This is a genomic window from Priestia sp. LL-8 (assembly GCF_036227845.1).
GTDB classification, from domain to species: Bacteria; Bacillota; Bacilli; order Bacillales; family Bacillaceae_H; genus Priestia; species Priestia zanthoxyli.
In genome coordinates this window covers 2035089-2265774 of sequence record NZ_JAZAQH010000001.1, presented here as the reverse complement: position 1 = coordinate 2265774, position 230686 = coordinate 2035089, and the positions used below count along the sequence as shown (strand labels likewise).

Genomic DNA, 230686 nt, shown 5'->3' with positions numbered 1-230686 from the left:
CTCTCAAGCCCGCATTTTTGGCACCTATATAATTTTCATAGGATCTAGGGTCTACAAAAGTTCCGCCTTCTGTTAGCTTTATATACACCCCTTTTACTGAGGTGTTTTTTATTTCTTTCCAATTAATGATTCCTTGATGATGAGAAACGTCGAGAATAATAGGATTATTTGAGTGTCGCCTTTGCATAGTTTTCACCTCTTTTGCTAGCTTCCTTATGTATACGACGAATACTTTAAAACCCCTGTTTTTCCGGATCCTGATATTCTTTTATAACAATGTGTAAAACGTTGCTCATTTGAATGGCTAAATAAGCTTCGTGTTTTTTGTCATAATAACGATACCATCCTTGCGTATGAATAATAGATTCCTCAAGCTCTTTTACATTTTCTGATTCAACCAATGTACTGATTGATTTTTCATTTCCAAAATAAAACTTCACTTCGTACGTCACTTGAATTCCTCCTTTATAAATATGTAAATACCCTAATCTTATGTACTTGAATCTAGTATAAGGACGTGTAAAATTTCTTTTAATCCGCAGTTTCTTTTATATGTTTATTTAGAACAATGTTTATTTTATTAAAAAAAGAAGCCAAGCAGCTCGGAATGCTTGGCTTCTTTTTTTATTCTGATGGATGAATCATATTCGCAGGATTTACCCATCGCTCAAATTGTTCTTCTGTCAGGAGTCCTGTTTTGACCGCTGCTTCTTTTAATGTGGTTCCTTCTTGATGAGCCAGTTTGGCGATTTTAGCCGCGTTTTCATAACCTATGTGCGGATTTAATGCTGTTACAAGCATAAGAGAATTTTCTAGATTATGCTGAATTTTTTCTTTGTTGGGTTCAATTCCTACTGCGCATTTATCGTTAAAAGCCTGCATGGAATCTGTCAGCAGTCTGACTGATTGTAAAAAATTATAAATAATAACCGGCTTAAATACATTTAATTCAAAGTTTCCTTGACTAGCCGCAATGCCAATCGTCACGTCATTCCCAAGCACTTGTGCAGAAACCATTGTTAGAGCTTCACTTTGAGTTGGATTTACTTTTCCAGGCATAATAGAACTTCCTGGTTCGTTAGCAGGAATTGTAATTTCGCCTAGTCCGCTCCGAGGACCGCTTGCCAGCCAGCGTACGTCATTGGCGATTTTCATTAAGTCAGCTGCTAAGGCTTTGAGTGCACCGTGGGCATAAACCACTTGATCATGACTTGTTAATGCATGAAATTTATTAGGTGCTGAGATAAATGTTTTTCCAAGCGTGCTGCTGATTTCTTTCGCTACTTCAGCACCGAAGTCAGGATGTGCATTTATCCCCGTCCCAACAGCTGTACCGCCAATAGCTAATTCCTTCATATACTCTACGCTTTGTTTAATCATTTCTTCGTTCTTTTCGAGCATATGATGCCATCCGCTAATTTCTTGTCCTAGTGTTAGCGGTGTAGCATCCTGCAAATGGGTTCTTCCTATTTTAATAATATCTTTAAACTGCTCTTGCTTCGCAGCGAACGTTTCTTTTAATGTTTTTAGAGCAGGCAATAATTTATCTTCGACTTCTAGTACAGCTGCAATATGAAGAGCTGTAGGGAAAGTATCGTTAGAGCTTTGTGACATATTGACATCATCATTTGGATGGAGCGTTTCGTCGCCGTTTATTAGCTGGTTTCCACGGTGGGAAATCACTTCATTTACATTCATGTTTGATTGCGTTCCGCTTCCTGTCTGCCATACCACTAAAGGAAAATGTTCATTCCATTTCCCTTCAATAATTTCGTTAGCAGCTTGTACGATGGCTTCCGATTTCCCTGCTGATAGTTTGCCTAGTTTATGATTACTAATAGCCGCACTTTTCTTTAAAACCGCAAAAGCGCGTATTACTTCAATCGGCATTTTTTCAATTCCTATCGGAAAGTTTTCTTTACTTCTTTGCGTCTGCGCTCCCCATAGTTTATCTTCTGCCACTTTGATTTCTCCAATTGAATCTCTTTCGATACGATAGCTCATAGTTAGAACTCCTTTTCAATATTTTCTTTACCTATTAGTATTGATTATATGGATGAATTTCATGACATAATAACAATTATTCACTGTTGAAAATTCCCTTTTTTCTATTTTTTAAACGGGCTTAGCGTCTTTGATTATTTAGCTCATAGTTTATTTTGATTTTATGATACAAAAAAAGATCCGAAGAATACGCTCTTCAGATCTTTTTAATACGTCCAATTCTACTTATGAATCCATACAGCACCAGCTGAATTGTCTTTCGCTTCACCAATTACGTCTAATTTTAATCCGTTTTGAGGAAGCAAGCGGCCTGCATCTTTAATTCTTTCATCTAAATACGATTTTTTGTCGTTAAAGCTTGTAACGCCGTTTGATTCTTTAGATGAAATCGTTCCCCATGTTTTATGAGAATATGACCAAGCAGGTGATTTATCAAATGAGAACGCCGCGTCTGCAATTTGATATCGGCTTGAATTTGCTGTAGTGCTAATACCATTCACATTAAAGTAAAGAACTTTATGAGCATGTGAATCAACTACACCAAGGAATCCTTCACCTGGATGTTGTCCTACCCAGTTATCAAGATAGCTTTCATCTGCGTACCAAAGCAGCATGCCTGTATTATATTTTGCACCGCGCGCGAATTGAAGTGCTTTATCACTGCCTGCGTAGTTTCTCCACTCAAGGTAATAATAGTTATCTTTGTAGCTGATGCCGTTTGTCTTTTCAAATCCATCTAACGTTACTTTTGGAGCTCCTTCAGCATCGTCCGTAAATACCGTTTTTCCATCTACTACTAAACTAGCATTATCAAGGGCGAATCCTTGAAGAGCAAGTCCACCGTCCGTTACGTATTCAAATTGAAGCTTGATTTTTTTACCTTTAAACTGCGTCAAGTCATAGCTTTTATCTTCCCATTTTCCGTTAGATGTTTCAGCAGAACCATCTGCATTATTCGCTTTATCACCAATTGTATCTAACAGAACTTTTGAACCGTCAGGAAGAATCGCATTTACATATAAGTAATCGTATTCTGCCTCTACTTCATAGAATGCTTTGTAATTGAATTTAGCTGTTTTTGCTGCTGTTAAATCAAACTCTGGCGTAGTCATCGTCGTATGCAGATCGTCTCCGCGTTTACTGTAGTAATAGTTGCTTCCAAACTCAGGCTTAATCCCTTGAACAGCTTTTTTAGGTAAATTAATCTTCACAATACCTGGTCGTTTAGATTTTGTCACACTTTGATCAACCACGCTCACAGAGCCCGATTTTGTAATGTTTTTGCTGTCGATTTGTTGAATATTTGCCCAGTTTCCACCCATATTTGCTTGGAAAAATTCTTTATTTTGCGGGGAGAAACTTGTCGGTTCTGTTCCAGCTACTTCACCAGCCCAGCTCCCTCCGCTCATAATTGACCAAACGCCTACCGGCTCACCTTGACCCGTATACTGTGTATCATACTCATCCGGCAAACCTAAATCATGGCCAAATTCATGAGCAAAAACGCCAACTGCTCCGTCTTCTGGTTCAATTGTATAATCATAAGCAGCCATGTTTGTTCCAGGAACTTTATACACTTGTCCCAAAGTAGAGCGATGAGACCAGATAGCATCGTTTCCTAGTTTACCTCCACCTGCTTCTTGCCCAGTTCCAGCATGAATGACCATTAAGTGGTCCACTATGCCGTCAGGCTCATTTCGGTTGCCGTCTCCATCGATATCATATTGATCGAACTGATCATAATCTGAAAGATTAATGCCGCTTTTTGCTGCTGCAGCAAGCGCTTCTTTTACGAGGTTACGAGGCCCTTTAGATCCAGGCGCATTATCGTTTCCTCCCGCTGGATTATCTGCTCCGTATTCTTTTGCGTTTCCTGGTACAGTTAACCAGTCAGAAACCGTTCCATCTACTGTGTAACTACCTCCAGACTGTTCTTCATAATATTGTTTAAACGTTTTAATTTTCTTACCGTTAAATAGCGTAAAATCTTTCTTTCCAAACATTAATTGCTGATAGTGATTTCGGTTAAAATCTTTTGCATACATATAACCAGGTTCTTGAACGACATTGTTGTGCTTAAAGTCTGCGTATTCGACTAAAAGAACAAGAACTTTATCTTTTCTCACTTGTCCGTTATATTTGGCCTGAGCTGCAGGTTTAACATTTACCCCGTTCCCCGAATTGTTTCCTTGAGACTTAATGTTAGCAAATTCGCCTCGTTGAAACTTTTCTTTTTGTTTTGTTTGCATTTCTTTCGCTTTCAAATCAATTTTGCTAGCTTTATGTCCCTTCATGCTCTCTTTATGTGCATCTTTTTTGTTTATGTAAGAAGTAACGGCTTTCTTCACTTCTTGCGGTGTTGCACTTTGAGAAATGACTCCTTGGTTTTTCAGTGCGTTAGCCAATCTTTCTTCCGGTACTGTATTCATATCAATTGGTGAACTCGGAAGTTCCTCCGATTGTGCGGTTTTAGCTGAAGCAGTACTTCCGTTCATAAGTACTGGCCCCACTCCGCTTAATGTAACAGTTGTGGCAAGAAAAGATGTCCCCAAAATCTTTTTCCAGCTTTTCAAGTAAACCCCTCCATTTTAGAATTTTCAAACTATTAGCAAGATTTATTTTATATTCTAAAACTAGGAAGGTCAACTACATTTTACTATATTATTAAAATTTTTTGATTCTAGTAGATAATGTAAAATAGTTTTATAGTATGTAACTAGTTTTCTTTGCCTGACAATTAAAATGTCTGATAAACCCTTATTACATATGCAAATTCCATGCCAAATGGATAACCAAAACTAAAAATATACGAAGCGTATTTTTTAGGGAATTAGAACTATCTTTTCTGTATTACTATTATATGAAAACAAAAAATTCCCCATTATGGATACAGAAAGATAAAAAAATCACTTCTCAATAGACAAGAAGTGATAATCTCTGTATGCAAGTAAATTTAAGAATGTTCTTTTTGACGCTGCAGCAAGATATGATAGAGCGACATGCTCCAAATAGACATATTACGCGCTGCGATTTCATAAGGTTTTTCATCAATTTTAAACAAGAAATCCCCTTCATAACTCACGGATTTCCCTTGCTTTTCTAGCTCTTGTTTGACAGCTTCAATCCATTCTACTGCATTCGTATAATGTTTGTTCAAACGAACTTTAATAGTTTGATTCCTGTAATGAATAAAAGATGTAATTCCCCAAAAAATTAAGACAAGAAAAAGTACCATATACAGCAATTGCATGATAACGATCCCCTTCTTCCTTCATTTCATTATTTTCAATGAAGACTTAATTTAGATGAGTAAATATTACTATTCTCCTTTGCTATCGTCATCTCCTTTAAAAAAGTAAATTCCTTTTCCACGCAGGCGTATAAAATAAATCCATGTACGTGCTCCCTCATCTTTTTTACTAACGTTTTCTGTTAAAAAATGATAAGCTAGTAGAATGATAAATAGAAAGGGAGGGCGACGAGTTGTCAACTGAACAAGTGAAATTAGCAGCCGTTTTAGATGTTGAAACAACGGGATTAAGTGCGCAAACATGCGATATTATCGAATTAGCAATTGCTGTTGTTTCTTACGATTCTTCTACCGGAGAAATAATCGACATTGTAGAAGAATATGAAGAATTTAATATGCCTTCAACTCCCATTTTCCCGTATATTACAAACTTAACGGGAATTACAAATGAGATGGTCAAAAATAAAACATTAGACGATAAAAAAGTGGAATCGCTGTTAACTAGCGTTTCGGCTATCATCGCTCATAATGCTTCTTTCGATCGCAGTTTTCTTTTAAAACGGTATCCATCTTTATTTAACCAAAAATGGCACTGCTCTATGCGTGCTGTCAAATGGAAAGAGTACGGCTTTCCTAATAAAAAACTAACAACGCTTCTTGACCATCATGATATTGAGAGAGAGCACGCTCACAGAGCTATGGATGACGTGAAAGGAACCATTGACTTGCTAAGACAGCAAAATCCTAACGGAGAGCCCTATTTTTCTGAAGTATTAAAAAAAGCAATGAGCAAACCTAAAAAAACAGCGGCTTCCACTCGTTTTTAACTCAATAAAAAAAGCGCAGAAGCTGCGCTTTTTTTTATTTTTATTCGCATATTTCTTAAGTGTTGAGTTATATGTTTGAGGAGTATGATTGGAAACAGCGAGGCTGTAAACGCACCGGAAGAAAAAGAAACGTGCCTGCTTTTAAGCAAAAAAGCAGCGGAGAAACAAACTGAACAGCTGGTGTTTACACACATATACGAAATCAGCTGAATTTCTAATAATCTGGGGGATTTTAATTATACTTCTCTTACCTTTTGGTTTTGAAGATCGTGATGCGTTTGTTCTAGTTCACTTAAATTCAATTCGTACAAATGTCTCCCGTCTTCTGCTTTAAAATAACCTGATTCAATAATTTGATTCATTAAAAGATCTTTCTTTTGCTCAAATGCTTTTTCACATGTCATGTTATCATCTCCTTTTTTAGGTAAATATCTTTCATAGAAAAGACGTACACCGCTTGTGGCATACGTCTTGTTGCTTTTCACACTCGTTACCTATGTTTAAAAACAACGCAATCGTTACATTTTATCGAGAAGGCTGCTTATATCTTGCAGCCATATTGAACATTTTGTTGATGCACTACTTTTATACCCTTCATGATGTTCTTAAAACGCAATTGGAAAAAAAATTTCACAAAATTTGTTTTCCATCTACCGCCCCGCTTTCAAAATGCGGCTGTGCGGCGATTTTTTTCGTTGCTAAACTGACCACCATTAATACAACTAAATTAATAAATAAAGAAATAACGCCGACATTTGTATCTTTAATGATTTGTGGCAACGCAGGAAACAGCGTGCCAAGCGTTGTTTCAGTAATGGTTATATACATCACAGACGCAATGCCGGCAACAATACCAGCACACGCCCCATATTTAGTCACGATATTGTTTTTCATTAAACTAAAAATAAAAGCAGGAAACAGCTGCGTCACAATGCTGTAGCCCATTAGTAAAAGCGTTACAATCGTATTCCCTCCATGAAGTGTAAAATAGACTGAAACAAGCGCAATGACCGGTACGAAGCATTTAGCCAGCATCGAAATTTGTTTGCCCGTCGCTGAGGGAACAAGAACGCCATAAACGTTTTTAGACAGTGACGTAGAAGCTGCCATCAAAAGCATGGATCCAGGCACAAGCGCTGTTAATAAACCAGCTGCGCCAATAAAGCCGACAATCCACGGGTCAAATGTTTGAATGGAAAGACGAAGCAGTGACAAGTCCGCTTCTGCGCCTTGTAGTCCAGGTACCTGCATAAGAGCAGTAAACCCTACAAAAAAGACAAAAAGCAGCATTAACGTATAAATAGGACTTATAATAGAATTCTTTCGAAATACATTCTCGTTTTCAGCTGAATACGTTGCATTAAACGTATGCGGCCACATGTAAAATCCTAATACGGTCAGCATGACTGTAGAAATAAACCACGAAATACTTAGACCTGTCTTGGGAAGAGTAAGAAACGCTGGATTTGCTTGATGCACAGCCTCAAACATTGGCTGTAAACCTCCGTAGTAATGAAACGGCATATATATTCCTAAAAATAATACGACAATAAAAATCATAATATCTTTGACAATAGCCGTCCACGCAGAACCGTGTATGCCTGATATCATTAAGTAAACCGTTAATGATATGGCTCCAATCCAAATGGCTGCAGTTGAAGAAATAGAGCCATAAGAAGCTTCAGATACAATAATACCTAGGCCTTTGAATTGTAAAATAATATAAGGAACAATTGCCAGCACCCCTGCGCATGAAACAACGATGCCTAGAAACGGGCTTTTGTATTTTGAAACAAAAAAATCCGGCTGAGACATAAGCTTATGCTGCTTCGCATATCGCCATATTTGCGGACCGATCCAATACCCTAACACGTATGCTAAAGAAATATAGGCTAAAATATAAAACGCCGGCCCTCCTTTTCCATATGCCCAAGCGCTTCCTCCTAGAAACGTAAAAGTAGTATAGATTTCACCCGCCATCAAAAAGAAGACAAAAATGGTTCCAAAACCTCTCCCGCCTACGCTCCACTGTTCTAAATCCATTTTTTTGCCCCGCGTAGCTCGAATTCCAAGATAAATAGCTAAAAGTAAAAAACCAAAAATAATAATCAGTGCGATATTCATTATTTATCTCCTCCTTTAACAGCAGGATCAAGCTTGTACACAATACCCATAATAAAAGACGTAAGGATTACCCACATAACAATCCAAAAGAGAAAAAAAGGCATACCTAAAATAAACGGCGTCACTTTGTTAACAAGTGGCAATAAACCTAATATTCCTACAAACGGAAGCAGGCAAAGAAGATAAATGATTTTCATAGAACTCCTCCTTAATCACACGGCTTATCAGTGCTCACCTAAAACTTTAACTATCTCATTATGTACTTCTCTTATTCTGCTCCTTACACCTCCATTCTTGAGCTAAACGAGACGTTTGGCATAGAAAACCGCCGTTCGTTTGCTTCTTAGTATCTTCCATTTCTCTCCATGTGAAAAGGAGTTTGTAAGGCATGCTTACAAGATTTTGAATGCAGCAGAATATCATTTTGTATTTTCATATACAGAATATAGACAAACAAAAAAACGGAACTGAAAGCAAAGGTCTCAAACAGTTCCGTTTCGATCTAGCATTTCTATACTTTACTCTTCTTCTTTTTTCTTTACACCAAGCGAAGAGAGAGCTTGTTTTAAATGCCCAAACGTTTCAATTTTGTTAAAACTAATTCCTACATTAACAGCCGTCTGAGCCATGTCAGGACTCACTCCTGACATAATCGCATGGATGCCTAGCAGCTGCAAAATGTTAATCAAGTCAAAAAATTTGTGAGCGACATACGTATCTACATAATTTACACCCGATAAGTCAATGACTAGATGCCTTATATGTTTTTCTGCACATCTTTTTGGAACAACCTCGATAATAGAATCACCTTTGATTTCATCAATAAGCCCTACCAAAGGCAAGACCGCGATGTGATCTACAATTGGAATAACAGGAAAACTCGTTTCGTCGATTAGCTCTTGCTGAAGGCTTATTTTTTGCCTTGTGATTTTATAATACTGTTCGGAGAATTCATTAATGAGTTTATCAAATGTTGTATGATAAACTTCACTCCAAGACAGTATATCTTCTTTTGTAATAGATGAATGTATCAGGCTATATGTTTTGACATACGTCCAAATAATTTTTCTTGTTTTGCTTAGCGCTTCTACTACTTCGTAAATTGGCGTATCAAATTTAATTCTGCTGTTTACTACTTCCGTCGTCCATTTCATCATACGTTGTTTGAAAATCTCTTGATTATCAAGAAAGCCGCTCGCAATTGTTTCGATTGTATAAAGATGCTGTTCGCGCAGCTTTTTCTCAACTGAAGCATCTGCGTCCTTTGAGTAAATCGATCCTTTAATATTACTTCTTTGGCGCAGCCATTCTTCACTGATAGAGGCTGAATTCTCTAAAATATATTCAAAAAGACGTTGATTTTGTTCACTCACTACTTTTTAACCTCCGTTCACTTTCTCCTTCTGTCCAATTGCTTACAAAACCCACCTTATGATAAATTCGTGCTTCATATTTTTTCCTTGTCCATCTCTATCATACACGATAACCGCTCTGCATACTTATAGAGAATTAGATATAAACAAGCAGGTATTTGATTATCTACATAGATAAACTGCCGTGTATGATGCAACTATCGTTTATTTTTACATGAAAGGATGTTAATTGTATTGAAAAAATCAATTATTTTGCTGGGGATTCTCGCTACAAGTATTGGATTATCCGCTTGCTCAAACAATACAACAACTTCTTCTGCTACAAACTCTTCTGCACATTCAGGTCATGAACATCATAAAGCTGCAGTTGCTGATATTCGCGAAGAGACTCCAGGAGTAGATGTGTTACCACAGTTTTTGAAGAACCAGCCTAAAGACATGAAACTAGTTTATTTATCCGTTGCTAAAAATCGTGAACTACTTGAAAAAATCCCTTGCTACTGCGGGTGTGGTATGGAAGCGAATCACAAAAACAGCTATGACTGCTTTATTTTTAAAAACAAAAGAAATGGAGCAGTTGTCTGGGATGATCATGGAACAAAATGCGGATTGTGTATAGAAATTGCAGCTAAAGCTATGCTCGACTATAACCGAGGCAAATCAATAAAAGATATTCGCAAAGACATCGATGAAAAATATAAAGAAGGCTATGCACAACCCACTCCTACTCCTTCCTTGTAGCACATTAGCATTTTTTAAGTAAACATTGGTGACAGGTATATGTAAAAGTAGAAAGCATCAAAAAACACTCAAATAGCTATTTGAGTGTTTTTTATATACTATTCTTTCACAAACTCTTTTGTACTTCTTACTGTATCAATCGGACGCACGAGCTTCTCAATTTCTGCACGTTTTGGCTCTAAAAATGGAGGCAGTGATAATTTTTCTCCGAGCGTTTCGTAAGGTTCATCTCCCATAAATCCTGGTCCATCTGTCGCAAATTCAAATAAAATTTGCGGAGCCACTCTTGCATACAACGATTCAAAGAAGTGACGATTCACATAACCAGACGTATGGAAACCAAAGCTTGACATTCGGTTAATCCATTCTTCAAGAGCCTGTCGATTTTCTACGCGAAAAGCAACGTGATGAACCGTTCCAAAACCTTGCTGAGCCTGCGGAAGTTTTTCATTGTGTTCGACTACTACTTGCGCACCGTTTCCTCCTTCTCCTACTTCAAATAGGTGCAGATCTCCTTCTTGAGCAATCTCTTTAAATAAAAGGACTTTTTCCATCATTTCTTTAAAGTATTTAAACTCGGCAATACGAATAAAGATAGGACCAAGTCCCGTAATAGCGTATTGAAGAGGTACAGGGCCTTTTTGCCAAGGAGTGCCTGATTCAACTCCTTGATTTCCTTCATCGGAAATTAACTGATACTGCTGATCATCAAAATCAACAAACGAAAGCGTCTTTTTCCCAAATAGCTCTTGAATCCCCGTATGCTTTACTTCTAAGCGATCAAAGCGCTTTACCCAATAGTCTAAAGCCTCATCATTCGGAACGCGGAAAGATGTTTTTGAAATTTCATTTGTTCCGTGAAAACCTTTTGGGATGCCTGGAAAATCAAAAAAAGTCATGTCCGTTCCGGCGCTTCCTTTATCATCTGCGAAAAACAAATGATACGTTTGAATATCATCTTGATTGACCGTTTTTTTAACTAAACGCATACCTAACACATATGTGAAAAATTCATAATTCTTTTCTGCGCTACTTGTAATAGCCGTTACGTGGTGTATTCCTTTTAAGTAGTTCATTCTACATTCCTCCGGATAAATCGTCTAGTTTACCATTCGTCATTTATCTTTAATTTAAATATCTTTAATTAAAGATAATATACCATGATTAATTTTCCTTTGTCAATAAAGTATGGATGATCGTGGGAGAAAATTAAATTGATAACTACAGGCAGCTAACTTTTTTAATCTTTTTACATAAAAGGAATAGTAAGAAAAAATTCATCACATATACTATATAAATTTATATAAAAGGCAGGGATATGATGAAAGCACAGCGCATGGTAGATGACCAAAAAGGAACATACAACAAGGAAGTTCAAAAGCACTTTAAGCTAAAAGCAAGTGGAAAAACTTATATGCAATCCTCGATGCAATCACCTCCATCACCCCTAATTTATAAGAAAAATCTTAAATGTAAACATCAAAATAAAGCTCTACGCACATATGATAAAAGAGACGGTCTACTAAACGGCACACAAGAAAAACACATAAAATCAGAAAAAACTAGACTGCCTAAATATGAAAAATTTCTATTAAGCAAGCAACTTTCACAATCCGCAGCTCTTTACTCTCCTGCTGGGTTAGAAGAGCTGATACAAATGGCTAGTAGAGAGGAGTGAACGATTTGTGTTTGATGAAAAAGTAATCATTGATACAAACATTTGGGCTTCACATGCTCTTAACTATCCGGAAGTTGTCGAGTATATTAATGAACTTATTTCAAATAATACGGAATTTTTAATGCCTACCATTGTGGAAATGGAACTGCTCTCGCATTGGGAAGTAGAAACAAATCCTCAAGTCAAAGCAGTAAAAAACCATTATATTTACGATATGACAGATAAGATTGTAGACATTACAAGTGAAATTGCACAACTAGCAGCTCAAATTCGCAGAAAAGCTAAAATAGAATCAAATAAAAAAATTAAAGGCCCAGATGCGATGATTGCTGCATCTGCTTTTATACATAACGCAAAGCTGATTTCCAACAATAATAAAGACTTTGCTTGGATCACCTTTAATTTCAGCTACCAAGGTCAACAATTATCTTATGTAAATCCTATTAAAGACACGATTGCTTACGCTTCCTTTATTAAAAGCTTCGAACTGCCTACTTTGCCTCATACAGCAGATACCTTACAAAAAAATAAAAAAGACAACTAAGTTCTTTTTATTATTAAAATACTCCTTATCTCCCGTCGAATTTTCAAAGGGAAAATTTGATGGGTACATACTCCAATTCTTTCTATAATGAATACAGTAAAAAGCATAAAAACTTAGGCGGTGAAAAAAGTGAACTATCCATATTACCCGGAACAACCTTTAGAAGAGTATCAATATGGCTATGATTATTATTCAAATCCCCAGGAAACTGACGAAAGATTCCCTTATGGTTATTATCCATATCCTCGCCCACGTCCATTTTATCCTTACCCTTATCCTCGTCCTATTTATTACCACCCCCCTTACTTTTACCCTCGTCCTCGTCCGTTTTACCCACATCCAGTGTATTGGAGATAAAAAAAGAAGAGCTATCAGCTCTTCTTTTTTGTTTCTTGATATTTAAACATCTCTTCTTTAATAATGATCACAAACGCTTCATTTTGCTCAATTTCAAAAACAGTAATAGCTTTTTCGAGGTAGGCTATTCCTTCTTTAAGCTCACCAAGCTGACAGAGTGCTTCCCCAATTTGATAGTGCAGTTCTCCTAATAAATAAAGCGTCTCATGCTGAATACACAGCTCTAGTCCTGCTTGTGCATATTTAACCGACTTTTCATAACGTTCCATTTGCAAAAGCGCATGTGATAATCCATATAAAATTCGAATTTTGACAAGAGGATCTTTTAACTTAGGAAGCAAAGCAATATGCTGCAATCCTTCCATAAACGTACTGAACGCTTTTTTTAAATGACCTTCTTCTTCATAAATAATGGCAATACTATTTAAAATAGCAATCTCTTTTTCTGAATAAAACTGTTCGCTCGTACGCGTGAACGCAATGGCTTTTTCCAATTTACGAAGCGCTTGTTCAAATTTATTTCCAATATAATAATCACATATGGCTTCGTGCCATAGAAAAAATTGTGCGTGAAAAGGATCTTGAAACATAGGGTTATCTTTTTCTTTGTTCACCATATGTAACACGGTTTCATAATCGCGTTTTCGTATATAATGCCTAATGGTCGATTTAATTTCTTTTGAATAATCGTTGGGCGTTAGCTCTCCTGCTTCAAAGAAATAATTCATCGGAACCCCTAAGCGTTTCGATAAATGATAGAGAACTTCACTGCTTGCATGAATTTCACCTTGTTCAAATCGATGTAGCTCTTCTTCTGTACAAATTCCTTCTGATAACTCGACAGTTGTCATTTCCGCAATCTTTCGCAGATCTTGAATCAGCTGACCTACTTGTTTTTTATCATTCAAAAAATCACCTTACTTAATGTCAATAAATGTTTTTATCCTACTTTTCTACTATACTCTAAACAAAATGACTTTAAAAGAGATAATGGGCTATTTTTTGAAACTCTTGTCAATCTTTTCTCCCTATCAACACAGAAAAACAGCACATCAATGTGCTGTTTTTCTCAAGTTTATATGCTTTATGACACTATATATCCTTAAATAGAATCAAATACTTGACGCAGTTGAGCTGCGCTTTTATTAATTGCCTGCTGAGCGAGTGGCACAAATTCATGAAACCCTAAAAACCCGTGAATCATTGTTTCATAATTTTCATAGGTGACGGGAACACCGTGATTTTTTAATGCGTCCGCGTAGTCTTTTCCGCTATCTCTTAGAGGGTCGTACTGTGCTGTAATAATGGTAGCGCTTGGTAGACTCGATAAATCTTCTAGTAATACCGGAGCGTTATAGGGATGCTGTTCTTCTTCTTTATTATTTAAGTACTGAAGGCGAAACCAATCCATAAGACCTTTTGAAAGAAGATATCCTTCGGCATTTTCTTTCATAGAGGCAGGGTGCTGATTTTTAAATCCTACAGACGGATAAATAAGCAGCTGATGAACAATGGATGGACCTTGTCTTTCTTTGGCTAAAATGCTTACAACCGCAGCAAGGTTGCCACCGGCGCTATCTCCTCCAACGGCAATTTTGTTTGAATCGATATTTAATTGAGACGCGTGAGATGAAATCCACTCCAAGGCATCATACGCATCGTTTACTGCAGCGGGAAATTTATCCTCAGGAGCAAGGCGGTAATCAACAGACACTACAATACAGTTTGTTTCATTTGCATACGACCTGCATATGGAGTCATGAGTGTCCAGGCTTCCTAATACCCAGCCTCCTCCGTGATAATAAACAAGAGCGGGAAATAGCCCTGTCCCTTCAGGTTCATACACTCGTATAGTGAGCGTACGTTCATTTAATTGGATTTCTTCATTATATACTTTTTTAACTACTTCTTTAGAAGGAGTTAAAGACATCTTTTCCATTTCTCTCAGCTGCGGGGGTGTAACGTCCTCTAAAGAAGGACGGGGCATTTCATTATATTGATTTAGAAATATTTGAATATGCGGATCTAACGGCATTCTTCTTCTCTCTCCTTTCAAGGTAACTCTATATGTAATGATGAATGAAATTTCAGAAAAAATCCAATATATTGTCTTCTCAGCAGGCTTTTGTTTGTTTTAATTAAAAATGGGTATAACAATTAAATAAAGAGGATGATATTCGTATATATTTTATTCTCACCTATATAAATATAAATACGTACAAAGGAGGCACAATGATGATTATTGTTTATATAAGCTTAGCTGTTGTTTTGGCATCACTTGCGTATCTTATTTACGCAGGCGTATCATTTAATAAAAAAATCAAGCCAACTGTGAACTCTGTAAATGCCACTTCTCAACATCTTCAAAACGAAACTGATCATATTAAAGAAAAAACAAACCATTTAAAAGTAACACAAGCAGCGATTAAAACGGATATACAGTACAAGAAAGATTCGGTCAAATATACAGCCAACTCATTTAAACAGCTTGTTAATAGCTTTAAACGTTAAAAAAGGAAACCTCTATAAAGGTTTCCTTTTTTATTACATCGCCTGAGACGTATCTTTAGGAGGTGCAGCCGTTTTGTTTCGGTGATAAATAGCGTTAATCTCTCCTCCAATGACGAGAATTAACCCCGTTAAAAATAGCCAAAGCATCAGAACAATTACGCCTCCTAAGCTTCCGTAAGTAGCAGAATAATTGCCAAAGTTGCTTACGTAAAATGAGAACCCTAAAGATGTTAGCTGCCATAGCAGCGTAGCAGCGAGTGCTCCGGGCCATACGTGAGCAAAAGCAAACGTTTTGTTTGGCGCTAATCTGTATAATACGGATAAAACAAGTACCATAATGCCGACACCGACAATCCAGCGCAGAATATTTAAAACCACTGTTGTACCTGAAGGAAGAGAAAACCATTCGCTTATCCAATTTAATAAAACTCCTCCGAACACTGGTAAAAGAAGCGATACAACAATTGTTACAATTAATCCAATTGTTAAAAGAATGGACAAACCTCTTACTTTAATAAACGAGCGCTGTTCTTTCACATCGTAGGCTTGGTTCATCGCACGGATAAAGGCGTTCATACCGTTTGAAGCGGACCAAATGGTTCCTAAAATCCCTACAGTCAGTAACCCGCCGTTTGGTTGGTTTACAAATTGAGCTACGTTATCTTTAAAGATTGCAGCCGTTTCTCCCGGCATAACGCTTTGAAGGACATCGATTGCCTCTTCCGGTTTGATAGATAGATACGGAACAATCGATATCAGTAAAATAAGCATAGGGAATAATGATAGCATATAATAATAGGCTTGCTCAGCCGCTAGTCCCGTTGCTTGGTCTTCTTGAATTTCTTTACCAAGACTTTTTCCAAATGATAATAGCTTTTTCATGATAAACCTCTACTTTCTCTTTTTTTGTTCTTTTCCCATTTTATGCACTTTTCAACCTTGAAAGTGGAGAATTTCAAGCGAAATCTCAAATCAAACGACCAAGAGAAAGTAGAATAATGTTTTCTACAAAAAAAAGTTCCGGCTCAAAAGAGCCAGAACTTTTCATCAAAGTGTTTATGTAGAGCAGACTAGCGAATGTGTCCTTGTGAACCACTTAATTGTTGTTGCGCCATTGCAACAAGATGCTTCGTCATTTCTCCACCAACAGAACCATTTGCACGAGCCGTTTGCTCAGCGCCAAGCTGAACGTTAAGTCTTCCCGCGATTTCCGTTTTTAACTGATCAAGAAGCTGTTCAGCACCTTGAACTAAAATAGGATTACGATTTGCCATGTTTATCACTCCTTTCCTTCAACAGCTTATATAGGTTAATGTTCCTTTCACTTGAAATTTTATACAACATCCCTCAAAAAAAGATCCCTGGCTATCGCCGAGATCTTTTTTTCTTTTTAAGCTTTTTACACTCGTTCAAGAGGCATAGTGCAGCAGCGGAAAGAACCGCCGGACTTAATAATTTCAGATATATCAACTTCAATCACTTTATAGCCTCGTTTCCTTAACTCTTCATTCACTTCTGTATTCATTGGCAGGCTAATCACCCGTTGATTACCAATGGATAATACATTGGTTCCCATCGTAAACTGCTCTTCTTTTGTTACTTCAATTAAGTCATATTTCATGCGAAGTAAATTTAATTCTTTCTCGTGTAAAGCAGGTGAAAATACAAGCGCTTCTGTAGGTGATAAAATATTTAACACACAATCAAGATGAAGATAAGACCGATCAATAGGAATCGGAACAACCTCATACGCTGGAAGCAGCTCTTGGATATGCTCCACGCCTTCTTTACTTGTACGGTCGCTGAGCGCAATAAAAATAGCTTGTCCATCAATGAGCACATCTCCACCTTCAATGGGATGATCCGGTACCTGATGGAAAGGAATACCTTTCTGCTTCAGCCAATCGGCTAGCACTTGTTCTTCTCCACTTCGAATTTCGCTGCCCATTTTCGTGACAATAACGGTATCTCCAAGCGTATAGCCAATATCCCGCGTAAATACTTGTTCTGGAAATGGCTCTTGTGCAGATAGCCCGATGACTTCAACCCCTTCTTTTTGAAGGCATTCGACAAATTGACGGTGCTGCTTTGAAGCCAAGCTCTCATCAATGTTTTCATCCGCATAATGCTTTTGTGTTTCATTAATAATTTCTTCAATTTTCATATATGTAGGTGGGCAAACGACCACACGTTTTAATGTATCATACTCATTTTTACACCCATAACTATTGGTCATTTTAGCTGGCTGTTTCATTTGCATCTTTTTAAATCCCCCTTCGTGCATTTATGTACAGTGTTCCCTAAATCTCCTGAAACATAAACACGATTTTACTGAGGAAGGACCCCTGCTCGTCTATCTAAAAAGCTTTTTCAGGCAAGAAAAACAAAAAAACACAATACTTCTTCTAATTACAATAACTGTTAGTATAAAATAGTCTAGTAACTGTACAAAAAATTGGAGGTTAATATGAATAAAGTAGCGAACGCATTATATGCGGGCAGAAAAATTTTATTAATACTGTGGATCATCCTAATTGTCGGATTTGGCTTTTATGCGGCTAAGCTTCCTTCTGTGCTAGGAGGAAACGGATTTGAAATGAAAGGAATGTATAAGGATACCGAGCAGCTTTTAGTTAATAAATTTGATGTTAGCGAAGCTCAGGTCATCGTTTTGTTTAAAAAAAAAGACGGAGTTTCTGACTCGAAATTCCAGCAAACCATCGCTCAGTATATGCAAAAAGCAAAAGACAAATCAGACGCGTCGAAAGTTGACATACCAACGGCTTCTAACAAGATGATAAAAGGAAGCACAGCGTATGGAATTATCCACTTTAATCACGATGATGGAACGATGGATAAACGAGTGGAAAAGATCAGAACTCTTTCAGCTGATGAAAAAGAAGTTAGTGTAAAATTAACCGGTGGTCCTATTATTGAAAAAGATATGAATACAGCAAGCCAAGCTGATTTAGCAAAAGCGGAAGCAATCGGCATTCCTGTTGCTTTAGTTGTGCTTCTTCTAGCTTTTGGTGGCGTGGTAGCCGCTGCAATCCCTCTTATGATAGGAATTGTAACCGTCGTTACCACCATGGGCGTTGTCTATTTCTTTCATCCGTACACAGAGCTGTCCATCTTCATTTTAAACGTGATTCCAATGATTGGATTAGCTCTTAGTATTGACTTTGCCCTTTTATTTATTAATCGCTTTAAAGAAGAAATTCAAACAAAATCGGTAGAGCAAGCAATCAAAATCACCATTCAAACAGCGGGACGCTCAGTCATCTTCTCCGGATTATGCGTATTTATTGGATTAGCGGGAATGCTGTTTATCCAAGTCGATATTTTTCAAAACGTCGCTCTTGGAGGAATGGCTGTTGTTTTTATTGCTGTGTTTTCAGCTCTTACGCTGCTTCCTTCCATACTGGCTATATTAGGTACACGCATTAATCGTTTACGCATCTTAAAAGTCAGTGAACAAGGCGGTCAGTCTAGGTGGCGTTCATTCGCTACATTTGTCATGAAAAAGCCTGTAACTATGACAATTGTTTCTCTTATTATTCTGTTAGTAGCACTTATTCCCGTTCGAGACATGCATCTAGAAATACCGTCTTCAGAAGCGTTGCCAACAAAATACGAGTCCCGTCAAGCTTTTGACACGTATAACGATACGTTTATAAATAAAAACACGGCAGACGTTTATTTTGTGTTAGAAGCTAAGCAAGATATGCTGAAGGAAAAGCCTTTAACAAATGCCTTTACTTTTATAAAACAATTAAAAGAAGATTCGTTAGTTAAGCAAGTTGATTCTATTTCTACCACTTTAAACGTAAAATCCAGTGATCAGCTTCAAGCTATGCTGAACAACCCGCAGATAAGCGCGCAGACAAAGCCAGCTGTAGATTCGTTCATTAACGAACATTATATGCTCATAAAAGCTACGCTAGATACAGACCAAAATTCAGATCAGGCAAAAGATTTTGTTCGAAAATGGAAAGAGAAACGTTCACCTTTCACCGTTCATATTGGCGGCTATCCAAAATTCGAACAAGAAATATTTGATGAAATTTATGAAAAGGCGCCTTATGGCCTGGCTCTTGTTTTATTTTCAACCTATGTCATTTTAATGATTGCTTTTCGTTCCGTCCTGATTCCTTTAAAAGCTATCATTATGAATATTTTAAGCTTAACAGCTACGTTTGGTTTACTTGTATGGCTGTTTCAAAATGGACATTTAGGTCTTACCCAATCCAATATCGCTTTAGTGCTGCCAGTCTTTGTTTTCGGCCTTGTATTTGGGCTTAGCATGGACTACGAAGTCTTTTTGATTTCACGCATTCACGAAGTGTATCATCAAACCCGCGATAACAATGTAGCAACGGTAGAAGGCCTAGCTTCCACTAGTAAAATCATTACGAGCGCTGCTTTAATCATGATTGTCATTACAGGAGCCTTTGCTTTTACAGACGTAACGCCTGTTAAACAAATGGGCGTAGGAATTGCCTTAGCTATATTTATCGATGCAACGATTGTCAGAATGCTTCTTGTGCCTTCTCTTATGAAATTGCTTGGAGATGCTAACTGGTGGTTTTTCACTAAAAAAAGCGATAAGTCCAGTTCCAACGAACAGGTAAAATCATGATAAAAAAACCCGCTCAAGTGAGCGGGTTTTTCATTGAAGATTTCTTTATCGACTTAATTTAGCAAAAGCGATAATGCCTTCTTCATCGTCTAATTCCAGTTCTAGTCCTGCTGCGTATGGGTCTACGTTCATTTCCGTATCCAACCAATAGCGCAGCGCTTCAATAATGTTCAAAGTAATATGAACCTGCTTACGATCATGTACGTATGACTCTGCTGAAAAACCGTAGTCATCATCATACATTAGCTCAATCTCTACTTCTTGAGGCTGAACTTGTTTTTTTTCTGCGATATATAGGCACATCGCATTGATAATATCTTGTTCAGAAATTTTTATTGTCTCCAAGATTTCACTTCCTCATTTTTACGCTTGTTGCTACGTACGCTTTGGAATAACTTTACTACAAGAAGAATTAAAGCGACAATCACAAGCATATTTACCATAAAGCCTAAAATTGGGCCTAATGGTCCTAAGCTAGATAGTAAGCTTCCAAATAATAAGCCCGCGATTCCTCCCATTAAAAGACCTTTCATTAAGCCGCCGCGCTTTGAGCTAGCCGCTGTACTTTTAGATGATGAGTTTTTAGACGTATTGTTTTGCTTAACCGAATTACTGTTATTGTTTTTAAATAAGCTTGATTGGTTATTGCTTCCGCTGTCAAAAGAGCGCTTTCCTGATTTATACCCTTTTGCACTTGCTACGTTTGAACCGTCATGAATAAGTGATCCACCGACTGGTGAAAACACAACCGCTAATGCGATAAATGCGGCCAATAATTTTTTTACCATTGCTTTCCCTCCACTAAATGACTAACGTCACATATGTTTTTTCATATATGATTTCCATATATGTTCCTACGTTTCATCATACCAAAAGGTTTCACTTTTTTATATAAAAATGTATCAAGCTCCATTAAATGTTCACAGGATTAAACATTTAGACGTGTTTCATATGGATATAAGACCCTTTATGTACATATCAGTGAAATTTATAAAACTAACAAAGACCCTTCATCTTCGTTAACGCTTATTTTACACTTTGCCCAGCATATTACTTTCGCAGAGTTCTGTAGCAAGTCCCTCTTTTAAAAATGTCTTTATACGCTGCCTTCGCTCTTATTGGTAATAAAGGAGATATGAGTTTACATGACGAATACCATACAGGAAACAGCGCCTCAGTATAGTACAATGCATCGAAAAAGGGTTCTGAACACCTTTAACATTCCACGTTTGTAGTCGATTCGTAGTCAAATGTTATCTACTCCCGATTTCATAAATAAGAGCTTTCTCTTATATGAATATAGATAGAGTATAATCAAAAAGGAGAGATATGATGTTGAATGAACAACTCCCATTATCAACAGCAAATTTATCAGATGCAATGGAAGGTGCAAACCACTTAGACTTTTCCATTAAGCCATTGCAGCGTCATTACAAACTATTCGGACCGGCTCTTACCGTAGATACGCCTGCTGGCAATAATTACTCAGTGCTTGAAGCGATTCGACTAGCGGAGCCCGGAAGTGTGCTCGTTATTGATGGAAAAAGCTACTGTAACCGTGCCTTAGCAGGAGATTTCGTAGTAGCCATGGCGAAACTTGTTGGAATAAGCGGTATTGTACTAGATGGCGTTATACGAGATCAAGAAGACATTGAAAAGCTCGATTTTCCCGTATTTTGTAAGGGCTCTACGATCGCAGCAAGCAGCAAAAAAGAAAAAGGAAAAGTAAACGAGATCATTTCCTGCGGGGGCGTGAAGATCCGTCCTGGGGATTTTATCGCAGGTGACGACGGTGGAGTCATTGTCATTCCTAAGGAGGAAGTCGAAGAAGTACTAGCAAAAGGGCGGGAAAAGTGGCAAATAGATAAAGACCGAGAGAACGAAGTATTAATTAGCAAAGAAACGGTATATACGTATTTAGATAACGCCCTAAAATAAAAGACCTCCGCTTGGAGGTCTTTTATTTGTCATATTGTAAAAATTCTAATCGATTTCCAAACGGGTCGTGGACAAAAAAACGCTCTCTCCCTGCAATAGGCTCTTCTTCAGAAAGAACGCAGCCCGAATGTGCCAATTTACGTCTAAGCGTCTTGATATCTTCCACGACAAAAGCTGGATGCGCTTTTTTAGCAGGTATGTAGTCATCTTGAATACTGATATGCACTTCTTGAGTCCCACATTGAAACCATATGCCGCCTCTGTGCCTTAAATTTTCCGGCTTAAGAACAGTTTTCATTCCTAAAAGACTTTCATAAAAATTTCTTGCTTCTTGCTCGCATCCTTCTGGACCAAGAAGCTGAACATGATCAATTCCTAGAAACATCCACAAACCCCTTTCAAAAACGTCTTCCTAAAAGTTATTAATCAATGACTCTAGGATTATGAATAACCTGCAGCTCTTTTACAGCTTGCTTCATTTCGCTTTTGCAAATTGGACAAGTTGGCTGATCTCCGCTTTTAAAGTTATCTCGAACCCAACAATTACACGTATCTGATGTACATTCCCAAACTTTTGTTTCTTCAATAACAGCCGGCTCTAAATTTTTACGATTATACATACACATCGTCTCCTTTAAACAGTACTTTTTAAGTGGATAATAAATGAAGATTAACTTAGCGTGTAAATGTGGTAAATGGTGCAAGATAAAGTGATACTATACATCCGTAAATCAATCTTTGAGGAATAATACGGCGTCTTGAAAGACTAAAATAAAAATGAAGTTATAGCAAAGCAGATAGCAGTTGCTTTTCTTAAAACAACGGGATAGTCTGAAAAGAACAAAAATGAAGATCACAAAAATTATATATTTTACTATTATAACAGAGTTTATAATTTTTTACAAATCAGCTTCCATTTACTTTTTTTGCTTTTCATAAAAAAAAAGCGAGCACATGATTAGGCTCGCTTTTCATTTCTTATCGAGTTTGTCCGTTTCCACTCATAATATACTTAATTGTCGTAAGTGCAGGAAGTCCCATGGGACCGCGTGCATGAAGCTTTTGAGTGGAAATCCCAATTTCAGCTCCAAATCCTAAAGCTCCTCCGTCAGTAAAACGCGTAGATGCATTATGATACAGTGCGGCTGCATCCACTAAAGACATAAAGCGTGAAACGGCTTGTTCATCTTCTGAAATGATGGCTTCAGAGTGTTTTGTTCCATATGTTTCGATATGGTCAATCGCTTCATCCACACTCTCTACTACTTTCATCGCAATTGCTAAGCGCAAATACTCTTCAGCCCAGTCTTTTTCAGACGCTGGTTTTGCTCCAGGAATTTCACCCACTGTCGCTTTATCACCATATACTTCAATATTATGATCGTTGAATGCTTGAATCAATTCATCTTTATGAGAATCGAGCCAATTTTTGTGTACAAGAACCGTTTCTGCTGCATTACACACCGCTGGTCGATCTGTTTTTGCATTAATTAAAATCGGAATGGCCTTCTTAACATCAGCTTGTTCATCGATATAAATATGACAGTTTCCGACTCCCGTTTCTAACACGGGAACCGTTGCGTTATTGACGACCGCTTGAATCAATGAAGCCCCTCCGCGCGGAATCAGCACGTCAATATGCTCTTTCATTGTAAATAATTCTTGCGTAGCCGCACGATCTGTACTTGAAATAAACTGTACGGCTTCTTTAGGAATTGGCGTTTCATCAAGAGCTTTATGAATAATGTCCACGATAGCTTGGTTAGATGAAATAGCTGAAGAGCCGCCTTTTAACACAATAGCATTTCCAGATTTCAACGCTAGCCCTGTTGCATCTACCGTTACGTTTGGACGTGCTTCATAAATCATTCCGATAACGCCAAGAGGCACGCGTACTTGTTTTACATCTAGACCGTTATCCAATGTCCAGCTTGATAAAATATCCCCTGTTGGATCATCTAGCTCAGCAACTTCACGAAGGCCGTTTGCAAATTCTTTTACACGTTCCACTGAAAGAGCAAGGCGGTCCATAAGCGCTTCATCAAAACCTTTTTCTTTTCCGTTTTTTAAGTCTACTTCATTTGCTTTTAAAATATACTCCGTGTTGCTTTCAAGTGTAGAAGCAATCGTTAACAACGCATCGTTTTTTTGCTTTGTTGTTAGTAAACTTAATTGCTTAGCTGCTTTTTTTGCTAAAATAGCTTGTTCTTCTACTGAATACTTTTCATTTGTTTGTAACACCAAATCACTCCTGGATTCGTTTTAGTTTTGTTTGATTTTAAAGTGTGAGGCATAAGAGGTAAATGCAATCATGCAAAGAAAAGGAAGGGCTCCTTTTCTTTACAGCATGTTTGCTTACAAACCGACCGGTACTGGAATTTCTAAGTGACACACTAGACCTTCGCTGTCTACAATCGGTTGATCAATTGGCTCATTCAGTGCAAGTTCATCAGATGAATAATTTGTCACGCCCAGAGCCAGCTCATTTTCTTCTTTATCTAGAATACGTACAACTGCTCGTTCACTAAAGTGGCCTTTAATATATTTAACATGCTCGCGAAGTAAAGGCTCTTTATCTTCAATAATTGCACGTTTCGCGGCATCTTCGACTACTATTTCCCCTTCAGGACCAGAGTTAAACGCAATCCACTGCTTTTTCTGATTAAGGTTCGCAGAATCATCTTCAGATTCAAAATAAGTTCCTGTTGCATCTCCGTCAACCGCTTGTGTTAAAATGTTTGGCACGCCAGCTCTTCCTAAAAATGCTGGAATTCCTGACGCCATAGCGATTTTGAAAGCGTCAATTTTCGAGCGCATACCGCCTGTTCCAACTGAACTTCCTGAATCTCCTGCAGATTCTTCGATTTCTTGCGTGATTTCCCCTACGTGAGGGACTAATTTTGCATTTGGATCCTGGCGAGGGTCCGCGCTGTATAAGCCATCGATATCCGATAAAATAATAAGCAGGTCGGAATCCACTAGTCCAGCAACTTTAGCTGAAAGTGTATCATTATCGCCAAATTTTAATCGATTGATGGTTACCGTGTCGTTTTCATTGACAATTGGCACAATGCCGCGTTCTAACAGCACGTTGATTGTATTTCGTGCATTGTTGTAACGATTTTCGTCTGAAAAATCGTCTCTTGTAATTAAGATTTGAGAAGCAACGTATCCGTGTGATAGGAACAGTTCCGAATAAGCCTCCATTAACAGTCCTTGACCGATTGAGGCAGCTGCTTGTTTTTCAGGTAAAGAGCTAGGTCGCTCTAAGCAGCCGAGCTTTCGGTATCCTGCAGCTACAGCTCCTGATGAAACCAATAGCACTTCATGACCGCTGTCTTTTAAGTCTACGACTTGATCCACAAGGCGCTCGAGCTTCCTTCTGCTGATTTCACCGTGTGAACTTGTTAATGAACTACTTCCAATTTTAATTACAACCCGCTTCTTATTGTCGGGACTCATCAAATCACTCCTAGTGTGTTCTGTATGTTTTCTTGTTTATGATTATTTTTTTGTGGTGAGGAATTCACGAAGAAGATAAGTGACGAATTAATTAGTACTTGCCACTTTTTGTAGTTGAGCACTCATTTCTTTTGAACGCTTTGATGCTCCTTTAACTGCTTGCATCATTGCTTCTCCGCCGCCGTGTTTAGCTAAGGCGTCTAAACCAGCTGCTGTTGTACCGTTTGGAGACGTCACATTTTCACGAAGCTCCGTCGGCGTTTCATCTCTTTCCATCATCATTCTTGCTGCACCGTAAATGGTTTGGGCGCCAATTTCACGTGCTAGCTCAGGATCGAGACCTTCTTCTTTAGCTGCTTTTTCGATATGCTCCATAAGGAAATAAAAATAAGCGGGTCCACTTCCGGCAATTCCTGTGAAAATGTCCATTTGAGGCTCATCAATCACGTACACTTTTCCAATTGCAGAAAGCAGCTCTTTTGCTGTTAGCACAGCATCCATTGCAGCATATTGACCTGGAGATATAGCCGTTGCTGATTGCTGAATCATACTTGATGTATTCGGCATCACTCGAATGACCTGCTGTTCATCATGCAATAACTCTTCCATGTAAGAAGACGAAATCCCTGCAAGAACAGATAGGACAAGCTGGTCTTTGTTGATTTGAGGCTTTAATTCGTTTAATGCCTCTTCAGCGCCTTTTGGCTTCATCGCTAGAATAAAAACATCAATGTCATCTGTTTTCAGCTCGCTGCGCTTTACTGCTTTGATACCATATCTATTTTCAAGTTCGTGCAGTCGCGCGTCATTGCTGCGATTTGTTACGATAATATTTTCAGCAGGTAATTTCTTTGCATTGACCATACCAGAAATCATCGCTTCTGCCATTGATCCAGCACCTAAAAAAGCAACTTTTTGTTTTTGATCCATCAAATCTCCCCTGTCATTTGTTCGTATTTTTGTTCTCGTTTCTTTCAACGGTTCCTATAGTAACATGCTGAAAAAGAGTGTCAAGTTGGATTTAACCGTTTTTTTCCTCCTTGAGCGTATAACCTTATGCATATGTAAGCGTAAACAAAACTTTTTTAAATAATTTTTCACGAAAAAAAAACCGATTTTTTTTATAAAAATACGTTTATATAAAGAAAATCGGGGCATACTATATAGTTTGGCTCTAAAATTTTTTTACGAAAAATAGAGGAATTTTGAAAACGTTATTTGAACAATATAATAGGTTTGCTAAAATGAACCTATGTACCAGCATCTTGGTTTTTTTAGAAAAATTTACTTTTGATGTAAACCATGCTGTGCTGTCGACATTAAAATAGACAAAACGACATACAATCTACGAAGTGTCTAAACATTATTGGAGGTTCTATTATGAAGAACAACTCGTTTTCTACAGTTCCATCGTCTACAGAAGGAATAGAGAAACAGGATTTACACGTTGTGGGAATTGGCGCTTCTGCCGGAGGGTTGGAAGCTATTGAGCAGTTTTTCGCTAATATGCCTTCACCAAATGGAATGGCGTTTATTATCGTACAACACCTTTCCTCTAAATATAAAAGCTTTATGCCAGAACTTTTAGCAAAGAAAACAGGAATGAATATCGAACTGACACAAGACGGGATGACTTTACAAGAAGACACAATTTATTTAAATCCTCCCCATCATTATGTGACCGTTGTTGATCATACTCTTCACCTTCGTCCTTATGAAGAAAATGATCAGGTAAAGTATCCGATTGACGCCTTTTTTCATTCTCTTGCTGCTGCAAAAAAACATCGGTGCACAGCCATTATTTTATCGGGAAAAGGAAATGATGGAACAGGAGGAGCAAAAACGATACGAGAGTACGGAGGCACTGTACTTGTACAAGATGAAAGCACAGCGAAGTACAGAGATATGCCCCTAAGCGCTATTGATGCACACCTTGCTGATTATATCCTTTCTCCTGCTGATATGCCTGACCTTGTGCAAACGCATGTCAGCCAAACTGAATTTACATATAATGAAGAAACACTGCAATACATTTATTCATTAATAAAGAAAAAAACAGGCATCGACTTCTCTATGTATAAAAAAAACACGGTGCTGCGACGACTCGAAAAAAGAATGGCTTTACTCGACCCACCCTCTCAAACGATGGAAGAGTACCGGGACTATTTATGTAAAGAAGCCGAAGAAATCGTCGAACTGCAGCGAGACCTGCTGATTGGAGTGACGCAATTTCTTAGAGATAGAGAAGCCTTCTCTATTATCGAAGAACAAGTTATCCCTCAATTAGTAGAAAGAAAGATTCATAGTCAAGAAGATGAAATCCGCATCTGGGTAGCAGGTTGTTCTACCGGTCAAGAAGCATACACATTAGCTATTTTGCTTCATGACTATTTATCAACAATCAACCGTTATTTCGATGTCCGAATCTTTGCTACAGACATCGATCGTCATGCAATTAAAAGAGCAAGCCAAGGTATTTATGAAGAAGCGGAAGTTCATTCCTTCTCAGCATCTCAAATTAATGAATATTTTGAGCAAACAAAACACGGTGGTTATCAAGTCAAAAAAACAATCCGCAAAATGATTGTTTTTGCCCCGCATAATATAGGAAAAGACTCACCTTTTGTAAACGTTGATTTAATTAGCTGTCGAAACATGATGATTTATTTCCAAGCTGAACTGCAGCAGCGCATTCTGTCTCTTTTTCATTTTTCTTTGACAGAAGAAGGCGTACTTTTTTTAGGCCCTAGTGAAACAACAGGAAATTTGTCTGATTTGTTCCGCCCTATCAACAGTAAATGGAAAATATTTAAGCGTTCCGGACAGTCCAGCCGACAAATTACGGGGGCTTTTAATCTTTCGAAATCCAACTTGCATGAAGGTGATTTTTCTAGCGTGCCGCTGCCAAGTCAACTTTATAAGCCTCTTCCTTCGCTTAAATTAGATGAGATGTATCAGTCAATGATTGATCACTTTATGAGCCCTTGTCTTGTATTAAATGAATACAATGAAGTAATATTTTGTTCAAAAGAAGCGACTCAGCTTATTAACGTTCCTGTAGGTAAAATTAATTATACGATTTTCAAAATGGTTCCAGTTCACGTCTCTTTAGCCATTGGAGCAGCTATTAAACGTGTAAAAGAGCAAGGTATGAGCGTATGCTGTCAGCACATTGAGTTTGTCATAAACAACGTTCAGCGCCGTTTTAATATTACAATATCTGCTCTTCCAACAAATCACTCTCTTTACTTACTTATGTTTGATGAACAGACAGATGGTGCCATTATTGATAAAGAAGAGCCCTTATTTCTTAATCAAACAAGTTCTATTAGTGAACTTGTAGTAGATTTAGAGCAAGAGCTTCATTACACGCAGCAGCATTTGCAAACGACGATTGAAGAGCTGGAAACAGCAAATGAAGAGCTAAAGTCAACAAACGAAGAACTGATTGCTTCTAACGAAGAGCTGCAGTCTACAAATGAAGAATTGCAGTCTGTTAACGAAGAATTAATTAGTGTTAACAACCAGTACGAGCGCAAAATTGAAGAATTAACGGACTTAAACAACGATATTGATAATTTATTAATCAGTACAACTATTGCTACCATTTTCTTAGACGAGCAGCTGAATATTAAATTATTTACGCCGGAAACGAAAACGGTAATCAACGTTCTACATCAAGATATCGGAAGACCTTTCTTTCATATTTCGCATAACTTTAGGTATGACCATCTAATCGAGGATGCAATGCATGTTTTAAGAACAAATAACACCCTTCAAAAAGAAATTCAAAGCTACGATAACCAATGGTACAGCATGAAAATGATGCCTTATCGTACGAATGAGAATTTAATTAACGGTGTAGTTATTACGTTTATTAATATTACAGAAATTAAACGATCCAATGAGGAATTGGCTATTACATCATTTGCAGTAGCTCATAGCCCTACCGGCATTTTTATTACCGATCATCAAGGTAAAATTAAGTACATTAATCAAAAATTCATGGAGCAAAAGCATGCGCCGCAGGAAGTATTTGGGCTACACCTCTATGACTTATATACTAAAAAGCTAGGCGTTAAAAGATTCCCTAAAATTTGGAACGAAGTATATAGAGGAGAAAAATGGAACGGAGAAATTTCCTACGTTCAAGAAGACGGGGAAACCGTTTGGGAACAGTTAGCCTTAATGCCTGTTAAAAATGATCAGGATGAAATCATCCATTACATTGGGTTAAGTGAAGACATTTCACAGCGCAAACAGTCGGAAATGATGCTCAAAAATTCAGAGATGCTATCAGCACTCGGGCAACTGGCTGCTGGGATTGCCCATGAAATACGAAACCCTCTTACATCATTAAAGGGCTTTTTACAGCTTATGATGCAAGAAGAAACGTATAAAAAAGAATATATGGATGTCATGATGTCCGAGTTTAACCGCTTAGAACTGATTATTAGCGAACTGCTCATTCTAGCCAAACCCGAAGTCGTAAAATATGAAAATAAGCAGATAAATTTAATTCTTCAAGACGTATGTACACTACTGCATACACAGGCCATTCTTAAAAACATTACTATTTCAACGGATTTTGAAGAAAAATTACCTGTTGTTCATTGTATTGAAAAAGATATGAAACAAGTATTTATCAACATGGTGAAAAATTCTATTGAAGCGATGGATGACCCCGGGTCTATTCTAGTGGTATCTAAATTTGATCCAGATACAAATCAAGTAGTCATCCAAGTGATAGATGAAGGAAAAGGCATGCCGAAAGATCGATTAACACGAATTAGCGAGCCTTTCTATACAACAAAAGAAAAAGGAACAGGATTAGGATTGATGGTGAGTCACAAAATCATTAGTAATCATAAAGGAAGCATTTCGTATGATAGTGAAGAAGGAAAAGGAACAACGGTAGAAATTCGATTACCGCTTTCTTAATGTACTTTGTTCTTCTGTCTTAAACAGTCAAGCTCCCGATTAATTAAATCTTGAATGTCAAACAAATGTGTAGAGACCAATTCAATATATTCTCCTTTCCCTGCTTCAATTACGTCGGAGCGGATAATACTTAGGAGGTCTTGAATGGTTAGCACATTTGTTTTCATTTCTCGAAAATGACGCTGAAGATCAACTAGCTGCATTTTTTTCGCCGTTTCTACATCTGTTTCCCTGACTGAAAAATCTTGGTTTACTTGTGATGAGTCTTGCATAAGCACAGAGCGAAACTGTTGAAGGGTTGATTGAACACTCATCATATGCTCATGAATAGGATAGCAGAAAACCGCGTGCAGCGAATGATAGGCTTCAGGCTTAAAATGAAAATCAAAAAGAGCAACTGGGTTAGAAAAGGTGCGCATATTTACTTCGATTTGCACTTCTTCCTTTCCCTGGAGTGCTCTTTTTACTTTTTCTTGGCTGTCTTCATCAACTAAATCTAAAAAGTTCTGAACAGGCGGGAAATTTTTCGTGACGCTTGGTGTAAATTCAATTATTTCGTTGTCTTTATTGAGTAAAAACATTGGAACCGGAATGTGTTGAATCGGCAAACTGATCATATTTCTTCCCCCATTACTAACATTTTATCTTGCGTCGAACTTTCTTTATTGTTGATTAGAAGCCAGTCTTTAAAAGCTTGAATATGATTAATGAATATAGTTTTTGAAGATCCTGAAGCCGATAAATCATGCGTGCTGAGAAGCCTGCTGCCCACTAATACAAGAGGACTTTGCGCCATGCTTTCAATCTCAGCAATGTATTTTTGTAAATCCGGCAGCAAATGCACTTGTGAGACGGACAAACATACTACATCAGGATCCCATCTTTCAATGCTTTTTAGAGCAAACGGCAGCGGCAAGTTTGCTCCTAAGTTTTTAACTTCCCATCCCTGCTCTCTCATAAGTCCTGCAATCATTTTAATGCCTAAGTAATGCTCTTCTCCTTCAATGCAAAAAAGAAGTGCTCGATGGCGCTGAAGCAATTGATGCTGTGATAGCTGAAAGCGAGTTAACACATAGTCACAGGTTGCAGTAGCCAAATGCTCGTCCGCGACTGAAATTTTATTTTCTTGCCACCTTTTCCCTATCTCATACATTGCTTCTGTCAGAAACGTGTATACGTCAGTTGAAGAATGGCCTTCTTCTCTATATATAGCAATGAGCAGCCAGCTTTTTTGAACGTCTCCTTCTAGCAAACAATCAGCTAAAGCCGCTACATTACGAGAGTAAACGATAAGATCACGCCCTTTTCTTAAAGTTACAATAAATCTCTAGGCAAAACTTCATTTTTGCACGATAGACAACATGCGTAGACGCCTTTATTTTCATTATACTCTACGTTCATCGGCTGCTTGCATACTTTACATACAGCATGTACGTAGTTTAAATATTTCTCAACTAATAAACGTGTTGCCCCACTTGTTTTCCCGCAATAATAGCAAATAAACCTTACTTTTCCTTTTTTTGTTATCTCTACTTCTCGCATATGCTGACAAGATTCACAGCGATCCCAGCTGCGAAGGTAATTGCTCAAAGAATATTGTGGTTTATTTGTTTCTATATACATTTTTGTTTCTTGATTTCTTGTTTTATCTTCGGTAAAGTCAATTGACCGAATAAGCTGTTTAGCGCCTAGCTTTGACTCAATTCTAGCTGCCATAAACGCTTCATTTTTTCCGCCGTAAGGCATATTGATCCATATAGTGGATTCATCGATGATAAGCAGTGACATCGGAACAGCAGATGAAATGACATGAGCGCCCTCAATTCGAACTTCTTTTGGTTCACGAGTAAGAACGGTCACTTCACCTTTGAATGAATGTAACATATCCCTTATTTCTTGAGGGACAAGGGAAGCATAAGGAATACACAATAAAATCTGCTGCTGAGCTTGATATAAGTCTTTTTTTAACTGACTGCTGTTCGCTGGATGGTACCAAATCAATTTAGGATGCTGAATGACTTCTTTTAAAAATTGCTGAGGTTGGTATACTTTTTGATTTTCGTTAAAGTGGTTGACCAACTTCCATAACGCTCGCTCCTTTGATACACGCTGCTGGGCAAACGACTCGTCTGAAAGCATCATAAATTTTCCTTTTGAACGCGTCACCGCTACATTTACCAATCGGTCGCTATTTTCATTTGTTAAAAGTAAACCTGGTTTTGACTGCGGCTTTGTATCGACCGTATCAAAAATCATGATATCTCGTTCTGCGCCTTGAAATTTGTGTACGGTTGCTGCAATTATATCGCTAGCTGGTTCAATATCTTGAAGAAAGGCATTGATCAATTTAGCTTGAGACTTATAAGGAGTCACATAGCCAATAGTAGCCGAAGAAGCTTTGCGTGCCCGCAGCATCAAACTTACCGCCAAAACAGCCGTTATCACATTGTAGCGTGAGCCGGAAACGACATCTCGCATAGCGGAAGAATGCAACTGACCAATGTTAAGCATAAGCGCTGCTTCATGAGCAAACGGCCGGCTGCTTGCTACTACTTCTCGACTTTTTGTGACAGATGGATGATCCCCTACTCGATTGCTGTAAATATAGCGATTTGTAAAAGCCGAGATATCTTTATGCATTCTTCTTTGCTTCGTCAACATAAAAAGATGCGGGTGTATATCACCGCTTTCTACTTGCTCTACAAGACCCGTCTGCTCAAATAAATCTCGCTGCAGCCACTTCTTCACTTCAGCATGAGAAGATTGAGATACCGGGGGAAGCTGTTTAAAATCCCCGCATACGACAATTCGTTTTCCTAACGTAGCTGCAAAAGCAATTTGCGGTGCGTATGCCATGCTAATTTCGTCTACCACAACCATATCAAATTCACTTTGATAAAGTAATCGGTCAATAGCCGCTTTTGATAAAGTAGTGCCTACAATATACGCTTGATCAAACACATTTTTCTCCGCTTCAATCCACTTGTTACGAAGGGCGTTTAGCTTTTTGTTAACTTGCTGAAGCTGGTGAGCTCTATTGGGATACCTGCTTAAGTAAACTCGTTCTTCTTGTAGCTCCCGCATCTCCTGAGCTAAATCAGGATCATCTTCTCCAATGACTTCTTCTACTTTTATATTTTCTAAGCCGCTGCTTTTTGTTGCTCCGTATCGAATGAGTTTTCCTTTTTTCCAAGCTTCTTTCTTTTTTAACTGACGTGCAGTTTCTTGCAGCAAACCGTCCACCGCTGCATTACTGTGAGATAATAAAAGGATCCGCTTTGATTTCCGGTAATAGCTTGCCGCGATTTTGGACAGCGTATATGTTTTTCCTGTTCCAGGAGGCCCCCAAATATAAGTAGTACGGTTATAACGCGCTCGCAGCAATACTTCATGAAGAGTGTTCTTAGACGTATACTCCTTATGACGAACAGGACTATCGCCTCTCATAAGACGTTTGATTCTTACTATTTTTTGCTTGTAATCTTTTGCTTCCGTGAGTCTATCAATGAGAGCCTGCAATAATTCCCATGGTTCGTTATATATATCGAGTTCGTCTACTTCTTGTCCAATAAACGCATCTATTTTAAGGTACAAATCAAATCCTTCTGTTCCGATAACTTCTCCTTTACTTTCTTTATGCTGGTGGACGAGGCGCACCTGAGCTCCATCAAAAAGGTATAAATCGGCTGTGCGTTCAAACCGGTAAAGATACGCATCTCCCTGCTGCCCTAAGTACTCTCCTTTTCCTACCGTATACTTTTCTCCGCCGTGTTTCTTCATATAATTAATCTCAATTGAAAGTGCGCGCACCCATGCTTTTAAATATGAAGAGATAGAGCGTTTTTCCATAGATGTCTAACTCCCTTTTTATCCGTTCATTTCTAACTTGTCTATTCTATCACGTCATTTGAATATAGCATAGCTTCTTTCTTCTTCATTTTTATAAAAGGAGAACACCTTTTTCACTATTCTATTTCTACAGACAAATTAAGACTTTTTTCATCATAATCGTAAAAAAACTGCGTTTTTTCTATAACTTTAGACGTATTGTTACAAACTTGTAATATAAAACCCACCATTTTGTCATGAGTTTGTTACATATTGCTGATAGAATAAGAGACAACTATTGGAAATAAAGGAGAAATATTAGATGAAAAAACACATTTTTACATTAGGGGCTACAGCTTTAGTATCAATTGGAATTGCAGACGCAGCATCAGCTGACACAGACACGCATAAAGTAAAAGCTGGAGAAACGTTATTCAGCATCTCACAGCAGCATAATGTAACAGTTGAGGACTTAAAAAAGTGGAATGGTCTTTCTTCAACATTAATTTATGCAAACCAAACATTACAAATTGGATCTACATCTACTGACTCTTCATCTAGTTCAACTCCAACTACAACATCTTCAAATCATACATATACAGTAAAATCAGGTGATACGCTTTATCGTATCGCTAAAAACAACGGTACTTCTGTACAGCAGCTAAAAGAGTGGAATAACTTATCTAGTCATTTAATTTATGTGAATCAAGTCTTAAAAATAAACGGAACAGGAACTGTTTCATCATCACCTTCAGCACCTGTACAAGAAAAAACAAACGGAACGCAAGCATCCCCGGCTCCTAGCAACAGTAAAAGTTACAAAGTTCAGCCTGGAGATACAATGTGGAGCGTAGCACAGCGACACGGCATTTCAATTTCTCAATTAAAACAGTGGAATAACTTATCGTCTAATACGATTTACATTAATCAAGTGCTACAAGTAGGCGGACAAGCTGCAGCTCAGGCGAAACCATCAACGCCATCACCTGCTGCTCCTTCAACACCGTCAACTTCAACGCCGGCACCTGCTCCAGCGCAAGAAAGTAAGTCGGTTTCGAAAGAGATTACGGTTGAAGCAACAGCTTATACTGCTTACTGTGCGGGCTGCAGCGGAATCACTGCTACAGGCATCGACTTAAGGTCAAATCCTAATCAAAAAGTAATTGCAGTTGATCCTCGCGTGATTCCATTAGGTTCTCGCGTATACGTAGAAGGTTACGGAGAAGCAATTGCTGGAGATACTGGCGGTGCCATTAAAGGTACTCGCGTTGATTTATTTATGGCATCTCAGAGCTCAGCTTTAAATTGGGGACGCAAAACGGTAAAACTTCAAATTTTAGATTAATCACTAAAAGCAGAAGCGTGTTAGTCGCTTCTGCTTTTTAATTTTTTTTCAAACATAATCATATCGATAGCTTGCAAGCCATTCTCGTAAATCGGTGGAACGTACTGCAAAAAGAAATTCTTTTTGACACCCCTTTTATAAAAGCCTGCCTTTTTATAAAATGCTATGTTTTCAAGGCTGGAGTCCGCTGTTCCTACAATCATTTTAGAATATTGGTTACGTTCATACAGTACTTCTAACTTTTTAATGACTTTGCTGCCGATTCCTTTTCCTCTGTATGCTTCTTTTAAACCGATATTCTTTACTTCTACTGCCGATTCCTCTTCATCGGTGAGGCACTGCACAACTCCTACCTCCTTCTTTTTATACACAATGGTAAATAAGGAACCTTCATTTATATATGACTTCACTATTTTTTCGTCTTCATCCCCTATTAATAGCAGGTTTAAATAGGAAGCGCGCCGGTCTTTGTGGATTTCAATAAGGTCGATACTCATTTTCATCCTCCAAAAAATAAGTCAATAATATTGCTGCCTCTTGAAGATGATTTATTATATAGCTCTGAATACCCGCAGCTCGTGCAATATACCACTGTGAAGTGATTGTGCTGAACATCTAAGTATCTAGACAGTCCCGTTCCCGTTGTAGCAATTTCTTTTGTTTTTGCTTCTGTATGTCCACATTTTACACAACCGTTTTTCCCCATTGTCATACTCCTTTATAAATAAAATAATTTCTTATTTATATAAACGGATATAAAAGGAAAAAGTTTCATTTAATTGATAAATAAAGGAAAGGAAGAAACCGCATCTCCAACAGAAGATGCGGTTTCTTACTTTTAATATCGACTAATATCGACGGGATGAATGTACACTCGATTTCTATAACAGCAATTCTCTTTTCATAATTTCAACATTTTTTTGATGACATTGTGCCGTGAAATCAGATGGAAATGCCAATTTGTCGTTTAGCTTATCAAGCGCTTCTTTATTGTTTTCTTTCACTGCAGCTTGCAGTTCATCTAAATAAGAGCTGGCCATTTCCACTCGTCTTTGAATTTCAGCTCGGTGATGTGTCGTTTTTCCGTGTCCGGGAACTAGCGTTAGATTTTGGTGCTTAGCTAAAATGTGTCGCGCAGTAGCAAGCGTGTCGCGGTAATCGTTTACACTTTCATATATGTACGGATATTCAAAGTCCGATAAATAATCCCCTGCGATCCATATTGAATTATCGACAATCATAAATAGGCCATCGTTTGTATGACCTTTTGCAAAATAACAGGTAATGGATGTTTCGCCTAAAGTAATGTGCTGTTCATTTTCGGTTACCACAATATCCAGCTCCGGGAATATAATATCATGAGATCTTTTTATATAATAATCATGATCAAACTGCTTAATCATTTGAACTTTTTCTTCTTTGTCCGGATGATGTTCTAAAAATTTGCTGCCGATAAAGATGGCATTTAATTCTAAGAAAGCGCCATACCCAATGACGTGATCAAAATCTCCGTGAGTAAAAAACACATACAGCTTGCGATGATTTAAGATCTCTTGAACATGCTGTTTAATTTCATTAATTTCGTGAGGAAGCCATGTTGGATCAACAACAATCACACAGTCTTTTGTTTCAATCACTGCAGATGTTGTTTGAAATAGTGCGCTTTCAAAAACCGTCATTTGCTCCGTTTTATATTGAATCATGAGAACAGCTCCTTATTTTTTCTATCACCATTATTATAGCGGAAATAGAAGGATAAGGGCGCGTATGACGATTTATAAAACGAAACTATGCAAGATGTGATAAAATGCGGAACCAGCCAAACAATGAAATCCAAATAGGAATACTAAATAAGGTTCCCCAAAATAAACCTTTCAAAAAGTTCCCTTGATTCATTCTGATATTCCTCACCTTCATCGTATGTTGGTTATTAGTTTAGCTCAGCTTAATGAAATTTTAGTGAAAAATAAAAAAGAAGCAGTTGCTTCTTTTTTATTTATTATAAAATTGGTGATCATACTTAATTTTCGGCAGCTCGCGTACTTCCTGCGACATTCCTGTTCCGCACATCGGACAGTTATAATCAACCGTAACAAAATCTTCTCTCATCCACCCATTACATGATTCAGATTGACACGCATATACAGTCGTATCCATCATTTGATCTACTTCTTCTTCTACGGCTTTTTTTGCAAAATACATGTGCACAGCTCCCTTTTTTTCTTAGTATATGTAAAATTCCCATTTTTTATTTACAGCTTGATTACTTTTTCACCAGCGTTATTGGACACCACTATTTAATTGTGTATAATTAAATAAAAAGCAATAGACTGGAGGCAACATGAATGGAACAACTTTATAAGCAGCTGCAGTTAGAAAATCAGCTTTGTTTCTCAATTTACGCCACGTCTCGAGAAATTACAAAGGTGTACAAGCCGCTGCTCGATAAATTAGGAGTAACCTATCCGCAGTATTTAGCCCTTCTTGTTTTATGGGAACATGAAACACTCAGCGTGAAAAAAATGGGCGAACTTCTGTATTTGGATTCAGGCACCCTTACTCCTATGCTAAAAAGAATGCAGGATCAAGAATTAGTGATTCGTGAGCGTTCTCATGAAGATGAACGCGTTGTTTTTATTAGTTTAACCGAAAAAGGAAAAAAATTACGTGATAAAGCTTGTCATATTCCAGAAGAAGTTTTTAGTATGACAAATAAGTCACAGGGAGAATTAGAAAAGCTGAAAGAAACGCTGCAGGAGTTACTGCAATCACTGCATACGTACAATCAAAAATAGACCATATAAAATTGCACATAAAAAAACGCCTGGATATAATAAAAATCCAGGCGCTTTTTATTTACTCAGCCGTTGTATTTAACGTTACGCTAACATTTCCACGCGTTGCTTTAGAATACGGGCAGAATTGATGTGCATCTTCTACTAGCTTCTCAGCTACTTCTTGTGAAACGCCTTTAATATGAGCGTTTAACACCACGCCAATTTTGAAGCCATCATCAGTGTGGTCTTTTAGTAGACTTACTTCTGCAGTAATAGACGAATCAATGTCTTTTTTTTGTTTCTTAGCGATTAAATTTAGAGCACCGTCAAAACAAGCAGAATATCCTGCTGCAAACAGCTGCTCGGGATTTGTTCCTTCTTTTTTGTTATTTGGAGAAGGATTTACAAGGGTTAAATCAATAATACCATCATCTGATTTAACTCGACCATCTCGGCCTCCAACGGCTGTTGCTTTAGATGTAAATAGTACGTCTGACATAAGATCACCTCATAGATTATTTTATGTAATTTCATTGCAGACAATCAAAAAAGTCGCAATCAAATTCATTTTGTAATCACTTTGATTACCGTGATAGTAATGTACTTCCCCTTCTATAATGAGTGTAAACCTATTATTTTATACAAAAAAAAGAGAGTTACCTCTCTTCTTTTCCTCTTTGTTTTTTTAAACCGCTTTGAATAATGTTATCTCCATATTTTTCACGCAAACTTTCGACCGCTTTGTATAAAGGCTCTTTTTTTGCTTGCTCTCCGTATGTAAACAAATCCAACTGTTCTTCTTCTTGGAGTTGGTGACTCACTTGAAGAGCAGCTACGCCCAATAAACGAATCGGTTCTCCGTTCCAATGCTTTTGAAATAATACTGCACTGTAATGAAAAAGATCGTTTGGCTCGCTAATTGCTTTAGAGATAGTTTGGCTTCGAGTAATAGTTTTAAAATCACTATATCGTATCGTTAACTGAATCGTTTTGCTTACAACTTTTTTTGCTTTCATACGAGAACTTACTGAGTGCGATAGTTTATTTAAAATAGGCAGAACTTCATGTTCATCTACTGCATTTTGAGATAGCGTCGTAGAGTTTCCAATTGATTTAAACTGTGATTGGCGATCAGGGTTCACCTGTCGATCATCTTGGCCCCGCGCTCGGTCTCTCATCACTTCTCCTTTTACTCCGAGAGTTTGTTTAAGAAGACCGGGAGCGGCATTTGCTAGATCACCGATCGTCACCACCTTAATCGCATTTAGCTTTTCAGCTGTCTTCTTACCGATTCCGTGCATTTCCTCTACGGTTTTTGGCCAAAGAACTGTTTGGACATCTCTTTTTCGAAGAACGGTAATTCCTAGAGGTTTTTGCATATCACTTGCCGTTTTGGCTAAAAATTTATTCGGTGCGATTCCAATTGACACAGGAATTTGCAGCGTCTGTATTAAATGCTGCTGAATGGACTTTGCTATGTCAAGAGGAGAGCCTAATTCAGCACAGTTTGTAATATCCAAATAGCCTTCATCAATTGAAGCGGGCTCTAAAAGAGGTGAAATGGTTACTAAATAATCAAACATGTTTTTGGACACTTGGCGATATAATGGAAAATTAGGTTTTATAACAACCAGCTCGGGGCATTTTTTTTTCGCTTCCCAAAGAGGCATAGGCGCATACACTCCGCGTTTACGAGCAATATAGTTACAGGTTACAACAATTCCTCTTCGTTCTTTTGGATTGCCAGCAATAGCAAGAGGCTTATCTTTGAGCGTATGATCATGTGCGGTTTCAACAGATGCATAAAAAGCATTGGCATCAATATGAAGAATAACTTTGCCGTTTTTAGGGTACATCATTTTCATACTATCACCTCTTTCTGTATAATTAATCCCCGAAAGAAGAACGTACATTCTTATTTATTATAACTCTTTTTTCCTAAGTTGTGCGTACCTATACTTTATTTTTATTTTGAGCGAACACTGTGTGTCACTCTCTCGTATTCTAATGAAGAAAGGAGGAAGAAAATTTGATTGATCAGCTTATCGGAGCCATTAACCAATTAGGCTACGGATATTTCTTTTTTATCATTTTAGTCGGAGCCAACCTTACTCCGATTCCTGACCCAGTATATATTATGCTTGCAGGCAGTCAGGCTACGTCTCCATCCGTTCAGTATATTCCAGCTTTTATACTTACCTACAGCGGCATGATGCTTAGCTTGTATCTTAAATTTTTAATAGCCAGTCTGTTTTCAGCTCAGGCGCTTGCGCTATTAAAACGCCCGCGATGGGAAAAGAATGTGATGAAAGTTGAGCGAACGATTCAAGAATATGGATCTCACGCCATCATCGCAAGCTACTTTTTACCAGGAATGCGACATGTGATGCCTTTTTTTCTCGGAGCAAGCGGAATGAAGCATCGTCATTACATTAAAGTCTCATTTTCTTTCGGTTTCATTTGGACGCTGGCTTTATTTATTTTCGGTTCCTTTTTTAACACGACATCTTCTTATACTGATGTGATTGAGATCACTTTAGCTTTTTGTGCGATCAGTTTGATTATCTATGCCGTCCAAAGAAGAAAAATACGAAAAAAACAGCAGTAGTTTGTGTAAAGAAGTTCTTTTTCACAAACTGCTGCTGTTTCATTTATATTAAATGACTTCATTATATCCCTTCACAAAGTATTTGCGCGCGCGGTAAAGAGCTGATTTTAACGTAGTCATCTGCATATTTAATAACTCGGCAATTTCTTCATATTTAAATCCTAATCCATATTTTAACAGAAGTAAATTGCGATATTTAGGATTCAATTGATTTAAAATCGCCTGACATTCCGCCGCTTCTTCATTTCTGAGCACCTGCTGAATAGGCGTATACATAACGGGTTCTTCTTTGTAGGAAGACGTATAGCGGTCTTTCACCATTTTACGCCTTCCTAAATCACAGCGCTTATTTAATGCGACGCGAAACATCCAAGCTTTTATTTTTTCAGGATCGACCATTTCTTGTTTTTCTAAATATTTTAATGCTACTTCTTGCGTAATATCTTCAGCGTCTTGTCTATTCACGCCATTTTTTAATAAATAAGCCAGCACCTGATTTAAATAATCTTGTAATTCCTCGCCGCACATAATAAGTTCTCCCTTACTATTTTAGTTTTTCTTTTAGTTCGATTGGCAGTTCATTTTCATTCAACATATAAATCTGAGGAGTATCTACTTGATCTTTGTAATAAAAAGCAACAAGATAATCTCCCGTGTCTCGTAAGTTCGCATGTTGAAGAAGTGTTTCTACCTGCTGATTGTTTTTTACTTTAATTGCTTTCTCATCCTTCGTTAAAGATGTAAACTCTTCTTGAAGACGATAATCGATTTTAAGATGAGAAGAATTTTTAAACACTTCGGTTTTTTCTACATCCTTTGGCATCAGGCGAGCACGTTCATATAAATGCTCTTTCTTCAGCCATGCTTCTACTTCGCTATAAGACTTATCCCAAGAAGCAGTTTGTACGTACTGTCCTTTTCCATCCATAAACTCAATTGAAGCCCAGCTTTCTTTTGTGCTGTACATTTCATCAAACGTTTCGTTCATCATCGACTGTTTGACTACGTGTATAAGTTCTTGTACTTTATCTGGATTTGTAATGTTGATTGAATTTGACTTTCCTGGAACAGAAAAACTCACGCTTTTAATTTTATCCGTGTTTTTTGTTCGTAAAAGCGGATGGAAATTTTCTTTGTATTCTTTTGTTTCTGCAATTTCTTTATAAAAAGCTTTATAGTCTGAAAATGGAATAAAGTATTCTCGGACCATTTGTTTTCCATTTTTTAATTTATAAGCAAATACAGCTATTTTCCCGTTTCTGCTTTCTATTTCACTTTGTTTATCAGGATCCAGCTTCTTATCTTTAGATGCTGTAATTTGTTTTTGCAGCTGACGAACACTCTGAATCGTTTCTTTACTTGTATAATAATATGGAGCTTCATAATAGCCATTCATTCCATTTGCATAGTTTTCAGGTTTATCAGTCAATGGATATATATCTTCATCGAAATATACACTTTCAATCTCTGAAGCTGCTGGCACTTTAGTAGAATAGCCGAACACATCTAGATGAATGATAAAGCCCACAATAGCTGCAGCTATAACAAAGCCTAGATACCCTTTCCATTTCGTAAAGATACGCCACGTTTTATTTAAAATGATTTGAGCAACTGTATAGCCTATTAATGAACCAATAATATAGCCCACGACCATCCATGAAAATTCACCTTTCATGCTAATAAAGTAAAATCCGCCTAACATGAGTGAACAAGACGTTACTCCGTATACGAATACCGGTTTTAACCAGCTAACTGAAATGGTTTGCGTAGCAGCTTCTACTTTTCTTTTTTGGTAGGTGATTAAAGCAATGATGTAGAATAAGACAATGAGTCCAATATAGACAAATGCACTAGTAGAAAAGCTTTTATGAGCTACCATTTGCGCTACGTGTGAAAACGGAACAAGGCTGTCAACATTTTTGTTCACGTAATAGTCATACGCATAGCCGTACCAGTAAAACTTTACATTGGATATAGCTAAATAAGAGATTCCGCCGGGTAGAAGAAATAGAACATATAAAAAGATTCCTTGGAGGACAGACATTCCGGTGAACATTCCCGCTAAAACAGTTCCAGTCAGCACAAATAAATTAATTAAAATACTGTAACCGACCCAGCTTAGAACATCTCCTGTTGTATAAACATCCTCAACGGTTAAAACTCCTTTAACGGCAAAAGTAACGACTCCCGTAATTAAAATAGGAACAACTAAAACCAACGCGCCCAGAAGCATATTTTGATGAAACAGCGTAGAACGCTTAATTGGTAAACTATGAATATAGTCAGCCGCAATCTTCGTTTGTATATATCTAAATAGGAAAATACCAAGTAACACTGGTACAACAAACATAAACACAAATTCCAGCCCATCCAATACGTTAAATAGCGTATCTGGTTTTTCTATATAAGGCTCTACCTTTCCTGTGAAAGTAAAAATCAGTTGTAAAGGTAAAGCGAACAGCAGTACTAGCAAGTATACAAGCCCAATCCATCCCACGTTTCTCATAGATTGAATCCACATGCCGCGGTTAAACGATGATGTTTTCGATTGCATAACCCACATCCCCCATTTCATAAATAAAGATTTCTTCCAGCGTAAGTGGCAAGATGTCAAAAATTAAAGGCTTATACGATCGAACTTTGTTGACTAAGTGATTTTCTTTTCCTCGAACAATACAAAGCAAGACGCTTCCTCGTTTTTCTTGATATAAAATGTCTAGCGTATCATAAAGCGCTAGCGGCACATCTCCTTCAAATGCGACTTGAATTTTGTGCACGTCTGATTTTAAATCATCCAGCTCTTTTTCAATTAATAATTGACCGTGATGCAAGATACCTACATGATCACACAGATCTTCCACTTCTCGCAGGTTATGTGACGAAATTAAAATCGTCATTTCCCGTTCTGCCACGTCTTGAACAAGAAGGTTTTTAATTTTTTGACGCATTACCGCATCTAAACCGTCGAGCGGCTCATCTAAGATAAGTACATCAGGCATAGCAGACAGCGCTAACCAAAAACCTACTTGACGCTGCATTCCCTTGGACATTCTATGTACCTTTTTATGTAATTGAATTGGGAAAGCTTCTTTTAATTTTTGGAACCTCTCTTCGTTCCAAGTCGGATAGACGCTTCTATAAAAAGACGCTAATTGCTTAATCGTTGTTTGAGGGAAAAAATAAAGAGAATCTGGCATAAAAATAAGACGTTCTTTTAAACCAACGTTTTCGAATACTTCCTCGCCGTCTATGACAATCTTTCCGTGATCCTGCTTGTAAATACCCGCAATGATTTTTAATAGCGTTGTTTTTCCTGCCCCGTTGGAGCCAAGCAGTCCGTAAATAGATCCTTTTTTTATAGAAAGCGTGACGTCTCTTAGAGCTTCCATTTCTTCAAACTCTTTTTTTATCGCCTTCAGTTCAATCACTATCGCTTCCTCCTTTTACTGCTTTTTCAGCCTGTGAAATAAGTGATAGAATTTCATCTTTATCCATCCCTAAATACATAGCTTCTGCCAACAGCTTTACTAATTCTTCTTTCATCTTTTTCACCTTCTCGTTATTTAGTGTATCAACTTGAGGCGTTACAAAACTTCCTTTGCCTGGAACTGAATAAATATAGTTTTGATGTTCTAGTTCACGATACGCTTTTTGAATTGTATTTGGATTAATCGTTAATTCTTTTGCTAGCAGCCGAACAGATGGAAGCTTTTGATCGGCCTTAAAGACTTCATGGATAATAAGCTCTTTCAATTTATCTACTAATTGCTCGTATATCGGCTTACGACTACGAATATCTAAATCGAACATAGTCTGCCTCCCTTCATCTACCCAAAATCATGATGTGTGTACTAGGTGTATTAACTGTATTACTTATCGTATTACAGTTAATATTATAATATGTTTTTTGGAAAAAACAAGTACTTTTTTTACTTTTGTTACAAATAGATGACAAAAAAGTGTTTAATAGCTTTATAGATAAAATAAAAATAACTGTAAACAAATTGCGCAGGCTTCCTTCGTTATAAGCAAACATACTCCTTTAAGTCAGCACCTTGTTTTACTTTTCTTAACCAAGTGCCTCTAGTTATTACCATAATAATGTTTTATAATGTTTATAATTAATTTTTTTAATATAAAAGGAGCCATACTCTATGTACTATGATGCGTTAAAGACGTTTGTTTCTGTTGTAGAAGAGCAAAGCTTTACAAAAGCTGCGGAAAAATTAATGATTTCACAGCCAAGCGTAAGCGTACACATCAAAAATCTCGAAAAAGAATTTCAAACTTCCCTGTTCCTGCGTTCACCTAAAATGTTAAAAATCACACCCAGCGGCGAAATTTTATACGATCGTGCTAAACAAATGATTCAAATATATGAGCATACAAAACGAGATATTTACGAACATCATCACCGTGTCAAAGGAATGCTAACGATTGGCGCCAGTTTTACGATTGGCGAATATATTCTTCCTTCTTTTTTAGCAAAGCTTCGTGAACAATATCCTGATATTGATGTAGAAGTGACTATCGGTAATACAAAGGAAATTGCTCAGCTTGTTCGTCATTTCAAAGTAGATGTAGGGCTTATTGAAGGTCACACGGAAGAGTCCGACTTACATATTCAGTCCTTTATGGACGATGAACTTGCCATCGTTGCGTCAGTAGATCACCCTTTAGCTCAGCTTAAAAAAGTAGAAATTGATGATTTACAAAATCAGCGGTGGGTAGCGCGTGAAAAAGGTTCTGGAACAAGAGAATATTTAGATCACGTTCTAATGTCCAACGGTTTAAAAATGAAAAGCATGCTAACAATCAGCAGCAATCAAGGAATTAAAGAAGCGATTGTTCACAATTTAGGAATGTCTGTACTCTCGCTTTGTGCTATTAAAGAAGATGTAGAACAAAAGCACCTATCAATTCTCAATGTTAACACCGCTCCTTTTAAGCGCCGTTTTTCTTATATCTATCCTGCTAACAGCGCTCATAAAAAAGTAGCGGAGCTTTTTATTCAGCTTTTAAACTAAGAAAAAAGATTATGACATAACGAAATCAATCCAATCTAAAGACGAACAAACTGGCTAAAGGAGCTAGTACATAAAACTAGCGCTCACCATCAAAATAAAAAAATCCGAACGCGTTTGATTCTTAATCAAGAATCAAACGCGTTCGGATTTTCCTTCAGCTAAGATGCTCTTGCTCCAGCCTCTTTTTTAAGATAATAGCCATACATGTCTTTACATTCTTTTTTTAGTGAACATGCGTCTGCTGAGCCGGCATTTTTGATAAACGAACAGCTAAGAAAAAGGCTGTCGTAAGAAACACACCAATTAGAGCAATCACACCTTTCCAGCCGTACGCGCTCCAGCATAAGCCAGCCACAGTCCCTCCAATGCTTGATCCTGCATAGTAAAAAAACAAATACAAAGACGAAGCCTGCGCTTTGTCATGCGTTGCTCTTCTTCCTACCCAGCTGCTTGCGATGGAGTGACTTCCGAAAAAGCCAAACGTCAGCAGCAAAAGCCCGGTAATTTTTATCCATAAAATCGGATGCAGCGTAACGATTGAACCTATAAGCGTAACAGCAATCGTACATAACAGCACCTTTTTCCGACCGTATCGATCCGCCAGCGTCCCCATCCAGACTGAGCTGAATACTCCTACAAAGAAAATAACAAAAATGAAACTTACAAGCGTATGATTCCAAGAATACGGAGGAGCAGATAAAGCGTATCCAATATAATTGTATAAAGCTACGTTACTTCCAAGCAGTGCAAAACCAATAGCAAAAAGACAAAGCATCCCTCTATCTTGAAGATGACTGCGAAGAGAGCCGGTAAGCTGCCTAAGTTCAAATGACCGAGAAGTAAAGTTCTGTGAATCAGGCAAGTTCATAAAAAAAACAAATGTGGCCAATAAGCTGATTGCGCTTACAACATCAAGAGCTACCGACCAGTTAAAATACTCCGTGAGCACTCCTGTCATAAGTCTTCCCGCTACGCCTCCAAAGGCGTTTCCGCTTATATAAATCCCCATCGCTTTTCCTAAACTCCCGGGTTCAATTTCTTCTCCTAAGTAAGCCATGGCCACAGAAGGCAGCCCTGCTAACACGATTCCTTGAATAACGCGAAAAACTAACAGCGTTTCAAAGGTAGAGCTAAATGCTGTCATGATGCATAGCAATGACGCAAAAATTAACGATAGTCCCATCAATTTCTTTCGTCCCCACACTTCCGATAAAGAACCTAAAAAAAGCATACTAACAGCAAGCGTGATGGTTGTTAACGAAAGAGATAAACTCGCAAAAGCCGGGGATATTCCAAATTCTTTAGAAAACTCGGGTAAAATGGCCTGTGTACAATATAAAATCGAAAATGTGTTGAAGCCTGCTGCAAAAAGCGCAACATTTGTTTTGCGAAAAGCCGATGTCCCAATTACGGTATAGCTCACAGTTGGTCACTTCCTTTTTTCTCTAAAAAAAAGCATATCACGGTTTTTTAATTCTGTATAATTCATTATGTAAATCGTTTTCATGCATTTCAGTAATGAGTAAAATGTCAATAGAAATGGACAACAGCCTGAGTATTTTCAAACGACTGTATGCAAGACTGTTATGCTTTCTTGTTTTACACACATAAAAAAAGTCGAGCCAATTTTTCATGGCTCAACTTTTTTAATCCAATACATAAGATGCTAATACTTTTTGCACGTCGTAAATGCTTTTATCTTTACGAAATTCTTTTGAGATTGGCGCGCTAGAACCCGATACCCAAATATTTAATTCGGCATCTAAATCGAACGTTCCAGCCGTTTCTACGCTAAAATGTGTAATCGTTTTATAAGGAATGGAATGATAATCTGTTTTCTTTCCCGTCACTCCTTGCTTATCAACGATAATTAAACGTTTCGTCGTAAACACCATTAAATCGCGAATGACTTTATACGCTTGTTCCACTCGCTCGTTGGCAATTAAAATGTTTTGTAAATCTTTTTCAGTTCCTCTTATATCTGCTTCTGATGCATTTCCTAATAGTCCATCTAATATACCCATGCTTATCACTCCTTTCTATCTACACTACCGCATTTTGTTCTGTCTGGAAACCCAAAACGTTTTTTTAATGAATTAATTTACTTTCACGCGCTTTTTTTGTTAGTTTTGCACTCGTTTTACTAAGAGGCTTATGAAGAAAAATGCCAACGAGCAGCACGCCAAGCCAAATGCAAAGAAGAACCGTAACGTCTTTTCTTACAATATCCGCTAACATGCCTCCTACAACTTCTCTCATCATGCTTATTGCATACGTAAATGGTAAAAAAGGATTGATTGCTTGGAAAAAAGCAGGCACGACTTGAATCGGAAATGTACCGCCTGCAGCGGAAAGCTGAAGCACAAGCAAAACAATGGCCATTGCTTTTCCTGCATTGCCAAATATCGCAACAAGCGTATAGACAATCGTCATAAATACGAAGCTGCACAGCAAGCCTAAAAAGATAAAAGGCACTTTATCTACGACGTACGTTTTGATTAAAAATAAATCGCCTAGCGTCACAATAAAAGCTTGCACAAGAGCAATAGACAAAAACGTTAAAAGTCTTCCAAGATAGACTTCATAGCTTTTGAACCGCTCTTCATCGGCTACTTCTACGCTTAAAATTGAAACTAACAGCAAAGCCCCGACCCACAAGCAAAGCGTTGTATAAAACGGTGACATAGCCGATCCGTAGTTCGGAATAGGATAAAGTCTTTCTTCTTTTAAAAGAACCGGTTTAGCAAAAAAATCACTTTCTTTTTGTACATCATTTTTCAACAAATTAATAATATCTTCAATGTTTTCTTTTCGCTGAAATTCGCGTATTTTATCCGCTATATTGTGCACGTTTTGTTCAATTCGCGGAAAGTCTTTTGTTATTTTCGCAAGCTCCTGCTGTCCGAGCAAAATGCCACTCGCTGTTTTAGACAGCACGCTAGAAACATCCGGCATGCTTTTATTAGCTTCATCAAGCAGTGAGTTTGCCCTTGCTGTTTTATCTTTCGCTTCTTTGATTGCTTGTTCAACAGCCGGTACAATCGTAGAAGAATACGAATTCGTTAACGTATTTAATTTAGAAACAGCTTGGTCGGTACGAGAACTGAATTTCTCAAGCACACTTGGATCTGGAGCATCTCCATTTTTTGTTTGCTGCTGCAAGTCGTTTACATCCGACAGCTGCTGCTGTAAAAGCGTATGTACACTTTTTATTTGATTAATAACCGGTGAAAGGACGTTCCCTTGAGAAACCGCATTTAAATCCGTAAGAAGCGTAAGAATCTCTCCTATGTCAGCAATTTGTTTTGTTAACTGCACTTTTAGCTGTTCCGCTGCTGCGCTGACTTCAGCCGGTGCGATATCTTTTTCCATCAGCTGATTCTTCAATTCTTGCACTCCGAGAGCTCGTTGTTGAACACGATGCAGCGTTTCGTTGATCGTTGGCTCAGCGTTTTTTAAAATTTCATCGCTTTTAGTTAAAAAAGTGTTTAGCTGCTGAGTCATCTGTGCGCCGTCAGCTGTTAGTCTCTCTACTTCAGGAAGAGCGGCCTGAGCTTTTGATACAATAGCTCCAGCTTTTTGAGTGGTGTCATTCGCTTCATTAATTACTTTTTTGATTTCAGGAAGACGATTTTCAAGTTCAAAAATTCGTTGTTCAACTTGTTGAATGGTCGGTAAATCCCGTTGCAGGGTAATACCTAGTTCGTTAAAAACAGAAAAAATGGCTCCATTCGCTGTTTTGACGAATCTTTCACTGATCTGTTGTGTTAAGCTGCTGGCTCCTTTGCTTGTAATTTTAGGCGCCACGGCGTTTATTTTTTCGTTTACTTTGTAAAGAATGACCGGCTTTTCCAAACGATCTTGAAGAACGGTACCAAGCTTTTGTGAAAAATCTTTTGGAATAACAATACTTGCATAATAGTCACCGTGCTTTACTCCGTGATCAGCTTTTTCTTTAGAGACAAACGTCCATCCAAGCGTTTTATTTTTTTTTAACGTTGCAATAATATCTTTTCCCACGTTTACGTGCTGCCCTCTTATCGTAGAACCTTCATCTTCGCTCGTTACTGCAATGGCAATACCTTCAGTCCGCCCGTATGGATCCCAAGATGCTTTTATATTAAACCATGCGTAAAAAGACGGCAGAATCATAAGCGTCAGCACAATGATAATCATCGCCCAATTGGTGAAAATTCTTTTTAAATCCCGCGTATAAATATAAACAGTATTTTTCATATGTCCCACCCAGTTTTATTGTTACAAGTTAGCTTATCCATGTTCGAAGAAACATATTTCTGATACTATAGAAAAAGTTAGATATGGTTTTAGTAGAAAGGATGATGAACATGACAGAAAGACTTTATTATAGCAATCCCTACACAAAAACGTGGGAAACAGAAGTGACAGAGACGCGCGCTCTTTCAAATGGCTACGCTTTAACATTAAAACAAACTGCTTTTTATCCAGAAGGCGGCGGACAGCCTTCTGACTACGGTACTATTGCCGGAATCGACGTAAAAGATGTTTACGAAGAAAATGGAGAAGTATATCATCTCGTTGATACACTGCCTGCACAAACGAACGTCACGTGTGAAATTGACTGGAATCGCCGCTTTGATCATATGCAGCAGCATAGCGGACAGCACTTACTTTCAGCTCTATTAATCGATACATACGATATTCACACCGTTAGCTTTCATTTAGGAAGCGACGCTGTCTCTATTGATTTAAATGTACCTCAGTTATCTCATGAGCAGCTATTACACATTGAAAAAGTTGTAAACGACGCTATTTACAGCAACCGCCCCATTAAAACGTACGAAGTGAAAAAGGAAGACTTACATACTCTTGCGCTTCGCAAAGTGCCCGAGCTAGAAGACGAAGTGGTACGCATCGTAGAAATTGAAGGCATTGATGTTTCTGCCTGCTGCGGTACTCATGTGAACCAAATTGGAGAGCTGGGTCTCATTAAACTTACGAAAACAGAAAAGCAGCGCGGCAATACACGCCTCTTTTTTAAATGCGGTATGCGTGCATTAGCTGATTATCAGCAGTCTCAAGAAATCGTAGCAGAACTTAGCAACAAATTCAGTACAAGCCGTGAATTAGTTGTAGAACGCATTAAAAAATTGGAGACTGAACAAAAAGAGCTGCAAAAACAACTAGAAGAATTAAAAAATGAAAATGCTGCTTATTTAGCGAGTGAACTAGAAGCAAAAAAAGAAGGTTCATTTCTGTACCATCACTTTGAAAACCGTACATTAAAAGATGTGCAAGCTTTGACAAAGCAGCTGCTTCAAACGCCTGATACGACGCTTCTTTTTGCTTTTTCAAGTGATCAAAAAGTCTTACTGGCTCACAGCGGCAGTGTGGTAAAATGCGGAGAGCTTTATAAAGAGCTGCTTCCGCTTTACGATGGAAAAGGCGGCGGCGGACCAAAACAAGCTCAAGCCAGCTTCTCATCTTCTGAAAATATGAACGCATTTATTAGCGCAGTAAAAGAAAAAATAACTGAAGCATAACAAAAAAAAGCCTGTCTTTAAAAAGACAGGCTTTTTCCACTCAATTAGCTTACTAAATAGCCAATTAATAATCCAATTGATAAAGTAAATCCAAAAAACGTATTTGTTTGCGCGGTTGCTTTCATCGCAATAAGCTCTCCGCGTACAAATGCTTGTACGGCTTGAATTGGCTTAGGTGCACTAAGAAACACTAAGAAAATCCAAGGGCTAATATCGAAGAATACCACTAATGCAACGGTCCAAATATACGCAATGCCAAACAAAGCAGCTAAAAATCTGATCGCATTTTTAGAACCTAATAAAATAGCTAGCGTACGTCGTCCACCTTTTGTATCTTCTTCTATATCACGAATGTTGTTAGACAAATTAATCGCGCCTACTAAAATCGCAATCGGAAGTGATACAAAGATGCTTTCAGACGTTACGGTATTCGTTTGAATAAAAAATGAAATCAACACGAACATCGCGCCCATGCAAAGACCTGAAAATAATTCTCCAAACGGCGTATACGCAATCGGAAGCGGTCCGCCTGTATACAAATACCCAATCGCCATACCTACTAATCCAACTAAAGCAAGCCACCAGCTGCTGTTTGCACATATATATACGCCTAAAATAAGAGCAATTCCATAAGAAATCAGTGCTAAATTTAATACCGTTTTCGGCTTCATTCCGTGTCTGACGATGGCTCCTCCGATTCCTACGGAGTCTTCTGTGTCTAACCCGCGTTTAAAATCATAGTACTCGTTAAATAAGTTCGTCGCAATTTGAATCCACAAACATGAAAAAAGCATCGCAAGGAACATCCAAACGTTCACATGGCCATAAAACATAGCTAGAACTGTTCCAATTAAAACGGGTACAAACGATGCTGTTAGCGTATGAGGACGGGTTAATTGCCACAAAATTTTCCCTTTACTATACTGCTCGACTGCAGCTTTGTTTTCTTTGTTATGACTTGTCATCATCCTCTTCCCTTCTATTACGAACCGTATCTCTATTTAAAAGTGCTGCTTTTAACATAATGAATGATAGCAAACTTACTCTAAGACAATACACGTCCGCCCAACAAAAAAATCACGGAATCCTTTAAAATATAAGTTCCATCTTATATCATAATAATTTATTGCTCTTTTTACAAGATGACCGCTTATACATTTCCGCCTTTTTTCTACAAAAATCTGCTTTGGCGCAGAAATTCGCAGCAAAAAAATTAAAAGCCTGTATAAAAAATGAGATTGAGACATAAAGAAACGAATTCAATCTAAAGACGAATAAATGGGATACATGAGCTGAACTGCTTGTGACACCGCAGTTTATTTCCGTGCAAGACTTGACTTTCCTCAGGAGTCTTCGCCTTGCCCTCCAATCAACCGCTAGAAGCCTCTACATACATGAAACCTATGTTCACTATCACAATGAAAAGATCCGAGCGATTTATCGTTCGGATCTTCCTTCAACTAACATACGTTTATACAAGCCTCTTTTTTATCTCTATATCTTATTAATTAAAATCGTAGTCGTCCCCATGTCTTCTGCGAAATCTTTTATGAAAACACGAATCGCATATCGCATGATCATGATTCCAAGGAAGGTCTTTAGAACACGCACTGCATGTTCTTTTAAATTTTTTCATATCTTTTCTCAATACGTTATGGATTTTATCTGTAAGCTCTTCTCGGACACGCTCCCAGTAAATAGCTTCCGGTCTTCTATCCATTCGATATAGAAATAAAAGATGCAGGCCAATCGCTTTATAAGACAGCTCTAATTTTTCCAGTGAACCTTCTATTATCCTTGGTTCAGGTAACTCTTCTCTGTTAACAATCGCATTCATGCTAGCCACCCACTGCTTTTTCAAAGAGCTTTCTTTAGCTGAAAAAGGAAGCTGCAAGTAGCCATATAAATCAACAATTGGCATTTTCGCTTCAATCAGCGTGTCTTTCACTTCCTCATAAAGCTCACGTTCTTGTGCCAGGTTTGATTTTTGTGTACCTTTTGGATTTTTAAATTTAGCCCACATGTCAAAAAACGTTCCGAGGTCATGATGATATTCTTTAAATCTTCTTAGCATATCTGAAGTAGGCGCAATTGAAAATTTGCTGATTTGCTCGTCTGTTGAAAATAATAGTTCTCTCATTTGCTTTGCATCTTTAGCGAATGCAACTTCTCCAACATTGTAGAGCCCCTTCCTTCCAGCACGACCTGCAATCTGCTTTAACTCTTGAGAAGTCAGCAATCTCCTCTTTTGCCCGTCAAACTTCATGTTTTCTAAAAGCACAATTCGTCTAATTGGAAGATTTAATCCCATTCCAATCGCATCTGTAGACACAATGACATTTGTTTCTCTATGAATGAACTGCTCAATTTGTTTTCTTCTTGTTTCAGGCGGCATACTTCCATAAATCACGCTAACTTTATGACCATCTTTTTCTAGCTTAGCCGCTGTTTGGAGCACCTTTTTACGCGAGAAAACAATTAAAGCATCTGCGGGTTTCACTTGTTCAATTTTGAACTTTCGAAGATCTACTTTTAAAGGTATATCTCTTTCATACTCATAAATTTCTGAGATCACACCGTCTAACATCTCTTCTAACATACTTCGAATGCTTAAACTTCCGATCACATGAACTTGTTTGGCATTGGCTCGGGTGATGGCTTTATACCATGAAAACCCTCGGTCTCTGTCTTGAATCATTTGTGCTTCATCAATGACTGTTACATCGCCATGTTCTAATTCACTAAACATCTCTACGGTACCGGCCATGTGCTGAGCATCTTCAACAATCTTTTCTTCTTCACCTGTTTTTAATGAACAAGCAACTCCGTCTTTGTTCAGCTTTTCAAAAACTTCTAAAGCTAACAGGCGAAGCGGCGCTAAGTAACTACCCGAAGCAGCTTTTTTTAATGACTTTAATGCTGTATACGTTTTTCCTGTGTTTGTATCACCGAGATGAAGAATGTATTCCGTTTCTTTTCTTGGGTCCATTTCGTATTCGGCCCCAAAAATATAATTTAATTGTCGCTGTTCTTCTTCAATCAGCTTTTTCTTTTCTTCACGTTCACGTTCTTGTTGTAATCGTCTTTGTTCCAGCTGCTGTTGATATCTTTCTTGATGCTCTTCGATCGTTAAATTGTGATCTGAAACTTCTAGTACATCGGAAAGCTTTTCTTCTACAAGCATTCTTTTATATTCATAGACCAAATCCGATAAATCACTTCTAAGTGCTTTTATAATATCAATTCGTGTTACCGAAGCATTTGTATAAGATTTATATTCTTCTTTAAATGAAGCAGGAAGGTCATCCATAATCATAGTTGGAATGATTTCATAAATCTTATCGGTGATAAATACCTCGTATACATCCTCATACGTTTCAAACAAGATAATCGTTGAATATCTGTCTAATTCTGAGCTTACGTTCCCGGTGAGCTCTTGAAAAAAGTCATGAACCGTTTCATAATCATGACGTGTTAAATCACCGTTTTCTATTAATTCATCTTCAAGCTCAGTATGCGACGCATAGTTTTCAATATACTTTGAGTTTGTTTCAATGTCTTTTGATAGCTGATATGAAAGCTTTTCTCTTATATGTAGGTAATACAGCTCTTTGTTTGATTCCAAAATAGGAGCTGATTCTAAATTCAACTGTAATTGATACCTGGCTTTTCGATCATTAATACTTTGCTGTCTTTCTTTCTCTTTTCTTTCTTCTTCTTTTTTGGCAAATTCAACTCTTGCTTCTCCGTATAGAGATAGCCACTCTGCTTTATTGCCCTTTCCGTACTGCTTTTCTAACCAAGAAAAAGCATCAAATTCTATACCCTTTCTCGTTTCTTTAGCAAATAACTTATCGATAGCTTGAGGTTTATATCCTTTTATCTCAAAGCCTCTTTCTGTTAAATACGATTTTCTGTTTTTCTTAGATACAGAAGAAACAACTATTTTTCTCCACGCAGTCCCCCAGGCTTTTTTAATAAAAGAGTGCCTGTCTGTTAAATATGTCTCCAAATCCGGACATTCGTCTTGTTCACCTAATACGCTTTTTATATCCTGTAGCAATGTATGCTTAGTTTTTTCAATGGCCTTGCCTTGAATAGCCTCTAATTCGAGCATAAAATTCTCCTTCGGAAAGTTTTCCTACATTTATTATAGAAAAGACCCCTTATAGAATCAAATACATTGTTACCACTTTATTTGAAGCTAGATTAAGAACTTCTCTTTCCCATGCTTTTGCTTATTTCTCACCTATTTTCAAGACAAAAAGCTCCTTTAAACAGGAGCTTTTGATATTTTTTAGATAATTCAGTCTATTTAAAATATCTATCAAGCATTTCTGTCGATTCCCTTTGAGTAAGTGATGGAGAGCTGTGAAAGCTTGGTTAACGATACGTGTAAAACACCTGTAAATAAAAAAGCTAAGATTGTTGCGCCTGTGGCTAGCGGGTGAACGTACGTAAAATAATAGGCAAATACAGCCCCCACTACGTATGATACATACACATGAAGGTTAAATCCTTTTATATACCAGTATATTTTATTTTCCTTATCTAAAATAGCTGAAATGTCATAGTGTTTTCGGCGAATGATATAATAATCAACAAGAACAATCGCAATAATAGGAATAAATAAGACGCCGATCATAAGCAAAAAGCTTTGAAAATTTGTCATTAACCACTCTTTTAATAAAGAACCTAGGACTGTGACAACTCCCATCGTTAGTGCCGGTATCCAAAAGCGCTGCTTTGGAAAAATAGATAAATAAGACATTGTTGCGCTATACAGTACCATTACGTTGGTCGACAACACCGATAAAAAAATGACGATGGCTGCTACTAATCCTAACAGCGGGCTATATGCGCCGATTAAATTTACCGGGTCATACGTTTGCGTCATATTTCCGAGAATTGAAAAGCCGGAAACCGTTGCGCCTAATCCCATCGCAATCAAAGTCGCAACGTTATAGCCTAAATAAGTTCCCGCAATTCCCGTTTTTTCAGATTTACAGTTTCGGTTATAATCGCAAACAATAGGAATCCACGTAAAAGCTGTAGCTACTACAATATCAAAAGCTAACATTCCTGTAATACCAGGATTTTCGCTTGCTTTCATTTGAATTAATTTTGCTGCATCAAATTCGATAAACAAATAGCTAAACACAACGGTTGCTAAAATGACCATAAGCGTAGCTACTAATTTTTCCGTTGCTTCAATGCCTTTGTGTCCGTATATAGAAATAGCTACTACTAGTACTTGAGTAAGAATTGTAAATAGATTGATATTGCTGTAACCGGTCAAAAAGGTGACGGCATGATTTAAACTTAGCCCTGCCATGTAGGCTTGAATCCATGCCCATCCTATTAATGTAATAAGATTAACAGCAGCAGGAAGCATAGCTCCTCTTTGCCCAAAAGCTGGTCTCATCAAAACCATGGTTGGAAGACCGGTGCGAGTTCCGATATTCCCCATCAGCACGAGCGGTATAGCACCAACTAAAGAGCCAAGCACAATAATAAATAATGCCTTTAAAAAGGTCATATCGGGTACAAACAGCATTCCCGTAAAAACAGTCGTTACTACCACATTGGCTCCTATCCACATGGAAAATGTAGAGAAGAAGCCCATACTTCTTTTATTCATTGCAATCGGCTGCACATCATCATGGGCGAGACCACTTTTTGTTGTCATTGCTTTTCCACCTTTCACTTTTATTGATACCAATTGGCTCGAGCTAGCTTGGAATTTGTATTCACATGTTTTGTTTCAGTAAAAGCAGCTAATCCTGATGGACCTAGCTCTCGGCCAATGCCGCTTTCTTTAAAACCGCCCCAAGCCGTTTCAATATGAGGCGTATGGTAGCCGTTGATCCAAATCGTTCCCGCTTGAAGATGTTCAGCAACTCGCTCTGCTTTCGCTACATCATTCGTTAAAATTCCTGCAGCTAAACCAAATCTCGTGCCGTTGGCAAGTGCTAGGGCTTCTTCTTCACTTGAAAAAGATTGAACAGTAATGACCGGACCAAATATTTCTTCTTGTACGACTTTCATATGCTGCTTCACGTCAACGAGCACAGCCGGCTTTATATAGTTTCCACCTTCGCAGTCGATTAACGTTCCTCCCGTTAATAAATTCGCACCTTCTTTTTGACCTAGCTTTATAAAATCCCGTATTTTATTCAGATGCTCCTTGCTAATAACCGGACCCATCTCCGTTTCTTCTCTTAACGGATTACCAATTTTTATAGTAGCAACAGCCTCCGTAAGAGCAGAAAGAAATGGCTTATAAATAGATTCGTGTACGAGTATACGCGATGAAGCTACACACACTTGTCCTTGATTAAAAAACGAGCCAAACATTGTCCAGTCTACCGCAATATCAATTTCGCTATCTTCAAAAATAAGAAGCGGAGATTTCCCTCCCAGTTCAAGCGAAACTCTTTTCATTTCTTTTGCACACTGCTGATAAATACGTTTGCCTGTTTCTGATCCTCCTGTAAAAGAGACTTTGGCTACGTCATTGTGTTTAACTAGCGTACTTCCCACTTCACCGTCTCCCGTAAGTAAATTAAACACGCCTTCTGGTATACCAGCTTTTTTACATAGTGAAGCTAACTTTAAAAAAGAAAGCGGCGTTAATTCTGACGGCTTAAACACCACCGTATTTCCAGCTGCTAAGGCAGGAGCCAGCTTCCACATGCCCAGCAGCAAAGGAAAATTCCAAGGAACGATTAGCGCGCATACGCCAATAGGTTCTTGAATGATTTTACTGTTTGTGTCGTCAAACATGTTCTTTTTCCACGGCTGATTTTCTTCTATTAAATTTGCGTAATATTTTAAACAATTAATTGTATCTTCAATATCTAACTGCGCTTCTTTTATCGGTTTGCCTGTATTTAATGTTTCTGTTTCAGCGAATATACTCGCTTCATTTTCTAATAAATTTGCTAGTTTCGTAAGCACCTCTACACGCAGTGACTTATTTTTCTTCCATTCACTCTGTTCAAAAGCCTGCTTTGCTTTACCTACCGCTTCCTCTACTTGTTGAAGCGACGAATCAAACACTTCCGCTATGATTTTATTGGTCGCTGGGTTGATTATTTCTCTTTTAAATGGTCTTACTTGCTTCTTATCTATTTTTACATTTACTTGCCCGTTCATAGTCAAACGCTCCTTATAGAAAACTCTTATATAAAAGTGGGAAGATAATAGTACCTTCCCACTTTTAACGTCTTGTTTATATTCAGTCGCGTGCTTTCACTAACAGCGCTTCTTCTTCTTTTGCTTTTTTCCTTAACGCAATAAGCGTGATAAATTCATAGACAATATTAGCGGCCGCTGCTGCTGTAATTTGACCATGATCATAAGCTGGCAGTACTTCCACTAAATCAAAACCGACAAAGTCAATATTTGTTAAGCCTCGAACGAATTGAAGCGCATCGTCAATACTTGCACCTGAGACTTCAGGTGTTCCTGTTCCCGGTGCGTAAACTGGATCTAAAAAGTCAATGTCAAACGATAAAAATACGGGTCCTTCTCCTACACGCTCATGAATAATATCTAGCATTCTTTCAACGCCCAGTTTTTTATATTCATTTGTCGTATACAGAGCTAGACCTAAGTTCTTTGCATCTTCTAAATCTTCAATGCCGTACAGACCGCCTCGCATACCGATTTGAATCGAGCGCGATACGTCGATTAACCCTTCTTCAATTGCTCGTCTGAATACCGTACCGTGATTGTATTTTTGTTCAAAATAGCTATCCCACGTATCAGAATGAGCATCAAACTGTAAAAGTGCTACCGGTCCGTGTTTTTTTGCAATCGCACGAAGTTCACCAAGGGTCATCGAATGATCACCACCTAGTGAAATAGGAATAATACCTTCATTCACAACCGGTGCTAGCCCTTCTTCAATTTTTTTATATGTTTCTAAAATATATCCGGGAACAACTGACAAATCACCGTAGTCCACGCCTGAAATGTAATCAAAAATATTAATCTTTTGTTCTGGGTTATACGGGCGAAGCAAAATGGAGAAATCTCGAATAGCTTCCGGTCCAAAACGTGCTCCTGTTCGAAAAGATTGACCTGAATCAAATGGAATACCCGTTACAATAAAATCCATCTCTGAATTTACTTGTTCTACGTACGGAAGTCTCATAAATGTACGTGGTCCGCAAAAACGCGGAGATTCAAATGAATTTTTCGGCTGATATTTTGGCATGATTTATTCCTCCTAGTGGGTTTCATTCATTAGCGCCGCATCATTATTTTAGATACTGACGCTTTTTATTTAGATACTTTTTACTAATGCAAAATGCATGCCAATTTTTATCGCCTTATTCCGCGCAATTATGGACGATTTTTAATTCATAATAGAATCAAAACAAAAAAACTGATTCAGTATTGAATCAGTTAATTCATAATGAATTAAAATCTCATTATTTAATATTGTATTTTCTTAAACGTCTTACGACCGTAGGCTGGCTAATTCCTAATGTATTTGCCATTTCATACGTTGTTTGACACTGTCGATAAGCGCGAATCAACCAGTTTTTCTCCACTTCTGCAAGTGCTTGCTGAAGCGTCATTCCCTGGGAGGTTAACGTGTCAAGAGACTCCCATTCTTCTTTTTCACTGCTGCCATTTTCTGAATAAAACGGGAGGTCTTGAGGCGAGATACTGTTTTCATCCGTTGTTAGCACAAGGCGTTCAATTGTATTTTCAAGCTCGCGAACATTTCCAGGCCACTGATGTTCAAGAAGTAGATTTAATGCTTCTGCGTGAAAAAATTTCTTCATGTTATATTTTTCATTTTGTTTATGTAACACGTGATAAAGCAGTGACGCGATGTCTTCTTTTCGCTCGCGAAGCGGAGGAATGGTAATCGGAATAACGTGCAAGCGATAAAATAAATCTTCGCGAAACGTTCTTTTTTTGACCATTTCTTCAAGCGGCTGATTTGTTGCTACAATCAGCCTGAAGTTTACGTGTTTGGCTCGTTCACTTCCAATTTTAGTGACTGTTTTTTCTTGCAGCACTTTTAACAGCTTCACTTGCATATCAAGAGGAAGCTCTCCTATTTCATCTAAAAAAAGCGTACCGTTATGAGCTAATTCAAACTTTCCTATTTTCCCTTTTGTACTTGCACCTGTAAAAGAGCCTGCTTCGTATCCAAACATTTCAGATTCGAACAAACTAGCTGGAATGGCTCCGCAGTTAATTTCAACAAAAGGCTCTTCTTTTCGTTCACTTCCATAGTGTAAAGCACGGGCAAAAGCCGTTTTACCAACACCCGATTCACCTAGCAGCACAACCGTTGCATCGCTGTCTGCCACGCGATTAATAATCGACCATACCTTTTTCATCGATTCACTTCGTATGACCATCTCATTTGACTGCTGTTCACGAAGCTCTTCCACTTCTAGCTGATATGTTTTCATTTTCACTTCGAGCTGCTGGTAATCTTCTTTTAAGCGCTGAAGCTCTGTTAAATCATGGGAAAAGCTGATTACTCTTTTCATACACTGATGTTCATCATACACGGGAATACCGGTTGCCATTACAACTTTGCCCGTTTCTGTTTTTTGCATCAGCTGTACTTCTTTCTTTTTCTTTAACACTTCAATCGTAACGGAAGGTGAAAATATCCCGCGGTCTTGCAATTCATATACGGTTTGTCCCACTAACTCTGACACCTCATACCCGTATATATCGCAGCAGTTTTGACTCGCTCGTAAAATACACCCTTTTTCATCAGTGATGACGATATTGTCGTTAGAAGCATGCAAAATAGCTTCAAGCTCTCGTTCAATCATCTCAGTGCAGTACTCCTTTTCATTTAATCTGACTTTTCAAATATTTATTTCTTCTATTTTATCAGTAAACTCCCTTATTCAACACAAAAAGCTCCTTTAATAGGAGCTTTTGTCTAAGATATCTGCTTCATTTTTCGTTTGAATAACGCTACTTTAATCATAAAATAAGTAATGTTTTCAGGTAATTCTTCTTTGATTGGCTTTAACTTTTCATCACCTACTGACGAAGCGGCTTGTAAAATAAGCTGTTCGTCATCATCCGAAAGAAAAGGCGCCCAGTCAATTTCTTTTTCCTCTTCCGCACATTTAAACAAGTGATTTTCAATAGTAATACGGCTCAACTCACGTTCTTCAGCAATTTCATCTAACGATTTGCCTTGCTGAAATAGCTCATACGTCATTAAGTGAGAGCCTTCTTTTGATGAAGCTCTTGCTTTTTTCGGAGCAGGCGCTGACACTTCTCGCTTTCGATCTGGATGTTCTTCACAAAACTGTTTGATTTCAGAAGTGAATCGTTCTCCGTATCGCTCTTGTTTTTGTTCTCCCACTCCTTTTACAGTGGCGAACTGTTCAAGCGTTACCGGAAGTTTTGTACACATATCATGAAGAGTATCGTCTGAGAAAATAACAAAAGGAGGCACGCCGGCTTCGTCTGCCAGCTGCTTTCGAACGGAGCGCAAATGAGCAAACAGCTCGTCATCTTGGACAATTTGCTTCACTTCCATTTGTTCTTTTCTCATTACTTTTTCCGTTCCAAGAAGCACGCCTTTTCCTTTGGCCGCTACGGATAAAGTAGGAAATGACCCTTGTCCTACTAAAATAAACTGCTCTGAAATCAAATACTCAATAAAATCGCTCACTTCTTTAGCGGATCGATCGCTCATGACGCCGTACGTTTTCAGTTTATCAAAACCAAAATCCACTACTTTTTTATTTCGAGAACCCGTTAACACTTGAGCGATCATCATTTTACCAAAACGTTCGCCCATACGAATCATACAAGATAACACTTTTTGCGTATCAACCGTTACGTCTATTTCTACACGATCATCCGTACAGTTGCTGCAGCGCCCGCATTCATGCGCTTCACTTTCTCCAAAATAATGAAGAATATACGCTTGCAAGCAGCCTTCTGTATGACAGTAGTTCACCATATTTTGCAGCTTTTCAAGATCTTGAATCTGCTTTTTAGGATTCGACGTTGACTGTTCAATCAAAAAGCGCTGCACGCGAATATCTTGAGGTGAATAAAGCACAATACACTCACTTGGAAGTCCGTCACGACCAGCACGTCCTGCTTCTTGGTAATAGCTTTCCATATTTTTTGGAAGCTGATAGTGAAGAACGAAGCGAATATTCGATTTATCGATCCCCATTCCGAAGGCAGACGTGGCTATCATTACCTGAACGTCATCTTGAAGAAAGCGGTTCTGCTCTTCATCACGGCTGTTTGCGCTCATACCAGCATGGTATTTCGATACGTTAACTCCTGATTTTTGCAACCTAGCGTGAAGCTCTTCAACATCTTTACGCGTAGCGGCATAAATGATGCCTGCTTCTTGATCATTTTTACGGATATACTGATCGATATAGCTGATTCGATCCTGACCTTTCACCACGGCGAACGATAAATTTTCACGTTCAAACCCAGTCATCACCGTGTACTCTTCATTAATATGAAGAGCTCTGCAAATATCTTCACGCACTTGAGGCGTCGCAGTAGCCGTCAACCCCATCACAATCGGAGCGTTAGACAGCTTGGTAATTAGATCACTGATACGCAAATAACTCGGTCTGAAATCATGACCCCACTGTGAAATACAGTGCGCTTCATCTACCGCTACAAGCGGAATAGGAAGCATTTGAAGCTGTTCTAAAAATTGAGGTGACTCCAGTCGTTCCGGCGCTACATAAAGCAACTTATACTCGCCAAGTGCCACTTCTTCCAAGCGCTGCTGCACCTCCGTATGCGTCAGCGAGCTGTTAATATACGTGGCCGGAATACCAGCTGCGTTCAGCGTATCCACTTGGTCTTTCATCAAAGAAATCAACGGAGAAATAACCAGTGTCGTTCCTTCTAAAAGCAATGAAGGAATCTGATAACAAAGTGATTTCCCTCCTCCTGTCGGCATAATACAAGCTGTATTGTGCCCTTCTAAAACGTAACGAATCGACTCTTCCTGTCCTTTTCGAAATGAATCATAGCCAAAATAGGACTGTAAATGTGTTAAAGCCTGTTCAAACTGCAAAATAGCGTCCTCCTTTAAAATAAGTAGAAATAGTAGTTGAGGGATCCATTGGAAAGAATTGAGACGTAGAGTTTTATTTTATCAAATCTTATAGGAAGTTGCACAGAATTCGTTGATTTAAGGTTATAGCAAAAATGATAAGCGAAAAGCCCTCAATTTATAACTCTCTTTCCTATTACAAACAGTCTTTTTATGTATGTCAGGACTCCTTTCCTAAAAATCTTTCCCCATTCCATTCTTTTTTCCTGTATACTTAAGAATAGGAAAGAGGTGCTTATCACGAGACATCCTGTAGAAACGATTTATTATTTAGAAAATCCACAGCGTAATATTTCAACATATGCTTCGACAACACAGTTAACGGTTGAGTCTGTTGTGAAAGATGTGTTTGGTGTTGCTTGCGTAGCAGATATTAAAATTATGCTCCAATATAATAAAGAATTCCGCAAAAGTATTAGTCAATTACACAATGCAATGGACGATGATCTTACATTAGAAATGGTTTTTCGAGTTGCTTCAAAAGAAGATTTGCTTCGATTTAAAAAAAGTTTACTTGAAAGTAGTTTAGATGACGCAGAAACGTCAATAGACTGTCCATTCAGCGCAACCATTCAATTACAAGACGGTCGATATACATGGAACGAGTCTACTTCTGTTTATGAAAAACAAAAAGAACGTCTTTCATCTTAAATTTCTCTATTTTTATGTATGCAAAAAGCCTGGATCTTAGCTGTTTAAGATCTAGGCTTTTTTGGAGTTCGTTCTGTCCCTTGAGGGTAAAAGACTAAAAAGATAAGTGCGGAATTTTCATTTTTATAAAAATATTACTTTTACAATAACCTTTATAATGATATGTTTCTCCCACCCTGGTATCATAGTTATCATAGAAAAAACCATTTGCTTTGATTATAATCCGCGCTTGCTGTGACATTTCTATTTAAACGTCCAGTTTCACTGTAATTATTTTTTAAAAAAAGAATCGGACTGTTTACAATCTTTTATACTAATACTATTTTTTAAAAAAAGTTTTAAAAATACGCCCACGTCTTCTTTACCACTAGAGTGTTTATATTACATTCAGAAAGGTCATACTAACTATGCGAAAATTTTGTGACAGAATGGAGCATAGCAAATGAATGTAATGGAATCACTTCTTACGTACTTAAAATCCACACATAATGACGATTTTCCTCCTTTGCACATTGGTGAAGCAATGGGGTGCTGGCTTTATTTTACAGCTTTAGCAGAAGAAATCCCTGCGCTTGAAACATCTTTACATACTACAACTGATAAAGAATTAGTCAAACTTGTAAACGAATCAAAAGATTTGGCAGAATCTCAGTTGGATGCTCTTAAGCACTTTATGCTGAAAGAAGGACTCCCTCTTTCTGAAATCCCGGCTGCTAAGCCTGAATCGAACTCACAAGATATCCCTCTTGGTGCAAAAGCAACCGATACTGAAATTTCGAATTTGATTTCAGTAAAAGTAGCTTCAAATATCGTGATGTGCAGTACAAACATTAGCCAGGCCATTCGAGAAGATCTTGGAACGATGTGGCTCAAATTTCATACCGAAAAAGTATTGTTTGGCGTAAAGGTCAAAAAATTGATGCAAGAAAAAGGCTGGCTAAAGTACCCTCCTACTTATTATCCGCCAGGTGCTCCTCATAAATAACAAAGGTTTTTATCTTCCTTGTATGTTAGACTTTTTAACTCAATTTTATAAAATAGGTTTTATCACTTTCAATAACGTGTATACACAAAACAAGAAGACAAGTTAATTAAACTTCTCTTCATTACTAAGCGTATTGCAGAAAGCTGTCTATCATACAAGGAGGTTTTTTGAAATGGTAAATGTAAAAGTAGTTGAAAATGGGGTACAGGCAAAAGATACAATTGAACAATTTTTGCGTGAAGGATTTACAAAAGATGAAGTTTATTTACTTGCACACCATCAGGATCGCTCCGAGGATTTAACAGCCGCAACAAACACAAGCACTATCGGTCTTTCTGAGCAAGGTGTATTTGATTCAATTGCGAATGTATTTCGTTCTCGAGGAGACGAGCTTCGCGCCAAAATGCGTTCGCTAGGATTATCACAGCCAGAAGCTGAACGCTATGAAGAAGAATTAGATCACGGTAAAGTAATTGTCGTTGCATCAAAAGTTGCTTAATCTAAAAGCCCTACAGCAGGGCTTTTTTATTTTTGGCTTCTGCCTTCCTTACCCTTTCATTAAAAAATACTTTCCCTCCCCTCATTTATATAACAGAGATGAGCAGTCCATTTTTATTGACTCCCTTTTTTATATGCTATTTTAATTTGTTGATGAGGGATTAAAAAATGAAATAGATATGATTAAAGAAGTTGTTAAGACATATGATTATGGAGATAGAAGTTACTGCGAGGAGTGATATATTTGATTATAGGAATTGAATACACAAAACGTGTAAAAGACGGATTAGTCGTTAAAAATATTCCTTACAAAATACACGATAAACCTTGTGATGAAGGCTGCTGCAAAAATGATAAAACGATAGGCCTCAGAGATAAATTGAGGGTTAATTGGCTTTTAAATGTTTTTATGCCTAGCAAACATATAGCAGTATTTGATTATAAATATTGGTCAGAAGAACTAACTTCACTATGGAGAGAGCATCGAAGAAAAAATATATAATAATAAGATAAAAAAATCTCCTTGATAAGCAAGGAGATTTTTTTCTATTTACTGCACCTTCTAGCCCCAACGTATTTATCGCAATTTTAACAATCTTTATACCTTCAGATAGTGAACTAATTAATCTCGTTCAGGACTTAAAAACTGGCTCAATCTCAGATTGATTCACTAAAAAATTAATAATAAAAAAAGGAATCCCCCTTCCGGAAATACCGGCTAGCCGAACCCGGTCCATAAAAGTATCCCATTGGGAACAAAAACCGTTGATTCTAAAATCACTAACTTACTATCTGTAAAAATTGCCTCTATTATCGTAATATGCAGCACGAATGTGAGACAATCTATTAGAAACGATATTGGATTAATGTGGTTAAAATTCCACCTTATTATGATCCACTTGGAGCACCTCATATCTAATTGAGGTGTTTTAAGGTAAGCAACATAGATAACCTTACATCTAAAACATTTAACGAGGTGCTTGAACATGGATTTCCCGACAATTCATACAAACTTTTGGGACGCAGTCATTGGCGTTCCTGTCGTATTAATCGTCACACAGCTCATCAAATGGCTTTTTCATCCTAAAAAGCAGTATGTTCCGACCATTGCTTTAGCTGTGGGCGTTCTCTTTTCAGTATTTATCAGTCATCCTCATCATATTATTGCCGGATTGTTTATGGGATACTTTTATGGATACGCCGCAATTGGCAGTTATGCCGGCCTTAAAACAACGTGGAGAACCGTTAGAAGAGATACGTCTCCTTATTCATCAGACTAAAAACCAGCGAAGTATTCGCTGGTTTTTAGCTTTCACTACTTATTTCTTCTGCTCCTAGCTCTTTTGCTAAGTGAACAACTGATTGATTGATTTTCCATACGTAATAGATGTTGTGGAGCAGCTGCAGATGCTGTAAGTTTCTTGATTGAACGGACGTATCAAAATAATCTAAAGATTGTTCAATTTTTTGTCTTACATCTTCAAGCGTGTACACATACGTTCCTCTTTCTCCTCGCAGCGCTTTTTCAAGCTGAGTGAAGTTGCTGGCTACTTTCTCTTCCACTTCCTTGACTACGCCATGAAATTCTGCTTCTTTATAAAAAGCTTCGTTTCTAGTAGAAGATGCCACCAAATGCTTGGCGTAATAATTAATGGCGGTAAAAACGGTCAAAAATTGCTGAAGACGTGAACGGCCAACGAAGCCCTTGATAATAGGATCTGAATCGACATGAAGCTGTTTTAGCTTTTTTTCTAATTCCATTCCTTTATCAGCTAAATTGGCAAATGCATACTGATTCGTAAAACGATGCAAATAGGTGTGAACAAATTCTTTTAAAGCCACTACGTATTCTACTGAGGTGTCGGTTATTTTATCTCTTGTTTTTTTAGGAAACACAAGAGCAGACACGGCTAAGCCAATTCCAACTCCTACGACTGTATCTAACACGCGAGCCAGCAATAAGCTCTCTGAAACCCCGCCAAGAAGCATGTCATACATGAAGGCCAGCATCATCGTAATCCAAAAGCTCATAAACGAATACGTAATGGGAAAGAAATAAAAAGCCATAAACACACAGATAAAAAGCAGCATTACTTCAAGTATTCCCGGTGAGACAAAGCTTGCGACAACAAAGCCGATGGCTGCTCCTAAAAGCGTTCCTACGCTTCGCTGCACAGCTTTTACAAACGTACTTCCTATCGTTTCTGTACCAAGAAGCACTAAATAGCCTGCTAACAGTGCCCAATATTGGTGCGACGGAGATAGAAAAGAGCCAAATACTAGCGTCGCAACAGCAGTGATGACCGCTTGAATAGACTTTTTCGTAGACGGTTTTAGTCCTTTTTCTTCTTCTTTACTCTCATCGTCTTCTTTTTCTTCCGCTTCTTTTTGAGGCTGTTTTTCTTGTTTTACAATTGCTTGCTGCAGCTCATACGCTTCATCAATGACATGATTTGATATCGTTTCGATACGGCGTATTAAGTAAAGCCAGTCTTTATACCTTTCGTCTTGAGGTTCGAGTTCGCTTAATTTTTGGCGCAGCTCTTGCAAATGCTGAGCTGCATCCGTTAAGGAATGAGTAGGATTTTCATTTAATACCTCTGCTTCGCGAATCGATTCCACTAGCTTTAACAGCACCTGCTGAATATCAAAATGATTAAATGCCTTTAATTCACTGAGCTTTCGAATCGCCGGAGAATATGTCTGTAGCAGCATCACTGTATCAAATACATAAAGGCGCATTTGTTCAGCTGTTACGCCAGGCCATATGTCGTGAGGATCTGTATTTCCAAGCTCTTCTGATGCTACACGGGCATACTCTGCTAGTTTTTTAATATTGCGGTTGTATTGTTTAATTTGAGCCGGTTCAATTTGTTTCTTTTGAATTAACTCAATAATTAAATCAAGCACCAAATTCACTTGAATATGAAATGATTTCATTGAAGACCTTAGCACGTTGGCAGGCCGGTCTTTAAAGATAACAAAATTATAGATAAACGCACAGCAAGCTCCTACAATAACGCCAGCTAACAGCCACGGCAGCTGAGAAAATGTGACGTGTAAAATAGAAGCAAAATAAAATGACATAAAGGCTACCATCGACAGGGAAAAATAGCGAATACCAAATTTCTGTAAATAAAAAGACAAAAACACCAATAGAACGAGAAAAATATTTTCTGCTTGTCCATATTGTGATAGAAATGAACCAATTCCGAGGGAAACGGCGCTAGAAATTGCTACTAAGCCTGTTGTCACTTTTTTTGCTTTTGTTGTTTCATCATTTACAACCAATATACCCATCAGGCCGATTACGCCCGATAAAATAGCAGCGGTAATTTGGGAGCTTCCCGCTGCTTTTAATACAATCAGCATAATAACGACCGCTGTAATGACACTGATCGTAGCTTTAGAAGCTGTTTTGAGCCTTTTTCGTCCAGGATCTGCAGCGACTAAGCGGCTAAACCAATATGAAAAAATAAACACCCTCTCCTTTCGTGCTGTAAAGTTCTTTGTAGAAAGAGTAATATTATTACTTATACCCTTTTTAATTCTTTTCTATCGTATGTAAGTATGTTTTTCACTATAACATTGCAAACGGCTAAAGAACTAAACAAATGCTTAAAAACACATCTGTTTTCTGTCAGATGTGTTTTTAAAAAATAATGGCTCATTATAGTGTAAGTGAAGAAATTTCCCACCCGTTGGTTAACGGATTTCTTTTTAAAGTAAAGACCATCGTTGTCTTTTGAGCCCCTTTATCTTCGTAATAAATAAGACAATCTACGGCGATTTTCTCTTTTGTTTTATACTTTTTCGCATGAAATAAGTCCGTTTTATAATAAATGGTGGAGATCCTATGCAGTTTTGCCCATAGCTTATGCTCTTGCTTCACGCGCAAAACCGGCTGCATTAAGGCATCGTCATCTTGCTTTAATCCTGTTAAAAACATATTTACGACTTCTGCCGGCTCAGCTTTTAATGCATATTCATCAAGCTTTCCTCCTGCTTTTAATACCATTAACTGATGACCTGGATCTACATTTTGAGACTTGTGAGTCGTACTTCCTGCAAAATGAATGCAAAAATGACCAGGGAACCCATTGTCAAGCGCACCGGCTCCGTGAGGCATTCCGTTCATGGAAGCTGCAAGCATTTGGCCTTTAAACGGAATAAGAACAGCTCTTCGGTTCCAGCTCCATTTTCCATTATATAAGTGCTTCATTACTTTCGTATCTTGACGTGTAAGCGGCTGAACATCGGCATGGTGTGAGCCTGCTCTTCGCTGCACATAAAAGTAAAAACCGGTTTCTACATCAATAATTTTAAATTTTTTCCCCTTTGGCAGTAAGCTTTCTACACGTTTCCATTTTAATACTTTTCCTGTGTCACTTACCGGAAAGTACGTAAGGTTTTCTTCTGCTTTCATCTTTTGGGGATGCACAAAAAAACTAATAAGCATAAAGACTAAAATCATTAATTTTGTCATTGTCTACCCTCATTACCTTGTAGTTTCTCTATGTAATATGCGAAAGTACACATACAATTATAAATAGAAATTTTTACACGCTCGACTCATGGAAAATAATACAAAAAAGAGCTTGTGAATCCTATACATTAAACGGTTCATTTTATTCATACTAACAGGTGAAAGCGAGGTATATGATATGAATTTCACTTGGATGGTTGGACTTTTAATGCTCATTCAACCTCTTTCTACACAAGACCACCTATCTATTACTCATGACGGTAAACCAATTGAACAGATTGAACGGGACAAAGTGGCCGTGCCTCTTCTTCCTGTACCTATGGTTGATTATGATCGATACAATCTTCTTCTAAAAGAATTGGATAAAAAAACATATAGAGAGCCCATAAATGCCCGCATTGATAAAAGCGGACAAATTGTTCCTGAGCAAGCGGGTGTCAAACTATATCATAAAGATTTTGTGGAGAAATTTTATACTTATTTTTTTAACGGCGGTACGTCAACATTAGAAGTTCCGACGCTGCCTGTTCCGCCCCGCGTGGATAAGGAGCTGCTTGCAACGATTAGAATTAAGCAAATCGGTCATTATCATACGGTATTTAACCCTCATAATAAAAATCGTTCTCACAATATTTCTCTTGCGGCTGAATCACTAGACAGCAGCGTCATATTTCCCGGAGAAGTTTTCTCTTTTAACCAAACCGTTGGAAAAAGAACGGCAGCAAAAGGGTATATGCGTGCGCCAATCATTGTAAAAGGAGAGTACTCTGAAGGAGTTGGAGGAGGAATTTGCCAAGTTTCTTCTACTTTATTTAATGCCGTCGATAACGCTGGCGTAACGATTACGCAGCGTTACTCACACAGCCGCAGTGTTTCCTACGTACCTCCTGGACGAGACGCTACCGTGAGCTGGTATGGACCTGACTTTCATTTTAAAAATACGTACAGCGACCCTTTATTGATTCGAGCGCAAGTACATGGCGGCGTCGTAAGCGTAGCTGTGTACTCTACTGATGCGATTGAATACAAGCCTCGCCGCGTGCCTTGGGCTTCTAATGAATCCTTGCCAAAAGAGAAAAAACCTAAATCACATGTTCATAGTGACATTGCTGATTAAAACATAAAAAAGCAAGGAGTAAGTTCTCCTTGCTTTTATTTATACAGCTTTTGTTTCATCCGCTTCTTGATTATTGACGCTTCTGTCTATATCAGATGTGCGGTCATATTTTGCAGGATTTTTTGCAATTTTGAATAATGCATACAAGATGCCTAGCCCTAATAGCAGTGCAGGAACACCACCCAAGTTTGAAAGCATTTTAATACCATCAATCTTTGCAAAACTAATCATAGACCAAGAAATAAAACTAACGGTTATCCCCCACACTACCTTAATCCATAGTTTAGGCTCTGGACTTTCAGGAGAAATGCCCGCTGAACTGATGCCGCCCATTGCCGCAGTATTAGCATCGGCTCCGGACACAAAGGATAAAAATACAATAAATAAGTAAAACGGAATAATAATTTTTGCAAATGGTAGTGCTTCAAAAACCGCGTAGAGAACTGCTTCCGTTCCGTTGCTTTCCATTATCTTCGAAAGTGTTCCTCCGTTCATTTGCATATGAATAGAAGTACCTCCAAAGATAGTCATCCAGATTCCTCCGAATATAGCAGGCAGAACAAAATTTACTAAAATAACCTTTTTAACGGTGTATCCATATGCAATTCTTCCTAAAAATAAAGCTGTAATGGCTGCCCAAGAAAACCAGTTTGCCCAATAAAATGTAGTCCATCCTTGAGGCCACGTATCTCCCGAGGCTCCTCCTGTAAACAAACTTTTTTCAAAAAAGTGAGTTAAATAGTTACCAAATGATTCTGTACCTAAGTTCAGTACATAAGAAGTAGGACCTGCAATAAATAAAAAGATAGCAATTGCGTAGAAGGCTTTCACGTTAATGCTTGATAAAATACGAATGCCTTTTGTTAATCCGCTCGAAGCTGAGGCAATAAAGATCGCTGTCGCTACAACCGTAATAATCCCCCATACTAAAGGCGTACTCTTAATACCAAATAAACTATTCATTCCTCCAGCTAAACTCAACGTGCTCGTTCCCATTGAAGCGGCCATCCCTAAAGCTAGAGTATACAAGCAAACTGCATCCAGAATTTGTCCTCCTTTTCCATTTAGCTTACTGCCTAACACAGGCGCTAAAGTGGAAGCTAAACTATACGCCTTTCTCATATTGTAGTAGGTAAACGCAAAAACAATAATAGGAACACAGTAAATAGCATAAGGTGTAATTGTCCAGTGAAGATACATAGTAGACATTGCAAAAATAGCCGCTTGAGGGCTGTTTGGTTCAATTCCAAGTGAAACAGGAGGAGCTGACACATGATAAACCGGCTCTACAATCCCCCAAAACGTTAACCCTGAAGCAATTGTTGTAGTAAGAGTAATAGCAAACCAATTTTTAAAATTTAAAAGCGGCTTTGCTTGTGGGCCTCCGATTTTCACATTCCCTAGCGGTGAAAAATATACCGCTACACACGATATCACCATAAGAAGCCCGCTTACGCTAAATACCCATCCTAGATTAGCAATAACCCAATTATTTGCTTGTGTTGTCAGTCTAATGAACGCCTCTCTATTTGTAAGACTCAATATTACTGCACCGAGTAATAATAGAAATGGCGGCCAAAACACGATATGCCGAATACTCTTCACGTTTTTTCCCCCTGTCTTTAATTGCCTAACCTAGCTGCGTTTACTTATTTACTATCTTCCCTCACTGCTTGACTCTATTTTTTTGATTGGTAAAACAAAGAATTGCATGTGCAAACTGCTGTAAATCATCTTCACTGGCAAAACGTGCATTATTTACTTTCATCGGTTCATTTTCAACTGAAAGCATCACGTCCACAAAGTCGGAGATGTTCACGGCCGGTTCATGCCCCTCTCCAATCGCAAGGTTTAATCCACTTACAGCCACTAGACGCTTAAATTCTTCTGTACCTGCATAAGCAAGCTCTTCCTTCGTCGAAAATGTTTCTTTTACCCCCAAAGCTCTTGCTACCTCTGCATACAGTTCCACTGCGCCTTCAATATTCCAATCGTACACAGCGTGCAAAGCAATTGAAACCGCTCGGCCGTGATGAATTTTTCCGACTGTTCCTAGAGCATGTCCTATGCAGTGTGCAAGCCCCGTTCCTCCTTGTTCGATTGCCATTCCTGCAAGCGTTGCTGCTATCGCGAGTTTTCCTCTTGCCTCTAAGTTTTCAGGCTGCTGCAGAGCCATTTCTAAGTTTTGGCTTACTAACGTAATCGCTTGAAGGCTCAGCGCTTGAATAAAAGGATTCGTACGCTTGCCCGTGCATGCTTCAATTGCATGCACAAGCGCATCTAACGTAGTGGCAGCTGTCAAGAAATCCGGCAGTTTTGTAGTAAATCGCGGTTCTAGTATCGCTAGTTCCGGTGCCATATCTTGATCCCACGCCCACACCTTTACTTGATTATGAGTAGAGAAGACAACTGTGCTCGTGACTTCTGCTCCTGTGCCGGAAGTAGTGGGAAGCATAATCGTTTTCACTTTCTTTTTCGCAAAAGGGTTCGCCATTAAAGCATAGTGCATCGTTTCGTACTGATCACCTGCAACTAGCGAAGCCATTTTAGCGACGTCCATCGCTGAACCGCCTCCAAGACCAATGACGCACTTTATCTGCTGTTCACGAATAAGCTGTGCAGCAGCATCTATTGAAGCGGCCGTAGGATCACTTTTCACATCATGAAAAACGAATGTTTCTACCCCTTCACTTTGAAGCGCTTTCAATACAACGTCTGCTAAACCAACTTTTATTACCCCTGGATCTGTCACTAACACGGCTCTTTTTTCACCGCTCACTGCTTCAACGTCTTTTCCAATTTGCAAAGCTCGGTCTACTCCATACGCTATGCTTGTTTTTGTTGTAAATTCAAATACCGAATTCATTGTTTTTCCCCTTCCTTAGCTCATTTACATTATGAAACGATGTCAAATTCATCTCCGTTTTCTAACGAATCTTGAGATACAATTGATGGAAATTCGATCACCGATCGGCCTACGTTTACACAATTACAATCGTGAAATGACTGAAAAGCTTCGTTAATATCATCAAGCTGCATGCGTCCAAGAATCAGTTCGTCTAGCATAAATTTTCCGTCTAAATAAAGCTGAGCAATTTTAGGGAAATCACGAAAAGGCTGCGTGTCTCCGTAAAAGCTTCCTTTTAATATTTTTCCAACGCGATGAAATCCTCCGCCTGGTAAACTGATAGACATGGATGGGTTAAAGGCTCCTACAACAACTACCGTTCCTCCTTTTCTCGTTCCATTCCAAGCAGATTCGGTAGCTTTTGTATGACCGGAGCAGTCAATGGCGAAATGGACGCCATGTCCTCCTGTTAAAGCTTTTAAAGCTTCGCTTGCTTCTTCTGAAGCTACATTTATCGTATGAGTAGCTCCGAATGTCTTAGCAAGTGCCAAATTAGCTGGTTTGACATCGCATGCGATAATTTTGCTTGCTCCTGCAATTCGCGCTCCTTGAATAGCATTAACCCCTACCCCTCCGATGCCAAAGACGGCTACGGTCGAACCCGGCGTAACTTTGGCAGCATTCACAGCTGCTCCGTATCCCGTCGCTACACCGCATCCAATTAAAGAGGCTTGAGCCATTGGCATCTCATCAGGAAGTTTAATACAAGACATTTCCGGCACCACCGCATATTCAGCAAAAGTGGAAAGCAGCGAGTTGTGAAAAACCATCTCTCCATCTTTGCTTAATCGAGAAGTACCGTCTAACAGCGTTCCGTTAAACATTGGACCAAAAGCCGAATCACACAGATGTACGGCCCCCGTCACACAAAACTCACACGTGCCGCAGTAAGGAACCCAGCTAAGCGCTACTTTATCTCCTACTTTTACCGTTTTTACATTCAAACCGACTGCGGTTACAATACCTGCACCTTCGTGCCCTAAAATGGTAGGCGTTGGTGTAGAAGGATCTCCCAAAGCATTTAAATCACTGTGGCACACGCCCGTTGCTTCTATTTTTACAAGTACTTCATTGGCTTTTGGTGCTGCTAAATCCACCGCTAAAATTTCAAGAGGCGCATTAACGCCCGTCATGACCGCTGCTTTCATCTTCATCATGCTTTCCTCCAGCTTTTTAATTTAATAAGCCATCCATATCGCTTTCATTTTTGTGTAAGATTGAAGAGAATGAATCCCATATTCCTTCCCCCATCCGCTTTGTTTCCATCCTCCAAATGGGCTAGCAAAATCATAGCAGCCGTATTTATTGATAAAAACCATGCCTGCTTCTAGCTTTTTTGCTACACGATTGGCTCTTGACACATCTTTTGTCCAGAGTCCAGCTGCTAAACCATAAATCGTATCATTCGCAATTTGCACCGCTTCATCTTCTGTATCAAACGGAATCACACACAGGACAGGGCCAAAAATTTCTTCTTGTGCAATGGTCATCTTATTATCAACATCTGCAAAAATAGTAGGGCGGATAAAATAACCGTGCTTATTATCTCCGCTCATATCGCGCACGCCGCCCGCTGCTAGCGTAGCTCCTTCACGTATGCCGCTCTCGATATAGTGCAAGATTGACTGCATATGAGATTCAGAGACTTGAGCTCCTTGATTTGAATCAGGATCAAAAGGACTGCCGCACTTGTAGCTATTTGCATAATCTGCTAACTTATCAACTACTTGCTTATAAACACCACGCTGTACTAACAAGCGAGTAGGCGCTGAGCATTTTTCTCCTTTATGTGTAAACAAGCCGTAAAAAGAACGTTCAATCGCTGCATCCAAATCCGGTGCATCGCTAAAGATAATATTAGGTGATTTCCCTCCAAGCTCAAGCGTGACAGGCTTTAAATTAGAATCCGCAGAATCATGAACCAATTGTTTTCCTACTCCTGTGCTTCCGGTAAAAGATACTTTATCAACTCCCATATGACGGCTGATATGAGAACCAATCGATCCTTTTCCTAGAATTAAATTTAAAACACCTGGCGGTAAGATGTTTGCTTCATCGATGATTTCCACTAAACGAATCGCAGAAAAAGATGTGGTGCTAGACGGCTTTAAAATAACGGTATTCCCCATTGCTAGAGCCGGCGCTAGTTTCCATGCGGCCATATCGATTGGAAAGTTAAATGGTACAATTTGACCGCATACGCCGATCGGATCGCGGGTTGTATAACTCACAAAATCTCCTTCTACCGGATTATTTTCACCGTAATATTTATCCGTCCAGCCAGCGTAATACTCAAATAAATCGGACGCTTCTTGCACATCATCATGGTACGATTCTGTATAAAGCTTACCGTTATCAAGAGACTCTAATGTTGCGAGCTCTGCCTGATGTTTTTTAATTAAGCTGCTTATTTCTCTTAAAATTCGCGCGCGTTCTTTTCTTGTAACGCTTGGCCAAGGACCGTGGTCAAACGCGTGTCTAGCTGAAGCTACTGCTTCATCGATATCTTGTTTTGCTGCACTTTGAATTTGGCCATTAATTTCTCCGTTTGCAGGGTTAATAGAATCGATTAGTTCACCGCTTGAACTCTCTTGCCACTTGCCGTTGATATATAATTTTTTAGGCTCTTTAAGCCACTCTTTTGCCCATACCAATGCAGGTTGTTCCATTCCTTTAAATAAGGTTTTTTCATTTAGTTTTGTCATATTCACGTTCCCTCCATTTTTTGAGTCCTTCATAGCCTGTCTTTTTTAAACTATCTGCAACACGGCTGTAGCCATGTTTTTCTTTCATTTCTACAATCAACGGAATAAACGATTGAGAAAGCTGCTGACAGCGCTTTGAATTAGCTGATAAATCTTGCACACAAGAAGTCGCAAAATTCCTTACAGCATTTGTTAAAAACTGAATGCTATCTAAAATATTAATTCCAGCAGCTCCTTCGAATACATTTAAATCCAATTCTCCGTGTTCAAGAGCAGCTTGAACGGCTCTGTCACATCCTAAGACTTGAAAACAGCATTGAATCAACGTTTCTGGTACGACGGGATTGACTTTACCCGGAAAAAATGAGGAACCCGCTTGAACAGACGGCAACTGAATTTCTCCAAAGCCAGCTTCTGGTCCGGAAGACAGCAGTCTTAAATCTTTAGCAAACTTTATAAAAGATGTAGCCAGCTGTTTTAATTCGTTCGAAACATTAGCTAAATCATCAATATTTTGTGCTGCATCAAATAAATTAGCGCGGTGGTAAAGCCCCATACCAGATAGACGAGACAGCTGCTGAACGACTTTATTTCGGTATATTTCTGGTGCTCCTATCCCGGAACCAATCACCGTACCTCCAAGATTAACAGCGTGCAGCTCTTCTACACCCCTTTTTAAATAGCGCGTACGCCGTGAAAAAACCGCTTCATATCCGCTGAATATATCACTAAGCGAAATACTCATCGCATCTTGCAAGCAAGTCCTTGCGATTGTCATCACAGGTTGGAACTCTTCAATCTTTTTTTGAAGAATAGAAAGGAGATGCTCCATTTCTTTTTCTAAAAAATGATAGCTTTTAATAATCGCAATCCGAATAGCGGTATGACACACATCAGAAGTTGATTGAGATGCATTTACATGTTCAATAGGATGAATGGGAAGATGATGTGGGCACTGCTGGTTTATCCAGCCTGCTATTACTTCGTTCACATTCATATTCGTCCCAATACCGCCTCCGCCGTGCAGCACATCAACCAAAAAATGATGTTGATAAGCAGTGCTTCGCAACTGGTCACATGCATTTGATATGGATTCTCCAATTTCCTTTGGAATTACGCCAGCTTCTACGTTTGTTAAGGCAGCTGCTTTTTTTACGGTTAACAGTGCATGCACGTAGTCCGGATATTCATGCAATCTTTTATTAGAAAATGATAAATTCTCAATTGTCCGGGCCGTATGAATGCCATACAGAACCTCTGCTGGGAGCTCAACTTTTCCAAAACTATCTTCTTCCACACGCGTTTTCCCCACCTGTGTTCACCTGCTTTTTAAAATTAAAATTTCATATAAACTGTTTTCACCTGTAAAAACTCTTCAAATCCATGCTTGCCATCGTCTCCGCCGATTCCCGATTGCTTCCAGCCGGAATGATAGCCTTGATATGCTTCGCCCTGCTGGCGGTTCACGTATACTTCACCGCATTCCAGCTGCGTAGTTAGCTCCATTACGTAGCGATAGCTGGATGTATATACATTAGCGGTTAAGCCATATTCAGAATCGTTCGCTAGATTAATTGCTTCTTCAAGAGATTCAAACGAAATAATGGGAAGAACAGGTCCAAACACTTCTTTTTGCACGATGTTCATTTGTTGCGTACACTGATCTAATAGCGTTGGCGGATAAAAGCTGTCACCCAATTCCTCTAGCAAATAGCCTCCGCATAATACAGCGGCTCCTTCTTCTACGGCCCCAAGTACCATCTGATGAACGCGATTTGCTTCAGAACTGTTAATAAGACAGCTCATTTCTGCATCTGGATTAGCCAAACCATCTTTTACTTCTACATTTTGAAACGCTTTCAATAGTTTAGTAGTAAACGCTTCTTTTACACTTTGATGAACATACACACGCTCAGTGTTATTGCAGACTTGACCGGAGTTAGCTAATCTTCCCCCTTTGATTGCTTCAACCGCTAAATCAATATCAGCATCTTCCATCACAATAGCAGGAGCTTTTCCGCCTAATTCAAGTGATGTACGAATCATGTGACGAGAGCATTTTTCCATAATGCCTTTGCCTACTTTGGTACTTCCGGTAAATGTCACCATGTTCACATCAGGAGATGAAGTTAACGTTTCTCCTACAATGTCATCCATACCTGTTACGATATTAATAACACCTTTTGGAAAGCCGGATTGATGAATACATTCTGCTAATGCTAAAGCAGATAAAGAAGATTTTACGCTTGGCTTAACTACAACCGTATTACCCGCGACAAGCGCCGGTACGATTTTTCTCATCAGCACATAAATTGGAAAATTCCAAGGTACAATCACCACGACTACGCCAAGAGGCTCTTTATAAGAAATAATCTTTTCTTTTACGTTATCGCTGTCTACTACGTGACCTTCAATGCGTCTTGCCCACTGAGTTTGGTATTCGCCAAGCTCCGCTCCATAAAACACCTCTGATTTCGCTGCATTTAAAGGTTTTCCCATTTCCTGCGTAATAGCTGTTCCAATGTGTTCAATATGTTCTTCTATTTTCATGTTTGTTAAAAATTTTTTAATTTGTTCAGCTCGGTCATATGAAGGACGAAGCTTCCACTCTTTAAAAGCTTGTTTAGCGCAATAAACAGCGTGCTCTGTTTCTTCTACACTGCAGGAAGAGACTTGGGCTACGACTTCACCCGTGCCTGGGTACGTAATATTCATTTGATTGCTGCTTTGAACAAATTCTCCGTTTATATAAGCACTATATTTCTTCACTTTGTGTTCACCCTTTATATCAGTTAAATAGAAACTGTATTTTTTTCACCTACGTAGAAATGATTAATTTCGTACTGCTTTAAAGCTTCTTCATCCAAATCAATGCCTAAACCCGGCTGTTCTGGAGCTACTAAGTAACCATCTTTGTCGATCATAAGCGGTTTTTGCTGAATATAATCTCTCCGTTCGTTAGACCATGCCGGAGGATCATAAGGAAACTCTAAATACGGACAGTGGCTGACCGCCGCTGCTAGATGTAAATTTGCCAGTAAACCAATGCCGTTTGTCCATGTATGCGGACTAAACCAAGCGCCGCTTCCTTGAACAAGATCCGCAACTTTTTTCGTTTGCGTAATTCCTCCTGACAATGCTACATCCGGCTGATAAACGTCTAATGCATTTACTTTGTTCAACTCTCTAAAGTCATGCATATGACGGTTCATCTCTCCCCCTGCGATTCGAATACCTACTCGATCCCGAAGTTTTGCCATCAGTTCAAACTGATGAGAAGGCAGAGGTTCTTCAAGCCAAAACACTTTCAGCTCTTCAAGTTCTTTAGCTACTTGATAGGCCATTTTTAAGTCCCACGTCCGTTCAACGTCCCATGGCATTTTCCATCCTTGATTTGCGTCAACCATAATCTCTAGCTTGTCACCAACGGCTTTTCTGACCGCTTCCACTACTTGAATATCGTCTTTTACATCTTTGTGATGAAAACGAATTTTCATAGCCTTAAACCCTTGCTCTACAAATCGAATCGCACGCTCTGCACGTTCTTCAGGAGTCACGATTTCTCCCGTTGAAGCATAAGCGAGAAGCTTGTTAGATCGGGCTCCAAGCAATTTATAGACGGGCTGGTTTGTTGCTTTCCCCATCAAATCCCATAGAGCTAAATCAAGCGGCCAGCATCTGCCGTAGTGAAAATCTATATTTTGAATCACTTGTGCATGTCGTTCAATGGCAAAAGGATCTTGACCGATAAACAAATGTTCATGTCCTTCAAGCCCCATCATTAAATCTCCTGATCCGACTCCCGTTATTCCTTCATCTGTATGTACATAGACAACGGTAGAAGCAAACTTTTTGCGGGGCTCAGGGTCCCAAGCTGCTTTAAAAGGCGGATTTAAAGGCAGTAAATAATGTTTGATCTCTATTCCCGTAATTTTCATTGAATACTAATCTCCTTACGTTTCAGCATTTTTACTTTCACTTATATCTATTGCAAGATGCATGCCAAGTTCAAACGGCTGATGTAATCGCTACTTAATAAAAAATAAAAAATAAATTGTAGAAAATTCACACAATTTACTGTAGAAATTTTCTACACTCTACAATAAAAAAAGCTGCACAGTGTGCAGCTTTTAATGTTTTGTATCTATCAACGAGTAAGCAAGTGATTTTCTAGTAAAAATTTATAGGCAACATCTGATACGTCTTTGTGTAAAATATCAACTTGGTAATTCAGCTCTACCATCTTTTTATTCGTTAGTTTACTTGATAGTTCATTTAAAGTGGAAACAACAGACGGATAACGGCTTGCTAATGATTGTTTTACTACGGGAGCCGCATAATAAGGCGGAAAAAGAGATTGATCTTCCTTTAGTAACACAAGGTCGTATGCTTGAATTCGACTATCAGATATCATTCCAATTCCTACGTCTACTCTGCCTTCTTTCACTGCTAAAGGAATAATTTCCGAGTCAATTCCAATGATTTCAGTTGAAATAGACTTTAACTCATAGTTATTAGCTAATTGCATCAAGCCGTCTTTTCTTTTTAGAAATTCATTGTTTGTAGCTATTTTCACTTTTTCATTTTGCTTTTTTATATAGGAAATCAAGTCAGAAACAGAGTTTAAATGATGCTCCTTTGCAAAAGAACGGTTAACTAAAATCCCCCAGCTGCTGTCAAAATGGCTAGTGTTCAGCCACGTTAAGTGGTTTTTCGCATCCGTTTCTTTCACCAGCTGATACAACTTTTTTTCATTATAAACCGGCTCTTGGTTTTGATGCACAATCCTTGCCGTACTCGTATATTCCCAGTACATATCAATATAGCCTGCCAAGCTTGCTTTTCGAATAGAATCGCTGTCTAAAAAGCGCCTTTCATGTACAGTAGCTCCTTGTTCTTTTAATAGAAGCGCGGTCATTTTCATTAGTAGGTATTGCTCTGTCATAGATTTCGATCCAACTGTAATACTAACAGAATCGAGAGGCTTCTTTTCTTCCCTAAGAGGGGTAGTACTGGGCTGCTGGCATGCTCCCAGCACTGTAAAACACAGTACCAGTAAGCTGAATATTTTACGATAGGTCATTTCTTTCATATCCTTTTTCTAAAATTTAAGACCCATTTTTTTCATTTTATAAATTAACGTATGGCGAGCAATTCCTAGTTTTTGAGCTGCTTTCGTTTGATTGCCTTTCATTTCTTCAAGAGCGGTTTTAATCATTTCTTCTTCTACTTCACCTAATGCGTGTGATAAATTTGTTTGTTTTGCTTTTATCGGCTGATTCCTATATGAATGAGACTCTTGCTTATTAAAAAGATACGTTAAATCGGAGAGCTCAATTGTGCCATGCCGTTTTAAAATATGAACTCTTTCAATCGCATTTAACAGCTCACGAATATTTCCCGGCCAATCATAAGAAATTAGCTGTTGAAGTGCCGCGTTTGAAACAGCAAGCGTCTTATTGTATTTTGCATTTAACTTTATCATGTGATGATGAATGAGCGGTTCAATGTCTTCTTTTCGGTGCCTTAAAGGAGGAATGGTGATCTCCATTAAATTTAATCGATAGTATAAATCTTCCCGAAATTTCTTTTGTTCTACTAATTGTTGAAGCGGTTTATTTGTAGCTGAAATAATGCGAACGTCCAAGGATTCATACTCGTTGCTTCCGAGCTGCATTACTTTTTTTTCCTCGATCACATGCAATAGCTTTGCCTGCATGCTTAACGAAATTTCTCCAATTTCGTCTAAAAAGATGGTACCGCCATCCGCAGCAGAAAACTTGCCTTTTTGAGAAGAAGCAGCACCTGTAAAAGCTCCTTTTCTATAGCCAAACAGTTCACTTTCAAGAAGGGCTTCCGGTATGGCTGCGCAGTTGATAGCGACAAAAGGATTATTTTTTCTATGACTCTGCTCATGTATCCATTTAGCCATCGCGGTTTTACCTACTCCGCTTTCACCTAGAATTAAAATGCTAGCGTCTGTATCTTTTACGTACTCCACCATTTCAACTAACTTGTTCATTTCTGGGCTTTTTGAAATAAAGTCTTTGTCTTTATCTTTTTCCATCACCGCATCCGATTGCTTTTCCGTACATAGCGAAGCAATAATATTTTTTAGTTCTTCAAGTTCAATAGGCTTATTCAAATAATCAGCAGCCCCTATTTTCATAGATTGCACAGCGCTCTCAACATTCCCGTATGCAGTAAGCATGATTACTTTTGATTGCGTTACCTCTTTTAACTTCTTTAATACATCTATCCCCGTCATATCCGGAAGCATATAATCTAGTATCACGACATCTATATCCAGCGTTTTAGCCATTTCGATTCCTTTTTCTCCAGTATATGCCGCGTGCGTATGAAAACCAGATTTCTGAAGCTTTTTGGCTATCAGCTTACAAAGGTTCTGTTCATCATCAATCATTAACACACTGCACTTATTCTCCATGTTTTTTAGCCTCCTTTTATATTTTTTTGTTTAGGAAAACGGCATGTAATGGTTGTCCCTTTGCCTTCTATACTTTCAATAAATAATTCTCCTCCATGTTCTTTTACAATATCTCTTGCAATTGTTAACCCTAGTCCTGAACCTGTTTCTTTCGTGGAGTAAAAGGGATTAAACAGCCACTCTAAGTCCTGCTTGTTAATGCCTGAACCAGTATCTTCTATACGAACAACCACATATTCTTCGTTCATATTCATCGTTTGAATGGAAGCGATAATATACCCGCCCTCATCCATTGCTTCCATTGCGTTTAAGACAATGTTTAAAAATACTTGAATCAATTGATCGTAGACCCCTTCAATCAAACATTTTTCTTCAAAGTCTTTTACAATGCTAATGTTTGCTTCATTACACTTTAAACGCAGTAAATGAAACACTTCTTCTAACACTTGTACAAGTGACACTTCCTTCTTTTCCTTTTGACTCATGTTTGCAAAATTAAGAAAATTATTTGTGATCTCTTTGAGACGGTTTACAACGATGAATACATCCGCAGCAAGCTCTTTTACTTCTTCTGAGCAGGAGCTTTCTTCCGCTTCATCTAGCAAAAGTTCAGCTGATCCTGATAAAATGGCTAGAGGATTCTTTATTTCGTGGGCAATTCCTGCCGTAATTTGTCCAATAGACGCTAGCTTATCACTTTGCTGCAATCTTAGCTGTAACTGCTTTATTTCAGTAATATCTTGCATGACCGCGATAATCCCCATCACTTCGCTTGTTTCGGTATAAAAAGTAGATGTCGTAACTTTAACAATTCTTTTTCTGCCGTCTGAATCGAGAATATAGCTTTCTATCTCTTCCATGTCTTTCCCAGATGCCAATGTGTGAAGCAAAATAAAATCTACGCTTTCAGATTTTATTGGTAAATCTTCTAAGTTAACACCAAGCATGTCCTGACGCTGAAAAGCAACCATCCTTTCAAACTGCTGATTCACGTATGTAATTTTACTCCTCGGGTCAATTGTAATAATTCCATAAGGAATTCCTTCTAATACATCGTGAAGGTATCTCTCACTTTGCTCAAGCATTTTTTGTTTTTCGTAATTGCTATTTCCCATTTCAATAATTGTACGTGTCAATATACTCAGCTCATCATCCCTTGCCGGCGCTTCTTTATTTAATGGCACGAACGTTTGAGAATTCCGGTACGTTTTTGCATAGCTTGTAAGCTTTACAATTGGCTGTAAAATATTTTTGATGCCTAACCATATAAAAAATAAGGCAAGCAGCAATATACTAATAAAACTAACGCGCAGTAAAAGAGATAATTTATGTAAAGGAGAAAAGGCTACGTTAGTCGGTACACCGTAAACCAAGTTCCAGCCTTCTTGGTTCGTTTGATAAGCTGCTAAACTCTCTTGTCCATTATGATTTATTTGAGTATAGCCAGAAACGTTTGGTATTTTATCCACTGAAAACTTCTTGTTAAGCTGCTTATCGCTTGTAGATGCGATGACATTTCCTTTGCGATCTGCTAAAAAACCGAAGTGTCCTCGTGACAGGCTGACGCTTTTTAACACCTCTGATAAATAATCCCGGCTTAGTTCTGCAACAATAATTCCTTTAAATTCTTTATCCTTAGTAAGAACGGGTACAGAAATGGTTACTACTTTTTGATGATGATAATTTTGAATAAGATCCGATAAAGCGTACGTATGTGTCCAATACACTTGGGTAAAATTAGGGTGATGATAAATTAAATTGTTTTGACTTGAAGCAAAAGGCGTTTCAAACTTTAAACGTTTTTGTTCATTGATATAGTAAATGGAATGAATAACTGAACTTTGTGAATTTGCTTGTTTAGCTCGGTTATACATTCTATTTATGTTAAGATCTGACTCTAGACCCTCTCCTGCAATAAGCTGCAGCTGCGAAGCCACATGTTCAATTTCTGAATTCAGCCTTTTAGCTATAATATCTTTACTTGCAATGTTTTGAACCTTTACATCTTCTTTAATAATTTTGCTTGCATAGCCCGTAATGATGTAATAAATGAGGATGCCCGGTACAATTAAAATAACCGTAAATAAAAGAAGATATTTAGTTGTAATACTTTTGGAAATAGGAAAGTTCACCTTATGCCCTCTCTTTTTGTTTGCTGTTCCATATATGTAAGCGTTATTATCCGTATTAAAAGTATAGCAGATATCGATCGTCGTAGGGTCTTTTAATTGTTCAACCGTTCACCATAGCCGCTAATGAGTAAGTAATTTTCTTAGAAACTATCGGACTTTTAAAAGACAAAAAAGCCTAAAGAAATTTCTTTAGGCTATTCAGTGATATAATTAGCAGCCGTAGTAGCCACCGTAACCACCGCTATAACAACTACATCCAATAATTACTAATAGAATAAATAATACAACTAATAAAGCGAAACCAGAACCGAATCCACATCCAGCATTAGACATACAAGCACTCCCTTTCAATGTGATTTTCTGTTGCTAAAACAAAGAAGGTTCAAACATGGGGTGTTTCTCATGGATAGCTTATTGTATGTCTGCCTAGACGTTTTGGTTTGCTGTTCTGCTCATTTTTTAAAAATTGGGCTTGTTTTCGTCTTTATAACTCGGAAAATGTAATTCCGTAAAAGTAAAGCTCATTTCCACTCTTCCTTTAAAATCGCGTAATAATATTCATCCCACCACCCTTTTTCAGTTGGAATACATTTTTTAAAATACCCTTCTCTTCTCATCCCGATCTTCTCCATAACACGATAAGAAGACGTATTCTCAGGTTGACAAGTAGCAATAATCCGATGCAGTTTCATTATGTTAAAGCCATAGTCCACTATTGCTTTTGCCGCTTCTGAAGCATATCCTTTCTGATGATAGAGAGAATTAAATACCCAGCCAATTTCATAAGTATGGTCCCCAAAATAGTCAAAAAAGACGATATGACCAATTAGGATTTTTTCGTTTTTTAATACAACTGGAAAATTTTTAACGTTTTCTTTCATATTTTCATTTACAAATTTCTTCGCATCATCCTTACTAAAAACACCTTCTGGTATGTACTTCATGACAGTAGCATCAGATGTATATGTGTAGACATCTTGCCAATCCTCATATTTAAATTTGCGTATTAGTAGCCTGCTAGTCTCAATGTTCATGTGGTTCTCTCCTATCTGAAAGCTATCTTTCTATACGCTTGTTTCGATAGTGAAGATATAAAAACCTCTTTGTACCAAGTTACTGTTGTTTTTGTTGACGCTTCTTTAAAACAAGGTAAAGTGACTCTGCGAAAAAGAAAAACAAAAGAGAAAAAAGGACAAATAATTCGGCCACTTCCATTACACGAAACGGGCTTAAAGCATTGTATAGTGCCTGCAGTACGTTCGTTCCTTGAAAAAGATCAATTCCTACAGAAAGAGCAATCACAGATCCAAATAGCAGCAGGCTAACTCCAATAATTTTCATTCCTTTCACTCCTTACCTAATCGTTACTTACCTCATAGGGTCGTCATTTTCATTTACCGTCATGCAAAAGATATTTTGTTAAAAATTACATAATTATACGGTTTTTGGTCAAATTAATAAAAACTATAGTAAGGGTGCTTTCATTTATGCCTTCGTTCTTTAAAAATCAAAAATCTAAAAATAAACTTCAACCTCAGGCAAATCAAACAAGCAGCGAACAAACAGTGTCTTCTCTTAAGAGTCTGCTGTCTGAGAACCTTACCCTCATTAAAGAGAAAACTGGAAACAGTTCAGATATTGTGATTCGTCATTTTAAAATAGGCGTCAATAACAGCTTGGCTGCTGCTATCGTCTACATAGAAGGGATTGTAGATAATCAAGCTATTCAAGATTACTTACTGCAGTCTCTTATGAAAGATAATCAAAAAAACGAACTAAACGATAAAAATGCATTAGAGTTAATTTCCGAAGACATCGTAACAATCGGCAACGTATCGTTTGCAGACAACTGGAATGATTTACTTTCTTCTTTGATGTCAGGAGACAGCCTTCTTATTGTCGATGGCATAAACCGCGTACTCAGCGTGAGTACACAAGGCGGTGAAAAGCGTGCCATTTCAGAATCTACTACCCAAATGGTAGTGCGGGGACCAAAAGGTGCCTTTACTGAGGCTATTGGCACAAACTTAGCCATGGTTCGCCGAATTATTAAAACACCTGACTTATGGCTAGAGTCGATGAAGATTGGCCGGGTAACTAAAACGGATGTCACTGTTATGTATATTCATGGCATCGCAAATGATAAAGTTGTAAAAGAAATTCGAAAGCGATTAAAAAACATTGATATTGATAGTATTTTGGAATCAGGTTATGTTGAACAGCTAATTGAAGATCAAACGGTCACTCCTTTTCCAACTATTTACAACACAGAAAGACCCGATGTCGTGGCAGGTAACCTTTTGGAAGGAAGAATTGCTATTTTTGTGGACGGAACTCCTTTTGTACTTATTGCTCCAGCGTTGTTCATTCAATTTTTCCAATCGGCTGAAGATTACTACGCACGCTTTGATATTGCGACGTCCATTCGTCTTTTGCGGGTGCTTATGTTTATGATTTCACTTATCGCTCCTGCTACATATGTAGCGGTTACGACATTTCATCAAGAGATGGTGCCTACAACGCTTATTGTAGCTCTTGCAGCACAGCGAGAATCCGTTCCATTTCCCGCGTTCGTGGAAGCTTTTTTTATGGAAGTCACCTTTGAAATTTTGCGTGAAGCAGGGATTCGTTTACCAAAAGCTATCGGCTCTGCTGTATCGATCGTCGGAGCCCTTGTTATTGGGCAAGCAGCAGTTCAAGCAGGGATCGTCTCACCAGCTATGGTTATTATTGTATCGATTACAGCCATTGCTAGCTTTGCCACACCGTCTTTCGATATGGCTATTTCAGCGCGTTTAATTCGCTTTTTATTCATACTGGGAGCGGCTACATTCGGTTTCTATGGCATTATCCTTATTCTTTTAATGGGGGTTGGACACCTATGCAGCTTACGTTCATTTGGTGTTCCTTACATGACGCCATTAGCACCCTTTATTCCTGCAAGCAATGAAGATACATTGCTGCGGTTACCTTGGTGGACGATGAGAAGAAGACCTAAATTAATTAGTGATAACAAAGTTCGTCAAAGCAAACATCAAAAGCCTGAGCCTCCTTCTTCAAGAGGTATGATTAACCAGGAAATGGAAGAAGATGATCAAAATGAAACGTAAAAGTTTATTTTTACTGGTAATGACCATAATGATGGTATTGCTTACTAGCTGCTGGAGTAAAAAAGAGTTAACGGATCTTGCATTTGTATCAGCAATGGGCATTGATAAAACGAAAGATGGGCGGTATGAGCTTACCTTTCAAATTATTAACCCGGGAAATGTAGCTGGCTTACAAGGGGGCGGCGGTACCCAAAGTCCGCCTGTTACGATCTATGCTGCTTCTGGCGATAATTTAGTTGAAGCAAGCAGACGCGCTTCGGCTAGAATTTCCCGAAGACTTTATTATGCCCATACCAACTTAGTCGTGATCGGAGAAAAACTAGCGCGTGAAGAAGGAATTAACATTCTTATTGATTCTATTGATCGCGATCCTGAGTTTCGAATTACGACTTCCTTAGTGATCGCAAACCAGTCAAGTGCTGCTGATTTGGTAAAAGCACTAACACCTGTCGATAAAATTCCAGCAAACAAAATTATGAAAACGCTGGAGTTCACTCAAAGAAAATGGGGAGAAAATCTAAAGGTTTCCTTTCAAGAAGTGATGAGATCTCTCGAATCACCCGGAGGAGAAGCATTGGTCTCGGGTTTTCGTTTAGTTGGAAATCCTCAACAAGCAGAAAAATTAGCTAACCTCCAGCAAAGCGCACCAGAAGCTACCCTTCGTGCTTCTGGCATTGCTGTTTTTAAAAATGGAAAGTTAATCGACTGGTTGTACAATAGTCCAGCCAGAGGCAGCGTTTGGATTCTTGATAAAATACAAGGAACCGATATTAATATAGACTGGAAAGGAAAAAAAGAAGCGCTTGCCTATCAAACAGTTCGTCAAAAAACGGATGTATCTGTAAAAATGGTAAAAGGAAAACCCTATGCGTCCGTTCACACTCGCGTAGAAGGCGATCTTGGAGAAGTGGAAGTCCCTGTTGATACACGTCAACCTGCTGTAATCAAAAAAATGGAAAAAGCTGCAGGTAAAGAAATAAAAAAAGAATTACAAACGGCTATTAAACAAGCTCAGACAGACAAAGTTGACATCTTTGGATTTGGAGAAGCACTAGCACGCACGCGCCCCAATCAGTGGGAAAAACTCAAATCAGAATGGGATGACGTTTATTTTCCAAAATTAGATGTAGACGTTACGGTAGAAGCTTATATTCGCCGAACAGGTCTGCGCAATAAATCATTTCTTTCTAGCGTAAAAGAAAAACAGCACTAAGATAAGGAGGTACTGGGTATATGGAAAAAGCAAAAATTAGCGCCACTCAATTATTTATTCTCATGGTTTTATTTGAACTGGGAAGCGCTCTATTAGTCCCTCTTGCAATGGGAGCGAAGCAAGATGCGTGGCTAGCTATTTTAATTGGAATGCTGTGTAGCTTTCTTTTCTTTTTAGTCTATCATAAGCTCTATTCCTACTATCCGGACCTCCTGCCTACAGAATATATGCAGAAAATTTTAGGTAAGGTATTGGGAACACTTCTTGCATTTGTATACATTGTCTATTTTTTATACGATGCATCACGAGTTCTAAGAGATTTCGGAGAGATGCTTCTCACTTTTGCTTATCCCGATACGCCTTTATTTATTGCCAATGCCTTATTGATGCTGGTCATTATCTATATTACCCGAAAAGGAATTGAAGCAATAGCCCGGTCAGGAGAGCTTCTGTTTATTTTTATGTATTTTCTGGCTGTTGCAGGCTTCATCTTAATTATTAGCTCAGGGTTAATTGATTTCAAGAATTTACAGCCGGTATTAAAAGAAGGAGTACTCCCTGTTGCAAAAGTTGCTTTAACCGAAACGCTGTATTTTCCTTTCACAGAGGCTATTGTATTTACCATGCTTCTTCCTTATTTGAGCAATCCCAAAAAAGCGAGTGTCACCATGCTATGCGCAACGGGATTAAGCGGAATTAATCTAATTATTACAATGATCATTAACATTAGCGTGCTTGGAGTTGATCTGACGACAAGATCACAGTTCCCTCTTCTTAGTACTGTCCAAACGATCCAAGTAGCTGATTTTTTAGAGCGTCTAGATGTATTTTTTATGTTCGCGATGGTTATTGGGATTTATTTTAAAGTTAGCATCTTGTTTTATGCTTCTATAATAGGTACAGCTACTTTGTTTAAAATTAAATCGCCTTCACGTCTAGCTTATCCTTTGGGCATCATTGTGTTATTTTTGTCGATTACAATCGCTAGCAATTTTCAAGAACACCTTTATGAAGGATTACACGTTGCGAGATATCTTTTACATATGCCACTATTTTCTATCATACCCCTACTGCTTCTAATTATCGCATTTTTAAGGAATAGGAAGAAGCAGCACGGATAGTTGGATCTCTAGTAAATAGAAAGAATGGATTTAAAATGATTGAGGTGTTTTTTTTGTATATATGGTTTTATGACCACTTTGTTAATACTATCTTATTTCCGCTCACTTGCATCATGCTAGTCTGCCTTTCATTAGGACTGTATGCATACTTTAAATTAAAAAAATAAAAAATTGATAATAGACGGCTATCTTTCTCATTTAAAATAAGAAAGATACAACAAGGTAGAAAGCAACTGTTATTCCCGCTGCAATTAAAGCTGGCTTTAATTTATATTTGGCATATTCAATAACAGATAAATCTAATATTTTGGCGATGGTATTCGTATCGTCGCTTAAAGGTGAAGAAAACGCTCCAAATGAACCGCTCGCAAATACCGCACCGATAATCAACGGTAAAGAAAGATCTGCAGAACTTGCAAGCGATACGCCAAGCGGCATTAAAATCCCCCACGTTCCCCAAGCAGATCCGATAAAGTAAGAAATAGCGGCTCCAAAGATAAACATGAACGGAGTGACAAACATTTGAGGAATCCACTTAGAATGTGCCGTCACGAAATTTGAAAAACCTAAGTCTTCTGTAACAGCCGATAATCCCCATACTACCGATAACAGCAGAATAACGGACATCAAGTCATTGCCTCCTGTGATAAAACCATTAAGCAAATTCTGTAATGTAAAGCGCTGAAACAAGAAAAAAATAAGGGTAATTAACGTAGTCATAATTAAAGCTACTACCATCGCTTCTAGCACGTCTGCTTTAATGAATGCTTCAAAAAAGCTGTGGCTCTTATGATGTCCACTCCACCATGTTAACAGTAAGGTGAGTGAAATCACAACAAGTAAAGGTACTAACAAATTCCAAGGCTTAGAAGGCAAATCCTTCGATACACAAGGATGACAATCATGCCAATCTTTTTCGTCTTCTTCCTCCAGCTTCATAGGAGCGGTAGATGTTGAATGATGAAAAAAGCTCAAATAAATCCCTACTAAAATAATTACAATCGAAAAGAAATTATAAGGAATGCTTTGAATGAATAAAGAATAAGCGTCTTGTTTTATGCCTTGATGATCAATTGCCATTTGGATGATTGATACCATATATCCTACAAATGCAGTTGCCACGGGAATTAAGACGATAACAGGAGTAGCAGTTGTTTCAATAACAAACCCTAGTTCTGCTGTCGTCATTTTTACTTTCTTCAATAACGCTCTCATGATGGGCGCGATCGTCACAAAACGAAATGTGGGAGCACTAAATGTTCCAATGGTTGAAACATAGGTTAAAATAAGAGCTTTTTTTCTTGTATCAATTCTTTCTGCGGCTGTTTCCACAAAACCTTTAACTCCTCCAGCCATCTTAATCATTCCGATAAGCCCTGAAAACGCGTATAAAAAGACAACGATTTCTATATTACTTTTATTTCTAAGAGCTTGTACAACGTAGTGAAGTAACTTTTCAACACCTCCGACAATCGAATGATCAATCAAATAAGCGCCTACTAATAAGCCTAAAAACAACCCTGGCAGTACTTGCTTGGTGAAAATAGCTATGGGAATAACAATTAAAAACGGTATAACTGAAAACCAGCTAGATTCCATGGGACTCTCCCCTATCTTAAAAACCATATTAGATGTCTTTACGTATCGTTCATTAGCTTTTAATGTAACCCCAATAATATGTGTATATTCACGAAAACAACACGTATAAGCAGCACTGCTTTAATAAACTATTTCTAATTAAAAACAGCATAGTAAAAATCTTTATTTCTACAACAAAAAAAGCAGTTTGCACATGCAAACTGCTTTCGAAAAGAAGCGGAAGACGAGGTTCGAACTCGCGACCCCCACCTTGGCAAGGTGGTGTTCTACCACTGAACTACTTCCGCACAATATATAAAAGCAAAGATGCGGGTGAAGGGACTTGAACCCCCACGTCATAAGACACTAGATCCTAAGTCTAGCGCGTCTGCCAATTCCGCCACACCCGCGTGTGAATTAAAAGAAAACTCCAAAATGGCAGGGGCAGTAGGAATCGAACCCACACTGACGGTTTTGGAGACCGTAGTTCTACCTTTAAACTATGCCCCTAGAAATGATTTCTTCAAAAGAACCTCGTTTATTGACGACGCTATATTATAATAAAACATATATGAAGTTTCGTCAATAGGGCTTTTGATGAATCACGACTAGTACTAGCGGTTTCAAAAAAACTGTGAGGCATATCACAGCTTTTTACACATTCCCTTCACCAGCTGCAGTCCTCTTTAATCTCCGCTACTTGTTTTAGAGACTCTTCTGTAACACAGCATTATACAAAATGTCTCCAAAACCGCGTAAAGACCGAAAGAATATGGAGGAGTGCAGATTTTACAGGAGGCACGTTTTTTTGAGAATCCGCATTAAAATCCACAGGTTCTCCCTCATTCCCCACAAGCATACTGTGAGAAATTTTAGTTTCAATAGCTCCTGTTAACTCGGCTGCAAATTCTTCACTATCTACCATAACCATGGATTCAGTATTTAAAAATACAGAACGTGAATCTAAGTTAAAAGAACCAACTGCACTCAAACGCTGATCATAAACAACGGATTTTCCGTGAATTGAATAAGGCTTTTGATATTCATAAAGCTTTGAACCAGCTTTTATAACGCGATTCTTTACTCCCAAGTATGCAGAAAAAGCCATAGCATTTGGAGTGGATGTAATAGAATTAGTTAAAATAATTCTTTGTACTTTTGGTTTTACTCGCTTATCTATATACTGTTCCATCTCTTTTGTTGGCACGATATAAGGACTTTGAACAACAATGGATTTTTCAGCTTGCTGGGAAAGCTTAATAAACGTTTTCCATATAAAAGGGCTTTTATTCATTCGTTGAATAGGATTTGTAATAAAAGAAATCTTTCTTGTAGGCATCGTTGCCTCTCTCCATACAATATAAGGATGGACAAAAGGTTCGTTTGCTTTTTTGGCCTCTTCGTATTGATCTATCAACAATTTTTTTCCTGAAAGACCACGAAATTGTTTAGTTTTCTTGAGCTTTGGAAAAGCTTTGCGTGTATACGAATGATTCCATAATTTCTCTACATACTTCTCCATTGAAAGAATGACACTATTACTTTCTTGCTTTGTGTTATAAATCAGCACATCACGGTCATAGACAAAATTTTTATCTGGTTGACTGGCCAAGTATTTATCTCCAATATTTCGTCCTCCACTAATACCTAATTGACCATCCACTACTATTATTTTATCGTGAAGACGATTATGCCATGTCCAAGGTTTAAAAATAGTAAAGGGCTCATAGTACTTTAATTCAATATTATTGTGGAAAGCTAGAGCATAAAGAACGTTTTTTCGCTTACCTTTTAATCCATGAGAGATCCCGTCTAACAGGACTCGAATACGTATACCTCGATCCGCAGCTTCGAATAAAGCGCCCATAAGTAAATCCGAAGAACGACCTTTACCAATGGAAAAGTACGCAATATCGATTGTATGCCTCGCTTCTTGAATCATCTGCATCCGAACAAGCCCTGAAAAATAACCGTTTTCCAAAAGCATAACCCGGTCTGTGGACTCTTTCTTCCCGTAGAAACTTTCAGTATTCATTACTTTTAAGTCTTTTCCCTTGTGCAAAGGGAAGTAAAACAGCACCACTGCAGTTACGAATACATATATGAAGTACAATACGACAATCATTATTAGTATATTTATTAGCATGTTTCCTGTCACAATCCCTTTCCATTCTTATCGTTCTGTTTTTATTAGGATTCTTACTTTTTTAACTTCTATACCTTTTAAAATAAGAATGGAATGATGGATTATTTGTTACACTACTGTTGATTTCCATGCAAGACTTCACTTTCGCTCCTGCCGGGTCTCACCTATTCTGTTTTCCCTATAGGAGTCTTCGCCTTGCCCTCCAAACAACCGCTAGAAGCAATCATATACACGAAACCTACATTCACCCTACCAGTAAAAAAAAAGCAGAAGTTCATTATCTTCTGCTTTTGCAATTTATCCCCTATTATGAACCTGCTCTAAGTAAAACAGCAGCTCTTTTATTGATTAAGGTCGTTTTCCATATCTTTTATATCTTGCTGAAACTCTGTTAAACGCTGACGCTGTGTTTCAGAAGCATTTTCAAGCGCATTCTCGATTTGCTGAGAGGCTTCGTTCACTTCACCTATGGCTTGCTTCGCTTCATGTCCATACGATGCATCATTTTTAGCTTCATTTGCCTGTTCATATGCATCTACTGCTTCTTTATGCCCCTGCTGTGCTGCTTGAAACGATTGTTGTTTATCTTTGTTATATGGGAATTTTTTCATCATAGTGCTCCTTTCCATTTGTTCACTCTATAGTGTGGCATTTTTCCACTTATTCATACGACGTTTCAATAGCTTGAAGCTGCGTAAATATTCTGCATAACGAATTCCTTTATTATTTAAGAGCATCCAATGATATCTTTTATCCCTTGAAATACTTTCTATATTTTACATAAATGTATAATCACTTTCTTTAGCGGACATCATACGAATAGCTTATTTGAACGTCAAAATATATTGGGGTTGACTGCATGCACTTGTTTCTTTCCTTTTTGATCATTTGTGCAGGGATTATATGGATGGAAATAAAAAGATTACCTCAACCCTCTCATAAAAAGGAACGGAAAATTTTTATTTTATTCATGACAATCAGTATGATGATCGCTCTTGCAAAAATCTTTCGACTGCCTCTACCGAACCCTTCTGATTGGGTAGAAGCAATGTTTCAACCTTTAAGTCACTTATTATTCCGTTGGATTACTTAATTAGTGTATATGGCAAAAGGATGTGCTCATTTTGCTTAATGAAATCAATATTTCGGCTACTCAATTTCGCAAGCTAGTAACTTTATATAGCATCGGAAGCACAATTATTGTTGTGCCTGCCGCTATTACGGCTGATGCTCATCAAGATGCCTGGATTACAGCACTTTTCGGTGTAGCATCAGGAATTGGCTTAGTTTTGCTTTTTACCTCACTAGGAAAAATGTTTCCAACGCTTACGCTGATGGAAATGAACGAAAAAATTTTAGGCAAACTGTTTGGAAAGATTGTTTCTGCTGTTTTTGTATTATCCAATTTATTTATCAGCAGTCAAGTTCTTTACTATGTAGGGAATTTTCTCACTACACAAATTCTTCCCTACACGCCGCTTACAGCCATCCACATTGCATTTATGGGTGTGGTTATCGTAGGAGTACGCCTAGGAATAGAAGTTATTGCACGAAGTGCCGAGATTTTATTTCCTTGGTTTGTCGGATTATTCGGACTTCTGATTTTGTCTATGATTCCGCAAATTAAAATAGAGCATATTCAGCCTGTGTTCGAAATACATCCAAAAGCTTTTATTCGTGCTGTTTTAACGTTTTTAAGCATGAGTTCTTTGACTTATACCATTCTGCTTATGATTTTTCCTTCCCATACACCAGACACGAAAAAGGCCACTCAATCTTTTTATATAGGGAATATAGCCGGTGGACTAGTGATGGTGACGTTAATCTTACTCGGAATTTTAGTACTTGGTCCTTATTACTCCCAAATCACCATGTTTCCAAGCTATGAATTAGGAAGAAGAATTGATGTAGGAAACTTTCTTCAAGGAATTGAAGTAGTCATTGCTATTTTGTGGTTTATTACTCTCTTTTTTAAGCTTTGCATTTACTTTTACGCTACTCTTTTGGGGTTTGCCAATGTATTTCACATAAAGGACTACAAGCTATTTTCTTTTCCAGTCGCACTCATCATGATTACACTTTCCCTTATTGTGTATCCGAGCGTTTCTTATCAAAAAGATTGGGATACAAAAACGTGGATTCCCTACAGCTTAGTTGTAGGCATCTTATATCCGCTTTTCCTTTTAATTGCAGGATTTATTCAAAACAAAAAGCAGCATTCTTCTAACAGCGACTAAAAAATCAAAAACCTTTAATAGAGAATGCACCTTCGGTATAAGTAATTATTTTTCTGGAAAATATAACATTAATTATTCATGTATAGGAGCTAGTCTATGCTAGGGGTATTGGGGTTACTTATTGTTTGCACGCTCGTCATTTGGTTTGAAGTACCTAACTTACGGCAAAAAAAAGCGAAGAAAGAATTATGGCTATTCTACACAGTTCTTGCAATTGGAATGTCCGTAAGCATCTGTAAAGCACTGGGTTTATATGTTCCAAATCCTTCTGATTTATCAGCTGCTATCTTCAGGCCAATCAGCATATTTTTACTTCATTTATTATCTTAATACGTAAGACGAGGAAGTGAATACCGTGAAACCTGTAGTTAAAATTTCAACGATTCAATTTCGCATGCTCGTCATGCTTTATACAATTGGAAGCACAATTGTTATTGCTCCAGCATCTATGACTATTGATTCTAAGCAAACTGCTTGGATTCCCGCTATCCTCGGAGTAGCATGCGGATTTGTATTAGTGAAAGTATATATTGCTCTCGGACTTTTATTTAAAGATAAAAATCTGGTAGAAATCAATGATGTAGTATTTGGAAAATATCTAGGAAAAGTTGTATCTTGTTTATTTGTCATATCTACTGTCATAACGTGCAGCCGTATTGTATACTACGTCGGGAGTTTTTTAAATACCCATATTATGATGGAAACGCCACTGCTTGCTATTCACATTATTTTTATGCTTGTGGTTGTTTTCGGGGCAAGACTCGGGCTAGAAACAATTGCACGCTGCTGTGAAATCTTTTTCCCGTGGTTTGTTGGCCTTCTCGGGATTTTTATTTTTTCACTAACTCCTCAAATGAAACTTGAAAATCTTATGCCTTTAATGGACATTCACTTAAAGCCGCTGACTCATTCGGTTCTTATCTTTCTTAGCATTACTTATTTTACTTTTGCTCCTTTGATGATGATTTTCCCCCTTCATTTAAGAAAACCTGAAAAAGGAGCTAAAGCTTTAATGAGCGGCAGCCTGCTAGGTGGATTTATTATGGTAATTGTTATTCTCTCTTGTATAATCGTTATTGGTTCGTATCATTCTTCAACTACCATGTTTCCTGTATATGAAATGGCTAAGCGAATTGAGGTGGGAAATTTTTTGCAAGGAATCGAGGTAATTATTGCTATTATATGGTTTCTCACTCTTTTCTTTAAGGTTTCTCTTTATTTTCATGCTTCCATCGCTGGACTTTGTCATATTTTTAACATCAATGAAACTCGATTTCTAACGTTACCGATGGGATTAACTGTTACGACTTTTTCCATTATTGTGTACCCAACCATTACCTATCAAAAAACATGGTTAGCCGAAACGTGGATTCCCTATAGTTTTTTGCTAGGAGCTTTATATCCTTTTATTCTTCTTATCATAGGATGGATCCGCTTTAAACCTGCTAAAATAAAAATAAAAAAGATAATAAAATCCACATAAAAAAAAGCAGGTAGTCACCTGCTTTTTTATGCTTGAAGCGCTTGAAGCCCTGCTTGGTTTAAGAAATGCCAAGGCTTATTAAAGTGGGGTTGAAAGAAAAAGTCCATAAAGCCAAGCTCATCGATCGTCATTTCCTGCTGTACGCATACGGACAATGTATTGATTGCTTGAGTAGCATCAATTTTAGAAATAACCTGTGCTCCTACAATTCGTCTTGTTTCTTCTTCATATACTACTTTTAACGTAATATTTTCGTACGTTGGCATGAATTCAGGTCGGTTATTTTCTGATATTGTGATACTTTTCACATTCATATCAAAAAGAGAAGCCGCTGTTTCAGTTATGCCGGTAGATGCAACATTGTAATCATAAATATGCAAGCCTGATGTTCCTTGTGTTCCCATATACTTAATCGTCGGTTTAACAAGGTTTTGAGCAACTAATGTTCCCATTCTAACCGCATTTGTAGCAAGCGGAATATAGGCATGTTTCTTAATCGGATTGTAGTAAATGGCACAACTATCTCCGGCCGCAAATATATCTTTTTTGCTTGTTTGCATATATTCATCGACCACAATTGCGCCGTTTGGAAGCATTTCTACCTGCCCTTTTACTAAGTCTGTGTTTGGACGGAAGCCAACACACAAAATCACAAGATCCGCTTCGTATTCACCTTCAGTTGTCACTACTTTTTCAACAGATCCATCGCTGCCTACAAATTTAGTAACCGCTTGGTTTAATGCTAATGTAACTCCGCGTTTTTTAAATTCCGTTTCCATCAAGCTTGTAAACTCTGGATCAAGATATTTATTTAAAATACGATCAGCACTATCAATAAATGTGACTTCTTTTCCATATACTTCAAATGCTTCTACTAATTCTGCACCGATATAACCAGCACCAATTACGGCGATTTTTTTTGCTTGTTTTGCTTTTTCAATAATGTGATTAGCATGCTGATAATTTTTACAAAGCACAACATTATTTAAATCGATGCCTTCAAGGTTTGGAATAATCGGCCATGATCCAGTTGTCATCACTAATTTATCAAATGTATCTTCAAATTCTTCGTTGGTTTCTAAATTTCGCACTGCTATTTTTTTGTCTTCTGTATCAATATTCGTAACTTCATGTTTCATTTTCATATTTACACCCATCTCTTGCAATTCAGACGGTGAAGAGTAAAATAAACCATTTGCATCTTTTACGACCCCGCCTACATAGAGCGCAATTCCACAAGACAAAAATGAAACATTATCATTTCGCTCATAAACTGTAATTTTAGCTTCCGGATAAAGTTCTGCCATATTTTTTACTGCTGCTGTTCCTGCATGTGTACACCCTACTACTGCAATTTTCATAGATGATATCCCCCTTAGGATTATAGAAAATATGATATTGTGAAGTTATTCACATATATTGTGAAATGTTTCACATATCTTTTACAATTCTTATTATACAAACATGTTTGTCCTTTTTCAAGAGATATGTGAAAAAAATCACATACTTTTTTAAAAAAATATGTTACAGGGTTCTTTAAATAGCGTTGAAGCTTGATATGATGCGTTTTTTTGTTGATGCGCTGCTGATGAAAAACTTCATCATCTTGTTTTTTTACGTAGAAACTCACTATCCAATACACTCTCCATCCAAAAAAATAAGACGGATAAAAGAGTCACCGCTAAAATAGATACACGGATTCCGCTCACAAGCAAGTCTGCTATATAAACTGATAGAAAAGTAAAAAATATATCCACAAAAGCTGCAGATGTTATAAATAGTACTCTGTTCATCCTAGCATTCTTCATTAAAAAAATAAGTGCCTTTGAAAAAAGCTCTGTGATAGAACCAAACACAAAAATAAAAAATAGAAATAAACATATGGCCCAGTAAGAGTCATATTCCACTCCCATCACTCTAAGGAAGCCTATAAAACCAAAAAAGTAGCTTCCCATTAAGATAGCTAAAATGATTAGTACCATCACTCCTGCTATAAAGAACGCAATTAAACGATCCATTCCCTTGTTTTTTCTTTTCATTGTTCCACGCCACCTTGCTTACTCATCACTTAATCCATATTATACTAAAAAAGTGCGATACCATGGTATCGCACTTTTCATCGTTACTTATCTTTTTTATCTTGAAGAGCTTGTTTTAAAGCATCCCCCAAGCTTGAACCAAATGCTCCGTCATCGTTATATTTGTTAAGAAGCTTTCGTTCTTCTCGTTTTGAAATCTTTTTCTTTTTGTCCTCAGCTTTTTCCACTACTTGACATGAACGGCATTGGAAGTACGTACCGGCTTTTCCTGAATGAATTTCCATTCGTTTATGACACTGCGGACAGCGGCGGTTCGATAGTTTAGGGTCTTTTGCGCGTCTATAGCTGCACTCAAGACTTGAACAAACGAGCACTCTGCCTTGCTTTGTTTTCTTTTCTTTTAAAAACGTACCGCATTCTGGACATTTAGAGCCCGTTAAATTATGGGGTTTGTACGTTTGATTACTTGTTTTTACTTGTTTAACCAGCTTTTCCGTTTGCTCACGAATATTTGTTAAAAACTCTTTTGCATTTCCTTTTCCTTTAGCAATTGCTTCTAACTCACGTTCCCACTTAGCCGTGAGTTCAGGCGACTTTAACTCATCCGCTACTAGGTCAATTAGCTGCTTTCCTTTTTTGGTTGCATGCAGACGATTGTTTTGGCGATCAATGGATTCGTTTTGCAGCAGCTTTTCAATAATATCTGCACGTGTTGCCGGCGTGCCTAAATTATGTTTTTCCATTTGTCCAAGAAGATCTGCTTCTGTATAGCGCTGCGGCGGCTCTGTAAATGCACTTTTCATCGTTACATCTTGAATGCTCAGCTTGCTGCCTTCTTTCATATCAGGTAGCTTCACCGTTGCTTCTGATTCTCCACCAGAAACTTTTTTAAAGCCTGCATTTACGACTTGCTTTCCGCTTGCTACTAACTGTTCCCCATTGACTTCAAGCTCGGCTTTGACCACTTCATACTCATATGCAGGATAAAATAACGAAATAAATCGCTTTGCAATTAAGTCATACAGCTTTCTTTCATCAGCTGATAAGTCCTGTAAAAACACAGGCTGATCCGTTACGATGATAGCATGGTGATCACTTACTTTCTCGTTATTCACCACTCGTTTTGGCAACTGTGCATTTCTTAAAATTGGGCGAACTTCTTCTTTATATACAGCAGAGATACTTTCCAAGCGCTCCTTCATAGTGGAAACCATATCTGTCGTTAAATAACGAGAATCTGTACGTGGATACGTGACTAACTTATGCTGTTCATATAACTTTTGAAGTACATTTAATGTCTTCTTAGCAGAGAAGTTAAAGCGTTTATTAGCATCTCGCTGCAGTTCGTTTAAGTCATAAGGAAGCGGCTGCGCTTCTTTATGCATTTTGCGCTTAATTGTGTTTACAACTGCCTCACCTGATAATTTTGAGTGCAGCTCTTTTGCGCGTTTTTCATCAAAAATGCGCTTTTCATTGCCTTTTTGCCAAGCTGCTTCAAAAGATGAAAACTGAGCTGTAAGCGTCCAATATTCACTAGGCTTAAATGTGTTAATTACTTGTTCACGCTCAATTATCATCGCAAGCGTCGGTGTTTGTACCCGCCCTGCCGATAAAGGTTCTTCGTATTTAGTCGTTAACGCTCTCGTTACGTTTAAACCGATAAGCCAATCGGCTTCTGAACGGCAAACCGCTGAATCATACAAGCGATTAAATTCTTTTCCTGGTTTTAACTGTTTAAACCCGTCACGAATTGCTTTATCCGTTTGAGACGAAATCCAAAGGCGTTTAAACGGCTTGTTCCAGCGTACCTTTTCCATAATCCAACGTGCTACAAGCTCTCCTTCACGCCCTGCATCAGTCGCAATAATTAACTCTCCAATATCCTTTCTTTTTGCTAAATCAGATACTGTGCGAAACTGAGAGCTTACTTTACGAATTACTTTTAGTTTCATTTTCTCAGGCATGATTGGCAGATCTTCTAATCTCCATGTTTTATATTGGTTATCATAATCCTCTGGTGTTTGTAATTCAACTAAATGACCGAGTGCCCATGTTACGACGTACTTTGGCCCTTCAATATACCCTTTTTTTGTTTGTGTGCTGCCAAGTACACGTGCAAGATCACGTGCTACACTTGGCTTTTCTGCTAATACAAGTGATTTCATTTTATGTATACCTCCAATTCACTTGTTCCATTATACATGATTGGATACCTTTTGTACGACTTCAAGGCTAAGTTTACATAATCATATTATAATAAAGAAAGCTGAAGAATTTCTCTTCAGCTTTTAGCTACTTCTTTTTATAAAATAGGCGCGAAATAATTAAACCGATGGCTCCTAAGACGATAAATAGTAAGGCACGTATAGCCATTGGAATAAAAGGTAAATCATATAAAACAAGTTTGAAAAGTGTTAAAAATAACAGGCCGACACCGATATACGTGGCTGTTTTAAAGGTTCGAAGTAATCCTATTACGAATGCAGCAATGGCCAAACATAGCCAAACAGCCGTCATAATAAGCGTTTGCGTATTAGCGGAAAGATCATTGGTGCCAGCGGCCGTCACTTCCGTTGCAAAAATTAAAGAAAGAATAGAAAAAACAATACTTCCTCCAATTTTGAACGTATCGTGCTCATCTTTTTCTGTTTTTTGAATACTGATCCATACAAATACTAGAATAGAAGCTAACACAACAACCCAATTTAATGTCGGAAGAGACAGCACTTGTTCGATTGGTGTAACTAAGATATACGTGGCACTCAGTATATAAATCGTATAAGAAAACAGTTGATGAAGTAGATTTTTATACGTCATGGCGATATAGTAAACAGCAAGTCCTTGAATCACATATAAAATGGCTCCTTCTCTTAAATCGACGAGCTGATGAATAAAAAACGCTACTGCAACAATTAAATAGGTAATAAAAAATTCAAATTTCTCTTTAGAACTTCTTACTGTGTAAACACCTAATGCGTAAATAATAACTAGCGCAAGCAGCACCATTGTGGTCGTGCCATCGTCAAAAACGGCAAGCAGCCAGCCGTACGTAACTGCTAAACTCGATAGAAGGGTAAACGCATATACTTGGAGTACGGATTGTGATAGAAAAAAACTAGAAATTAAGCATAAATGCTGAATCAGAATCGCCATACCTAATAACTCTTTTACACCATTATCACCAACAAACGAGTAATAAATGAGTAGCGTAAGATTTAATAGTACCGCGGAAAGAACATATAAAATTGAATATTTTTGTTTGATTGCCACATATAAAAAGGCAATATACAGAAGCGTTTCATAGCCAATGAAAACGAGCGCATTAGGCGAATTACTTTCAATAAGAAAAGGAACTAGTACGCCTCCAACCGCGCTAATAACCCCTAATGCCTGTGAACGATAAAAGACTGTCGCGATAATCCCTAAGATAATCCAGCTCGTATTTAGTATAAAAGCAAGCGTTGGTCCCGCTAAATGATATAGGCTATGCATCGCAAACGTCGTTAACATGAGAATAGGAATAGCTCCTCCTACAAGTACTTGCCCGAGCACCAACCTACCCTTTTTAATTTGGAAATGACCTGTCACAGCAAAACCTATTGAAACAACGAAACCGAGAACAACTTTTACTTTTTCATTCATTAATCCATAGTCAGAGGCTGCTTTAAATCCCCATAGCACGCCAATAATAAATACAAAAATAAAGATTCTCGGCAGCCATATTTGAAAAAGGACTTTTTCCCAATCAACAGGTTCTTCTATTACCTGTGAACTTTTAGCTGCTGTCTGAACAGGACGTTTAGCGGTCTCTTCGCGCCGCTGAGGAGGAGGGTGAACTGCTTTTGGTCTTGGAGAATTTGTTTTATATACGAGCGACTTTAGCTTGGCTACGTCTTCTTCTAAACTGCTTATTTTTCGTTCAAGTTCTTCTATTCTTTCTTTTTCCATATTTCCTCACCCTTTCTCTTTAAAGTATTTGTGATTTTTATATGTATATCTTACAGCACTTAACTATTATACCATTAAAAGGAATATCACTTAGAAACATTCTATTTTTAGCAAAAAAAAATACAGCGCCCTTTTCAAAAGAAAAGTTCGTTGTATAGGATGTGCTGCATTTTTTATGTCACTTTCTCGCTGTATGTACTATGAAATCCCGCTTCGATGTGGGCTACTTGAAAACTATGGTGACCAATTAAATACTTAACAATATCCACACGGTCAATTTTACCGGGCTTATTGTTCATTGCTTCTCGAACCATAGATTGAAATGTTTCTTTGCAAAACTTCTTTTCATGAAGCAGAATCGTTTCACAATACTCTTCATGGTCTCCCTCTGAAATACGATAATAATGCATTTCTTTCACCCCTTTTTAATGTTATACCTATTACATACCCCAAATATTGCTATTTTAACAAATTAATTTTATTATTCTTTATTTTTCCATTTATATATGGTTTACAGCGCAACGTTTCGAAACTCTTCGTTATAAATGCTAATTTGAAGCCGCTGAGAAAAACGTTCTTGTTCGATATATGTTTCAGGCATTAATCCAACAGGATATACCTTAGGGTTTTCGCCACTTCCTAATATGTATACATACATCTTTCCTTCGCTTGTATATCGAACCTTCGTCGAAATACCTCCTTGCCCTTGAAGAGGCGCATAAACAGCTCTTACATTATCTCTTATTTCTTGTACAAATCCATGTAGTTCAATATCAGAATCATAGTAATGGTTTGCTTCATACAAGCCGTAAATACGAGACTTATCGATATCGCATAATATGTTCCAAAATTCAGATAAATCTTCTTGGAACAACACTTGAATAAAATTCCGTGCAGCTTCTTGCTGTTCTTTTGTTAATTCTTTTGTTAGCGCAAACTCTTCATTCTTTAACATCTCAGTCACCTCCCTTTTGTATGTAATACGACAAGAGATAAAAATAACCTCTTTTTTTCAGCTTATTAGCAAGCAATTTATTTTTTTACATTAAAAATTGAAAAGTTATTTTGACTAAGGTGTCAGAATAACTTTTCAATTACTGTAGAATAATTACGTAAAATATTCGATTTTTGCATTTGGAAAATACTGATCAATGTAATATTCTAATGTTTCTCTTAATTCTTGTTCTTCATCTTTTGCGTATACATACTTTCCAATTCCGTAACGCCCCCATTTGTAGCGGCGCTCCTCTTCATTCATCTCAAGCTTCGTTTTTGGATAATTTTTCTCAATTACCCGCTTGGCCGGCTTGGTAAAGCGATGCTGAATCATTTCAAACGTAATATCATCTCTTGACTCCTCAGGTATAGAGGCGTCAAGCTTTTCAAACAGCTGACGGTACCCCTCTTGCCAACCTTCATGAATGTAAATAGGGGCCACAATAAAACCAAGTGGATATCCGGCTTTTGCGACTTTATTAGCAGCTTCAATCCGGTAATCGAGAGGAGATGTACCAGGTTCAAAGTTTTTTATAACATAATCTGCATTTATGCTAAAGCGAAAGCGCGTGCGACCATTATGTTTAGCATCCAATAAATGATCCACGTGATGAAACTTAGTCACAAAGCGCAGTTGACCTAGTTCACTTTCTCCAAAATATTCAATCGCGCGCTTTAATGAATGTGTTAAATGGTCAATTCCTACGATGTCAGATGTACAAGCCGCTTCAAATCGCGTTATTTGAGGGGCTCTTTCCTGCATATATTGTTCTGCTTGACCTAATATTTCTTCAACATTCACGTACGTGCGAATATATGGTTTGCTTCCCATTGTTGTCTGCAAATAACAATAGTGACAGTGCCCCATACACCCTGTTGCAAACGGTATTGCATATTCAGCTGACGGTTTAGATGTATCAAATTTTAACGTTTTACGCACACCAACTACTAAAGTCGACTTGGCATTGCGGTATTTTTGTAAATCATTTTTTCCCGGTATATTACGCACTTGATTATGAGAAGTTGTTTGACGAATCTCAATTCCCATCTTCTCAAATTTTTCTTTTAATTGAACACCAAGCGGGTACTCCATTGCCCCTGGCTCAATGTATACTAATTGAGGTACAAAAGGTTTTATCATCATGTACACTTCCTTTTTTCTAATACTAATAGCGTTTGAAAAACAAAAAGACTCTATCCTTGGTAATTATTTTTTACACAAAAAAGCTCTCTGTTTAAGAGAGCCTTGCGTCAGTCATATTGTTCATAATCAAATATCTTGTTATACATTTTCTCTGCTTCGTCATACGTTGAATACACCGCATCATCTTCAGCTAACAAATGATAAGACTCATGTAAAAAAAGCGCTTTTTCGCCTTTGTTTTCAGGATGTTCAACAATTTCAGCTTGATTGATATTGGCAACATTTGCTGTATGAGGATTTCGATAAATAACAAATACTTGATCTCCCACTTGATATTCTTTTTTCTCCACGATCATCATCCTTTTCTTCTTACTTTACTCGTATGATGTCCGCTTTTGCTCATTTTATCCGGTAAAAACACCTCATAACGTCATCAAGAATTTATACGCTTTTACGCTCAATAAACCGAAAAGGAAGCTCAATTTTTTGAGGATCCTTGCTCCCGACTAGTTTAAAAAGCGTTTCGCCCATTTCTTTAAGAGGAAGTTCGATCGTTGTGATTTGTAAATAAGAAGAAAGCGGATGATTATCAAAACCAATGATAGCTAAATCGCCTGGAACTGACATACCAGCTTGTTCGCACTGAGCTTTTATACCAATAGCGACTTGATCGTTTGTTACTAAAAGCGCCTGAGGCCGATTTTTCATCTGCACTAGTTTTTCCACCACTTTTTCACCATCTGTCACGTTCAAACAGCCTTGAAAAACCCATTCCGGATGATAAGACTGATTTATTCTTTCTACATATTCTTTGTATGCTTGCTGCCGCTGCTGACTATTTGTACCCGTCATTCTTCCAATACAGTAGCCAATATCCTTATATCCTTTTTCTTTTAAATACAGGAGCGCATGCTTAAAAGCTGCATAATGATCAACGTATACGGAGCGAATAGAACGATTTTGTACGTTTTCGCACACGGCTATCGGCCCGTACTGCTGATAATATTCAATCGCGCTCCAGCTGCTTGCTCTAGAACAAATAATCACTCCATCAACTTGCTTTGTTTTTAGCATATGAAGCGCTTGTTCTTCTTTTTTTACATCATAGTTCGTCTGACAAATAACAAGCTGATACTGCTTTTCTAACGCTTGAGATGCCACCCCTTCTAAAAGCAGACTAAAATACGGATGATTAATAAAAGGCAGTACGACGGCAATCATATTTGTTTTCCCTTTTGATAAGTGAACGGCATTAATATTTTGTTCGTAATTAAGTTCTTGAATCACTTCTTCCACCAGTCGGCGCTTTTCTTCTTTTACATACGGATGATTATTTAACACCCGTGACACGGTCGAAACAGATACACCAGCTTTTTTTGCGATATCTCGGATATTTGTCATGTTTTCACCTTTTTCTCTTGCGCTGAAACGCGTTTCATACTTTATTCTCATTATAAAGTGAAGCGGCAATAAGCTAAACCCGTTACAATCATCTTTTTATTCATTTATACAAGGAGGTCATGTCATGGGTATTTTATTATTTATTTTATTATGCGGAATTGAAATCGGAGGAGCGGCTTATGCACTTAAACAAAATGAGACGATTTGGAAGGAATTAGGTGAAGAAAAACCGACTGATTTTTTCAAGCAGTAAAAAAAGAGGTTGAGACATAACGAAATGAATCCAATCTCAAGACGAACAACTAGTATACATGAGCTGAACCGCTTGTGACACTCCAGTTGATTTCCGTGCAAGACTTTGCTGTCCGCGGGAGTCTTCGCCTTGCCCTCTAATCAACTGCTAGAAGGACCTACACACATGAAACCTGCGTTTAACACAACAAAAAAAACGAACCACTAATCAAACATCTTGATCAATGGTTCGTTTTTCACTTCATCTAAAATACTTTCGTTCCAGCCTCTTTAGATTAAGCAGCCTCTTTAGATGATTTTGATTTTTTATTTAAACGTGGAAAGCCAATTACAATCGCAATGATACCGCAAACCGCTGTTAACATTGGATAGAATGTAAATGGAATAATCTCAATCGGTGAAACTTTAGCAAATCCTGCTGCTAGAAGCATTTGTGCACCGTAAGGGATAAGCCCTTGAACGCTGCATGAAAACAAGTCGAGCAGACTGGCTGATTTACGATTATCAATTGAATACTTATCAGAGATTTCTTTCGCTAACGGACCTGCTGTAATAATTGAAATCGTGTTATTAGCCGTGGCTAAATTAGTTAAACTTACCAATCCAGCGATACTGAATTCTCCGCCTTTTTTTGTTTGAATGCGTCGTGTTAATAAGTTCAATAAGAACTGAATACCGCCGTTATAGCGAATGAGTTCAACCATTCCGCCAATTAAAAGAGATAAAATAATTAATTCCGACATTCCGCCAATACCTTCTGTCACAGTTTTAGCAAGAGAAGAAAGCGTGTAGCTTCCGTCAGCTAATCCAATCACGCCGGCTAATACAATTCCTCCGGTTAAAATGCTTAATACGTTTGCACCAAATATGGCAGCAACTAGTACGCCGACATAAGGCAAGATTTTAAACCAGCTAAAATCTTTAATTTCTACTGATGATGTATTGCCTAGCGTCATTACAAGTAATAAAACTACCGTAACAATCGCTGCAGGAAGTACGATAAAAAAGTTTACTTTTAATTTATCTGACATATTTGTTTTTTGCGTACGAACTGCTGCAATGGTCGTATCAGAGATTACGGATAAATTATCTCCAAACATTGCACCACCAACAACGGCAGCAATTGCCAATGTAATGGATACATGCGCCTGCTCACTGATTCCTACAGCGATAGGCCCTAATGCAGCGATTGTTCCCATTGACGTTCCCATCGAAATTGAAATGAATGCGCCAATAACAAAGATTCCGACTACCACTAAGCTTTGCGGAAGAACAGACAGAGCTAAGTTTACCGTTGAATCAACAGCTCCCATGCCTTTAGCGACTTGAGAAAAAGCACCTGCTAAAATAAAAATAAGTACCATAATAATGATATCAGGATGCCCTGCTCCTTTAGCAAATCGTTCCACTTTTACATTAAGTGAATCTTTGCGGTTCATAGCCAGCGCCACAATGGCTGCAATGATAATGGCTACTAATACAGGCAGCTTATAAAAATCTCCCGTTATGATTCCTGATCCGACAAACAGGACTAAAAAGACGCCCAGCGGTAACAGCGCCCAGCCGTTTCCTTTTTGTTGTTCCATTCTTAACACCTCTTGTTTACGTAATAAAAAAAGACCTCTTCTTATTGATAAGAAGAGGTCTCTTATTTGTATCATAAGATTACCCTTCTCATCTTCCAAACGAAACATCGTCTGCTGGATTTGGCACCGCACTGCGTACAGCCAGTTGCCGAGACATCATAGGGCCAGTCCCTCCGTCTCTCTTGATAAGAAGTTTATAGTTGTTTTAAAAATAGTCTTTCACTACTGTAATCTCTTTTTATTTAATTGTCAAATGCTATTTTAGAAAAATATATAGTGTGAAAATTCCCACATCAATTAGCTACGTCTCGTTTTAAAAACGCCACCCAAGCTACGCCCATGAAGAAGACAAAGTGTGCAACTAAGATGAAGATTGAAAATGGAATTGTCATGCCGTCAAACATCGTCTTCATTCCGTCCATATACTGCACAAAGTTTGTGTTGGCGAACAGTAAAAATTTCCCCCACCATAAACCAAACTGTGATACTATCCCAGTTACTGCTTTCGCCCCGATACTTACGACAATAGCTAGACTTGAAGCAAGCGCACTGTTTCTAAATAAAGACGACAGCATGAATGCGAACGTCATCATCATAAACGTTTCCATATACGCACTGTCATACGTAAGCGTAATGTTTTTAAGCAGCTGTGCATCTCCTTCTAGACTGGTAAATCCAAAGAACAATGCTCCCCATACAAACGAAAAAAGTAAATAGCTCAGTAAGTAATACAAGCTAATTAAAATGAGCGTTATGTACTTGGACGTTAAAATCGTTGAGCGTCTAGCTGGACGAATTAAAAGAAGCTTAATGGTACCTGCTTCAAACTCTTTTGCAACCATTGACCCTCCAACAGCAAGCGCGAAAAATTGAACGAGAATCAGCATACCTGAACTAAATGACAGGAAGTTCAAAATGTTGTCTTCTGTTCCTGCACTGTTTGCTACTTTTTTCATTAAAAGAGCCATACAAAGAGTTAAAATGCCGATTGTAATAAACGTGATTTTTGTACTTCTTTTGTGAAACCATTTCATGTGTTCATTTTGAATTAGCTTAAGCATGGTGCTCTCCTTCCGTAACGGACATAAACGAATCTTCAAGCGTCTCATACACAGGGGTAATTCGGTAGACTAAAATATCGCTGTCCACTAATTTTTTATTCACAGCTGGAATTTGCTCTTTTACAATCGCCACGTCGATACTATGTGATCTCACCGTTACTTCAAATTCTTGTGATAAAAGATCCGTTGCTTTTTGTGCATCAGACACTTCAAATTCTACGTACATTCCTTGATCTTGACGATTTGGAGATAGATCTTGAATAGCTTTTAACTCGCCGTTTTGAATAATACCAACGCGGTCACATAGTGCTTCTACCTCTTTTAATAAGTGGCTCGCGATTAAAATTGAAATTCCTTCTTCCCTGCAAAGCGTTTGTAAATATGTACGAAATTCTCTCATTCCCGCTGGGTCTAGACCGTTTGTTGGCTCGTCTAGTAAAAGCAATGCAGGTTTATGTAAAATAGCTTGAGCTACTCCTAAACGCTGTCTCATCCCAAGAGAATACGTCTTCACTTTTGCATGAATGCTGTTTTCAAGTTTTACTAAAGCAATCACTTCATCCAAGCGTTCTGATGTGATCCCTTCATGCATATTCGCAAAGTGTTTTAAATTTTGATAGCCCGTCAGATAATCATAGAACTCAGGGTTTTCAATAATCGCTCCAATTGATTTCATAGCTGATGTAAACTGTTCCTTTAAAGGAAAGCCGTTAACGGTAATCGTTCCCTCTGTTTCTTTAATGAGTCCTACGACGGTACGAATTAGCGTTGTCTTTCCAGAGCCATTCGGACCAAGCAACCCGAAAATCTCACCGCGCTCAACCGATAAGGATACATCATGCAAAATGGTTTTCTTCCCAATTACTTTACTGACATGATCTACTTGTAGCACTGTTTCTGTCATCATGTACATCCTTTCTTTAATTAGCAATACGCCTTCTATTGTTTCTCTTTTTTAACTATTTGTCTACTATAACCTTATTTTTGGAAAAGTAGCTCATTCAAATCATTCGTATTATCCGCTTACATTTGATAAAATAAAACAAACTTTAGTTAGAGGAGGACTCCTACATAATGAACTTAACCGTATACCTTGCCGGGCAAATTCACGATAACTGGCGAGACGAAATTAAAAACCAAGCAGAACAATTAAACCTTCCCCTTACCTTTGTCGGTCCGATGACAGACCATGACCGCTCCGACAACATTGGAGAAGAAATTTTAGGAAAACAGCCTAACGCTGTCTTAAAAGATGAAGCTGCTTCTCAAATTAATAATTTACGTACGCAGGTGCTCCTTAAAAAATCTGATGTGGTTATTGCTTTATTTGGCGAAAAATACAAGCAGTGGAACAGCGCAATGGATGCGGCAACAGCCATTGCATTAGATAAACCGCTAATTTTGGTTCGCCCAGAAAAACTGCATCACCCGCTTAAAGAACTATCAAACAAAGCGCAAGTTGTAGTCGAAACGCCAGAACAAGCTCTTCAAGCATTGGCTTATATTTTTGAATAACAAATAAGAGCTGTCGGTTCTGGACAGCTCTTATTTGTTATTTATCCCTCAAGTTCCTTACTAGGGGGAAATATTTTTTTTAGAAAGCTCTAAGATTATTCCTTTGAGTTTCTTTCATTTTCAGCATCAAAACAAGCAAAATTGTACTTAACTACTCATTTTTGTGATCCTGACGTTCCATAATCTTTAATCATTAATTTCACATCATAGTTAATTGGAACTTCACTAAACGTTTGATCCCAATTATCTTTAACTCTCATCCATACTCTGGGCCTTTTAATTCTCAATTGATTTCCGAACCCGGCCACATCGACTTTATATTCTTTTTGTATTTTTTCTACCGTGGTTCTTACTAGGTGCTCCACTTTTTTTTCTGAGTTTTTTTGCACCTTCTGTAAAAATTGATTTTTCAAAGGATCTCCTGAGGCTACCCAATTTTCAGATAGCCTTCCTTCTGATTCAATATGCACATTGAAGGAGATGTTATTTCCTTTCACATGAGGTTCAATACGACTTTTCATAGATTCTATTTCATATACAATCATCTGACCGGTCTTTTTATCAAAGCTTTTTACTAGCCCGCCTTTCCCTTTTCCTGTGATCCAAGTTAGACCATCTACCTCTTCTTCATTTAAAAAACCAATCATTTTATTTGTTTTCCCTTTAATAACGGCCGCACCAGCAAATTTGATTTCCCCATTTGCTGATAATACATTTTGCAATAAAAAACTAGTCCCTGATTGAATGTTGCTCTCTAATTTAATGAGCGACGTAGGAGGTAAAATTCTTGTCGTTCGATACGCATTTTCCACCATTCCAACCAAACGAAATGCTGGGATCTCTCCTGCTGTCTTCGATTCTAGCCCATTGCTAGCTCTCCCTTTACTAATAAGTACAAGACAGCTTGGTCTAATCTCATTATCACGAAGAAACTCATTCACTAATTTTCCTAAGCTATATGTTCGTGCAAGAGCCTCGCCAATAATAATTACTTTTAGATGCTGGCTGGCAATGGAAGTCTCTCTTCTCAATGATAATTCACGTGCCATTTGGTGAATAGAATCTCCCGTTTCAGCCATATTCACGTAAGCCTTCTGCTGAGAGCCTCCTTGGACAGTTGTTGAACTTGCCACTTGCGGGGTGATCAGTTGGTAGGTTGTCGTAATCAAGTTCTTTTTGGGATACTCTTCTTCTTGTTCATCGAATCCTTTTTCGGTCATGGATTTTTTAGCTTTATCAAGAGCCACACCTACTCCTAAACTTCGTTCTTCAATTTCATGACTACTCCAACAGCCCGCCAGAGAAAAGAGCAAAAACACAGAAAGCAAAACCGATAAGAAGAACTGTACATGATTAGAGGCTCGTCTCATACTTTCTCCCCTTTATTTTTGAAATAACAAGAAGCAGCACCGGTAAAAAGCCAAATAAAATCAGGGCAGCGTTGCCAACCATATCTCCTAATTTAAATACATCATTGATATTTCGAGGGATCATGGAAATGAGATAAATAACTGGAAGTACACCATACATAAATGGATGGATATTTTTTTTAAAAAGCTGAGACAGTCCTAATGAAGCAGCGTAGTGGTTAACATTAAAAGAAGTAAACATTTGCATGATCCATACCACCAGCAATAAGGAATCAAAGCGTTCAAAGATTAACCCAGTGAATTCATAACTTCTTATCAAATCAAGCGTAGGCCATGTTCTCGTAGCCACTCCATCCACTGAGAACGCTCCGATAACCATCACGACGGTAATAACATAAAGAAACAAAGGAATTGCAGTACCAACTAATACAGCTTTTACTGCTTTGTTTGGTTCTTTCATAAATGCCAATATTAACAGCATGAATTCAGGCCCAGTAAATGCAAGAGCTGTTGTCCTTATCCCTTTTAGCACCGGCGTGATACCTGAACCTAGTACCGGGCGCAGATTATCTACTTCAAATATCTTGATACTCATAAAGGCAACAAGTAAAAAAAGAATAACCGTAATAGGTAATATAATCTCAAATATACGGGCAATTGGATTTATTCCCCCTCTTATCAGATAGAGACTTGCCCACATAAATGGCATGATAATAGCCCATTTAGGAGTTCCTTCCAACAATAGATATCCTGTTACCTCTGCCAATGAACGAGCATGAAACCCACCAAGCGTCAAAAAATAACCTATCATGAGGAAACTAAATAACTTGCCTATCCATTTCCCTACAATTTCTTGACTGTATTGATAAAAGGTTTTTTCGGGGAAGCGTTGACTTAATTTCACCATGATTACCCCTGCTACCATGGTGGTTATCCCCCCTAAAATAACAGTGAGCCAAACGTCTGGTGTTTTCACTTTTTCCGCAGCTGCCCGAGGCAATGTAAGAATCCCCGTTCCAAGGATAAAGTTGGTAATAATAATAGTTGTTTGAGGCGTCGTAATACGATCTTTTGAATTTATCATTTCTAACGGCCCATTTCCTTTCATCATAAGCTACCCTTTTCGTAGAGGATCTTTGGTGTGCATCATCTTTGGACGTCGTTTCATCATCATCAGAGGCATACGTACTACCAAGTCTTTCCATTCACTTAAACGATAAGGAACAGCTGGACTCATATAAGGTACGCCGAAACTTTTTAGTTTCACTAAATGGCTCATCATAAAAAGGAAAAATAAGATGACGCCATATAATCCAAGTATGGCGGCACAAAGCATGGCTACAAAGCGAAGAATACGCAATGTGATTCCTACACTATATTGCGGAATAGAAAACGATGAAATGGCAGTTAAAGCCACTACAATCACCAAAATAGGGCTAACGATTCCTGCCTGCACCGCAGCTTCTCCAATGATTAACCCACCGACAATGCCCATTGCTGGACCAATTGGTTTCGGCAATCGGAGTCCGGCTTCTCTCAAAATTTCGATAGATAATTCCATAAATAAGGCTTCAATAAGGGCGGGAAACGGAACACCAGACCTTGATCCTATAATAGAAATAGCTAACTTAGTCGGAATTAATCCTGGATGAAACGAAATAAACGCAATATACAAAGCCGGTGTAAAAAGCGAAAGAACTACTGCGATATAACGAAGAAAACGAATAAATGTACCGGGAATCCACCTTTCATAATAATCTTCCGGCGACTGTAACATCATGCTAAACGTAACGGGGGCAATCAAAGCAAAAGGCGTCCCGTCTAATAAAATGGCTACTCTCCCTTCCATCAAAGCAGCAATTACACGATCGGGACGCTCCGTATTCTGCACCTGAGGAAAGGGACTAAGGTAATTATCTTCAATGAGTTGTTCAACATATCCTGACTCCGGTACATTATCAAGATCAATTTTTTTAATTCGTTTTTCTACTTCTTCAACTAGTTCTGGATCAACAATCTCCTTTATGTAAGCAACAACTAAGTCTTTTTTGGAACGCTTTCCTACTTGAAATTTCACCAGCGACAAATTTTCAATGTCTCCGCTTCCTCTTAATAAAGAAGTATTATCACTTAAAGATTCAGTAAAGCCTACTCTTGGCCCTCTCACTAATGCTTCTGATACGGGCTCTTCAATCGTCCTTGTTTTTACTTTGCTTGTACCAAGAATTAAGGAAGATGATAACCCGTCAATTAAAAGAGCCGTAGATCCTGTTAAGACTTTTGATGTTACTTCTTTAATGGAATAAACCTCTTCTACATCACCGATTGATAATACTTGGCTTTTAATAAACTGTTTTGAAAGGTTTTCCTTTACGTAAAGCTGATCCTGTTGGTATTCTTTTGAAAAATCAGCCATCAATGATGACAAAATATGTTTTTCAATAAGATCTTTATCTGATAGCCCCTCTACAAAAATAATAGCTGCCTGAATGCCGGTGCGTCCTATAATAAACTCCCGAAAATGAACGTCGGAGTTATGACCAATTTCATTTTTAACTACTTTTAGAGTTAAAGCTAAATGATCCGTAACATGATTAGATGAATTTTGAGGTGTAAATTCCTGTTTGTTTTCCTTTTCATTCGCATGGTTTCCTATTTTTTTTATTGTTGATCTCCATTTTTTCACTTTCATCACTCTTCCTCTGAATTACGAATCCCGCTTAATAATTTGTAGATTATATACGGGATGAAAAAAACCAGAACTGCTTGTATAAAAACTGGCCCTTCTGGAAGATAGGAAACAACTAATTTCCACATGATAATCACCCTATTTATGTCTATATCAAACCAACTTTAGAAATAAGCATCTGTAAAATATCAGTGTTTACTTCATAGAAATTCTTTTATTTACCAGGTAGTATTATTCTTCTTTTTGTTTCTTATACAAGGAATACAACATCCATCTTAAAAATGAAAAAAAGCTGATTACTGAAGGATTAGACATGCTGGTTTGCTGATCAAAGTTTTGGTGAATGCTAGAATAATCAAGTTTTACCGCTCAAAAAACCCCTTAAATGGTTGACGAGTGCTTAAAGTGTCGGTTACACTTTATGTTTGAAATATTGTATTCATATCGCTCTTATCTCAAAAGAATGGTATAATTTTATAGATATTGAATTTGGAGGACTGCTCATACATGATTACAGTTAGTAATGTAAGTTTACGATTTGGCGACCGAAAGTTATTTGAAGATGTGAATATTAAATTCACGCCTGGTAACTGTTATGGATTAATCGGCGCAAACGGTGCTGGAAAATCAACGTTTTTAAAAATTTTATCTGGTGAAATTGAATCTCAAACTGGTGATGTACATATGGGCCCTGGCGAACGCCTTGCTGTCTTAAAACAGAACCACTTCGAATATGAAGATCAAGAAGTTATGAAAACCGTTATTATGGGGCACGCTCGCCTTTACGAAGTAATGCAAGAAAAAGATGCTATTTATATGAAAGCAGACTTCACAGATGAAGACGGAATGAAAGCAGCTGAGCTTGAAGGTGAATTTGCTGAATTAAACGGTTGGGAAGCAGAATCAGAAGCAGCTATTCTTTTAAAAGGATTAGGTATTTCTGAAGATCTTCACGCCAAAAAAATGGCTGAACTAACAGGTAGTGAAAAAGTAAAAGTGCTTCTTGCACAAGCTTTATTCGGAAAACCTGATGTATTACTTCTAGATGAGCCTACGAATAACTTGGATATCCAAGCAATTCAATGGTTAGAAGAGTTCTTAATTAACTTTGAAAACACAGTTATTGTTGTATCACATGACCGTCACTTCTTAAACAAAGTATGTACGCACATTGCTGACCTTGACTTCAGTAAAATCCAAGTCTACGTTGGTAACTATGATTTCTGGTATGAATCAAGTCAATTAGCACAAAAAATGGCGTCAGATGCGAACAAGAAAAAAGAAGAAAAAATTAAAGAGCTTCAAGCCTTTATCGCTCGCTTTAGCGCAAATGCATCGAAATCAAAACAAGCAACGTCTCGTAAAAAATTGCTTGATAAAATTTCATTAGATGACATCCGTCCTTCTTCTCGTCGTTACCCATACGTGAACTTCACGCCGGAACGTGAGATTGGAAATGACGTACTTCGCGTTGAAGGTTTAACAAAAACAATTGACGGCGTAAAAGTACTTGATAACGTAAGCTTTATTATGAATAAAGATGACAAGATTGCTCTTGTAGGCCGCAATGAACTTGCAAATTCAACATTAATGAAGATTTTAATGGGTGAAATGGAAGCAGACAGCGGTACGTACAAATGGGGTGTGACAACGTCTCAAGCCTTTTTCCCAAAAGACAACTCCGAGTACTTTGAAAACGGAGATTTAAACTTAGTAGACTGGCTGCGTCAGTATTCACCTAATGACCAAAGCGAAAGCTTCTTACGCGGTTTCTTAGGTAGAATGCTATTCTCTGGTGAAGAAGTGTTGAAAAAAGCCAACGTTCTTTCCGGAGGAGAAAAAGTTCGCTGTATGCTTTCTAAAATGATGCTAAGCGGTTCAAACGTTCTTTTACTAGACGATCCTACGAATCACCTTGACTTAGAATCAATCACAGCACTAAACAATGGACTTATCAGCTACAAAGGTTCAATGATTTTCACATCTCATGACCATCAGTTCGTTGAAACGATTGCGAATCGTGTGATTGAAATTACGCCAAACGGAGTAGTTGACAAGCAAATGACGTACGATGAGTATTTAGAAGACAGCAACCTGCAAAAACAAGTAGCAGGCATGTATGCTTAATAAAAAAACCCCCTTTCTTTAAAGAAAGGGGTTTTTTTATATATGCACCTCTTGATTTAGCGATGACTTCGGAGAATACGTTAAAAACGCTAGGCTAGCAAACACTAGTGCTGCTCCGCATATGTTCACCAAAGTCAGAGATTCCCCCAGCAAAAATACGCCAAGTAAAAAAGCGGTAACGGGCTCTGCTAGCGATAACGTCACGGCGGTAGACGCATGCACAGACTTGAGCGCTGTAGAAAATAATACATAAGCAAGAGCCGTCGTAAGTATTCCTAAATGAAGAGCGATGCCTATCCCATTTAAAGAGGCTAGCCAGCTCATATCATACATAAACCAGCATGGTATCAGTAAAACGGCGGCGGCTGTGAATACAAGAGCAGCGCCCACTTGCGGATCAACATGCCCAACAATGCTTTTATTAACAGTCGTGTAGCAAGCAAAAGACGCCCCTGCTCCTATCGCCATACCTAAACCTATCACATCGATTTGACTATCTTTTTTTAACAACAAGCAGCAGCACCCTATAATACCAGTAACCGTAGCAAGCAGCCATTTTTTTGTAGGTTTCTTGCGGTATACTATGTAATCTAATACTCCTGACAAAAGTGGCGCACTGCCAATTGCCACCATTGTTCCTACTGCAACACCCGTTTTAATGACAGCTGAAAAAAATAAAGGCTGATAAGCGGCCATACTTGCTGCAGCAACCGTAAGAGGCAGAATAGGAAGGCGTCTTAGGTCCACTTTCTTTCTTTGAATAAAACAAGCTGCAAGAAGCGACAGCCCCCCTACAGCTAAACGTACGGCTCCAATCGCCACGGAATGCGCTCCAGCAGATGCTAAGGCTTGGGCGGTTCCTGTTGTTCCCCATAAAACAGCGGCACATAAAATAAGTATTTTTGATAATGAAGTATTCATCGTTTCATCTCCTTTCTTTTATCATAGCTAAAAGAAAGAAAAAAGTTTTTCCGCTTTTACGATCTTATTTGTCTGTTTTTAAGATACTTCGATAGTGAGTAGGTGAGATTCCTTCTTGTTTTGCAAACCATTTCGTGAACGAAGACAAGCTGTGATAGCCGACTTCATGTGCAATATACGTTACCGAGTAGCTCGTCTCTTTCAACAATTCTTTCGCTTTATTTAAACGTATACGTGCTACATAACTTTGAGGCGAATAACCCGTTTTTTGTTTAAACCAAGTAGAAAAATAGGCAGGATGATAATTTTCCAGCTTAGCAAGACTTTCTATGTTTAACTCTTGATTAAAGTTAGCATGAAGGTAATCAATGGATTTAAACGTTTGTTTCTTTGGCAAATAATGCTGAACGTAACGGACTAAATCTTCAAGCGCCCCCCTGTCAGTGCTTTTTTGAAGCCCCTCAAGTAAAAGGTAGCGAATTGCTTTCCACGTTGAATCCCATTGAATAAAAGCTGCTTCTTGAGAAAGATGCGCACTTTCTGTAAATTTCAACGGAATATCAACGACCAGACATTCATTTGTATTTTTAGCTTGATACGTATGAAGCTGACGAGGCGGAATGTAAAAGCATCCTTCTTGTAGCGTTAAGTGCTGCTCACTCGCTTGAATATTAAGAGCACCTGCTAGCGGAAACAAAAGCTGACTGTAGTTATGATCATGAGTATGAGGTGAATAGCTGTAGGCTCTTTTTTCGCAAATAATTTCACGTAGCGTATCCATTTTGTACTCCTTTCCTTACTCTCTATCTCACAGAATCTTTTCTATACCATCCAAAACGGTTTCAAGCGCCTTTAACGATTCCGCGGGAGTATACAAAACGTCCAATGAATGATCGGCATTTTCAATCACATCAATATTCATTGTGTTTGTTTTTAATTGATAAACTTCTTCAGTATAATAGTGATCACGAGTTCCTATTGCAATAAGACCTTTATGAGTGCTTTCTAGTAAACTTTCAAACAGTTCCGATCTGGTTAAAAGCGGCGTCAGTAAAAGCATCACTGCGTCTTTGTAGACTTCATCTTTCATAACTCGCTGAATCAGCGGAATGGTCCCAAGTGATTTTCCTGCAAATATGATATTTTTATAGTCATTGTGAGATAAAACATCTTGCAGCACGAGATCAATGTCTTTCATCATAACGTCTGCAATCTCATCTGTAGACTTCGTCATCAGCTCTTTTGAATATGTATAGTGAATCTGAACCACGTCAATTTTATGTTTTAGCATCAGCATCGTTATATAATACAATAACGGCTTTTCGTACGTATAGCCTAGCCCTGAAAACATGAAGCAAATGCGAGGCCCTCCTGTTTTAATATGTGTATAGGGAATTCTATGAGTTTGGCTGCTTACACTTTTCTGATCTACGTGCATGTCACTCCTCCTTTTTAAATATTCTAACATTTAATTCCGTAAAAAAACCCCATCTTTTTCTTAAAAAAATGAGGGTTGAGGAAATAGCTCTGCAAGCAGTTCATAAGACTTCTTTTTTGCTTCATGATCATGGATATTTGTAATAATTAAAAATTCGTCGTTATCGTATTTTTGCTGCAGCTGAGTTAGTCCTTTTTTTACTTCAGCAGGGTTTCCTACAATCATACGAGGACGATTGGTGCTTATTTTTTTGAGCTCTTCTTCTGAATAAGAACGATTGTGTACTTCTTTTATCGATGAAATTGTTGTATCGCCACCTTTTGCTACTTTCAACAGCCAATCATCCAGCGTTTTGGCGTGCTCCTCCGCTTCTTCTGTTGTTTCAGCACATACAACAAATACGCATACATTGGTGTTAGGCTTTGACTGATACGAAGAAGGGATAAATTCTTGTTTATAATGACGAATGGCTTCTTGTCCACCAACTGAATAAATAAAGTGTCCAAATGTAAAAGAGATGCCCAGCTCAGCAGCTGATCTTGCTCCTCTTTTATTAATGCCAAGATGCCACAGTTCTGGTTTTGTTTCACTTAACGGATAAGCTGTCACACCATAATACGGATGATCCGACGGCAAATTATGCTCAAGATGTCCTTTTAACGCTTGAATTTGACGCGGAAATTCATTGAGGCTTTTACGGACTCCATCTGTAAGCGCTAGCCGAGTCAGCGCATCTCCTCCCGGTGAACGTCCAAGACCTAAATCAATTCGGTTTGGAAACAGATTTTCAAGCAGCTGAACATCTTCTGCTACTTTATACGGACTGTATTGAGGAAGAAGGACTCCTCCAGATCCAATTCGGATTCGGCTCGTTTGAGATGCCAAGTGCGTCATTAAAAGTGTCGGAGATGACCCTGCCAAACCGTTCGTATTATGATGTTCCGCTACCCAAAAGCGATGGTAGCCTAACTCTTCCGTTAATTTAGCGAGCTCCACCGTGCGTTTCAACGCTTCCTTTGGTGTTGATCCGCTTGAAATAGGAGACTGATCCAATACGCTTAGCTTAATCATAGGTGATTCTTCCTTTCGATTTTCAATGTCTATTGTATCTATTTTAGGAGAAAAATATGAATTCGTCTTGAAATTTGCTTCATGCTCATAAAAAAAGCAAACGCTAAGGCGCGTTTGCTTTTTCTATTTCTTATTTTGCTTCGTGCATTTCTTTCACACGCTTATCGCTCGGCAACAGCCACGTTAACAGCCCTAGGATTGGTAGATAGCTGCAAAACAGCATAATAAACTGAAGGCTGAAGACATCGGCTAATTTACCGAATACAACAGCTCCTAAAGCTCCCATTCCAAAAGCAAGCCCTACAATTAAGCCGGAAACCAAGCCAATTTTCCCTGGCATCAGCTCCTGAGCATAGACTACCGTGACGCTGAAACTTGACTGAAGAATAAAGCCGATTAACACTAGAAGAGGTGCCGCAACTCCAAGAGAAACGTGAGGGAGTAATAAAGTAAAAGGTACTGATCCTAACATAGAAAACAATAAAATATTTCGTTTCCCGAAACGATCGGCAAGCGGACCTCCAAAGAATGTTCCAAACACCCCTGCAATCATAAATAAAAAAACGTAAAGCTGAGCGCTTTTGATAGGCAAATTAAATTTTTCAATGATATAAAACTGAAAGAAATTAAGAATGCCTGCTCCGTACCATGAACGTGCAAACACAAGAAAAATTAAAAGTCCAATCGCAAAGATAATTTGCTTGTTCATCGTAAATGAAGCATCTGACTGCTTTTTCTTCAAGCGTTGACGAGTAGCTAACTCTGATTTATACCATTTAGACACGCTGTACAAGACCACTACGCCGATACCTGCAATTAACGTAAACCAAATCGTTCCAAACTGACCGAGTCCAATAAAGATAAATGCTGTAAACAGCGGAGCCATCGACTGTCCGGTATTCCCGCCAACTTGATAAATAGACTGCGCCAGCCCCCGCTTTCCTCCCGCTGCCATATAAGCTACGCGAGAACCTTCAGGATGAAAAATAGCTGATCCGAATCCTACAAATAAGACAGATATAATCACCAAATAAAAATTCGGCGCTAAAGCGAGCCCAACCATACCAATCATGCTTAGACACATTGCAATTGGCAATAAAAATGGCGAGGGCCGCTTATCGGCAAATACACCAAACACCGGCTGCATAATCGATGACGTCATGTTCAAAGCAAAGGCAATCCAGCCGATTTGCGTGTAGTTTAAATTCATCGATTTTTCAAGGACAGGAAAAAGTGCCGGTATAACGGACTGCATACAATCATTTAGAAAATGTCCTAAACTAATAGCAAATAAAATACGGTAAATCGTCGCCGGCTGCGCTTGCTGCGTTCTTGCTGCTACTTGCATTCATAACCCTTCTTTCTTATTTAATCTACATTAAAACTGTTAAAGTCTTACAATGTCTTTTTCTATTATACAGTGAAAATGAAGATTGTAGTTGTTTTCTTTTTTATAAAAAAGGGAAAATTACCTGTGAGGTGAGAACAGTGAAAAAACATGTGCATATGATTGTAGACGGACGCGTTCAAGGGGTCGGATTTCGTCACTACACGCAGCTAAAAGCAATGGAATGCTCCATTAACGGATGGGTGCGAAATCGAGATGATCAAAAAGTAGAAATTGATGCTGAAGGTGAAGAAAAAAACATCGAAAAATTTATTGAAGAAATTAAAAAAGGTCCCTCGCCGTTCGCTTCTGTTAGCAATGTGGAAGTAAAGATAGTAAACACCCCTTCCCACACCCATTCTTTTCGAGTGAAGTACAGTTAAAAAACTCGCTAAATCAAGATAATTTTTGATAAAATGGAAAAGTAAGCGATTTTATATTTTCTACATATAAGGGGGAAAAAACGATGGTTGAAAACAAAATTGTGTTAATTACAGGTGCAGCTCAAGGTATTGGTTATCAAATTGGTGAGCGCTTTGCTGAAGACGGCGCAACTGTTGTCTTAACTGACTTGAATGAAGATGGCGTTAAGAAAGCAGCAGACAAGTTGAAGACAAAAGGCTACGAAGCATTAGGCATTAAAGCAGACGTGACAAATGAAAGTGATATTGAACAAATGATTGCTCAAACGGTTGAAACATACGGCCGCCTTGATGTATTAATTAACAATGCTGGCATGCAATTTGTTTCCCCGCTCGAAGAATTTCCTACTGAAAAATTTGAACTTTTAACGAAAATTATGCTTGTTGCACCTTTTGTTGCGACTAAGCATGCGTTTCCTATTATGAAAAAGCAAAAATTCGGCCGCATTTTGAACATGTCCTCCATTAATGGATTGATTGGTTTCTCAGGAAAAGCGGCATACAACAGCGCTAAGCACGGCGTGATTGGCTTAACGAAAGTGGCTGCTCTTGAAGGTGCAGAGCACGGCATTACGGTAAATGCAATTTGCCCTGGTTATGTTGATACGCCGCTTGTTCAAAATCAATTAAAAGATTTGGCGCGTACGCGAAATGTAGCGCTTGAAAAAGTACTAGAAGAAGTCATTTATCCTCTTGTTCCTCAAAAACGCTTGCTTGCTGTCGATGAAATTGCAGATTATGCAATGTTTTTAGCAAGTGACTTAGCAAAAGGCGTAACCGGCCAAGCTGCTGTGATTGATGGTGGATATACGGCTCAATAAAAAAAGAGTGTCAGTTAGACTGGCACTCTTTTTTTTATTTATTTAATTTCGAATTCTCCTAAAGAACCGGTCGTCTGACCTGCTTTTACTGCTTCTGCGTATAAATAATACGTTCCCGCTGGAAGAGCTTCGCCATTAATCTTTCCGTCCCACGTTGCGCTAGAGAATCCTTTTCCTACATTCGTATACGAACTTAACAATTCCCCTTTTTCTAACGTTGCATCGTAAATGTAATAGCTAAGCTTCTCTGCGCCTCCTGGTAAATAACTGCCGTATTCAAATGATCCATTTCCAAGTACATCTACATACGCAGAAGTAACGCGAGGATAATCTGGCTCTTTTACAAATAAGATGGTTGGAACATCGTACGTTTCTTTATTGTTACTTACGGTAATTGTCCCTTCGTAATAACCAGGAGACAATTTCCCTGCATCTACTTTTACATTTAGGTTTACTTTTTGTGTCTTCCCTGCATTAATCACTAAATCGTTTGTTGATTTAACGTCAATTGCTTGATGACTTTTCTTAAATTTCACTTTAATCGAGTATTTTTGACTGCGATTTGATAGATTTTTAATCTTAAAGCTTTGTTTTTCTACTTGTTTCCCTTTATCTTTATAAAAAACACCGTACGAGTGACTTCCTGGTGTAATAAGTGTTTTTGCTTTAATTGCATCTACTACGCGCATGCTTCCTGCGCCTTGCGTATTATGAGGATAAATCAGCCCGTTGCGGTCACGAAGCAGTTCCGTTGTGTTCATTAAAGATGCTTTTACGTCTTCTACTTTATAATTTGGATGCGCCTGTAAAATTAACGCTGCTGCTCCTGCTACGTGCGGTGCCGCCATACTTGTTCCTTGTTTTGATCCATATCCATGAGGGTTGCTTGGATCATTGGTTGGCACTGTGCTGATGATATCGACTCCCGGTGCCGAAATGTCCGGCTTAATCATCCACGTATCTACAACCGGTCCGCGAGATGAAAAGTCAGCCATTGTTTCATCGACCGTCTGATTAAAGGTTGCATTAAAAGAGCCCGTGACGGATCCTTTTGCTAAAGAAGCTACCAAAGCTTGGCCGTCTGCTTTTGATAAACGAATACTTGGCAGAGATGTACCTGGAATATCAGGGATTGTTCCTTCTACGTTGTTGTAAATGACCGTTGCAGCAGCACCGGCTTTTTTCGCATTGTCAACTTTATCTACAAACGCAATGTCACCGCGAGAAATAACCGCTACTTTCCCTTTTACATCCTTTCCTTCAAAGTCTTCTGGTTTTCCGAGTCCGACAGGTACAAATTCATAATTTTTACCGCTTGCATCCAGTAATGCCTTGTCATTTGGAAAGCCCATTACTTCAGCAGAAGCATAGCTGGCGTTATCTACAGTTAATGTCGTTTTATACAAATTGTAAGGAAGCTGAGTCGCACCAACTGAAATAGCTTCACGAGACGTTCCCGGAGAGCCTACTGTCCAGTTAGCTGGTCCACTGTTTCCATTTGATGTAACAGCTACTACCCCTTCTTCCATTGCCCAATCTAACGCAATACTCGTTGCCAAGTCCGGATTATTAATCGTATCTCCAAGCGAGAGGTTCATTACATCCGCCCCGTCTTCTACCGCACGTTCAATACCGGCGATCACATCTTCCGTTGTACCCGTTCCTCCTGGACCTAATACACGATAAGCAAGTAAATGAGCATCAGGAGCTACCCCTTTAATTTTCCCGTCCGCTGCAATTGTTCCCGCTACGTGCGTACCGTGCGTTGTCGCTTCGCCTTTTGGATCTCCAGCCGGCGTTTCTTGAGGGTCTTTGTCATCGTCGACAAAATCCCATCCTTTATATTTCTCAAACGCTGACTTTAAATCCGGGTGGTCGTAATCAACGCCTGTATCGATAACGGCTACGGTCATATTTTTACCTGTATATCCTGATTTCCACGCTTGATCTGCTCCCACATAGTAAATGCTTTTATCCATCTCAGAACCGTATTCTTCAGCGCTCACTTCTTTCGATTTCACTTCTGTTGTATGATATTCAACGCTTGGGTAAATAGCTTTTACTCCAGGTAAACTTGCTACTTTTTCAAGGTCACTAGCGGGAAGTTCCGCTGAAAATCCGGAAAACACTTGGTCATATTCACGCTTTACTTTTGACGTTTTAGAAGCTTTTGAAAGCTCTTTTTTCACTTCGTCACGCGCTTTTTTAATCTTTCCTTTACTTTGCGCTACTCCTTTTTTCTTCGCTTCCGCTACAGACTCTTCATTTAACTCCACAATAACTTTTACTTTTTTAGCCGACTTTAAGTTATAGTCTCCTTGAATTTTAACTAGTGACGGTTCAAGAGCCGGCTTTGAATTCCCATTAGCAGATGCTCCCATTGCAAAAGAAGATAAAGCAACCGAAAATGCTACTGTACTCAATACAGCCCGAATTGATACTTTTTTCATCGTTTTGTCCTCTCCATTTCTCTCTATAATTCATGCAACTATGTATGTCTTCATCCCCAGAACATACGCATCTTTTACTTAGCTTGTAAGCTAAAAATTAGAATAGTATGGAAGTTCTATATATTACTATAAAATCCTTGAGTCTATTGAATCATTTTATATATTCCTACAAACTGAGTACTAATGCTCAAAAAATGAAGAATTTTGTCTGTTTATCGTCTTTTCATAACTTTTCCATTCCTAAAATTATGAAGGGATTAGATGGATATACAAGAATACTGACGAATTTCTGTTAATTTAGCTATTTCTATCAGGGATTCATTCCTACTTTCTCTTCAATTATTTATAAGGTTTTTTATTATTTTAAGAAAATTGTTCTTATGAGCGTTTTTTATTTTATTATTTATTATTTAGAACATAGTTTAATTTAATATAAAATATCACACTTAATTAAATGAAATTTTTAAAAATTACGAATAATAAAAGTAGTTCGTGCAGATACTAACGTCAACGCTCGCAAAAAGGGAGGCATGATTATGATAGATTTAAATTTCATCCTACTCATCCTTGATCTTCTTTCATCGCTTGTCACGATTGGCATCTACTTTACAACTAAGTAAGTGCTTAACCTTCTCTTTAATCTTCTAGCGTATGTACCCAAGCTATCACAAAAAAGAAGCAAGCCAATTTTTACTGGCTTGCTTCAGCTATATAATAAAGTAGTTAAAGTGGAAGGGATTTATCCGCGTCTTCCGCCTCTGCCACCTCGTTTTGATTCAGTGCTGCGTTTTAGTGTAGATAAATTATCTTCACTATCTTTTAAGAAACGCGCCATTTTTTGTTCGAAGTTTTCCTTTGGTTGGAAGTTGCTTTTAGAACGATTATCATTATTTCTTGCCTGACGTGGCGGGCGTTGTGAATAAGAAGATGAGGGTCTTTCCGGTTTATCTATCGCTTTTTTAATCGATAATCCAATTTTTCCGTCTTTCTCATTAACGACTTTCACTTCAATTTCTTGACCAACTTTAAGATGGTCATTAATGTCTTTTACATAGCTGTCAGCTACCTCACTAATATGTACAAGCCCAGTTTGACCTCCAGGTAATTCTACAAATGCTCCAAAATTAGTAATACCTGTTACTTTACCTTGTACCTTGCTACCTACTTCAACTGCCATAAAAAATGTTCCTCCTCAATAATATTAAAAGCACTTCATTATACCAAAGTGCGTAAGAATAACAAAGTGTGTATGTGAAAACAATTCGTTAAATTACACTTTTTCCGCCTCTTTTTTGTTTTATGAAAGAAATCAGTCAAAATAATGCCCATATTAGATATACCTAATATGGGCATTTCTCTCATTTCCACCATTCATCAAACATGCTAGCCGGTAATTGACGCTTATGTTCAGTAATACGATAGCGCTGTTCAATTTTTTCAGCGGCTTCTTGTGATACTTCTTTTCCTTCCAAATAATCGTCTAGTTCATCATAAGAAATTCCTAGTTCCGTTTCATCAGATTGACCAGGACTATTATCTAATAAGTCAGCGGTTGGTACTTTTTCGTACAATCGTTTATCTGCACCTAATTCTTTTAGCAATGCTTTTCCTTGACGTTTTGTTAATCCTGTTAGAGGCAGCACGTCTGCTCCGCCATCCCCGTATTTTGTAAAAAAGCCTGTTACTGCTTCTGCTGCATGATCGGTTCCGATAACTAAAAGGCCGTTTTCTCCTCCGATTGCATACTGTACAATCATACGCGTACGTGCTTTGACATTTCCTTTATGAAAATCAGACAGCGCTATATCTGTCGCACCTGTAAACGAACTTTCAAATGCTTCCACCGTGTTTTTAATATTAAATGTATATGTTTCATTAGGTTTAATAAATTCTAGTGACGCCTTCGCATCTGCTTCGTCATGCTGCGTACCATGAGGCAAGCGAACGGCTACAAATTTTGCTTCGTATTCTTCTTTTCGCAATTCGTCTACAGCAATCTGCGCTAATCGTCCAGCTAAGCTAGAGTCCTGCCCTCCGCTTATACCTAATACAAAACCTTTTGCATTTGCTGACTTTAGGTAGTTTTTCAGAAAATCAACGCGGGCACGGATTTCTTGTGCTGGATTAATTTCAGATTTCACATGTAGCTCTTTTCTTATTTTTTCTTGCATGTCTGACATGATACATGCTCTCCTTCCATTATATGTAGATTTCTTACTGATACAATCCATGTTTTTTACTATAAAAATAACAGAGATCAGGCATTAAATATCTTGGTTCTCCGCCCCGGGCAAATTCTTGACGAATATAAGTAGAGCTGATTTCCATCGCTAGCCCCTTATCAAGAAGCTGAAACCGCCCGTCGTCATAATTTCGAAGCAAAGGAGAATGACTAATAGCTTTCAACATGTCTATTCCCTCTCTTGCCATGATGATAAACTGGTTTTCACTTATAAGTTCATCTGCTTTCTTCCACTTGCCCTCACCAATATCTTGCAGTAAATCGGCTCCCATAATAAAAAATAAGTTAGCGTGTGGGAGCAATTTTTTAAAGTGCTCCATAGTGTAGTATGTGTAATGATAGCCGGGCAATACGTCTAGCTCATACGTATCGAGCAAAAATTTCGGGTTGTCTTTAATCGCTAAGCTAACCATATTTACACGGTGCTCATCGGACGTTTGGAGCTTTTTATCTGTCCGTTTGTGCGATGAAGGCAAGAAGATAATAGCATCTAACTTCTTTCGATGCGCAACCGTTGATGCCGTCCAAAGATGAACGTTGGTAACCGGATCAAAAGAAGAACCATAAATCCCAATTTTCGCTCCTTTTTCTAAAAGCTTATCTATTTTCTTATCAGGGTTTAGCTGTTGAAAATAAGCAAGCGTATCTGACATGTCTCCAGCTCCCTACTATTTTTTATTTAGGGCTTCCGCTACTTTTTGTTTTACGTACGCAATTTGACGCGTTTTATTTTCCCAACACTTTTCGCTTAAATCTACTGGATATTCTTCTGGATTGCGCGTGCGCTTATATTCATCCCAAAGCAGCTCTAAATTATCTTTTACGTACTGCTGAATTTCCTGAAGTTCTTCTGTTTCATACACAAGCTTTCCGTTTACAAAGATATCATGATGGAGTTCTTTTGCCTCAAAATTTGTGACAAATTTACTGATAAACGTATGAACAGGATGGAACATTTTTAAACGTTCTTCGCTTTGAGGATCTTCTTCTTCCATCGTGATATAATCCCCTTCAGATTTTCCATTCAAATTATTGATAATACGATATACGCGCTTTAACCCTGGTGTACTCACTTTTTCAGGATTCGCGCTAATTTTAATCGTATCCATCATCTCGCCATTTTCTCCTTCAATAGAAACGAGTTTATACACTGCTCCAAGCGCCGGCTGATCATATGCAGTAATGAGCTTCGTACCAATTCCCCACATGTCTATCTGTGCACCTTGCGACTTTAAATGCATAATCGTATCTTCATCTAAATCGTTGGAAGCAACAATTTTTGTTTCTGTAAACCCTGCTTCATCCAACATTTGACGAGCTTTTTTAGACAAATAAGTTAAATCGCCGCTGTCTAAGCGAATCGCCGTAAAATTAATTTTATCACCTAATTCTTTTGCTACTTTAATCGCATTGGGAACTCCTGATTTTAACGTATCGTACGTATCAACTAGAAACACGCAGTTTTTGTGACGACGAGCGTATTTATGAAATGCAATATATTCGTCCTTATAAGCTTGCACCATGGCATGGGCATGCGTTCCTGCAACTGGAATTCCAAATTTCTTTCCTGCTCGCACGTTAGAAGTAGCACCAAATCCGCCAATATAGGCTGCTCTTGTTCCCCAAATAGCAGCATCCATTTCTTGAGCGCGTCGTGTTCCAAACTCCATTGCTACCTGATCTCCTACTACATGTTTGATTCGAGCTGCTTTCGTCGCAATCAGCGTTTGGTAATTCACAATATTTAAAATCGCTGTTTCTACGAGCTGAGCTTCAATTAAGGGTGCCTCCACACGTAAAATTGGTTCATTATGAAACACAAGCTCACCTTCACGCATACATCGAATTGTTCCCGTAAATGTAAGGTCTTTTAAGTAAGCTAAATAATCCTCTTTAAAACCTAATTCTTCGTGCAAGTAGGTTAAATCTGATTCGCTAAATTTAAATGCTTTAATATATTCAATAATTCTTTCTAATCCAGCAAAAACAGCATACCCATTCCCAAAAGGAAGTTTGCGGAAGAAAACTTCAAAAACAGCCTTTTTTTGATGAATGTTATCTTCCCAATACGTTTCTCCCATATTAATTTGATATAAATCGGTGTGTAGCATTACGCTGTCATCTGTAAACATATTCATTGATTTCCTCCACTTTTATGTCCTTAAATAATTTTTGCTCCTAGGCAAGATTTAAAGTGTTCAAGCGCCCACTCATGGCCTTTTTGATTAAAGCTCGCTACAGCTTTTTCATGAATATAAATAGCAAATCCTTTATTATAGGCATCTACTGCTGTATGAAGTACACAGATATCCGTACATACACCTGCTAAGTAGACATCGGTAATTTGTCTTTCTCGCAGTTTAATCTCCAGCTCCGTTCCAGCAAATGCGCTGTATCTCGTTTTATTCATCCATTCTACATTTGCCTTTGATTGATACACGTTATATAAATCATTTAACTTTCCGTATAGCTTTCTTCCTGCAGAACCTTCAATATTATGAGGCGGAAACAGCGCTGATTCTGGATGCAGGGAATCATTTTCTTTATGAAAATCAATGGCAAACACGACATACTCGTCTTGCTCAATAAATTGACGCGTAATATCGTTTATGGATGTTTCAATGTGTCGCCCTGGTTCTCCGCATGTCAAAGCTCCGTTTTCAGCTACAAAATCATTTGTATAATCGATGTTAATCAGTGCTTTTTTCATTATGTTTCCCCCTCATAAGTAAAAATTAACAGTTAACATATTGTTAATTATTTGAATTGAAAGTTTTTTCTTTTAATAGCGTGCTGTATAGATTGGCTTCATCACATTCATCTCGACAAACCGGTAGAGCTTTGTTGGCTTTTTAGACGTTCTCGTCGTTGTTTTTCCGTCTACTTCTTCAATAAATGGCAGCATTCTTATTTTTCGTGCAAACGCCTGATCACTTTTAATTGCCGCATCATCCGTTACGGTAAGTAGAACAGCCTGCAGTTCAGAGTATGTAAACTGAGAAGGCAGAAACTTCTGAGCAATGGTCGTTTGCAATAAATCTTTCTGAATTTCCTTGATTGCATCTCGAATGATGATTTCATGATCAAAAGCTAAAGGCAATGAAAAGATTTCATCTATTTTAAATAATTCAACTCGAGCAGCATCATCATTCGCTTTTCGTTTTATTAGACTATCTTCTGGAACAATTGCATAATGTGCGTTTGTGATGACCCATCCCCTATCATCTCTGCCGGGCTCATCATAGACACCATAGTGTTTTAAATGAATATCGTTCACGCCCGTTTCTTCTTCCAGCTCTCTTTTAGCCGCTTCAAAAGCTGATTCATCAGGATGGACAAATCCGCCGGGAAGCGCCCACTTTCCTGCTTCGCTGTTCTTTTCTCCCTCTGCGTTTAGTATTGCTCGCTGAATAAGCATTAATTTCAAATTCATTTTAGGTGGTTTGTATGGTTCTTTTTCTTCCGTCACAATCGTAAATACAGCAATATCTGACGTATAGCCATAGGGTTTAGGGTATTCTTTTTTCGTTTGATTCGTCACTGCTTTTTTGTTCGACATTCAGCATTTCTCCTGATCACTCTTTTTACAATTAACAATATGATTAATGTTAATTATATTTGTTTTATGGAAAATGTCAATACTTTTCCCACTAATTATAAAGAGAAGGTAATTTATGTTGTAAATAACGTTATGTTTCGTATTTTTTAGAGTTTATATGCATAAAAAGCCGAGTGAAGAAGTTCCCATTCGCCTCTTCCCTCAGCTTTTTTTCCCTTTTAATTAGCGTGCTGCTAAACCAATCATCATTTTACCGTCTTTAAAATATTCAATGACATAGTCAACAGACGGACAGTAAATAAACGCTTCTTCTGTAAGATCAGCTGTTTGTTGAAAAAACGTTAAAGCCTGAGCTAAATCGACGCTTACGGCTTTAGTTGCTCGTTTCCAAAATAAAACAACCTGATGTTCTTTTATATTCATCTCTTGAAGCCATTTTTTGATTTCTTCAATATGCCGGGCCGACTTTTTAATTAATACTTTTCTCCAATTAATTTGCATGATTGTTAAAAAAGGAAAGGTGTTTGAAAGTTTTTCGAAGTAAATGCTTGTCTGCTTTTTCGTTAGCAAATCTGCACTGTTACCCAATGTTTGAATATAATGTTCTACTTTTGTCATAATCATCCTCCAGTCGAAATTGGAGTTTGCTAGAATTTTCAGAGACGTTCTCTACTCTTCTTGCTAAAAATCCTGCAGCTTTCCAACCGTGCTTTTTCTCAACAATTTTGAAATTTCACCTTTTTATACAAATTATTCAAAATAATTTGTGTATTTTAGTTTACCATAAAACTTAATCTTTGACTTTGATTATGTAAAAGCTTATTTGTGTTTTGACCAAAGAGCGAATTCCATAGAAGAAAAGCTATAAAAAAGTTGACATTAACATTTATAAAAGTTAATATACTTACTAAAAGTAACTTAATTGCATATAACAAATAAGGTGAAGAAAATGAACTATCAAACAGATGTGTGTATAATAGGAGCCGGACCAGGCGGTGCTCTACTGGCCTATCTACTGGCTAAACAAAATATATCAACTATACTGATAGAGAGATCTGATAAACTTGGAAAAGAATTTCGAGGCGAACATTTAAATGAAGATGGAGAAATGATTCTTAAGAAACATCATATATTTGAAGAAATTGAAAGCTTAGGCCTCCTTCGAATGTCTAGGGTCGAATACTGGAAGGATGGACATGTATTCAAAACGATAGAATCTGAACTTGGACATGCAGGAATTCATGTTCCACAGCAGCATCTTCTTCAGTCTATAAATAGGCAAGCAAGCCTCTATCCCTCCTACAAACTTATGCTGGGCACAAAAGTAACGGAACTCATGCAGAATGAAAAAGGACAGTATACTGGAATAAAAGCTGAGCAAAAAGGCCGGGGTGAAATAATAGTTGAAAGTAAAATCATTATTGGAGCAGATGGTCGATATTCAACTGTTCGCAAACTTGCGCACATAAAAAACAATATTCATAATCCTGGATACGATTTGCTTTGGGCGAAAATTCCTGCACCTGCCAATTGGGAGCCTTCTATTAAATTTGCACTTGTGAATCAGCAGCAGGTGGCGCTTTTTTCTCAAGCAAAAGGCTTTGTTCAAATCGGATGGAATATTGAAAAAGGCAGCTATCCTGCTCTTCGAAAACAATCGTTTAGGCCGTTTATTCAGCGTTTAATAGATGCTTTCCCTACCTTAAACCTTTCATTAGAAAGGTTTATTAAGTCGTGGTCAGACTTTACGCTTCTTTCTGTGCAAAGCAGCATAAGCGAAGTATGGTCAAAGCATCACCTGTTATTATTAGGGGATGCTGCTCATACGATGACTCCTACTGGCGCTTTTGGATTAAACGAGTCATTAAAAGATGCTGACTTACTATCTGACTTACTGCATCAAGTTTTTTATCAAAACAAAGAGATTTCAGAAACATTGAGACGGTTTGAGCTGAAAAGAAAGCCAAAATTAATAACTCTTGAACGTATTCAGTTTCAACGTGAAAAAGAATTCTCGTCCCATTTTATTTCTTCTTAAGCCTAAAAAAAGAGATTCCATAGATAAATGGGATCTCTTTTTTGCAATCATGATTTTTTAGCAGTTGTTCTATGTAAGTTCTCTTTTATGTACATTCCGCGAAGTTAATCTTGCTTTGCCCGCTGCCATTTTTGAAATTCAAGAAATTGTTTGAACTGCTCTTTGCTTATTCCTGACTCCGCTGCTTCTTTTGCTAACTCAAGCCACTCATCATCAATATCCAACGATTCAGATTTATCCATAGGCTCATGAATCAATCTATCAATACTAACGTTCAATGAGGTAGAAATTTTATTTAGAAATTGAATAGATGGGTTGAGCTGAATTCCTCTTTCTACTGAAGATATGTACGATTTAGCAACACCCGCTCGGTTTGCAAGTTCTGTTAGCGATATTCCCTGTTTCATTCTGAGATCTCGAATACGTTGGCCAATTGTCATTATAATCACCCTTACTAATGCTTACTTATCGATAATAATACCATAATTTCACTTTACCGTGCATTATAAATAAACGTTCTTACTGTAAAGGGATGATTATACATCTAGTGGACGTAGCTTGAGACTCGCTATAAAGGTTAGCTATGCGTAAGGAATTCTTTATTTCCTTGCTGGTGTATCGGCTAAGAATTTGAACTAATATTTTGTAAAAATTGTCTAACTTCCTCGATGCTTATACCTGTTTCTTTTGCTTCCATTATGAGCATAACCCATTCTAAGTCTAACGCATTTTCGTCTTTAAAATTCATAATTCGCTTCCTTTCTTCTTTTTCGGGAATTGAGAACGTTTTCTTTTTGCTGTTTTTGGACATTCTCCCTTATTTTTCACTATGGTTTTACAGTATAATGGATATTACTAGAACATTAGACATTTTACATTTGCTAAAAAGCACCAATTTTTTTGAAATTTTTGTCTATTCCTATCATAATGATTTTACCGTTACACAAACGCTACAGTTAGATACTAGGAGGATTGCTTTTATGCCTTTTCTGCATACGGCGACAGAAAAAATTTACTATGAAATTCATTCGCCCGTGTTCACTGACAAGACAGAAACCGTTGTTATGGTTCATTCTTGTGTCACTGATCATACGCTTTTTGATTCTATTACTGCGGAATTAACCCAACATTACCGTGTTATTCAATACGATTTGAGAGAGACAGGACAGAGCACCTCTGCTACAGGGGAGTTATCGTTTGAGGCTCATATTGAAGATCTTTTCCTCTTATTACATACGTTAAATATAAAGAAGTGCTACTTAGTTGGAGTGGGATTTGGAGGACAAATCGCTGTTAAATTTGCTGCACGCTATGAATTTCTTGTTGAAGGACTGATACTATTGTCTCTTCCTTTTTATTCAGATAGCACCATTCAAAAGATTAAGAGATGTTACAACGAAGAAAGCAAAAATCAAATACCCGTAGAAAAAATTTTCGAATTAGGCAGACTAGAAAGTATTGAACATGCAAATATACAACAGCTGATTGAAAGACTTAAAAAAATGGATCCTAATGTATATTTCCACTTCGTTAAACTTTCTATTACAGCCAATCTATTTCAAGAGCTGAGCAGCATTTCAATTCCTGTACTCACTTTATCTGGCCAAAATGATTTGTTGTTTTCATCTCAGTATCTGATTTCAAAAACGATGTTTTTAAAAAACTACAGTCATATGACCATACCTAACGCACATTCTTTGTTTCTAGTAAAAGAAAAAACAGCTTTATTCAGAGAAATTGTCGTAGATTTTATTAAAAGTAATACATACCAGCTCCCTTCTTTAAAGAATGATTCTATGAAAATACTAAAAAACTGGGAAAGTGATACGGCTATAGACATACAAAAAGACTTCCATGCCCACACACCCTCTCTTAAAGTAGATTTCTTGTACTCTTTTTCCGTCTATGTAAATGGTCAGCTTATTACAGAAGGCTGGAATAAGCGCTTTGCTCAAGAAATTTTACTATATCTTATTTTTCACCATTCTATCAGCAGAGAACAGCTATGCGAAGCGCTGTGGCCCGAAATGCCTTTAAGCAACGCCAAAAAGAATTTACGCGTCTACTTGTCTCATTTAAAAAAATTATTGAACGCAGAAAATTCAGAGCCGGTTTTACTTGTTAACAGGCAGCTCATTTCTTTAAATGCAGATGTGTCAAGCGATGGATTAGATTTACTAACTGACCTTCAGTGGATAACCGAACAGTCTGACCCGACGCTGAAATTCAAGGAAGCTGAACAGCGACTGCATCAATTAGTTCCTCATTATTTAACAACGATTTATGACGATTGGTTCCTTGATATCCGAGTGAAAATAGAGATTATTCTTCTTGATCTATTAATATGGATGAAAGAATGGCTTTGTGAAAATGGAAAAGTTTCAAAAGCCGTATTTTTACTTATTAAATTTATTGATTTAGTAGAAGAAAAGGAATTCATTTATGATGAAATTGTCGATTGCTATATCAAGCTCGATAACAATGAAAAATCAGAGTACTGGCTGGATCAAAAAATGCGGTATTTAGTTGAATAAAAAGGATGTGAATACATGAATTCGTACTGTGAGATGGTGTTTAATCAGATACACGTCAACATCCATTCTCTAACCGCAATCATTGATGAGGTTACAGAAGAAGAGCTTGCCTATCGTCCCCTCCCTCACAAGCGGTCTATTCAAGAACTGCTGCAGCATTTATGTCTCATTTGTAGTGCAGACTATTATATTTCCTTAGGCTACTCTGCAGATAAAATGAATGACTTTTATCTGCAGCATCCAGCTTATACAAACCTTGAACTCAAAACAGCTTTAATAGATGGTTTTAACCAGCTAAAAGCAGACTACTCTTCTTTTGACGAACAAAAGCTATTTTCACTGCAGACATCCTATTGGGGATGTACGTATACGCACTTTGAATGGCTGCTTGAAATTCAGTCTCATTTATATCATCACCGTGCAGAACTGTATACGCTTCTAACCTGTTACCGCAGAAACCAATTGGATGTCGTGCTTTTTGAGTGATATAATTTTCACTTTCAATATTTCCTTAGCTTTTTAGAGGCCTAAAGGAAGCTTCTTTTAGTTATTTACCATTTTCCATCCATTATGAAATATAATTTGTATATAGAAAGCATTAAAAGAAAAAGAGGTTGGCTTATGAAAGAAACAATTGTTGCAGCTTTAAAGAAAATTGAAGAAGATTACGACGTGAAGATATTATACGCTTGTGAATCTGGAAGTAGAGCATGGGACTTTCCATCTAAAGATAGTGATTATGATGTTAGATTTATTTATATTCATAAGAAAAATAAGTATTTAAGCATTGATCCAATCGGTGTAGGTAAAAAGCGAGATGTAATAGAGCTACCTATTAATGACCTGTTAGATGTTAGCGGCTGGGACTTAACCAAGACATTAAAACTTTTTAGAAAATCAAACCCACCTTTACTAGAATGGATGCAATCAAACATTGTATATTACAAGGCGTATTCAACATTTGATAAAATGAAAGAACTACATTCTAACATCTTTACTCCTACTTCTTGTATATACCACTATTTAAATATGGCTAGAAATAACTTTAGAGAGTATTTGCAAGGTGATGAAGTAAAAATCAAAAAATATTTTTACGTTTTAAGACCTGTGTTAGCTGCTAAGTGGATTGAACAATATAACGAATTTCCTCCGCTAGAATTCCCTATTCTCTTAGAGAAACTGTTACCAGAAGGAGAATTAAAAAAAGAAGTTAGCAAGCTGTTAAAGCGGAAAATTAGTGGTGATGAGTTAGATTTAGAACCACGCATTAATGTTATTAATGAATTTTTAAACTTAGAAATTCACCGTTTAGACAAATACGTCCGAACTTTATCTGTAGAATTAGATGACCCTACATATGAATTAGATCAATTGTTTAGAGATACTTTAGACGAAGTTTGGAACTAAGTATAAAACAAAAAGGCTTATCCCTAATGCAATTAGCAGCGGATAAGCCTTTTATTTATATCTATTAAAGCGGTATATTATTATTCGTATTTTTTGTTTCATTCAAATAGTTCTCCACATATATTTGTTCTGCATCTGTAGCATTTTTAATTCCATCCTCTGGACTAAATTCAATGTTTCTCCTTATTGCTACACGATCTGCAATGTAACCCATTGCTAACAAAAACACTATACATCCGCCTGCCCACAACCACATTGTCATCTTAATACCCCCTTTTTCTTCTTTAGTTCACCTAGCGTTGCGTAATACAGCATATATCCTCCGCAGGATAAAAGCCCTCCAACAAGTAAAATCGCAATTTTTTTAATAACTATCCCCTCCACATTCTTTTAAACAAAACAGAACTAACAGATAATTCGACTTCATATTAAACGTTTTTCCGCAAAAAGGAATTTAAATTAACATTCCCTATACTTACTATACGTTTTAGTACGAAGAAAAGTTTCAGAAAATTACATTAATAATTTTTAAGTTAATTTTCAACAAATCTGATTATAATTTTTTATGTTTCATCCTACTAGTTCTGATTCAAAATAATAAATTTGCAATTTTTGTAGTAAACTGACTTGTTTTTCTAAAGTGGAAATTAACCATTTTCTTCATAAAAATAGTACTATTTTCAAGAGGAATCTTTTATTTCTCCTGAGAATAGTACTACACTATATTAGATAACCTTTATTTTTGTTTTAATTGTATAATATGTATCTGCTAAGAATCCTACTGCAAGTCCGCTAATCATACCGTACGGTAATACACCTGATACATTTTGATAAAAAGTGCCGATTAACATTGCAGCTAGGATGCCGAAAAGTACGCCTATCACAATATGCGAACCAAACTTCACCTGTTTTGCGGTATACATTCTTCCTCCTCCTCACTTTTTTTCCATTATATCACAACAGCATCGTTTATTTAATGATAACTGAGCGAGGAATGCGAATGTAATAAAACTGTAACCTTATATAACTATTTTAGTACTACTCTTTTGGCGAATAAAATGTCATATGAGGCTTTTCTTCTTGGTAATACGCTAAACGGTCTTGGAGCGTACCGGTATGAAGTTCAAATTTATGCCCATCTGGATCCGTAAAATAAATAGATTTTTTGTCTCTCTCGTCACGATTTCTTCCAGGTAAGATATTTACATTATGCTGTTTTAACAGCTCTTTTGCCTCGTCAAAGCTTTTAATGGAAATAGAAAATGCTAAATGAGTATACGAATACTGAATTTCTGATCTAGGAATATTTTTTTCTTCGTTTAACGCCAGCCACAATCCATTTAGACTAAAGTAAGCGGTGGACTTTCCTTTTACTAAAAGTTCCGCTCCTAGCACTTTTTGATAAAATGTAATGGACCGTTCTAAATTTGACACAGAAAAGCACATATGATTAATTCCTTGAATCATCTTTACCCCTCGCTTTCTAGAAAAAAAGTATTACATAACTTTCCTTTTAGCATCTATTTTACTGAAAAAACATACTTTTTGCCATGTAAAGAGCTACTCCCCAAATCATACATGCAGAAGCCTTATTGACCCAAATCATTATTTTCCCATTTGAATCCATTTTTCCTACTGCTTTTCCTGCAAAAGCTAAGGATAAAAACCATATCCACGAAACGGATATCGTCACCAGCGTAAAAACCCATTTTTCTTTTCCGCTGTATAGTAGAGAATTTGTTCCGATTACGCCCATAATATCCATCAGCGCGTGGGGATTTAGCAGAGATACAGAAGCAGCAAATAAAATTTGTGCTTTTAGCGTCATCCCTTCTTTTAATGACGTTTTTGAAGGTTCGCTCTTCCAGGTCACAAAGCCCATATACGCTAAAAAAAGAAGACCTATTCCAAAAATAAGCGTTTGAAAAAACGAAAAAGCAGCAACTACTGCTGAAACTCCCACCACTGCGACTAGAATTAAAATCGTATCACAAACAGAAGCCGTCACCACTACGGGAAGCGCCTGTTTGATCGTTCGTTGATTTGCTCCTTGGTTAAAAACAAACACATTTTGTACTCCTAAAGGTAAAATCAAACCGAATGCTAACAACAAAGCGTGTATAACCACTGTAAACATGTTGCTCTCTCCTTTCTCTTTCATCTTACAATTGACATCCCCTGTTGTCTCCATCCAAGTTTTGATTTATAATACCAACCAAATTACAAAAAGGTGGTCTCACATGAATTGGACTCCAAATCCGGCTGATAAAAAGCCAATGCACAAACAAATTCAAGAGTATATGACAGAAAAAATCACAAATGGAGAATGGCCTATTGGAACTAAAATTCCTTCGCAGCGCCATTTGGCTGCTGCCTTTTCTGTAAATAGAAGCACGGTGGTGACGGCAACCGAAAACTTAATTGCGGAAGGACTTCTCAGTGGAAACAAAGGCGGTGGCACTAAGGTCATTAACAATACGTGGAGCTTACTAGCATCAGCCTCTCAGATGAACTGGAATTCGTATGTAGAAGCAGGAATATACCAACCAAATTCTCCAACTATCCGCCGTATTAATGAAGCTGAATTTCAAAGGGGCATTATTCGTTTAGGAACTGGAGAGTTAGCACCTGACCTGCTCTTTTCTGATCAGCTTTCCGAGCTGTTTAGCGGAATGAAACATAGAAGCGTACACTTGGGGTACGAGCACCCAAAAGGTAACGGTGAACTGCGACAAGAATTAGCGAAGCATGTAAAAAAACGAGGCATTGAAACGTCTCCTTCATCTATTTTAATTGTATCTGGTTCACTTCAAGCGCTTCAATTAATTTCAATCGGCCTGCTGCCTCCAGGTGCCAATATTTTAGCTGAAAAGCCATCTTATCTTTATTCTCTGCCCTTGTTTCAGTCCGCACAAATGAAAATAACGGGCGTTTCATTAGATAAAGAAGGAATTCAATTATCTTCATTAAAAGACCAGCATGAAAAAGAAAAAGGCGCAGTCTTATATACGATACCCAACTTTCATAACCCGACCAATGTGACGATGAGCGAACAAAGGCGTCAAGAGCTACTTCATCGGTGTGAAATGATGCATTTGCCTATTATTGAAGATGATGCTTACGGAGAGCTTTGGTTTCATTCACCCCCTCCGCTTTCATTAAAAGCTCGAGATAAAAACGGAATGGTTCTTTATTTAGGAACGCTCTCTAAAACATTCAGTCCAGGATTTCGAATTGGATGGATTGTAGGGCCTGAACATGTAATTGAGCGATTGGCCGACCTTAAAATGCAAGTTGACTACGGAGCCAGTTCCTTATCTCAATGGGCAGCTGCTGAAGCTCTAAAAACCGGAATTTATGACAAGCACGTTGCCAGCGTACGCTATAAATTAAAAGAAAAATCTCAGCAAACACAGGCTATTTTAGAGAAGCATTTAAAAAGTCTTGCTACGTGGAATACTCCGATCGGAGGTTTTTATTTTTGGCTTACGCTGCATAAGCCTATTTCGATGCGGAAATTATTTAAGCACTGTCTCCACGAAGGAGTTCTTTTAAATCCAGGCGCATTGTATGACCATGAAACGTCACAGCATATCAGAATATCCTTTTCTTATGCAACGCTTGCAGAATTTGAATACGGCATCAAAATAGTAGCAAAAAGCCTTAAGAATCTCTACAAGTGATTCTTAAGGCTTTCTTGTGTTAGCGGCAGCTTTATCAAAAAAGTGAGCTTATTATGCTGACGCTCTGCTCGTATCTCCCCTTGATGCAGCTGAATGATTTGTTTTGCAATAGCCAGTCCTAAACCTGAACCATTCGCGTCCGTTCTTGATTCATCACCTCGATAAAATCGATCAAATAACTTTTCTACCTCAATTTTTTCACTGATGTTAATGCTGTTCCTAAAGGAAATTACCAACGAATCCTCATCAATTTCCTGATTCACCTCTAATACGGAAGGCTTTTTGCTGTACTTCTTGGCATTTTCGAGCAAGTTTTGAAAGACTCTTACCATTTTTTCTACATCAATAAATGCATGCCATTCACAAGCAAAGTTAGTCTGAACGTCAATGCCTTCTCTTTTTAACATCGGCTCGTACTCTCCTATTACCTGCTGAAGCAAACGTTTCATATCAACCTCATTTCGCTGAAGCTGAAAATCCGGACTCGTTAATTTTGTATAGTCAAACAACTCGTCTATTAAATCCGTTAAATAATTTGCTTTTGAATCAACAATATATAAATAGCTATCTAATGTTTCATCGTCCATATTTTCTCTTTTTTTGATTAAATCGAGGTATCCCACAATGGACGTTAAGGGCGTACGCAAATCGTGAGACACGCTGGATATTAGCTCATTTTTTGCTTGTTCGATTTCTCGTTCCCGATCAAACTTTGTACGAAGCTGTGCAGACATTTTGTTAATATTTTGACTTAGCTCAGCCAGTTCATCTTTTCCTCGCACATGGATGGTTGCACCTAAATCTCCATTTGATATTTTTTGAACCTGTTCGGAAATTTCTTTCAGGTAACGAATATGGGAACGAATAAGTACTAAAAAAACAAAAATAAAGACCACAACCGCCATAGAAATAAGCCCAAACGCCAATAGGTTATATGCAGAAACATTCATTTTCTCTTCTTGTATATACCTGCTTAAAACAAGCCTAGCAATTAAAATAAAAGTTAAATTGGTGACCAAAAAGCTTATAATCACAGCGAAAAGAAGCTTTACACTTAATTTTCTCATATCCTGTATCCTACGCCCCATATGGTTTTAATATAAATAGGCTTTTTCGGATCATCCTCAATTTTTTCACGGATTTTCGTGATATGGACCATTACAGTATTATCGGATTTAAACGCGTCTTCTTGCCACACGGCTTCATATATTTTCCCCATACTCATTACCGTTCCCTTATGGCGTGCAAGCAGCTCTAAAATATCAAACTCTTTTGGTGTTAAACGAATCTCTTGACCGCGCACAAAGACAAGGCGAGTACTGCGGTTAATTTCCAAATCGCCAATTTGAATAACGTCACGCTCAGCGCGTTCATTGTATTTTTTATAGCGTCTAATTTGTGATTTCACTCGTGCGATGAGTTCGAGTGGGTTAAATGGTTTTGTTAAGTAATCATCTGCTCCTGCTGTTAGACCAGAAATTTTGTCCATATCTTCTGACTTAGCCGAAAGCATAATAATGGGCATATTTTTTTCTTCACGTATTTTAAAAGCAGCGTCGATTCCATTCATCTGCGGCATCATAATATCTAATATAATTAAATCTACTTCTTGTTCCTCTAAAAGCGCTAAGCCAGATACAGCATTAGAAACTTTCAGCGCTTCAAATCCTTCATTTTCTAAGTAAATAGCAATTAAATTACGAATTTGCTCATCGTCATCTATAATTAAAATTCTGTCTTTCATTTACAAACTCCTTATATCTCATTCTTTTCGCATGTAAAAATGTATGCGGGAGGAACGTTTCTCCACTCTTTTTCAACTTTAATGTGCGGGAAAAACGAGCGGATCAGCTGTTTTTTTAAATTCGTATACTGAAACGTAATAAATTTCCCTTCATCGGCTAATACGCTGCGCGTGTTTTGCAAGATACAGTCCGACACTTCAGACGTTAAAGAAGCAAAAGGAAGACCTGATAGTACGTAATCCACTTTTGGAATATCATACTGTATCAAGTACTTTTGAACGTGTTCAGCGGATCCGTGTATCACATACACATTTTTTTCATCTCTTACTTGTTCCTTTACTTTTTCGTAAAAATGCCGATTGTATTCGATAAGAAGCAAAGTTGTCTGAGCGCTTCGTCTTCTTATTAATTCACGGGTGAAAACTCCGGTTCCTGGCCCGTACTCTACTATACAGGCTGCATGTTCAAAATCAATCCCTTTTACCATTTTTTTCGCTAAGTGCGTAGAGCTTGGCAAAAGTGCTCCTACCGTTCGCGGCTGGTGAAAATATTGATACATAAAAGCTAAATTCATTTTCTATTCCTTCTTTCTACTCTTTCTTTCTAGAATAGAAAAAAAAACTAAAGAAACGTTAAGTAAATTTCTTAAGAATTCTTAAGAAAATAAAAAGGAGGATGTGACAAACGTATTTTAGTTGAAGAAAGATCCGAACGATGAATTGAGATTCTTTATTGAGAATCAAGTTCGTTCGGATTTTTTATGGTTATGGTGAACGTAGGTTTCAGGTATGTAGCAGCTTCTAGCCTGTGATTGGAGGGCAAGACGGAGTCTCCTGCCGGAAAAGCGGAACAGATGAGACCCCGCAGGAGCGCAAGCGACGAGGAGGCTCATCGGCCGCCCGCGGAAAGCGCAGTCTTGCACGGAAATCAACTGCGGTGTAACAAGCGTCATACTAGATTATTAATGCCACTTTTTCGCCTTTAAATTGAATTGAGGCAGTTATGTCTTAATCTCTTTTGAAAGAGTATTCAGCGCAAATAACATCCGCTATTTAAATCAAAGGTAGCTCCTGTATAATGTTTTGCTTGAGGACTCAGCAAAAAAAGAACCGTATCTGCCACGTCTTGAGGCGTAACAAAGCTTGGAACCAGCTGATGAGCGATGTATTCATTTTTGCGCCACTCTGGAATATTTTTCATCATATTGGTATTTACCATTGTAGGTGCTACGGCATTCACCCGGATATAAGGAGAAAAATTCATTGCACAGCTCTTGGTTAATCCTAATATCGCTGCTTTAGACATTCCATATATAGCATCGGAGCTTCCTTCCATTCCCGATACGGACGATATATTAATAATCGCTCCTTCTGTTTCCTTTTCCATTAATAATTCGCCAAAATATTTGGAAAAATAAATATATCCTTTAATATTAATGTCCATCACAAAATCTATTTCGCTTTCTTCATAATCCAATAAATTTTTTCCTAAATACACGCCTGCATTATTTACTAATCCATATAAATTTTTATCTTTTATTTGATAAAAAAGGTTTTTTACGTCCTTCCCTTCTTTAACATCTATTACATACGTTTCAATATGACCTTTCGTATCTTCAGCTAGCTGTTTCAAAGCTCCTTCATTAATATCACAAGCAATAACTGAATAGCACTTCGACACACATTCTTTTACAATTTCTTTGCCAATTCCAGAACCTGCACCCGTGACGATTATCCATTTTTCTTTCATCTCGACACCTCTTGTCTACTTTCTGTTACACATACTTTTTATGTAAATATTCAAACATTTATTATACCATTATTTTCTATATGAACATCCCTTTCTTGCGCTCTTTTTTAGCTTACCTGACAAAGAACGTATAGTTTTTTATACGAGTGATAACGATAAGACAGTACATTATTCCAAATAAGAAAGAGATGATAAGACATGGCAAAAGTACTTTATATTACAGCTCATCCTCACGATGAGTCTCAATCATTCAGTATGGCAACTGGAAAAGCGTTTATCGATGCTTACAAAGAGCACAATGCAAGTGACGAAGTTGTACATATTGACCTTTATAAAGAAAATATCCCTCATATTGATGCAGATGTATTTAGCGGATGGGGCAAACTGCAGTCTGGCTCGGAACTCTCTTCTCACGAACAAGAAAAGGTCAATCGCCTTGCAGAACTGAGCGAACAGTTTGTAGGAGCGGACAAATATGTTTTTGTAACGCCAATGTGGAACTTTTCGTTTCCACCGGTTATGAAAGCTTATTTAGACTCTGTAGCCGTAGCGGGTAAGTCATTTAAATACACGGCAGAAGGTCCTGTTGGGCTATTAACGGATAAAAAAGCGCTTCATATTCAAGCACGCGGAGGCATTTATTCTGAAGGTCCTGCAGCTGAGATGGAAATGGGACATCGTTATATTGGAATTATGATGAATTTCTTTGGAGTCCCTTCATTAGACGGCATTTTTGTCGAAGGGCATAACGCAATGCCAGACAAAGCCCAAGAAATTAAAGAAAAAGGAATAGCAGAAGCAAAAAAACTTGCACAAACTTTTTAATACAAAAACCCGCGTAAAGCGGGTTTTTCTACGCAAAAAAGCTTTCTCTTTCCTTTTCAATCCACCTGTCCATTTCCTGATCACTTTTTTCTACAAGCCTGTTAACGAGAATATCATGCCAAATATAGTTTTCAAGTAAATTAATGTTGACTGCGTTATTTGTATAGTAAGCCATTTCTTTATGACCATAAATCATTTCACTGCTGTCAACAGATATAATAAACCAGTTTTGATTCCCAATGTTTTCGGTATAGCTTGTATGACGGTGCTGGTCAAATTCCTCCATCGCTTCATCTTGTTCAAACACAATTCCTTTTAGTGTTACGCTCTCCCTTAGCTGTAATAAAAGAGGCTTCAACTCATTATAAATATCGGGCCAAAGCGAGATGACAATTTTATTTTTTGCTTTTAACAATATCGACTCACAAAAAGCAAGAATGGCAGTTTCTCCTTTCATCGTCATAACCCGGCTTTCTTCTATAGACTCTGCAGCTTCAAGACGTTTAAGCGTTTCGCTAACGTCTTCATACGTTTCGTTCCATTTTTTCTGCAGTGAATGCAAAAAAGCATCGACGGGCAGCGACGTGTACTGAGTGCCATCATTACTCTCTTCTTTTAACACCATGCCTTTTTCCTCTAGTGTTTGTAAAATATCGTATACACGCGCTCTTGGCACACCTGAATGTTTACTAATGCTATAAGCAGTGGAAGATCCTTTTTTGACAAGCGTCACGTATACCTTTGATTCATACTGATTAAATCCAAGCCACTGCAGCTGCTCAATAATATTTTCCATAAAGGAAGCCTCCATGTTTTTTAAGTTATTTGAAATTTTCATCATTTACATATTTACAACTGCTTTTTATATAGTTACTATTTAAGTAGTCACTATATATTATGACATGAGGAAGGTGCTTTATGGAAGAATTAAGTTTACAGATTGTTCTTTTGCTTTTACTATTTGGTTTTTTAGCTGCATTCATTGACTCTGTAGTTGGCGGAGGCGGTTTAATTTCAACGCCTGCCCTTTTATTTTTAGGCCTGCCTCCCGCTGCTGCCTTAGCTACAAATAAATTAGCTGGAACGATGGGCGTATTAACGAGTACCATTCGATTTGTCAAATCCGGAAAAGTCGATTTTCGCGTCGTAGGTAAATGGTTTCCTTTTGTATTTATTGGTTCTTTAGGAGGTTCAATCACCGTTCATTTTCTATCCTCTGCTTTTTTGAAACCTGTTATTTTGATTCTCCTTGTTTTAGTTGCTATTTATACAATCTTCAAAAAAAACTGGGGCACCACGTCCACATATAAGCCGCTGTCTATTAAGAAACTTATTTTCTTTACTGCACTTATTTTTATTATTGGCTTTTACGATGGATTTTTAGGAGCAGGCACAGGTTCATTTATTTTATTTGCTTTTTTATTTATGGGGTTTGATTTCCTGCAGTCAGCAGGCAGCGCAAAATTTTTAAATTTCGGCAGTAATTTAGGTGCTTTGCTTGTATTTTTATATTTTGATTCTGTTGTATTTTCTTACGGATTAATTATGGGGTTTGCGATGATCGTGGGTTCTTTTGTTGGATCAAATGTCGCTCTATCAAAAGGCGTGACGTACGTTCGAACGCTTTTTATTCTTGTCACTTTAAGCCTTATTAGCAAAAACATATTTGATTATGTGAATCAGTACAAATAGATCAATGGTTTCTTTAGAACTATAACAATGAACCTATATATCTATTAGATTAATAAAACCACCTCTTACTATTTTCTTATTTTTGGGTAAATGTGTAAAAAAACACTAAAATTGTTGTATACTGGTCGATGTTGTTTTACATAATTTAGAAACATTATACAGAGGTGAACATTTTGTTTAAGAAATTTAGGTTTTTATGGTTTATTTTGCTGATCTTTGCACTTATTTTTGTCAAAAATACGTTCTTTTCTTCTTCAGAGAACGCTACTGAGACGCTAGCAACGTCAGATGTTCCACAAGCCGCAGCTACTTTCAAAGAGGGAAACAATCAGCAGGACGGAGTCATTATTCAAAAATATCGCAAACAGCTAGATGCAGCACAGAAAAAAAACGATGAAAAAGCAACTAAAGAAATACAAGAAAAAATTTATGAAGACGGAAGACAGGCGGCACTAAACTTTTTACCGCGCAATAAATTTCAAAGAGCTTTTTCTCAGCCTTCGAAAAAATCGGTCGATGACATTTATAACTTTCTAATTGGCCAAGTAGGGTTTGGAGGATATGATTTTCTTTATCAAGAAGTAATAGCTTCAAAAAAAGAGACAGCTTCTTCTACTGATGAATTAAATATGAGTGGCATTCAATCTAAAACCGCTGCACTTACATACGGCACACTAGCACAAAGAGAGCAACTGCTTGTTACAAGTCTTGCCTATGACTTAAGCAGCGTGGGCGTCATTTCTTCCGATACAGCTAAAGGTATTGATAAAAAAGCTACTCATATGCTAGAAATTAGAAAAGAAGGAATAAATGCCGCGATGCAAGAATAGTTCTGCAAAGTGAAAAGCAGCAGGTAAAAACTGCTGTTTTTTTATTCTAAATAACGATGGTTATAGCTTTCATATAATGATATAAAAATGGGGGGGATTTTTATGAAAGAAGCGATTGTTTATCAATACGACGCGTTTAGCACGCGCCCTAATAAAGGAAATCCTGCGGGAATTGTGTTTAACGGAGATGATTTTCCGACTGAAGAAATGCAGAAGATTGCTTATCAAGCACAGTTTAACGAAACGGCTTTTATCATGAAGTCTTCCCGCGCTGATTTACGAATTCGATACTTTACGCCTGGACAAGAAGCGGATTTGTGCGGCCATGCGACTGTCGCTTCTCTTTATGCTTTACATAGTAAAAACAAACTTCAAAAGACTACATTTACAGTGGAAACAAATGCTGGAATTTTGCCTATGACTGTACAGAGTAGAAACGGACAACCTGTTATCACCATGACTCAAGCTTCTCCACAGTTTCATCCGTTTTCAGGTTCACAAGAAAAGCTGGCAAAAGCTCTTAATCTTCATATTGATGACCTTGATCAAAGACTTCCTATTGTATATGGAAGTACAGGAAACTGGACGCTTATTGTACCTTTAAAAAATTTAGATGCCTGTAAAAAGATGAAGGCTAATCAAGAAGATTTCCCTCATATTTTAACTGATATGCCAAAAGCATCTATTCATCCCTTTTGTTTTGAAACAATTCACTCAGAAGCTCATATGCACGGAAGACATTTCTCTTCACCATTTTCGGGTACGGTAGAAGATGCTGTAACTGGAACAGCATCAGGCGTGATGGGCGCCTATTATGCGAGATATGTGGATCAGCAAGATAACGACCGCTGGCAATTTGTGATTGAGCAAGGACAGGAAATAGATAGAGATGGCTTCGTTCATGTAGAAATTACAAAAAAAGAGAATACGTATGGTGTGGTAATCGCAGGAGAAGCTGCCTATGTAACAAAGCAAATCGTTTCTATTTCCTAATAAAAACGTGTCCGCCTGTTTGGCGAACACGTTTTTTTGTTTAATAAATAATAGCTTGTACGCTCATTATTGTAACGGTTAAAATAAGAATCACGTTCCCTATAATTAACCACGGCTTTGCGCTTCCTCTTCTCCCTTTAATAGCCGTGATTAGTCCAGCAATGGGCAATAAAGCCATAATGATGACCCAAATTTTACGAAGAATGCTGGAATCCAAATAAAAACCAAACTGCATCATCGCAAATAACACGACTGTAATAAGGAAGAAAAGTGTAGGCACGGCTAAATGAATGCCTCTTGGTCTCATTGAGTAGTACACAACATCACTTTCTTTCTATGTAAAATCTTACGTAAAATAACGTTATCATTTACACAGAGTTTTGACAACTTTTTGAAGGATTTTGTCAACAAATTTTAATAATCTAGAAGAAATTACTTCTCACTCAGCTGTTCGAAGACTGCCGGAAGTGCAGAAATAACGTCGCTTGCTAACATATCTATCATTGTATGCCCCTGGTCCAGCAGCACATCCGCCGCTTTTCCGTGAACATATACCGCATTACTGATTGCTTCTTGAAGAGAATCATGCTGCATGATAAAAGCGAGGATGATCCCTGTTAACGTGTCACCCGTTCCACCTTTCGCAAGTCCCGCGTTTCCAGTTACATTTACGTATTGTTTTCCGTCAGGTGTTGTAACAATCGTATTTGGACCTTTTAATACAAGGTACACACCATTTTCTACTGCGTATTGCCTAGATATTGAAAATCGATTTGCTTCTACTTCGGCGATTGTTGTGTCCACGAGCCTTGCCATTTCCCCCGGATGAGGCGTTAAAATCGTTGCGTGTTCTCTTTCTTTTACTTCTTTTTCTAAATGGGGAAGATGAAAAAGACCATCGGCGTCCACCACAACGGAAACCGGCTGTTGAAGCACTTGTTCGACTACTTTCTTCGTTTCTTTCGTTCTCCCAAGCCCCGGTCCGACTGCAATCGCATCATACTTCGCTTCTTCTAAAGGAATCTCGCCTGCAAAAAAGCCATCTTTGCTTGGACATGGTTTATACATCACTTCCAACATGTGAGCAGCTGCAATCGCATGAATATCACTTGGAAGCCCAAGAGTTAAAAGCCCTGCTCCGCTGGTGAGTGCTGCTTTTGACGTTAGCATCGGCGCTCCAGGTGTTTGGAGTGAACCTCCTATTACGATTCCTTTTCCGTGTGTACCTTTATTGGACGAAGCGTTCCGAATAGGAAAAGATTTCTTAATATGCTGCGTTGACCATATTTCTTTAAAAGATGAACTTTTTTCAATTGCTAGCGGTGGGATACCGATATCTACTACAATCAATTCACCATAGCTTTCTTTGCTCGGGTATGTAAATGCCGTGACTTTCGGCTGCTGAAGCGTAATCGTAGCATCTGCACGTACCGTAAGCTCTTGCTTCTGTTCCATTACTCCACTTGGGACATCGATGCTGTATATGTAAGCATTAGAATCGTTTACTTTTTTTATAATGTTATCATAAGGAGATTTGATGCTGCCTTTTACTCCTATTCCTAGTAGACAGTCAATAATCACCGTATACTTTTTTACAGAGAAGTTATCTCCCGCCGATTGCCACGTGAACCCGGCATTTTCATAGATGATCATGGCTTTTTTAGCTGCCCCTTTTATTTTTTCCCGTGCAGGAACTACCCAGACGTCAACTTCATAGCCTTTTGACTTCAGCGCACGGGCAATAACAAAGCCGTCTCCTCCGTTGTTTCCCGTTCCTATAAGCAGCCCTATGTTTTCATATTTTTCTATTCGCTCACTCAGCACGTTTGCAGCAGCCTGCCCGGCATTTTCCATAAGGGACTCTTCACTCATCCCAATTGTATTCATCATATAATCATCTACTTGATACATCTCTTGATTCGTTACAATTCTCATTATGCTGCTCCTTACTGAAACGGAAATGGTTCGTCCGTATTTACCGTTCCTTTTATTTTCGTTATAGTTAATTGTTCTCCTTTCACCCAATCCTCAAACGAAAAAATGAGAGGTTTTGCTTTGCGTCCAATCCCCACAATGACTTGCAGCGTCTCCGGTACATACGCCACTGTATGAAGCGTTCCAGCAGAATTCCGGTAATCTTCTTTAAAAATACCGTATTCATCTTCATTAAATAAAGAGAAAGCTTCAAGAGGCGATAGCTTTTTTTCAATATGATCTCGAATATGATCGAGCCTTTCCTTTGACTCTACCAAATGATGACGATTTTCTTCGACTAGCTGATTAAAATGGTTCGTGCACCCCATCATCGTTCCTCTTTGTACATGAACGCCTCGTCCAGATGCTTCGACTACTGCTCCCTGTCCGCTGCGGTCATAAATGGAATAATTAAACGCATGACGGTGTGGTGCCCTTTCTAAAATAGCAACAGCCTCTTCTGTCGTTTCACATGTTTCTAAAATAAACCGAGCAAGCGTACAGCAAATAAATCCGTTTGTTTGACGGCGGCGATTAACAAAATGATAGCCAATTGCTAATCCTTTTTCGTTCATTCCATCCATTCGCCCAATCATTCTCGTTCCAAACCCGACGCTTGCATATCCTTCATTTGGCTGAAAAAGCAAAAATCGACCTTCGTAGGTTTTAGGATGATAATCGTAGTTTCGCACGTACACGCCGTGCTGCATAAGAGCCGAACATCCCGTTTTTTTCCACTCTTGCTGATACCCGCTGTACTCATGTATAACGTCTTCAAGAGGCCAATCTAAACCTTCTGCTAAGCCCACCAGCTCATCCCACAGTCCAGGAGCAAATAAGTCGTAATAATGACGAGCTTCTTTTGCTATCGTTTGATAGCTTCGTAATGAACGTTTTCTTCTTTTTTGATGATTTTCAAACAGCTTTGTTCCTTTATGTAACTTCCCTTGCATTTTACCAAGCTCTCGGTAAGAGCCTCGTCCTTGAATGACTTCTACCTGTATTTCTTTCACTTCTATCACTCCAATTTTCCAGTACCTTTATTGTGCAGCAAGCGCTCTATTCTTTGCAACTTTCTCCTCTCATAGAACTCTCTTCCTTTGAATACAGTTATAAAGAAACAGGTCGAAAGATTGAAAAGCATTATTATAAGAGGTGATCATATTGCTAAAGGAAGTTCAGCTAGAGATTCAGCGAAGAATCGCCTATCTGCGCCCAACACAAAAAAATGACGGGTCATTTCGCTACTGTTTTGAAACAGGCGTTATGCCTGATGCGTTTTTAATTATGCTTCTTCGCACCTTTGATTTAGATAAAGAAGTGTTGATTAAACAATTAACCGAACGGATCGTTTCCCTTCAAAATGAAGAGGGTCTTTGGACGTTGTTTGATGATGAAGAACATAACTTATCCGCCACTATTCAAGCTTATACAGCTCTTTTATATTCAGGCTATTACCAAAAAAATGACCGGATTTTGCGAAAAGCAGAAAGATATATTATAGATTCAGGAGGCATTTCTCGCGCTCATTTTCTCACAAGATGGATGCTTTGTGTGAACGGCTTATACGAGTGGCCAAAGCTATTTTACCTCCCGCTTTCTCTTTTGCTCGTGCCTACCTATGTACCGCTTAATTTTTATGAATTAAGCACCTATGCCAGAATTCACTTCGTTCCGATGATGGTAGCGGGAAACAAAAAATTTTCACTTACTTCTAGGCATACACCTTCTCTTTCTCATTTAGATGTAAGAGAACAGAAACAGAAATCGAATGAAACTGCTCAAGAATCACGCGCTTCTATTTTTTTAGTCGACCATTTAAAACAACTGGCTTCTTTACCGTCTTACATCCACAAGCTTGGTTATCAAGCAGCCGAGCGTTACATGCTAGAAAGAATTGAAAAAGATGGAACACTCTACAGCTACGCCACCTCTACTTTTTTTATGATTTACGGTCTTTTGGCTCTTGGCTATAAAAAAGATTCCTTTGTGGTTCAGAAAGCAATTGACGGTATTTGTTCACTACTTAGTACATGCAGCGGCCACTTGCACGTGGAAAACTCCACGTCAACCGTTTGGGATACCGCCCTGCTATCTTACGCTCTACAAGAAGCCGGTGTACCGCAACAGGATCCCATGATTAAAGGCACAACCCGTTACTTAAAGAAAAGACAGCATACAAAGCTTGGAGACTGGCAGTTTCATAACCCGAATACAGCACCTGGAGGCTGGGGGTTTTCCGATATTAATACGAATAACCCTGACTTAGACGATACGTCTGCTGCTATCAGAGCTCTTTCTAGAAGAGCACAAACCGATACAGATTATTTGGAGTCTTGGCAAAGAGGCATTAACTGGCTGTTGTCCATGCAAAACAAAGACGGGGGTTTTGCTGCATTTGAAAAAAATACCGACTCTATCTTATTTACTTATCTGCCGCTTGAAAACGCAAAAGATGCAGCGACGGATCCGGCTACTGCCGATTTAACCGGTCGAGTGCTTGAGTGCCTCGGAAATTTTGCCGGTATGAATAAATCCCATCCTTCGATTAAAGCTGCAGTAAAATGGCTGTTTGATCATCAATTGGATAACGGGAGCTGGTACGGCCGGTGGGGTGTTTGCTACATTTACGGAACGTGGGCCGCTATTACAGGACTCCGTGCTGTAGGCATTTCTGCTTCTGATCCGCGTATCATCAAAGCCATCAATTGGCTCAAAAGCATTCAACAAGAAGACGGCGGCTTCGGAGAATCATGCTATAGCGCTTCTTTAAAAAAATATGTGCCACTATCGTTTAGCACTCCTTCTCAAACGGCTTGGGCTCTCGATGCTTTAATGACAATATGTCCATTAAAAGATCGAGCCGTTGAAAAAGGAATTAAATTTTTACTGAATCCAAATCTTACAGAGCAGCAAATTCATTATCCCACGGGAATTGGTCTTCCTGGACAATTTTATATTCAGTACCACAGCTACAATGATATTTTCCCTCTTCTTGCACTTGCCCACTACGCAAAAAAACATTCTTCGTAAAGAAACAGCGCCTATAGCTGTTTCTTTTTATACATAAAAGCAGGTTTTTTTAGGAGACAAGTGGAATACCTTTTTAATGTTAGGAAAGAAAGGATGCATCAAATGAATAATGTTTCACCACTTTTAAAAGGAAAAAACGTGATACTAAGAAAACCAAAAGACAGCGATGTACATGACTATTTAGCATGCAAGCAAATAAAAGAACTTATTCGCATGTACGGAGGCGATACCCGAAACTTAAAACCTCTTACATTACAAGATGCCAAGCGACACGTCGAGTACATAAAGTCTCAAAAGCTGAATTGGTGTATTGAATATCAGCAGCGTTTTGTTGGAGAAGCTCGGCTGACCGTTAACGAGTACGACCGGCGCGCACGGTACGCAATTGGCTTATTTGATTCTTCCGTTTGGAATCAAGGGCTCGGCACTGAAGTTACAAAATTGGTACTGGCCTACGCATTTGAACACCTTCACTTGCACAGAGTCGATTTACGAGTGCTCGAATACAACCATAGAGCCATTGCTTGTTATGAAAAATGCGGTTTTGTAAAAGAAGGAATAGAGCGTGAAGGTGCTTTTATTGAAGAAGCATTTCAGACAGACATTATCATGAGTATACTCGAACAAGAGTATTATCAGCTTTAGAGGAGAGAATCAGCTGTCATCATCGTACTTCTTTAAAAGTTCGTATAGCCCAAGCCTTTTGTGAATAAAGTAACATAACGATATAACCAAAGGAGCCAACGATGACAACTTATGATTCCTCTTCTTTTGTATTTGTAACCATTGATAAACATGACATTGCTGCTTTTTTACTAATTGATATTATTTGCAGCACCACTATTTATGTAGCATGTAAACATTATCTCCACAATGAGCTGGTTTCCATTGCAAGCAGCGCTCTTTTTCCCATGGTATGTAAGAAGGTTTCTCGACGCTAGCTCAGCTTTTTACCGGTTCTTTTAATGACAGCCAAGTGCGTTCCTTCTGCTGCTGAATCTCTACGGAGTGATTAAAAAATTTAGAAAGATGCGGCTCAGTGAGCTGGTCTTTCGTTTTTCCAGAAGAAAACACTTCTCCTTGCCGCATACAAAGCGTATGGGTAAAGCAAGGCAAAATTTCTTCTACATGGTGAGTAACATAAATAAGCGTAGGAGCTTTTGGCTGCTCTGCCATTTTTGCAATCAGCTGAAGAAGCTGTTCTCGAGCCATTATATCTAGACCTGTACATGGCTCATCAAGTATTAAAAGCTTTGGTGAAGCCATAAGAGCTCGGGCAATTAGTACTCGCTGGCGCTCTCCTTGAGAAAGTGTTCCGTAGGCCTGATTTTGTAAATCTTCGCAATTTAACAGCTTCATTAATTCTATGGCTTGGTTCATATCTTTTTGCTCCACTTGTTCATATAACCCAATAGATGCAAATTTTCCGCTTAAAATCATTTCTACAACCGTATCGTCATCTCGAAACCGCTGTTGAAGCGAAGAGCTTACCCATCCAATTTCTTTTCTGAGCTCAGACAGATTTGTTTCTCCAAATTTCCTTGAAAGAACTTCTACTTCCCCTTTTGTAGGCCAGATATATCCGTTGATGATATTTAAAAGCGTCGTTTTTCCGGAACCATTTAATCCAAGTAAACACCAATGTTCCCCTTTTTCCACTGACCACGACACGCTTTTTAAAATTTCTTTTTCTGCTCGTTTTACCGAAACGTTGTTAATGTTGATCATGCTAACACTCCTTTACTCTCATTTTTCATTATGTATACTATAAAAGAATAATGATTTATCCCATTTGTTAACTTGCTTTTCTTTTTTCATGCCAATTCTTTCAGCTACTTTAATCGATGGGTAATTGGCTGGATCAATTAATGATATAATCTTCTGAAATTTCAGCGTATTAAGTCCGTAATGCAGGCAAGCTTTTGCTGCTTCACTCGCATAGCCTTTTCCCCAGCAGCTGCGTAAAAATAAATAGCCAAGCTCTGGATCTACCTTTCCGTCTACTTTTTGAAGAACCATGCCGCACTGCCCTAGAAACTCTCCATTCTGTTTATCCTCAGCGACCCACATGCTAATGCCATATGTTTGATAATGCTGCTTCATCCATTGAATCCAGCGATATGTGTCTTGTTCATTTTTAGTAGAAGAATAATACTTTATGGTTTCAGCATCTTCAAATATTTTCATTAAATTGCCTGCATCGCTTTCAGCCATAGCTCGCAGCGTCATTCGCTCTGTCTCAATAATCGTATGAATCCTCTCCTTTCTTCCATTCCATAGCGTAATATCTTTATTATCCGCTACTATTTTCTTTTCGTAAAGTTTTCCTTTTTTATTTAAATGAAACAGAAAAAAGGCACCAAAAAAGGCTGCTACACACAGCCCTTTAATCTGGATCACACGTTTTCCCGTACCGTAATACGTTATATATAGCACGTCCATCACTTGCAGATGTTTCTGTATATTGAATTGGCAACAGTGAAAAAATAACATAATAGACTGAAAAATAAACAAATTGATAGCAAAATATATCTTCAGGCAGAATATTAGCCATAATTAATCCATTTATTATAAAAATAGTAAGTAAATTAAACAGTACACCACCCGCATACACCACTGCATGGGAAAAGCGACTATCGTTCTTAAGATTTTCATATTTACAAAACGAGTCTAGAAAATAGACTGACTTAATTTTAAACTTCCCCATTTTAAGAATTGTTTTCCCCCGCCCAATAGTAAAATCGACCTTCCCTCCGAAAATAATTGCCATGACGGAATGCCCCAGCTGATGAACAAATGATACAAGTGGCAATACAAGACAGAATGACCACACAAACTTTGGAAGATCATTTAACCCAAACACGTTTATCCCTCCTTTTTGTTTCTTCTCTCTACTTTTCCTCCCCGGTTTCACTTAAAACTACATTTAAATTCTTTTTTAAAACTCATACGAAATGACTAGCATTCACCGTAGGCCTTATGCTTTAGATAAAAACCCTTGTATGTAATTTATGAAAAATACATTTTCCGAAAAACAGTTGGGGTCACGTTTTCTTGTTCTTTAAAGCGCTTGATAAAATAGCTAGGATGTTCATACCCTACTTGTCTTGCTATATCTTGTACAGAGATTTGGCTGTTTTTAAGCAGCAGTTTCTTTGCTTTTTGAATTCGTACGCGCGTTACGTATTCAAACGGACGGATACCAAGAGATTGTTGAAAAAGCAAGCACGTATACTGCTCCGTTACGTTGAGCTGCTGCGCCAGTACTTCTAGCGTTAACGGCTGATGATAATATTCCTCGATATAACGAAGGGCTGGGTTTAGCTGAGTAATTTGCTGCAGGCGACTTTTGCTTTCTATATATACGCTGTCTTGGCGAAGTTTCAAAATGGCGCTATATAGTAGTTCAGAGCACTGCATGGTGCTAGAGGTATGATTTTCTTCTAATCGATCCATTAGCTCTTGTAGCATCCTATAAAGACTTTCAGCATGTGTAAGGACGATTTTTCCCGAATTAATAAATTGAAGAGAAAGCATGATATCATCAATCACACTTCCGTTAAAAGAAACCCAGCATACTTGCCATTCGCTCGTAACGGGATAGTATTCGTGCGGAACGTGCGGCGTCAGAAACATTCCTTCATTTTCTTTTATAATATAAACCTCGTCATTTACACGAAGCTCGCCTCTTCCTTTTATACATTGAATCCATTGATAATCAGGAAACTCTCCCTGACGTTTAATATGCGTTTGATGTCGCCAGCTTCCAGCGCTTGTAACATAAAATGGCAGTTTCATATCTTCATCTGAAAGAGCCGGAAAGTACATACGGTCCACATTACTTCCTCCTTTTTATGTGAATATAGTTATATTATCATGAAAATAATTAGATTGATAAGGTTCTCAGAAAACGTTATCATTTTCATATAAACTAATAACCTAGTAATCTAGAAATGAGGGATCGACATGTTAAAAACCGGCAAGAAATTTAATTATACAGCACCTGCAAACGGATACCCTGAATGGAATAACAACCCTGAGATTTTTCAATTGAACCGTGCGAAAGCACACGCTTTACTAATGCCTTATCAAACGGTCGAAGAGGCCTTAAAAAATGATAGAAAATCTTCTGTTTACTACCAAAGCTTAAATGGCAGCTGGTACTTTCATTTTGCTGAAAATGCAGATGGCCGCGTTAAAAACTTTTTCGCTCCTGAATTTTCACATAAGAAATGGGACTCTATTTCAGTTCCTTCACACTGGCAGCTGCAAGGATATGACTATCCTCAATATACAAACGTGACATACCCTTGGGTTGAAAACGAAAACCTCGAACCTCCTTTTGCACCGACTAAATATAACCCTGTCGGTCAGTACGTCCGTACTTTTACACCTAAATCAGAATGGAAAAATCAGCCGGTGTACGTCAGCTTCCAAGGCGTCGAATCTGCTTTTTACGTATGGGTTAACGGTGAGTTTGTTGGATACAGCGAAGACAGCTTTACTCCAGCTGAATTTGATATAACTTCTTACCTTCAAGATGGTGAAAATACGATAGCAGTAGAAGTATATCGCTGGAGTGACGCAAGCTGGCTTGAAGACCAAGATTTTTGGCGAATGAGCGGCATCTTCCGAGATGTGTATCTCTATTCTACTCCACCGGTTCACATCTATGACTTTAGCGTTCGTTCGTCGCTTGATAACAACTACGAAGATGGTGAACTTAGCGTTTCAGCTGATATTTTAAATTACTTTCAGCACGATACTCAAGATCTAACATTTGAAGTCATGCTGTATGACGCGAATGGCCAAGAAGTACTACAAGCTCCGCTGCAAACAAATTTAAGTGTAAGCGATCAACGTACAGTCTCCTTGCGTACACACATTAAAAGCCCTGAAAAATGGAGCGCAGAAAGTCCTAATTTGTATACGCTTGTACTTAGCTTAAAGAATTCTGCTGGTTCTATTATCGAAACAGAAAGCTGTAAAGTCGGCTTCCGTACCTTTGAGCTAAAGAACGGCCTTATGACGATTAACGGCAAGCGCATTGTACTTCGAGGAGTGAATCGCCACGAATTTGATTCAGTAAAAGGCCGGGCAGGCATCACACGCGAAGACATGATTCACGACATTTTGCTGATGAAACAGCATAATATTAACGCGGTGCGTACATCCCATTACCCTAACGATTCAGTATGGTATGAACTGTGTGATGAATACGGACTGTACGTGATTGACGAAACCAACTTGGAAACGCACGGCACGTGGACTTATTTACAAGAAGGTGAACAAAAAGCCGTTCCAGGAAGCAAACCAGAATGGAAAGAAAACGTATTAGATCGCTGTCGTTCTATGTACGAACGTGACAAAAACCACCCTTCTATTATTATTTGGTCACTTGGCAATGAGTCATTTGGCGGAGAAAATTTTAAGCATATGTATACCTTTTTTAAAGAAAAAGATTCCACGCGACTCGTTCATTACGAAGGAATCTTCCATCACCGTGACTATGATGCTTCTGATATAGAAAGCACGATGTATATTAAGCCAGCAGATGTAGAACGCTATGCCTTAATGAATCCGAAAAAACCTTATATTCTGTGTGAATACAGTCATGCGATGGGTAATTCTTGCGGAAATCTGTACAAATACTGGGAGCTGTTTGATCAATATCCAATCTTGCAAGGCGGTTTTATATGGGACTGGAAAGATCAAGCTCTTCAAACAACAGCAGAAGACGGTACACCTTACTTAGCTTACGGCGGAGATTTTGGTGATACGCCTAACGATGGCAACTTCTGCGGAAACGGCTTAATCTTTGCTGATGGGACAGCTAGCCCAAAAATTGCAGAAGTAAAAAAATGCTATCAGCCCGTAAAGTGGACAGCAGTCGACGCTGCAAAAGGAAAGTTTGCCGTTCAAAACAAACACCTGTTTACAAACTTGAACGCCTATGATTTTGTTTGGACTGTTGAAAAAAACGGTGAACTCGTTGAAAAGCATGCGTCCCTTTTAAATGTAGATCCTGATGGTACAGAAGAACTGACGCTTTCTTATCCTCTTTACGAGCAAGAAAACGAAACTGATGAATTTGTTTTAACTCTTTCTCTCAGATTATCCAAAGATACAGCTTGGGCTTCAGCTGGATATGAAGTGGCGTACGAACAGTTTGTACTGCCTGCTAAAGCCGCTGTACCTTCAGTAAAAGCTGCTTATCCTGCTTTATCAGTTGACCAAAACGAACAAACGCTTACGGTTACAGGAACTAGCTTCACGGCTATTTTTGACAAGCAAAAAGGGCAGTTTATCTCTTACAACTATAAGCATACCGAGCTGCTTGCGTCGGGTTTTCGTCCGAACTTTTGGCGCGCAGTAACCGATAATGACCTCGGCAATAAATTGCATGAAAGATGTCAAACGTGGCGTCAAGCAAGCTTAGAGCAGCACGTGAAAAAAGTAACTGTTCAACCGCAAATTGACTTTGTTATCATTTCGGTTGAGCTAGCTTTAGACAGCTCTCTTGCTTCTTGCTATGTAACGTATACGCTATATAACGATGGTGAAATGAAGATTGAACAATCTTTAGCACCTTCTGAGGCAATGCCTGAAATTCCTGAAATCGGCATGCTGTTTACGATGGATGCGGCTTTTGATTCTTTAACATGGTACGGCAGAGGCCCTCACGAAAATTATTGGGATCGTAAAACTGGCGCTAAGCTTGGCCTTCATAAAGGCAGTGTAAAAGAACAAGTTACACCGTATTTACGCCCTCAAGAATGCGGAAACAAAACGGACGTTAGATGGGCAACTATTACAAACGATCAAGGACGCGGCTTTTTACTAAAAGGTTTGCCAATAGTCGAGCTGAATGCTTTACCTTACTCGCCTTTTGAACTGGAGGCTTACGATCATTTTTACAAACTGCCGTTAAGCGATTCCGTAACCGTACGGGTTAACTACAAGCAAATGGGCGTTGGCGGAGACGACAGCTGGGGAGCTAAAACACATCCTGATTACACACTATACGCCAACCGCTCGTATACAAATATGTTTACGCTAAAACCTCTATAATATAAAAATCAAAAGAGACTGGGACAACAGTATTTTAATTAAAATTAAACAAGAACTATTAATCAAAATTACTGATTAATAGTTCTTGTTTTTTGTTGTCATGGTGAACCTAGGCTCCATGTGTTTAGTTGCTTCTAGCTGTTGATTGGAAGGCAAGGCAAAGACTCCTGCGGGGAAAGCGGAACAGGTGAGACCCCGCAGGAGCGCAAGCGACGAGGAGGCTCAGCGGCCGCCCGCGGAAAGCGAAGTCTTGCACGGAAATCAACGGCGGTGTCACAAGCGGTTCAGCTCATGTGTACGAGTTGTTCGTCTTTCGATTGAATTCATTTCGTTATGTTCTCAACCTTTTTCTTATGATGTCACCTCTGGCTTTCGCTGAGAAAGTAAAAATACCGTAGCGATAATAAGAATTGTACCTAGCCACTCCGTCCACCCAAACGTCACATGAAGCCATAGAACAGATAGCGCGGCTGCTGATAAAGGCTCCGCTGACGCAAGAACAATGGCTTCTGAAGCGCTAATATGCTTTAAACTTTCCAAGTAGCAATAAAAGGCAATGAGCGTTCCAAAGATAATCACAAATAGCACCGCACACAGCGACAATAGCGACCACTCACCGGCTATATGCCACGGCTGGTGAATAAATGAAAAACTTACACCTCCTATTACCATTCCCCAGCCTACTACTTCAATTGAGCTCCATTTCGCCAGAAGGCGTTTAGGCTGAAGCGTATAAAAAGCAGACGTCACGGCTGCCCCAATCCCCCAAAACAACCCCCATCCTGTAATAGACAGCTCGTTAAAATTTCCGCTTGTTGCAAGAAAAAATGTCCCCGTTATGACGAGCGCAACAGAAATCATTTCTACTTTCACCGGCCACTTTCTTGCTTGCACAGCTAAATAGCCAATAATAAATATTGGCGACGTATATTGAAGCACTGTAGCTGTAGCAGCGTTTCCTGCTTCAATAGCTGCAAAGTATGTATACTGCACGCCGAGCATACCGATTACACCAAACAAAAGCAGCGAAGTCCTCTCTTCTTTTGCTTTCCAAATCGCAAAAATATTGCGCTGCTTAGAGGCTATTGCCAAAAGCAGCAATCCGGATACTAGCATACGAACGACGACCAGCCACTCTGCGTTAAAACTCTTATGCTGAAATAAATATTGAGCTACCGTGCCAGATACTCCCCACATTGTGGCACCAATGATTACAAGCAGCAGCCCCCATGCTCGTTTAGATGACGTTTGAACTCCTTCCACTTACCATTCCTTCTCTCTTTTTCATATATATTTTAACTTACCTCGCTCTTCGTTAACGGTCAATAGCAAAAAAAGTCGAAGCATATTGCTTCGACTTTTTTTAAATACTTTTATGAAGTAATTTCTTAAGTAAAGGAAATAGCACATCGGGAAGTTCTTCGATGTTTGGTACTAGAATACTATATTTCCCGTACATATTTTGAATGGTTTTCTTTTGTCCTTCATCAATTTCACCGTTCGATAAAAAGACGTTGATGACTTCGATTCCATGCTTTCGTGCCTCTAATACCGCTTCGTGCGTATCTACAATACCATTTTGTTCATATCCCATAGCGGCTGGTTCACCGTCTGAAAACACAAGTAAAAACTTCTGCTGTTCAGAACGCTGAAGCAAGCGGCGTGTCATATGACGAATAGCAAATCCATCACGGTTATCTTCTTCAGGTTCAAGCTGCATAATTTCAGGACCGCTTTTACGCTTTAATGATGCTTGAAAGTCCATAACCGTCTGCAGGTAGTTAGGCTGGCTTGTTTCAGTAGCATCATTTGTATCTTCCCAAAATCCTACAATTTGATGAGGCACCATAACGGATTTTAACGCTTCGTGAAATAGCGTAATCCCGAGCTTCGTTTCATCCATTTTGTCGTACATCGATGCCGAACAGTCAACTAAAAGAGAGAAGACAGCATCAATTTGTGCAGAATCTTCATCTTTTTTATAAAACAAACGAGGATTATCATCTGTCCATAGTTTTAGAAGCTTTTTATTTAATCGGCCAAAGTGCAGCTCGCTTCTAGGCAGCGTTTTTTTATGTTCAAGCGTTTTTTCAATCATTTGCTTTAATTTTTTTTGATACGATGCAATGATTTTTTTATTCTCATCATACTGAACAACGTGATCGTCGTTCGGAAGTTTAGAATCTACAAAAACAGCATAGGCATGCTTATTTTCTTTCCCATACTCATAATCCGCTTCCCCGTCTTTTTCCGGGTGCGTTTGCTCCATGGCTTCGATTTGAGAATAATCGTTTCGTGATGTTTTTTGAGAAGATCCTTGCACCATTCCCATTGCTTGATCTCCATCGTCGCCTTCACGAACACCATCGCCTAGCATATCTGTTTTTGAACCTTGATCCATATCAAACTGTAGAAAACTTTGCGTCGCTTCGCTTGTCTCTCGATGCCACATTTCCATTTTCTCTTCGTGAATGTCTTCATCTCCGTCTTTTTCATGCTCTAAAATATCATCGTTCACTAATGAATCTTTGCGTTTTAAATCTTCAAATGTTAACCCTTCTTCTAACTGATCATACTGAAGTTCAGCCAAGAAGAAATAAGTATTCAGCATATCTTTTTCGATAATATCATCAAAAACATCTACGAGTTCAAGGCAGATGCGCGATACATCTTTTGTTGTTTTAGCTTCATATACATTTGTTAGCTGTCTGCGAATAAAAGGCATCGCTAAGTTAATCGATTCACTCATTGAAGGAATTTCTTCAAACGGATTTTCAGCCGTTAATAGCAAGTAAATGCCGTTAAAAAGTGCATCCGTGTACACGCTTTTTGTTAAATTTGCGCTCATTTGTGTAGCAAAATATTTTCTATAGAGCTCCCTTCTGACGGCGAAGGCTTTTTTCGTTCCAGGACGTTCGCGTTTGCATACTTCTTCTAAACGAATATCTTCAAACAGCATAAACAGCTGCTTAGCTAAGCTAGGTACCGAGGTTTTATTTATTTTCTTTAAATATGCATTAATTTCTTTGAAGTTTGAATGCTTATAGCTTCCAATACTTCTTAAAAACACATCACTTTTTAAGCCGTACACTTTGTCTTCTTCTGGACGGTTATCCCAAAAGTGACTGAGATAAATAATGCCGTGTACAGGATCATAATAAGATGAAACGCGATACTCTACTTCAATTTCATCATTTTTTGTTAATGTTTTCGTTAAATCTGCCAGCTCCATATAGAGAAAGGAATCTACATTTTTGTCGTTAAATTTAATAAATCGCATAGCGCCACTCCTTACTCAAATAATGTTTCAGCAATATTTTGAATGGCGGCTTTTTCCCTTTCATCTTCTAGCTTTTCAATAATACCGCGTTTAATCGCGCGAAGAGGCGGCATATAAAGAGCTAAATCACACGTATCGATAAGCGCACGAATAGACGCAGCTTCTTCTGATACATGGCCGCTTTGAACTTGAGTAATTAAATCTGCAGAGAGCGTGACAAATTTATCAATTAATTTTTCGTCTTTTAACTGAGACTGAGACATTAGAACTTGCTTTAAGCTGCTCCCTTGAATATATGGCACTTCAATAACAACAAAACGATTTTTTAACGCTTCGTTTAATGGAACAGTCCCAACATACCCTTCGTTAATAGCCGCTACTACGCCGAATGTTTGCTGACCGCGCACTACATCTCCAGTGAATGGGTTTGTAATCATTTTTCGGTAATCAAGTACCCCGTTTAAAATAGGAAGCGTTTCAGGTTTCGCCATGTTAATTTCATCAATATATAATAAATGGCCTTTTTTCATTGCCTGAATAACAGGTCCTTCTACAAACTCGATACCTGTTTTGCCTTCTTGTTCAGAAATTGTTTTGAAGCCAAGCAGCGCTTCTGCATCTAAATCAACCGAGCAGTTAACGCTATGCATCGGCTGAGAAAATAAATGCGACAGCGTTTCGGCAAGCTTTGTTTTACCTGAACCTGTTGGCCCTTTTAAAAGTACGTTTTTTCCTAGTGACAAGGCAATAATGGCATCTTCTAAAATATCTGCTTCTTCTGCTGTATAGCCGCCTTTTCCGATTAATAGCTGATCAGCATGAGACAGATTTTCATATTTACGATTCGCTAAAAGCGAAAGAACCTCTTTTGGTAATGATAATTGTGATAATTGAATTGACATAACAAAAAATCCTTTCTTTCTGCATACTTTCTATAGTTTACTAAAAAACATTCTTCTTCTCAAAGAATTGCTTTACCTATGCGTTTCTCTAAGGTTTCCGATAGAAAAATTGCCGTCTTTAGACATATATTCAGTAAAAAAAAGTAGGTTATTCACCTACTTTTTTACGATTTTATAGTTTTTATGATTAACGACTGTTTTCATGGATTCGCCCGTTTCAGCATCTTTCCCAAAATCTACGATAACCGAATTGTCTCGCACTACCATAACAATTCCTTTAAATCCTTTATAGTCGCCTTTTTTAGGCTGAATCGTATCGCCAACTTTAGCTGCTTTGACTTTAGGTGCTTGTTCTTCTGTACCTTGTGTATTTTCTACGTCCATCATGACCCCACCTTTTCCAATTTACCGTGTTTTTTATAAGTGAAAACACAATTTAATTTACTTTTTGTTGAAAATACTTAGTTTATTTTCCCACAAACATCCATGGTTAAACACCATGTGTTTGTCCTTTTTCATTTTGCAAACAAACGCTGTATTTTTTATTATGTATGTAGCTGTTTTTTGTAAGAGCACATCCTTGTTCTATCATAACATTTTCTGTTTCTTTCGAACACCAATTACCCTTTAGTTTTTTAAAAAAATGACAAATTACACGGAATTATGTCGAATTTCATATGATTTTCTTTTTAGTATGATAAGCTATATATCGTATTTTAAGCATCTTTTATCTATTACATACGATTTTTGATAAAAAAACCGAAACTTTTATCTACAAATTGCGTTGATTAAATGAAAGGGGGAGAAAATGGCACAACAGCATAACTTTGAACACATTTATAAACAGCACATGCATGATTTGCTGCGCTATCTTCTCTCTCTTACTCGCAGAAAAGAATCAGCGGAAGATTTAATGCAGGAGACCTTTTACCGGGCACTTTTACACTTAGAAACGTATAAAGGCGAGGAAGTGAAGCCTTGGCTGTTCAAAATTGCTTATCACGCCTTTATTGACTGGTATCGAAAAGAAAAAAAACGCCCTACTGTCGAAATAGAAGAATGGCACTTTACTCCTCAGCCAAGTGCTGAAGAACAAGTGATGATTCAAAGTGAAATCGACGGCTGGCTTTCTGATGTATCTGCTTTGCCTCCGGCTAAGCAGAATATTGTACTGTTACGAGATTATCATGGCTTCACATATGAAGAGATTGCAGAAATGACTGGCTTTACTCTGTCAAAAGTGAAAATGGACTTGTATCGTGGTCGTCAACAATTGAAAAAAAGAAAGGAAGAGGACGGATGAGCTGTCAAGATATGAAGCATCAATGGGAAAAATATAAAAACGGCACTTTGACAGACAAAGAAGCAGAAACACTTGAACAACATACGGAAAATTGTGAAGCATGCTCAGCTCATTTAGAGTACTTGCTAATCGAAGATGAACCGTTATCGCCCACTCCATCAACTACTTCACTAAGTGACGATACGATGTTGGATAATAAAAAAGTTAAAAAGTCCATTTATATCGCCAAATGGAAGCAGCGCCTTTCAAATGTGACAACTGTCATTAGCTCTGTGGTTCTGCTATGGATTATCGGCAGCTTTTTATCCATTGTATATTATCATCAATCAAAAACCGAATACATAAACAGCGTCAATCAAGCGGCTATCGAATCTGCTTTTCCGAACGTTCATATACGTGAAACCACTTCTGATACACAGTCCTTTTTCCGAATGCAGTCGCAAATGGAAGCTTATAAGCAAATTGGACGTGAAGAGCAGGCCATTGGGGCGTTTACATTTCATCAGCTGTTTGATAAAACGAGCGGTGTAGAAAAAGAATTTTCCGGCGGTAAATACGATCTTAACCTTTCCTTTGTCTATCCTGATCAAAAAAAACTAAAGCTACATGCAAAAGAGTATAAGGAATGGACGAATGAAACATGGAATGCATTAGAAAACCTACCTAAAGGAACGGTAAGTGAAGTGGCTATTTCTTTTGATGATACGTATTCGCTAAAAGAAGTTCAGCAAAAAATGAACGCCATCGACAGCCGTGATTTTTCTACCTCTTGGTACGCGCTTAATACAGGGAACGAACAAAAAACAAGCACAAAAGATGAGCCATTAATTGACTTAACATCAACATTTGGCTTTCCAGAGTTTTTAGACTTGCCTTACGAGCACAAAGAAAATCAAACGCACTCTACTAGCAAGTCGAACGTTTTAGGTATGATGAAACTATTAGCCGATAATGAAGAAACGGTCCAAAAAGTTCGTCAGCTAGACCATTCCGATTTGTTGCTAAAGCAGCGATATTCTTATGTAAAAAAACATGGAGTCGGTGTGTACGGCGTTGTGATTACAGGACCTACCAAAAAGCTTCTGAAATTAAAAAATGATCCGTCTATCACCTATGCGTCACTTGGAGATGTAGAGCTATGGAATTGGTTCAACCGTCCTTCATCCGGCACGTTAATGAATCAGTAACAAGCACTTGAAAGCAAGTGCTTGTTTTTATTTCTTTGTTAATTCTTCAAATCTTTCTACAGCTTCGCTTTTATCAAATGAACTAAACCATCGATAGTCTTGGTCATCTAAAATACGATAGTGCTGACTAATCATATTTTGCTGCAGACGAAAAGAACCTTCTTTTTGAATCTCTTTCCACCATACTCTTCCTCCGAGCGTTTTATCTTTTGGAGAAGATACGCCGTTATGAGCAATGATTTCTACTACTTCTAAGGGGACGTCTCCTAAAACTGATTGAAGGATTTCACTGTCACCAAACAAACCGCATACTGCAACAGTAGTCGTCCACCCTGCTTCCGTGCGCCCTTTTTCAATTTGAACCAATGTTTTTTTGGAAATACCAATGACTTCAGCCATTCTATCTTGTGAATAGTTTCTTTCTAAACGAATTAATCGTATTTTATCCGATACTGATTTAATCACTTCTTGTTTATTCATTTTTACAGCCCTTTCTTTCTATACACGCACATGTCTTTAGTGTAATATTACACCTAATTAAAGAAGCGTTTCAAGCGTTTCCCTTCATCACAAGACGGGGAAATATACTAAAATGGTTTAACAATTAAAAGGAGTTGAGAATATGTATATCATTGTATGGGCTATGTTTGTACTATACGCCTTTTTGCTAGCTCCGGGAGCAAGCGCCGCTAATGATTTGCTGTTTAAAAATCTTATCACAGGAAATTTTCAACAGGTAGATCCGCTCGTGGTTATGGTATTCTCTTTTTTAGGACTTTTCCCAGTATTGTTCCTGGTAATGATTTGTAAAAAAGATACGTACAAACTGCCTGGATGGCCATTTTCTCTTCTATCATTTGGGCTTGGAGCTTTTTCTCTTTTGTTCTATTATCATTGGAAAGGACAAAAAGTTCGAACACGTTCGCGTATTTCTTCACGTTTCATTGCCATCATTTCTTCTCGTCTATGGATTGGACTATGCTTAGCGCTCACGATTGCAGGTTACGTATACGGACTATCCATAGGTTCAATAAGAGCTTATGGAGATGCTTTTATGCAGTCACAGCTTGTTAGCGTGATGACCGCTGATTTTTTTGTTTTAACGTGGCTTTCTTATTCCGTTATGACAAAAGAAAGGATAGCATCCCGACCTTACCTTCTCTTATGTTTCATTCCAGTTGCGGGCCCTTTTTTTATTTTGTTACTGCATAACCGCCAAAATATTAGAGAAGAAAAACTTTAAATAAAAGTCTTGCGTTCCATTCATTATTCCGTTATAATCATTTCTTGTACGATGAAAGTTGATTAATTAGAAAACATTTATATATCGGCATTTTATTTACATTTGTTATACATACCTGCGCTGTGCGTATACTCATGTTGTCTTAAACCTTTGAGTGTTAAAAGGGAGCTCAAAATTTAGCTGCAGATAGCACGCCCTTCTTGGGACGCTAAACCCGGCTATGAGGGCACCCACCTAGTAGATCTGGGTATTTAAGACACTTAGGGTTACGGCAGTGCGGGCTTATTTTTTAGTTAGCTGTAGCTAACTTTTTTATTTTTTAATTTATTAGTTTACATAATTATTTTATTGTTAACTTATATTTTTTTTAGACATGTATGTTTTATTTATCTTCGATTGAGGAACATAAAAAGTAATAAAGGAGATGGATAAAATGAATGAACAAAAAATTGCTAAAAAAGTAAATGAAGTATTAGAAGGAAATCGTGTAGGAACATTAGCCACAGTTGTAAACAACAAACCCCACTCTCGCTATATGACATTTTTCAGCGATGAAGATGGTATCGCTCTTTACACACCAACAAATATCAATACACATAAGGCAGAAGAAATCGAAGCCAATCCGAACGTGCACGTACTATTGGGCTACAGTGGCGAAGGATATGGCGATCAATACTTAGAATTATCTGGGACAGCTGTTCTTCGTACCGGTGATCAATTAAAAGGACGTATATGGAACGATCACATGAAAGAATGGTTTGACGGTCCAAATGACCCTGAGTATGTTGTTCTTGAAATTACGCCAAGCGAAATTCGCTTTATGAATGAAGGCGAAGAAACTCCTCAAACTGTTCAGCTATAATAAAAAAAGCGCACACTGTGCGCTTTTTTTATTTTCCTACCGCTTCTTTCAATTGAGCTGCTTTTTCTTTTGGAGACGCTGCTAAGCTAATCGCGGTAATAATAGAAACGCCATCTGCACCTGCTTCTACTACTTGTTTGGCATTTTCAGGCGTGATGCCACCGATTCCTACAATTGGAAAGTCAATATTCTGGTTTCGCACTTCTTCAATTAATTTTGTACCTTGTACTGCTTTTGCGTCTTTTTTTGTAGAAGTAGGAAAAACAGGTCCCATTCCTACATAATCCGCCCCGTCTTTTATCGCTTGCTGCAGCTCTTGTACATTATGAACAGAGACGCCCACAATTCCTTTTCCTATTTTTTCTCGAACAATATGAGCTTTTTCATCTTCTTGTCCAATATGAACGCCATCTGCTTGTAAGCGGATCGCTAAGTCAAGATCATCATTCACAACAAAAGGAACGCTGTGCTGCTGACAAATTTGCTGAAGTTCTTTCGCCAGCTGATATTTCGCTTCTCCTGTTAAGGCACCCTCGCCTTTTTCACGAAATTGAAACACGGTAACGCCGCCTTCAATTGCTTCTTTTAATACTTCTTTCGGATCTTTTTTACAGTTATTGCTGCCCATTATAAAATAAACTTGCAGCAGCTTTTTGATTTCTTCGTTTGTCATTTTCCGGCTCCTTTTAACGTTGATGTACTCTTGCATATGATTCAATATCCTGCCCAGATAAAAGATGAAGCTGGTTTAACAGCTCAATTTGAAAGCTTCCCGGCCCTTCTTCACCTTTTTTCGCTGCGGCGATTTCACCTGCCACTCCGTAAAAACTTAAAGCAGCAACGCTTGCCTCGACATATTCTTTGTCTACAGCAGCGAAAGCTCCTATAATTGATGTCAACAGACATCCAGTCCCCGTCACTTTAGTAAATAACGGGTGACCGTTGTCTACTGTATACGTTGTGTTTCCATCCGTGATTACATCTTGTTTACCCGTAATAACAATCACTGTATCTAATTTGTTCGCCGCTTTCTCAGCAAGTTCAATGACGTCTCCTTGCCCTTCTAATGAATCAACGCCTTTAATGAGCCATGACTCGCCTACTACATTCGCAACTTCAGCAGCGTTACCACGAATAACTGCAATATTTAATTCTTCTACAAGCTGACGTGCTACTTCTGTACGAAACGGTGTCGCTCCGGCTCCTACAGGATCGAAAATAACCGGCACGCCATTTTCATTTGCTGATTTTCCTGCTATTCTCATTGCTTCTACTTCTTGAGCCGTCAGTGTACCCATATTTAAGACAAGCGCTCCGGCGATTCGAGCCATATCAGCCACTTCTTCCTTCGCATAAGCCATAACAGGTGACGCTCCTAGGGCAAGCAGTCCATTTGCTGTAAAATTGGTTACCACAACATTCGTAATATTATGAATAAGCGGACTTAAGTCTCTTACTTTTTCTAATTGAGCTGAAATTTTACTAATATCCATGTTCTCTCACTCTTTTCATTTAGTTTTAACACTGCAAAAAAAGACAAAAAAGCACCTTGCATGCGCAAAGTGCTTTGGTATGTACTCACATTCCCTGCGCTGGCATTATCCAACAGGTTCAAATGGTCAACAGGCGCCCCTGTACTCTCAGCCTGCCCCGCGCAAGCTCCCATACTATTCTTGTTACGTTTAAAGTTTACTATTAACCCTTTTTATTTGCAACCATTTCACTGTTTTGCCGATAAAATAAAGCTTCGCTATAGGCTGAGTGGTGTTGTAAATCTTACAGCTTTACTAAAAGCATCATTAAAAGACCTCCAGTAAGCTACTGGAGGTCTTCTATCCCCTAAAAATTCTATCATTTTTCCTTCTCGTTATTTCTCTTGAATCGCTTGATTTCTCACAGCTGTTTTTCGGTCCTTCCCTGCTCTTAAAGATAAAAGAAAACAAAGCAGCAGTACAAGTGCAGCTGATACGTACGGATAATTAATGTTTATATCAAAGAGAAAGCCTGCGACAACGGGTCCAATAATATTCCCAAGACTTGTATAAGCAGAATTTAGTCCGGCTACATACCCTTGGTCGTCTTGTGCCATCATCGACATTTGCGTGCTGATTGCCGGACGTAAAATATCTGTTGCTAAAAAGACGATAAATGTTACAACAATAATAAGCCAGTACGTGTGCACAAATAGCGTAAGTAAAATAAAAAGTCCCGTCATCATCAAGCAAAACGAAATCACTCTTTTTTCACCGAACTTATTTAAAATCCAGCCAAAAATCGTAACCTGCACAACAGCCCCTGCAATAGAGCCAAACGTAATAACAAACGCAATATCTTTTGGCGTAAAGCTAAATTTATGATCCACAAATAGTGAAAAGATCGTTTCATAATTGGATAATCCAAACGATGTCACAAAAACGATAATTAAACTCAAAAAATAAGGTTCTTTATAGGAATTCATAAGCTGCAGTAGCAGACGCTCTTGCTTTGGATTTTCGTTGCTTACAGAATCTTGTACAGGGCGGGACTCTGGCAAAACAAACAGCGTAATCACTGCTGCTAAGCCCCCTGCTACTGCGGCCATATAAAACGGTACGCGCATGCCGTATTCAGCTAAAAAGCCCCCGATACCGGGCCCAATAATAAATCCTGTTGTAATCGCCGCCGTCACATAGCCCATTCCTTTAGCACGTTCTTTAGCAGACGTCACGTCCGCTGTATAGGCCATAACAGCAGGCATAATAAGCGCGGCCCCGACCCCGCCTAGCATTCTCGATACAAATAATAAGAGAGGTGTACTCACTGAACCAAAGAACCATTCAGACAGGGCAAAAACAATCATTCCCGCTACAATAATTTTCTTTCTCCCTAACGAATCTGATAACCGCCCCGCTAAAGGTGAAAACAGAAATTGAGTTAGCGAAAACACCGCTACTAAAAGGCCCATCACGCTGCCGTTGATATGAAGCTCCGTCATATATGTTGGCATAATTGGAATAACGAGACCGATTCCCGTAAAGATAATAAAGATATTTAGCATAAGCAGCAAAATCGCCGCTCGATTTCTCAATAATAATGACATATAAACCTCCTGATTACAAAAATACTGAACGTTCGGTCTATAAAGATACAAAATAATGAGGGATTACTCATTGCTAAAATAAGTATCCCCAATTATTTAAGAAGACCTTACTATAATTCCGTTTAAAAATACATCGATCGCTGAATGATAAAGCTGCATGGCATTTTCCGTACTCGTTTTTCGAGACATGCGGCTCATTCCAACAAACAGCCCTTCTAAAATCACTGCAAGCTGCTCTGCATTTTTATGAGAAAACTCACCTTCATCGATGCCTTTTTGCAAAAGTTCGCGGTTAAACTCCACGTGCCGTTTCACCATTTCATCAATTCGCTCTTCGATATCGCTTCCCTTTTCCTCATTGTTAAAAAACTCATCGGCGGCTTTTGTAAGAGGATGATTCAAATCATCTAAAATGATTTGCTCAGCAATTCCAAAAAGCTTATCTCTTGTTGTTTTGTAAAGAGACTCTCTTTCTTTCCAGTTTCTCTCCCACTCAAGGTCCCATTCGTCTATTAAATAAAGAAAAAGTCCTTCTTTACTTTTAAAGTGATAATAAATATTCCCTTTACTGCTTCCTGTAGCTTCTACAATATCCTCAATAGACGTAGCTTTATAGCCTTTTTGAGAAAATAATGCTTTAGCAGCATCTGCCACTTTTCTTTTGGTTTGTTCACTTTGAAGCTTTTTTTTATTCAAGCTTTTTCCACCGCCCCGCACATTTATTATTTATACTGAACATTCGTTTTGTATTATCTGTCACCTATACTACATAGGAAAAACCCTTTTGTCTAGTGAGAAAACCTAGTTTATACCTTTTTATATGAATCGTGACAAAATAAAAAACAAAGAGATTGTGACTTAACGAAATGAATCCAATCTAAAGACGAACAAATGGGATACATGAAACCTACCACCATTACCATGAAAAAATCCGAACGAGTTTGATTCTCCATCAAGAATCTCAATTCCTCGTTCGGATTTTCCTTCAACGAAACTACTTTTGCCCCAGCCTTGTTTAATCATTCAATTTCTTTGTCATAAATACACTGTATGGATCTTCTTTGTAGGTGGAAAACGGTTCGCACTCGTAAAATCCAAAACTGGCGTATAGCTTTCTAGCCGGTTCAAAAGCGGGTGCGGATCCTGTTTCTAAGCTTAAGCGTCGGTACCCTCGTTTTTGTGCTTCATTTATTATGTACTGCAGCAGCTCTCTAGCAATTCCTTTCCGCAAATGAGCCGTGGCTGTTCGCATCGATTTAATTTCTCCGTGATGCTCATCTAGCTCTTTTATAGCCCCGCATCCTGCTAGCTGACTGCCTTCCCACACGCTCCAAAACGTAATGTCCTGTTGTTTTAAGCTTTCAATATCTAGAGCATGAATACTTTCAGGCGGCGAATGTAAGTTCATTCCTTGAAGGTGTGAACTTACTAATTCAATAACTTCATTGTTCGTTAAGTGATCTCTTTTTATTTTAATCATCTTCTCTTCCTTCCTCTTACTAAGGGGTAGTCAACTACAAACCGACTAGTGAATAGATTCACTGTCGACCTTCAAAAATCCTTTTATATCCTCTCTTCTTTTTCTCCATTCATTAAAACCGACTTTGCCAAGCAGGTATTTCATACATTGTTAAACGGAGGTGAAATTCGTTGAAGAAAGTTTTATTTTGTCTTGTCCCTCTTTTGTTTTTATTATCAGCCTGCTTTAGTGACCCTGTTCAAGATGATTTAATCGACTATAACAATCAAGAGTTAAAAAAAGCCGCTCAGCTTGAAAAAGAAGCGATTGACGCATACGATTCTGTTACAGGCGCTAACTACACAAGTGACGCTGTTATGTATGATACGATGACGAGTGAGGTTATTCCTACCTATCGTAAATTTGTTGACGAACTAGAAAATATCGAGGTGGAAACCGACGAGCTTCGAAAGGTTCATGAAGGCTATATAAAAGCTGCCAATACCCAGTACAATGCTTTCATTAAAATTGTCAGCGCTTTAGAAAAGCAGGATCGCAACCTTATTGCTGAGGCAAACGCTATGCTTGATGAAGCACGAAAAGGCATACGCGATTATAATGCAGCTATTAAAAAGCTGGCTAAAGAACATGACGTAAAAATTGATGAACCAAAAACACAGCGAGAAAACAGCCTATAGTTTTAATGCAAAAAAAGAAGGTCTCTAAAAATAGTAAGAGACCTTCTTTCGTATGGTGTTTCACTTTTTCTACGTTCAATAAATAAAGATGAGTGTTAAGAAATATTGCTTAAAGACGCATAATAAGAGGCAATAATTTCTTCGTCTGAATGCGGAATTTCCTTTCCTTTTACAAGCTGAGCGCCGTTAATACAGCCGCTTGTAAGTAAAATAATATCATTCGGCTTTCCTAAAGAAAGCGACTTTAATACTCCTTCCGTTCGAGTAGGGGCGCGGTGAATATTGCTTGCGCTCGGATTCGAAAAACCTGTCATCACTTGATCTACGATTATATTCGGATCATGATGACCTGGATGATCAACCGTTACGATAATTTCATCAGCTTTTCCTTCAATGGTGCGCGCCATTTTAGACATTTTGTTAAAATCTCGAATGCCGATCCCTGCAATCATGACAATCAGCTGGTTGTACTCCATTTTTTTTACTTCTTCGACCAAACGAGTAAGAGCAACAGGCGTATGGGCATAGTCTAAGATCACTTTTTGGTTATTTGGACCTTCTATCACTTGAAAGCGCCCTTCTGGACTTTCCAATTGAGGAAGCACGCTAATAATATCTTCAATGTGGTATTCAAAGTGAAGGGCTGTACCGACGGCTGCTAACACGTTGGCAATGTTGTAATCGCCATATACAGGCACTGCTACTTTGTATGACTGTCCTTTATAAAGTAAATCAAAGAAAGAGCCTCCTTCTTTGACAATAATGTTTTTTGCTTGCAGAGTTGCTTCCGCATTATTTAATAAACTATACGTGACTTTAGGTCCTTCAAATACCCTGCTTAAGTCTTTACCCATGTCCTGATCATCTATATTAATAACGGCATGTTTGGCCTGTTGAAATAATTTCATCTTGCATTTTTTATAGTGCTCAAACGTTTTATGATACTCTAAATGCTCTTCCGATAAGTTTGTGTGAATGGCTACATCAAAATAAATATTTTCTACTCGCTGCTGATCAATCGCAATTGAAGATACTTCCATCACTGCCGCTTCATCGCCTCTTGTATACAAATCATAAAAAATTTTATGCAAGTCTACCGATTCCGGCGTTGTAGGCGTACTTTTTTTATAAACTAACTTTTGCTTTGATGACCAAATGCCGGTCGTTCCAATCGACCCTGTCGGCAATTTTAAAAGAGTTAAAAGCGACCTTACGTAAGCTGCTACGGTTGTTTTACCATTTGTACCTGTAACGCCAATTGTCTCAATTTTTTCATCTGTATAATCAAAATACATTTTAGAAAAAGATGCCATTACTTTACGGACGTCGTCAACAGCTAAAAACGTACAGTGAGCATACTGAGTGCTTAAAAGACGAAGCTGCTCAACGCTTGTCCCAAATACTGCTACCGCTCCTCTAGATATAGCTTCTTTAATATATTGATGTCCATCTTCATTTTCACCTTTTATACTAAAAAATACGGATCCGTCGTGAACTTGCTTTGAATGATATGTGAGATGGGTGATTGTTTGAGATGCAGGCCCAAAAATATGTTTAATTGATAAGTCTGTTAATGTATCAAAGTGGATGTTCATAGCTATTCCTCACAGTATATAAATTTTATTTTTAATATGTTCTAAAATCCCTTAAATACTCTTTGAAGGATATTTTTTCTTTATCTCCATTTATAAAGAACTTTCTACAATTCAATCTTTTTATTTTGCTTTCATGTGTAGAACGAAAATAAAGAAAAGACGGATCACTATTTTTTAAAACTAAAAGCATGTAAAATATGGATGAAATGTGTATATCATACCAACAGCAAAAGCAAAGTATTGTAGTAAAATATTCCCCCTACACGCGCAAAACGAAACCTTTCTTTAAAATAAAATGATTTCATAGAGTAAGTTGAATCATGATAAATACTTGAAAAGGGGGGAAGAAAGATTACTTGTATTAACCAGTCCCTCCCTTTGCAAAATCATAAAGAAAACATCATAATAAAAGATGCGCATAACAGCGTGAACAACTCTGCTTTGAAAGGATGGACTACAGCAAATGACGCGTTCTCTTTTAGCGATTGAACCACTTCCTCTTTCCGTTTATCAACAGCCTACGCTTGAACTAGCTCAGTCGCTGTTAGGGTGTCTTCTTATTCATGAAACGCCAGAAGGAACTGCATCTGGTTTTATTGTAGAAACCGAGGCTTATAAAGGACCTTTCGACCGAGCAGCTCATAGCTTTAACAACCGGCGCACAAAAAGAACAGAGGTAATGTTCGGTCCTCCTGGTCATGCCTATACCCATACAATGCATACACATTGTTTACTCAATGTTGTAAGCAGCGATATCGATTGTCCAGAAGGCGTCCTCATTCGAGCTATTGAGCCATTTAGCGGAAAAGATTTGATGAAAACTAGACGTCGAGGGATGGAAAATGAAATAAATTGGACAAACGGTCCTGGGAAACTAACAAAAGCACTAGGGGTTTCAATGGATTTGTACGGCCATGATTTAACCACCCCTCCTCTTTATATTGCTCGTGGCTTCACTCCTTCAGCAATTTCCGCCGGACCTCGCGTTGGCATTGATAATTCTGGTGAAGCGAAGGATTACCCTTGGCGCTTTTGGGTTACCAATCACCCGTTTGTATCGAAATTTAGGTGAACAGAAAGCAAATAATTTATCAACGAAAATAAAAGAAGCAACTCTTTTTTAGAGATGCTTCTTTTTACTTACGCCCACCACATTTGTGAGGGAGTTTCTTCAATTAATACACTTTGTAAGTTTGTAACCGCGCGTTTAAACCCTTCTTCAATCGACATGATTGGATCTTCGTGTTCAATGCTCACTACATAATCGTATCCGTATGTGCGAAGTGCACTCATCATATCAGACCACTCTTTTACATCATGTCCGCACCCTACGGATCTAAACGTCCATGCACGCGTTTGGACTTCTCCGTATGGCTGCATATCCGTCAGTCCATACATGTTAATATTATCTTGGTCCAAGTACGTATCCTTTGCATGGAAATGATGAATCGCATTTTCTTTTGCTAAAATTTTAATAGCTCCTACCGGATCAATTCCTTGCCACCATAAATGACTTGGATCAAGGTTAGCACCAATCGCTGGACTTGTTTTTTCGCGAAGCTTTAGGAGCGTATACGGAGTATGAACTAGAAATCCACCGTGAAGTTCTAAACCAATTTTTACATTATGCTCCTCTGCTAGTTCTCCAATTTCTTTCCAATAAGGAACAAGCTTATTTTCCCACTGCCAATTCAATACGTCTCCATACTCGTTAGGCCAAGGAGTAACAGGCCAGTTTGGGTACTTCGCTTCTTCGTGATCTCCTGCTGTTCCAGAAAAGCAGTTAACCACTGGAACATCAACTAATGATGCTAGTTGGATGGTCTTGCGAAGCGTTTCGTCAGATTCTTTTGCAAAACTTGCCTCAGGTGAAATAGGATTGCCGTGGCAGCTAAATGCGCTGATTGTAAGTCCGCGGTCTTTTATCTGCTTCATATATGCTTCTCTTTTTTCTTCATCTTCAAGCAGCTCATCTAGCGGACAATGGCTGTTTCCCGGATAGCCGCCCGTTCCGATTTCAACAGCATGAAGACCTGCTGCTTTTACTTTATCTAACATCTCTTCAAAAGAAAGATCCGCAAATAAGACCGTGAATACTCCAAGTTTCATTTTAATTTCCCCCTGTGCGATATATTTCATCAATAATAGCTGAGACTTGAAGCGCTTCTTGTGGCTTTACCACTAATTCAGCATTTCCTTTACACGCTTCAACGAAATTTTTAGCCTGACTCAGGCTGTAATCATCTTCTCCATCTATCCAAGGTGATGTACTATTCAGGAGCATACCGTTTTTAGATGTGTATAGTTCAAACGGAAACACGCTTAAACCGCCCTCTACCCCTGATATGCTTACGTGTTCTTCATCATCTTCGATATTAGCAGCCCAAGAAGTTTCTAAAAGAAGCGACGCTCCATTTTCAAATTTAATATAGGCCGTTACATGATCATCCACGCTGAATGTTTCATGGTCAAATGCTCCCCATTGATTTAATTGGTTAGGCGTTTTACTCAGATCATTATATGTACTCCCCAATACTTCAGTATGCTTTGGGTTTCCCATTAGCCAAAGCGTTAAATCAAGCAAATGGCAGCCGTAATCAATTAAGCTGCCTCCCCCTTGAAGATCTTTGTTCGTAAATACCCCCCAACCGGGAACCTTTCGACGACGCATTGCTCTGACACGTGCAACTAATGGGCGCCCTACCTCTGTCATCATTTTTTTCGCAGCCTGCGCTTCTTTCATGAATCGGTAATGATACGCAATCGCTAATTGCTTACCTGATTCTCTAGCAGCAGCAAGCATTTCTTCACCTTGCTCTTTAGACATCGCCATTGGCTTTTCACATAGGACGTGAACGCCTGCTTTTAGCGCTTCTACTGCAAACTCGGCGTGAAATTTATTCGGTGTACAAATACATACAGCATCCACTTCTTTAAACATATCTTTGTAATCAACAAATACGTGAGGGATATTATGCTCATTGGCTACCTCTGTGGCTCTTTCACTATTAATATCGCTAAGCCCCCAAATCACACATTCATCACCCAGTTGTTTGAATGCCGGGATATGCCTGCTTACAGCAATCCCTCCTGCTCCGATTATGCCAATTCTCACGTTTTTCACCTCTTACACGCGCGTAATTTGTTTCGTTTGACTTGATTTTAAAGCTGCTAAAATAACAGCAAGTGATTTGAATCCTTCTTCACCAGGAACAGGAGATTCTTTGTCTTCTGCAACTGCATCTACAAATTGTTCAATGACGTGAGAATTACTTTGTCCGCCTTCATCGTTCGACTGGATCTTTCCTAATTCATAGTTCACCACTTCACCCGTTGCATATTGGGCAACTAATGAATACGTCGGATCGTCCTCTAAACGAAGAATCCCTTTCTCTCCGTAAACAATCGTGGAGTTATCTTCTTTTCCATTGTAAGCCCAGCTTGCCGCAAGCGTCCCGATAATCCCGCTTTCCGTTTTTAATACACACACAGCGTTGTCGTCTACATTTGCAAAGTCTTTTGCATTGCTTTCCACAAATGCACCGACTTCTACAATTTCTTCGCTCAATATGTAGCGAAGCATATCGGTTTTATGAACGCCTAAATCTCCCATAGCACCAATAAACGCTTCGTCTTTTTTGAAGAACCAGCTTTCTTTTCCGTCCACGCTCCAGCCTTCAGGACCACCGTGGCCAAAAGCCGTACGGAAACTATAAATTTTACCGATTTCTCCTTTTTCAATAAGTTCACGAGCTTTTTGATGAGAAGCTACAAAGCGCTGATTATGTCCGATCATTAGTTTTTTACCGTTTGTTTTTGCTGCTTCAATCATTGCTTTCGCTTCTTCTTCTGATGTTGCCATCGGCTTTTCACACAGGACATGAACTCCGCTGTTTAACGCTGCAACCGAAATAGGCGCATGAAGATAGTTGGGCGTACATACGCTCACTGCTTCCACTGTACCGCTTGCTAAAAGCTCTTCATAGTTTGTGTAAGCTTTTACACCGTACTGCTGCGCTACGCTGTTTGCACGTTCTGTGTTTATATCGCAAACGGCTACTAATTCTACTTGTTCATTCGTCTTATATTCTGGTAAGTGACGGTGTTGCGCAATGCTTCCGCACCCAATAACGCCAATTTTTACTTTTGCCATCTTTCCTATCCCCTTTGCTTAAGCATGATTAATTAGTTTTTAACAGCGATTGATTCAAGCGGTTGCGCATTGCCGTAAACAGGACGTTTTCTCTCTGCTGGCTTCGCCCATTTAATAGCATTCATAATGACACGCTGAATGTCTTTGTTATGGTATGTTGGATATGTTTCATGGCCAGGTCTGAAATAAAATACTTTTCCGTTTCCACGTTTGTACGTGCAGCCGCTTCTGAAAATTTCTCCGCCTTCAAACCAGCTCGTGAAAATCAGTTCATCAGGTGCTGGAATATCAAAGTGCTCTCCATACATTTCTTCGCGCTCAAGCTCGATAAATTCACCAATACCTTCGACAATCGGATGGCTCGGTTCTACTACCCACAAGCGCTCTTTTTCATCTGCTTCACGCCATTTTAAGTCGCAGCTTGTGCCCATTAACTCTTTAAAAATTTTAGAAAAGTGACCTGAGTGTAAGACAATAAGCCCCATACCGTCTAGCACCCGCTGCTTTACTTTCTCAACGATGTCGTCTTTTACTTCGTCATGTGCTAAATGACCCCACCATACTAAAACATCCGTTTGATTTAATACTTCTTCAGTCAACCCGTGTTCTACTTCGTCTAATGTGGCGGTGTGCGTACGAAACCCTCCTTCTTCTAAAAAAGAAGCGATGGCACCGTGAATGCCTTCAGCGTAAATTTCTCTTACAACCGGATTTTTCTGTTCATGACGATTTTCATTCCATACTGTAACATTAATCATTTTCATATCCCCTTTTTTTGTGAATGCTAACTTATATCCCCTTTTTTTATAAATGCTAAACTTTGGTTAACCGGTTAACTTACTGTGGTTCACCCGCGCTTAGCAGTCGAATCTCGAATAACAAGTTCAACCGATAATTTTACATGCTGCAGCGTGTTGAAACGGTGTTCAATTGCTTGAATAACAGACGTTGCGGCTACCACTCCTTTGTTAAATACATCTTGACGAATGGTTGTTAGACTTGGAGATGCATAGCTGCTAAACGTGATGTCGTCAAACCCTACAATTGAATAGTCTTGCGGAATTCTTTTCCCTTTTTCTTGTAGCGCTTTCATAATTCCAAGCGCCAGCGTATCAGAGGATGCAAAAACCGCCTGAATATCCTTATGATCTTGCAGCAGTTTGTTTCCTAAATTGTATCCGTTATCAAATGAGCTTTCGTTCACTTCAAAAACAAATGCCCTGGACGGTGTAATGCCCGCTTCTTTTAATGCTTTCTCGTAGCCTATATACCGCTTCTTATCAACTGGACTATTGACGAGATGGTGCGCGACAAAAGCAATTTTTTGGTGCCCAAAATTCACTAAATGTTTTGTAGCGAGATATCCTCCATACTCATCGTCTACCGAAATATGATGATAGTCACGTTCGTACTTTTCATATGTATCTACTAACACAATCGGATTCGATAACGCTTTCATTTTTTCATATAATCGATGCGGGAAGGCTCCTAAAAACAGAAGACCATCAATATTTCTCGTCCGAATCCATTTTAAGCAATCAGCTGGGCTACTCACTCCGGATATGACTAGATCATAACCATGCTTACGTATTACATATTCAATTCCACTAATCATTTCGCTGTAATAATGGTTATCTTTAAATATAGTAGAAAGTGAATCGTCCGTAAGTGGAAACATAACGCCAATCATATTAGACTTTTGCTTTGAAAGACTAACGGCGGTTAAATTTGGTTCGTAGTTTAATTCTTTTACCGCTGTTAAAATTCGCTCTTTTGTTTCATCGGATACTTTGTTAATTCCGTTTAAGACGTAAGATACTGAAGCTGCAGACACCCCTGCATGCTTTGCTACATCACGAATCGTTATCTTTTCTCCCATAAAATCTCTCCAGTTAAACGGTTAACTATTTACTCGTTCATTATAATTCACTCCTTTATTATCAGTCAACGTATTTTTCAAATTATCTGTTAACTATTATAATATCTTCCTAGATTGGTATGTTTTAAGCAGTGACAAGATGTATTGACACCTGTTAATCTTTGAAACGTACATATAAAGTTCGGTGCACAGCACGTACCGATCCATGATAAAAGGGGCGTTCAAAAGGATTTCAGGAGGTACTTACTTTATGTTTAAGAAACTAGCAATTATCGGAGCACTAGCAATTCCTATGTTTGGCATGAATCACGGGGCAAATGCCGCTGAAACAACTCATCGCGTAAAATCCGGAGAGACTCTTTACAAGATTGGCGCTGAATACGGGGTTACGGTTAAACAGTTAAAAGAAGCGAATCACAAATCTACCGACTCTATTAATGCAAATGAAACATTAACAATCCCTAACTCTATTAGCGAAAGTGATAAAGATCTGTTAGCTCGCCTTGTACAAGCTGAAGCAAAAGGCGAACCTTACGCTGGCAAAGTGGCTGTAGCAACAGTCGTCTTAAACCGCGTAGATAGCGATTCTTTCCCAGACTCTATCCACGATGTCATTTACCAGGGTACGCAGTTTACACCTGTACAAAACGGTGAAATTAATAAAGCAGCCGATGCTGAAGCGAAGAAAGCTGTAAATGAAGCTCTAGCTTTTAGAGGTCAAGGAAAAGGTTCGTTATTCTTCTTTAATCCAGATAAAACAAGTGATCAGTGGCTTCGCCAAAAACAGGTTACGATCACGATCGGAAATCACGTTTTTGCAAAATAAAAAAAAGCACTCAGATGAGTGCTTTTTTTAATATGCAACAAGTAAGCTTAATAGAACAGCTATAATAATAATAGGTAATACGTATTTAACTAGAAAGAACCATGCGTTGAATAATTTAGCGCCTTTTGTACTTCCTGAAATAAACTCTTCATACACGGCTTCTTTTTTCATTTTAAATGTCACAAAAATCGCAATGGCTAAACTTCCAAGAGGCAGCATTAAGTTGCTCACAAAAAAGTCAGCTACGTCAAATATACTTCTGCCAAAAAGTGAGACATGTTTTAGTACACCAAACGAAAGCGCTGATGGGATACCTACTACGAACACAAGAATCCCTGATAAAGAAGCGTAGCGAGTTCGTTTTGTCTGATCGTCTTTGGTTAAAGCAGCTACGATAATTTCCAGCAGTGAAAAAGCAGACGTAAGCGTAGCAAATAGGAATAAAATTAAAAACAGTGCTAAAAAGACGGTGCCAAACGGCATTTTCTCAAATACTGTTGGCAAGACCACAAACAAAAGTCCAGGTCCTTCAGTTGGCTTTAATCCGAACGAAAAAACAGCTGGAAAAATAGCCAAGCCCGCCAGCAGCGAAACAAACAAGTTTAAAATAGCAATGGTGCCTGCAGAACGCGTCAAGCTTACTTTTTTCCCTAAATAAGAGCTATATGTCACCATGCAGGATAATCCCACGCAAAGCGAGAAAAACGACTGACCGAGCGCATAGAGAATAGATGACCCTGTAATGGCTGAAAAATCCGGTTTTAAAAAGAACTTTACTCCGTCCATAGCTCCGTCCAATGTTAAAGAGCGCACAACAATAATGATAAAACAGATAAATAACAGCGGCATCATATATTTATTAGCACGCTCTATTCCTTTTTGTACGCCTTTTGAAATAACAAACACTGTAATTAATAAAAACAGCGCCTGTGCACCTAATACTACATAAGGTTGACTAATGACAGCATTAAATAGCGGACCATACTCTTTTCCGCTTAGCATGCCGGTTACGCTCATAATCGTATATAAAATCACCCAGCCGCCAACGACGCTGTAAAAGGAAAGCAATACGACACAGCTGACTACTCCCAGCCTGCCAATCCATACCCAAGCGGACTTCGGGGCAATTGCCTTATAAGCACTAATTGCTTCTTTTCCCGTATGTCTTCCAATGATAAATTCTGCCAGCAGAAGCGGCAATCCAATAAAAATTGTAAATAAAATAAACAACGCAAAAAATGCTCCACCGCCACTGGTTCCCGTTACGTATGGAAATTTCCATATCGCTCCTAGACCAATTGCTGCCCCAGCAGATGCTAAAATAAAACCGAGGCGTGAAGACCACTGATTTCCTTTACTCATATAATGTTACTCTCTCCTCTTCTAAACTCAAAACTCACCTGATTAGTACTGTACCATAAATGCAGAAGAAAATCATTCCCGTTTTACTTTTTTGTATAAAATGATATTTATATAAAAAAATGAAGAAGCAGCGGCTTCTTCATTTTAGGTTCGATCTTTTTATTCAACAATTATTCTCTGTACGATGATTCATCTCCACGGTAGGCTTCCTGATTTGATATTTCTTCAATATGCATATGCCCTTCTCTTTCTAACCGAAGAACCGTACGCTCTGCATCTTCATAACTCTCGCACGTCACTTGTTTATACTCCATAGTATCTTTATCTGTGTAAGCGACTATATATGTTTCCATTTTAACTCCTCCTATATAACCTATATGTAACGTATGTTGCCTTTTTCATTTATTTCTAAACATATAGGCTCCAAACCAAGAGCCTAGCATACTATAATAACGGGACTTCAATTTAAAAAAGTTGAATTTTTCATTACGCACCGATGCAACATGGAGGTTACACTTATGACATTTATTTTATCATTCATACCAATTGTTGTTCCTTTTGGTATTTTAATTAGCTTAATTGCTTTTACAGCTGCTTTTTTACAATCAAAAGAGCATCATAAAAAGCTCTAGCTTATATAGGCTAGAGCTTCTTTTTACAAACGTCTATAGCGCTTAATCAATCCTACAATAATAGCAATTGCTAATAAAACAACTGAAATAATGACCGTGATTACAATGGACTGATTTCCACTTTGTTTTACCGCAATGGCAATATAAGCCCAAACAAAAACAAGCGGATAAACAGCGTCTCGGTTTTTTAATGTGAATGTAATGCCAAGCACGGCCCCTACTAGCAGCATAATAATCGTCCAGGCTAACTCGTTTAAGCCAAGCAAATGTTCTATTCCATTCGCTTGAAATACGACAAACACATTAACAATAGTCGCAACGGAAATCCAGCCAAGATAAAGGGAAATCGGCAGACGCATGAACCATGTTGTCATCCGAGAATGCTGAATGATGGAATACACAACCATTAATGTACCCAAAATAAAGAACATAACTAAAAGTGATAACTTATAGTAATCGTTTTGGAAAATAAAAATCCATGCACTGTTCAACAAACAGTTTAGGAAAAACCAAATGCCTATACGTGCGTATATCTCCTTTTGATCTTCTCTTGCAAAAAATTGACGTATAACCCAAATGGTTAATAATAAATAAATAACGCCCCAGATAGCAAAGGCATAACCGGCTGGTGTAAACAACGTAGGAACTTGTGCAGAAGCCTCTGCCGTTGTTTTTCCTCCTATTGGAATAGCATTTGCTAAATAATTCACAAGTAGTGTAATAGCCAAACCTACTACATTTAATACGGCATACAAACGAAATTTTGCCATTTTATTCTCTCCTTTCTTCTATTTATAGGGGGAAATGTTTTGGAGACCAAAACGGCTCTTCCCTTCATTAATACCTCTTCTCCCCTAAAAATATGCATTTTTACACAAAAATGATTAAAAACAGCTTAAAGAAGCTGCCTCTTTAAGGGATAAAAAACAGTTTGCTTCCAAGTTTTAATATCACTTTTCATTTTTCAGAATATATGGTAAGTTAAACATAGATTAACAGGAAGTCCACTAGGGGTGCCCATCGGCTGAGACAAGTTTTCTTGATCCCTTTGAACCTGATCTGGCTCATACCAGCGTAGGAAAGTGGCAATGTTCAGTTTCTTACTGTCCTTTGCCACTCCGCTTATAAACGGAGTGTTTTTTATTTCCTTTATGTGCTTGTTTGTGACTTCCTCATATTAAAGGAGGATTTTGATGTCATTTTCATCTCAATTAAGACAAGAAGCAAACTATATTTACGAAGCAATTTTTAACCATCCTTTTATTAAAGGAATTGCTGAAGGAAACGTGCCAAAAGAAGCGCTTATTCACTACGTTTCTCAAGACTATGAATACTTAACAGCATTTGTCCGCATTTACGGCGCTGCTTTAACAAAATGCCGCACGCGCACCGAAATGGAAGCCTTTAATGCCGGCATTTCTACGGTGTTACATAGTGAAGTTCACCCTCACAATAATTTTTGTGAAGTAGCAGGCGTACGCTATGAAGACCTTCACACTGAGACGCTTTCACCGACGGCTAGTCACTACATCAATCATATGATGAGCGTTGCGCATACAGGCAGCTTAGCGGAAATCATTGCCGTGCTCCTTCCATGTCCGTGGACGTACGTTGAAATTGGCCAGCGCATTACAGAGCAAGTAAATCCATCTCCTTCTCATCCTTTTTATGAATGGATTCAGTTTTATAATAATGAAGAAATGAATGGCACAACACAATGGTTTTGTAACAAGCTTGATGAACTTGCAGAGCAAGCCACTGAAGAAGAACGTAACCGTATGAAAGATCACTTTATCAAAAGCTGTGAACTCGAGTATTTATTTTGGGAAATGGCATATACCCAAGAAAAATGGCCGCTTTCTCAGCTTTCACTTTCAAAATAACAAAAAAGCCTCCTATCAGGAGGCTCTTTTATTTCAATAATTTTTTGATCATTTTCAAGCTTTGTTTTTCCGAAGGATAGCGGAATGACAAATCAAACTTGGTTGTTTGAGACAGCATGCTTTTAAAATGAGAAAATGTCCGGAAGCTGTCTTCTCCATGATATTGACCCGTACCGCTCTCTCCTACTCCGCCAAAGGGTAAATACGGCGTAGCGATATGCATAAGCGTATCATTTATACAGCCTCCTCCAAATGAAAGACGCTCCGTTATGACGTTTTGCACATCTTCACTTTCTGTAAATAAGTAAAGAGCTAACGGCTTAGCTTTTTCTTGGACTTTGTGAACGACTTCGTCTAGCGTTTCGTATTCAATTAAAGGAAGAATTGGTCCAAAGATTTCTTCTTGCATAACGTCCGAATTCCAGCTCACTTCACTTAACACCGTAGGCTCTATTGTTAACCTGTCCTTCTGATATCCGCCTCCAACTATAGCATTTCCGTCTTTTAAAAACTCAACTAGCCGAGTAAAATGGCGCTCACTGACAATACGGCCGTAGCGGTCGCTTTCAAGTGGATTACTACCGTAAAATTGATAAATTGCTTCGCGAAGTTTCTCTACCAGCTGCGCTTTCACTTTTTTATGCACGAGCAAATAATCAGGAGCAACACACGTTTGGCCTGCATTCATTCCTTTGCCAAACATAATCCGTTTCGCTGCAAGATCTAGGTTTGCATCTTCATGTACAATGCACGGACTTTTCCCGCCTAGCTCAAGCGTGACTGGAATAAGCTGCTTCCCTGCTTCTTGCATAATAATTTTCCCTACATTTACACTTCCCGTAAAGAAAATATAATCAAGGGGCTGTTTTAAAAGCAGGCTTGTCGTGTCTACAGCGCCTTCAATCACCGTCACAAATGCTGGATCAAAAGCCTCAGCTAGTAATTCTTGTATAACGCGAGATACGCTAGGCGTTAATTCAGAAGGCTTGATAATCGCCGTGTTTCCAGCGGCAATCGCTCCTACTAAAGGAGACAGCGCTAATTGAAACGGATAGTTCCACGGGGCAATAATTAACGCGACTCCATACGGTTCAGGAACAATTTTCCCTTTAGAGCCCACATGTGTTAAAGCGGTTTTTACTTTTTTAGGCTTCATCCATTTTGCTAAATGCTTAAGCGTAAATCGAATTTCCTCTAGTAAAATTCCAATTTCTGACGTGTACGCCTCTACTTCAGATTTATTCAAGTCTTGTTTTAACGCATCCATAATTCTCTGCTCGTTTTGTTTGACTACGTCTCTGAGCTTATTCAGCGCTTGAATGCGGCTGCTGATGCTCTTTGTCTTTTGCGCATAGAAATATTGCTTTTGTGTGGAGACAATATGCTCAATGACCGTTTCATCTGTGATATAGAATTGCTCGTGTTTCATCTCTTTCATCTCCCTATAAACATTCGGCTTCAACTGTAGCAAGCAAGCTTTTTAATAGCTCAACTGCCTCGTTTAAAGCTAATGAATAATATCTCTGCGTCCCTTTTTGCTCAATTTTTACAAGCTTTTGATCGCGTAGAATTTTTAAATGATGAGAAATTGCCGGTCGTGATAAAGTAGACTCGTTTGCAATCTCATTAACGGTTAAAGGCTCTTTTTCGGCGAGCAGCAAAATAATGTCTTGTCTTGCTGAATCACTTAGGGCCTGAAAGACAGGAATGCTGGCACGAAATAACTCGACTGCTTTTTCACTCATACATAATCTCCTTTATTTAATTTCTTGTGTTCTGCGCACAACGGAGGAAAGCCATTTTCTTGGCACGAAGCGCGGGATGAACGTGGCAAGGCGAAACTGTACTCCTGGTACAATAACCGTCTGCCCTTTCATAAATTTTTTATAGCCCACTTTAACAACTGTTTCTACATCCATTGCACCGCTTTGAAAAAGCTTGGAGTTGCTTAGCTGGGCTCGGTCGCTAAAACCAGTTTTAGTTGGACCTGGGCATAGAGCACTTACCGTTACATTGGTACCTTTTAATTCATTTTCAAGGGCCTCTGTGAAAGATAACACGTACGCTTTTGTTGCGTAATATACCGTCATAAGCGGACCCGGCATAAATGCAGCAACAGATGCAATGTTTAAAATTTTTCCGCGGTTTCTTTTGACCATATCGGGTAAAAATAATTTTGTTAAATGAGTTAATGCTCGAATATTTAAATCAATCATGTTTAACTCTTCATCTAAAGCTGTTTCAATAAATTTGCCGTATAGTCCAAAACCAGCATTGTTCACTAAATAATCAACGTGCATTTTTTTATTTTTAAGTTCTTCATATAATGACTGTATCTCTTCTTCTCTTGATAAATCCTTAACAACCGTTACCACTTCAATATTATAAGTAGATTTTAAATTCTCTCCAAGCGCTGTTAGTTTATCAGCGCTTCTGGCAACTAAAATTACAGGATGTCCATCCTTTGCGAATTGATAAGCTAACTCTTTACCTATTCCTCCGGACGCACCGGTGATGAGCGCATAATGCTGTGACATAATATTCACTCCTTATGTTTATATGTTCAAGAACTTAAACATTTAAACTTATCTTATAGGATTCATTTTTTCCCGTCAACTGTTTTCTATACTCTCTTGATCTTCTCTATTTTTAATTTTTTCCATTAGCGGATTTCTGTACATTTTTTTACAAAATATGCGCTTTCTTTACATAGAAGGCTAATGTCGTCTAGTTTTGACAACCTTTGTCACCTAGCAGGAAAACAAGTGAAGATATGGTGAATACAACATACAACAAATAATCCATTACATAGTTGGATGAAAATAGATAAGGGAGGAAATGAAAAATGATGGAGACATATACAATTAAAAAAGTAAGTGATCAATTAGAGGTAGAAAAGAAAACGCTAAAACAATGGGAAAAATTATTGGGCAGCTATTTAACAATTGAACGAGTAGATGGGGCCCGTGTCTATACAGAGGAACAAATTGAATTATTTAATGATATTAAACAGCTGTTTGATGAACAATGTACGTTAGATGAAGTCAAAGAATACGTTCAGCTGCTGATAAAGGAACAAGAAGAACAGGAGCATTTAGTGATGGAGTCAGAGGCAGCGGTTTCAAAAGAAGATGGACCGGCACAGCTAAAAACAGCTAAAAAAGAAAACGTCATTGATTTTCAAGAACACTCCAATAAACAAGTAAAGCAAGAAAAGAAGAAAACTGCCGACAAGCAGGAAAACATTCCAAAAAATAAGCAAGAAAAGATCCCCCCTATACCTGAAGCGCGATTAGCTACCGAAGAAGAAAAGCAGACCATTTCTGCTTCTATTGAAGAGCCAAAACCAAATGACCTTGTCGTGAATGAAAAAGAACTGCTTCAAGGGGAATTAGTAGAAGCTGTTCGCCGCTATGAAGATGTGTTTGAGGTACTTGATACATTTAAAGCTGATTTGTTAAAAGAAATGCGAGAGGGTATGCGAAATGAAGTTCGCGAAGAAATTGTCGGAGAAGTAAAAAGAGAGCTTGAAAAAAGTGCTACCCAAACTGTAGAAATGGTGGAGTCGGTCGGGGCATACATCTCTGAGTCTTCAGAACGCAGCGCAAGAGATGTAGAAAATATGTCTAAAAAAATTATCCGTTCTAACGAAAAATCGTTTGATGAAGTCACTTCTTTGATTGAAGATTATTCAACAATCGCTGAAGAGAAAACCGAGGATATGCGCCTGTTCATGAAAGATGTGATGGAGAATGCGGATGAATCCTCTAAAGAAATGCAGTATTTACTAGACCGATTCTCAAGCAACTCCACTGTTGCGATGAATCAAGTAAAATTTATGGTTGAAAAATTAAACAATTCTTCAACTAATACGACAGAAGAGCTTCGTGATTTAATTGATTCAATGAATGAGGAACGAGTCTATTATTTAAAAGAAATGGAGAAAGAACGTAAGCTTCATCGTCAAAGCGTAGCTGAACGCGAAGAGATGTTTAGTGATTTTGTCCAAACCTTTAGACAAACCGCCGCTGCTGATATGAAGCGAAAACGGAAGTGGTGGAAGCTGTTTCTCTCCTAAAAACACCGGCCCTATGGTAATAGGGCCGGTGTTTTTTAATAGTATGAACAATAGTAGTTTGTATGTAAGAAATGTTAAGGTAGCGTGTGGCGATGAGACGTTATACTTTGAAAAACATGATAGCCGCTTACCGATACGCCTATAGTTCCTGCTCCTGGAAACACTGTATCTCCGCATAACCACAGTCCTTGTAAGCCAGATCGATGCGAAATGCTGTTGAACAAGGCATGATCTAACGTTTGCGGAAAGCCTCCCACTCCGCCGTTTGGGCGAGAAGTGAACCTTTCCCATGCTTTAGGAGCTCCCGAAATTTGATGCTCTGCTTTTTCAATGCTAGGAATAATGGTTTTAATGCCTGCTACCATTTTTTCCTCAAGAACTTTTTTTTGAAGGTCATAGGCTTCTTTGTTACTCCACTTACTAAGATCAATGTGAGTGGACGCTGTAATTGTACGCTTGCCTTCAGGCGCTCGAAAACGATCATCAGGATGAGACACGGAGATAAATAAATGATTTCCTTCCGTCATTTCTCCTTGTTCGGACTGAAGTACTTGCTGAAACAACTCTACCTTTTGCAGCAGATCTCTTTCATCAATCGCAAAATACATCGAAAACGTTCCCCACTGCGGAAGCTCGCTTTTTTCTTTTGCCCGCTTATGAATATGTTGGTAATCTTCATCATGTAATAAAGACTTTAAGCTTTGAACCGGTGCGTTGCATACAACGTCTGATGCACGGTAACGGTTACCTCTATGATCATGCACGATCCAGCCGTCATTATCACGCTCTACCTTTACTACTTTCCTTCCTAGAGTCGTTTTTCCTCCGCTGGCTTTAATCGATTTTTGCAGCGCTTCTGCGACTTTGTATAAGCCACCTTTTACATAAAAAGCACCTTCGTGATAAATATCCAACGCTAAACATCCAATAAGCATTGAACAGTTCTCACTCGTTGTCTGCATGCTGTCTATTAATTGACCATCAACAAAATGAAGAAAGTCCGCTTCGTCTAGCAAGCTGTGTTTTTTTAGTAAATAACTAAACGATTGATGAAAATAAGGCAACAGCTTCATAGAACCAAAATTAAACGAACTTGCCAGCCTGCTCCACTCACCGACTGTCAGAGGAGGAAGAACCGGCAGAGACTGCATAAGCTTGCGAATTTCTTTTGCCATTCTAAACACATTTTCATAAAAGCTCTTAATATTCTTCGCTTTATGAGGAAATTGTTTTTGAAGATAGGAAATATGCTCATAACGGTCTTGGTAATAAATCAGTGTACGATGGGGAAGATGAACTTTCATGATTTTCTCAAGAGGAATCTTTTCAATTTCTAGACCAAGGTACGTGCCGATTCGCTCATGTATCCCTCCGCGCTCAAATCCCATTCCAAGCGTCGCCCCAACAGGAAACGTATACAAATGGCGCTGAAATTTCCCTGCACAGCCTCCCCATTCTCGAGAAGCTTCTAAAATCGTCACTTCATAGTCATGTTTAGCTAAAAGCGCTCCCGCTGTTAACCCACCTATTCCTCCGCCTATTACGACAACTTGCTTATCCATGTTTTCACCTTCTTTAGCTCTTTCTTCTATTGTGCAAAAAAAAGAAGCTCACGGCAATTTAGAAGCGGCTCGTTACTGAAATAAAAAAGCCGTGAATGATCTCACAGCTTTTTGGCTTATTTTGTAATCACTCCACAAACAATCCGATCTCCTGAGTTTCCTGAAGGATCCGTTGTGTAATCGTCGACTTTATCATGTATCACTAATGCCGATCCATCCATATCCAAAAGAGAATTCGGCTTTCCTTCTTGCAGCGTGACAAGAGAAGCAAAAATTTCTGTATCTACTTTGCCATTTGGAGCAACTTCTAGATTGGGCAAATCGCCTGCATGCGGGCCTTTTGTATTTTTATAGCCGTGTTCACGTTTAAAAGGATTAAAATGGGCACCCGCTGTTTTAAAATCTGGCACCTCACATTTTCCTATTTCATGAATATGAAATCCATGTCTTCCCGGTGAAAGACCTTGAGCAGTTAATTTAATGTGCACGCCGTTCTTTGCTTCTGACAGGGTAGCCTCTCCTACTTTTTTGCCTGACGTATTTGTTAAATCCACTTTAATAGGTTCTACCGATACTTCGCTTGTTTCTTTCGCTTCCTCTGTTTTCAGGTGATTTTCATGAGCGTTATTTTGCTCTTTTACCATGCTGCATGCTGCTAGCAATAACAGAATAAAAACGACGCATCCGTTCATTATCAACTTTTGCATCCGTGATTCCTCCTTTTGCTTATTTATCACCATCCTTTCACTATTTTCCTTTTTTTAGACATAAAAAAAGAGGATGGGACAAAAGTATTTTAGTCGAAGGAAAATCTGAACAAGTTGAATTTTTCACGGTGATGATGAACGTAGGTTTCATCTAGACAGGTGCTTCTAGCTGTTGATTGGAGAGCAAGACGAAGACTCCTGGGAGAAAAGCGGCATAGATGAGACCCCGCAGGAGCATAAGCGACGAGGAGGCTCATCGGCCGCCCGCGGAAAGCGAAGTCTTGCACGGAATTCAACAGCGGTGTCACAAGCTATTCATACTAGCTTATTGATCCTCTTTTTTCGCCTTTAGATTTGGTTGATGTAGTTATGTCTCAACCTCACCCGTTTTTCCACTTTTTTCTTCGCTTTAACGTCTTACTTTTGTTTAAAGTTGTATTCTTTTTCCGTTCCATTTGAAAAACGAACTTCTAATTCAAACGACTGAAAATCTTTTTTTAGACCAAACGCATCGATGACTTCTTTTTTTACATCTTCATCGGGGGTGCGCTGATCAAAATTTAACTTTTTAAATTTTGAAGATAATTTATTAAAAGCTTTGTCTCCGTTCAAGTGCTCATCGTTAATATTATCATCCACTTTGGCTTCTATCTCATCATTTTCGTTTTCATAGTCGGCTTCATAATCATTATTAAGTCCCTTGTAGTCCACTTCTAAATCAAATTTTGAAAAGTTAAAAGACGTGTTTTCACTTTGATTATCATAGCTCATCGGCGTTCCGCCATTCGTCACGCCTTGTTTATTTTGAGCTTCTCTCGCCGGTGCCGCATCATCATTGTGGCAAGCTGAAAGTACGCTCATACCTATAAGGGAAAAGAATATGAAAAAGGGTCTTTTCTTCACTGTATTTCCTCCTTTGACTTCACTCTTCCTTCCCTTTATGTCCACAAATTTGATTTTTATACGCCTTCACTAGAAAACCCCGCTCTCTAAAAAGAAAGCGGGGTTTTTCGTCTTGTTTATTTTACATTAGAATAAGAAATACTGTACATGCTGTTAAAATACGTATTGTAAAGAGCTTGAACAGCACGGTCTAAAGCGTCTGCTTTCACACCAAACATCATGCTTACCTCAGAAGAACCTTGGTTAATCATTTCAAGATTCACTTCAGCACGAGCAAAAGCTTCTGTAGCTTTTGCAGCAATTCCTACTGTGCTATTCATGCCTTCTCCTACTACCATAACCATAGCAAGATCACGTTCAATAAAGATTTCATCTACTTCAAGTTCCTTTTCAATTCGAGCAAATACGCGTTTTTCCACATCTGGCGTAAGCTGATGCTCGCGCATGATGACAGAGATATTATCAATTCCTGAAGGGGTATGTTCGTATGAAATACCTTCATCTTCTAAAATTTCAAGCAATCTTCTGCCAAAACCAATTTCACGGTTTAATAAGTATTTGCTCACATGAATGTTGCAAAAACCTTTGTCCCCAGCGATTCCGACCACCGGCGTATCGCCGTGAGGACGCTCAGCTACAATAAATGTACCCTTTGCTTCAGGATTATTTGTATTCTTTACACATACAGGAATGCCTAGTTTATAAACCGGCTCTAGCGCTTCATCATGGAAGACAGAAAAACCTGCATAGGATAGTTCACGCATTTCTCTGTATGTGACTTCTTTCATTTCATGAGGCTTTTCCACAAGTCTTGGATCTACGCTATAAATAGCATCTACGTCCGTAAAGTTTTCATACAAATCAGCTTTTACTCCCGCTGCTACAATTGAGCCTGTGATATCTGAACCACCGCGCGAGAACGTAACCATGTTCCCTTCTTCAGAGTAGCCAAAGAATCCTGGAATCACCAAAATGCCCGAACGCTCTCTTAGCTGTGGCAGTTTTTCATAAGACAGTGGAAGCACTCTTGCTCTTCCGGGTTCATCAGAAACAAAAATACCTGCTTCTTTTGGATTTACATAATGAGCTTCAAACCCTAAATGGTTTAAATAAGCAGCCATTACCTTTGCGTTATTATCTTCTCCGCTTGCTTTTAGACAGTCTAATAAGCGAAACGGATCGTTTTTATGTAAATCAATAAGTGATTGTAAATTCGCAATAATATCAGTAATAATCGTTTCTGGCATAGACAAGTCAACCACAATTTCACGATAGCGATCGATTACTTGCCCAAACTCATCGACGTAATCTTCTCCAAGCTGTATTTTGGCAGAAAGTGCGATTAGCAAATCTGTCATTTTTGTATCTTCTCCGTATCGCTTACCCGGAGCTGATACAACTACCAGCTTTCTCTCTTTATCAGACGTTACAATATGCGCAACCTGTTTAAATTTCTCTGCGCTTGCAACTGAACTCCCGCCAAACTTCGCAACCTTCATGTTTGAGACACTTCCTTACTTTGTTTTTAATATTCGATTATTGTACCATATTTTATCAAGCAGAAAAGCTTATCTATCTAACTTTTCTAAAAATTAAAGGAATACTACCGTAATTGTACTCTCATAAAGAACAAATGTCTACCACAAAAATACAAAAAGACTGATTTTACATAGTGTAAAATCAGTCTTTTTTTGTTATTCTGCTTTTGGCTTTTTTAATACACCTACAAGGACCGCTGTTACAATTGCACCAATTAAAATTGCTAGTGCATATAAAAGAGGATTTCCTTGTACAATTCCGATAACGAATACGCCGCCGTGTGGTGCTGGTAAACCGATGTGGAACATCATTGTTAAAGCACCTGCTACTGCAGCACCGATAACCGATGCGGGAATAACACGGCCTGGGTCAGCTGCTGCGAATGGAATCGCACCTTCTGTGATAAATGAAAGACCCATTACATAACACGTTTTACCTGTTTCACGCTCTTGGCGAGTAAATTTGTTTTTGAACAAAGTTGTCGCAATAGCCATACCTAATGGTGGAACCATACCTCCTGCCATAATCGCTGCGTGTGGTGCATAGTTTCCAGCATCAATCATTGCGATACCAAATGTAAAGGCTGCCTTATTAATAGGACCACCCATATCAATAGCCATCATACCGCCTAAGATAATACCTAATAATACTAAGTTACCTGTACCAAATCCACTTAACCAGTGCGTTAATCCTTTGTTAATTGCACTAACTGGTTCATTTACAACATAAAGCATAATCAATCCTGAGATGAAAATTCCAAATAGCGGATAAAGAAGAACTGGCTTAATTCCATCAAGCGCTTGCGGTAAACCGCTGAATAATTTCTTTAATCCCACTACTACATAACCCGCTAAGAAACCAGCGATTAAACCACCTAAGAAACCGCCTCCACCAGAAGCTGCTAAAAGACCCGCAACCATACCAGGAGCTAAACCAGGACGATCAGCAATACTCATTGCAATGAATCCTGCTAGTACTGGTACTAGTAAGAAGAATGCATTATCTCCGCCAATTGTTTTTAGCGCCGCTGCAAATGCATTGTACGTTGGATCTTTCGGTTCTGCTGAGTGAATACCAAACATAAACGAGATGGCAATTAAGATTCCGCCCCCTACAACAAACGGAAGCATTGCTGATACACCGCTCATTAGGTGCTTGTAAAACCCTGTACGCTCTGATCCTTTACTTTCTCCGCCTTCTTTGCTGCCACCGCCGCCGCTGTATACAGGAGCGTCTCCTTTTAACGCGCGGTTAATTAATTCTTCAGGCTTGCGAATTCCTTCAGCTACTGGAACTTGAATAACTTTTTTACCTGCAAAACGTTCCATTTCTACTTGCTTGTCCGCTGCAACAATAATAGCGGTAGCGTTTTCAATTTCTTCCTTCGTCAACGCGTTTTTAACACCGCTGGAACCATTTGTTTCAACTTTAAGCGTCACGTTCATATCTTTCGCTTTTGCTTTTAGGCTGTCCGCTGCCATATATGTGTGGGCAATTCCTGTTGGACAAGCCGTTACAGCAAGCACTAATTGATCTGAAGCTGTATCCACTTCTTCTTCCGGCGCTTCATTTTCAGTTTCTTTATCATCAATTGCTTTGATGACTTCATCAATTGATGATGCTGTTAGCAACGTTTTTCGGAACGATTCGTCCATTAATAACGTAGACAAACGAGATAATGTTTCTAAGTGAGCATTATTCGCGCCTTCACTCGCTGCAATCATGAAGAATAGGTGTGCAGGCTGTCCGTCTAATGATTCATAATCAATACCTTCTGTTGAGCGTCCAAATGCAATGGCCGGTGTTTTTACCGAGCTTGTTTTTGCATGTGGAATAGCAATACCTTCCCCAATTCCCGTTGTGCTTTGAGATTCACGATTTAAAATTGCTTCTTTATAGCCAGCTCGGTCGCTTAAGCGACCAGCTTCGTCTAATTTTCCAACTAATTCATCAATAACATCAGCTTTTGACGTGCTTTTTAAATCAAGAATGATTGTATCTTTTTTTAGTAGTTCTGTAATTCTCATTCTCGGTTCCCCCTACTCTACCTTTGTGATTGACACTTGTTCACGAAGCGTCTTTACATCTTCTGCTGTACATAATTCAAGTGAGAATGCTGTGGCACTTCCTGAAGCAACTCCTGTTTGGAAGGCTTCTAATAAATCCCCTTGTTTTACATAAGAAGCAATAAATCCAGCTACAAGTGAATCGCCAGCTCCAACAGAATTTTTCACTGTTCCTTTAGGGACTGTGGCACTGTAGACACCGCTTTCGTTAATAAGAAGTGCTCCATCGCCTGCCATGGATACAACGACGTTTTGCGCTCCTTGTTCCACGAGTTTTTTACCGTATACCAGCGCATCTTCTGCACTGTTTACTTCTACATCAAACAATTCTGCAAGTTCATGATGATTTGGTTTGATAAAAAACGGCTTGTGAGACACGACGTCTAGCAAGGTTTTTCCACTTGCATCTACTACTACTTTTACTCCGTTCGCTGCTGCTAGCTCAGTCAACGTTTCATAGACAGAACTTGGAAGCGTTTTCGGTATACTCCCTGCTAATACGAAGATATCGCCTTCAGTCATTTGCTTCACTTGAGTCAATAAAGACTGAAGCGCTTCGTCTGTAATAGCAGGTCCTTGACCGTTAATTTCTGTTTCTTTTTCTGTTTTCAACTTTACGTTAATGCGCGTATCTCCATCAACTCTTGTAAAAGCTGTTTCAATATTCTCCGCTTTTAAGTAGTCTTCGATATAAGTTCCTGTAAAACCGGCTACAAAACCGAGAGCTTTATTATCAACACCTAATCGCTTTAAAACGCGAGAGACGTTAATGCCTTTTCCTCCTGGAAACTTAGCTTCATTCGTTGTGCGGTTAAGCCCGCCTTCTTCGAATGCTGAAACATGTACTACGTAATCAACGGATGGGTTCAACGTACATGTATAAATCATGATTTCACAACCTTTATGTCTGTTTTGTTTGCATACTGTATAAGCACATCGCTAGGTACGTCATTTGTTATAATTTTTGCTTCGTGTAAATCGGCTATTTTCGCAAAACTTGTTTCAAAAAATTTAGTGGAATCTGATAAAATATAAGATTCTCTAGACAGCTTCATTGCCGTTTGCTTGATCAATGCTTCTTCTGGATCAGGAGTTGTATATCCGTATTGATGATGAATCCCATTCGCTCCCATAAAACATTTATCAAAACGATACTGTTCAAGACTTAAAAGGGCTCCATTGCCAATTAAAGCGCCCGTTTTATGTTTAACCGATCCTCCAATTAAATAGAGGGTGATACCTTGTTCTAGCATCGGGTTTAAATGCATTAAACCATTTGTCACGACAACTACATCTTTTTGCTTTAAAAAAGGAATCATTTCATACGTTGTAGTTCCTGCATCTAAAAAAATACAGTCACCTTCATTTATAATGGAAGCCGCATACTCTGCAATGTTTCGTTTATCTTGAACATTTTTGGCAGATTTTTCGATAACGCTCAGTTCGATTCGTTTACTGCGAATAAGCGAAGCGCCACCGTGAACACGTTTGAGCATTTGCTCTTCTTCTAGTTGACTTAAGTCTCTTCTAATTGTGGATTCCGAAGCGCCTGTAACTTCGATAAACTCTTGCACTTTTACAAGTTCTTTCTCTTTTAAAAGTTTTAAGATTAGTTGATGTCTCTCCGGCGTTAACATGTTCTAGCTCCTTTTTCAAAAAAGCGTTTTCATTTATTTCATGTACTTACTTTATCACGGTTTACATTCAAAATCAATCATAAAAAATCAAAAACATTCATTTTTTTAATTACAAAATGAAATTTTTTGAACGAATAATTAGATTTACATTTGTTTTAATAATAGTTCACACAAAAGGAAATAAGCTGGTAATTCAAGAATTTGTCTACTTTTATCATTATATGTAAAGGTTTTCTTTCACTCAATTAGCCATGACTGTTTTTGACTATTTCTTGACCGATTGAATTTTTTCTGACTGAATTACGTTTAGCTTGTCCTGTTTTAATGAGAGCCTATACATCAAAAAAGTTGTCCACCTTTTTGGACAACTCCAAGTGACCCATCATTTAAATAAAAACAGAAGCATATATAATATAGAAGCAAGTGCAGAAGAAATAGCTAAACTTGAGATAAAACGAACGAGTCTTTTTTTAATGAACTGCGTTAATTCAATTTCTCTTACTTGAGTTTTTTCATTTTGCATACGATATCCCTTCTTTAATCAAAATTTCCTAGTAGCTCAAAGTTACTACTCGCAGAATATGCTTTTATGTATTGTATGCAAGCGTTAAAAAAAAGATACAAAACGAACAAAAAAGCTACTCTTAGCTAGAGTAGCTTTCATCTTTCCATACATCTGCTTCAATTACTGCATCCGCTCGAATCGAATATGTATAACAAGGCCCTGTCACCATCAGCGTATTCGACTGGAGCGAGACTTTATCGATCGTCACTCGTTCATATCTTTGAATATGTCCTGCTTCATAGACATGAAGCGTTACTGGATGATGCTCCGAGTAACTGTTCATAATGACATTTTCAATATGCTCAATCTTCTCTTTTTCCAACCCTAAAGGCTGCTTATGCGCTTTGGGACTGTACATTTTCTTCATTTTCTCTAAATGCTCGGGCATTACTAACTTCGCATACTGTTTTAATTCATCTTGATACACGTTCATTCTCCCCCTTGACTCTTGCTTCTATTTTACCGAACAAACATTCTCATTGCAAAACTTTTTAATCAAAATAAAAGCAAACAATTCATTTTTTCATACTACATAAAAACTGTCAAAAGATTTTATATTGATAGCAGAAGCTGATTTTTAAAAAAATAATAATATCCCATCTTTAATTCGGTCTCTAGAGTTGGTATAATACATTGTCATGATTGTGTTTTCGGAGTTTTTGATGATTGGAGGTAACGTTCATGATTAATAAAATAAAAGAAATTAGCCTCATTGTTCTGGGTAGCCTTATTTTTGCACTGGCCATTAATTACTTTGCTATTCCAAATGAATTAGCTGAAGGCGGTGTAACCGGTGTAACAATGATTACTTATTATGTACTAGGCTGGTCTCCGGGTATCACAAACTTTATATTAAACGGTTTGCTGGTACTGATTGGATACAAATTACTTCACAAACGTGTTATTGCTTACACAATTATATGTATTGTTTTCACGTCTCTATTCCTACATATAACTGAAGGACTGGGAAATCCTCTTGACGATACGTTACTGGGGGCTATTTTTGCTGGAATTTTAGCCGGAGTAGGACTGGGACTTGTGTTTAGAGGAGGCGGAACTTCCGGCGGCTCTGCAGTCATTGCGCGCTTAGCTAATCAATATCTAGACTGGAATATTAGCAAAACGATGCTAGCAATTGATTTATTAGTTGTAGCAAGCGCTTATTTTGTCATCGGTGGAGAAAAGACGATGTATACGGTTATTTCTCTTTACATCGGAACAAAAGTGCTTGATTATATTATTGAAGGACTCAACCCTCGCAAAGCAATCACCATTATTTCACACCGTTCAGCTGAAGTAGCCGAACAAGTCAATAAAAAGATGCAGCGCGGCGTCACTGTCTTTTCTGCTCATGGAAGCTATACAAAAGAAGCAAAAGACGTATTGTACGTGGTTGTGAACAAACAAGAACTGCTAGAGTTAAAGCGTATTATCCATAAAGTCGACGAACAAGCCTTTGTGGTTGTCCACGATGTGCGCGACGTCTTTGGAGTAGGTTTTACTATTCCAAAAGCCAGCTAAAAACCCGCTGTAAAAAAGCGGGTTTTTTCTATTATATATGTTTGCGGTGAAAATACAGTGAACCTGCTGCTACAAAAAGAAGAAAGCTGCTTATGATAACCACTAAGAAAGTCTGTGTAGTCAGCATCAAATCCCATGACTCCCTTCCCGTTACACCTAACATTCCATACATCGGCTGAGTCCATGGGTACCAGGGACCAAATCTTTCAGAATTAACAACGAATAAATTCGGTAGTGTTAAAATGACGTTAACTGTTAAAGATGCTCCAAAGCTAGAAAGTGCCATCGACACAGCTAACATAAATGCAAGAATTGGCAACACTGCAATCCAGCCGCCTAGCATATTTCCAGCTATCATTTTTAATGGAATAGTACTCGGATAGTCTTTCAACATGCTAACCCCTAATAAAACAACAAATACAAGCACTTGAAGAATTCCCATAAAAGCCGCTGCTGTGATCAATTTTGCTCCGTATACTGCTGTCCTTGTCACAGGAAGAGATAATAATTGTTTCCACCCTCCTGCTTCGTGTTCGTATCGACAAACGAATGAAGTTACTAAACCGCCAATTAACGGAAAAAGCAATAAGCCGTGAACATTGGCAATGAAAGCACTTGCCATAAGCCATTTCATTTTCCCATTTGGCAGCGCCGGGTCTCCCACAAAAAGGATAGCAGCGATAAGAATTGGACTAATAAAAAGATATATCCAGGCTTTTGTTTTCAACAATTTAAACCATTCTACCTTACATAATTGCCACAACATTTACGCCACATCCTTTCTGATAAAGTGAAAGGCGCCTGCACCATATAAGAAAATACCAATAATTGCACCTGTTATCATATACGTATTCCGGTAATCAGAAAATACTAGCATCGGCCATTGCCAAATAAACCAGCTTGGCAACTCTCCCATACCACTCATTGTCACACTCATCATAATACCTAGTGCAAGAGAACGGCTTTGATTTTTGAAAAGCATGGACAACCATATTTGAATAGCTACAAACGGGATGGCTGAAAAGAACGGATAGAAGTTATAAACAAAAAGAGTTTTCCAAGAAGGGGGAAGACCAAATCCCAACCACCACCCTAGCCCGATTATACCAATCAATAGAAAAGCAGAAGCGATGAGTAACATAGCCATAACTACTATAAATTTTGCCGTATAAACACTTAGGCGGCTTACTGGTAAGCTCAGCAGCTGCTTCCAGGAGCTTCTGTGATATTCAACATGCGCTATATTTGAAGCAAGAATTGTTCCTCCCAGTAAAAAAGCTGTAGGAAGCGTAATGTTTATTTCATGAAAAAGACCTTCCCACACATTTGGATTTTGTTGAATTAAATATTCATATCGAACGCTGTAATCTACCAGTGTTAAGCCTACTACACCTGCTGGACCTAAAAATAATAAAAACCAGAGCCATTTTCTTTTTAATTTCATACACTCAGCCTGCAGTATTTTTATGAACATGTTCATTCTCCTCGTTCGTCAGCTTTAAAAAGATATCTTCTAGTGACTTTGTTTTTTCTTCGACGCGATAGATAGAGACATTTTCTCGCACGAGTTGATAAACAAGATGTGCCACTCGCTCATGATCAATATAATCTAAAAGGAGACTGTTTTTATTGACAGTAGGTACAAATCCGTTTGTTAATAGTATTGTTTTTGCCTTTTCTATTTCCCCTATTGTAAATGCCACTTGATGTTTGGCCTTTTTGCGAAGCGATTCAATTGAGCCATTAAATAGCATCTTTCCTTTTGTAATAATGCCCACTTGAGTCGCTAAGTGGTCAATTTCATAAAGTAAATGACTTGAAATTAAAACGGTAACGCCATTTTCCCTTGGCATTTCTTTAATTAATGAGCGAATTTCTTGAATCCCTGCAGGATCTAGTCCATTAGTTGGTTCATCTAAGATTAATAAGCGAGGGTTTCCTAGAAGTGCTGAAGCAATGCCAAGACGCTGTTTCATCCCAAGAGAAAATCCTTTAACTGGACGATTTGCTTCTTTTGTTAACTTTACAATATCTAGTACTTCATCCACTCTATTTCTAGATACGCCCAGTATCTTGCGAAGTACCTCTAGATTTTCTCTTGCAGTTAAATGTGCATAATAAGAAGGGCTCTCTACAAGTGAACCTATCTTTTTTAAGGCTCGAATATGCTGCCTATGATTTATTATTCTTTCTCCAAACAGCTCAATTTCACCGCTCGTTGGCTTCATTAGACCAAGAAGCATTCGAATCGTTGTTGTCTTCCCTGCTCCGTTTGGTCCTAAAAAACCATAGATGTCTCCTTCTTTAATGGAAAGATTCACTCCGCTTACAGCTTCTACTCCTTTAAATACTTTTGTCACCTGAGTCGTTTTAACAATTTCCACTTTTATCACCTCTCTATTACTATAAACAGAGAAAGTTAAGAGGAAGGAAAAGAAAGGTTAAAATTCGTTTAAAAAAGCGAGTGAATTAATCACTCGCTTCATACACAATTTGAATATCCGTTCCATGCTTTGTTGAATGAATTGACCACGTTAACTCCATTTCTTTAATCATTACATCCACAACCGCTAAACCTACACCGTTTTGTTTGGTCTCACTATTCTTTTTAAAGCCTGACCCTTTATCAGAAATGATAAGAGAAGATGAACTATGTTCTTGAACAAGGCGAAAACCAATAAAACGACCTTCTTTAGCATGACGAATTACGTTTTGACATAAGTTATCTATTATTCTTTCTAACCACTGCACGTCTCCGTACCAGTATAGAGACTGAGGTGGAAGTTGAATATCCACTTCCATATTCTCTTCTTCAAATAGTGGATACCACTGCGCAATGCTTTTTCTAAGAAATCGAGTCATATCAATTTCCTCTTCTTGATACGGATATTTTCCATTTAACAGCAGCGTATAGGAAAATAAATTATCTATTAAATTACTAACAAATTCTACTTTAGCATCAATTACTTCAAGAGACTGTTGAACATTCAACGTTACTTCTTCATTTTTCAGCTGATAAATATGAGTCCGAACGGTCGTGAGCGGTGTTCGTAAGTCATGCGATAGACTCATAATTAAGTCTTGCCGCAGCTGTTCTTCTTGCTGCTCTCGGTTTCGACTTTCATGAAGCTGTTTAATCATTTGATTAAATGATTGTTCTAGCTGTCCAATCTCATCTGTGGAACCAGGTACAACAGGTAAAGGAATTCCTTGTTCGTCTTTGTTGTTCATAGCAGCCTGTAACGTTCGCAGCCTTTTTCGAATTCGAAGAAAAAAGAATAGAGAAAGCACAATAAAAGAAAGCACAATGATAAAAACAAACCCTAAATAAATATTATAGTAGGCTGGATCTAGTTTCTGAATAGGAGGCTCAACGGCTTTTTCTGGCACTTCAATGACCATAAAACCTTGCTTTTTATCTGTTCCAATAAAGGTAATAACCGTATACGGATCGTTTCCGTATCGTTTTTTTATAAATTCAGCCGTATAAGACGATGACCATTGCTTCGGAAGGGATTCATGATAAGGAATCGGAAGCTGTGTTTGTCCAGCAGCGTTCACCCAAAACATTGAAGCTTCCGGATATTTTCTTTTTAATAATTTTAGCTTTTGGTTGATTGTTTCCTCATTTGCTCCTTCTAGCTTTTTGGCTTCTTGATTCCACATTTGTTCGTAGTAGCTTTTTCCTTTATACTCTTCATCTAATAATCCTTGAATACGCATAAAAGGAACAGTGATCAGCCATGAGCCCGCAAAAAATGATAACGGTATAATCAATACAGCTACAATCATAAATAAGATATACTTCGTAACAAGAGACTGTGCAACGTTCATTGCTTGACCCTGTAGCCAATCCCACGTATTGTTTCAATAATTTCAGGCTTAGCCGCATTTTTCTCAAGCTTCTCTCGCAAATAGCGAATATGTACCATTAAGGTTTTATCTCCTTCGATATAACGCTCTTTCCATACTCCTTCATAAATTTGTTCTTTTGTTAAAATTTGATTTAAATGCTGAAGGAAATACGTAAAAATATGAAATTGCTTACCTGTTAAACTAATTTCTTCACTTGTCTCTCTGTTCATTACACGATAGTCTATCATCGAAATATGCAAATGTTTTAAAATAAGTTCTTCTTTCTTTCTTGAAAACCTTCTTAACAATACTTCGAGCCTTGCGAGCAGTTCTTCTGGATGAAACGGCTTTGTGACATAGTCATCGGCAAACTCTAGCCCAATAATCTTATCTTCTAGAGCTGTACGAGCTGAAAGCATTAAAACAGGGACATCAGGCGCTAACTTTTTAAGCTTTTTTCCCACTGTAAATCCATCTAAGCCGGGAAGCATTACATCTAGAATGACAATATCCGCTTGTTTAATAAACTGGCTGGCGCTATCTCCCGATTGTAACCAAGTAACTTCATAGTTTTGCTTTTTAAGCTCTTTTTGAATCATTAACCCAATTTCTTCATTGTCTTCAATGTATAAAACATGATTCATATACGCCCTCCTTTACTTCTTTTTCCATTTTATCGAACTCTTGTTAACAGTAAAAGACAAAAAAGCTAAAAGGCGATGCCTTTTAGCTTTTTTCTTTACACGTCCATTTAATTAACAAGCCGCAGTGCGTTAATCCTCCCCCAAACCCATAGAGAATAAGGAGGTCATTATCCTGTACTTTTCCTGTCATTATTCCTTCGTTTAAAGCAAGCGGAATAGAAGCTGAAGATGTATTTCCGCAGTATTGCACACTCGTTAACGTTTTATCCATTGAAACACCTGTTTTAGCACAAATAGCTTCAATCATCCGAAGGTTTGCACTGTGCGGAATAAACCAATTTACATCAGAAAGAGAAATGGAAGTACCCTTTAACAATGCTTCTACTCCTTTTGGAATCGTTCGGACAGCAAAACGATATACTTCACGTCCGTTTTGAACTAAATTTCCACTGGAGTTAATTTCTTTCCCTAAAAGAGTGTCAGATAAATTGGAACGGTATAAATTTATACCTCCGCTCCCATCCGTTCCATAATGACATCCTAAGAAACTTGGATTACACTCGTCGTACTCTACAAGCATCGCTCCCGCTCCATCACCAAACAGTACGCATGTTGCCCGGTCCGTATAATCTGTAATTTTTGACATGACTTCCGCACCAATAACTAAAATTTTTTTATGCAATCCCGACGTCACTAAGCCGTTCGCCATGTGAAGTCCATATGTAAAACCGGCGCATGCGGCACTTAAATCAAATGCAGCAGCTTGATTAATATGAAAGTAATCTTGAACCTGACATGCTACGCTAGGAAAAAAGTGATCCGGCGTTGTTGTCGAAACAATAATTGCATCTACATCTTCTATTTCTACAGCATATCGGTTGAGCAAATTTTCAACTGCTCGAATGGCAAGCGTAGACGTGTATTCGCCTTCACCAGCAATTCGTCGTTCTTTCATTCCCGTGCGCTGTACAATCCATTCGTCACTTGTATCAACCATTTCTTTTAAATGGTCGTTCGTTATTTTTTGCTTTGGTGTATATATCCCCATTCCTGTGATTCTAGCTTTTGATTGCATCATTTCTCCACCTCAAATCAGTTGATACTTAATTATAACACCTACTTTTAATATCTGGTACTAATTTATTAGCAGATAAAAAGCGCAAAGGCGTACCCTTCACGCTTTTTATCAAATAGAATAATCTTCTGGAATAAATACTTTTAGCTGCTTAGGCTTTACATACACCTGCTCTCCTACTTGAAGGCTAAGTGTTTTATAATGCTCTTTGCTTAATTCAGCTTCTAAAAATTCTTCTGCATCTTCTCTTTTTAATTCAATTTGCACGATAGGTCCTATCACATGAATATGGCTAACGGTTGCAGAAACAGCATCTGCGCTTGTTTTTACTTTTTCAAGGTGAATATCATGAGGTCGCACATATCCAACAGCTGCCTCTTCATTTCTTCCGCTAAATTCTGGAACATCCATTTCAAAGCTTCCTTGTTTTAGCCTGCCTTTATGAATTCGTCCCTTAAATAAATTGACGTTCCCTAAAAAATCGTACACGAATGGACTGTTAGGATGATCATATACTTCCTCAGGACTTCCAATCTGCTCAATTTTCCCGTTGTTCATCACAACAATACGATCGGCCACATCTAAAGCTTCTTCTTGATCATGCGTAACGAATATACTCGTAATATGAAAGTCATTATGCAATTTACGCAGCCATCTGCGCAAATCCTTACGAACTTTTGCATCCAAAGCGCCAAAAGGTTCATCTAATAGCAGTACTTTTGGTTCCACTGCTAACGCTCGAGCAAGCGCCACTCGCTGCCGCTGTCCGCCGGATAATTGAGAGGGATAGCGATTTGCAAGCGGCTCTAGTTTCACAAGCTGCAGCAGCTCGGCTACTTTCTTGTTAATGTCCGCTTTAGAAGGTCTTGTTTTTTTAGGTCGTACTTTTAAACCATACGCAACGTTATCAAATACAGTCATATGTCTGAACAAAGCATAGTGTTGAAAAACAAACCCTACATTTCGCTCCTTTGGATTTACGTGCGTAATTTCCTTTCCATCAAATAAAATAGCTCCTTGATCAAGGTGTTCAAGACCGGCAATGATGCGAAGCAAAGATGTTTTTCCAGAACCGGACGGACCAAGTAAAGCTACTAATTCACCCGTTTGAATATCAATGTTAATAGAATCCAGCGCTTTAAAATCACCAAAGTTTTTTGATACGTGCTTAATATGGATACTCATCTCATAAGCTCCTTCCTTTTTAAATATGTTTGGCTTTCCACTCAATAATATTTTTTACAATTAATGTGAATATAGCTAAAACTGACATTAAAGATGCTACCGCAAACGCTGCTGCAAATTGATATTCATTGTAGAGAATTTCAATATGAAGAGGCATCGTATTAGTCATTCCTCGAATGTGCCCAGACACAACGGAAACAGCTCCAAACTCCCCAATTGCACGCGCATTACATAAAATAATGCCATATAATAAGCCCCATTTAATATTAGGTAATGTCACTAGAAAAAAAGTTTTGAAACCGCTGGCTCCTAACGTTAACGATGCCTCTTCTTCGGCTGACCCTTGAGCTTGCATGAGTGGAATTAGTTCCTTGGCAACAAACGGAAGCGTTACAAAAAGGGTAGCTAATATAATACCGGGAATAGCAAAGACAATTTTAATATCTTGATTAAACAGCCATTCTCCGAATAACCCTTGTGCACCAAATAATAAAATAAAAACCAATCCAGCAATAACAGGCGAAACGGCAAACGGTAAATCAATAAGCGTAATTAAAATATTCTTTCCTTTAAAATCAAACTTCGTAATTAACCATGCAGCTACCACGCCAAAAACGGCATTTAAAGGAACGGTAATCAGCACAACAACTAACGTTAGTTTAATAGCAGCTAAAGCATCCGGATTTGTAATTGCAGCTAGATACGTTTCCAACCCTTTTTGAAAGGCTGTCATAAAAATGGTGATGAGCGGAAGCACTAAGAATAGAGCTAAAAAAGCCAGCGCAATAAATGTAAGCAGCCATCGGACGACTTTGGGCTCTTTTAAACTAGAATGATTAAGTTCCACATTCGTTTTTGCATGCTGCATTGGAACATGTCCTGCCAATGCCATCCCTCCTTAACTATGTACAAATTTACGATTTGTCCACCATTGAATAATATTAATAAGTAATAACAGAAAAAATGATACAACGAGCATGACTGATGCAATAGCAGTAGCTCCCGCATAATCGTACTGCTCGAGTTTTGTCATGATAATAAGCGGCGTAATTTCAGTTTTCATCGGCATATTTCCAGCAATAAAAACAACGGACCCGTATTCTCCAAGCGCTCTTGCGAATGAAAGAGAAAAGCCTGTTAAAATAGCAGGCAACAGCTCTGGAAAAATAACTTTTCTGAACGTTTGCATTCGGCTGGCTCCTAAACTAGCAGATGCTTCTTCAATCTCTGCATTAAAGTTTTGCAATACTGGCTGTACCATTCGGACAACAAACGGCAGACCAATAAACGTCAGAGCGATAATAATTCCGATAGGCGTAAATGCGATTTTAAACGTAAATAATTGACCAATCCATCCTTTCGGAACGTAAAGAGTGGTCAAGGCAATGCCGGCAACAGCCGTTGGCAAGGCAAACGGCAAATCCACAAGTCCGTCAATAAACCTCTTTCCAGGAAAATGATACCTCACTAACACCCACGCAATAATGGTTCCAAAAATAACATTAACGATGCCGGCTGCAAATGCTGCTCCAAAACTTAATTTATATGATGCTACTACTCTAGGGTCTGTAACAGTTTTAATAAAGTCGCTCCATCCCATAGATGCCGTATTTAAAAAAATCATAGCTAACGGAAAAAGAACAAGGATGCTTGCATAAAACATTGTAAAACCTAAAGAAAGCCCAAATCCAGGTAAGATGCTTTTCTTTTTCTTCTGTCGTTGTAACACGCTCACGTCTTACACCTCTCTCTCTGCTTTCAAGATAAATGTACACAGAAGATACGAATCACCATTCGTATCTTCCTCGTTCTACTTTTTTTAATGAATCATATTATTTTGGCTGATAAATCTGATCGAATGTTCCCCCATCATTAAAATGCGTTTCTTGAGCTTTTTTCCATCCACCAAAATCCTTAATGGTGACTAGGTTAAGAGAAGGAAATTGATCTTTGTGTTTCTCTAATACTTTTTCATTTCGAGGGCGATAGTAGTTTTCTGCTGCGATTTCCTGACCTTTTTCTGTATATAGGTATTTTAAGTATGCTTTTGCGACCTTTGTCGTGCCTTTCTTTTCAGCTACTTTATCTACTATAGCAACAGGCGGCTCCGCTAAAATACTTAATGACGGTGTTACAATTTCAAATTTATCTTTCCCTAGCTCATTTAACGATAAGTAAGCTTCATTTTCCCATGCAATTAACACGTCTCCAATGCCTCGCTCTACAAAGGTAGTTGTAGCTCCGCGTGCACCTGAGTCTAACACTTCGACATTTCCATAAAGCTTACTCATGAAGTCTTCAATCTTTTTGTTATCGCCGTTATATTTATCCTTCGCGTATGCCCAAGCCGCTAAATAATTCCAGCGTGCGCCTCCAGAAGTTTTTGGATTTGGCGTAATAACAGAGGTACCTTTTTTTGTTAAATCACCCCAATCTTTAATTCCTTTTGGATTTCCTTTACGAACTAAAAAAACAATCGTTGAAGTGTATGGTGTAGAATTATGAGCCAATTCTTTTTCCCAGTCTTTGTTTAATAATTGGCGAGTTTGAGCGATTTCATCAATATCGTAAGCAAGCGCCAGCGTTACTACATCCGCTTCTAAACCGTCAATAACTGCTCGGCCTTGCTTACCAGAGCCACCGTGTGATTGCTGTATCGTGACGTCTTGCCCTGTTTTATCTTTCCAATAAGACGCAAAGCTCTTATTGAACTCCTGATAAAGCTCACGTGTAGGATCATAGGAAACGTTTAAAAGTTCTACCGGTTTTTTTGAATCGTTTTTACTCGCAGAACTATCTTTCCCTGCTGTTTCAGTAGATTTTCCATTGCCGCAACCTGCTAGCACCACGAGCAGTGCTGTCAGCACCATTAAAAACTGAACCGCTTTTTTCTTCATGTTTTACTCCCCTTTTTATAAAAAAATACAAAAAGGCCGCTATCTCTTTGAAAAGAGAAGCAGCCTTCAGTTAGTCTGATCAGCGTATATGCTCTTAAATTATTCTTATTAAATTTATTAGTAAGAATAAAAAGAAAATACTTTCTGAAAAGACAATTTATTCTTGTTTTTATAATAAACACACTTCACCTATTAGTCAACTAGGTTTTTAGTCTTTTTTACACTTATTTTAGTTCTTTTTGCGTATTTTCCTTACTTACTGCGTGCCTGATACTCTTTTTCTAAGTCAGAGAGTGTGAGTTCAAAAAGATGATGATTTTCTTTTTTATAAATCCCTTTTTTCAGTAACTCTTCAATAAGGTATTGTTTTCTTTGCCGCACCGCTGCTCGTAATAAATTTTCCATCTTTTCTCCTCCTATTATATTAATTTAAGAATAAAAAAAGACTCCTAACACAGGTCAGAAGCCTTCGGTAATCCGATCAGCACAGGAATGAAACTGTCAGATCTTCATCATTTTAAAAAGTATAAAGCTGCTTTAGCAGCTTTACACTTCTCATCGTCATACTCATACAACCTATAACTCAATTTTAATTCGAAAAATTCTAAATCTTTGACCGGAAAGAAAGTCAATTCTTCTTCGAATACGCACGTTTTCTATATTTAGTACAGTACTTGCTTGCCCCGCCGTCAAGCCTTCGCTATCTAGGCCGGCCCTTCAGTTTCTCTAAATACGTATTTAAATAGGCTTATTTGTGGCTTGCTACTTTGCTTTTAGCTAAAAAACGGTTTTTTTCCGTGCTGTCTACTTGAGTAATTTGTCCGTCGTGAAGAGTAATTAGTACAGATCCATAGTTGATTTCAGTTAGTAATTTAACAATATAATCTAATTTTTCTTGTGTAATTGAAGCCATTTTATCATTCTCCTATTCATAGATAAATTTATATTTTAGTTGCAGTTGAATAAACAAGGCGAACAACATCTATAAGTACTTGTATAATGTGCAGAAGATAAATACATGGTAATCCTCCCCATATGTTCAGTTGAAGATTGAGATTTTAATGACCACAACCAATGTACAGAAAAGGCCCACACTAGTAGCGAACAAGTATGAGCCTTCGGTTGACCGATCAGCTTCTTTAGCATCCCAATTTTTTCAAAAGATTTATACTATCTATATTATTTACACTTTACCTATATGTCAAGTAGGGATTAAAAAAATAAATAGATATTATTAAATTTTTTTATATCTATAAAAAACTCATCTGTATGAATTTACACAGATGAGTCTTTTTTATTCCTATTTTTTTGGATAGGTAATGTTACAGTAAAGGTGCTTCCTTGATCACTTTTGCTTTCTACATGTATGGATCCCTCATGCAGTCGAACAATTTTTTTGGTAATAGCTAGACCAAGCCCGCTTCCTTTTAACGTTCTGGATTTATCTACTTTATAAAAGCTTTCAAAAATATATTTTTGATCTTCTTCGGCAATACCAATTCCATTATCTTTTACTTTCACTTCTATTTTTTCGTCTTTTAGAGAAATGGATATTGTCACAAATCCATGTTCAGGCGTATATTTAATAGCATTTGTTACTAAATTTAGCCAAACTTGCTCTAACAAATCTTTATCTGCTTCTATTTGAACATTGGATAAATCAAGGTCAATTTCTATGTTCTTTTTTATCCACTGAGGTTCTAAAGCCATGACCACATGCCTGATTTGTTCATCTAACCGGTATTGCTGCAGCATTAGCGTTTGATGTTCAGAGTCAAGAGAAGCAAGCTTTAGCAAATTGGAACTAAGCTGAGAAAGTCTTGTACTTTCTTTTTCAATAATCGTTAAATATTGTATCTTTTTATCTTCACTGACGATATCGTCTTTAAGTGCCGCTGAAAAACCGCGAATAGAGGTCAGCGGTGATTGAATTTCATGCGAAACGCTAGCAATGAACTCTTGCCTCATGGTTTCTATTTTGTTTAATTCTTTAGTCATTTGATTAAAGTTTTTAGTTAACAGGCCGATTTCATCATTCGCTGCGTGCTCGACTTGCACATTGTATTCGCCTTGTCCGACAACTTTTATCGCCGTACTGAGACGCTTAATCGGTTTAATAATAATCGTTGAAACATATGCAAATAATACAATACCTACTAATAAAATCGTAATAAGCTGGATATTTTGAACATCTTGAATAACTGAAAACTGCCGCTGTGGATGAGACTGAATAAATAGAGCATACGACCGTCCATTTTCTTGAAAAGGAAGACCCACTACGTTTGGCTGTGGACGATCACCTTTTTCCTCATTTAAATTAGAATAATGCTTCCCGTCTAATACTTGATCTACTTCTTTCGATGTAATTGGAATAGGCGGCCCTGGCTGTCCTAATACCTTTTCTTTATGCTGATCATCAATAATAATAAACGAAAAATGAATGAATGATGAATTAGATAAAAACCTTGCAGCTTTGTCGGAGTCTTCTGCTCCGTACAAATCGATAAAATCTTCTCCCATCTTCACCATATCCTGACCTAATCGCATTTCGAGCTTCTGCTTGCTAAGAAATGTCGTGACGACAACGGTAATCACAACGCTCAATAAAATCGTAATGATGAATGACAGAACCAGCTTTACATAAATTGATTTCACGTTAACACCCTTCTGCTCTATAGCCTAGTCCGCGAATTGTTTTGATTTCCATACCGACGTTTTTCATATGATTAAGCCTCTCTCGCAGACGTTTTATGTGAACGTCTACCGTGCGCTCATCGCCTTCATAATCATATCCCCAAATTAATTGAATAAGCTGATCACGAGTAAAAATCTTTCCTGGAGAACTAACTAACGTGAACAGTAATTCAAACTCTTTTAGCGGAAGCTGTTCGCTTGTTTCTCCTGCACTCATCTCTAATTTGGTACGGTCTAATTTTATATTTCCCATATAGATTATATTGTTGGCTTCTACTCGGTACCTGCGTAAAAGCGCCTTTACACGAGCAACCATTTCCTGAGGATCAAAAGGCTTGACGACATAGTCGTCTGTTCCGATATCAAATCCTTTTAGTTTATCATGCGATTCGCCTCTAGCTGTTACCATCAAAACCGGTATATCAAAATACTCCTTAATTTCCTTTGTTAGTTCCCATCCGTCTTTAAATGGCATCATGATATCAACGACCGCTAGATCAATTCGAAACTCTTCCATTTTCGCCCACGCTTCTTCACCATCTGCTGCTTTTATAATTTTAAATCCTTGATTTTCCAAATATAATGATATCAGCTCTCGAATATGTTGATCATCATCTGCAACTAATATTTGAATCATACATGTCTCTCCCTATCCCTAAGTTTGTCCAGCTTTTACGCACAGTAAGCTCTCTGTTTATAGTAAACAGAGAGCCACATAAGATCATACAATGATTTTATACTTCAAATATGAACTGAATATGAACAAACTGATTAACTCTTATTAGCTGAAGTTGTTTGCTCGTTCTTTTTCTACAATTCCTTCCAAATACGATAAAAACGTTTGACGTAAATCTTTACGCTTTAACGCCACTTCTACCATTGCTTTCATATAGCCTACCTTATCTCCAATGTCAAAGCGTTTCCCTTCCAGTTCAAGAGCAAACAGCCTCTCTTTTTCACATACTACACGCAGTGCATCTGTTAATTGTAATTCATTTCCTACCCCTCTTTCAATCGTTTTTAGATAAGAAAAAATAGAAGGGTTTAAAATGTAGCGGCCCATAACGGCAATAGTTGACGGAGCTTGTTCTATCGATGGTTTTTCAACCAAGTCATTCACTTCATGAAGGCTGCCGGATTTATTTTTTGGCTGAATGATGCCGTATTTCGATACCTCTTCAACATCCACTTTTTGAACTCCGATAACTGATTGATTAGTCGTTTCATACGCTTGGATCATCTGTTTAAGGGCAGGTTCTTCAGAAGTCATAATATCGTCTCCAAGAAGAACGGCAAACGGCTCATCTCCAATAAACTGCTCGGCGCAAAGAATAGCATGACCAAGTCCTAACGGCTCTTTTTGACGAATATAGTGAATGCTGGCCATTGATGAAATCGTTTGTACTTCTTTTAACATTTCGTACTTGTGCTTTTCTTCAAGCATTTGCTCTAATTCAATTGATTTATCAAAATGGTCTTCAATTGATTTTTTATTTCGGCCTGTAATAAAAATAATACTTTCAATACCTGATTTCACAGCTTCTTCTACAATATATTGTACAGCAGGCTTATCAACAATTGGCAGCATTTCTTTCGGCTGTGCTTTTGTCGCCGGTAAAAATCGAGTTCCTAAACCGCCTACTGGAATAACTGCTTTTTTTATCGTCATATATGAATCCCTCTTTCTTTTTTAGTAGTAAATACAAATAATTTAGTACCAATAAAATTGATACCGACACTTACGATTGTGATCAAAAGTTTACTGATTAATAGCGGTATACCCCATTCATTATATAGAACAGTCAACAGAAAAGATGTTAGGGATAAAGTGATTAAATTCACGACCACGAATGAAATCACTTCACGCTTACTGCTTTTTTCTTTTTTCTTAAACGTCCACTTACGATTCATGACATAACTGTTTAAAATCCCCGCGCTGTATGAAATCCACTGCGCTAGTATGTAGTTAACACCGATTGTTGTTAAAAGTGCGTATACTACAAAATCAATCAGTGTATTCACAACTCCTACTATCGCAAATTTAATCAAAGGTAGCCATTTGTTAGTCACGGAGAGATACTTCCTTGCGTGTTTCAAACTGATATTTTTCACGGACGATATAAAGCGGACGATTTTTTGTTTCATCGTAGATGCGTCCAATATATTCTCCGATCATACCAAGAATGATTAAAATGATGCCGCTAAAGAATAGCTGAATGACAATTAATGACGACCATCCTGTGATGGTGCTTTCTGTAAACAACTTCAAATACAGTACTACTAAAAGATAAATAAAACCAATACCAGATAGCGTTACACCAGCATAGCTAGCTAGCTTTAATGGTTTATATGAAAAGGATGTAATACCATCCATTGAAAGCTTCAACATCTTTTTCAAAGGATATTTGGACTCCCCAGCCAAACGCTCGTCTCGCTCATATTCTACTGCTATTTGCTTAAAGCCCACCCAGCTTACTAATCCGCGAACAAAGCGATTTTTTTCTTGAATGCTATTCATTTGATTGCATACTTTACGATCCAGCAAACGAAAATCCCCAGTATCGAGCGGAATATCAATATCGGTCATCGCACGTAAGAAACGATAAAACATAGCAGCCGTTTGTTTTTTAAAATATGTTTCTCCTTTTCGCTTTGTACGCTTAGCGTATACAACGTCAAACCCTTGCTCCCATTTTTCAATCATCTCTAAAATCAATTCGGGCGGGTCTTGCAAATCAGCATCAATCACAACAACCGCTTCTCCTCTTGCATAATCCATACCAGCTGTAATAGCAATTTGATGACCAAAGTTACGGGCAAAATCTAATAAAACAACCGCTGGGTCTTGCTCACTGTACTCTTTAATGATTTCTGCTGTTCGGTCTCTACTGCCGTCGTTCACGAAAAGAAGCTCGTAAGCTTCTTTCGTTGAACGCATCACTTCTGTTAGACGGCGGTAGGTTTCATGAATCACTTCTTCTTCGTTGTAGACAGGAACAACAATAGAATATTTAATAATTGAACTCATGTTCATGCCCTCCTTATTTAAGCGTTATTTCGTATAATGTTCCGTTTCCAGATGGCCCTTGCTGAGCACTTGATGAAGTAGACTGCCATTTGGAAGAAGGAATCTCCTTACTATTTTCTTTAATCCACGTGATAACGTCAGATTGACCTCCCTTGCCCATTCCAGACAAGTAGAAATATTTCACTTCACCTTTTTTAATCATGGCTTTTAATTTACTCACCGTTAAAATTGGGTCTGAACCGCTAAATCCTCCCATTGCCATGACTGGCTTGCCCGTTTTGATAATGTAAGGCGCAGCTGAAGTTGAATCCGTTGTGGCAAATAAATATTTTTCGCCTGTATTATTTTTTGTTAAATAGTTTAGTAACTTTTTGTTCACTTCTGCGTTCATCCCTCCACTTTTTCGTTTTGAAGATGATAACTTGCTTGAAGAGCTACTTGGCATTTGCATTTGACCATTATTATTGGACGAGCCTCCTGGCATTTGACCGCTACTTGACGAACCATTTGGAGGCTGCATTTGACCATTATTGGACGAACCGCCCGGCATTTGCATTTGACCGCCGTTCGATGAACCGGTTGGCGGCTGCATTTGATTGTTTGAAGATGAATTGCTGCTAGAGCTTCCTGGAGGCTGCATGCCGTTAAAGCCAGACTGTTTGCTATTCGTTGCTGTGCTTGGAGGTCCTCCCATACCGCTTGAAGAATCAGGACCTGCTGCTGGAAGCATGCTATTTCCACCATAAATAATTGGTGTCATCGCCCAGTACGCCGGCATTGCAAGCAAGACAACCATTGCTGCTACTCCTAAATAATTCGTTACAGAATTTTTACGCTCTTTACGAACAGCTAAAACAAGAGCTAAAATGACGCCCAGTGCCCCTACACCTGCAATTGGCGCTACGCCGATTGAGCTGACATAAGGAGACATAATATATACTTGAAGCGCTGCTGTTGTTAAAATACCTCCCGGCAACAGCCATGATTTCCAACCATTACGCTGTTTGTACATACTCCATAAAGCTACTGCTCCCGCTCCTGCAAATGCTGCGATTGGAGGTGCCAGCATAATTAAATAATACTGATGAAAAAATCCTGCGATACTAAAGAAAACAGCTACTGGCAGCAGCCACGCTAACCAAAATAAACTTTCTTTTTGTTTTGTTGTGTAAGGTCCTTTAAATTTCACTCCTGCAAATAGACCTACGATTGAGAAGATTACAAATGGCAATAACCAGCTGATTTGATCTGATAATCCTTTTTGGAACAGTCGGAATGGACCAGGGTTCCCTGTGTTGAACATTCCGTTTTGATTTCCTCCACCTGGAGCCTGCATCTTTTTAGAAGAGCTGCTCTTGCTTTGATTTGAGCTTTGTGAAGATTCAGCATTTGAATTACTAGTTTGTTTTGTTTCACTGCTTGCTGTTTGCTGCTGAGCTTGAGCAGGCTGTTTATGACTGCTTCCCGTCACGCTTGTATTTCCAGTTAAACGATTGATACCGTTATATCCAAAAGCAAGCTCTAGAACTGAATTTGTTTGACTGCTTCCCATATAAGGCCGCTTATCAGCAGAAGTTGAATCTACTACAACTGCCCATGAGACAGAAACAGCAAGCATCAGTGCAGTTGCTGTTGTTAAAAAAGCAATTTTCTTTTTCCACGTAATTTTGGTCGCCACTACATAGAAAACATAGAATGCTGGTAAAACCATGTATGCTTGAAGCATTTTCATGTTAAAGGCAACACCGATCATCGCAAAAGCCGCTAACACCCAGCCAAATTTAGCCGTACGCACAGCACGAAACAACATCCACGTTGCTACTAATAATGTAAACACAAGCATACTATCAATATTATTTGTTCGGCTTACCGCCGGCACAATTGGCGTCAGAGCCATGGCAAGAGCAGCAAACCTCCCAGCCCATACCCCAAACGTACGTTTTACGAGTACGTATAGTAAAAGAACTGAACCGATGCCCGCTAAGGCTTGCGGTAAAATCACGCTCCACCCGTGAAATCCAAATATTTTGGCGCTAATTGTCTGAATCCAAAACACAACCGGCGGCTTATCAATCGTTACATAGCCTCCTGGATCAAAAGATGCGTAAAAGAAATTATGAAAACTTTGAAGCATACTTTTGACAGCTGCCGTGTAATAAGCGTTGGCGTATTCATCTGTCCAAATTTTAAATAAGTTCAAAAACGCTGCAATTAAAACAATTGGAACTAAAAATAAGTCTATTCTTTTTTTGTTTGAAGTCCGTTCTTCTTTCACTTCACTGTTCATGTGTTTCATTTCACTCCTTCGTAATTTCTGGCTTTAGTCTAACAAGCTTATGTGAACTGATTATGAACAGTAAAAATAATGTTTTTATTTTTTAAAAAGCTATTTGACCTCTTACGCTCAGCAATGAAATATTTTACAATTAAAGAATCAAGTACATGAAATGAAAAGCATTCTTCTTGGATGCTGCAGCTTCTATGAAACATTCTTATCAACACTTCATCCACTTCTTGCCGAGAAAGGAGACAACTTTATGATTCAAGTAAAAGATATATACGGAAATTTACCCACACTAGAAACAGAAAGACTCCGCTTGCGGAAAGTTACCAAAAAAGATGTGCGTGACATGTTTGAATATGCCTCAAATGAAAAGGTAAGCAGATATGTAAATTGGGAAAAGCACCGAAAGCTTCAAGATACAAAAGAGTTTGTTTCCTTTGTTTTAAAGCAGTACAGCAACCAATCTATTTCTCCTTGGGCTATGGAAATCAAAGCCTTGAAAAAATGTATTGGCACCATTGACTTTGTCACTTGGAACCCTACTCATCGCATCGCGGAAATTGGCTATGCGATTTCTGAAGCATATTGGAATAAGGGATTCGTTACGGAAGCAGCTGAAAAAGTAATTGCGTTTGGATTTGAAGAAATGGATTTGGTCCGCATTCAGGCGAGGTGCTTTGTTGAGAATGCCGCATCTGAGAAAGTGATGAAAAAAATCGGTATGTCTTATGAAGGAACGATTCGAAAAGCCATGTTTATTAAGGGAGCTCACCAAGACTTAAAGTTATATTCAATCTTGCGAGAAGAATATACGCGCAACGCGTAGAAAATGTATAAAATACTTTCCATAACATAGGCTAACTTCAACACTAACTCTTCCTTTTGAGGTGAACAATGTTGGAGCAAGCAATTCAGCATTTAGACTTATCTGCACATGGTTTGTGGTTTCCGATTACCGTTAGTTTATGTTTATTTATTCTTGCCTTTGTTTTATTTAAACGACAGCTAACTTGGCGAGATTTTTATATCACGTTTAGCGCAGTTGGATTTGTCGGATGGCTTTGTGATGTTATCATTACGCGTGTTTTTAACGTAATTGATTTGGGAGATCCAAAAGTTACAGGACTTGGAGATATTGTAAGCTATACGTTTATTCCACCTTCCCTTTCCATTTTATTTTTGACTTACTTAACAGCTAAAAATAAATGGGTTTTAGCCCTTCTCTTTTGCGCTGGTTCACTACTCATAGAATACGGAATGATTAAAAGTGGCTATATGCATTTAAACGGCTGGTTTTTTATCTATTCAATCGTGGTATACTTCCTCGTTTATGCTTTTGTGCTGCCATGGCATATGGCATTTATTAAGCAAAAAAGCGGATGTTAATTAACATCCGCTTTTTTACTATGCGCTTACTTTCTATCTGCTGAAATCCACATTTATGGCCAGTCATTTTATGCGCCGTGATGACACATGCGCGCGGCTATGTTCTTCAGGGCGTATAAACCCAATTTTTAAGAGCGCCGCTTCTAAATTTGCTTCTGTTTTAATTTGATTAAAATCAATTCCTAGTTTCACTACCGTTTGGGCAATTTCAGGTCGTATCCCCGTTATAATAGCTTCCACTCCCACCAATTTAAGAGATCGATGAATTTTAAAAAGATTGTCTGCTACCATTGTATCAATAATCACGACACCTGAAATATCCAAAATAAGATAAGATAATTGAAGGCTTGTCCCTTTTTTTAAGCAGGTTTCCATAATAACCTGCGAGCGGTGGGTATCAATTTCTCCAATAATGGGCATAATAGCAATCCCTTTTGTAACGGGTACGAGCGGAACTGAAAGTTCTTCTAGTGACGTATAAGCTAAATTCATCATATATCGATTATGCTCGTCATAAATTTGACCAAAAACACATGTTACCGTATCTAAAAGTGGATCAATTCGTTCACTGACATGCAGCATGGTAATTGCAGCAAACTGGTGCTCCTCTAGTTCTCTTGTAAATACATCCCAAATAACGCTGCGATAGATTGGAAGGATACCTAGTGCTTTTTCTAAAGGAATATTTTTTTCCACTGCATATTTTCCCGTTTCTAGTGCCCATTCTTTAACAAGTTTAAGTAAAGTCTCTTGTTCTTCAAATAGAGATCTTCCAAAGTATTCCATAATTAACACTCGCCACTTCAGAATTTTCTTTTCTTTCAATTCCTCTAGACTTAGCGTATGTGTAGCATCTAAACGTTCGGCTAATTTTTCTGACAAGCTATATTTATGTTCAAGAATCTTTTTTCCTATATACACGAGCTCCTCTTTCATAAAATACGTTCAGCTCCTCTTTTCTGCTATTTTTACTGCGTATATAACTTTGACTAAGCCTACTTACCCACCCGACAATTGACTAGCCTTCCTAAAAATAACAAAAAAGCGGTTATTTTATGAATTTTCTTTCTTTTTATTATAGTATCAGAGTAAGAGCCGCACAACTTAAAATTTGCTTCGGAAAAAATTTATGCTTTTATATAAAAAGCGAGATGGGGACATAACGAAATCAACAGTTAGAAGTCAGTACATACATTAAATCTACGTTTACGATGATCATAAAAAAACACGAACTATCCATCACCTTTCAATAGATAGTTCGCGTTCAACTTTAACTAACATACTTTTGTCTCAGCCTCGTTTTTTATATTGACTTTCTTTTGTCTCACCTTACACTTGGAATAGCCAGACGACAATCGGTCCAAAAACCGATCCTAATACAGCGCTTAACGTCATCGATACTGAACTCATCGATACTGTTAGTTCACCGTATTCAAATGCTTTAGAAGTTCCTAGGGCATGAGAAGCACTGCCTAGTGCAATGCCTTTTCCTAAAGAACTTTTGATGCGAATCCACTTTAAAAGTAAAGGTCCAAGGATTACCCCTGAAAAGCCTGCAATCATAACAAATACCACGGTCATCGATGGAACGCCCCCTAGTCCTGTGGCAATTTGAATCGCTACCGGGGTAGTAATAGATTTAGGAATAATGGATAAAATCAGGCTTCGATCAATGCCAAATACTTCAGCAAACACAAGTCCGCTGATCATGCCTGCGAATAACCCTACAAATACCCCTCCAATAATAGGAACGCTGTATTTCACCAGCATCTCACGCTGTTTATAGAGTGGATACGCTAATGCAACAACCGCTGGTCCTAGAAGTGAATTAATCCATTTGCCTCCAATCATATACTCATCATAGGAAACATGAAAAGCAAGCAAAAGAAGAATAACGAATATGGTTGTAGTTAAAACAGGAATAAGAATCGGATAGGAGAACCGCACGTATACTTTTGCCATGACTAGATACAAAGCAACTGTAGCTACGATTATAAAGACCGCGATAAAGAATTCTTGCACTGTTGTTTCTCCTTTCGTTTGTTTGCTTTCTTTTCCAAAAGTTGGCTGGCAGTCCCTGCGGCGGCCATCGTAACAATCGTACTAAGCACAATAATTAAAAATAGAACCGCTCCGCTGCTTGAAAGAAGCGAAGGATAATTCATCACACCTGCCATAGCTGGTATGAATAATAGCGGTAAAAAAGATAACAAGAAACTTGCTCCGTCTTCAATTATTTTGATGGGAACAACTTTGCACGTTAAGCAAATGAGCATTAAAATTAAGCCTATAATACTGCCTGGAATAGGTAGATGAAGCATATGGTGAACAGCTTCTCCAATCATAGAAAAAGCATAAAGAATCGCAATTTGTAAAATGATTCGTATCACTTTCATTATAGGTCACTGTCCTATAAATAAAGAACAGCTGCCCTCCTCTCTTTATTTTGTCATGTTGTCTAACATTTAACTATATAAACACCTTTACTTTACCTACTTTTACTTGTACTATACAACTATATATACATTTGTATTATACAAGTATATATTTCTTTGTCAATGAATGATTTTGTAAGGGGCGATTATGATGCAAGAAAAGAATTCAATTGAATTGATTGAATATGAACTTACTACCTTTATTAGACGAGCGGTCTATCTTGATAATTCTGAAAATAAAATAGGAAACCTAGAAAGATCAGCTTATTTATTATTGCGACAATTAGATGAATTTGGACCAGCTCGTGTAAAAGAACTGGCAGAAGCGTTTAAACTAGACATTTCAACTCTTTCTAGACAAGCAGCTGCTCTAGAAAATAAAAAGCTTATTTCTCGCTCCTCTGATCCTTCAGATGGACGAGTCAGCCTATTTAACATCACAACACGCGGGAAACAAATGCTGCAAACTGATAAGCAAATGCGTCTTGAACGCTATCATAGTATGTTAAAAAAATGGTCAAGTGAAGAAAAGGAGCTGTTTGGCAAACTATTAATGCGAATGAATGACGCATTTATCGATTAAATAGAAATTCAGGAAAATTAGGCCGCTGCTGCAAGGTGTTTGTCTCTGTCCTTTTTTTTCTTATTGCATTTACTGTAAAGAGACTATTGAAAAGGATGTATGATTATGTCTGTTCCGAACAAAAGGAAAGCCACGCCCTGCCTTTTCCCAGGCTATAAATGGTGCGGCCCAGGATGCAGTGGTCCAGGATGCCCAGTAAATGATGTAGACTGCTGCTGTAAATACCATGATTTATGCTATGAAGATTACGGTTCATGCCGCTCATGTGATGAGCAATTTCTTAACTGTCTTTGCTCCAAAGCAAATCCGTACAGTTTAAAAGGAAGACAGGCATACGCTATGTATACCTATATGCGACTGAAATTAGCTTTAAAACAATATGACTAAGCATAAAAGAGGTGAATTTAAAAATTCACCTCTTTTTTATACTATTTTATCCGTATGAATCCAAAAGCGCTGAACAACAGCTCCGTTTTCTTCTATATAATCCTCGTCTTGTATACCACCGTTTGCCAAAATAGTTTGACGAGAAGCGGTGTTCCAATCATCGCACACTACTAATGCCCGTTGAACTCCTAGCTTTCTGATCTCTTGAAGAGATAACTTTAATAGAAGCTTTGCATACCCTTTTTTTCTTTCGCTTGGCCGAATACCATAACCTATATGCCCCCCGCTGTTTCGGAGCAATTCACTTAGTTCATGACGGATATTAACTACGCCTATCACTCTTTCTTTATACATTAGCCAATAGGTAGAATCCGATACATATCCTTTTTTTAATCCGATCCCTTTTTCGGCATTTATTAACTCTTGAATCATTCCTTCAAAGTGAGTAGGGTCTTTAGCAATTACCCACGGAATCATTTTTTCTCCGCTTTCTTTCCATTCATTATAAAAACTCATATAAGCATTTCGATAAGCTGCATCTGGTTTCACCAAAACGGGGGTTTCCACGTACCTTCCTCCTTTTTTATTTATTAAGTTTATACTACCTGTTGTCTCCAATAAGTAAAAGAGAATAGTGGAAAATTTTTCGCTGAATTTATTTTTTATAGTCTGAAATTCCTGCAGACTGCTGCAAACGACGGGCAATTTCTGCAAATTCATCCGGACCGATGCCAGGAGCAAACTCTTCTGGTATGTCATCTAAATCAGGAATGCTGCTTCCGTTAGGGGTTCCTTCGATGACTTCTAATAAACTGCCATCTTCGGGATGCGTACCTTTCCATATTTGAGCTATTTTTTTGTAATCGCCGTCGCTGAACGTATAAAGTCGACGATGAACTCCTTGATCTTCAAATTTCCTTGCTGTATCAAATGCCTTGTTGCTCAAATTAGGAATTGGAATAAGCTTTGTCATCTCCACGCCCGTTGCTATTTCGAGTGCTTTTGCGTAGGCAATAACATGGACTCCGCCTCGTACTAATAAATACCCAATCATTTCACGAGCTACGGGATTATCCGTCATTTCGTATACACGCATTTTATGTGTACGTGCTCCGCATTCTAAAAAGAAATTATGAAGTAAATCTAAGATTAAATTTCCGCTGTTAAACACGTTACTCCCTGTCCATGGTCTTCCCATCGAATCAAAAGGGTACGCTGTTTGAGCGGTTTCAATAAAATGAGAAGTATTTCGAAGGTTCTTCGCATTTTGTAGTGGTGCAATGTTTGGGTCCCCTGGAAATGTTGTTCCTTGCAGCATAAGATTGATTGTATTGGACACAAGTTCCACATGTCCAAATTCTTCTGCAGTAATACTTGCTACTAAATCATAAAACGGTCTTAGCTTTTTCTTGGAGCGAAAATTGAATGATTGATACATGTAATTATTCAGCGTTGACATTTCTCCAAACTTGCCGCCCAACAATTCTTGAACGGCAGCAGCCGCATTTGGATCTGGGTTTTTGGATTCAGGTAAATCGATGAGTAACTTATCTATTCGTTTGAACACAGCACATTCCCCCAACCTAGTATAATTAGATACTGACTTATTTCGATACATGTAAATAAAATTAAAACGTAAATCCGTCTATTTACTTGTATGTGTCCAAAAGGTTGTTTCATTCTCTCTATAAGAATTAAGTATGTTTTCCACATAAAAAAACAGCAGAGATAACTCTACTGTTCATTACCTATTCGGGCATAATCCACACAATTTGCTGAATTCGAACAAAAAAGGTAGAGCCTTTAGCTGCAATCACAACATGATCAATTTTCACATCTTTCACTCTGCCTCTTACACTTCCTCTTACCGTCTCAATCACGACATCCTTCCCTTGAACAGACTGCAGTGTAGCATATACATAAGGATCGACGTGTGTCACCATCGACGGCGTTTCATAGTTGCGTTCATCTTCTTCATAAGACATGAAATCGCTCCTTTCACTTTAAAGATTCGCTTTAATGTATGCTTTTAACATCGCCTCCTGAACCAAAACTTCTTTCTTCTTAGGATATAATAAAAAAACAGCCAATGAATGAATATTCATTGGCTGTTTTTTTATTATATCGTCACTCGTTTAAATAAATTCCTTAAAAAACCTCGTTACTTTTGCAAGTGTGTATAGGAAGGTTCGCTTTATAACAGGTTCTTCTTTCTTTTGAATCTCAGGAGATTTAATCCATCGCTTGTGATTGGCAATAAGAATACTTTTATCCATTTTGTTTTCCATCGCCTTTGTCAGCTCTTTTGCAAATTCTTGACTATCGATAATGACCATTGATTCGTTATTCAAAAACGTAGAACGGGAATCTAAATTGAAAGAGCCTACGGCGCTGAGTCTTTGATCATAAATCACAGATTTGGCATGGATGGAATAAGGTCCTTGGTATTCGTAAAGCTTTACACCTGTCTTCACAATCATATCACGCATACTGATATACCCGGAAAAAGCCAACACATTGGGCGTAGATGTAACTGAATTTGTGAGTAGCGTCCATTGAACGTCTGGCTTCTTTTTCATGGCTGTATACTTTCTCATCGCATTGGTGGGCACCACATAAGGACTTTGAATAAGAACAGAGCCGTTAGCTGCTTCTGCCAGGTTAATAAACGTTTTCCACATAAAAGGTCTTTTATTAAAGCGTTCAATTGGATTATGAATAAAAGAAACACGCTTTGTAGGAACGGTGGAATCATTCCAATTAATCTTAGGCGTCGCAAACGTTTCTCCTACTTGCTTAGCTTTATCATATTGCTGCAGCAGCAAAGCTTCCATTCTCTTTCCCTGATCGACCTGGTACTGTGTGAGATGATGAAAAGCTTTTTTAGTGTAAGGATGAGCCCATAATTCATTTATATAATTTTGCATTTGAGTGATGACGCTATCTTGTTTATGTTTGCTGTTTGTAATAAAGACATCACGATCATAGACGAAGTCTGGAGGAGGCTTTTTAGCCAAATATTTGTCCCCTATATTCCGTCCTCCTATTATGCCTAGCTGTCCGTCTACAACCATTATTTTGTCATGCATACGATTTTGCCACGCCCAAGGTTTAAACAATTGAAATGGTTCGTAATACTTCACTTCAATATTAGGATGTGAAGCTAATGCATAGAGCACGCCCCTTCGGTTTCCCCGTAAGCCGTTAGCTATCCCATCCAAAAGAACCCGAGTATGGACGCCTCGATCAGCTGCTTTAAAAAGAGCGGCCATAATTAAATCAGTTGACTCTCCTTTTCCTATTGAGTAATAAGCAATATCAATCGATTTCTCAGCTTCTTGAATCATTTGAATACGAACTCTTCCTGCCTCATAACCATCTTCAAGAAGTCTCACTCGATCCGTAGACTCACTGTGACCAAAAAAGCTAGCCGGTTTAATTGAGGTCGTTTCCTCACCTGTTTTTAAAGGTACATAAAAGAGAACCACCGCCGTTATAACCACATACAGAATATATAAAGATAAAATAATAAGTAATCCTTTGAATGCTATTTTTATCATCACAACTCCAGCTTTTTGTCTTTTTCTGTTATCGTTCACAAATAATGATCATTACATGCAAGAAACTGCTTCCTTGATTGCTTTGCGCTTTGTTCTTTTGACACATTTATTTTTTCTGATTCACTATTTGTATAGTATGCTAGTACATATCATAGAAAAAAGGATGATGGTGATGGAGGAATATTCTTTTCGTTTTCATATTACAGATTCTTACCCTTTGCAAAATGAAAACGATAAAATAGAAGCTGTTGTACGCACCAAAATCAAGCATGCGGAGCGAGGATGCTTGTATGAGGGGTATCTTCGTGTTCATATCACTAAAATCGGTGTATTTCCCGTGGCAAAAGATATTGCTGAAGCGATTAGCGTTCGTTCGCTTCGTCAGCAGTTAGCGGCCGAATTAAAAAGATACGTACGGCCGCACCGCAACTTTTTATAACTTTATCCAAACATTTGTCCAAGTGGACTTTCATCTGCAATAATATCTTGAATAGCATAGATAGAAATTGGAAAGTAAGGAATTCCATATGCGTAAGGAGCCAGGTCATACAGCTGATAAAATAGCACAAGTGATTTATCCGCGATATAAAAATCTTGATCTGGTTTAATTCCTTTATATTCTCCAAGAACCATAATATCGCGCTCTTTTATTTGCTCTCCTACTATTTTAGAAAGAACACTCACGTAATTACTGTCTTTTTTAAATAAATCTTTTAGTTGATACGTTTTTCCATTCAGCACGTTAAATGTTAACGGAACTACCACGGTCAATCCGTGCGCTCCCCCGGAATAAGCAAAATTGACAAGCATTAAGCTGAGCACATTTCGCTCGTTTGTTTTCAACTCATAATAACCCGTTTCTTCTGTATCCGGATTTTCTCCATATCCCTGCTGACGAATTAATTCATTCGTACGCTGCAAGATTTTACTGTTAATGCTGTGCTGAACAGCTTGATTAGTCAAATGAACAGCTGGATAGTAAACGTTTAACTTTTTCTTCACCATTAGTTGAGAATATACCGTTGCAGGTAACGTAACCATCGCTTCCTCCTCTTTCTATACAGATTGTTACATTCTATTCTTTTAGCTTTCATTCCATTACTGAAGCAAAAAAATCCCGTGCATATACGCACGGGATTTTTAACTTTCTATTATTTTACGTTGTTAATTGTTTTAGCAGCGTCTACCGTATTTTTTAATAGCATCGTGATGGTCATCGGACCAACGCCGCCTGGTACTGGTGTGATATAACCTGCAACTTCTAAAGCCGCTTCGTAATCAACATCACCAACGAGTTTACCATTTTCCATTGTGTTACC

Annotated in this window: 229 protein-coding genes, 3 tRNA genes, 1 other RNA gene and 3 riboswitches (2 of these 236 only partly in view); of the genes, 63 read left to right on the top strand and 170 right to left on the bottom strand. The window is 38.2% G+C overall.

What is annotated here, in order from left to right; genetic code table 11:
• From U9R83_RS11445 to U9R83_RS11425, 5 genes are all read right to left on the bottom strand, one after another.
• A protein-coding gene (locus tag U9R83_RS11445; protein ID WP_243549333.1) for a GH25 family lysozyme crosses the window boundary here: on the bottom strand, positions 1 to 187 show its start. 710 nt of this gene lie to the left of the window's left edge; the window shows 187 of its 897 coding nt (coding positions 1-187); its start codon is at positions 185 to 187; its stop codon lies beyond the left edge, outside the window.
• A 46-nt stretch (positions 188 to 233) separates the two neighbouring features.
• Positions 234 to 452 (bottom strand): hypothetical protein, encoded by a 219-nt coding sequence (locus U9R83_RS11440; protein WP_108674720.1) that lies wholly within the window; start codon positions 450 to 452, stop codon positions 234 to 236.
• Between the two features lie 172 nt (positions 453 to 624).
• On the bottom strand, positions 625 to 2004 hold the full coding sequence (gene fumC, locus U9R83_RS11435) for a class II fumarate hydratase (RefSeq protein WP_208732320.1): 1380 nt from the start codon (positions 2002 to 2004) through the stop codon (positions 625 to 627).
• Between the two features lie 221 nt (positions 2005 to 2225).
• Complete coding sequence (locus U9R83_RS11430) at positions 2226 to 4577, bottom strand: immune inhibitor A domain-containing protein (protein WP_226556275.1); 2352 nt, start codon at positions 4575 to 4577, stop codon at positions 2226 to 2228.
• Between the two features lie 380 nt (positions 4578 to 4957).
• Positions 4958 to 5254, bottom strand: coding sequence for a hypothetical protein (locus U9R83_RS11425; protein ID WP_013057017.1), 297 nt, complete (start codon positions 5252 to 5254; stop codon positions 4958 to 4960).
• Positions 5255 to 5487: 233 nt separating this feature from the next.
• On the opposite strand from U9R83_RS11425, the gene U9R83_RS11420 reads away from it, so the two are divergent.
• Together U9R83_RS11420 and U9R83_RS11415 are read left to right on the top strand one after the other, a co-directional pair.
• Entirely contained in the window at positions 5488 to 6081 is a 594-nt protein-coding gene (locus tag U9R83_RS11420; RefSeq protein WP_014460139.1) for an exonuclease domain-containing protein, read from the top strand.
• 84 nt (positions 6082 to 6165) lie between these two features.
• Positions 6166 to 6291 carry a hypothetical protein gene (locus U9R83_RS11415; RefSeq protein ID WP_279401010.1) on the top strand — a complete coding sequence of 42 codons (126 nt, stop codon included), beginning with the start codon at positions 6166 to 6168 and terminating at the stop codon, positions 6289 to 6291.
• A 26-nt stretch (positions 6292 to 6317) separates the two neighbouring features.
• Here the strand turns inward: U9R83_RS11415 and U9R83_RS11410 are convergent, their stop codons facing one another.
• The 4 genes from U9R83_RS11410 to U9R83_RS11395 all read right to left on the bottom strand — a co-directional run bounded on the left by U9R83_RS11410 (position 6318) and on the right by U9R83_RS11395 (position 9578).
• Positions 6318 to 6485 (bottom strand): Fur-regulated basic protein FbpA, encoded by a 168-nt coding sequence (locus tag U9R83_RS11410; protein ID WP_243549331.1) that lies wholly within the window; start codon positions 6483 to 6485, stop codon positions 6318 to 6320.
• A gap of 226 nt (positions 6486 to 6711) precedes the next feature.
• Complete coding sequence (locus tag U9R83_RS11405) at positions 6712 to 8205, bottom strand: sodium:solute symporter family protein (RefSeq protein ID WP_014460142.1); 1494 nt, start codon at positions 8203 to 8205, stop codon at positions 6712 to 6714.
• A complete protein-coding gene (locus U9R83_RS11400; protein ID WP_045290266.1) occupies positions 8205 to 8402 on the bottom strand; it encodes a DUF3311 domain-containing protein in 198 nt (65 codons plus the stop codon). The genes U9R83_RS11405 and U9R83_RS11400 overlap by 1 nt, the downstream gene beginning before the upstream one ends.
• A 321-nt stretch (positions 8403 to 8723) precedes the next feature.
• Positions 8724 to 9578, bottom strand: a complete 855-nt coding sequence (locus tag U9R83_RS11395; protein ID WP_115653867.1) for an STAS domain-containing protein — start codon at positions 9576 to 9578, stop codon at positions 8724 to 8726.
• Positions 9579 to 9812: 234 nt separating this feature from the next.
• Between U9R83_RS11395 and U9R83_RS11390 the strand changes: the two genes are divergently transcribed.
• Positions 9813 to 10319 (top strand): PCYCGC motif-containing (lipo)protein, encoded by a 507-nt coding sequence (locus U9R83_RS11390; RefSeq protein ID WP_208732324.1) that lies wholly within the window; start codon positions 9813 to 9815, stop codon positions 10317 to 10319.
• 98 nt (positions 10320 to 10417) lie between these two features.
• Here U9R83_RS11390 and U9R83_RS11385 read toward each other — a convergent pair whose 3' ends face one another.
• Complete coding sequence (locus U9R83_RS11385; RefSeq protein WP_243549330.1) at positions 10418 to 11395, bottom strand: ring-cleaving dioxygenase; 978 nt, start codon at positions 11393 to 11395, stop codon at positions 10418 to 10420.
• Positions 11396 to 11637: 242 nt separating this feature from the next.
• Here U9R83_RS11385 and U9R83_RS11380 point away from each other — a divergent pair, with 242 nt between their 5' ends.
• The gene (locus U9R83_RS11380; RefSeq protein WP_328575241.1) at positions 11638 to 11997 is read left to right on the top strand and encodes a hypothetical protein; all 360 of its coding nucleotides are present in this window, start codon (positions 11638 to 11640) and stop codon (positions 11995 to 11997) included.
• Between the two features lie 7 nt (positions 11998 to 12004).
• Positions 12005 to 12541: a PIN domain-containing protein gene (locus tag U9R83_RS11375; RefSeq protein ID WP_014460149.1), complete on the top strand. Its 537-nt coding sequence runs from the start codon at positions 12005 to 12007 to the stop codon at positions 12539 to 12541.
• 371 nt (positions 12542 to 12912) lie between these two features.
• Here U9R83_RS11375 and U9R83_RS11370 read toward each other — a convergent pair whose 3' ends face one another.
• Together U9R83_RS11370 and U9R83_RS11365 are read right to left on the bottom strand one after the other, a co-directional pair.
• Positions 12913 to 13806: a helix-turn-helix domain-containing protein gene (locus U9R83_RS11370; RefSeq protein ID WP_014460151.1), complete on the bottom strand. Its 894-nt coding sequence runs from the start codon at positions 13804 to 13806 to the stop codon at positions 12913 to 12915.
• 194 nt (positions 13807 to 14000) lie between these two features.
• A complete protein-coding gene (locus tag U9R83_RS11365) occupies positions 14001 to 14933 on the bottom strand; it encodes an alpha/beta hydrolase (RefSeq protein ID WP_182420606.1) in 933 nt (310 codons plus the stop codon).
• Positions 14934 to 15130: 197 nt separating this feature from the next.
• On the opposite strand from U9R83_RS11365, the gene U9R83_RS11360 reads away from it, so the two are divergent.
• The gene (locus U9R83_RS11360; protein ID WP_014460153.1) at positions 15131 to 15409 is read left to right on the top strand and encodes a hypothetical protein; all 279 of its coding nucleotides are present in this window, start codon (positions 15131 to 15133) and stop codon (positions 15407 to 15409) included.
• A gap of 33 nt (positions 15410 to 15442) precedes the next feature.
• On the opposite strand, the gene U9R83_RS11355 is transcribed toward U9R83_RS11360, so the two are convergent.
• The 3 genes from U9R83_RS11355 to U9R83_RS11345 form a co-directional block, all read right to left on the bottom strand.
• The gene (locus U9R83_RS11355; protein WP_014460154.1) at positions 15443 to 16291 is read right to left on the bottom strand and encodes a YihY/virulence factor BrkB family protein; all 849 of its coding nucleotides are present in this window, start codon (positions 16289 to 16291) and stop codon (positions 15443 to 15445) included.
• A gap of 188 nt (positions 16292 to 16479) precedes the next feature.
• A complete protein-coding gene (locus U9R83_RS11350) occupies positions 16480 to 16683 on the bottom strand; it encodes an alpha/beta-type small acid-soluble spore protein (RefSeq protein WP_014460155.1) in 204 nt (67 codons plus the stop codon).
• A 125-nt stretch (positions 16684 to 16808) separates the two neighbouring features.
• Complete coding sequence (locus U9R83_RS11345; protein WP_014460156.1) at positions 16809 to 17669, bottom strand: dimethylarginine dimethylaminohydrolase family protein; 861 nt, start codon at positions 17667 to 17669, stop codon at positions 16809 to 16811.
• Between the two features lie 207 nt (positions 17670 to 17876).
• On the opposite strand from U9R83_RS11345, the gene U9R83_RS11340 reads away from it, so the two are divergent.
• Positions 17877 to 20048: an MMPL family transporter gene (locus tag U9R83_RS11340; RefSeq protein WP_328575240.1), complete on the top strand. Its 2172-nt coding sequence runs from the start codon at positions 17877 to 17879 to the stop codon at positions 20046 to 20048.
• Between the two features lie 45 nt (positions 20049 to 20093).
• Here the strand turns inward: U9R83_RS11340 and U9R83_RS11335 are convergent, their stop codons facing one another.
• Complete coding sequence (locus tag U9R83_RS11335) at positions 20094 to 20393, bottom strand: YxcD family protein (RefSeq protein WP_014460159.1); 300 nt, start codon at positions 20391 to 20393, stop codon at positions 20094 to 20096.
• Positions 20381 to 20836 carry a hypothetical protein gene (locus U9R83_RS11330; RefSeq protein WP_013056993.1) on the bottom strand — a complete coding sequence of 152 codons (456 nt, stop codon included), beginning with the start codon at positions 20834 to 20836 and terminating at the stop codon, positions 20381 to 20383. Before U9R83_RS11330 ends, U9R83_RS11335 begins: the two co-directional genes overlap by 13 nt.
• A gap of 544 nt (positions 20837 to 21380) precedes the next feature.
• On the opposite strand from U9R83_RS11330, the gene U9R83_RS11325 reads away from it, so the two are divergent.
• Positions 21381 to 21986, top strand: a complete 606-nt coding sequence (locus U9R83_RS11325) for an RraA family protein (RefSeq protein ID WP_328575239.1) — start codon at positions 21381 to 21383, stop codon at positions 21984 to 21986.
• Positions 21987 to 22008: 22 nt separating this feature from the next.
• On the opposite strand, the gene U9R83_RS11320 is transcribed toward U9R83_RS11325, so the two are convergent.
• From U9R83_RS11320 to proC, 5 genes are all read right to left on the bottom strand, one after another.
• Positions 22009 to 22371 (bottom strand): VOC family protein, encoded by a 363-nt coding sequence (locus U9R83_RS11320; protein WP_115653857.1) that lies wholly within the window; start codon positions 22369 to 22371, stop codon positions 22009 to 22011.
• A gap of 37 nt (positions 22372 to 22408) precedes the next feature.
• Positions 22409 to 22606, bottom strand: a complete 198-nt coding sequence (locus tag U9R83_RS11315) for a cold-shock protein (protein WP_013056990.1) — start codon at positions 22604 to 22606, stop codon at positions 22409 to 22411.
• Positions 22607 to 22964: 358 nt separating this feature from the next.
• Entirely contained in the window at positions 22965 to 24227 is a 1263-nt protein-coding gene (locus tag U9R83_RS11310) for a glutamate-5-semialdehyde dehydrogenase (protein WP_140450838.1), read from the bottom strand.
• Between the two features lie 114 nt (positions 24228 to 24341).
• The gene (gene proB, locus U9R83_RS11305; protein ID WP_014460164.1) at positions 24342 to 25448 is read right to left on the bottom strand and encodes a glutamate 5-kinase; all 1107 of its coding nucleotides are present in this window, start codon (positions 25446 to 25448) and stop codon (positions 24342 to 24344) included.
• A gap of 87 nt (positions 25449 to 25535) precedes the next feature.
• Complete coding sequence (gene proC / locus U9R83_RS11300; RefSeq protein WP_028413399.1) at positions 25536 to 26378, bottom strand: pyrroline-5-carboxylate reductase; 843 nt, start codon at positions 26376 to 26378, stop codon at positions 25536 to 25538.
• Between the two features lie 450 nt (positions 26379 to 26828).
• Between proC and U9R83_RS11295 the strand changes: the two genes are divergently transcribed.
• Entirely contained in the window at positions 26829 to 30389 is a 3561-nt protein-coding gene (locus U9R83_RS11295; RefSeq protein WP_140450837.1) for a CheR family methyltransferase, read from the top strand.
• On the opposite strand, the gene U9R83_RS11290 is transcribed toward U9R83_RS11295, so the two are convergent.
• Genes U9R83_RS11290 through U9R83_RS11280 form a run of 3 tightly spaced genes read right to left on the bottom strand, consistent with a single transcriptional unit; the run spans position 30386 to position 34238 of the window.
• Positions 30386 to 31006, bottom strand: coding sequence for a hypothetical protein (locus tag U9R83_RS11290; protein WP_115653854.1), 621 nt, complete (start codon positions 31004 to 31006; stop codon positions 30386 to 30388). The two genes, U9R83_RS11295 and U9R83_RS11290, sit on opposite strands and share 4 nt — an antisense overlap.
• Positions 31003 to 31680 (bottom strand): cobalamin B12-binding domain-containing protein, encoded by a 678-nt coding sequence (locus tag U9R83_RS11285; RefSeq protein WP_258232152.1) that lies wholly within the window; start codon positions 31678 to 31680, stop codon positions 31003 to 31005. Before U9R83_RS11285 ends, U9R83_RS11290 begins: the two co-directional genes overlap by 4 nt.
• A gap of 23 nt (positions 31681 to 31703) precedes the next feature.
• Positions 31704 to 34238, bottom strand: coding sequence for an AAA domain-containing protein (locus tag U9R83_RS11280; protein ID WP_328575238.1), 2535 nt, complete (start codon positions 34236 to 34238; stop codon positions 31704 to 31706).
• A 301-nt stretch (positions 34239 to 34539) separates the two neighbouring features.
• Here U9R83_RS11280 and U9R83_RS11275 point away from each other — a divergent pair, with 301 nt between their 5' ends.
• On the top strand, positions 34540 to 35562 hold the full coding sequence (locus U9R83_RS11275) for a LysM peptidoglycan-binding and 3D domain-containing protein (RefSeq protein WP_115653851.1): 1023 nt from the start codon (positions 34540 to 34542) through the stop codon (positions 35560 to 35562).
• A 20-nt stretch (positions 35563 to 35582) separates the two neighbouring features.
• Here the strand turns inward: U9R83_RS11275 and U9R83_RS11270 are convergent, their stop codons facing one another.
• From U9R83_RS11270 to U9R83_RS11255, 4 genes are all read right to left on the bottom strand, one after another.
• Positions 35583 to 36059, bottom strand: a complete 477-nt coding sequence (locus U9R83_RS11270) for a GNAT family N-acetyltransferase (protein WP_014460171.1) — start codon at positions 36057 to 36059, stop codon at positions 35583 to 35585.
• A gap of 2 nt (positions 36060 to 36061) precedes the next feature.
• Positions 36062 to 36268: a zinc ribbon domain-containing protein gene (locus U9R83_RS11265; RefSeq protein WP_045290305.1), complete on the bottom strand. Its 207-nt coding sequence runs from the start codon at positions 36266 to 36268 to the stop codon at positions 36062 to 36064.
• Between the two features lie 175 nt (positions 36269 to 36443).
• Positions 36444 to 37265 carry an MBL fold metallo-hydrolase gene (locus U9R83_RS11260; protein WP_243556862.1) on the bottom strand — a complete coding sequence of 274 codons (822 nt, stop codon included), beginning with the start codon at positions 37263 to 37265 and terminating at the stop codon, positions 36444 to 36446.
• Positions 37266 to 37554: 289 nt separating this feature from the next.
• On the bottom strand, positions 37555 to 37764 hold the full coding sequence (locus U9R83_RS11255) for a cold-inducible protein YdjO-related protein (protein WP_014460174.1): 210 nt from the start codon (positions 37762 to 37764) through the stop codon (positions 37555 to 37557).
• Between the two features lie 143 nt (positions 37765 to 37907).
• On the opposite strand from U9R83_RS11255, the gene U9R83_RS11250 reads away from it, so the two are divergent.
• Positions 37908 to 38357, top strand: a complete 450-nt coding sequence (locus U9R83_RS11250; protein WP_014460175.1) for a MarR family winged helix-turn-helix transcriptional regulator — start codon at positions 37908 to 37910, stop codon at positions 38355 to 38357.
• Positions 38358 to 38418: 61 nt separating this feature from the next.
• On the opposite strand, the gene U9R83_RS11245 is transcribed toward U9R83_RS11250, so the two are convergent.
• Both U9R83_RS11245 and U9R83_RS11240 read right to left on the bottom strand, forming a co-directional pair.
• Positions 38419 to 38838 carry an organic hydroperoxide resistance protein gene (locus U9R83_RS11245; protein WP_014460176.1) on the bottom strand — a complete coding sequence of 140 codons (420 nt, stop codon included), beginning with the start codon at positions 38836 to 38838 and terminating at the stop codon, positions 38419 to 38421.
• Between the two features lie 157 nt (positions 38839 to 38995).
• Positions 38996 to 40204 (bottom strand): DNA polymerase IV, encoded by a 1209-nt coding sequence (locus U9R83_RS11240; protein WP_221779945.1) that lies wholly within the window; start codon positions 40202 to 40204, stop codon positions 38996 to 38998.
• Between the two features lie 164 nt (positions 40205 to 40368).
• Here U9R83_RS11240 and U9R83_RS11235 point away from each other — a divergent pair, with 164 nt between their 5' ends.
• Entirely contained in the window at positions 40369 to 40947 is a 579-nt protein-coding gene (locus U9R83_RS11235) for a DedA family protein (RefSeq protein WP_014460178.1), read from the top strand.
• Between the two features lie 48 nt (positions 40948 to 40995).
• On the opposite strand, the gene U9R83_RS11230 is transcribed toward U9R83_RS11235, so the two are convergent.
• The 4 genes from U9R83_RS11230 to U9R83_RS11215 are packed head-to-tail and all read right to left on the bottom strand — an operon-like array spanning position 40996 to position 44757.
• Complete coding sequence (locus U9R83_RS11230) at positions 40996 to 41475, bottom strand: RNA polymerase sigma factor (protein ID WP_014460179.1); 480 nt, start codon at positions 41473 to 41475, stop codon at positions 40996 to 40998.
• Between the two features lie 16 nt (positions 41476 to 41491).
• Complete coding sequence (locus tag U9R83_RS11225; protein ID WP_226701224.1) at positions 41492 to 43501, bottom strand: DUF6449 domain-containing protein; 2010 nt, start codon at positions 43499 to 43501, stop codon at positions 41492 to 41494.
• The gene (locus U9R83_RS11220; protein WP_014460181.1) at positions 43476 to 44375 is read right to left on the bottom strand and encodes an ABC transporter ATP-binding protein; all 900 of its coding nucleotides are present in this window, start codon (positions 44373 to 44375) and stop codon (positions 43476 to 43478) included. Before U9R83_RS11220 ends, U9R83_RS11225 begins: the two co-directional genes overlap by 26 nt.
• Entirely contained in the window at positions 44368 to 44757 is a 390-nt protein-coding gene (locus U9R83_RS11215) for a GntR family transcriptional regulator (protein WP_013083081.1), read from the bottom strand. Before U9R83_RS11215 ends, U9R83_RS11220 begins: the two co-directional genes overlap by 8 nt.
• A 344-nt stretch (positions 44758 to 45101) precedes the next feature.
• Between U9R83_RS11215 and U9R83_RS11210 the strand changes: the two genes are divergently transcribed.
• A complete protein-coding gene (locus U9R83_RS11210) occupies positions 45102 to 45974 on the top strand; it encodes a selenium metabolism-associated LysR family transcriptional regulator (RefSeq protein ID WP_029321663.1) in 873 nt (290 codons plus the stop codon).
• Positions 45975 to 46197: 223 nt separating this feature from the next.
• On the opposite strand, the gene U9R83_RS11205 is transcribed toward U9R83_RS11210, so the two are convergent.
• The 3 genes from U9R83_RS11205 to U9R83_RS11195 all read right to left on the bottom strand — a co-directional run bounded on the left by U9R83_RS11205 (position 46198) and on the right by U9R83_RS11195 (position 50210).
• The gene (locus tag U9R83_RS11205; RefSeq protein ID WP_243556868.1) at positions 46198 to 47397 is read right to left on the bottom strand and encodes an MFS transporter; all 1200 of its coding nucleotides are present in this window, start codon (positions 47395 to 47397) and stop codon (positions 46198 to 46200) included.
• Between the two features lie 223 nt (positions 47398 to 47620).
• On the bottom strand, positions 47621 to 47998 hold the full coding sequence (locus U9R83_RS11200) for a PH domain-containing protein (protein ID WP_014460184.1): 378 nt from the start codon (positions 47996 to 47998) through the stop codon (positions 47621 to 47623).
• A gap of 64 nt (positions 47999 to 48062) precedes the next feature.
• Entirely contained in the window at positions 48063 to 50210 is a 2148-nt protein-coding gene (locus U9R83_RS11195; RefSeq protein WP_243556870.1) for a YhgE/Pip domain-containing protein, read from the bottom strand.
• 110 nt (positions 50211 to 50320) lie between these two features.
• On the opposite strand from U9R83_RS11195, the gene U9R83_RS11190 reads away from it, so the two are divergent.
• Positions 50321 to 51496: an alanyl-tRNA editing protein gene (locus tag U9R83_RS11190; RefSeq protein WP_182420617.1), complete on the top strand. Its 1176-nt coding sequence runs from the start codon at positions 50321 to 50323 to the stop codon at positions 51494 to 51496.
• Between the two features lie 44 nt (positions 51497 to 51540).
• Here the strand turns inward: U9R83_RS11190 and U9R83_RS11185 are convergent, their stop codons facing one another.
• From U9R83_RS11185 to recQ, 7 genes are all read right to left on the bottom strand, one after another.
• On the bottom strand, positions 51541 to 52461 hold the full coding sequence (locus U9R83_RS11185) for a 1,4-dihydroxy-2-naphthoate polyprenyltransferase (RefSeq protein ID WP_025752322.1): 921 nt from the start codon (positions 52459 to 52461) through the stop codon (positions 51541 to 51543).
• A 539-nt stretch (positions 52462 to 53000) separates the two neighbouring features.
• A complete protein-coding gene (locus tag U9R83_RS11180; protein WP_328575237.1) occupies positions 53001 to 55613 on the bottom strand; it encodes a helicase-related protein in 2613 nt (870 codons plus the stop codon).
• A gap of 210 nt (positions 55614 to 55823) precedes the next feature.
• Entirely contained in the window at positions 55824 to 57185 is a 1362-nt protein-coding gene (locus U9R83_RS11175) for a purine-cytosine permease family protein (RefSeq protein WP_014460190.1), read from the bottom strand.
• Between the two features lie 20 nt (positions 57186 to 57205).
• Entirely contained in the window at positions 57206 to 58654 is a 1449-nt protein-coding gene (locus tag U9R83_RS11170; RefSeq protein ID WP_014460191.1) for an aldehyde dehydrogenase family protein, read from the bottom strand.
• An 82-nt stretch (positions 58655 to 58736) separates the two neighbouring features.
• Positions 58737 to 59720 carry an agmatinase gene (gene speB / locus U9R83_RS11165; RefSeq protein ID WP_115653842.1) on the bottom strand — a complete coding sequence of 328 codons (984 nt, stop codon included), beginning with the start codon at positions 59718 to 59720 and terminating at the stop codon, positions 58737 to 58739.
• Positions 59721 to 59937: 217 nt separating this feature from the next.
• On the bottom strand, positions 59938 to 61314 hold the full coding sequence (locus U9R83_RS11160; protein ID WP_208732343.1) for a sigma-54 interaction domain-containing protein: 1377 nt from the start codon (positions 61312 to 61314) through the stop codon (positions 59938 to 59940).
• A 113-nt stretch (positions 61315 to 61427) separates the two neighbouring features.
• Positions 61428 to 63563, bottom strand: a complete 2136-nt coding sequence (gene recQ, locus U9R83_RS11155; protein WP_115653840.1) for a DNA helicase RecQ — start codon at positions 63561 to 63563, stop codon at positions 61428 to 61430.
• A 270-nt stretch (positions 63564 to 63833) separates the two neighbouring features.
• Here recQ and U9R83_RS11150 point away from each other — a divergent pair, with 270 nt between their 5' ends.
• The 5 genes from U9R83_RS11150 (at position 63834) to U9R83_RS11130 (ending at position 67016) form a co-directional block, all read left to right on the top strand.
• Entirely contained in the window at positions 63834 to 64253 is a 420-nt protein-coding gene (locus U9R83_RS11150) for a hypothetical protein (protein ID WP_013056956.1), read from the top strand.
• A gap of 442 nt (positions 64254 to 64695) precedes the next feature.
• Complete coding sequence (locus U9R83_RS11145; RefSeq protein WP_014460197.1) at positions 64696 to 65238, top strand: DUF3231 family protein; 543 nt, start codon at positions 64696 to 64698, stop codon at positions 65236 to 65238.
• A 172-nt stretch (positions 65239 to 65410) separates the two neighbouring features.
• Positions 65411 to 65737 carry a general stress protein gene (locus U9R83_RS11140; RefSeq protein ID WP_115653839.1) on the top strand — a complete coding sequence of 109 codons (327 nt, stop codon included), beginning with the start codon at positions 65411 to 65413 and terminating at the stop codon, positions 65735 to 65737.
• A 243-nt stretch (positions 65738 to 65980) separates the two neighbouring features.
• A complete protein-coding gene (locus tag U9R83_RS11135; protein ID WP_014460199.1) occupies positions 65981 to 66238 on the top strand; it encodes a hypothetical protein in 258 nt (85 codons plus the stop codon).
• A 484-nt stretch (positions 66239 to 66722) separates the two neighbouring features.
• Positions 66723 to 67016, top strand: coding sequence for a hypothetical protein (locus U9R83_RS11130; protein WP_014460200.1), 294 nt, complete (start codon positions 66723 to 66725; stop codon positions 67014 to 67016).
• A 25-nt stretch (positions 67017 to 67041) separates the two neighbouring features.
• Here the strand turns inward: U9R83_RS11130 and U9R83_RS11125 are convergent, their stop codons facing one another.
• Together U9R83_RS11125 and U9R83_RS11120 are read right to left on the bottom strand one after the other, a co-directional pair.
• A complete protein-coding gene (locus tag U9R83_RS11125; protein ID WP_226556257.1) occupies positions 67042 to 69219 on the bottom strand; it encodes an FUSC family protein in 2178 nt (725 codons plus the stop codon).
• Between the two features lie 187 nt (positions 69220 to 69406).
• Positions 69407 to 70222, bottom strand: a complete 816-nt coding sequence (locus tag U9R83_RS11120) for a hypothetical protein (protein WP_328575236.1) — start codon at positions 70220 to 70222, stop codon at positions 69407 to 69409.
• A gap of 178 nt (positions 70223 to 70400) precedes the next feature.
• On the opposite strand from U9R83_RS11120, the gene U9R83_RS11115 reads away from it, so the two are divergent.
• Entirely contained in the window at positions 70401 to 71339 is a 939-nt protein-coding gene (locus U9R83_RS11115; protein WP_140450826.1) for a VanW family protein, read from the top strand.
• 39 nt (positions 71340 to 71378) lie between these two features.
• Here U9R83_RS11115 and U9R83_RS11110 read toward each other — a convergent pair whose 3' ends face one another.
• The 13 genes from U9R83_RS11110 to U9R83_RS11050 all read right to left on the bottom strand — a co-directional run bounded on the left by U9R83_RS11110 (position 71379) and on the right by U9R83_RS11050 (position 86873).
• Complete coding sequence (locus tag U9R83_RS11110; RefSeq protein ID WP_140450825.1) at positions 71379 to 72944, bottom strand: BCCT family transporter; 1566 nt, start codon at positions 72942 to 72944, stop codon at positions 71379 to 71381.
• Between the two features lie 61 nt (positions 72945 to 73005).
• Complete coding sequence (locus U9R83_RS11105; RefSeq protein ID WP_140450824.1) at positions 73006 to 74205, bottom strand: iron-containing alcohol dehydrogenase; 1200 nt, start codon at positions 74203 to 74205, stop codon at positions 73006 to 73008.
• A gap of 29 nt (positions 74206 to 74234) precedes the next feature.
• The gene (locus U9R83_RS11100; RefSeq protein WP_244303044.1) at positions 74235 to 75404 is read right to left on the bottom strand and encodes a Zn-dependent alcohol dehydrogenase; all 1170 of its coding nucleotides are present in this window, start codon (positions 75402 to 75404) and stop codon (positions 74235 to 74237) included.
• A gap of 21 nt (positions 75405 to 75425) precedes the next feature.
• Entirely contained in the window at positions 75426 to 76952 is a 1527-nt protein-coding gene (locus U9R83_RS11095; RefSeq protein WP_140450823.1) for an aldehyde dehydrogenase family protein, read from the bottom strand.
• Positions 76936 to 78264 (bottom strand): lyase family protein, encoded by a 1329-nt coding sequence (locus U9R83_RS11090; protein WP_140450822.1) that lies wholly within the window; start codon positions 78262 to 78264, stop codon positions 76936 to 76938. Before U9R83_RS11090 ends, U9R83_RS11095 begins: the two co-directional genes overlap by 17 nt.
• Before the next feature lie 23 nt (positions 78265 to 78287).
• A complete protein-coding gene (gene aldA / locus U9R83_RS11085) occupies positions 78288 to 79721 on the bottom strand; it encodes an aldehyde dehydrogenase (RefSeq protein ID WP_258232101.1) in 1434 nt (477 codons plus the stop codon).
• 23 nt (positions 79722 to 79744) lie between these two features.
• Positions 79745 to 80890, bottom strand: coding sequence for a mandelate racemase/muconate lactonizing enzyme family protein (locus U9R83_RS11080; protein ID WP_140450820.1), 1146 nt, complete (start codon positions 80888 to 80890; stop codon positions 79745 to 79747).
• 209 nt (positions 80891 to 81099) lie between these two features.
• Complete coding sequence (locus tag U9R83_RS11075; protein WP_181170471.1) at positions 81100 to 82035, bottom strand: ABC transporter substrate-binding protein; 936 nt, start codon at positions 82033 to 82035, stop codon at positions 81100 to 81102.
• 18 nt (positions 82036 to 82053) lie between these two features.
• The gene (locus U9R83_RS11070) at positions 82054 to 83400 is read right to left on the bottom strand and encodes a sigma-54-dependent transcriptional regulator (protein WP_140450818.1); all 1347 of its coding nucleotides are present in this window, start codon (positions 83398 to 83400) and stop codon (positions 82054 to 82056) included.
• A gap of 5 nt (positions 83401 to 83405) precedes the next feature.
• Positions 83406 to 85532, bottom strand: coding sequence for a sensor histidine kinase (locus U9R83_RS11065; RefSeq protein WP_140450817.1), 2127 nt, complete (start codon positions 85530 to 85532; stop codon positions 83406 to 83408).
• 210 nt (positions 85533 to 85742) lie between these two features.
• Positions 85743 to 85865, bottom strand: a complete 123-nt coding sequence (locus U9R83_RS11060) for a YjcZ family sporulation protein (protein ID WP_013083059.1) — start codon at positions 85863 to 85865, stop codon at positions 85743 to 85745.
• A 188-nt stretch (positions 85866 to 86053) separates the two neighbouring features.
• Positions 86054 to 86566, bottom strand: a complete 513-nt coding sequence (locus U9R83_RS11055; RefSeq protein ID WP_115653824.1) for a GNAT family N-acetyltransferase — start codon at positions 86564 to 86566, stop codon at positions 86054 to 86056.
• A 79-nt stretch (positions 86567 to 86645) separates the two neighbouring features.
• Entirely contained in the window at positions 86646 to 86873 is a 228-nt protein-coding gene (locus U9R83_RS11050) for a hypothetical protein (RefSeq protein WP_115653823.1), read from the bottom strand.
• 146 nt (positions 86874 to 87019) lie between these two features.
• Here U9R83_RS11050 and U9R83_RS11045 point away from each other — a divergent pair, with 146 nt between their 5' ends.
• Genes U9R83_RS11045 through U9R83_RS11035 form a run of 3 tightly spaced genes read left to right on the top strand, consistent with a single transcriptional unit; the run spans position 87020 to position 90976 of the window.
• Positions 87020 to 88642, top strand: a complete 1623-nt coding sequence (locus tag U9R83_RS11045; protein ID WP_014460207.1) for a spore germination protein — start codon at positions 87020 to 87022, stop codon at positions 88640 to 88642.
• A complete protein-coding gene (locus U9R83_RS11040) occupies positions 88632 to 89855 on the top strand; it encodes a Ger(x)C family spore germination protein (RefSeq protein ID WP_042992521.1) in 1224 nt (407 codons plus the stop codon). Before U9R83_RS11045 ends, U9R83_RS11040 begins: the two co-directional genes overlap by 11 nt.
• A gap of 20 nt (positions 89856 to 89875) precedes the next feature.
• Positions 89876 to 90976 carry a GerAB/ArcD/ProY family transporter gene (locus tag U9R83_RS11035; RefSeq protein ID WP_014460209.1) on the top strand — a complete coding sequence of 367 codons (1101 nt, stop codon included), beginning with the start codon at positions 89876 to 89878 and terminating at the stop codon, positions 90974 to 90976.
• Between the two features lie 198 nt (positions 90977 to 91174).
• Here U9R83_RS11035 and U9R83_RS11030 read toward each other — a convergent pair whose 3' ends face one another.
• From U9R83_RS11030 to U9R83_RS11005, 6 genes are all read right to left on the bottom strand, one after another.
• Positions 91175 to 92575 (bottom strand): Na+/H+ antiporter NhaC family protein, encoded by a 1401-nt coding sequence (locus U9R83_RS11030; RefSeq protein WP_014460210.1) that lies wholly within the window; start codon positions 92573 to 92575, stop codon positions 91175 to 91177.
• Positions 92576 to 92790: 215 nt separating this feature from the next.
• Positions 92791 to 92862: transfer RNA gene (locus U9R83_RS11025), tRNA-Gly, on the bottom strand.
• A 20-nt stretch (positions 92863 to 92882) separates the two neighbouring features.
• Positions 92883 to 92964: transfer RNA gene (locus tag U9R83_RS11020), tRNA-Leu, on the bottom strand.
• Between the two features lie 26 nt (positions 92965 to 92990).
• Positions 92991 to 93064: transfer RNA gene (locus U9R83_RS11015), tRNA-Trp, on the bottom strand.
• Positions 93065 to 93284: 220 nt separating this feature from the next.
• Positions 93285 to 94679, bottom strand: a complete 1395-nt coding sequence (locus U9R83_RS11010; RefSeq protein WP_115653820.1) for a phospholipase D-like domain-containing protein — start codon at positions 94677 to 94679, stop codon at positions 93285 to 93287.
• Positions 94680 to 95041: 362 nt separating this feature from the next.
• Positions 95042 to 95311 carry a hypothetical protein gene (locus U9R83_RS11005; protein ID WP_014460213.1) on the bottom strand — a complete coding sequence of 90 codons (270 nt, stop codon included), beginning with the start codon at positions 95309 to 95311 and terminating at the stop codon, positions 95042 to 95044.
• 504 nt (positions 95312 to 95815) lie between these two features.
• Here U9R83_RS11005 and U9R83_RS11000 point away from each other — a divergent pair.
• From U9R83_RS11000 to U9R83_RS10990, 3 genes are all read left to right on the top strand, one after another.
• A complete protein-coding gene (locus U9R83_RS11000; protein ID WP_243494603.1) occupies positions 95816 to 96937 on the top strand; it encodes a GerAB/ArcD/ProY family transporter in 1122 nt (373 codons plus the stop codon).
• Between the two features lie 96 nt (positions 96938 to 97033).
• The gene (locus tag U9R83_RS10995) at positions 97034 to 97267 is read left to right on the top strand and encodes a hypothetical protein (protein WP_014460215.1); all 234 of its coding nucleotides are present in this window, start codon (positions 97034 to 97036) and stop codon (positions 97265 to 97267) included.
• A gap of 25 nt (positions 97268 to 97292) precedes the next feature.
• Positions 97293 to 98420 carry a GerAB/ArcD/ProY family transporter gene (locus U9R83_RS10990; protein ID WP_328575235.1) on the top strand — a complete coding sequence of 376 codons (1128 nt, stop codon included), beginning with the start codon at positions 97293 to 97295 and terminating at the stop codon, positions 98418 to 98420.
• A gap of 26 nt (positions 98421 to 98446) precedes the next feature.
• Here the strand turns inward: U9R83_RS10990 and U9R83_RS10985 are convergent, their stop codons facing one another.
• The 9 genes from U9R83_RS10985 to U9R83_RS10945 form a co-directional block, all read right to left on the bottom strand.
• Positions 98447 to 99781, bottom strand: coding sequence for an FAD-dependent oxidoreductase (locus U9R83_RS10985; RefSeq protein ID WP_014460217.1), 1335 nt, complete (start codon positions 99779 to 99781; stop codon positions 98447 to 98449).
• 240 nt (positions 99782 to 100021) lie between these two features.
• Positions 100022 to 100459 carry a YrvL family regulatory protein gene (locus U9R83_RS10980; protein ID WP_140450812.1) on the bottom strand — a complete coding sequence of 146 codons (438 nt, stop codon included), beginning with the start codon at positions 100457 to 100459 and terminating at the stop codon, positions 100022 to 100024.
• 83 nt (positions 100460 to 100542) lie between these two features.
• Positions 100543 to 102624 carry a DNA topoisomerase III gene (locus U9R83_RS10975; protein WP_182420630.1) on the bottom strand — a complete coding sequence of 694 codons (2082 nt, stop codon included), beginning with the start codon at positions 102622 to 102624 and terminating at the stop codon, positions 100543 to 100545.
• A 127-nt stretch (positions 102625 to 102751) separates the two neighbouring features.
• Complete coding sequence (locus tag U9R83_RS10970; protein ID WP_328575234.1) at positions 102752 to 104407, bottom strand: DUF2339 domain-containing protein; 1656 nt, start codon at positions 104405 to 104407, stop codon at positions 102752 to 102754.
• Between the two features lie 173 nt (positions 104408 to 104580).
• On the bottom strand, positions 104581 to 104817 hold the full coding sequence (locus tag U9R83_RS10965) for a hypothetical protein (RefSeq protein WP_013056931.1): 237 nt from the start codon (positions 104815 to 104817) through the stop codon (positions 104581 to 104583).
• Between the two features lie 101 nt (positions 104818 to 104918).
• On the bottom strand, positions 104919 to 105362 hold the full coding sequence (locus U9R83_RS10960) for a hypothetical protein (RefSeq protein ID WP_014460221.1): 444 nt from the start codon (positions 105360 to 105362) through the stop codon (positions 104919 to 104921).
• Between the two features lie 153 nt (positions 105363 to 105515).
• The gene (splB, locus tag U9R83_RS10955) at positions 105516 to 106544 is read right to left on the bottom strand and encodes a spore photoproduct lyase (RefSeq protein WP_025752275.1); all 1029 of its coding nucleotides are present in this window, start codon (positions 106542 to 106544) and stop codon (positions 105516 to 105518) included.
• Positions 106545 to 106654: 110 nt separating this feature from the next.
• Complete coding sequence (locus U9R83_RS10950; RefSeq protein ID WP_042992131.1) at positions 106655 to 106903, bottom strand: transcriptional regulator SplA domain-containing protein; 249 nt, start codon at positions 106901 to 106903, stop codon at positions 106655 to 106657.
• 85 nt (positions 106904 to 106988) lie between these two features.
• Complete coding sequence (locus U9R83_RS10945) at positions 106989 to 107948, bottom strand: LacI family DNA-binding transcriptional regulator (protein WP_328575233.1); 960 nt, start codon at positions 107946 to 107948, stop codon at positions 106989 to 106991.
• A gap of 124 nt (positions 107949 to 108072) precedes the next feature.
• On the opposite strand from U9R83_RS10945, the gene U9R83_RS10940 reads away from it, so the two are divergent.
• Entirely contained in the window at positions 108073 to 108201 is a 129-nt protein-coding gene (locus U9R83_RS10940) for a hypothetical protein (protein ID WP_014460225.1), read from the top strand.
• Positions 108202 to 108475: 274 nt separating this feature from the next.
• Here the strand turns inward: U9R83_RS10940 and U9R83_RS10935 are convergent, their stop codons facing one another.
• The 3 genes from U9R83_RS10935 to U9R83_RS10925 all read right to left on the bottom strand — a co-directional run bounded on the left by U9R83_RS10935 (position 108476) and on the right by U9R83_RS10925 (position 111751).
• Entirely contained in the window at positions 108476 to 109786 is a 1311-nt protein-coding gene (locus tag U9R83_RS10935; protein ID WP_028413457.1) for a Na+/H+ antiporter NhaC family protein, read from the bottom strand.
• A gap of 85 nt (positions 109787 to 109871) precedes the next feature.
• Positions 109872 to 109978: riboswitch (SAM riboswitch) on the bottom strand.
• Between the two features lie 101 nt (positions 109979 to 110079).
• A complete protein-coding gene (locus tag U9R83_RS10930; protein ID WP_140450810.1) occupies positions 110080 to 110847 on the bottom strand; it encodes an ABC transporter permease in 768 nt (255 codons plus the stop codon).
• Positions 110840 to 111751 (bottom strand): ABC transporter ATP-binding protein, encoded by a 912-nt coding sequence (locus U9R83_RS10925; RefSeq protein ID WP_115653812.1) that lies wholly within the window; start codon positions 111749 to 111751, stop codon positions 110840 to 110842. Before U9R83_RS10925 ends, U9R83_RS10930 begins: the two co-directional genes overlap by 8 nt.
• Positions 111752 to 111921: 170 nt before the next feature.
• Here U9R83_RS10925 and U9R83_RS10920 point away from each other — a divergent pair, with 170 nt between their 5' ends.
• Positions 111922 to 112362, top strand: coding sequence for a YtoQ family protein (locus tag U9R83_RS10920; protein WP_025752263.1), 441 nt, complete (start codon positions 111922 to 111924; stop codon positions 112360 to 112362).
• A gap of 155 nt (positions 112363 to 112517) precedes the next feature.
• Here U9R83_RS10920 and U9R83_RS10915 read toward each other — a convergent pair whose 3' ends face one another.
• The 3 genes from U9R83_RS10915 to U9R83_RS10905 are packed head-to-tail and all read right to left on the bottom strand — an operon-like array spanning position 112518 to position 116424.
• On the bottom strand, positions 112518 to 113732 hold the full coding sequence (locus U9R83_RS10915) for a Ger(x)C family spore germination protein (RefSeq protein WP_014460230.1): 1215 nt from the start codon (positions 113730 to 113732) through the stop codon (positions 112518 to 112520).
• Positions 113716 to 114843, bottom strand: coding sequence for a spore germination protein (locus tag U9R83_RS10910; protein ID WP_328575232.1), 1128 nt, complete (start codon positions 114841 to 114843; stop codon positions 113716 to 113718). Before U9R83_RS10910 ends, U9R83_RS10915 begins: the two co-directional genes overlap by 17 nt.
• Before the next feature lie 3 nt (positions 114844 to 114846).
• A complete protein-coding gene (locus tag U9R83_RS10905) occupies positions 114847 to 116424 on the bottom strand; it encodes a spore germination protein (RefSeq protein WP_014460232.1) in 1578 nt (525 codons plus the stop codon).
• 504 nt (positions 116425 to 116928) lie between these two features.
• Between U9R83_RS10905 and U9R83_RS10900 the strand changes: the two genes are divergently transcribed.
• Complete coding sequence (locus U9R83_RS10900; protein ID WP_013056918.1) at positions 116929 to 118548, top strand: ABC-F family ATP-binding cassette domain-containing protein; 1620 nt, start codon at positions 116929 to 116931, stop codon at positions 118546 to 118548.
• Between the two features lie 36 nt (positions 118549 to 118584).
• Here the strand turns inward: U9R83_RS10900 and U9R83_RS10895 are convergent, their stop codons facing one another.
• From U9R83_RS10895 to U9R83_RS10875, 5 genes are all read right to left on the bottom strand, one after another.
• Positions 118585 to 119469, bottom strand: coding sequence for a DMT family transporter (locus U9R83_RS10895; protein ID WP_115653810.1), 885 nt, complete (start codon positions 119467 to 119469; stop codon positions 118585 to 118587).
• A gap of 64 nt (positions 119470 to 119533) precedes the next feature.
• On the bottom strand, positions 119534 to 120250 hold the full coding sequence (locus U9R83_RS10890) for a helix-turn-helix transcriptional regulator (RefSeq protein ID WP_140450807.1): 717 nt from the start codon (positions 120248 to 120250) through the stop codon (positions 119534 to 119536).
• A 27-nt stretch (positions 120251 to 120277) separates the two neighbouring features.
• Positions 120278 to 120907 carry an alpha/beta family hydrolase gene (locus U9R83_RS10885; protein WP_116372933.1) on the bottom strand — a complete coding sequence of 210 codons (630 nt, stop codon included), beginning with the start codon at positions 120905 to 120907 and terminating at the stop codon, positions 120278 to 120280.
• A gap of 60 nt (positions 120908 to 120967) precedes the next feature.
• Entirely contained in the window at positions 120968 to 121978 is a 1011-nt protein-coding gene (locus tag U9R83_RS10880) for an LLM class flavin-dependent oxidoreductase (RefSeq protein ID WP_014460237.1), read from the bottom strand.
• 130 nt (positions 121979 to 122108) lie between these two features.
• A complete protein-coding gene (locus tag U9R83_RS10875) occupies positions 122109 to 123326 on the bottom strand; it encodes an MFS transporter (protein ID WP_014460238.1) in 1218 nt (405 codons plus the stop codon).
• Positions 123327 to 123466: 140 nt separating this feature from the next.
• On the opposite strand from U9R83_RS10875, the gene U9R83_RS10870 reads away from it, so the two are divergent.
• Both U9R83_RS10870 and U9R83_RS10865 read left to right on the top strand, forming a co-directional pair.
• On the top strand, positions 123467 to 123748 hold the full coding sequence (locus U9R83_RS10870) for an acylphosphatase (RefSeq protein WP_042992138.1): 282 nt from the start codon (positions 123467 to 123469) through the stop codon (positions 123746 to 123748).
• A gap of 83 nt (positions 123749 to 123831) precedes the next feature.
• Positions 123832 to 124608 carry a 3-hydroxybutyrate dehydrogenase gene (locus tag U9R83_RS10865; protein ID WP_013056911.1) on the top strand — a complete coding sequence of 259 codons (777 nt, stop codon included), beginning with the start codon at positions 123832 to 123834 and terminating at the stop codon, positions 124606 to 124608.
• Between the two features lie 38 nt (positions 124609 to 124646).
• On the opposite strand, the gene U9R83_RS10860 is transcribed toward U9R83_RS10865, so the two are convergent.
• The 8 genes from U9R83_RS10860 to U9R83_RS10825 all read right to left on the bottom strand — a co-directional run bounded on the left by U9R83_RS10860 (position 124647) and on the right by U9R83_RS10825 (position 133477).
• Positions 124647 to 127058 carry a S8 family serine peptidase gene (locus U9R83_RS10860; protein ID WP_014460240.1) on the bottom strand — a complete coding sequence of 804 codons (2412 nt, stop codon included), beginning with the start codon at positions 127056 to 127058 and terminating at the stop codon, positions 124647 to 124649.
• A 739-nt stretch (positions 127059 to 127797) separates the two neighbouring features.
• Positions 127798 to 128235: a S1 domain-containing RNA-binding protein gene (locus U9R83_RS10855; RefSeq protein WP_013056909.1), complete on the bottom strand. Its 438-nt coding sequence runs from the start codon at positions 128233 to 128235 to the stop codon at positions 127798 to 127800.
• A 181-nt stretch (positions 128236 to 128416) separates the two neighbouring features.
• The gene (gene nadE / locus U9R83_RS10850; RefSeq protein ID WP_048021051.1) at positions 128417 to 129238 is read right to left on the bottom strand and encodes an ammonia-dependent NAD(+) synthetase; all 822 of its coding nucleotides are present in this window, start codon (positions 129236 to 129238) and stop codon (positions 128417 to 128419) included.
• Between the two features lie 34 nt (positions 129239 to 129272).
• Positions 129273 to 129953, bottom strand: coding sequence for a nicotinate (nicotinamide) nucleotide adenylyltransferase (gene nadD / locus U9R83_RS10845; RefSeq protein ID WP_140450804.1), 681 nt, complete (start codon positions 129951 to 129953; stop codon positions 129273 to 129275).
• Between the two features lie 15 nt (positions 129954 to 129968).
• Complete coding sequence (locus U9R83_RS10840) at positions 129969 to 131438, bottom strand: nicotinate phosphoribosyltransferase (RefSeq protein WP_014460243.1); 1470 nt, start codon at positions 131436 to 131438, stop codon at positions 129969 to 129971.
• A gap of 23 nt (positions 131439 to 131461) precedes the next feature.
• Positions 131462 to 132010, bottom strand: a complete 549-nt coding sequence (locus U9R83_RS10835; RefSeq protein ID WP_140450803.1) for a cysteine hydrolase family protein — start codon at positions 132008 to 132010, stop codon at positions 131462 to 131464.
• Between the two features lie 72 nt (positions 132011 to 132082).
• Positions 132083 to 132859 (bottom strand): NUDIX domain-containing protein, encoded by a 777-nt coding sequence (locus tag U9R83_RS10830; protein WP_182420634.1) that lies wholly within the window; start codon positions 132857 to 132859, stop codon positions 132083 to 132085.
• A 222-nt stretch (positions 132860 to 133081) separates the two neighbouring features.
• Entirely contained in the window at positions 133082 to 133477 is a 396-nt protein-coding gene (locus tag U9R83_RS10825; protein WP_014460246.1) for a CDI toxin immunity protein, read from the bottom strand.
• A 331-nt stretch (positions 133478 to 133808) separates the two neighbouring features.
• Between U9R83_RS10825 and U9R83_RS10820 the strand changes: the two genes are divergently transcribed.
• A complete protein-coding gene (locus tag U9R83_RS10820; RefSeq protein WP_328575231.1) occupies positions 133809 to 134897 on the top strand; it encodes an FAD-dependent monooxygenase in 1089 nt (362 codons plus the stop codon).
• A 104-nt stretch (positions 134898 to 135001) separates the two neighbouring features.
• Here the strand turns inward: U9R83_RS10820 and U9R83_RS10815 are convergent, their stop codons facing one another.
• Positions 135002 to 135337, bottom strand: coding sequence for a helix-turn-helix domain-containing protein (locus tag U9R83_RS10815; protein ID WP_116072478.1), 336 nt, complete (start codon positions 135335 to 135337; stop codon positions 135002 to 135004).
• A 182-nt stretch (positions 135338 to 135519) separates the two neighbouring features.
• Positions 135520 to 135708 carry an anti-repressor SinI family protein gene (locus U9R83_RS10810; protein WP_014460248.1) on the bottom strand — a complete coding sequence of 63 codons (189 nt, stop codon included), beginning with the start codon at positions 135706 to 135708 and terminating at the stop codon, positions 135520 to 135522.
• A gap of 169 nt (positions 135709 to 135877) precedes the next feature.
• Between U9R83_RS10810 and U9R83_RS10805 the strand changes: the two genes are divergently transcribed.
• The 3 genes from U9R83_RS10805 (at position 135878) to U9R83_RS10795 (ending at position 138838) form a co-directional block, all read left to right on the top strand.
• Positions 135878 to 137431, top strand: a complete 1554-nt coding sequence (locus U9R83_RS10805) for an alpha/beta fold hydrolase (RefSeq protein ID WP_328575230.1) — start codon at positions 135878 to 135880, stop codon at positions 137429 to 137431.
• A gap of 15 nt (positions 137432 to 137446) precedes the next feature.
• The gene (locus U9R83_RS10800; RefSeq protein ID WP_014460250.1) at positions 137447 to 137917 is read left to right on the top strand and encodes a DinB family protein; all 471 of its coding nucleotides are present in this window, start codon (positions 137447 to 137449) and stop codon (positions 137915 to 137917) included.
• 135 nt (positions 137918 to 138052) lie between these two features.
• On the top strand, positions 138053 to 138838 hold the full coding sequence (locus tag U9R83_RS10795; RefSeq protein WP_014460251.1) for a nucleotidyltransferase domain-containing protein: 786 nt from the start codon (positions 138053 to 138055) through the stop codon (positions 138836 to 138838).
• 64 nt (positions 138839 to 138902) lie between these two features.
• Here the strand turns inward: U9R83_RS10795 and U9R83_RS10790 are convergent, their stop codons facing one another.
• The 4 genes from U9R83_RS10790 to U9R83_RS10775 form a co-directional block, all read right to left on the bottom strand.
• Positions 138903 to 139100, bottom strand: coding sequence for a hypothetical protein (locus U9R83_RS10790; protein WP_014460252.1), 198 nt, complete (start codon positions 139098 to 139100; stop codon positions 138903 to 138905).
• Between the two features lie 463 nt (positions 139101 to 139563).
• Complete coding sequence (locus tag U9R83_RS10785) at positions 139564 to 139761, bottom strand: hypothetical protein (RefSeq protein ID WP_014460254.1); 198 nt, start codon at positions 139759 to 139761, stop codon at positions 139564 to 139566.
• 115 nt (positions 139762 to 139876) lie between these two features.
• A complete protein-coding gene (fosB, locus tag U9R83_RS10780) occupies positions 139877 to 140305 on the bottom strand; it encodes a metallothiol transferase FosB (RefSeq protein WP_328575229.1) in 429 nt (142 codons plus the stop codon).
• Between the two features lie 58 nt (positions 140306 to 140363).
• Positions 140364 to 140975 carry a LysE/ArgO family amino acid transporter gene (locus tag U9R83_RS10775; RefSeq protein WP_182420638.1) on the bottom strand — a complete coding sequence of 204 codons (612 nt, stop codon included), beginning with the start codon at positions 140973 to 140975 and terminating at the stop codon, positions 140364 to 140366.
• Positions 140976 to 141078: 103 nt separating this feature from the next.
• On the opposite strand from U9R83_RS10775, the gene U9R83_RS10770 reads away from it, so the two are divergent.
• Positions 141079 to 142521: an aminotransferase-like domain-containing protein gene (locus tag U9R83_RS10770; RefSeq protein ID WP_182420639.1), complete on the top strand. Its 1443-nt coding sequence runs from the start codon at positions 141079 to 141081 to the stop codon at positions 142519 to 142521.
• Here the strand turns inward: U9R83_RS10770 and U9R83_RS10765 are convergent.
• The 3 genes from U9R83_RS10765 to U9R83_RS10755 are packed head-to-tail and all read right to left on the bottom strand — an operon-like array spanning position 142512 to position 144840.
• Positions 142512 to 143588 (bottom strand): HAMP domain-containing sensor histidine kinase, encoded by a 1077-nt coding sequence (locus tag U9R83_RS10765; protein ID WP_014460259.1) that lies wholly within the window; start codon positions 143586 to 143588, stop codon positions 142512 to 142514. The two genes, U9R83_RS10770 and U9R83_RS10765, sit on opposite strands and share 10 nt — an antisense overlap.
• Positions 143585 to 144265 (bottom strand): response regulator transcription factor, encoded by a 681-nt coding sequence (locus U9R83_RS10760; protein ID WP_014460260.1) that lies wholly within the window; start codon positions 144263 to 144265, stop codon positions 143585 to 143587. The genes U9R83_RS10765 and U9R83_RS10760 overlap by 4 nt, the downstream gene beginning before the upstream one ends.
• Positions 144266 to 144276: 11 nt before the next feature.
• Positions 144277 to 144840: a class I SAM-dependent methyltransferase gene (locus U9R83_RS10755; protein WP_108674664.1), complete on the bottom strand. Its 564-nt coding sequence runs from the start codon at positions 144838 to 144840 to the stop codon at positions 144277 to 144279.
• A 233-nt stretch (positions 144841 to 145073) separates the two neighbouring features.
• Here U9R83_RS10755 and U9R83_RS10750 point away from each other — a divergent pair, with 233 nt between their 5' ends.
• Positions 145074 to 145208, top strand: coding sequence for a hypothetical protein (locus U9R83_RS10750; RefSeq protein ID WP_328575462.1), 135 nt, complete (start codon positions 145074 to 145076; stop codon positions 145206 to 145208).
• 87 nt (positions 145209 to 145295) lie between these two features.
• Here the strand turns inward: U9R83_RS10750 and U9R83_RS10745 are convergent, their stop codons facing one another.
• Positions 145296 to 146015, bottom strand: a complete 720-nt coding sequence (locus U9R83_RS10745) for an SDR family NAD(P)-dependent oxidoreductase (protein ID WP_328575228.1) — start codon at positions 146013 to 146015, stop codon at positions 145296 to 145298.
• Positions 146016 to 146213: 198 nt separating this feature from the next.
• Here U9R83_RS10745 and U9R83_RS10740 point away from each other — a divergent pair, with 198 nt between their 5' ends.
• Positions 146214 to 146840 (top strand): FMN-dependent NADH-azoreductase, encoded by a 627-nt coding sequence (locus tag U9R83_RS10740; protein WP_014460265.1) that lies wholly within the window; start codon positions 146214 to 146216, stop codon positions 146838 to 146840.
• 28 nt (positions 146841 to 146868) lie between these two features.
• Here U9R83_RS10740 and U9R83_RS10735 read toward each other — a convergent pair whose 3' ends face one another.
• Entirely contained in the window at positions 146869 to 147636 is a 768-nt protein-coding gene (locus U9R83_RS10735) for a TrmB family transcriptional regulator (protein WP_014460266.1), read from the bottom strand.
• A gap of 122 nt (positions 147637 to 147758) precedes the next feature.
• On the opposite strand from U9R83_RS10735, the gene U9R83_RS10730 reads away from it, so the two are divergent.
• The 3 genes from U9R83_RS10730 (at position 147759) to U9R83_RS10720 (ending at position 150355) form a co-directional block, all read left to right on the top strand.
• Entirely contained in the window at positions 147759 to 148532 is a 774-nt protein-coding gene (locus tag U9R83_RS10730) for a sulfite exporter TauE/SafE family protein (protein ID WP_013056888.1), read from the top strand.
• Between the two features lie 164 nt (positions 148533 to 148696).
• Positions 148697 to 149362 (top strand): hypothetical protein, encoded by a 666-nt coding sequence (locus tag U9R83_RS10725; protein WP_226556244.1) that lies wholly within the window; start codon positions 148697 to 148699, stop codon positions 149360 to 149362.
• 102 nt (positions 149363 to 149464) lie between these two features.
• The gene (locus U9R83_RS10720; RefSeq protein WP_226556243.1) at positions 149465 to 150355 is read left to right on the top strand and encodes a PhzF family phenazine biosynthesis isomerase; all 891 of its coding nucleotides are present in this window, start codon (positions 149465 to 149467) and stop codon (positions 150353 to 150355) included.
• Between the two features lie 40 nt (positions 150356 to 150395).
• On the opposite strand, the gene U9R83_RS10715 is transcribed toward U9R83_RS10720, so the two are convergent.
• From U9R83_RS10715 to U9R83_RS10705, 3 genes are all read right to left on the bottom strand, one after another.
• On the bottom strand, positions 150396 to 150674 hold the full coding sequence (locus U9R83_RS10715; RefSeq protein ID WP_223260155.1) for a hypothetical protein: 279 nt from the start codon (positions 150672 to 150674) through the stop codon (positions 150396 to 150398).
• Between the two features lie 113 nt (positions 150675 to 150787).
• Positions 150788 to 152290 carry an NAD(P)H-hydrate dehydratase gene (locus U9R83_RS10710; RefSeq protein ID WP_108674658.1) on the bottom strand — a complete coding sequence of 501 codons (1503 nt, stop codon included), beginning with the start codon at positions 152288 to 152290 and terminating at the stop codon, positions 150788 to 150790.
• A gap of 11 nt (positions 152291 to 152301) precedes the next feature.
• Positions 152302 to 153342, bottom strand: a complete 1041-nt coding sequence (locus U9R83_RS10705; RefSeq protein ID WP_014460271.1) for a C45 family autoproteolytic acyltransferase/hydolase — start codon at positions 153340 to 153342, stop codon at positions 152302 to 152304.
• Between the two features lie 142 nt (positions 153343 to 153484).
• Between U9R83_RS10705 and U9R83_RS10700 the strand changes: the two genes are divergently transcribed.
• From U9R83_RS10700 to U9R83_RS10690, 3 genes are all read left to right on the top strand, one after another.
• Complete coding sequence (locus U9R83_RS10700; protein ID WP_108674656.1) at positions 153485 to 155362, top strand: terpene cyclase/mutase family protein; 1878 nt, start codon at positions 153485 to 153487, stop codon at positions 155360 to 155362.
• Between the two features lie 102 nt (positions 155363 to 155464).
• The gene (locus tag U9R83_RS10695; RefSeq protein WP_042992524.1) at positions 155465 to 156007 is read left to right on the top strand and encodes a GNAT family N-acetyltransferase; all 543 of its coding nucleotides are present in this window, start codon (positions 155465 to 155467) and stop codon (positions 156005 to 156007) included.
• 101 nt (positions 156008 to 156108) lie between these two features.
• The gene (locus U9R83_RS10690; protein WP_014460274.1) at positions 156109 to 156303 is read left to right on the top strand and encodes a hypothetical protein; all 195 of its coding nucleotides are present in this window, start codon (positions 156109 to 156111) and stop codon (positions 156301 to 156303) included.
• 1 nt (position 156304) lies between these two features.
• Here U9R83_RS10690 and U9R83_RS10685 read toward each other — a convergent pair whose 3' ends face one another.
• From U9R83_RS10685 to U9R83_RS10670, 4 genes are all read right to left on the bottom strand, one after another.
• A complete protein-coding gene (locus U9R83_RS10685) occupies positions 156305 to 157090 on the bottom strand; it encodes an ABC transporter ATP-binding protein (RefSeq protein ID WP_014460275.1) in 786 nt (261 codons plus the stop codon).
• An 18-nt stretch (positions 157091 to 157108) separates the two neighbouring features.
• Positions 157109 to 157762 carry a GNAT family N-acetyltransferase gene (locus U9R83_RS10680; RefSeq protein ID WP_328575227.1) on the bottom strand — a complete coding sequence of 218 codons (654 nt, stop codon included), beginning with the start codon at positions 157760 to 157762 and terminating at the stop codon, positions 157109 to 157111.
• A complete protein-coding gene (locus tag U9R83_RS10675) occupies positions 157749 to 158225 on the bottom strand; it encodes a site-2 protease family protein (protein WP_028413498.1) in 477 nt (158 codons plus the stop codon). Before U9R83_RS10675 ends, U9R83_RS10680 begins: the two co-directional genes overlap by 14 nt.
• A 146-nt stretch (positions 158226 to 158371) precedes the next feature.
• Positions 158372 to 159190, bottom strand: a complete 819-nt coding sequence (locus U9R83_RS10670; protein WP_226701516.1) for an AraC family transcriptional regulator — start codon at positions 159188 to 159190, stop codon at positions 158372 to 158374.
• 138 nt (positions 159191 to 159328) lie between these two features.
• Here U9R83_RS10670 and U9R83_RS10665 point away from each other — a divergent pair, with 138 nt between their 5' ends.
• Both U9R83_RS10665 and U9R83_RS10660 read left to right on the top strand, forming a co-directional pair.
• Positions 159329 to 162433, top strand: coding sequence for a glycoside hydrolase family 2 TIM barrel-domain containing protein (locus tag U9R83_RS10665; RefSeq protein ID WP_328575226.1), 3105 nt, complete (start codon positions 159329 to 159331; stop codon positions 162431 to 162433).
• Positions 162434 to 162574: 141 nt separating this feature from the next.
• Complete coding sequence (locus U9R83_RS10660) at positions 162575 to 162754, top strand: hypothetical protein (protein WP_014460280.1); 180 nt, start codon at positions 162575 to 162577, stop codon at positions 162752 to 162754.
• 30 nt (positions 162755 to 162784) lie between these two features.
• On the opposite strand, the gene U9R83_RS10655 is transcribed toward U9R83_RS10660, so the two are convergent.
• From U9R83_RS10655 to U9R83_RS10640, 4 genes are all read right to left on the bottom strand, one after another.
• Positions 162785 to 163696, bottom strand: coding sequence for an EamA family transporter (locus U9R83_RS10655; RefSeq protein ID WP_014460281.1), 912 nt, complete (start codon positions 163694 to 163696; stop codon positions 162785 to 162787).
• Between the two features lie 100 nt (positions 163697 to 163796).
• On the bottom strand, positions 163797 to 165713 hold the full coding sequence (locus tag U9R83_RS10650; RefSeq protein ID WP_014460282.1) for a vWA domain-containing protein: 1917 nt from the start codon (positions 165711 to 165713) through the stop codon (positions 163797 to 163799).
• 11 nt (positions 165714 to 165724) lie between these two features.
• Positions 165725 to 166615 carry an ATP-binding protein gene (locus U9R83_RS10645; protein ID WP_014460283.1) on the bottom strand — a complete coding sequence of 297 codons (891 nt, stop codon included), beginning with the start codon at positions 166613 to 166615 and terminating at the stop codon, positions 165725 to 165727.
• A 156-nt stretch (positions 166616 to 166771) separates the two neighbouring features.
• Positions 166772 to 167002 carry a YkvS family protein gene (locus tag U9R83_RS10640; RefSeq protein ID WP_013056869.1) on the bottom strand — a complete coding sequence of 77 codons (231 nt, stop codon included), beginning with the start codon at positions 167000 to 167002 and terminating at the stop codon, positions 166772 to 166774.
• A gap of 421 nt (positions 167003 to 167423) precedes the next feature.
• Here U9R83_RS10640 and U9R83_RS10635 point away from each other — a divergent pair, with 421 nt between their 5' ends.
• On the top strand, positions 167424 to 167918 hold the full coding sequence (locus U9R83_RS10635; protein WP_013056868.1) for an RNA polymerase sigma factor: 495 nt from the start codon (positions 167424 to 167426) through the stop codon (positions 167916 to 167918).
• On the top strand, positions 167915 to 169105 hold the full coding sequence (locus tag U9R83_RS10630) for an anti-sigma factor (protein WP_328575225.1): 1191 nt from the start codon (positions 167915 to 167917) through the stop codon (positions 169103 to 169105). Before U9R83_RS10635 ends, U9R83_RS10630 begins: the two co-directional genes overlap by 4 nt.
• Before the next feature lie 27 nt (positions 169106 to 169132).
• Here U9R83_RS10630 and U9R83_RS10625 read toward each other — a convergent pair whose 3' ends face one another.
• Positions 169133 to 169585, bottom strand: coding sequence for a helix-turn-helix transcriptional regulator (locus U9R83_RS10625; RefSeq protein WP_014460286.1), 453 nt, complete (start codon positions 169583 to 169585; stop codon positions 169133 to 169135).
• 142 nt (positions 169586 to 169727) lie between these two features.
• Here U9R83_RS10625 and U9R83_RS10620 point away from each other — a divergent pair, with 142 nt between their 5' ends.
• From U9R83_RS10620 to U9R83_RS10610, 3 genes are all read left to right on the top strand, one after another.
• A complete protein-coding gene (locus tag U9R83_RS10620; RefSeq protein WP_243549216.1) occupies positions 169728 to 170348 on the top strand; it encodes a hypothetical protein in 621 nt (206 codons plus the stop codon).
• Positions 170349 to 170457: 109 nt separating this feature from the next.
• Positions 170458 to 170635: non-coding RNA, 6S RNA (gene ssrS / locus U9R83_RS10615), on the top strand.
• Between the two features lie 146 nt (positions 170636 to 170781).
• The gene (locus tag U9R83_RS10610) at positions 170782 to 171210 is read left to right on the top strand and encodes a pyridoxamine 5'-phosphate oxidase family protein (protein WP_208732370.1); all 429 of its coding nucleotides are present in this window, start codon (positions 170782 to 170784) and stop codon (positions 171208 to 171210) included.
• A gap of 28 nt (positions 171211 to 171238) precedes the next feature.
• Here the strand turns inward: U9R83_RS10610 and thiE are convergent, their stop codons facing one another.
• The 5 genes from thiE to U9R83_RS10585 form a co-directional block, all read right to left on the bottom strand.
• Positions 171239 to 171883 (bottom strand): thiamine phosphate synthase, encoded by a 645-nt coding sequence (gene thiE / locus U9R83_RS10605; RefSeq protein WP_013056863.1) that lies wholly within the window; start codon positions 171881 to 171883, stop codon positions 171239 to 171241.
• A gap of 13 nt (positions 171884 to 171896) precedes the next feature.
• The gene (gene thiM / locus U9R83_RS10600) at positions 171897 to 172703 is read right to left on the bottom strand and encodes a hydroxyethylthiazole kinase (protein ID WP_208732371.1); all 807 of its coding nucleotides are present in this window, start codon (positions 172701 to 172703) and stop codon (positions 171897 to 171899) included.
• 74 nt (positions 172704 to 172777) lie between these two features.
• Positions 172778 to 172886: riboswitch (TPP riboswitch) on the bottom strand.
• A 191-nt stretch (positions 172887 to 173077) separates the two neighbouring features.
• A complete protein-coding gene (locus U9R83_RS10595) occupies positions 173078 to 174289 on the bottom strand; it encodes an MFS transporter (protein WP_014460291.1) in 1212 nt (403 codons plus the stop codon).
• Between the two features lie 96 nt (positions 174290 to 174385).
• Positions 174386 to 174985, bottom strand: a complete 600-nt coding sequence (locus U9R83_RS10590) for a TetR/AcrR family transcriptional regulator (RefSeq protein ID WP_014460292.1) — start codon at positions 174983 to 174985, stop codon at positions 174386 to 174388.
• 319 nt (positions 174986 to 175304) lie between these two features.
• Positions 175305 to 175769, bottom strand: coding sequence for a GNAT family N-acetyltransferase (locus tag U9R83_RS10585; protein ID WP_442956736.1), 465 nt, complete (start codon positions 175767 to 175769; stop codon positions 175305 to 175307).
• Between the two features lie 170 nt (positions 175770 to 175939).
• Between U9R83_RS10585 and U9R83_RS10580 the strand changes: the two genes are divergently transcribed.
• Positions 175940 to 176446 carry a hypothetical protein gene (locus tag U9R83_RS10580; RefSeq protein WP_014460295.1) on the top strand — a complete coding sequence of 169 codons (507 nt, stop codon included), beginning with the start codon at positions 175940 to 175942 and terminating at the stop codon, positions 176444 to 176446.
• A gap of 95 nt (positions 176447 to 176541) precedes the next feature.
• Here the strand turns inward: U9R83_RS10580 and U9R83_RS10575 are convergent, their stop codons facing one another.
• Entirely contained in the window at positions 176542 to 178041 is a 1500-nt protein-coding gene (locus U9R83_RS10575) for a UDP-N-acetylmuramoyl-L-alanyl-D-glutamate--2,6-diaminopimelate ligase (protein ID WP_328575224.1), read from the bottom strand.
• A gap of 463 nt (positions 178042 to 178504) precedes the next feature.
• On the opposite strand from U9R83_RS10575, the gene U9R83_RS10570 reads away from it, so the two are divergent.
• Positions 178505 to 179113, top strand: a complete 609-nt coding sequence (locus U9R83_RS10570) for a DNA-3-methyladenine glycosylase (protein ID WP_115653758.1) — start codon at positions 178505 to 178507, stop codon at positions 179111 to 179113.
• A gap of 68 nt (positions 179114 to 179181) precedes the next feature.
• Here U9R83_RS10570 and U9R83_RS10565 read toward each other — a convergent pair whose 3' ends face one another.
• From U9R83_RS10565 to U9R83_RS10545, 5 genes are all read right to left on the bottom strand, one after another.
• Positions 179182 to 180150 carry a sugar phosphate isomerase/epimerase family protein gene (locus tag U9R83_RS10565; RefSeq protein ID WP_013082974.1) on the bottom strand — a complete coding sequence of 323 codons (969 nt, stop codon included), beginning with the start codon at positions 180148 to 180150 and terminating at the stop codon, positions 179182 to 179184.
• A 1-nt stretch (position 180151) separates the two neighbouring features.
• On the bottom strand, positions 180152 to 181156 hold the full coding sequence (locus U9R83_RS10560; RefSeq protein ID WP_115653757.1) for a Gfo/Idh/MocA family protein: 1005 nt from the start codon (positions 181154 to 181156) through the stop codon (positions 180152 to 180154).
• A gap of 12 nt (positions 181157 to 181168) precedes the next feature.
• The gene (locus U9R83_RS10555; protein ID WP_328575223.1) at positions 181169 to 182194 is read right to left on the bottom strand and encodes a Gfo/Idh/MocA family protein; all 1026 of its coding nucleotides are present in this window, start codon (positions 182192 to 182194) and stop codon (positions 181169 to 181171) included.
• A gap of 32 nt (positions 182195 to 182226) precedes the next feature.
• Positions 182227 to 182952 (bottom strand): ThuA domain-containing protein, encoded by a 726-nt coding sequence (locus U9R83_RS10550; RefSeq protein WP_042992142.1) that lies wholly within the window; start codon positions 182950 to 182952, stop codon positions 182227 to 182229.
• A gap of 89 nt (positions 182953 to 183041) precedes the next feature.
• Positions 183042 to 184073, bottom strand: a complete 1032-nt coding sequence (locus U9R83_RS10545; RefSeq protein ID WP_140450788.1) for a LacI family DNA-binding transcriptional regulator — start codon at positions 184071 to 184073, stop codon at positions 183042 to 183044.
• Positions 184074 to 184323: 250 nt separating this feature from the next.
• Between U9R83_RS10545 and U9R83_RS10540 the strand changes: the two genes are divergently transcribed.
• Positions 184324 to 184899, top strand: a complete 576-nt coding sequence (locus U9R83_RS10540) for a cell wall hydrolase (protein WP_014460303.1) — start codon at positions 184324 to 184326, stop codon at positions 184897 to 184899.
• Between the two features lie 27 nt (positions 184900 to 184926).
• Here U9R83_RS10540 and U9R83_RS10535 read toward each other — a convergent pair whose 3' ends face one another.
• The 3 genes from U9R83_RS10535 to U9R83_RS10525 all read right to left on the bottom strand — a co-directional run bounded on the left by U9R83_RS10535 (position 184927) and on the right by U9R83_RS10525 (position 187663).
• A complete protein-coding gene (locus U9R83_RS10535; RefSeq protein ID WP_014460304.1) occupies positions 184927 to 186261 on the bottom strand; it encodes a sodium-dependent transporter in 1335 nt (444 codons plus the stop codon).
• A 170-nt stretch (positions 186262 to 186431) separates the two neighbouring features.
• The gene (locus U9R83_RS10530; protein WP_014460305.1) at positions 186432 to 186614 is read right to left on the bottom strand and encodes a hypothetical protein; all 183 of its coding nucleotides are present in this window, start codon (positions 186612 to 186614) and stop codon (positions 186432 to 186434) included.
• A 302-nt stretch (positions 186615 to 186916) separates the two neighbouring features.
• Positions 186917 to 187663 carry a TspO/MBR family protein gene (locus U9R83_RS10525; protein WP_115653752.1) on the bottom strand — a complete coding sequence of 249 codons (747 nt, stop codon included), beginning with the start codon at positions 187661 to 187663 and terminating at the stop codon, positions 186917 to 186919.
• 229 nt (positions 187664 to 187892) lie between these two features.
• Positions 187893 to 187991, top strand: a riboswitch (TPP riboswitch).
• A 95-nt stretch (positions 187992 to 188086) separates the two neighbouring features.
• On the opposite strand from U9R83_RS10525, the gene tenA reads away from it, so the two are divergent.
• Positions 188087 to 188776: a thiaminase II gene (gene tenA, locus U9R83_RS10520; RefSeq protein ID WP_014460308.1), complete on the top strand. Its 690-nt coding sequence runs from the start codon at positions 188087 to 188089 to the stop codon at positions 188774 to 188776.
• Between the two features lie 28 nt (positions 188777 to 188804).
• Here tenA and U9R83_RS10515 read toward each other — a convergent pair whose 3' ends face one another.
• Genes U9R83_RS10515 through U9R83_RS10505 form a run of 3 tightly spaced genes read right to left on the bottom strand, consistent with a single transcriptional unit; the run spans position 188805 to position 191313 of the window.
• Positions 188805 to 190205, bottom strand: a complete 1401-nt coding sequence (locus U9R83_RS10515) for an aldehyde dehydrogenase (RefSeq protein ID WP_115653751.1) — start codon at positions 190203 to 190205, stop codon at positions 188805 to 188807.
• 13 nt (positions 190206 to 190218) lie between these two features.
• Positions 190219 to 190521: an ArsR/SmtB family transcription factor gene (locus U9R83_RS10510; RefSeq protein ID WP_116738277.1), complete on the bottom strand. Its 303-nt coding sequence runs from the start codon at positions 190519 to 190521 to the stop codon at positions 190219 to 190221.
• A gap of 12 nt (positions 190522 to 190533) precedes the next feature.
• Positions 190534 to 191313: an SDR family NAD(P)-dependent oxidoreductase gene (locus U9R83_RS10505; RefSeq protein ID WP_115653750.1), complete on the bottom strand. Its 780-nt coding sequence runs from the start codon at positions 191311 to 191313 to the stop codon at positions 190534 to 190536.
• 308 nt (positions 191314 to 191621) lie between these two features.
• Here U9R83_RS10505 and U9R83_RS10500 point away from each other — a divergent pair, with 308 nt between their 5' ends.
• On the top strand, positions 191622 to 192854 hold the full coding sequence (locus U9R83_RS10500; protein WP_328575222.1) for a helix-turn-helix domain-containing protein: 1233 nt from the start codon (positions 191622 to 191624) through the stop codon (positions 192852 to 192854).
• A 74-nt stretch (positions 192855 to 192928) separates the two neighbouring features.
• On the opposite strand, the gene U9R83_RS10495 is transcribed toward U9R83_RS10500, so the two are convergent.
• Positions 192929 to 194416 (bottom strand): FAD-dependent oxidoreductase, encoded by a 1488-nt coding sequence (locus U9R83_RS10495; RefSeq protein WP_328575221.1) that lies wholly within the window; start codon positions 194414 to 194416, stop codon positions 192929 to 192931.
• Between the two features lie 116 nt (positions 194417 to 194532).
• Positions 194533 to 195123 carry a superoxide dismutase family protein gene (locus tag U9R83_RS10490; RefSeq protein WP_115653748.1) on the bottom strand — a complete coding sequence of 197 codons (591 nt, stop codon included), beginning with the start codon at positions 195121 to 195123 and terminating at the stop codon, positions 194533 to 194535.
• Between the two features lie 172 nt (positions 195124 to 195295).
• On the opposite strand from U9R83_RS10490, the gene U9R83_RS10485 reads away from it, so the two are divergent.
• Positions 195296 to 195475 carry a hypothetical protein gene (locus U9R83_RS10485; protein ID WP_182420652.1) on the top strand — a complete coding sequence of 60 codons (180 nt, stop codon included), beginning with the start codon at positions 195296 to 195298 and terminating at the stop codon, positions 195473 to 195475.
• Positions 195476 to 195540: 65 nt separating this feature from the next.
• Here U9R83_RS10485 and U9R83_RS10480 read toward each other — a convergent pair whose 3' ends face one another.
• The 7 genes from U9R83_RS10480 to U9R83_RS10450 form a co-directional block, all read right to left on the bottom strand.
• A complete protein-coding gene (locus U9R83_RS10480) occupies positions 195541 to 196026 on the bottom strand; it encodes a YusW family protein (protein WP_014460317.1) in 486 nt (161 codons plus the stop codon).
• A 116-nt stretch (positions 196027 to 196142) separates the two neighbouring features.
• Positions 196143 to 197525 (bottom strand): aspartate kinase, encoded by a 1383-nt coding sequence (locus tag U9R83_RS10475; protein WP_028413529.1) that lies wholly within the window; start codon positions 197523 to 197525, stop codon positions 196143 to 196145.
• A 195-nt stretch (positions 197526 to 197720) separates the two neighbouring features.
• Entirely contained in the window at positions 197721 to 199592 is a 1872-nt protein-coding gene (locus U9R83_RS10470; protein WP_013056836.1) for a PTS fructose transporter subunit IIABC, read from the bottom strand.
• 12 nt (positions 199593 to 199604) lie between these two features.
• The gene (pfkB, locus tag U9R83_RS10465; protein ID WP_014460320.1) at positions 199605 to 200519 is read right to left on the bottom strand and encodes a 1-phosphofructokinase; all 915 of its coding nucleotides are present in this window, start codon (positions 200517 to 200519) and stop codon (positions 199605 to 199607) included.
• Positions 200516 to 201268: a DeoR/GlpR family DNA-binding transcription regulator gene (locus U9R83_RS10460; protein WP_013056834.1), complete on the bottom strand. Its 753-nt coding sequence runs from the start codon at positions 201266 to 201268 to the stop codon at positions 200516 to 200518. The genes pfkB and U9R83_RS10460 overlap by 4 nt, the downstream gene beginning before the upstream one ends.
• Positions 201269 to 201650: 382 nt before the next feature.
• On the bottom strand, positions 201651 to 201791 hold the full coding sequence (locus U9R83_RS10455; protein ID WP_013056833.1) for a hypothetical protein: 141 nt from the start codon (positions 201789 to 201791) through the stop codon (positions 201651 to 201653).
• A 121-nt stretch (positions 201792 to 201912) separates the two neighbouring features.
• A complete protein-coding gene (locus U9R83_RS10450) occupies positions 201913 to 202266 on the bottom strand; it encodes a YolD-like family protein (RefSeq protein ID WP_014460321.1) in 354 nt (117 codons plus the stop codon).
• Between the two features lie 248 nt (positions 202267 to 202514).
• Between U9R83_RS10450 and U9R83_RS10445 the strand changes: the two genes are divergently transcribed.
• Positions 202515 to 203354, top strand: coding sequence for a YitT family protein (locus U9R83_RS10445; protein WP_014460322.1), 840 nt, complete (start codon positions 202515 to 202517; stop codon positions 203352 to 203354).
• Between the two features lie 31 nt (positions 203355 to 203385).
• Here U9R83_RS10445 and U9R83_RS10440 read toward each other — a convergent pair whose 3' ends face one another.
• The 18 genes from U9R83_RS10440 to U9R83_RS10355 form a co-directional block, all read right to left on the bottom strand.
• The gene (locus tag U9R83_RS10440) at positions 203386 to 204120 is read right to left on the bottom strand and encodes an ABC transporter permease (protein WP_014460323.1); all 735 of its coding nucleotides are present in this window, start codon (positions 204118 to 204120) and stop codon (positions 203386 to 203388) included.
• Positions 204121 to 204828: an ABC transporter permease gene (locus U9R83_RS10435; RefSeq protein ID WP_014460324.1), complete on the bottom strand. Its 708-nt coding sequence runs from the start codon at positions 204826 to 204828 to the stop codon at positions 204121 to 204123.
• The gene (locus U9R83_RS10430; protein WP_424461053.1) at positions 204803 to 205738 is read right to left on the bottom strand and encodes an ATP-binding cassette domain-containing protein; all 936 of its coding nucleotides are present in this window, start codon (positions 205736 to 205738) and stop codon (positions 204803 to 204805) included. Before U9R83_RS10430 ends, U9R83_RS10435 begins: the two co-directional genes overlap by 26 nt.
• An 85-nt stretch (positions 205739 to 205823) precedes the next feature.
• A complete protein-coding gene (locus U9R83_RS10425) occupies positions 205824 to 207188 on the bottom strand; it encodes a HAMP domain-containing sensor histidine kinase (protein ID WP_014460326.1) in 1365 nt (454 codons plus the stop codon).
• The gene (locus U9R83_RS10420) at positions 207185 to 207853 is read right to left on the bottom strand and encodes a response regulator transcription factor (RefSeq protein WP_014460327.1); all 669 of its coding nucleotides are present in this window, start codon (positions 207851 to 207853) and stop codon (positions 207185 to 207187) included. The genes U9R83_RS10425 and U9R83_RS10420 overlap by 4 nt, the downstream gene beginning before the upstream one ends.
• 82 nt (positions 207854 to 207935) lie before the next feature.
• Entirely contained in the window at positions 207936 to 208931 is a 996-nt protein-coding gene (locus U9R83_RS10415) for a ketoacyl-ACP synthase III (protein ID WP_243549201.1), read from the bottom strand.
• A 108-nt stretch (positions 208932 to 209039) separates the two neighbouring features.
• Positions 209040 to 210113 (bottom strand): sulfate/molybdate ABC transporter ATP-binding protein, encoded by a 1074-nt coding sequence (locus U9R83_RS10410; protein WP_182420655.1) that lies wholly within the window; start codon positions 210111 to 210113, stop codon positions 209040 to 209042.
• Between the two features lie 19 nt (positions 210114 to 210132).
• The gene (gene cysW, locus U9R83_RS10405) at positions 210133 to 210999 is read right to left on the bottom strand and encodes a sulfate ABC transporter permease subunit CysW (protein ID WP_014460330.1); all 867 of its coding nucleotides are present in this window, start codon (positions 210997 to 210999) and stop codon (positions 210133 to 210135) included.
• A 12-nt stretch (positions 211000 to 211011) separates the two neighbouring features.
• Positions 211012 to 211848, bottom strand: a complete 837-nt coding sequence (cysT, locus tag U9R83_RS10400; RefSeq protein WP_182420656.1) for a sulfate ABC transporter permease subunit CysT — start codon at positions 211846 to 211848, stop codon at positions 211012 to 211014.
• A gap of 97 nt (positions 211849 to 211945) precedes the next feature.
• On the bottom strand, positions 211946 to 213010 hold the full coding sequence (locus U9R83_RS10395; RefSeq protein WP_226701210.1) for a sulfate ABC transporter substrate-binding protein: 1065 nt from the start codon (positions 213008 to 213010) through the stop codon (positions 211946 to 211948).
• A gap of 252 nt (positions 213011 to 213262) precedes the next feature.
• The gene (locus U9R83_RS10390) at positions 213263 to 213415 is read right to left on the bottom strand and encodes a Fur-regulated basic protein FbpA (protein ID WP_013056825.1); all 153 of its coding nucleotides are present in this window, start codon (positions 213413 to 213415) and stop codon (positions 213263 to 213265) included.
• Between the two features lie 343 nt (positions 213416 to 213758).
• A complete protein-coding gene (locus U9R83_RS10385) occupies positions 213759 to 213923 on the bottom strand; it encodes a YezD family protein (protein ID WP_013056824.1) in 165 nt (54 codons plus the stop codon).
• A gap of 362 nt (positions 213924 to 214285) precedes the next feature.
• Positions 214286 to 215665, bottom strand: coding sequence for a sensor histidine kinase (locus U9R83_RS10380; RefSeq protein ID WP_014460334.1), 1380 nt, complete (start codon positions 215663 to 215665; stop codon positions 214286 to 214288).
• 1 nt (position 215666) lies between these two features.
• On the bottom strand, positions 215667 to 216341 hold the full coding sequence (locus U9R83_RS10375) for a response regulator transcription factor (RefSeq protein ID WP_014460335.1): 675 nt from the start codon (positions 216339 to 216341) through the stop codon (positions 215667 to 215669).
• A gap of 144 nt (positions 216342 to 216485) precedes the next feature.
• Positions 216486 to 217373, bottom strand: a complete 888-nt coding sequence (gene galU, locus U9R83_RS10370) for a UTP--glucose-1-phosphate uridylyltransferase GalU (RefSeq protein WP_115653738.1) — start codon at positions 217371 to 217373, stop codon at positions 216486 to 216488.
• On the bottom strand, positions 217370 to 217774 hold the full coding sequence (locus U9R83_RS10365) for a GtrA family protein (protein ID WP_014460337.1): 405 nt from the start codon (positions 217772 to 217774) through the stop codon (positions 217370 to 217372). Before U9R83_RS10365 ends, galU begins: the two co-directional genes overlap by 4 nt.
• The gene (locus U9R83_RS10360; protein WP_042992145.1) at positions 217767 to 218732 is read right to left on the bottom strand and encodes a glycosyltransferase family 2 protein; all 966 of its coding nucleotides are present in this window, start codon (positions 218730 to 218732) and stop codon (positions 217767 to 217769) included. The genes U9R83_RS10365 and U9R83_RS10360 overlap by 8 nt, the downstream gene beginning before the upstream one ends.
• 13 nt (positions 218733 to 218745) lie before the next feature.
• Positions 218746 to 221028, bottom strand: a complete 2283-nt coding sequence (locus tag U9R83_RS10355) for an ArnT family glycosyltransferase (protein WP_014460339.1) — start codon at positions 221026 to 221028, stop codon at positions 218746 to 218748.
• A gap of 241 nt (positions 221029 to 221269) precedes the next feature.
• On the opposite strand from U9R83_RS10355, the gene U9R83_RS10350 reads away from it, so the two are divergent.
• Both U9R83_RS10350 and U9R83_RS10345 read left to right on the top strand, forming a co-directional pair.
• Positions 221270 to 221842 (top strand): GNAT family N-acetyltransferase, encoded by a 573-nt coding sequence (locus tag U9R83_RS10350; protein WP_014460341.1) that lies wholly within the window; start codon positions 221270 to 221272, stop codon positions 221840 to 221842.
• 68 nt (positions 221843 to 221910) lie between these two features.
• Complete coding sequence (locus U9R83_RS10345; RefSeq protein ID WP_208732384.1) at positions 221911 to 222402, top strand: hypothetical protein; 492 nt, start codon at positions 221911 to 221913, stop codon at positions 222400 to 222402.
• A 63-nt stretch (positions 222403 to 222465) separates the two neighbouring features.
• Here U9R83_RS10345 and U9R83_RS10340 read toward each other — a convergent pair whose 3' ends face one another.
• The 3 genes from U9R83_RS10340 to U9R83_RS10330 all read right to left on the bottom strand — a co-directional run bounded on the left by U9R83_RS10340 (position 222466) and on the right by U9R83_RS10330 (position 224798).
• On the bottom strand, positions 222466 to 223338 hold the full coding sequence (locus U9R83_RS10340; RefSeq protein ID WP_116738313.1) for an STAS domain-containing protein: 873 nt from the start codon (positions 223336 to 223338) through the stop codon (positions 222466 to 222468).
• Positions 223339 to 223731: 393 nt separating this feature from the next.
• Entirely contained in the window at positions 223732 to 224364 is a 633-nt protein-coding gene (locus U9R83_RS10335; RefSeq protein ID WP_260506628.1) for an LrgB family protein, read from the bottom strand.
• Between the two features lie 29 nt (positions 224365 to 224393).
• Positions 224394 to 224798: a CidA/LrgA family holin-like protein gene (locus tag U9R83_RS10330; protein WP_033578834.1), complete on the bottom strand. Its 405-nt coding sequence runs from the start codon at positions 224796 to 224798 to the stop codon at positions 224394 to 224396.
• A gap of 190 nt (positions 224799 to 224988) precedes the next feature.
• Here U9R83_RS10330 and U9R83_RS10325 point away from each other — a divergent pair, with 190 nt between their 5' ends.
• Positions 224989 to 225420 carry a MarR family winged helix-turn-helix transcriptional regulator gene (locus U9R83_RS10325; RefSeq protein WP_182420741.1) on the top strand — a complete coding sequence of 144 codons (432 nt, stop codon included), beginning with the start codon at positions 224989 to 224991 and terminating at the stop codon, positions 225418 to 225420.
• A 99-nt stretch (positions 225421 to 225519) separates the two neighbouring features.
• Positions 225520 to 225807: a phospholipase gene (locus U9R83_RS10320; RefSeq protein WP_306430524.1), complete on the top strand. Its 288-nt coding sequence runs from the start codon at positions 225520 to 225522 to the stop codon at positions 225805 to 225807.
• Between the two features lie 36 nt (positions 225808 to 225843).
• Here the strand turns inward: U9R83_RS10320 and U9R83_RS10315 are convergent, their stop codons facing one another.
• The 4 genes from U9R83_RS10315 to U9R83_RS10300 all read right to left on the bottom strand — a co-directional run bounded on the left by U9R83_RS10315 (position 225844) and on the right by U9R83_RS10300 (position 229367).
• On the bottom strand, positions 225844 to 226323 hold the full coding sequence (locus U9R83_RS10315; protein ID WP_014460347.1) for a GNAT family N-acetyltransferase: 480 nt from the start codon (positions 226321 to 226323) through the stop codon (positions 225844 to 225846).
• Positions 226324 to 226462: 139 nt separating this feature from the next.
• The gene (locus tag U9R83_RS10310; protein ID WP_014460348.1) at positions 226463 to 227374 is read right to left on the bottom strand and encodes a manganese catalase family protein; all 912 of its coding nucleotides are present in this window, start codon (positions 227372 to 227374) and stop codon (positions 226463 to 226465) included.
• Positions 227375 to 227555: 181 nt separating this feature from the next.
• Entirely contained in the window at positions 227556 to 227792 is a 237-nt protein-coding gene (locus U9R83_RS10305; protein WP_047751084.1) for a YuzF family protein, read from the bottom strand.
• A 150-nt stretch (positions 227793 to 227942) separates the two neighbouring features.
• On the bottom strand, positions 227943 to 229367 hold the full coding sequence (locus tag U9R83_RS10300; RefSeq protein ID WP_014460350.1) for a phospholipase D-like domain-containing protein: 1425 nt from the start codon (positions 229365 to 229367) through the stop codon (positions 227943 to 227945).
• 172 nt (positions 229368 to 229539) lie between these two features.
• Here U9R83_RS10300 and U9R83_RS10295 point away from each other — a divergent pair, with 172 nt between their 5' ends.
• Positions 229540 to 229806 (top strand): hypothetical protein, encoded by a 267-nt coding sequence (locus U9R83_RS10295; protein ID WP_014460351.1) that lies wholly within the window; start codon positions 229540 to 229542, stop codon positions 229804 to 229806.
• A 2-nt stretch (positions 229807 to 229808) separates the two neighbouring features.
• On the opposite strand, the gene U9R83_RS10290 is transcribed toward U9R83_RS10295, so the two are convergent.
• Positions 229809 to 230408 carry a DUF3298 and DUF4163 domain-containing protein gene (locus U9R83_RS10290; RefSeq protein ID WP_014460352.1) on the bottom strand — a complete coding sequence of 200 codons (600 nt, stop codon included), beginning with the start codon at positions 230406 to 230408 and terminating at the stop codon, positions 229809 to 229811.
• 110 nt (positions 230409 to 230518) lie between these two features.
• Positions 230519 to 230686: the final stretch of a bifunctional methylenetetrahydrofolate dehydrogenase/methenyltetrahydrofolate cyclohydrolase FolD gene (gene folD, locus U9R83_RS10285; RefSeq protein ID WP_028408722.1), read on the bottom strand. 687 nt of this gene lie beyond the right edge of the window; the window shows 168 of its 855 coding nt (coding positions 688-855); its start codon lies beyond the right edge, outside the window; the stop codon is at positions 230519 to 230521.

Excerpts from the sequence above, each read along its gene's own strand:
- U9R83_RS10435 (WP_014460324.1), bottom strand. The coding sequence starts at position 204,828 with ATGTTCATAAAAATACTGCAGGCTGAGTGTATGAAATTAAAAAGAAAA.
- U9R83_RS10375 (WP_014460335.1), bottom strand. The coding sequence starts at position 216,341 with ATGATTCAAATATTAGTTGCAGATGATGATCAACATATTCGAGAGCTG.
- fumC (WP_208732320.1), bottom strand. The coding sequence starts at position 2,004 with ATGAGCTATCGTATCGAAAGAGATTCAATTGGAGAAATCAAAGTGGCA.
- U9R83_RS10525 (WP_115653752.1), bottom strand. The coding sequence starts at position 187,663 with ATGGCAAAATTTCGTTTGTATGCCGTATTAAATGTAGTAGGTTTGGCT.
- U9R83_RS11145 (WP_014460197.1), top strand. The coding sequence starts at position 64,696 with ATGAATGTAATGGAATCACTTCTTACGTACTTAAAATCCACACATAAT.
- U9R83_RS11075 (WP_181170471.1), bottom strand. The coding sequence starts at position 82,035 with ATGACCTATCGTAAAATATTCAGCTTACTGGTACTGTGTTTTACAGTG.
- U9R83_RS11275 (WP_115653851.1), top strand. The coding sequence starts at position 34,540 with ATGAAAAAACACATTTTTACATTAGGGGCTACAGCTTTAGTATCAATT.
- U9R83_RS10595 (WP_014460291.1), bottom strand. The coding sequence starts at position 174,289 with ATGTCATTATTATTGAGAAATCGAGCGGCGATTTTGCTGCTTATGCTA.
- speB (WP_115653842.1), bottom strand. The coding sequence starts at position 59,720 with ATGCCAAAATATCAGCCGAAAAATTCATTTGAATCTCCGCGTTTTTGC.
- U9R83_RS10720 (WP_226556243.1), top strand. The coding sequence starts at position 149,465 with ATGAAAGAAGCGATTGTTTATCAATACGACGCGTTTAGCACGCGCCCT.
- U9R83_RS10880 (WP_014460237.1), bottom strand. The coding sequence starts at position 121,978 with ATGATTAAGCTAAGCGTATTGGATCAGTCTCCTATTTCAAGCGGATCA.
- U9R83_RS11180 (WP_328575237.1), bottom strand. The coding sequence starts at position 55,613 with ATGCTCGAATTAGAGGCTATTCAAGGCAAGGCCATTGAAAAAACTAAG.
- U9R83_RS11410 (WP_243549331.1), bottom strand. The coding sequence starts at position 6,485 with ATGACATGTGAAAAAGCATTTGAGCAAAAGAAAGATCTTTTAATGAAT.
- U9R83_RS10905 (WP_014460232.1), bottom strand. The coding sequence starts at position 116,424 with ATGAAAGTGAAAAAATGGAGATCAACAATAAAAAAAATAGGAAACCAT.
- tenA (WP_014460308.1), top strand. The coding sequence starts at position 188,087 with ATGTCATTTTCATCTCAATTAAGACAAGAAGCAAACTATATTTACGAA.
- U9R83_RS11005 (WP_014460213.1), bottom strand. The coding sequence starts at position 95,311 with ATGAAAAAATTCCCATATAACAAAGATAAACAACAATCGTTTCAAGCA.
- U9R83_RS11095 (WP_140450823.1), bottom strand. The coding sequence starts at position 76,952 with ATGACAAAACTAAATGAAAAAACCTTATTTAAAGGAATGGAACAACCT.
- U9R83_RS10810 (WP_014460248.1), bottom strand. The coding sequence starts at position 135,708 with ATGTCCAAAAACAGCAAAAAGAAAACGTTCTCAATTCCCGAAAAAGAA.
- U9R83_RS10665 (WP_328575226.1), top strand. The coding sequence starts at position 159,329 with ATGTTAAAAACCGGCAAGAAATTTAATTATACAGCACCTGCAAACGGA.
- U9R83_RS10920 (WP_025752263.1), top strand. The coding sequence starts at position 111,922 with ATGAACTTAACCGTATACCTTGCCGGGCAAATTCACGATAACTGGCGA.
- U9R83_RS10350 (WP_014460341.1), top strand. The coding sequence starts at position 221,270 with ATGATTCAAGTAAAAGATATATACGGAAATTTACCCACACTAGAAACA.
- U9R83_RS10530 (WP_014460305.1), bottom strand. The coding sequence starts at position 186,614 with ATGGAAACATATATAGTCGCTTACACAGATAAAGATACTATGGAGTAT.
- U9R83_RS10345 (WP_208732384.1), top strand. The coding sequence starts at position 221,911 with ATGTTGGAGCAAGCAATTCAGCATTTAGACTTATCTGCACATGGTTTG.
- U9R83_RS10690 (WP_014460274.1), top strand. The coding sequence starts at position 156,109 with ATGACAACTTATGATTCCTCTTCTTTTGTATTTGTAACCATTGATAAA.
- U9R83_RS11140 (WP_115653839.1), top strand. The coding sequence starts at position 65,411 with ATGGTAAATGTAAAAGTAGTTGAAAATGGGGTACAGGCAAAAGATACA.
- U9R83_RS10795 (WP_014460251.1), top strand. The coding sequence starts at position 138,053 with ATGAAAGAAACAATTGTTGCAGCTTTAAAGAAAATTGAAGAAGATTAC.
- U9R83_RS11270 (WP_014460171.1), bottom strand. The coding sequence starts at position 36,059 with ATGAGTATCGACCTTATTGAAATCCACAAAGACCGGCGCGCTTCCTAT.
- U9R83_RS11400 (WP_045290266.1), bottom strand. The coding sequence starts at position 8,402 with ATGAAAATCATTTATCTTCTTTGCCTGCTTCCGTTTGTAGGAATATTA.
- U9R83_RS10335 (WP_260506628.1), bottom strand. The coding sequence starts at position 224,364 with ATGGCAAAAGTATACGTGCGGTTCTCCTATCCGATTCTTATTCCTGTT.
- U9R83_RS11385 (WP_243549330.1), bottom strand. The coding sequence starts at position 11,395 with ATGAACTACTTAAAAGGAATACACCACGTAACGGCTATTACAAGTAGC.
- U9R83_RS10785 (WP_014460254.1), bottom strand. The coding sequence starts at position 139,761 with ATGTATACCGCAAAACAGGTGAAGTTTGGTTCGCATATTGTGATAGGC.
- U9R83_RS10815 (WP_116072478.1), bottom strand. The coding sequence starts at position 135,337 with ATGACAATTGGCCAACGTATTCGAGATCTCAGAATGAAACAGGGAATA.
- nadD (WP_140450804.1), bottom strand. The coding sequence starts at position 129,953 with ATGTCAGATACGCTTGCTTATTTTCAACAGCTAAACCCTGATAAGAAA.
- nadE (WP_048021051.1), bottom strand. The coding sequence starts at position 129,238 with ATGTCAGACATGCAAGAAAAAATAAGAAAAGAGCTACATGTGAAATCT.
- U9R83_RS11380 (WP_328575241.1), top strand. The coding sequence starts at position 11,638 with ATGATGAAAGCACAGCGCATGGTAGATGACCAAAAAGGAACATACAAC.
- U9R83_RS11225 (WP_226701224.1), bottom strand. The coding sequence starts at position 43,501 with ATGCAATCGAAAACATCATCGTTTAACCGCGGCATGTGGATTCAATCT.
- U9R83_RS10985 (WP_014460217.1), bottom strand. The coding sequence starts at position 99,781 with ATGAAAATTGCAGTAGTAGGGTGTACACATGCAGGAACAGCAGCAGTA.
- U9R83_RS10820 (WP_328575231.1), top strand. The coding sequence starts at position 133,809 with ATGAACTATCAAACAGATGTGTGTATAATAGGAGCCGGACCAGGCGGT.
- U9R83_RS10455 (WP_013056833.1), bottom strand. The coding sequence starts at position 201,791 with ATGCAAAATGAAAAAACTCAAGTAAGAGAAATTGAATTAACGCAGTTC.
- U9R83_RS11415 (WP_279401010.1), top strand. The coding sequence starts at position 6,166 with ATGATTGGAAACAGCGAGGCTGTAAACGCACCGGAAGAAAAAGAAACG.
- galU (WP_115653738.1), bottom strand. The coding sequence starts at position 217,373 with ATGACGATAAAAAAAGCAGTTATTCCAGTAGGCGGTTTAGGAACTCGA.
- U9R83_RS10385 (WP_013056824.1), bottom strand. The coding sequence starts at position 213,923 with ATGGCTTCAATTACACAAGAAAAATTAGATTATATTGTTAAATTACTA.
- U9R83_RS10290 (WP_014460352.1), bottom strand. The coding sequence starts at position 230,408 with ATGGTTACGTTACCTGCAACGGTATATTCTCAACTAATGGTGAAGAAA.
- U9R83_RS11230 (WP_014460179.1), bottom strand. The coding sequence starts at position 41,475 with ATGTGCGGCGAGGAATTACAAGATTATTTAAATCAGGTGCTGGCTTAT.
- U9R83_RS11240 (WP_221779945.1), bottom strand. The coding sequence starts at position 40,204 with ATGAAAATGATGTACCCTAAAAACGGCAAAGTTATTCTTCATATTGAT.
- U9R83_RS10930 (WP_140450810.1), bottom strand. The coding sequence starts at position 110,847 with ATGCTTAAGCTAATTCAAAATGAACACATGAAATGGTTTCACAAAAGA.
- proC (WP_028413399.1), bottom strand. The coding sequence starts at position 26,378 with ATGGATCAAAAACAAAAAGTTGCTTTTTTAGGTGCTGGATCAATGGCA.
- U9R83_RS11175 (WP_014460190.1), bottom strand. The coding sequence starts at position 57,185 with ATGACAACAAAAAGTGGTCTCGCCCATGATGATGTGCAGCCGATTGCA.
- U9R83_RS10735 (WP_014460266.1), bottom strand. The coding sequence starts at position 147,636 with ATGGAAAATATTATTGAGCAGCTGCAGTGGCTTGGATTTAATCAGTAT.
- U9R83_RS11050 (WP_115653823.1), bottom strand. The coding sequence starts at position 86,873 with ATGAAAATTATTGGAGTTAGCCTGCTGCTATTTGGATCTGTGATTGCT.
- U9R83_RS11320 (WP_115653857.1), bottom strand. The coding sequence starts at position 22,371 with ATGTTTCTAGGAATTGATCATGTTCAGCTTCTTGGTCCAGAAGGATGC.
- U9R83_RS10945 (WP_328575233.1), bottom strand. The coding sequence starts at position 107,948 with ATGACAAATATCCGAGATATCGCAAAAAAAGCTGGTGTATCTGTTTCG.
- U9R83_RS11210 (WP_029321663.1), top strand. The coding sequence starts at position 45,102 with ATGTACTATGATGCGTTAAAGACGTTTGTTTCTGTTGTAGAAGAGCAA.
- U9R83_RS10800 (WP_014460250.1), top strand. The coding sequence starts at position 137,447 with ATGAATTCGTACTGTGAGATGGTGTTTAATCAGATACACGTCAACATC.
- U9R83_RS10805 (WP_328575230.1), top strand. The coding sequence starts at position 135,878 with ATGCCTTTTCTGCATACGGCGACAGAAAAAATTTACTATGAAATTCAT.
- U9R83_RS11130 (WP_014460200.1), top strand. The coding sequence starts at position 66,723 with ATGGATTTCCCGACAATTCATACAAACTTTTGGGACGCAGTCATTGGC.
- U9R83_RS10950 (WP_042992131.1), bottom strand. The coding sequence starts at position 106,903 with ATGATCGTGGAGAAAAAAGAATATCAAGTGGGAGATCAAGTATTTGTT.
- U9R83_RS11100 (WP_244303044.1), bottom strand. The coding sequence starts at position 75,404 with ATGATGAAGATGAAAGCAGCGGTCATGACGGGCGTTAATGCGCCTCTT.
- U9R83_RS10625 (WP_014460286.1), bottom strand. The coding sequence starts at position 169,585 with ATGAATAAACAAGAAGTGATTAAATCAGTATCGGATAAAATACGATTA.
- U9R83_RS11190 (WP_182420617.1), top strand. The coding sequence starts at position 50,321 with ATGACAGAAAGACTTTATTATAGCAATCCCTACACAAAAACGTGGGAA.
- U9R83_RS10760 (WP_014460260.1), bottom strand. The coding sequence starts at position 144,265 with ATGAAAGACAGAATTTTAATTATAGATGACGATGAGCAAATTCGTAAT.
- U9R83_RS10670 (WP_226701516.1), bottom strand. The coding sequence starts at position 159,190 with ATGTACTTTCCGGCTCTTTCAGATGAAGATATGAAACTGCCATTTTAT.
- U9R83_RS11215 (WP_013083081.1), bottom strand. The coding sequence starts at position 44,757 with ATGTTCGATTTAGATATTCGTAGTCGTAAGCCGATATACGAGCAATTA.
- U9R83_RS10865 (WP_013056911.1), top strand. The coding sequence starts at position 123,832 with ATGGTTGAAAACAAAATTGTGTTAATTACAGGTGCAGCTCAAGGTATT.
- U9R83_RS11195 (WP_243556870.1), bottom strand. The coding sequence starts at position 50,210 with ATGAAAAATACTGTTTATATTTATACGCGGGATTTAAAAAGAATTTTC.
- U9R83_RS11265 (WP_045290305.1), bottom strand. The coding sequence starts at position 36,268 with ATGGGGAAAAACGGTTGTGTAAAATGTGGACATACAGAAGCAAAAACA.
- U9R83_RS11055 (WP_115653824.1), bottom strand. The coding sequence starts at position 86,566 with ATGAACATTGAGACTAGCAGGCTACTAATACGCAAATTTAAATATGAG.
- U9R83_RS11360 (WP_014460153.1), top strand. The coding sequence starts at position 15,131 with ATGATGATTATTGTTTATATAAGCTTAGCTGTTGTTTTGGCATCACTT.
- U9R83_RS10790 (WP_014460252.1), bottom strand. The coding sequence starts at position 139,100 with ATGACAATGTGGTTGTGGGCAGGCGGATGTATAGTGTTTTTGTTAGCA.
- U9R83_RS11045 (WP_014460207.1), top strand. The coding sequence starts at position 87,020 with ATGCCTTCGTTCTTTAAAAATCAAAAATCTAAAAATAAACTTCAACCT.
- U9R83_RS10890 (WP_140450807.1), bottom strand. The coding sequence starts at position 120,250 with ATGGATACGCTACGTGAAATTATTTGCGAAAAAAGAGCCTACAGCTAT.
- thiM (WP_208732371.1), bottom strand. The coding sequence starts at position 172,703 with ATGGATATTAGTAAAATTTCAGCTCAATTAGAAAAAGTAAGAGACTTA.
- U9R83_RS10840 (WP_014460243.1), bottom strand. The coding sequence starts at position 131,438 with ATGAATATGTTTACAGATGACAGCGTAATGCTACACACCGATTTATAT.
- U9R83_RS10505 (WP_115653750.1), bottom strand. The coding sequence starts at position 191,313 with ATGTCACAGCATTATGCGCTCATCACCGGTGCGTCCGGAGGAATAGGT.
- U9R83_RS11350 (WP_014460155.1), bottom strand. The coding sequence starts at position 16,683 with ATGGCAAATCGTAATCCTATTTTAGTTCAAGGTGCTGAACAGCTTCTT.
- U9R83_RS10360 (WP_042992145.1), bottom strand. The coding sequence starts at position 218,732 with ATGAGTTCAATTATTAAATATTCTATTGTTGTTCCTGTCTACAACGAA.
- U9R83_RS10300 (WP_014460350.1), bottom strand. The coding sequence starts at position 229,367 with ATGATAAAAATAGCATTCAAAGGATTACTTATTATTTTATCTTTATAT.
- U9R83_RS10550 (WP_042992142.1), bottom strand. The coding sequence starts at position 182,952 with ATGATTAATGTTACAGTATGGAATGAAAATCGTCATGAACAGAAAAAT.
- U9R83_RS11070 (WP_140450818.1), bottom strand. The coding sequence starts at position 83,400 with ATGGAGAATAAGTGCAGTGTGTTAATGATTGATGATGAACAGAACCTT.
- U9R83_RS11315 (WP_013056990.1), bottom strand. The coding sequence starts at position 22,606 with ATGTATAATCGTAAAAATTTAGAGCCGGCTGTTATTGAAGAAACAAAA.
- U9R83_RS10565 (WP_013082974.1), bottom strand. The coding sequence starts at position 180,150 with ATGAAACTTGGAGTATTCACGGTCTTATTTGCGGATCTTTCTTTTGAA.
- U9R83_RS10995 (WP_014460215.1), top strand. The coding sequence starts at position 97,034 with ATGCTAGGGGTATTGGGGTTACTTATTGTTTGCACGCTCGTCATTTGG.
- U9R83_RS10415 (WP_243549201.1), bottom strand. The coding sequence starts at position 208,931 with ATGATGCAATCAAAAGCTAGAATCACAGGAATGGGGATATATACACCA.
- U9R83_RS11160 (WP_208732343.1), bottom strand. The coding sequence starts at position 61,314 with ATGATTGAACGAGAGCTTGAAGCTATTTTGCATGCTTCTAACGACAAT.
- U9R83_RS10330 (WP_033578834.1), bottom strand. The coding sequence starts at position 224,798 with ATGAAAGTGATACGAATCATTTTACAAATTGCGATTCTTTATGCTTTT.
- U9R83_RS10490 (WP_115653748.1), bottom strand. The coding sequence starts at position 195,123 with ATGCAAAAGTTGATAATGAACGGATGCGTCGTTTTTATTCTGTTATTG.
- U9R83_RS10305 (WP_047751084.1), bottom strand. The coding sequence starts at position 227,792 with ATGTCTTATGAAGAAGATGAACGCAACTATGAAACGCCGTCGATGGTG.
- U9R83_RS11030 (WP_014460210.1), bottom strand. The coding sequence starts at position 92,575 with ATGGAATCTAGCTGGTTTTCAGTTATACCGTTTTTAATTGTTATTCCC.
- U9R83_RS10745 (WP_328575228.1), bottom strand. The coding sequence starts at position 146,015 with ATGAAAGAAAAATGGATAATCGTCACGGGTGCAGGTTCTGGAATTGGC.
- U9R83_RS10825 (WP_014460246.1), bottom strand. The coding sequence starts at position 133,477 with ATGACAAAAGTAGAACATTATATTCAAACATTGGGTAACAGTGCAGAT.
- U9R83_RS10570 (WP_115653758.1), top strand. The coding sequence starts at position 178,505 with ATGACGCGTTCTCTTTTAGCGATTGAACCACTTCCTCTTTCCGTTTAT.
- U9R83_RS11010 (WP_115653820.1), bottom strand. The coding sequence starts at position 94,679 with ATGATTGTCGTATTGTACTTCATATATGTATTCGTAACTGCAGTGGTG.
- U9R83_RS10610 (WP_208732370.1), top strand. The coding sequence starts at position 170,782 with ATGAATGAACAAAAAATTGCTAAAAAAGTAAATGAAGTATTAGAAGGA.
- U9R83_RS11255 (WP_014460174.1), bottom strand. The coding sequence starts at position 37,764 with ATGTATTTTGCAAAAAAAGCCGTAGAAGAAGAAGTAGATCAAATGATG.
- U9R83_RS11365 (WP_182420606.1), bottom strand. The coding sequence starts at position 14,933 with ATGCCGTTAGATCCGCATATTCAAATATTTCTAAATCAATATAATGAA.
- U9R83_RS10295 (WP_014460351.1), top strand. The coding sequence starts at position 229,540 with ATGGAGGAATATTCTTTTCGTTTTCATATTACAGATTCTTACCCTTTG.
- U9R83_RS10740 (WP_014460265.1), top strand. The coding sequence starts at position 146,214 with ATGGCAAAAGTACTTTATATTACAGCTCATCCTCACGATGAGTCTCAA.
- U9R83_RS10585 (WP_442956736.1), bottom strand. The coding sequence starts at position 175,769 with ATGATTAAAATAAAAAGAGATCACTTAACGAACAATGAAGTTATTGAA.
- U9R83_RS10425 (WP_014460326.1), bottom strand. The coding sequence starts at position 207,188 with ATGAACGTTGCACAGTCTCTTGTTACGAAGTATATCTTATTTATGATT.
- U9R83_RS10390 (WP_013056825.1), bottom strand. The coding sequence starts at position 213,415 with ATGGAAAATTTATTACGAGCAGCGGTGCGGCAAAGAAAACAATACCTT.
- U9R83_RS10575 (WP_328575224.1), bottom strand. The coding sequence starts at position 178,041 with ATGAACATCCACTTTGATACATTAACAGACTTATCAATTAAACATATT.
- U9R83_RS10355 (WP_014460339.1), bottom strand. The coding sequence starts at position 221,028 with ATGAAACACATGAACAGTGAAGTGAAAGAAGAACGGACTTCAAACAAA.
- U9R83_RS10420 (WP_014460327.1), bottom strand. The coding sequence starts at position 207,853 with ATGAATCATGTTTTATACATTGAAGACAATGAAGAAATTGGGTTAATG.
- U9R83_RS11295 (WP_140450837.1), top strand. The coding sequence starts at position 26,829 with ATGAAGAACAACTCGTTTTCTACAGTTCCATCGTCTACAGAAGGAATA.
- thiE (WP_013056863.1), bottom strand. The coding sequence starts at position 171,883 with ATGACAAACGAAGAAATCAAAAAGCTGCTGCAAGTTTATTTTATAATG.
- U9R83_RS10325 (WP_182420741.1), top strand. The coding sequence starts at position 224,989 with ATGCAAGAAAAGAATTCAATTGAATTGATTGAATATGAACTTACTACC.
- U9R83_RS11245 (WP_014460176.1), bottom strand. The coding sequence starts at position 38,838 with ATGTCAGACGTACTATTTACATCTAAAGCAACAGCCGTTGGAGGCCGA.
- U9R83_RS10540 (WP_014460303.1), top strand. The coding sequence starts at position 184,324 with ATGTTTAAGAAACTAGCAATTATCGGAGCACTAGCAATTCCTATGTTT.
- U9R83_RS10855 (WP_013056909.1), bottom strand. The coding sequence starts at position 128,235 with ATGGCAGTTGAAGTAGGTAGCAAGGTACAAGGTAAAGTAACAGGTATT.
- U9R83_RS11040 (WP_042992521.1), top strand. The coding sequence starts at position 88,632 with ATGAAACGTAAAAGTTTATTTTTACTGGTAATGACCATAATGATGGTA.
- U9R83_RS10645 (WP_014460283.1), bottom strand. The coding sequence starts at position 166,615 with ATGTCAATTCAATTATCACAATTATCATTACCAAAAGAGGTTCTTTCG.
- U9R83_RS10395 (WP_226701210.1), bottom strand. The coding sequence starts at position 213,010 with ATGAAGAAAAAAGCGGTTCAGTTTTTAATGGTGCTGACAGCACTGCTC.
- U9R83_RS10315 (WP_014460347.1), bottom strand. The coding sequence starts at position 226,323 with ATGAGTTTTTATAATGAATGGAAAGAAAGCGGAGAAAAAATGATTCCG.
- U9R83_RS10500 (WP_328575222.1), top strand. The coding sequence starts at position 191,622 with ATGATGGAGACATATACAATTAAAAAAGTAAGTGATCAATTAGAGGTA.
- U9R83_RS10440 (WP_014460323.1), bottom strand. The coding sequence starts at position 204,120 with ATGTTGTGGCAATTATGTAAGGTAGAATGGTTTAAATTGTTGAAAACA.
- U9R83_RS10460 (WP_013056834.1), bottom strand. The coding sequence starts at position 201,268 with ATGTTAACGCCGGAGAGACATCAACTAATCTTAAAACTTTTAAAAGAG.
- U9R83_RS10915 (WP_014460230.1), bottom strand. The coding sequence starts at position 113,732 with ATGAGACGAGCCTCTAATCATGTACAGTTCTTCTTATCGGTTTTGCTT.
- U9R83_RS10965 (WP_013056931.1), bottom strand. The coding sequence starts at position 104,817 with ATGCATTATTATCGTATTTCAGAGGGAGACCATGAAGAGTATTGTGAA.
- U9R83_RS10875 (WP_014460238.1), bottom strand. The coding sequence starts at position 123,326 with ATGCAAGTAGCAGCAAGAACGCAGCAAGCGCAGCCGGCGACGATTTAC.
- U9R83_RS10975 (WP_182420630.1), bottom strand. The coding sequence starts at position 102,624 with ATGAAATCACTTGTATTAGCAGAAAAGCCAAGTGTAGCACGTGATCTT.
- U9R83_RS11260 (WP_243556862.1), bottom strand. The coding sequence starts at position 37,265 with ATGATTCAATATAAAACGGAGCAAATGACGGTTTTTGAAAGCGCACTA.
- U9R83_RS10925 (WP_115653812.1), bottom strand. The coding sequence starts at position 111,751 with ATGACAGAAACAGTGCTACAAGTAGATCATGTCAGTAAAGTAATTGGG.
- U9R83_RS10695 (WP_042992524.1), top strand. The coding sequence starts at position 155,465 with ATGAATAATGTTTCACCACTTTTAAAAGGAAAAAACGTGATACTAAGA.
- U9R83_RS10320 (WP_306430524.1), top strand. The coding sequence starts at position 225,520 with ATGATTATGTCTGTTCCGAACAAAAGGAAAGCCACGCCCTGCCTTTTC.
- U9R83_RS10885 (WP_116372933.1), bottom strand. The coding sequence starts at position 120,907 with ATGCACGTAGATCAGAAAAGTGTAAGCAGCCAAACTCATAGAATTCCC.
- U9R83_RS10620 (WP_243549216.1), top strand. The coding sequence starts at position 169,728 with ATGTATATCATTGTATGGGCTATGTTTGTACTATACGCCTTTTTGCTA.
- U9R83_RS11280 (WP_328575238.1), bottom strand. The coding sequence starts at position 34,238 with ATGGAAAAACGCTCTATCTCTTCATATTTAAAAGCATGGGTGCGCGCA.
- U9R83_RS10475 (WP_028413529.1), bottom strand. The coding sequence starts at position 197,525 with ATGAAGGTTGCGAAGTTTGGCGGGAGTTCAGTTGCAAGCGCAGAGAAA.
- proB (WP_014460164.1), bottom strand. The coding sequence starts at position 25,448 with ATGAGTCCCGACAATAAGAAGCGGGTTGTAATTAAAATTGGAAGTAGT.
- U9R83_RS10650 (WP_014460282.1), bottom strand. The coding sequence starts at position 165,713 with ATGCGATTTATTAAATTTAACGACAAAAATGTAGATTCCTTTCTCTAT.
- U9R83_RS10940 (WP_014460225.1), top strand. The coding sequence starts at position 108,073 with ATGGGTATTTTATTATTTATTTTATTATGCGGAATTGAAATCGGAGGA.
- U9R83_RS10960 (WP_014460221.1), bottom strand. The coding sequence starts at position 105,362 with ATGTTAAAGAATGAAGAGTTTGCGCTAACAAAAGAATTAACAAAAGAA.
- U9R83_RS10730 (WP_013056888.1), top strand. The coding sequence starts at position 147,759 with ATGGAAGAATTAAGTTTACAGATTGTTCTTTTGCTTTTACTATTTGGT.
- U9R83_RS11325 (WP_328575239.1), top strand. The coding sequence starts at position 21,381 with ATGTTGAATGAACAACTCCCATTATCAACAGCAAATTTATCAGATGCA.
- U9R83_RS10765 (WP_014460259.1), bottom strand. The coding sequence starts at position 143,588 with ATGAGAAAATTAAGTGTAAAGCTTCTTTTCGCTGTGATTATAAGCTTT.
- U9R83_RS11345 (WP_014460156.1), bottom strand. The coding sequence starts at position 17,669 with ATGCAAATGAAACAGCCAGCTAAAATGACCAATAGTTATGGGTGTAAA.
- U9R83_RS10830 (WP_182420634.1), bottom strand. The coding sequence starts at position 132,859 with ATGTCGAACAAAAAAGCAGTGACGAATCAAACGAAAAAAGAATACCCT.
- U9R83_RS10555 (WP_328575223.1), bottom strand. The coding sequence starts at position 182,194 with ATGGCAAAAGTAAAAATTGGCGTTATTGGGTGCGGAAGCATTGCGCAA.
- U9R83_RS11060 (WP_013083059.1), bottom strand. The coding sequence starts at position 85,865 with ATGTCTAATGCTGGATGTGGATTCGGTTCTGGTTTCGCTTTATTAGTT.
- U9R83_RS11080 (WP_140450820.1), bottom strand. The coding sequence starts at position 80,890 with ATGAAAATTACGGGAATAGAGATCAAACATTATTTACTGCCTTTAAAT.
- U9R83_RS10410 (WP_182420655.1), bottom strand. The coding sequence starts at position 210,113 with ATGAGTATCCATATTAAGCACGTATCAAAAAACTTTGGTGATTTTAAA.
- U9R83_RS10935 (WP_028413457.1), bottom strand. The coding sequence starts at position 109,786 with ATGGAACAACAAAAAGGAAACGGCTGGGCGCTGTTACCGCTGGGCGTC.
- U9R83_RS10535 (WP_014460304.1), bottom strand. The coding sequence starts at position 186,261 with ATGAGTAAAGGAAATCAGTGGTCTTCACGCCTCGGTTTTATTTTAGCA.
- U9R83_RS10545 (WP_140450788.1), bottom strand. The coding sequence starts at position 184,073 with ATGGGAGAAAAGATAACGATTCGTGATGTAGCAAAGCATGCAGGGGTG.
- U9R83_RS10630 (WP_328575225.1), top strand. The coding sequence starts at position 167,915 with ATGAGCTGTCAAGATATGAAGCATCAATGGGAAAAATATAAAAACGGC.
- U9R83_RS10640 (WP_013056869.1), bottom strand. The coding sequence starts at position 167,002 with ATGATGGACGTAGAAAATACACAAGGTACAGAAGAACAAGCACCTAAA.
- U9R83_RS11170 (WP_014460191.1), bottom strand. The coding sequence starts at position 58,654 with ATGAACGGGCAAGTAAATGTAAAAATAGATAAGAAGCAAGTAAGACCA.
- U9R83_RS11355 (WP_014460154.1), bottom strand. The coding sequence starts at position 16,291 with ATGAAAAAGCTATTATCATTTGGAAAAAGTCTTGGTAAAGAAATTCAA.
- U9R83_RS10900 (WP_013056918.1), top strand. The coding sequence starts at position 116,929 with ATGATTACAGTTAGTAATGTAAGTTTACGATTTGGCGACCGAAAGTTA.
- U9R83_RS11405 (WP_014460142.1), bottom strand. The coding sequence starts at position 8,205 with ATGAATATCGCACTGATTATTATTTTTGGTTTTTTACTTTTAGCTATT.
- U9R83_RS11035 (WP_014460209.1), top strand. The coding sequence starts at position 89,876 with ATGGAAAAAGCAAAAATTAGCGCCACTCAATTATTTATTCTCATGGTT.
- fosB (WP_328575229.1), bottom strand. The coding sequence starts at position 140,305 with ATGATTCAAGGAATTAATCATATGTGCTTTTCTGTGTCAAATTTAGAA.
- U9R83_RS10755 (WP_108674664.1), bottom strand. The coding sequence starts at position 144,840 with ATGAATTTAGCTTTTATGTATCAATATTTTCACCAGCCGCGAACGGTA.
- U9R83_RS11200 (WP_014460184.1), bottom strand. The coding sequence starts at position 47,998 with ATGGGTATATTAGATGGACTATTAGGAAATGCATCAGAAGCAGATATA.
- U9R83_RS11115 (WP_140450826.1), top strand. The coding sequence starts at position 70,401 with ATGAATTTCACTTGGATGGTTGGACTTTTAATGCTCATTCAACCTCTT.
- U9R83_RS10635 (WP_013056868.1), top strand. The coding sequence starts at position 167,424 with ATGGCACAACAGCATAACTTTGAACACATTTATAAACAGCACATGCAT.
- U9R83_RS10515 (WP_115653751.1), bottom strand. The coding sequence starts at position 190,205 with ATGAAACACGAGCAATTCTATATCACAGATGAAACGGTCATTGAGCAT.
- pfkB (WP_014460320.1), bottom strand. The coding sequence starts at position 200,519 with ATGATTTATACATGTACGTTGAACCCATCCGTTGATTACGTAGTACAT.
- U9R83_RS10495 (WP_328575221.1), bottom strand. The coding sequence starts at position 194,416 with ATGGATAAGCAAGTTGTCGTAATAGGCGGAGGAATAGGTGGGTTAACA.
- U9R83_RS10860 (WP_014460240.1), bottom strand. The coding sequence starts at position 127,058 with ATGAAAAAAGTATCAATTCGGGCTGTATTGAGTACAGTAGCATTTTCG.
- U9R83_RS11105 (WP_140450824.1), bottom strand. The coding sequence starts at position 74,205 with ATGAATTCGGTATTTGAATTTACAACAAAAACAAGCATAGCGTATGGA.
- splB (WP_025752275.1), bottom strand. The coding sequence starts at position 106,544 with ATGATAAAACCTTTTGTACCTCAATTAGTATACATTGAGCCAGGGGCA.
- U9R83_RS11185 (WP_025752322.1), bottom strand. The coding sequence starts at position 52,461 with ATGACAAGTCATAACAAAGAAAACAAAGCTGCAGTCGAGCAGTATAGT.
- U9R83_RS10710 (WP_108674658.1), bottom strand. The coding sequence starts at position 152,290 with ATGAGAATTGTAACGAATCAAGAGATGTATCAAGTAGATGATTATATG.
- U9R83_RS10970 (WP_328575234.1), bottom strand. The coding sequence starts at position 104,407 with ATGGAAAAAGAAAGAATAGAAGAACTTGAACGAAAAATAAGCAGTTTA.
- U9R83_RS10340 (WP_116738313.1), bottom strand. The coding sequence starts at position 223,338 with ATGAAAGAGGAGCTCGTGTATATAGGAAAAAAGATTCTTGAACATAAA.
- U9R83_RS10510 (WP_116738277.1), bottom strand. The coding sequence starts at position 190,521 with ATGAGTGAAAAAGCAGTCGAGTTATTTCGTGCCAGCATTCCTGTCTTT.
- U9R83_RS11290 (WP_115653854.1), bottom strand. The coding sequence starts at position 31,006 with ATGATCAGTTTGCCGATTCAACACATTCCGGTTCCAATGTTTTTACTC.
- U9R83_RS11250 (WP_014460175.1), top strand. The coding sequence starts at position 37,908 with ATGGAACAACTTTATAAGCAGCTGCAGTTAGAAAATCAGCTTTGTTTC.
- U9R83_RS10770 (WP_182420639.1), top strand. The coding sequence starts at position 141,079 with ATGAATTGGACTCCAAATCCGGCTGATAAAAAGCCAATGCACAAACAA.
- U9R83_RS10685 (WP_014460275.1), bottom strand. The coding sequence starts at position 157,090 with ATGATCAACATTAACAACGTTTCGGTAAAACGAGCAGAAAAAGAAATT.
- U9R83_RS10445 (WP_014460322.1), top strand. The coding sequence starts at position 202,515 with ATGATTAATAAAATAAAAGAAATTAGCCTCATTGTTCTGGGTAGCCTT.
- U9R83_RS11425 (WP_013057017.1), bottom strand. The coding sequence starts at position 5,254 with ATGCAATTGCTGTATATGGTACTTTTTCTTGTCTTAATTTTTTGGGGA.
- U9R83_RS10470 (WP_013056836.1), bottom strand. The coding sequence starts at position 199,592 with ATGAGAATTACAGAACTACTAAAAAAAGATACAATCATTCTTGATTTA.
- U9R83_RS10450 (WP_014460321.1), bottom strand. The coding sequence starts at position 202,266 with ATGAACGTGTATCAAGATGAATTAAAACAGTATGCGAAGTTAGTAATG.
- U9R83_RS10980 (WP_140450812.1), bottom strand. The coding sequence starts at position 100,459 with ATGAAAAGAAAAAACAAGGGAATGGATCGTTTAATTGCGTTCTTTATA.
- U9R83_RS11340 (WP_328575240.1), top strand. The coding sequence starts at position 17,877 with ATGAATAAAGTAGCGAACGCATTATATGCGGGCAGAAAAATTTTATTA.
- U9R83_RS11120 (WP_328575236.1), bottom strand. The coding sequence starts at position 70,222 with ATGACAAAATTAATGATTTTAGTCTTTATGCTTATTAGTTTTTTTGTG.
- U9R83_RS11330 (WP_013056993.1), bottom strand. The coding sequence starts at position 20,836 with ATGGTAAAAAAATTATTGGCCGCATTTATCGCATTAGCGGTTGTGTTT.
- U9R83_RS10895 (WP_115653810.1), bottom strand. The coding sequence starts at position 119,469 with ATGAATACTTCATTATCAAAAATACTTATTTTATGTGCCGCTGTTTTA.
- U9R83_RS10775 (WP_182420638.1), bottom strand. The coding sequence starts at position 140,975 with ATGTTTACAGTGGTTATACACGCTTTGTTGTTAGCATTCGGTTTGATT.
- U9R83_RS10835 (WP_140450803.1), bottom strand. The coding sequence starts at position 132,010 with ATGAAAAAAGCACTGATTAACATCGATTATACAAATGATTTTGTAGCT.
- U9R83_RS10910 (WP_328575232.1), bottom strand. The coding sequence starts at position 114,843 with ATGATGAAAGGAAATGGGCCGTTAGAAATGATAAATTCAAAAGATCGT.